Source organism: Microvirga flocculans ATCC BAA-817 (assembly GCF_000518665.1).
In the GTDB taxonomy this organism is placed as follows: Bacteria; Pseudomonadota; Alphaproteobacteria; order Rhizobiales; family Beijerinckiaceae; genus Microvirga; species Microvirga flocculans.
Window position 1 is genome coordinate 165,762 of record NZ_JAEA01000002.1, and the last position, 223,730, is coordinate 389,491.

At 64.7% G+C, this 223,730-nt stretch carries 213 protein-coding genes, 1 tRNA gene, 2 other RNA genes and 4 pseudogenes (2 of these 220 cut by a window edge); 117 read left to right on the forward strand and 103 right to left on the reverse strand.

Translation table 11 applies throughout. The annotated features are described in order from the left end of the window. From L879_RS20370 to L879_RS0103965, 20 genes are all read right to left on the reverse strand, one after another. Positions 1 to 220: the 5' portion of a pyrophosphohydrolase domain-containing protein gene (locus tag L879_RS20370; RefSeq protein ID WP_051435017.1), read on the reverse strand. Its footprint begins 320 nt before the window's first position; the window shows 220 of its 540 coding nt (coding positions 1–220); it begins with the start codon at positions 218 to 220; its stop codon lies beyond the left edge, outside the window. Then, the gene (locus L879_RS23845; protein WP_027314945.1) at positions 207 to 473 is read right to left on the reverse strand and encodes a hypothetical protein; all 267 of its coding nucleotides are present in this window, start codon (positions 471 to 473) and stop codon (positions 207 to 209) included. Before L879_RS23845 ends, L879_RS20370 begins: the two co-directional genes overlap by 14 nt. A gap of 112 nt (positions 474 to 585) precedes the next feature. After that, complete coding sequence (locus tag L879_RS0103875) at positions 586 to 774, reverse strand: hypothetical protein (RefSeq protein ID WP_027314946.1); 189 nt, start codon at positions 772 to 774, stop codon at positions 586 to 588. After that, positions 774 to 1,454 (reverse strand): PhoH family protein, encoded by a 681-nt coding sequence (locus tag L879_RS0103880; RefSeq protein WP_027314947.1) that lies wholly within the window; start codon positions 1,452 to 1,454, stop codon positions 774 to 776. The genes L879_RS0103875 and L879_RS0103880 overlap by 1 nt, the downstream gene beginning before the upstream one ends. A 228-nt stretch (positions 1,455 to 1,682) precedes the next feature. After that, positions 1,683 to 2,423 carry a DUF3310 domain-containing protein gene (locus L879_RS24175; protein WP_245265163.1) on the reverse strand — a complete coding sequence of 247 codons (741 nt, stop codon included), beginning with the start codon at positions 2,421 to 2,423 and terminating at the stop codon, positions 1,683 to 1,685. Then, positions 2,416 to 2,550 (reverse strand): hypothetical protein, encoded by a 135-nt coding sequence (locus tag L879_RS24460; RefSeq protein WP_275944443.1) that lies wholly within the window; start codon positions 2,548 to 2,550, stop codon positions 2,416 to 2,418. The genes L879_RS24175 and L879_RS24460 overlap by 8 nt, the downstream gene beginning before the upstream one ends. Further along, positions 2,526 to 3,290, reverse strand: a complete 765-nt coding sequence (locus tag L879_RS20375) for a hypothetical protein (RefSeq protein ID WP_051435018.1) — start codon at positions 3,288 to 3,290, stop codon at positions 2,526 to 2,528. Before L879_RS20375 ends, L879_RS24460 begins: the two co-directional genes overlap by 25 nt. Beyond that, positions 3,265 to 3,669, reverse strand: a complete 405-nt coding sequence (locus L879_RS23850) for a hypothetical protein (RefSeq protein ID WP_161634631.1) — start codon at positions 3,667 to 3,669, stop codon at positions 3,265 to 3,267. Before L879_RS23850 ends, L879_RS20375 begins: the two co-directional genes overlap by 26 nt. Positions 3,670 to 4,046: 377 nt before the next feature. Beyond that, entirely contained in the window at positions 4,047 to 4,313 is a 267-nt protein-coding gene (locus L879_RS0103910; protein WP_051435019.1) for a glutaredoxin family protein, read from the reverse strand. A 22-nt stretch (positions 4,314 to 4,335) separates the two neighbouring features. Continuing rightward, positions 4,336 to 4,545, reverse strand: a complete 210-nt coding sequence (locus L879_RS0103915) for a hypothetical protein (RefSeq protein ID WP_154664076.1) — start codon at positions 4,543 to 4,545, stop codon at positions 4,336 to 4,338. A 29-nt stretch (positions 4,546 to 4,574) separates the two neighbouring features. Then, positions 4,575 to 5,393, reverse strand: a complete 819-nt coding sequence (thyX, locus tag L879_RS0103920; protein WP_051435020.1) for an FAD-dependent thymidylate synthase — start codon at positions 5,391 to 5,393, stop codon at positions 4,575 to 4,577. Continuing rightward, positions 5,377 to 5,640, reverse strand: coding sequence for a hypothetical protein (locus L879_RS20380; RefSeq protein ID WP_051435021.1), 264 nt, complete (start codon positions 5,638 to 5,640; stop codon positions 5,377 to 5,379). Before L879_RS20380 ends, thyX begins: the two co-directional genes overlap by 17 nt. Positions 5,641 to 5,851: 211 nt before the next feature. After that, positions 5,852 to 7,831: a DNA polymerase gene (locus tag L879_RS0103930; protein WP_027314955.1), complete on the reverse strand. Its 1,980-nt coding sequence runs from the start codon at positions 7,829 to 7,831 to the stop codon at positions 5,852 to 5,854. A gap of 136 nt (positions 7,832 to 7,967) precedes the next feature. After that, positions 7,968 to 9,641, reverse strand: a complete 1,674-nt coding sequence (locus L879_RS0103935; RefSeq protein ID WP_084020701.1) for a DnaB-like helicase C-terminal domain-containing protein — start codon at positions 9,639 to 9,641, stop codon at positions 7,968 to 7,970. A gap of 72 nt (positions 9,642 to 9,713) precedes the next feature. Then, positions 9,714 to 9,947 (reverse strand): helix-turn-helix domain-containing protein, encoded by a 234-nt coding sequence (locus tag L879_RS20390; protein WP_035458632.1) that lies wholly within the window; start codon positions 9,945 to 9,947, stop codon positions 9,714 to 9,716. Then, positions 9,895 to 10,401: a PDDEXK family nuclease gene (locus L879_RS23105; protein ID WP_161634632.1), complete on the reverse strand. Its 507-nt coding sequence runs from the start codon at positions 10,399 to 10,401 to the stop codon at positions 9,895 to 9,897. The genes L879_RS20390 and L879_RS23105 overlap by 53 nt, the downstream gene beginning before the upstream one ends. Further along, the gene (locus L879_RS0103950; protein WP_027314958.1) at positions 10,382 to 10,900 is read right to left on the reverse strand and encodes a hypothetical protein; all 519 of its coding nucleotides are present in this window, start codon (positions 10,898 to 10,900) and stop codon (positions 10,382 to 10,384) included. The genes L879_RS23105 and L879_RS0103950 overlap by 20 nt, the downstream gene beginning before the upstream one ends. Before the next feature lie 114 nt (positions 10,901 to 11,014). Further along, on the reverse strand, positions 11,015 to 11,176 hold the full coding sequence (locus L879_RS23525) for a hypothetical protein (protein ID WP_154664077.1): 162 nt from the start codon (positions 11,174 to 11,176) through the stop codon (positions 11,015 to 11,017). Continuing rightward, positions 11,176 to 11,349 carry a hypothetical protein gene (locus L879_RS23530; RefSeq protein WP_154664078.1) on the reverse strand — a complete coding sequence of 58 codons (174 nt, stop codon included), beginning with the start codon at positions 11,347 to 11,349 and terminating at the stop codon, positions 11,176 to 11,178. The genes L879_RS23525 and L879_RS23530 overlap by 1 nt, the downstream gene beginning before the upstream one ends. Positions 11,350 to 11,377: 28 nt before the next feature. After that, entirely contained in the window at positions 11,378 to 13,891 is a 2,514-nt protein-coding gene (locus tag L879_RS0103965; protein WP_027314959.1) for a DNA-directed RNA polymerase, read from the reverse strand. 292 nt (positions 13,892 to 14,183) lie between these two features. On the opposite strand from L879_RS0103965, the gene L879_RS0103970 reads away from it, so the two are divergent. Next, a complete protein-coding gene (locus tag L879_RS0103970) occupies positions 14,184 to 14,939 on the forward strand; it encodes an SDR family oxidoreductase (protein ID WP_027314960.1) in 756 nt (251 codons plus the stop codon). Here the strand turns inward: L879_RS0103970 and pgeF are convergent. From pgeF to lgt, 3 genes are read right to left on the reverse strand one after another with little or no spacing between them, the layout of a single operon-like run. Beyond that, entirely contained in the window at positions 14,929 to 15,696 is a 768-nt protein-coding gene (gene pgeF / locus L879_RS0103975; RefSeq protein WP_027314961.1) for a peptidoglycan editing factor PgeF, read from the reverse strand. The genes L879_RS0103970 and pgeF overlap by 11 nt on opposite strands. Positions 15,697 to 15,705: 9 nt before the next feature. Next, a complete protein-coding gene (locus L879_RS0103980) occupies positions 15,706 to 16,782 on the reverse strand; it encodes a class I SAM-dependent methyltransferase (RefSeq protein WP_027314962.1) in 1,077 nt (358 codons plus the stop codon). After that, on the reverse strand, positions 16,779 to 17,636 hold the full coding sequence (gene lgt / locus L879_RS0103985; RefSeq protein WP_027314963.1) for a prolipoprotein diacylglyceryl transferase: 858 nt from the start codon (positions 17,634 to 17,636) through the stop codon (positions 16,779 to 16,781). Before lgt ends, L879_RS0103980 begins: the two co-directional genes overlap by 4 nt. Before the next feature lie 137 nt (positions 17,637 to 17,773). Here lgt and L879_RS0103990 point away from each other — a divergent pair, with 137 nt between their 5' ends. From L879_RS0103990 to L879_RS0104010, 5 genes are all read left to right on the forward strand, one after another. After that, positions 17,774 to 18,049: an accessory factor UbiK family protein gene (locus L879_RS0103990; protein ID WP_027314964.1), complete on the forward strand. Its 276-nt coding sequence runs from the start codon at positions 17,774 to 17,776 to the stop codon at positions 18,047 to 18,049. A 244-nt stretch (positions 18,050 to 18,293) separates the two neighbouring features. Next, on the forward strand, positions 18,294 to 18,794 hold the full coding sequence (locus tag L879_RS0103995; RefSeq protein ID WP_027314965.1) for a type III secretion system chaperone family protein: 501 nt from the start codon (positions 18,294 to 18,296) through the stop codon (positions 18,792 to 18,794). Between the two features lie 96 nt (positions 18,795 to 18,890). Next, positions 18,891 to 19,715, forward strand: coding sequence for a pyrroline-5-carboxylate reductase (gene proC, locus L879_RS0104000; RefSeq protein ID WP_027314966.1), 825 nt, complete (start codon positions 18,891 to 18,893; stop codon positions 19,713 to 19,715). A gap of 142 nt (positions 19,716 to 19,857) precedes the next feature. Continuing rightward, positions 19,858 to 20,514 carry a TetR/AcrR family transcriptional regulator gene (locus L879_RS0104005; RefSeq protein WP_154664089.1) on the forward strand — a complete coding sequence of 219 codons (657 nt, stop codon included), beginning with the start codon at positions 19,858 to 19,860 and terminating at the stop codon, positions 20,512 to 20,514. 19 nt (positions 20,515 to 20,533) lie between these two features. Beyond that, positions 20,534 to 20,893 (forward strand): tRNA-binding protein, encoded by a 360-nt coding sequence (locus L879_RS0104010; RefSeq protein WP_027314968.1) that lies wholly within the window; start codon positions 20,534 to 20,536, stop codon positions 20,891 to 20,893. Here the strand turns inward: L879_RS0104010 and L879_RS0104015 are convergent, their stop codons facing one another. The 3 genes from L879_RS0104015 to L879_RS20395 are packed head-to-tail and all read right to left on the reverse strand — an operon-like array spanning position 20,894 to position 23,507. Beyond that, the gene (locus tag L879_RS0104015) at positions 20,894 to 22,261 is read right to left on the reverse strand and encodes an ATP-binding protein (RefSeq protein ID WP_027314969.1); all 1,368 of its coding nucleotides are present in this window, start codon (positions 22,259 to 22,261) and stop codon (positions 20,894 to 20,896) included. It lies immediately after the preceding gene. After that, the gene (locus L879_RS0104020; RefSeq protein ID WP_027314970.1) at positions 22,258 to 22,974 is read right to left on the reverse strand and encodes a response regulator; all 717 of its coding nucleotides are present in this window, start codon (positions 22,972 to 22,974) and stop codon (positions 22,258 to 22,260) included. The genes L879_RS0104015 and L879_RS0104020 overlap by 4 nt, the downstream gene beginning before the upstream one ends. 35 nt (positions 22,975 to 23,009) lie before the next feature. Next, positions 23,010 to 23,507, reverse strand: coding sequence for a MarR family winged helix-turn-helix transcriptional regulator (locus L879_RS20395; RefSeq protein WP_245265164.1), 498 nt, complete (start codon positions 23,505 to 23,507; stop codon positions 23,010 to 23,012). A 185-nt stretch (positions 23,508 to 23,692) separates the two neighbouring features. Between L879_RS20395 and L879_RS0104030 the strand changes: the two genes are divergently transcribed. After that, positions 23,693 to 24,580, forward strand: coding sequence for a branched-chain amino acid aminotransferase (locus L879_RS0104030; RefSeq protein ID WP_027314971.1), 888 nt, complete (start codon positions 23,693 to 23,695; stop codon positions 24,578 to 24,580). An 82-nt stretch (positions 24,581 to 24,662) separates the two neighbouring features. Here L879_RS0104030 and L879_RS0104035 read toward each other — a convergent pair whose 3' ends face one another. Beyond that, on the reverse strand, positions 24,663 to 25,907 hold the full coding sequence (locus L879_RS0104035; protein ID WP_027314972.1) for a Y-family DNA polymerase: 1,245 nt from the start codon (positions 25,905 to 25,907) through the stop codon (positions 24,663 to 24,665). A gap of 615 nt (positions 25,908 to 26,522) precedes the next feature. Here L879_RS0104035 and L879_RS0104040 point away from each other — a divergent pair. Continuing rightward, complete coding sequence (locus L879_RS0104040; RefSeq protein WP_027314973.1) at positions 26,523 to 27,539, forward strand: Tim44 domain-containing protein; 1,017 nt, start codon at positions 26,523 to 26,525, stop codon at positions 27,537 to 27,539. 75 nt (positions 27,540 to 27,614) lie between these two features. On the opposite strand, the gene L879_RS0104045 is transcribed toward L879_RS0104040, so the two are convergent. After that, complete coding sequence (locus L879_RS0104045) at positions 27,615 to 28,196, reverse strand: type 1 glutamine amidotransferase domain-containing protein (RefSeq protein WP_027314974.1); 582 nt, start codon at positions 28,194 to 28,196, stop codon at positions 27,615 to 27,617. Between the two features lie 145 nt (positions 28,197 to 28,341). Between L879_RS0104045 and L879_RS0104050 the strand changes: the two genes are divergently transcribed. Continuing rightward, positions 28,342 to 28,563, forward strand: coding sequence for a hypothetical protein (locus L879_RS0104050; protein WP_027314975.1), 222 nt, complete (start codon positions 28,342 to 28,344; stop codon positions 28,561 to 28,563). Between the two features lie 46 nt (positions 28,564 to 28,609). Here L879_RS0104050 and L879_RS0104055 read toward each other — a convergent pair whose 3' ends face one another. The 5 genes from L879_RS0104055 to L879_RS22570 all read right to left on the reverse strand — a co-directional run bounded on the left by L879_RS0104055 (position 28,610) and on the right by L879_RS22570 (position 32,594). Next, on the reverse strand, positions 28,610 to 29,332 hold the full coding sequence (locus L879_RS0104055; protein ID WP_027314976.1) for a metallophosphoesterase family protein: 723 nt from the start codon (positions 29,330 to 29,332) through the stop codon (positions 28,610 to 28,612). After that, on the reverse strand, positions 29,325 to 30,140 hold the full coding sequence (locus L879_RS0104060; protein ID WP_027314977.1) for a nucleotidyltransferase family protein: 816 nt from the start codon (positions 30,138 to 30,140) through the stop codon (positions 29,325 to 29,327). Before L879_RS0104060 ends, L879_RS0104055 begins: the two co-directional genes overlap by 8 nt. 162 nt (positions 30,141 to 30,302) lie before the next feature. Continuing rightward, on the reverse strand, positions 30,303 to 31,028 hold the full coding sequence (locus L879_RS0104065) for a Crp/Fnr family transcriptional regulator (protein ID WP_027314978.1): 726 nt from the start codon (positions 31,026 to 31,028) through the stop codon (positions 30,303 to 30,305). A gap of 220 nt (positions 31,029 to 31,248) precedes the next feature. After that, positions 31,249 to 31,623 (reverse strand): hypothetical protein, encoded by a 375-nt coding sequence (locus L879_RS0104070; protein WP_027314979.1) that lies wholly within the window; start codon positions 31,621 to 31,623, stop codon positions 31,249 to 31,251. Positions 31,624 to 31,760: 137 nt separating this feature from the next. Next, positions 31,761 to 32,594: a BON domain-containing protein gene (locus L879_RS22570; protein WP_051435024.1), complete on the reverse strand. Its 834-nt coding sequence runs from the start codon at positions 32,592 to 32,594 to the stop codon at positions 31,761 to 31,763. A gap of 376 nt (positions 32,595 to 32,970) precedes the next feature. Between L879_RS22570 and L879_RS0104080 the strand changes: the two genes are divergently transcribed. Both L879_RS0104080 and infA read left to right on the forward strand, forming a co-directional pair. Further along, positions 32,971 to 33,180 (forward strand): cold-shock protein, encoded by a 210-nt coding sequence (locus tag L879_RS0104080; protein ID WP_027314980.1) that lies wholly within the window; start codon positions 32,971 to 32,973, stop codon positions 33,178 to 33,180. A 92-nt stretch (positions 33,181 to 33,272) separates the two neighbouring features. Further along, positions 33,273 to 33,554, forward strand: a complete 282-nt coding sequence (infA, locus tag L879_RS0104085) for a translation initiation factor IF-1 (RefSeq protein ID WP_027314981.1) — start codon at positions 33,273 to 33,275, stop codon at positions 33,552 to 33,554. A 64-nt stretch (positions 33,555 to 33,618) separates the two neighbouring features. Here the strand turns inward: infA and L879_RS0104090 are convergent, their stop codons facing one another. Both L879_RS0104090 and L879_RS20405 read right to left on the reverse strand, forming a co-directional pair. Then, positions 33,619 to 34,167, reverse strand: a complete 549-nt coding sequence (locus L879_RS0104090) for a sigma-70 family RNA polymerase sigma factor (RefSeq protein WP_027314982.1) — start codon at positions 34,165 to 34,167, stop codon at positions 33,619 to 33,621. Further along, positions 34,164 to 34,394 carry a NepR family anti-sigma factor gene (locus L879_RS20405; RefSeq protein WP_035458638.1) on the reverse strand — a complete coding sequence of 77 codons (231 nt, stop codon included), beginning with the start codon at positions 34,392 to 34,394 and terminating at the stop codon, positions 34,164 to 34,166. Before L879_RS20405 ends, L879_RS0104090 begins: the two co-directional genes overlap by 4 nt. 235 nt (positions 34,395 to 34,629) lie before the next feature. Here L879_RS20405 and L879_RS23110 point away from each other — a divergent pair, with 235 nt between their 5' ends. Together L879_RS23110 and L879_RS0104105 are read left to right on the forward strand one after the other, a co-directional pair. Further along, positions 34,630 to 34,788: a DUF3309 family protein gene (locus L879_RS23110; protein ID WP_035458734.1), complete on the forward strand. Its 159-nt coding sequence runs from the start codon at positions 34,630 to 34,632 to the stop codon at positions 34,786 to 34,788. A gap of 183 nt (positions 34,789 to 34,971) precedes the next feature. Continuing rightward, entirely contained in the window at positions 34,972 to 35,784 is an 813-nt protein-coding gene (locus L879_RS0104105; RefSeq protein ID WP_027314983.1) for a nickel-binding protein, read from the forward strand. Positions 35,785 to 35,814: 30 nt separating this feature from the next. On the opposite strand, the gene L879_RS0104110 is transcribed toward L879_RS0104105, so the two are convergent. From L879_RS0104110 to L879_RS0104120, 3 genes are all read right to left on the reverse strand, one after another. Continuing rightward, entirely contained in the window at positions 35,815 to 38,466 is a 2,652-nt protein-coding gene (locus tag L879_RS0104110) for an autotransporter family protein (RefSeq protein ID WP_027314984.1), read from the reverse strand. Between the two features lie 196 nt (positions 38,467 to 38,662). Beyond that, positions 38,663 to 41,374, reverse strand: a complete 2,712-nt coding sequence (gene uvrB, locus L879_RS0104115) for an excinuclease ABC subunit UvrB (RefSeq protein WP_035458640.1) — start codon at positions 41,372 to 41,374, stop codon at positions 38,663 to 38,665. Between the two features lie 53 nt (positions 41,375 to 41,427). Then, a complete protein-coding gene (locus tag L879_RS0104120; protein ID WP_027314986.1) occupies positions 41,428 to 42,471 on the reverse strand; it encodes a DUF808 domain-containing protein in 1,044 nt (347 codons plus the stop codon). A gap of 194 nt (positions 42,472 to 42,665) precedes the next feature. Here L879_RS0104120 and L879_RS0104125 point away from each other — a divergent pair, with 194 nt between their 5' ends. Next, positions 42,666 to 44,846: an esterase-like activity of phytase family protein gene (locus tag L879_RS0104125; RefSeq protein WP_027314987.1), complete on the forward strand. Its 2,181-nt coding sequence runs from the start codon at positions 42,666 to 42,668 to the stop codon at positions 44,844 to 44,846. A 232-nt stretch (positions 44,847 to 45,078) separates the two neighbouring features. On the opposite strand, the gene L879_RS0104130 is transcribed toward L879_RS0104125, so the two are convergent. Further along, on the reverse strand, positions 45,079 to 45,297 hold the full coding sequence (locus tag L879_RS0104130) for a hypothetical protein (RefSeq protein ID WP_027314988.1): 219 nt from the start codon (positions 45,295 to 45,297) through the stop codon (positions 45,079 to 45,081). A gap of 213 nt (positions 45,298 to 45,510) precedes the next feature. Beyond that, positions 45,511 to 45,900 (reverse strand): DUF3775 domain-containing protein, encoded by a 390-nt coding sequence (locus L879_RS0104135; protein WP_027314989.1) that lies wholly within the window; start codon positions 45,898 to 45,900, stop codon positions 45,511 to 45,513. A 151-nt stretch (positions 45,901 to 46,051) separates the two neighbouring features. Between L879_RS0104135 and L879_RS0104140 the strand changes: the two genes are divergently transcribed. From L879_RS0104140 to L879_RS24565, 3 genes are all read left to right on the forward strand, one after another. Then, on the forward strand, positions 46,052 to 46,879 hold the full coding sequence (locus L879_RS0104140; protein ID WP_027314990.1) for a C13 family peptidase: 828 nt from the start codon (positions 46,052 to 46,054) through the stop codon (positions 46,877 to 46,879). An 89-nt stretch (positions 46,880 to 46,968) separates the two neighbouring features. Then, on the forward strand, positions 46,969 to 47,310 hold the full coding sequence (locus L879_RS0104145) for a DMT family protein (protein WP_027314991.1): 342 nt from the start codon (positions 46,969 to 46,971) through the stop codon (positions 47,308 to 47,310). Positions 47,311 to 47,473: 163 nt separating this feature from the next. Then, complete coding sequence (locus tag L879_RS24565; protein WP_368086305.1) at positions 47,474 to 47,746, forward strand: hypothetical protein; 273 nt, start codon at positions 47,474 to 47,476, stop codon at positions 47,744 to 47,746. Positions 47,747 to 47,756: 10 nt separating this feature from the next. Here the strand turns inward: L879_RS24565 and L879_RS0104155 are convergent, their stop codons facing one another. The 3 genes from L879_RS0104155 to L879_RS0104165 form a co-directional block, all read right to left on the reverse strand. Further along, positions 47,757 to 48,896: a PQQ-dependent sugar dehydrogenase gene (locus L879_RS0104155; RefSeq protein ID WP_027314993.1), complete on the reverse strand. Its 1,140-nt coding sequence runs from the start codon at positions 48,894 to 48,896 to the stop codon at positions 47,757 to 47,759. Positions 48,897 to 48,976: 80 nt separating this feature from the next. Beyond that, the gene (locus tag L879_RS0104160) at positions 48,977 to 49,168 is read right to left on the reverse strand and encodes a hypothetical protein (protein WP_027314994.1); all 192 of its coding nucleotides are present in this window, start codon (positions 49,166 to 49,168) and stop codon (positions 48,977 to 48,979) included. A gap of 211 nt (positions 49,169 to 49,379) precedes the next feature. Next, positions 49,380 to 50,360, reverse strand: coding sequence for a Bug family tripartite tricarboxylate transporter substrate binding protein (locus L879_RS0104165; protein ID WP_027314995.1), 981 nt, complete (start codon positions 50,358 to 50,360; stop codon positions 49,380 to 49,382). 123 nt (positions 50,361 to 50,483) lie between these two features. Between L879_RS0104165 and L879_RS0104170 the strand changes: the two genes are divergently transcribed. Together L879_RS0104170 and L879_RS0104175 are read left to right on the forward strand one after the other, a co-directional pair. After that, entirely contained in the window at positions 50,484 to 51,686 is a 1,203-nt protein-coding gene (locus L879_RS0104170) for a pyridoxal phosphate-dependent aminotransferase (RefSeq protein WP_027314996.1), read from the forward strand. 131 nt (positions 51,687 to 51,817) lie between these two features. Further along, the gene (locus L879_RS0104175; RefSeq protein WP_084020711.1) at positions 51,818 to 52,093 is read left to right on the forward strand and encodes a hypothetical protein; all 276 of its coding nucleotides are present in this window, start codon (positions 51,818 to 51,820) and stop codon (positions 52,091 to 52,093) included. 43 nt (positions 52,094 to 52,136) lie between these two features. Here the strand turns inward: L879_RS0104175 and L879_RS24465 are convergent, their stop codons facing one another. After that, on the reverse strand, positions 52,137 to 54,215 hold the full coding sequence (locus L879_RS24465) for a PD40 domain-containing protein (protein ID WP_154664079.1): 2,079 nt from the start codon (positions 54,213 to 54,215) through the stop codon (positions 52,137 to 52,139). Between the two features lie 271 nt (positions 54,216 to 54,486). Between L879_RS24465 and L879_RS0104185 the strand changes: the two genes are divergently transcribed. Next, complete coding sequence (locus L879_RS0104185) at positions 54,487 to 54,960, forward strand: DUF992 domain-containing protein (RefSeq protein ID WP_035458643.1); 474 nt, start codon at positions 54,487 to 54,489, stop codon at positions 54,958 to 54,960. A gap of 76 nt (positions 54,961 to 55,036) precedes the next feature. On the opposite strand, the gene L879_RS22580 is transcribed toward L879_RS0104185, so the two are convergent. Continuing rightward, complete coding sequence (locus L879_RS22580) at positions 55,037 to 57,577, reverse strand: calcium-binding protein (RefSeq protein ID WP_051435026.1); 2,541 nt, start codon at positions 57,575 to 57,577, stop codon at positions 55,037 to 55,039. A gap of 384 nt (positions 57,578 to 57,961) precedes the next feature. Here L879_RS22580 and L879_RS0104195 point away from each other — a divergent pair, with 384 nt between their 5' ends. Continuing rightward, positions 57,962 to 60,004 (forward strand): elongation factor G, encoded by a 2,043-nt coding sequence (locus L879_RS0104195; RefSeq protein ID WP_027314999.1) that lies wholly within the window; start codon positions 57,962 to 57,964, stop codon positions 60,002 to 60,004. Between the two features lie 143 nt (positions 60,005 to 60,147). Beyond that, a complete protein-coding gene (locus L879_RS0104200) occupies positions 60,148 to 61,878 on the forward strand; it encodes an AMP-binding protein (protein WP_027315000.1) in 1,731 nt (576 codons plus the stop codon). A gap of 283 nt (positions 61,879 to 62,161) precedes the next feature. On the opposite strand, the gene L879_RS0104205 is transcribed toward L879_RS0104200, so the two are convergent. The 3 genes from L879_RS0104205 to L879_RS0104215 all read right to left on the reverse strand — a co-directional run bounded on the left by L879_RS0104205 (position 62,162) and on the right by L879_RS0104215 (position 65,119). Next, a complete protein-coding gene (locus tag L879_RS0104205) occupies positions 62,162 to 63,052 on the reverse strand; it encodes a LysR family transcriptional regulator (RefSeq protein ID WP_027315001.1) in 891 nt (296 codons plus the stop codon). Between the two features lie 115 nt (positions 63,053 to 63,167). Further along, positions 63,168 to 64,130 (reverse strand): thioredoxin-disulfide reductase, encoded by a 963-nt coding sequence (gene trxB, locus L879_RS0104210; protein ID WP_027315002.1) that lies wholly within the window; start codon positions 64,128 to 64,130, stop codon positions 63,168 to 63,170. Further along, the gene (locus tag L879_RS0104215) at positions 64,130 to 65,119 is read right to left on the reverse strand and encodes a mitochondrial fission ELM1 family protein (protein ID WP_245265165.1); all 990 of its coding nucleotides are present in this window, start codon (positions 65,117 to 65,119) and stop codon (positions 64,130 to 64,132) included. The genes trxB and L879_RS0104215 overlap by 1 nt, the downstream gene beginning before the upstream one ends. A gap of 143 nt (positions 65,120 to 65,262) precedes the next feature. Between L879_RS0104215 and L879_RS0104225 the strand changes: the two genes are divergently transcribed. Beyond that, positions 65,263 to 65,799, forward strand: coding sequence for an Lrp/AsnC family transcriptional regulator (locus tag L879_RS0104225; protein WP_051435047.1), 537 nt, complete (start codon positions 65,263 to 65,265; stop codon positions 65,797 to 65,799). Positions 65,800 to 65,821: 22 nt separating this feature from the next. On the opposite strand, the gene L879_RS0104230 is transcribed toward L879_RS0104225, so the two are convergent. From L879_RS0104230 to carB, 3 genes are all read right to left on the reverse strand, one after another. Then, positions 65,822 to 66,340: a hypothetical protein gene (locus L879_RS0104230; RefSeq protein WP_027315005.1), complete on the reverse strand. Its 519-nt coding sequence runs from the start codon at positions 66,338 to 66,340 to the stop codon at positions 65,822 to 65,824. 25 nt (positions 66,341 to 66,365) lie between these two features. Further along, the gene (gene greA / locus L879_RS0104235; protein WP_027315006.1) at positions 66,366 to 66,839 is read right to left on the reverse strand and encodes a transcription elongation factor GreA; all 474 of its coding nucleotides are present in this window, start codon (positions 66,837 to 66,839) and stop codon (positions 66,366 to 66,368) included. A 106-nt stretch (positions 66,840 to 66,945) separates the two neighbouring features. After that, positions 66,946 to 70,416, reverse strand: a complete 3,471-nt coding sequence (carB, locus tag L879_RS0104240) for a carbamoyl-phosphate synthase large subunit (protein ID WP_027315007.1) — start codon at positions 70,414 to 70,416, stop codon at positions 66,946 to 66,948. 253 nt (positions 70,417 to 70,669) lie between these two features. On the opposite strand from carB, the gene L879_RS0104245 reads away from it, so the two are divergent. Beyond that, positions 70,670 to 71,065, forward strand: coding sequence for a GtrA family protein (locus tag L879_RS0104245; RefSeq protein ID WP_027315008.1), 396 nt, complete (start codon positions 70,670 to 70,672; stop codon positions 71,063 to 71,065). 7 nt (positions 71,066 to 71,072) lie between these two features. On the opposite strand, the gene L879_RS0104250 is transcribed toward L879_RS0104245, so the two are convergent. After that, positions 71,073 to 71,762 carry a class I SAM-dependent methyltransferase gene (locus L879_RS0104250; RefSeq protein ID WP_027315009.1) on the reverse strand — a complete coding sequence of 230 codons (690 nt, stop codon included), beginning with the start codon at positions 71,760 to 71,762 and terminating at the stop codon, positions 71,073 to 71,075. A gap of 25 nt (positions 71,763 to 71,787) precedes the next feature. Continuing rightward, the gene (locus L879_RS0104255) at positions 71,788 to 72,237 is read right to left on the reverse strand and encodes a MarR family winged helix-turn-helix transcriptional regulator (protein ID WP_027315010.1); all 450 of its coding nucleotides are present in this window, start codon (positions 72,235 to 72,237) and stop codon (positions 71,788 to 71,790) included. Between the two features lie 159 nt (positions 72,238 to 72,396). Here L879_RS0104255 and L879_RS0104260 point away from each other — a divergent pair, with 159 nt between their 5' ends. Continuing rightward, positions 72,397 to 72,816 carry an organic hydroperoxide resistance protein gene (locus L879_RS0104260; RefSeq protein WP_027315011.1) on the forward strand — a complete coding sequence of 140 codons (420 nt, stop codon included), beginning with the start codon at positions 72,397 to 72,399 and terminating at the stop codon, positions 72,814 to 72,816. Between the two features lie 54 nt (positions 72,817 to 72,870). Here L879_RS0104260 and L879_RS0104265 read toward each other — a convergent pair whose 3' ends face one another. From L879_RS0104265 to carA, 3 genes are all read right to left on the reverse strand, one after another. Next, positions 72,871 to 73,419 (reverse strand): cupin domain-containing protein, encoded by a 549-nt coding sequence (locus L879_RS0104265; protein ID WP_027315012.1) that lies wholly within the window; start codon positions 73,417 to 73,419, stop codon positions 72,871 to 72,873. Positions 73,420 to 73,498: 79 nt separating this feature from the next. Further along, a complete protein-coding gene (locus L879_RS0104270) occupies positions 73,499 to 73,873 on the reverse strand; it encodes a hypothetical protein (RefSeq protein WP_027315013.1) in 375 nt (124 codons plus the stop codon). Positions 73,874 to 74,007: 134 nt separating this feature from the next. Next, entirely contained in the window at positions 74,008 to 75,225 is a 1,218-nt protein-coding gene (carA, locus tag L879_RS0104275; protein ID WP_027315014.1) for a glutamine-hydrolyzing carbamoyl-phosphate synthase small subunit, read from the reverse strand. A 144-nt stretch (positions 75,226 to 75,369) separates the two neighbouring features. On the opposite strand from carA, the gene L879_RS0104280 reads away from it, so the two are divergent. Continuing rightward, a complete protein-coding gene (locus L879_RS0104280) occupies positions 75,370 to 75,828 on the forward strand; it encodes a GatB/YqeY domain-containing protein (RefSeq protein WP_027315015.1) in 459 nt (152 codons plus the stop codon). A gap of 1 nt (position 75,829) precedes the next feature. Here L879_RS0104280 and L879_RS0104285 read toward each other — a convergent pair whose 3' ends face one another. After that, positions 75,830 to 76,408 carry a cysteine hydrolase family protein gene (locus L879_RS0104285; RefSeq protein ID WP_027315016.1) on the reverse strand — a complete coding sequence of 193 codons (579 nt, stop codon included), beginning with the start codon at positions 76,406 to 76,408 and terminating at the stop codon, positions 75,830 to 75,832. 114 nt (positions 76,409 to 76,522) lie between these two features. On the opposite strand from L879_RS0104285, the gene L879_RS0104290 reads away from it, so the two are divergent. After that, positions 76,523 to 76,957 carry an Lrp/AsnC family transcriptional regulator gene (locus L879_RS0104290; protein ID WP_027315017.1) on the forward strand — a complete coding sequence of 145 codons (435 nt, stop codon included), beginning with the start codon at positions 76,523 to 76,525 and terminating at the stop codon, positions 76,955 to 76,957. A gap of 66 nt (positions 76,958 to 77,023) precedes the next feature. Here the strand turns inward: L879_RS0104290 and L879_RS0104295 are convergent, their stop codons facing one another. From L879_RS0104295 to L879_RS0104305, 3 genes are all read right to left on the reverse strand, one after another. Further along, positions 77,024 to 77,482, reverse strand: coding sequence for a GyrI-like domain-containing protein (locus tag L879_RS0104295; protein ID WP_027315018.1), 459 nt, complete (start codon positions 77,480 to 77,482; stop codon positions 77,024 to 77,026). Between the two features lie 403 nt (positions 77,483 to 77,885). Then, complete coding sequence (locus L879_RS0104300) at positions 77,886 to 78,158, reverse strand: hypothetical protein (protein ID WP_027315019.1); 273 nt, start codon at positions 78,156 to 78,158, stop codon at positions 77,886 to 77,888. Between the two features lie 199 nt (positions 78,159 to 78,357). Beyond that, the gene (locus tag L879_RS0104305) at positions 78,358 to 78,609 is read right to left on the reverse strand and encodes a hypothetical protein (RefSeq protein WP_027315020.1); all 252 of its coding nucleotides are present in this window, start codon (positions 78,607 to 78,609) and stop codon (positions 78,358 to 78,360) included. 176 nt (positions 78,610 to 78,785) lie between these two features. Here L879_RS0104305 and L879_RS0104310 point away from each other — a divergent pair, with 176 nt between their 5' ends. The 4 genes from L879_RS0104310 (at position 78,786) to rpoD (ending at position 85,028) form a co-directional block, all read left to right on the forward strand. Continuing rightward, a complete protein-coding gene (locus L879_RS0104310) occupies positions 78,786 to 79,442 on the forward strand; it encodes a response regulator (protein ID WP_027315021.1) in 657 nt (218 codons plus the stop codon). Next, a complete protein-coding gene (locus L879_RS20425; RefSeq protein ID WP_051435028.1) occupies positions 79,439 to 80,833 on the forward strand; it encodes a sensor histidine kinase in 1,395 nt (464 codons plus the stop codon). The genes L879_RS0104310 and L879_RS20425 overlap by 4 nt, the downstream gene beginning before the upstream one ends. Positions 80,834 to 80,947: 114 nt before the next feature. After that, positions 80,948 to 82,840, forward strand: coding sequence for a DNA primase (dnaG, locus tag L879_RS0104320; protein ID WP_027315022.1), 1,893 nt, complete (start codon positions 80,948 to 80,950; stop codon positions 82,838 to 82,840). Between the two features lie 193 nt (positions 82,841 to 83,033). After that, positions 83,034 to 85,028 carry an RNA polymerase sigma factor RpoD gene (rpoD, locus tag L879_RS0104325; protein ID WP_027315023.1) on the forward strand — a complete coding sequence of 665 codons (1,995 nt, stop codon included), beginning with the start codon at positions 83,034 to 83,036 and terminating at the stop codon, positions 85,026 to 85,028. 245 nt (positions 85,029 to 85,273) lie between these two features. Here rpoD and L879_RS0104330 read toward each other — a convergent pair whose 3' ends face one another. Continuing rightward, the gene (locus tag L879_RS0104330) at positions 85,274 to 86,536 is read right to left on the reverse strand and encodes an MgtC/SapB family protein (protein WP_027315024.1); all 1,263 of its coding nucleotides are present in this window, start codon (positions 86,534 to 86,536) and stop codon (positions 85,274 to 85,276) included. 165 nt (positions 86,537 to 86,701) lie between these two features. On the opposite strand from L879_RS0104330, the gene L879_RS0104335 reads away from it, so the two are divergent. The 3 genes from L879_RS0104335 to L879_RS0104345 all read left to right on the forward strand — a co-directional run bounded on the left by L879_RS0104335 (position 86,702) and on the right by L879_RS0104345 (position 89,192). Beyond that, positions 86,702 to 87,094 carry a CidA/LrgA family protein gene (locus tag L879_RS0104335; protein WP_027315025.1) on the forward strand — a complete coding sequence of 131 codons (393 nt, stop codon included), beginning with the start codon at positions 86,702 to 86,704 and terminating at the stop codon, positions 87,092 to 87,094. Next, positions 87,091 to 87,813, forward strand: a complete 723-nt coding sequence (locus L879_RS0104340; RefSeq protein WP_027315026.1) for an LrgB family protein — start codon at positions 87,091 to 87,093, stop codon at positions 87,811 to 87,813. The genes L879_RS0104335 and L879_RS0104340 overlap by 4 nt, the downstream gene beginning before the upstream one ends. Positions 87,814 to 87,971: 158 nt before the next feature. After that, entirely contained in the window at positions 87,972 to 89,192 is a 1,221-nt protein-coding gene (locus L879_RS0104345; RefSeq protein ID WP_027315027.1) for an MFS transporter, read from the forward strand. A gap of 59 nt (positions 89,193 to 89,251) precedes the next feature. On the opposite strand, the gene L879_RS0104350 is transcribed toward L879_RS0104345, so the two are convergent. From L879_RS0104350 to L879_RS0104360, 3 genes are all read right to left on the reverse strand, one after another. Beyond that, on the reverse strand, positions 89,252 to 90,337 hold the full coding sequence (locus L879_RS0104350) for a bifunctional transcriptional activator/DNA repair enzyme AdaA (RefSeq protein WP_154664090.1): 1,086 nt from the start codon (positions 90,335 to 90,337) through the stop codon (positions 89,252 to 89,254). Between the two features lie 74 nt (positions 90,338 to 90,411). Then, on the reverse strand, positions 90,412 to 91,746 hold the full coding sequence (locus L879_RS0104355) for a cytochrome c peroxidase (protein ID WP_027315029.1): 1,335 nt from the start codon (positions 91,744 to 91,746) through the stop codon (positions 90,412 to 90,414). A gap of 5 nt (positions 91,747 to 91,751) precedes the next feature. Further along, positions 91,752 to 92,606 carry a 4-helix bundle domain-containing protein gene (locus tag L879_RS0104360; RefSeq protein WP_027315030.1) on the reverse strand — a complete coding sequence of 285 codons (855 nt, stop codon included), beginning with the start codon at positions 92,604 to 92,606 and terminating at the stop codon, positions 91,752 to 91,754. 124 nt (positions 92,607 to 92,730) lie between these two features. Here L879_RS0104360 and L879_RS0104365 point away from each other — a divergent pair, with 124 nt between their 5' ends. After that, the gene (locus L879_RS0104365) at positions 92,731 to 93,390 is read left to right on the forward strand and encodes a Fe2+-dependent dioxygenase (protein WP_027315031.1); all 660 of its coding nucleotides are present in this window, start codon (positions 92,731 to 92,733) and stop codon (positions 93,388 to 93,390) included. Between the two features lie 3 nt (positions 93,391 to 93,393). Here L879_RS0104365 and L879_RS0104370 read toward each other — a convergent pair whose 3' ends face one another. After that, positions 93,394 to 94,014 (reverse strand): TIGR02466 family protein, encoded by a 621-nt coding sequence (locus tag L879_RS0104370; protein ID WP_027315032.1) that lies wholly within the window; start codon positions 94,012 to 94,014, stop codon positions 93,394 to 93,396. A gap of 168 nt (positions 94,015 to 94,182) precedes the next feature. On the opposite strand from L879_RS0104370, the pseudogene L879_RS20430 reads away from it, so the two are divergent. Further along, positions 94,183 to 95,354 (forward strand): annotated as a pseudogene (locus L879_RS20430) (adenylate/guanylate cyclase domain-containing protein). Here the strand turns inward: L879_RS20430 and L879_RS0104380 are convergent. From L879_RS0104380 to L879_RS0104395, 4 genes are all read right to left on the reverse strand, one after another. Further along, on the reverse strand, positions 95,342 to 96,328 hold the full coding sequence (locus L879_RS0104380) for a glutathione S-transferase family protein (protein WP_027315033.1): 987 nt from the start codon (positions 96,326 to 96,328) through the stop codon (positions 95,342 to 95,344). The pseudogene L879_RS20430 and the gene L879_RS0104380 sit on opposite strands and share 13 nt — an antisense overlap. Before the next feature lie 241 nt (positions 96,329 to 96,569). Beyond that, positions 96,570 to 96,893, reverse strand: coding sequence for a hypothetical protein (locus L879_RS0104385; RefSeq protein WP_027315034.1), 324 nt, complete (start codon positions 96,891 to 96,893; stop codon positions 96,570 to 96,572). 28 nt (positions 96,894 to 96,921) lie between these two features. Continuing rightward, positions 96,922 to 97,098 (reverse strand): hypothetical protein, encoded by a 177-nt coding sequence (locus L879_RS23540; RefSeq protein ID WP_154664080.1) that lies wholly within the window; start codon positions 97,096 to 97,098, stop codon positions 96,922 to 96,924. A gap of 637 nt (positions 97,099 to 97,735) precedes the next feature. After that, positions 97,736 to 97,811, reverse strand: a tRNA-Ile gene (locus L879_RS0104395). Positions 97,812 to 98,126: 315 nt separating this feature from the next. Between L879_RS0104395 and L879_RS0104400 the strand changes: the two genes are divergently transcribed. Then, positions 98,127 to 99,194 (forward strand): patatin-like phospholipase family protein, encoded by a 1,068-nt coding sequence (locus L879_RS0104400; protein WP_035458652.1) that lies wholly within the window; start codon positions 98,127 to 98,129, stop codon positions 99,192 to 99,194. Between the two features lie 45 nt (positions 99,195 to 99,239). Here the strand turns inward: L879_RS0104400 and L879_RS0104405 are convergent, their stop codons facing one another. The 7 genes from L879_RS0104405 to L879_RS23545 all read right to left on the reverse strand — a co-directional run bounded on the left by L879_RS0104405 (position 99,240) and on the right by L879_RS23545 (position 105,530). Continuing rightward, complete coding sequence (locus tag L879_RS0104405; RefSeq protein ID WP_438268095.1) at positions 99,240 to 100,943, reverse strand: ABC transporter substrate-binding protein; 1,704 nt, start codon at positions 100,941 to 100,943, stop codon at positions 99,240 to 99,242. Between the two features lie 151 nt (positions 100,944 to 101,094). Then, the gene (locus L879_RS0104410; RefSeq protein WP_027315037.1) at positions 101,095 to 101,376 is read right to left on the reverse strand and encodes a DUF2160 domain-containing protein; all 282 of its coding nucleotides are present in this window, start codon (positions 101,374 to 101,376) and stop codon (positions 101,095 to 101,097) included. An 11-nt stretch (positions 101,377 to 101,387) separates the two neighbouring features. After that, a complete protein-coding gene (locus L879_RS0104415) occupies positions 101,388 to 102,164 on the reverse strand; it encodes a carbohydrate ABC transporter permease (RefSeq protein ID WP_035458744.1) in 777 nt (258 codons plus the stop codon). Between the two features lie 104 nt (positions 102,165 to 102,268). After that, a complete protein-coding gene (locus tag L879_RS0104420) occupies positions 102,269 to 103,165 on the reverse strand; it encodes a carbohydrate ABC transporter permease (RefSeq protein WP_027315039.1) in 897 nt (298 codons plus the stop codon). Then, complete coding sequence (locus L879_RS0104425) at positions 103,162 to 104,259, reverse strand: ABC transporter ATP-binding protein (protein ID WP_027315040.1); 1,098 nt, start codon at positions 104,257 to 104,259, stop codon at positions 103,162 to 103,164. Before L879_RS0104425 ends, L879_RS0104420 begins: the two co-directional genes overlap by 4 nt. Positions 104,260 to 104,269: 10 nt before the next feature. Next, positions 104,270 to 105,358: an ABC transporter ATP-binding protein gene (locus L879_RS0104430; RefSeq protein WP_027315041.1), complete on the reverse strand. Its 1,089-nt coding sequence runs from the start codon at positions 105,356 to 105,358 to the stop codon at positions 104,270 to 104,272. Beyond that, positions 105,342 to 105,530, reverse strand: a complete 189-nt coding sequence (locus L879_RS23545) for a hypothetical protein (protein WP_154664081.1) — start codon at positions 105,528 to 105,530, stop codon at positions 105,342 to 105,344. The genes L879_RS0104430 and L879_RS23545 overlap by 17 nt, the downstream gene beginning before the upstream one ends. A 339-nt stretch (positions 105,531 to 105,869) precedes the next feature. Here L879_RS23545 and L879_RS0104435 point away from each other — a divergent pair, with 339 nt between their 5' ends. Beyond that, entirely contained in the window at positions 105,870 to 107,258 is a 1,389-nt protein-coding gene (locus tag L879_RS0104435) for an FAD-binding oxidoreductase (protein ID WP_027315042.1), read from the forward strand. A gap of 8 nt (positions 107,259 to 107,266) precedes the next feature. Here L879_RS0104435 and L879_RS0104440 read toward each other — a convergent pair whose 3' ends face one another. After that, entirely contained in the window at positions 107,267 to 107,839 is a 573-nt protein-coding gene (locus L879_RS0104440) for a peroxidase-related enzyme (RefSeq protein WP_027315043.1), read from the reverse strand. A gap of 122 nt (positions 107,840 to 107,961) precedes the next feature. Here L879_RS0104440 and L879_RS0104445 point away from each other — a divergent pair, with 122 nt between their 5' ends. Next, positions 107,962 to 108,762, forward strand: coding sequence for an enoyl-CoA hydratase (locus L879_RS0104445; RefSeq protein ID WP_027315044.1), 801 nt, complete (start codon positions 107,962 to 107,964; stop codon positions 108,760 to 108,762). A 12-nt stretch (positions 108,763 to 108,774) separates the two neighbouring features. Here the strand turns inward: L879_RS0104445 and L879_RS0104450 are convergent, their stop codons facing one another. The 3 genes from L879_RS0104450 to L879_RS0104460 all read right to left on the reverse strand — a co-directional run bounded on the left by L879_RS0104450 (position 108,775) and on the right by L879_RS0104460 (position 112,074). Continuing rightward, the gene (locus L879_RS0104450) at positions 108,775 to 110,415 is read right to left on the reverse strand and encodes an acyl-CoA synthetase (RefSeq protein ID WP_027315045.1); all 1,641 of its coding nucleotides are present in this window, start codon (positions 110,413 to 110,415) and stop codon (positions 108,775 to 108,777) included. Between the two features lie 86 nt (positions 110,416 to 110,501). Further along, positions 110,502 to 111,170 carry a bifunctional 4-hydroxy-2-oxoglutarate aldolase/2-dehydro-3-deoxy-phosphogluconate aldolase gene (gene eda, locus L879_RS0104455; protein WP_035458653.1) on the reverse strand — a complete coding sequence of 223 codons (669 nt, stop codon included), beginning with the start codon at positions 111,168 to 111,170 and terminating at the stop codon, positions 110,502 to 110,504. A gap of 37 nt (positions 111,171 to 111,207) precedes the next feature. Continuing rightward, complete coding sequence (locus tag L879_RS0104460) at positions 111,208 to 112,074, reverse strand: sugar kinase (protein WP_438268092.1); 867 nt, start codon at positions 112,072 to 112,074, stop codon at positions 111,208 to 111,210. 462 nt (positions 112,075 to 112,536) lie between these two features. On the opposite strand from L879_RS0104460, the gene L879_RS24570 reads away from it, so the two are divergent. Both L879_RS24570 and L879_RS24575 read left to right on the forward strand, forming a co-directional pair. Further along, on the forward strand, positions 112,537 to 113,016 hold the full coding sequence (locus L879_RS24570; protein WP_084020723.1) for an HU family DNA-binding protein: 480 nt from the start codon (positions 112,537 to 112,539) through the stop codon (positions 113,014 to 113,016). Between the two features lie 468 nt (positions 113,017 to 113,484). Further along, positions 113,485 to 113,763 (forward strand): annotated as a pseudogene (locus tag L879_RS24575) (extensin family protein); the annotation flags it as partial. 105 nt (positions 113,764 to 113,868) lie between these two features. On the opposite strand, the gene L879_RS24195 reads toward L879_RS24575, so the two are convergent. After that, the gene (locus L879_RS24195) at positions 113,869 to 114,111 is read right to left on the reverse strand and encodes a hypothetical protein (RefSeq protein ID WP_245265166.1); all 243 of its coding nucleotides are present in this window, start codon (positions 114,109 to 114,111) and stop codon (positions 113,869 to 113,871) included. A 291-nt stretch (positions 114,112 to 114,402) separates the two neighbouring features. Between L879_RS24195 and L879_RS20445 the strand changes: the two genes are divergently transcribed. Beyond that, positions 114,403 to 115,230: a DUF1194 domain-containing protein gene (locus tag L879_RS20445; protein ID WP_035458654.1), complete on the forward strand. Its 828-nt coding sequence runs from the start codon at positions 114,403 to 114,405 to the stop codon at positions 115,228 to 115,230. A gap of 28 nt (positions 115,231 to 115,258) precedes the next feature. Here L879_RS20445 and L879_RS0104480 read toward each other — a convergent pair whose 3' ends face one another. Next, positions 115,259 to 116,419 carry an extracellular catalytic domain type 1 short-chain-length polyhydroxyalkanoate depolymerase gene (locus L879_RS0104480; RefSeq protein WP_245265167.1) on the reverse strand — a complete coding sequence of 387 codons (1,161 nt, stop codon included), beginning with the start codon at positions 116,417 to 116,419 and terminating at the stop codon, positions 115,259 to 115,261. 294 nt (positions 116,420 to 116,713) lie between these two features. Here L879_RS0104480 and L879_RS0104485 point away from each other — a divergent pair, with 294 nt between their 5' ends. From L879_RS0104485 to L879_RS20450, 3 genes are read left to right on the forward strand one after another with little or no spacing between them, the layout of a single operon-like run. Then, complete coding sequence (locus L879_RS0104485; RefSeq protein ID WP_035458750.1) at positions 116,714 to 116,950, forward strand: hypothetical protein; 237 nt, start codon at positions 116,714 to 116,716, stop codon at positions 116,948 to 116,950. Positions 116,951 to 116,953: 3 nt separating this feature from the next. After that, a complete protein-coding gene (locus L879_RS0104490) occupies positions 116,954 to 117,250 on the forward strand; it encodes a DUF883 C-terminal domain-containing protein (protein WP_027315051.1) in 297 nt (98 codons plus the stop codon). Between the two features lie 5 nt (positions 117,251 to 117,255). Next, positions 117,256 to 117,747: a hypothetical protein gene (locus L879_RS20450; protein WP_035458655.1), complete on the forward strand. Its 492-nt coding sequence runs from the start codon at positions 117,256 to 117,258 to the stop codon at positions 117,745 to 117,747. Between the two features lie 67 nt (positions 117,748 to 117,814). On the opposite strand, the gene L879_RS0104500 is transcribed toward L879_RS20450, so the two are convergent. Both L879_RS0104500 and L879_RS0104505 read right to left on the reverse strand, forming a co-directional pair. Further along, on the reverse strand, positions 117,815 to 119,650 hold the full coding sequence (locus tag L879_RS0104500) for a DEAD/DEAH box helicase (protein ID WP_027315052.1): 1,836 nt from the start codon (positions 119,648 to 119,650) through the stop codon (positions 117,815 to 117,817). 54 nt (positions 119,651 to 119,704) lie between these two features. Next, positions 119,705 to 120,022 (reverse strand): hypothetical protein, encoded by a 318-nt coding sequence (locus L879_RS0104505; RefSeq protein ID WP_027315053.1) that lies wholly within the window; start codon positions 120,020 to 120,022, stop codon positions 119,705 to 119,707. A gap of 161 nt (positions 120,023 to 120,183) precedes the next feature. Here L879_RS0104505 and L879_RS0104510 point away from each other — a divergent pair, with 161 nt between their 5' ends. The 20 genes from L879_RS0104510 (at position 120,184) to L879_RS0104605 (ending at position 144,769) form a co-directional block, all read left to right on the forward strand. Continuing rightward, positions 120,184 to 121,059, forward strand: a complete 876-nt coding sequence (locus L879_RS0104510; RefSeq protein WP_027315054.1) for a hypothetical protein — start codon at positions 120,184 to 120,186, stop codon at positions 121,057 to 121,059. Positions 121,060 to 121,138: 79 nt separating this feature from the next. Then, positions 121,139 to 122,386: an extracellular solute-binding protein gene (locus L879_RS0104515; protein WP_027315055.1), complete on the forward strand. Its 1,248-nt coding sequence runs from the start codon at positions 121,139 to 121,141 to the stop codon at positions 122,384 to 122,386. A gap of 93 nt (positions 122,387 to 122,479) precedes the next feature. Further along, positions 122,480 to 123,382 carry a carbohydrate ABC transporter permease gene (locus L879_RS0104520; protein ID WP_245265168.1) on the forward strand — a complete coding sequence of 301 codons (903 nt, stop codon included), beginning with the start codon at positions 122,480 to 122,482 and terminating at the stop codon, positions 123,380 to 123,382. Continuing rightward, positions 123,379 to 124,233, forward strand: coding sequence for a carbohydrate ABC transporter permease (locus L879_RS0104525; RefSeq protein WP_027315057.1), 855 nt, complete (start codon positions 123,379 to 123,381; stop codon positions 124,231 to 124,233). The genes L879_RS0104520 and L879_RS0104525 overlap by 4 nt, the downstream gene beginning before the upstream one ends. 12 nt (positions 124,234 to 124,245) lie before the next feature. Beyond that, positions 124,246 to 124,917 (forward strand): N-acetylmannosamine-6-phosphate 2-epimerase, encoded by a 672-nt coding sequence (locus L879_RS0104530; RefSeq protein ID WP_027315058.1) that lies wholly within the window; start codon positions 124,246 to 124,248, stop codon positions 124,915 to 124,917. A gap of 79 nt (positions 124,918 to 124,996) precedes the next feature. Next, the gene (gene msrP / locus L879_RS0104535) at positions 124,997 to 125,965 is read left to right on the forward strand and encodes a protein-methionine-sulfoxide reductase catalytic subunit MsrP (protein WP_051435031.1); all 969 of its coding nucleotides are present in this window, start codon (positions 124,997 to 124,999) and stop codon (positions 125,963 to 125,965) included. Further along, on the forward strand, positions 125,965 to 126,609 hold the full coding sequence (gene msrQ / locus L879_RS0104540; RefSeq protein ID WP_027315060.1) for a protein-methionine-sulfoxide reductase heme-binding subunit MsrQ: 645 nt from the start codon (positions 125,965 to 125,967) through the stop codon (positions 126,607 to 126,609). Before msrP ends, msrQ begins: the two co-directional genes overlap by 1 nt. 62 nt (positions 126,610 to 126,671) lie before the next feature. Then, positions 126,672 to 127,490, forward strand: a complete 819-nt coding sequence (modA, locus tag L879_RS0104545; protein WP_027315061.1) for a molybdate ABC transporter substrate-binding protein — start codon at positions 126,672 to 126,674, stop codon at positions 127,488 to 127,490. After that, positions 127,490 to 128,182, forward strand: a complete 693-nt coding sequence (modB, locus tag L879_RS0104550; RefSeq protein ID WP_027315062.1) for a molybdate ABC transporter permease subunit — start codon at positions 127,490 to 127,492, stop codon at positions 128,180 to 128,182. Before modA ends, modB begins: the two co-directional genes overlap by 1 nt. Further along, positions 128,182 to 129,288, forward strand: coding sequence for a molybdenum ABC transporter ATP-binding protein (gene modC / locus L879_RS0104555; RefSeq protein ID WP_027315063.1), 1,107 nt, complete (start codon positions 128,182 to 128,184; stop codon positions 129,286 to 129,288). The genes modB and modC overlap by 1 nt, the downstream gene beginning before the upstream one ends. 84 nt (positions 129,289 to 129,372) lie before the next feature. Next, complete coding sequence (locus L879_RS0104560; protein ID WP_027315064.1) at positions 129,373 to 130,638, forward strand: aminopeptidase; 1,266 nt, start codon at positions 129,373 to 129,375, stop codon at positions 130,636 to 130,638. A gap of 164 nt (positions 130,639 to 130,802) precedes the next feature. Next, entirely contained in the window at positions 130,803 to 132,683 is a 1,881-nt protein-coding gene (locus L879_RS0104565) for an ABC transporter ATP-binding protein (protein WP_051435032.1), read from the forward strand. Between the two features lie 26 nt (positions 132,684 to 132,709). Next, positions 132,710 to 134,236 (forward strand): ABC transporter substrate-binding protein, encoded by a 1,527-nt coding sequence (locus L879_RS0104570; protein ID WP_027315066.1) that lies wholly within the window; start codon positions 132,710 to 132,712, stop codon positions 134,234 to 134,236. A 72-nt stretch (positions 134,237 to 134,308) separates the two neighbouring features. Continuing rightward, positions 134,309 to 135,232, forward strand: coding sequence for an ABC transporter permease (locus tag L879_RS0104575; protein WP_027315067.1), 924 nt, complete (start codon positions 134,309 to 134,311; stop codon positions 135,230 to 135,232). Between the two features lie 4 nt (positions 135,233 to 135,236). After that, on the forward strand, positions 135,237 to 136,094 hold the full coding sequence (locus tag L879_RS0104580) for an ABC transporter permease (protein ID WP_027315068.1): 858 nt from the start codon (positions 135,237 to 135,239) through the stop codon (positions 136,092 to 136,094). Beyond that, positions 136,091 to 137,839: a M14 family zinc carboxypeptidase gene (locus L879_RS0104585; RefSeq protein WP_027315069.1), complete on the forward strand. Its 1,749-nt coding sequence runs from the start codon at positions 136,091 to 136,093 to the stop codon at positions 137,837 to 137,839. The genes L879_RS0104580 and L879_RS0104585 overlap by 4 nt, the downstream gene beginning before the upstream one ends. Positions 137,840 to 138,213: 374 nt before the next feature. Beyond that, positions 138,214 to 140,538, forward strand: a complete 2,325-nt coding sequence (locus L879_RS22585; RefSeq protein ID WP_161634633.1) for a glycoside hydrolase family 113 — start codon at positions 138,214 to 138,216, stop codon at positions 140,536 to 140,538. A 152-nt stretch (positions 140,539 to 140,690) separates the two neighbouring features. Further along, complete coding sequence (locus tag L879_RS0104595; protein WP_154664082.1) at positions 140,691 to 142,034, forward strand: erythromycin esterase family protein; 1,344 nt, start codon at positions 140,691 to 140,693, stop codon at positions 142,032 to 142,034. A 390-nt stretch (positions 142,035 to 142,424) separates the two neighbouring features. Then, the gene (ettA, locus tag L879_RS0104600; protein ID WP_027315071.1) at positions 142,425 to 144,077 is read left to right on the forward strand and encodes an energy-dependent translational throttle protein EttA; all 1,653 of its coding nucleotides are present in this window, start codon (positions 142,425 to 142,427) and stop codon (positions 144,075 to 144,077) included. 5 nt (positions 144,078 to 144,082) lie between these two features. Continuing rightward, the gene (locus L879_RS0104605; RefSeq protein ID WP_027315072.1) at positions 144,083 to 144,769 is read left to right on the forward strand and encodes an SDR family oxidoreductase; all 687 of its coding nucleotides are present in this window, start codon (positions 144,083 to 144,085) and stop codon (positions 144,767 to 144,769) included. 7 nt (positions 144,770 to 144,776) lie between these two features. Here the strand turns inward: L879_RS0104605 and L879_RS24580 are convergent, their stop codons facing one another. Then, positions 144,777 to 145,127, reverse strand: a complete 351-nt coding sequence (locus L879_RS24580) for a Rap1a/Tai family immunity protein (RefSeq protein WP_368086306.1) — start codon at positions 145,125 to 145,127, stop codon at positions 144,777 to 144,779. A gap of 127 nt (positions 145,128 to 145,254) precedes the next feature. Between L879_RS24580 and L879_RS0104610 the strand changes: the two genes are divergently transcribed. The 4 genes and pseudogenes from L879_RS0104610 (at position 145,255) to metH (ending at position 152,697) form a co-directional block, all read left to right on the forward strand. After that, complete coding sequence (locus L879_RS0104610; RefSeq protein WP_027315073.1) at positions 145,255 to 146,733, forward strand: AMP nucleosidase; 1,479 nt, start codon at positions 145,255 to 145,257, stop codon at positions 146,731 to 146,733. Between the two features lie 189 nt (positions 146,734 to 146,922). Next, a complete protein-coding gene (locus L879_RS0104615; RefSeq protein ID WP_051435034.1) occupies positions 146,923 to 147,936 on the forward strand; it encodes an ArsR/SmtB family transcription factor in 1,014 nt (337 codons plus the stop codon). Next, a pseudogene (gene metF, locus L879_RS20460) lies at positions 147,936 to 148,840 on the forward strand (methylenetetrahydrofolate reductase [NAD(P)H]). The gene L879_RS0104615 and the pseudogene metF overlap by 1 nt, the downstream one beginning before the upstream one ends. Positions 148,841 to 148,941: 101 nt before the next feature. Next, complete coding sequence (gene metH, locus L879_RS0104625; RefSeq protein WP_027315075.1) at positions 148,942 to 152,697, forward strand: methionine synthase; 3,756 nt, start codon at positions 148,942 to 148,944, stop codon at positions 152,695 to 152,697. 7 nt (positions 152,698 to 152,704) lie between these two features. On the opposite strand, the gene L879_RS0104630 is transcribed toward metH, so the two are convergent. From L879_RS0104630 to L879_RS0104640, 3 genes are all read right to left on the reverse strand, one after another. Further along, complete coding sequence (locus tag L879_RS0104630; protein WP_027315076.1) at positions 152,705 to 153,475, reverse strand: N-acetylmuramoyl-L-alanine amidase; 771 nt, start codon at positions 153,473 to 153,475, stop codon at positions 152,705 to 152,707. Between the two features lie 4 nt (positions 153,476 to 153,479). Beyond that, the gene (locus tag L879_RS0104635) at positions 153,480 to 154,205 is read right to left on the reverse strand and encodes a TerB family tellurite resistance protein (RefSeq protein ID WP_027315077.1); all 726 of its coding nucleotides are present in this window, start codon (positions 154,203 to 154,205) and stop codon (positions 153,480 to 153,482) included. Between the two features lie 87 nt (positions 154,206 to 154,292). Then, positions 154,293 to 154,571, reverse strand: a complete 279-nt coding sequence (locus L879_RS0104640) for a YMGG-like glycine zipper-containing protein (RefSeq protein ID WP_027315078.1) — start codon at positions 154,569 to 154,571, stop codon at positions 154,293 to 154,295. 294 nt (positions 154,572 to 154,865) lie between these two features. Here L879_RS0104640 and L879_RS24200 point away from each other — a divergent pair, with 294 nt between their 5' ends. The 22 genes from L879_RS24200 (at position 154,866) to L879_RS23550 (ending at position 179,811) form a co-directional block, all read left to right on the forward strand. Continuing rightward, on the forward strand, positions 154,866 to 155,702 hold the full coding sequence (locus tag L879_RS24200) for a lytic transglycosylase domain-containing protein (RefSeq protein ID WP_051435035.1): 837 nt from the start codon (positions 154,866 to 154,868) through the stop codon (positions 155,700 to 155,702). Positions 155,703 to 155,749: 47 nt separating this feature from the next. Beyond that, an RNA gene (rnpB, locus tag L879_RS22600) (RNase P RNA component class A) lies at positions 155,750 to 156,144 on the forward strand. Between the two features lie 311 nt (positions 156,145 to 156,455). Then, the gene (gene mraZ / locus L879_RS0104650) at positions 156,456 to 156,953 is read left to right on the forward strand and encodes a division/cell wall cluster transcriptional repressor MraZ (protein WP_027315079.1); all 498 of its coding nucleotides are present in this window, start codon (positions 156,456 to 156,458) and stop codon (positions 156,951 to 156,953) included. Continuing rightward, a complete protein-coding gene (gene rsmH, locus L879_RS0104655; RefSeq protein WP_051435036.1) occupies positions 156,950 to 157,999 on the forward strand; it encodes a 16S rRNA (cytosine(1402)-N(4))-methyltransferase RsmH in 1,050 nt (349 codons plus the stop codon). The genes mraZ and rsmH overlap by 4 nt, the downstream gene beginning before the upstream one ends. After that, a complete protein-coding gene (ftsL, locus tag L879_RS0104660; RefSeq protein ID WP_027315081.1) occupies positions 157,996 to 158,391 on the forward strand; it encodes a cell division protein FtsL in 396 nt (131 codons plus the stop codon). The genes rsmH and ftsL overlap by 4 nt, the downstream gene beginning before the upstream one ends. After that, the gene (locus tag L879_RS0104665) at positions 158,388 to 160,268 is read left to right on the forward strand and encodes a peptidoglycan D,D-transpeptidase FtsI family protein (protein WP_027315082.1); all 1,881 of its coding nucleotides are present in this window, start codon (positions 158,388 to 158,390) and stop codon (positions 160,266 to 160,268) included. Before ftsL ends, L879_RS0104665 begins: the two co-directional genes overlap by 4 nt. A gap of 11 nt (positions 160,269 to 160,279) precedes the next feature. After that, positions 160,280 to 161,737: a UDP-N-acetylmuramoyl-L-alanyl-D-glutamate--2,6-diaminopimelate ligase gene (locus L879_RS0104670; RefSeq protein WP_051435052.1), complete on the forward strand. Its 1,458-nt coding sequence runs from the start codon at positions 160,280 to 160,282 to the stop codon at positions 161,735 to 161,737. Further along, a complete protein-coding gene (locus L879_RS0104675) occupies positions 161,734 to 163,167 on the forward strand; it encodes a UDP-N-acetylmuramoylalanyl-D-glutamyl-2,6-diaminopimelate--D-alanyl-D-alanine ligase (protein WP_027315084.1) in 1,434 nt (477 codons plus the stop codon). The genes L879_RS0104670 and L879_RS0104675 overlap by 4 nt, the downstream gene beginning before the upstream one ends. Before the next feature lie 3 nt (positions 163,168 to 163,170). Then, a complete protein-coding gene (gene mraY, locus L879_RS0104680) occupies positions 163,171 to 164,256 on the forward strand; it encodes a phospho-N-acetylmuramoyl-pentapeptide-transferase (protein WP_027315085.1) in 1,086 nt (361 codons plus the stop codon). Positions 164,257 to 164,261: 5 nt separating this feature from the next. After that, entirely contained in the window at positions 164,262 to 165,653 is a 1,392-nt protein-coding gene (gene murD, locus L879_RS0104685; RefSeq protein ID WP_027315086.1) for a UDP-N-acetylmuramoyl-L-alanine--D-glutamate ligase, read from the forward strand. 2 nt (positions 165,654 to 165,655) lie between these two features. After that, complete coding sequence (locus tag L879_RS0104690; protein ID WP_027315087.1) at positions 165,656 to 166,801, forward strand: FtsW/RodA/SpoVE family cell cycle protein; 1,146 nt, start codon at positions 165,656 to 165,658, stop codon at positions 166,799 to 166,801. Beyond that, on the forward strand, positions 166,798 to 167,916 hold the full coding sequence (gene murG / locus L879_RS0104695) for an undecaprenyldiphospho-muramoylpentapeptide beta-N-acetylglucosaminyltransferase (protein ID WP_027315088.1): 1,119 nt from the start codon (positions 166,798 to 166,800) through the stop codon (positions 167,914 to 167,916). The genes L879_RS0104690 and murG overlap by 4 nt, the downstream gene beginning before the upstream one ends. Beyond that, positions 167,913 to 169,328: a UDP-N-acetylmuramate--L-alanine ligase gene (gene murC / locus L879_RS0104700; protein ID WP_027315089.1), complete on the forward strand. Its 1,416-nt coding sequence runs from the start codon at positions 167,913 to 167,915 to the stop codon at positions 169,326 to 169,328. The genes murG and murC overlap by 4 nt, the downstream gene beginning before the upstream one ends. Continuing rightward, positions 169,328 to 170,248: a UDP-N-acetylmuramate dehydrogenase gene (murB, locus tag L879_RS0104705; protein WP_438268093.1), complete on the forward strand. Its 921-nt coding sequence runs from the start codon at positions 169,328 to 169,330 to the stop codon at positions 170,246 to 170,248. The genes murC and murB overlap by 1 nt, the downstream gene beginning before the upstream one ends. A 51-nt stretch (positions 170,249 to 170,299) precedes the next feature. After that, complete coding sequence (locus L879_RS0104710; protein ID WP_027315091.1) at positions 170,300 to 171,223, forward strand: D-alanine--D-alanine ligase; 924 nt, start codon at positions 170,300 to 170,302, stop codon at positions 171,221 to 171,223. Continuing rightward, complete coding sequence (locus L879_RS0104715; RefSeq protein WP_027315092.1) at positions 171,190 to 172,179, forward strand: cell division protein FtsQ/DivIB; 990 nt, start codon at positions 171,190 to 171,192, stop codon at positions 172,177 to 172,179. The genes L879_RS0104710 and L879_RS0104715 overlap by 34 nt, the downstream gene beginning before the upstream one ends. Continuing rightward, entirely contained in the window at positions 172,176 to 173,498 is a 1,323-nt protein-coding gene (ftsA, locus tag L879_RS0104720) for a cell division protein FtsA (RefSeq protein ID WP_027315093.1), read from the forward strand. The genes L879_RS0104715 and ftsA overlap by 4 nt, the downstream gene beginning before the upstream one ends. Positions 173,499 to 173,598: 100 nt before the next feature. Further along, on the forward strand, positions 173,599 to 175,299 hold the full coding sequence (ftsZ, locus tag L879_RS0104725) for a cell division protein FtsZ (RefSeq protein ID WP_027315094.1): 1,701 nt from the start codon (positions 173,599 to 173,601) through the stop codon (positions 175,297 to 175,299). Between the two features lie 292 nt (positions 175,300 to 175,591). Next, entirely contained in the window at positions 175,592 to 176,536 is a 945-nt protein-coding gene (gene lpxC / locus L879_RS0104730) for a UDP-3-O-acyl-N-acetylglucosamine deacetylase (RefSeq protein ID WP_027315095.1), read from the forward strand. 183 nt (positions 176,537 to 176,719) lie between these two features. Further along, positions 176,720 to 177,616: an outer membrane protein assembly factor BamD gene (locus L879_RS0104735; protein ID WP_027315096.1), complete on the forward strand. Its 897-nt coding sequence runs from the start codon at positions 176,720 to 176,722 to the stop codon at positions 177,614 to 177,616. A 12-nt stretch (positions 177,617 to 177,628) separates the two neighbouring features. Next, complete coding sequence (recN, locus tag L879_RS0104740; RefSeq protein ID WP_027315097.1) at positions 177,629 to 179,305, forward strand: DNA repair protein RecN; 1,677 nt, start codon at positions 177,629 to 177,631, stop codon at positions 179,303 to 179,305. A 377-nt stretch (positions 179,306 to 179,682) separates the two neighbouring features. Further along, the gene (locus tag L879_RS23550; RefSeq protein ID WP_154664083.1) at positions 179,683 to 179,811 is read left to right on the forward strand and encodes a YHYH domain-containing protein; all 129 of its coding nucleotides are present in this window, start codon (positions 179,683 to 179,685) and stop codon (positions 179,809 to 179,811) included. A gap of 61 nt (positions 179,812 to 179,872) precedes the next feature. On the opposite strand, the gene L879_RS0104745 is transcribed toward L879_RS23550, so the two are convergent. Both L879_RS0104745 and L879_RS0104750 read right to left on the reverse strand, forming a co-directional pair. Further along, positions 179,873 to 180,505 (reverse strand): LysE family translocator, encoded by a 633-nt coding sequence (locus L879_RS0104745; RefSeq protein WP_027315098.1) that lies wholly within the window; start codon positions 180,503 to 180,505, stop codon positions 179,873 to 179,875. Between the two features lie 167 nt (positions 180,506 to 180,672). Then, positions 180,673 to 181,821: a helix-turn-helix transcriptional regulator gene (locus L879_RS0104750; RefSeq protein ID WP_027315099.1), complete on the reverse strand. Its 1,149-nt coding sequence runs from the start codon at positions 181,819 to 181,821 to the stop codon at positions 180,673 to 180,675. A 792-nt stretch (positions 181,822 to 182,613) separates the two neighbouring features. On the opposite strand from L879_RS0104750, the gene ligA reads away from it, so the two are divergent. The 4 genes from ligA (at position 182,614) to L879_RS0104770 (ending at position 186,759) form a co-directional block, all read left to right on the forward strand. After that, the gene (gene ligA, locus L879_RS0104755; protein ID WP_027315100.1) at positions 182,614 to 184,773 is read left to right on the forward strand and encodes an NAD-dependent DNA ligase LigA; all 2,160 of its coding nucleotides are present in this window, start codon (positions 182,614 to 182,616) and stop codon (positions 184,771 to 184,773) included. Positions 184,774 to 184,819: 46 nt separating this feature from the next. Continuing rightward, positions 184,820 to 185,686 carry a helix-turn-helix transcriptional regulator gene (locus tag L879_RS0104760; RefSeq protein ID WP_027315101.1) on the forward strand — a complete coding sequence of 289 codons (867 nt, stop codon included), beginning with the start codon at positions 184,820 to 184,822 and terminating at the stop codon, positions 185,684 to 185,686. Between the two features lie 66 nt (positions 185,687 to 185,752). After that, positions 185,753 to 186,463 carry an AzlC family ABC transporter permease gene (locus L879_RS0104765; protein WP_027315102.1) on the forward strand — a complete coding sequence of 237 codons (711 nt, stop codon included), beginning with the start codon at positions 185,753 to 185,755 and terminating at the stop codon, positions 186,461 to 186,463. Then, positions 186,460 to 186,759 carry an AzlD family protein gene (locus tag L879_RS0104770; protein ID WP_027315103.1) on the forward strand — a complete coding sequence of 100 codons (300 nt, stop codon included), beginning with the start codon at positions 186,460 to 186,462 and terminating at the stop codon, positions 186,757 to 186,759. The genes L879_RS0104765 and L879_RS0104770 overlap by 4 nt, the downstream gene beginning before the upstream one ends. Here L879_RS0104770 and L879_RS0104775 read toward each other — a convergent pair. After that, positions 186,756 to 188,576 (reverse strand): aminopeptidase P family protein, encoded by a 1,821-nt coding sequence (locus L879_RS0104775; protein ID WP_027315104.1) that lies wholly within the window; start codon positions 188,574 to 188,576, stop codon positions 186,756 to 186,758. The genes L879_RS0104770 and L879_RS0104775 overlap by 4 nt on opposite strands. Positions 188,577 to 188,898: 322 nt before the next feature. Here L879_RS0104775 and L879_RS0104780 point away from each other — a divergent pair, with 322 nt between their 5' ends. Beyond that, positions 188,899 to 189,123 carry a hypothetical protein gene (locus L879_RS0104780; RefSeq protein ID WP_027315105.1) on the forward strand — a complete coding sequence of 75 codons (225 nt, stop codon included), beginning with the start codon at positions 188,899 to 188,901 and terminating at the stop codon, positions 189,121 to 189,123. 139 nt (positions 189,124 to 189,262) lie between these two features. Here the strand turns inward: L879_RS0104780 and L879_RS0104790 are convergent, their stop codons facing one another. The 3 genes from L879_RS0104790 to L879_RS0104800 all read right to left on the reverse strand — a co-directional run bounded on the left by L879_RS0104790 (position 189,263) and on the right by L879_RS0104800 (position 193,989). Continuing rightward, complete coding sequence (locus L879_RS0104790; protein WP_027315106.1) at positions 189,263 to 190,183, reverse strand: 50S ribosomal protein L11 methyltransferase; 921 nt, start codon at positions 190,181 to 190,183, stop codon at positions 189,263 to 189,265. Between the two features lie 75 nt (positions 190,184 to 190,258). Beyond that, entirely contained in the window at positions 190,259 to 191,530 is a 1,272-nt protein-coding gene (locus L879_RS0104795) for an SAM-dependent methyltransferase (RefSeq protein WP_027315107.1), read from the reverse strand. Positions 191,531 to 191,613: 83 nt separating this feature from the next. Beyond that, positions 191,614 to 193,989: an ATP-dependent helicase gene (locus L879_RS0104800; protein WP_027315108.1), complete on the reverse strand. Its 2,376-nt coding sequence runs from the start codon at positions 193,987 to 193,989 to the stop codon at positions 191,614 to 191,616. Between the two features lie 148 nt (positions 193,990 to 194,137). Between L879_RS0104800 and L879_RS0104805 the strand changes: the two genes are divergently transcribed. Together L879_RS0104805 and L879_RS0104810 are read left to right on the forward strand one after the other, a co-directional pair. After that, positions 194,138 to 194,404: a hypothetical protein gene (locus tag L879_RS0104805; RefSeq protein WP_154664084.1), complete on the forward strand. Its 267-nt coding sequence runs from the start codon at positions 194,138 to 194,140 to the stop codon at positions 194,402 to 194,404. 127 nt (positions 194,405 to 194,531) lie between these two features. After that, positions 194,532 to 195,599, forward strand: coding sequence for an acyltransferase family protein (locus tag L879_RS0104810; protein ID WP_210278668.1), 1,068 nt, complete (start codon positions 194,532 to 194,534; stop codon positions 195,597 to 195,599). Here L879_RS0104810 and L879_RS0104815 read toward each other — a convergent pair. Beyond that, a complete protein-coding gene (locus tag L879_RS0104815) occupies positions 195,582 to 196,121 on the reverse strand; it encodes a thioesterase family protein (protein WP_027315111.1) in 540 nt (179 codons plus the stop codon). The genes L879_RS0104810 and L879_RS0104815 overlap by 18 nt on opposite strands. A 179-nt stretch (positions 196,122 to 196,300) precedes the next feature. On the opposite strand from L879_RS0104815, the gene L879_RS0104825 reads away from it, so the two are divergent. Beyond that, positions 196,301 to 197,713, forward strand: coding sequence for an FAD-binding oxidoreductase (locus tag L879_RS0104825; protein WP_027315112.1), 1,413 nt, complete (start codon positions 196,301 to 196,303; stop codon positions 197,711 to 197,713). An 83-nt stretch (positions 197,714 to 197,796) separates the two neighbouring features. Beyond that, a complete protein-coding gene (locus L879_RS20470; protein WP_051435038.1) occupies positions 197,797 to 201,366 on the forward strand; it encodes an AsmA family protein in 3,570 nt (1,189 codons plus the stop codon). On the opposite strand, the gene L879_RS20475 is transcribed toward L879_RS20470, so the two are convergent. Genes L879_RS20475 through fumC form a run of 3 tightly spaced genes read right to left on the reverse strand, consistent with a single transcriptional unit; the run spans position 201,342 to position 203,197 of the window. Then, complete coding sequence (locus tag L879_RS20475) at positions 201,342 to 201,599, reverse strand: ribbon-helix-helix domain-containing protein (RefSeq protein ID WP_035458657.1); 258 nt, start codon at positions 201,597 to 201,599, stop codon at positions 201,342 to 201,344. The genes L879_RS20470 and L879_RS20475 overlap by 25 nt on opposite strands. Further along, a complete protein-coding gene (locus L879_RS0104840) occupies positions 201,600 to 201,788 on the reverse strand; it encodes a DUF4169 family protein (RefSeq protein ID WP_027315113.1) in 189 nt (62 codons plus the stop codon). 14 nt (positions 201,789 to 201,802) lie between these two features. Then, a complete protein-coding gene (gene fumC / locus L879_RS0104845) occupies positions 201,803 to 203,197 on the reverse strand; it encodes a class II fumarate hydratase (protein WP_027315114.1) in 1,395 nt (464 codons plus the stop codon). An 89-nt stretch (positions 203,198 to 203,286) separates the two neighbouring features. Here fumC and L879_RS0104850 point away from each other — a divergent pair, with 89 nt between their 5' ends. Continuing rightward, positions 203,287 to 204,705: a cytochrome P450 gene (locus L879_RS0104850; RefSeq protein WP_027315115.1), complete on the forward strand. Its 1,419-nt coding sequence runs from the start codon at positions 203,287 to 203,289 to the stop codon at positions 204,703 to 204,705. Positions 204,706 to 204,714: 9 nt separating this feature from the next. Here the strand turns inward: L879_RS0104850 and L879_RS0104855 are convergent, their stop codons facing one another. Both L879_RS0104855 and ssrA read right to left on the reverse strand, forming a co-directional pair. Continuing rightward, on the reverse strand, positions 204,715 to 205,326 hold the full coding sequence (locus tag L879_RS0104855) for an SspB family protein (protein ID WP_027315116.1): 612 nt from the start codon (positions 205,324 to 205,326) through the stop codon (positions 204,715 to 204,717). Between the two features lie 23 nt (positions 205,327 to 205,349). Further along, positions 205,350 to 205,706: a transfer-messenger RNA gene (gene ssrA, locus L879_RS23125) on the reverse strand. Positions 205,707 to 205,783: 77 nt separating this feature from the next. On the opposite strand from ssrA, the gene L879_RS0104860 reads away from it, so the two are divergent. The 10 genes and pseudogenes from L879_RS0104860 to L879_RS0104905 all read left to right on the forward strand — a co-directional run bounded on the left by L879_RS0104860 (position 205,784) and on the right by L879_RS0104905 (position 214,408). Continuing rightward, the gene (locus tag L879_RS0104860) at positions 205,784 to 206,578 is read left to right on the forward strand and encodes a thymidylate synthase (protein ID WP_027315117.1); all 795 of its coding nucleotides are present in this window, start codon (positions 205,784 to 205,786) and stop codon (positions 206,576 to 206,578) included. 5 nt (positions 206,579 to 206,583) lie between these two features. Next, entirely contained in the window at positions 206,584 to 206,880 is a 297-nt protein-coding gene (locus L879_RS0104865) for a DUF2293 domain-containing protein (protein ID WP_027315118.1), read from the forward strand. Between the two features lie 105 nt (positions 206,881 to 206,985). Beyond that, positions 206,986 to 208,512 carry a M64 family metallopeptidase gene (locus L879_RS22595; protein WP_154664085.1) on the forward strand — a complete coding sequence of 509 codons (1,527 nt, stop codon included), beginning with the start codon at positions 206,986 to 206,988 and terminating at the stop codon, positions 208,510 to 208,512. 89 nt (positions 208,513 to 208,601) lie between these two features. Further along, positions 208,602 to 208,757, forward strand: coding sequence for a hypothetical protein (locus tag L879_RS23555; protein ID WP_154664086.1), 156 nt, complete (start codon positions 208,602 to 208,604; stop codon positions 208,755 to 208,757). Next, positions 208,754 to 209,266 carry a dihydrofolate reductase gene (locus tag L879_RS0104880; RefSeq protein ID WP_027315119.1) on the forward strand — a complete coding sequence of 171 codons (513 nt, stop codon included), beginning with the start codon at positions 208,754 to 208,756 and terminating at the stop codon, positions 209,264 to 209,266. The genes L879_RS23555 and L879_RS0104880 overlap by 4 nt, the downstream gene beginning before the upstream one ends. Before the next feature lie 136 nt (positions 209,267 to 209,402). Beyond that, positions 209,403 to 210,542, forward strand: a complete 1,140-nt coding sequence (hflK, locus tag L879_RS0104885) for an FtsH protease activity modulator HflK (protein WP_027315120.1) — start codon at positions 209,403 to 209,405, stop codon at positions 210,540 to 210,542. Then, positions 210,539 to 211,453, forward strand: a pseudogene (gene hflC, locus L879_RS20485) (protease modulator HflC). Before hflK ends, hflC begins: the two are co-directional and overlap by 4 nt. An 11-nt stretch (positions 211,454 to 211,464) precedes the next feature. Beyond that, entirely contained in the window at positions 211,465 to 211,656 is a 192-nt protein-coding gene (locus L879_RS0104895) for a DUF2065 domain-containing protein (RefSeq protein ID WP_027315121.1), read from the forward strand. Between the two features lie 88 nt (positions 211,657 to 211,744). After that, positions 211,745 to 213,253: a DegQ family serine endoprotease gene (locus L879_RS0104900; RefSeq protein ID WP_154664087.1), complete on the forward strand. Its 1,509-nt coding sequence runs from the start codon at positions 211,745 to 211,747 to the stop codon at positions 213,251 to 213,253. A 333-nt stretch (positions 213,254 to 213,586) separates the two neighbouring features. Further along, positions 213,587 to 214,408: an alpha/beta fold hydrolase gene (locus tag L879_RS0104905; protein ID WP_027315123.1), complete on the forward strand. Its 822-nt coding sequence runs from the start codon at positions 213,587 to 213,589 to the stop codon at positions 214,406 to 214,408. 16 nt (positions 214,409 to 214,424) lie between these two features. Here the strand turns inward: L879_RS0104905 and serB are convergent, their stop codons facing one another. Then, positions 214,425 to 215,339 (reverse strand): phosphoserine phosphatase SerB, encoded by a 915-nt coding sequence (serB, locus tag L879_RS0104910; RefSeq protein WP_027315124.1) that lies wholly within the window; start codon positions 215,337 to 215,339, stop codon positions 214,425 to 214,427. A gap of 14 nt (positions 215,340 to 215,353) precedes the next feature. Between serB and miaA the strand changes: the two genes are divergently transcribed. Further along, complete coding sequence (gene miaA / locus L879_RS0104915) at positions 215,354 to 216,286, forward strand: tRNA (adenosine(37)-N6)-dimethylallyltransferase MiaA (protein WP_035458766.1); 933 nt, start codon at positions 215,354 to 215,356, stop codon at positions 216,284 to 216,286. Here miaA and L879_RS0104920 read toward each other — a convergent pair. Continuing rightward, positions 216,264 to 217,091 (reverse strand): RMD1 family protein, encoded by an 828-nt coding sequence (locus L879_RS0104920; RefSeq protein ID WP_027315126.1) that lies wholly within the window; start codon positions 217,089 to 217,091, stop codon positions 216,264 to 216,266. The genes miaA and L879_RS0104920 overlap by 23 nt on opposite strands. Before the next feature lie 405 nt (positions 217,092 to 217,496). Here L879_RS0104920 and L879_RS0104925 point away from each other — a divergent pair, with 405 nt between their 5' ends. From L879_RS0104925 to ilvN, 3 genes are read left to right on the forward strand one after another with little or no spacing between them, the layout of a single operon-like run. Continuing rightward, positions 217,497 to 219,269, forward strand: coding sequence for an acetolactate synthase 3 large subunit (locus tag L879_RS0104925; protein WP_027315127.1), 1,773 nt, complete (start codon positions 217,497 to 217,499; stop codon positions 219,267 to 219,269). Positions 219,270 to 219,284: 15 nt separating this feature from the next. Next, a complete protein-coding gene (locus L879_RS0104930; RefSeq protein ID WP_027315128.1) occupies positions 219,285 to 219,965 on the forward strand; it encodes a glutathione S-transferase family protein in 681 nt (226 codons plus the stop codon). A 27-nt stretch (positions 219,966 to 219,992) separates the two neighbouring features. Next, entirely contained in the window at positions 219,993 to 220,538 is a 546-nt protein-coding gene (gene ilvN, locus L879_RS0104935; RefSeq protein ID WP_027315129.1) for an acetolactate synthase small subunit, read from the forward strand. Between the two features lie 4 nt (positions 220,539 to 220,542). Here ilvN and L879_RS0104940 read toward each other — a convergent pair whose 3' ends face one another. Beyond that, entirely contained in the window at positions 220,543 to 221,088 is a 546-nt protein-coding gene (locus L879_RS0104940; protein ID WP_027315130.1) for a DUF924 family protein, read from the reverse strand. 281 nt (positions 221,089 to 221,369) lie between these two features. Here L879_RS0104940 and ilvC point away from each other — a divergent pair, with 281 nt between their 5' ends. Together ilvC and L879_RS0104950 are read left to right on the forward strand one after the other, a co-directional pair. Beyond that, positions 221,370 to 222,389 carry a ketol-acid reductoisomerase gene (gene ilvC, locus L879_RS0104945; protein ID WP_027315131.1) on the forward strand — a complete coding sequence of 340 codons (1,020 nt, stop codon included), beginning with the start codon at positions 221,370 to 221,372 and terminating at the stop codon, positions 222,387 to 222,389. A 172-nt stretch (positions 222,390 to 222,561) separates the two neighbouring features. Beyond that, positions 222,562 to 223,730 carry the 5' portion of a patatin-like phospholipase family protein gene (locus L879_RS0104950; RefSeq protein WP_027315132.1) on the forward strand. It continues 583 nt past the right edge of the window, so only the first 1,169 of its 1,752 coding nucleotides appear in the window; the start codon lies at positions 222,562 to 222,564; its stop codon lies beyond the right edge, outside the window.

Consider the following 223,730-nt stretch of genomic DNA (forward strand, 5'->3'; position numbering starts at 1 on the left):
CTTCCTTCAGGACGTTGGCGAGGCTCTCCACGGTGTCATCCGTGAGGTCGATAGCCATGGCCTCCAGAAGCTCCAGGCGCTCCTCATCCACGAGCGTCAGCCACAGATCGACCGAAGGTGGCATCTCGAAAGCCTGGATGAACTCAGCCACAGAAGCGGCGGGGTTGAAAGACGCTGTAACGTTGCTTTGAGTGTCCACGAAAAAGTCAGTGTTGGTCATGATTGCGCTGCTCCTGTGCTGCGTATTGAAGGGATTGGTAGGTGTTGCGGCCATAGGTGTTCCTCGCATTGGCAATGAGGAGCTGGCCGAGCTTGAAGTGAAGGTGAAAGGCTTGGTCGAGGGAGATCAGTAGGGTGCCATCCTCGTTCCCGATCCATACGTCCCCATCGTCATCAATGGAGACTTCCATGGGCGAGTAGTACGCACGAGGCCCCTGTTCTCCTGCGATGCTGAAGGAGTCAGGATGGATCATTGGAAACCTCTAGCGAGAATGTCGATCCACGAAGCCGCCACCACGAAGAGGACAGGGGACACGAAAATGACAGCCGTGATGACCCCTGAGAGTTTGAATAGGAATTGAGCCATTAGTTCATCCTTTCTGGTGTCAGTCCTGCTTTCTGAATGAGTTCTCTGATGAGGGCCTTGCGCCACTCAATCGTCTCCTTGATGTGGTTGTACTCAGTGTAACCAACAGAGGCATCAAGGCGTCTGCGATCAGCACGGAGCTTCACAATCTGGTCGATGAGTTCGTTTTCAATTGCTTCCAGTTCCATTAGATGCCCTCCTCATGGAAAGCCCTGACCCATTGGGCGCAAATATCCGACCTCACAATGTCATCCATCGTGAACTCGATAATCGGCACAGGCAGGGAGTACTTCTTGACCATGTGAATGACCTTACGAAGCCCTGAGGTTTCCTTCAGGTCCGTTTGGCTCACATCGCCGTTGATGATGACTTGGCTACCTTCCCCGATACGGGTCAGGAACAGCTTCATCTCTTGGGGTAGCGTGTTCTGAGCTTCATCCAGAATGATGAGGCTGTGGTCCCACGAGGACCCACGCATCGTCTCAAAAGGAACAACAATAATATCATCGTTCCTTACCGCATTATCAAATACGTTAGAGCCGAGCCGCTGAGAAATGACGCCAGTGAGAGGAGCCACCCAAGGAGCGAACTTCTCTTCGAGGGTGCCTGGGAAATAACCAAGGCTCCGTCCTGCTGGTACGTTAGGTCGAGTGATGATGACCCGTCGTACACGATGTAAGCGGAGTTGGTCAGCCGCATGAGTTCCTGCGATAAACGTCTTTCCCGTTCCCGCTGGTCCCATGACGATGATTTGTTGAGAGTCTCTGAGTGCATCGAGGTAGACTCCTTGGTTGGGAGTGAGGGGCCGAATAGGCTCCGGCCTCCTCTCATGTGAAAACTTCTCAGCCTTTCGGCGGCTTTTACTCATTAGGACCTCATTGGGTTGTCTAAAGCTCTTGAGATAACGGATAGCAAGTCGTATGCCTGACCCCACGAAAGTTCGATGAGGTCAGCCTGTTGCATACCCGGCGTATCTTGGCGGATCACGACTCCTGCACGGTCAGCCCACACTTCCACTGAAGGCTTGCGAGGGTCATTGACCTCCCACCAATAGCCTTCAGGCTCCGCGTGTTCTATGACCCGCTCAGGGACTATCTCACGCGAAGCCATTGGCGACCGCCCAATCCTTGAGGATGTGGAGGGTGTGGATAGCCTTGTCGATATCCTTGATACCGCCCTTATCCTTCCAACGGGTCACGTACTTGATAGCGGTGTGTTCCGCAGGACCAAGGCCGTTAGCCATGGAATACTCAAAGGGTTGAATCTTGAGCTTGCTGTAGTGGTTGCCACCAACCTGAGTGTCGAGAGCCGTGGGAGCGCCACGAGCCGCAGCCTCCTCATGGATCGCTGCGATGACCGCACGATCACGCTCGTACTCATGAGCCGCCTGAGCCTCCTGAACCGCAATGAACTCGTTCAAAGCATCCCGGTCATAATCAGGCTCATCGTCGTCAGAGGCCACAGCCTCATCATCCTTAAGGTGTCCATTTTCACCAGGGATCGGCGTTGCAGGGGCACCAATGGCTCCACAGAACGTCGGCATGGCGTCATTCTTCACGCAGGGGAACACGTCACCTTCGTTGATGTAGGTGCCACACAGGCCGCACCACACGCTCATCCTAGGAGCCGGCTCAACGGGATTTAGGTGTCTATCCTTGAAGTAATAGACGGCCCTCTTATAGAGATCGTACTCATCGAAGATCACGCGATAGGCGGGAGCGCCTTGCTCCTCGAAAACCTCATCAATGATGCCAACAGCACCTTCATACTTCGCCGGAACGTAAACGTCCGTCACATTGGAAACGCGAACCTTGTCGCCTTGGTTGAATTTAGCCATTCACGAAGCTCCATGGAATGAGATAGCCACGATTACCGATCCAGTAGATGCGGCCATTACTGGTGTCAGTGACGGAGGACGCCATGCGGCGGTACTCTCCGATTACGAGTTTGATGTAGGTGTCCATAGGATGACCTCCTTGTTCGTTGCGTCCCAATCAGAGGAGCGAAGGATGCGAGCGAGACGTGCCTGTACGAGTGCATCGTCCTCAGATAGCCCTTGCTTCTCATAGGCATGTACGATGCGTTCCCAAGCCACCGAGGGCGGTACAACAGCCCCATCAATGTGAAGGAGCGCCTCAGCCTTCTTAGGACCGATACCGGGACAACCGGGGTAGCCATCAGCCGTGTCACCGATGAGGGTCTGGTAGAGCCAGAAGTAGTCGGCAGACTCTTGGGTAGTCTCGACAACCTCATCCCCGCTGCCGCTATAGACGCGGGTGTTCGGGATGGTCTTAAGGTCCTTGTCCTGCGACACGATGATGTAGTCACCATCGTCCCGCGTGGCCCAAATGCCGAGGAGGTCATCAGCCTCCAGGCCGTCCACCTTCAGGGAGGGGAAGTCAGCCATCAGCCGATCACGCACTTGGAAGTAGCACATAGGCTTACGGACCTCTGCCCGATTGGTCTTGTAGGCAGGGTACAGGTTCTTACGGAAGCTCACGCCCTCAGAGAACGCAATGCGTACCTTGTCGGTGCTGAACTTCTCCTTGAGGTTCTCAAAGGAAGCCGTGACGGTCTTGTACGCCTCTTCCTCATTGGAGAAGAGAACCCAATTCTCTTCGTCCCACTTAACCTCGTGTTCTACAGCGACACAGCCTCGATAGAGAAACTGATCGCCGTCAATAAGTAGCGTTGGTTTCGTCATGATTTTCCTTTGGTTTGACCACGAGGAGCTTGCCTGTGGTGATTTCGTCCGTCTCGTACGGGGAGGAGTGATCCTCACGAGTGGTGAACTCGATGAAGCCTTGATTGAGGAGGTCCTCAGCCAAGTGCCGAGCGATTTGACGATTGCGGTATTCCTCATAGTGCTCACGCTCCTTGGCATCCATACGAGCCAGCATGAATCCAGACGTGCGTGTGTTAGCGCGGAGCGCCTTGCAACGGTCATACTCTACGAGAACGAAACCGTGTTTGAGGGCTAGGCCATGAGCAATGGCAATATCACGCTCACGAGCCTCGATAGGGTCCTCATAGGGGACCGTCTGAATGATCTTAGGAACGATGCTCAGATTGGGGTTTTCCATTCGGGTACTCCCATTGAACGCATGTGGTCACTGGTGCAGGGAGCCACATGAACGTCGTTGTGTTGCCATTCATGATCGGGATTGGAATAAGGGTGATAGTTTCTTCCGTCTTGAGACAGGCCCCATGGTCAACGCTGTCACACGCGGTCATGAGGAGTAGGGGAAGGAGTAGGAGTAGTCGCTTCATATAGCCTCCTCTCGATTGCAGGGGACGAAGAAGTATTCATAGGGACCGCCAATGTCGCAGAACGGCATTGACCAGGGGGCAGGGGGCGGGGGATGGAAGAAGAACTCCCTGATAGGCTGACCAAAGTGCCAGCCAAGCAGGAAGGCCACCACGCAGATGAGCGGGTGAAGGGCGAGGAGAACGCGGCTCATTAGGCCACGCCCTCCAAGGAAGCGATGTAAGCCCCAAGCTGATCGTAGCCACCTACACGCTTCCCCTGATGATAAATCTGAGGAACGGTGGTGAGCCCTTGCTCACTCAGGAACTTCTTGAAGATCGGGTGATTGTCGTAGCTCAGGAAGGTGTAGTTGAAGCCACACGCATCCAAGAGGTTCTTCGTCATCTCGCAGAACCGACAAGGCCGCACATGGCGACCAACGATAACCCAACCGTTTGCATTGAAATCTTCTGGTGCCATGTGTGGCCTCCTTAGTCAGTGATTACGAGAGAAGGGTTGCGACCTTACGGGCCGTGAGGAGAGCGCGGTCAGCTTCGTCATGAGCCGCCTGAACCTCGTCACGAAGACGCTTGGCCTGATCCTCAGCCGCGAAAGCCTCGTCTCGCTTCTGAGACGCGAAGGCGTCGAGGTCATCGACCATCTTCTTCAGACCCTTCGTGATGGATGCGTAGGATTTACGGAATGTCAGCATGGGCATATCCTTTCATAGTAAGTCGTATGTCAGTCTACGAGCGCAGACCAAGAGACAGGGAATAAGGGACGGATGATGCGATCCCACTCAGCAGCGAGGTCGCGGATTTCCTTCTGAGCGTCAGGACGGCTACGAGCCTTGTACGCCTGTGCAAAGCTGTAGAGGTTTCCTGTGACCCAATAGGTAGTCATCATGGATTGCGGGAGGACCATACGAGCCTGTTCAGCGCATACACCCATAGTGAGTAGGCTGCGATAAGCTGCGACGGCATCATTCTCAGACGAGATTTGGAAGTATCGTGCGCTGTGATGAGACTCATCATAGAACACTTCGTCCGTGCTGCCTTGCTTCTTATTCTCCGCAGCCATGCGATAGCCTTCGGGATGGTAGAAGGTAGGCTCCTCAGTCACGTACCGCCTTGAGATTTCGTTATAGACGAACCCCACGGTATGCTTGAATCGCTGACGAGCCACGAAGATCGGGATTTCCTCGATCAGTGTGATCGCCGTGTGACCGAATGGTGTCCAATGGGTAGGCATTGACTTGGCCCACTTGAGAATACGTTCGATTTCATGGTCATTCGTACCGTTCCACAGAATGTCCACGTTGTCCTGCCATTCACGGCTCTCACAGCCTCTTGCGAGGAACTGGATGAGCCGCTTATCAGCGTCCTTGAGTTCCTTACGGAAGATACCTTGAGGTTCCCCAAGGTCATCCGTACGGCCATCAGAGTAGTCCATGTAGGTATGGTACTCCGAACGCTTCCCGAAGCTCACACGAGCCGCATTGACCACACGGAGGTCATCCCCCATGTGGTCCTCATAAGTCGCTTTAATCATGCCCTTCATCCAGGTCCTCATCAGATTCAATAACGACGCCGAAGGTGTTCTCTAGCCAAACAAGTCCTTTCACGGTCGGCCTCCACTCACGAGAGTAGACGTTTCCGTAAAGGCGCGTGCTAATCAGGCCAATACTCGCTGCCATAGCGACGTATTCAGCGTTGGAACGAGAGTAATCACTTTGGACCGTGAACCCTCTCCGGTACGCTTCAAGAATGACTTCGGCTAACTTTTTGTCGGTCGTGGAAACGCTCATTCCACTCTCCACACGCGAACGCCGCCCTCCACCTTACGGACACTGAACTTCCGCTTGTGACGCCTTCCGTAGTCATGGGCGGTGGGTGCGATACGCTCTGAAGTGGTGTTTGGAATGAAGATGGAGTCTCCGACTTCCATATCTCCCCAAGGATATCTCCGCTCCCGATGAGCGTTGGGAATGGGGATTCCCTTTTCGATTTTGATGGTCATTAGTGTGTCTCCTTCCACGAGTTTCCAACGATGTACTTGCTGTCCAGACGGCACCTGAAGCCGTACTTAGGCCCTGTGTCCTTGGCGCTTTGCACCACGATGGGGCCGATCACGTCCTCCAGGCCCTCACGCACGGCAATCTGAAGCTCGTCATGAATCCATCCGAGGATCACGAAGTCTCCGTCCCATCCCCAACGGTAGCCAGCCGCAATCAGGTTATCGTGGGTGTCCACGAGCCACCGCTTGCACAGGATCGCGCCTGTCGATTGCAGGAGGGAGTTGAGGGCTGAGTGCTTCGCACGGACAGGCACATGGCGTCCGTCGAGGCTCTTAAGGAAGCCCTTCTCAGCCTTACTGCCCACGACCTCGATCAGTCGCTTACGGGCAGGGAAGTACTTGAGGAGGCTTTGCTTCAGCTTCTTTCCGGCGTTCTCAAGTTGCTTCGGACCCACGCTGGTCGCCTTACCGAAGAACTTCCGGTAAAGCTCATCAGCCGCCGTGGTCAGCTTGAGGTTCTTGAGGTTGTTCACCAGACCGAAAACGATGTTCCCGGCCTTTGCAGGGCCGCAGCCATAGAGATCGGCATAGGTGATCGTCTTGGAGTTATCGCGTACCGTGTCATGGAGAAGGCTCTCCTTGTCACGTTCGCCTTCGATGAGGCCCATAGCGATAGAGTGAGTCCAATGCACATCACCGTTCACCACGGTATCGGCATAGGTCCCCTTATCGAACGCAGCCATCCAATGCGCGAGGCATCGTAGCTCCAGGCCCTCAAAGTCACAGCCCAAGAGCTTCCAGCCCTTAGGAACCGTGAAGAGAGCGCGGCACTCCTTACCGTAGGGCTTTGAACCCTTCGGCACCTGAGCGATGTTGGGGTTGTAGTGAGCGGCTCGTCCAGTGACCGTCCCCATGGTGTTGTAGGACGCATGAATCTTGCCGTTCTTGACGTGCTGTAACCACGCCTGTTTACCGTCCCCAAGCTGCCCCAGGCGCTTCTGAACGAGGAGGAACTCAATCAGGTCCTTCGCTTCAGGAAGGTCGAGATTTTCGAGAACTTCTTCGTCCAGCTTGGGAGAGCCCTTGTCGGTGTACTCATCCGGTTTCCAGCCAGCTTCCAAGAGCTTCTTGATGATGTGCTTGCGTGAGCCGGGGTTGAACGTCACGGTCTTGTACTTCGTGACGGGATCACCCTTGAACACCTTGCGGGTTTTCCAGATTGGATCACCCTCTTTGGTGTACTCAACGTACTCCTCTTCAACCCAAGTCCCTGTGTAGCCAAGTTTGGCGTTCGGGCGCTTGGGTGTGAAGATTCGGTCAACCTCCTGCCAAGAGCCGAACTTCTTGACAAGATGCTCCTCAAGCTCCTGCTTACGTGCCGTCAGCTTCGTATAGAGTTCGCCAGCCGCCTTCTCATCGAAGGGCCAGCCAGCCATCTCCATAGCGAAGCAGACCTCAGTAGCGCGATGCTCCAAGGTCACAGCCCGTTGGTCCATCTCGTGAACCTTCAGGTAGCGATAGAGCGCGGCACCCGTCACACAGTCTTGGAGGCAGTAGTCCTGCATCTCCTGTGACCACGCATCGAAGCCGCCTTGGTAGTCAGCCTTGTGGATGCCCACACGATGACCCCAAGCCTCTAGGGAGTCCTTCCCCACGAGCTTGCCGGGGAACCCATCCTTGACGAGTTCCTTATCGGTCTTTTTGATGTTTGGATAAGCCAGCCGCGCAAGGACGAGGCTATCGTGCCTTACGGGCTTTTGCGGGTCCCAACCGTGGACCTTCTTGAGCGCGGGGAAATCGTATCTGATGCCGTTGTGGGCAACGAGGAGTTCGGCATCCCCGAGAAAATCAAGTGCCTCCTCGATCTGGTCGTACCGCCACGAGTGTTCTTCCCCCGTTTCGATGTTGACCGCGCAGATGCACCAGATTTTCGTGACCCCTTCGAGGAGGTCGTTACCTTCGATATCAAAGAATAGCTGCATGGAGCCTCCTCTCTGTGTTGAGCAAGGAAGCCGATGGGTTGCTGTAAGCCTCCGTCGTAAACCGTTATGTCCGTCATCAACGGACCCATGTTGGGCCAGAAGAAGTCGTCATACATAGTAGGTCGTATGTGTTTGCTCATAGGTCTAAGTCTCCGAAGTCCCCATACCCATCTGCGGGGAGGAGCCTTCCTGTTTCGCGGTTGTACTCAAGCACGTCAGCCGCGCCCGTCGAGCCGTGTTCACGGTTCTTCAGAATACGCATGACGCTAATGTGCGCGTTCTCCTCGTCCTGCTGGTTGCGCTCCAGGCCCACCACACCGTCTGACAACTGCTTGAGAGAGCCAGAGCCACGCAGTTGGTTGAGCGATACCCGCCCACCTTCCTCGTGTGCCTTCCCTTCAGGCTGCTTCAGATGAACGATGGCGATGATGCCTACACCCGTCTCCTCAACGAGAGAGCGGAGCTTCGTCATCAACATATCAATGTCTCTACGCTCACCCTCGCCAGAACCCTCCTGGCCGGAAACCACGATGGAGATATGGTCGAGGATGATGAAGTCGCACTTGAGGGCTACCGCCATGTATCTGAGTTGAGTCAGCAACCTATCGGACTCCAGGGAGCCGAAGTGGTTGTAGAAGTACATGCGGTCGGCAATGACCTTTTCACGGGACGCTTGCCATGCCTCAATCGACAGGATGCTCGTGTCAGCACGAAGCTTTCCGAGCGGCACATTGTTGTCGATGGCGATATAACCCTGAGCGGTTTTCTTATGAGACTCCTCAAGGTACACGTTGCCGATGGTCAGCCCATGTGCCTGATGGAGATGGTAGCCAAGCTCTCGTGCGAGAGTGGACTTACCAATACCGCTGCCAGCCGTGAGAAGCAGGAGTTCCGCAGGACGGATGCCTCCGTACAACTCATCGAACTTGGGATAGGGCGTGGAGTACCCCGGAACGGACCCTTCCATGAGGTCCTCAAGGGAAATCTCCGAGCCGCTAATGATCCCATCCGGCCTCCACAGTTGGCGGTTCCAGAAGGCGTCAGAGATAGCCTGTGGACCGGCCTCTAAGAGCGTCTCATTGGCGTCCTTGTAGGGGAGCGTCATGAGGTACGCTTTACCGGGAGGGAGGAGCGGGAGAACTTCCTCTGTGGCCTGACGGCCCTGTTCGTCCTGATCGAAACACAGAACGATTTCTTCAAAGGTGTCGAGCCATTCAAGATTGGCTTCGACCGTTGGTACAGCCGAGGACACGCCGTTGGGCAAGCTCACCACAGGCCACTTACCGTCTCCCATGACCTGAGCCACGGAGAGGGCGTCAATCTCGCCTTCAGTGATTACAAGGCGCTTGCCGCCGCTGTAGAGATGCTGCCCATAGAACGGGAGGTTCTTACCGTTACCGAGGGTGGTAATGTCCTTCTTACCATCCGGCTTGTTGGAGAACCTGATCTTCTGAGCGATGAGCTTCCCGGTCTTTGGGTCCCGGTAGTTCATAATGTGACAAGGCTTGCCCTTGTGTTCGCCCACAAGATAACCGAACTTCTGACATACAGCTTCGCGCAGACCGCGCTTCTTAATGTCCTGTGCGGAGCCTGAGGCCCACGACTTCGATGAGGACTCAAAGCCCTCTGAGGTTTCGTCGTTTACGTCATTCACTTCTGCTCCTTCCAGAGTTCCAGGTTCTTTGCAGGACCAACAGTAGGTCGTGCCGTTGTCGTAGACCGCGTTAGCGTCTGACGAGCCGCACTTCTCGCAGTTGGTGTGGTAGAGGAATGTGCCGGGAGGCAGTTTCTTGCGTCGTCGTTTCGTCATTTCATGAGAAAGTCCTCAGGATCGAGGGAGGGAGGAGGCCCCTAAGAGCCTCCCATAGTAGAGTGTATGTGATTAGACACGCGGAACGAGATGATAGACCGCGTAGTGGGTGTCGCCTGACGGAACCATCTGCGTGTGAATGTTGAAGCCAGCCTTACGCAGTTCGTGAATACGAGCCGCGAGGCGGGTCACACCCAGGCTGAAGCCGCCAAAGAGCGAGAGGGAACCATTGCGCTCCAGATGCCGCAGAACCTTACGAGTCTGAGGATTGAGAGCGAGAGCGTCGGTTGCGTTTACTTTTGCCATGTTCTTTTGCCTCCTTAATCCATTCTTCGGGAATGGTCTTTTCCGCCCAAGGGAAGCCATGCGTATCAGCCCACTTTGCGTAGGTGGTCTTACTGCCCTTGTAGATCGGGAGTGATGCGTTATCGAACACGATCCGAATATCGAGGTCAGGATGCTGTTGCTTCACGAGGATCATCTTCTGACGTTCCTGTGTCGCAGTCTTCTGATTAGCCCGATGGCCGAAGCGGCCCTTGCCTTCGATGATGATGTTCGATCCTTTGAGGATGAAGTCGGGAAGGTACTCACTGTCACGAGCCGGGACTTGGTAGGGGACCGTGAGACTCTCGTACTCAAAGTCCACCCCCTCGTTCTCCAACTGCTCTGCGAGGCTATCTTCAAGCTTTGACTTGTAGACGGCCCTTAACAGTACCGGACGTGGTGATTTCTTCCCTCGCTTAGATGTCGAGGTCGCCATCTCCCTCATCTCCGAAGCTGTCATCGTCGTCGTTATCGAAGCCTTCAAGGTCATCGAATCCGCCATCCGAACCCTGCTTCAGTTCAGCAACCTGAATGGCGTTCATGTAGCCCACGAGATGACCATTGCCGATGGTCAGGGAAACCTTCATGCGGATCAGCGACCCGCCACCAAGGATGGTGTCCTCAGGGTACTTGTCCTTACCCTTCGCCTTGAAGAGAGGGACCTTGTTGTAGCTCTTGAAGGTCAGGAACTTGTTGCCCTCCTCGTCCTCACGGATCGGAGTCTTTTTACCGTTCTTGAGCTTCCCGCCTGGAGCCAACTGCTTCACGGCGTCGTCAATGATCTTCTGGACCTTCGCCATATCGGCATCGTCCAAAACGAGGTCGCATTTGTAGCCAACCTCCTTGCCTTCATACGTGTCCTGCTTGTCCAGCTTCGGGTAGCGAGCGCGTCCAAGGGGAGTGATGAAGGAAACGTATTCTTTCTTATCTGCCATCTGATAGCACCTCGTATGTTAGAGAAAATGGGAAGGCGCTGCGTCCTTCCTTAAGGTCAACAAAAGTGCAGAAGGAGGGCCGAGAACCCTCCTTCCTTAAGGTCAACAAAAGTGTCACCCGAAGTCGTAGAACCTCCCGAAAGCCTGTAGCCGGTAGGGCTTACCCTTCGTGTGCTTCAGGTATTTCTCACCCCTGAAGCGGCTCAGGAGGATGCGCCCTCGCAGGAGCGAGAGCGTCCATCCCCCATCGTCCGTGAAGCGGTAAAAGAACCACATCAGGCGTCCTCATCAGCGAACGCGAAGCCGAGGTTGAAGTCGTCCTCGTGCGCGTTCTTGAGTGCCTCTATGTCGTACCCGCGCTCGACAAGCTCGACCTCCATATCCAGAGATAGCGGGAGGCCAGCCTTAATGCGGGAGATTGCGAAAGCCAGAAGTCGGTCAAAGGTCATGATATGTCTCCGTGTCTGATATGGATTGCTATGCGAAAGCGTAAAAAGAACGCAGTACGTCCCTGATTTGGTACGAACCCGTCGAAACCTCTTCACGCTTCGGGAGCCTCTCGTGGTTGAGAAGTTGTGCCTTGTTCTCTTCCAGAACCATGCTCAGAACGTCATACTTCCGGTAGAGATAGCAGAACGTATGTGACACGACCTTACGGAACGCATCAGCTTTCCCTGCGTGACAACCGAAGCTGTCATGCACGAGGGCAACGTCCTTGATGCCCTTCTTAGCGGCCACGTACACGACCATCTGGAGATGGCAAGCGTCGTAGCTGTGAACGAACGATGGGGCCACGGCATTAGCCGCCGCGTTCTTGTCGATCCCTGTAGATTGCTCTTGGTTCGACTGTTGCACTTGGAACCGGACGCCACGATCCATCATCCACAGACGGAGCTTCTGGCTCTTGTGGTTGGGATAGTGGAGGACCACAGGCATCCCCATGGGAGTCGTCCAGATCACAGGCTTGCCCTCGTGGGCCGTAGCGCGAGCGATCTTCTGAAGGAACTCCATAGCCTCCTGAGGCCGCTTCACGACCTCTCCAATAGAGTCATAGGTGGTCCCTCCGAGCATCTTGGCTGCGGTCCATCCCGGCCAGCACACTTCCGTCTTGCCGTTCTTGGGCGTGAAGGTATCGGCTGCCACCTGATAGGGGTGGAGTTTCAGGCGCTTCGTGACGACCTTGTGTTGGAGGGGTTGCATCGTGTCCTCCATCACCTGAGTCATCATGCCGAGGCGCTTGGCCGAGTAAGCCCAAGTCATAACGTTTCGCTTCACCATGCCACGGTCAATGTCCCCAAGGATCAGGTTGGCGACCTCATGGAACTCGTGGTCGGGGTCCTGAGCCATGAGAGCCACCTTGGCCTTCACGACGTTCGCCACAGCCTGATACACGTCAGAGGGCCGCTCGTTGTTCGTGAGGTTCACGAGAGGAGCCGTCTGGTCGCAACGGGTCATGGCCGCGAAGTGCTGAAGGCCCGAGCAAGTACCATCGAAGCTCACAGGCAGATGAGATACGTACTCGCATGGGATAGGGCAAAGCAAAGCGTTGCGGAGGTCGATAGCCGCCGCGAGGAACATGAAGGGCTTGTCTGCCTCCGTCCACCAGAGGTCCTGAGTAGGGTCTGCCGCCATCTCAAGGATGCGGTTGATGTTCTCATTGACCCACTCCACACGCTCCGCGAATGGCTTCTTCGATACCTTGTCGAAGTCACCGCAATTGGCGAGATGGATCATGAGCCAGCGAAGCCCATCGTGACCAAGTTTTACTCCGTCAGCGAATAGGAACATTGCCCTAACGTAGTCTTGACGCTGGAAGTGGAAGTAGGTGCATCCGTACACACGACCGCGATAGTCCATGTTCATGGGAGTCCAGAAGCGGTTCCCACGCTCAAGCAAAATCTCAGCCGTGGACACGTCCGTATTGTAGACCTCTCTAAGACCAATGAGGGCGCGGTTAGCCGCACGAATGTCGGAACGCTCCTTCTTCGCAGCCTTCTGCTCCTCCTCGCTCATTGCCGCCCAAACGTCGTCAGCGAGCTTCGCGGGGAGCTTCTCATCCTGCTTGGTCGGGAGGCCCTTCACAGCCACGTTATTCAGGTACGCCCACTTGACCATCTCAAGCACAGGGGCATTGATCGACCACGCGACCTGAGACGCCGCCGTGAGGGCGTCAAGCACAGGCTTGGCGGTCCCGGCCTTAATCGCAGCCTTGAGATGCTGATAGGACAGGCTCTTGGAGCTACGCCGGATCAGAGGCACCTTGTACTGGCGACCATTGCTCTCAAGGGTCAGGTACATCCCCTCCCATGCCGGGGGCATAGAAAGCTGCGGGAGGGCCACAGGGCGCTTCTCAAGCACAGCCTTGGTGAACTCCTGGGCGTACACGAGAGCGCCCTCAGTGAGCGTCAGATGAGGCTGAACGTAGTCCTCGCCCTCCTCAGGACGGACAAGCACGAACACATCGTCAAGCTCCATCAGGACCTCAGTGAGCCACGCACCCGCCATATCCCGCTCCTCGTTGGAGGCGAAACCGTCGAAGTAGTAGCCATTCTTCCCGGCCATGACCTTGAGGGAGGTCTTACGGGCCTGAGCGTTGCTGTTCTTCCGTGCCCTCTTGTCGAGGTTCAGGGCCAGCTTCTCATCGAAGGCCACAAGACCCGCAGCGTAAAGCTCATCGGCCATGAGGTCCCCGAGATAGCGATTGGTGTCCTGAAGGTCCATCTCATCAGCGATACAGTGTAGCCCGCCCTGGAAAGCAACAAGAGCGATCTTCTCAGGGGAGAGGATGGAGAAGGTGTCAGCGATCCCTTTCATCGAGGAGCGAGAGGAGTCATTGAGCTTCTTAAGAACCACGTCGTATGCTGTGTTGAAGTGTTTCTGGATCAGAGCCATGGCCTCAGAGGAGGCACCATAGCCGTACCCTTGGACCGTACGAGACTCATGCTTCTCATGTTTCTCTTTAGCCAATTCAAAGGAGTCAAAATGCTTCATGTGTCTCTCTCCTGTCGGGTTGTCGCTCGTTCCTTAAGGTCCACAAAAATGCAGACGGACGGCGGATATACACGAATTACTATGTGATGTGGGACAAAAAAAGTCCCAACGGAAATCACACGTTGTCGCATGGCATAGTTGGGACTATGTGATTAATACGGGAAGTAACCCCTTGTTATGCAAGAGGTTTCTCACATACGAAGTTGGGACCCATACACAAATAGTTGAAATAATGTCATTCTCGTGGCCGCACGCCAAGAGCTGTGACATATTTGCAATAAAGAGGACGAGGATGGACAAGGCTGCGCTCGTAACCGGCGGCGCGCAACGCATCGGGCGGCGAATCGTCGAGCGCCTTGCCGGCGATGGTTACGCGGTGGCGATCCATTGCCGCCGTTCGGCCGACGAGGCGGAGAGAATGGCTGCGGGCATCCGGCATGCCGGCGGAAGGGCCGTCATCGTGCGGGCCGATCTGGCGGACGGCGATGCCGTCGCAAGCCTCGTGCCCGAGGCCGTGCGCGCGCTCGGCCCGCTCTCGCTTCTCGTCAACAACGCTTCCGAGTTCGAGCCCGACGAGGTCGAGACGCTGACGCAGGAGCGCTGGGACCGTCACTTCGCCGTCAACCTGCGCGCACCCGCTTTTCTCGCCCGCGACTTCGCGCTCCAGCTGCCCGCCGAGGCCCAGGGGAGCATCGTCAACATCGTCGACCAGCGCGTCTGGAAGCTGACGCCGCAATTCTTCTCCTACACCCTCACGAAGGCCGCGCTCTTCACCGCGACGCAGACCATGGCCCAGGCGCTCGCGCCGCGCATCCGCGTCAACGCCATCGGGCCGGGGCCGACCCTGTCGAACGTCCGCCAGGGGGATGAGGATTTCGCCAAGCAGAGCAGCGCCGTGCTCCTCGGCCATGGCGGCACGCCTGACGAGATCGCCGATGCGGTGCTCTATCTCGCGAAGGCCGGCAGCGTCACGGGCCAGATGATCGCCGTCGACGGCGGCCAGCACCTGGCATGGGAGACGCCGGACGTGGCCGGGATCAGGGAGTGAGCGCGATCGCCGAGATGAGACGGCCGTAATCCGGCTCGCGGCGGTGGGTGGTGCGGCGGTAGCTGAAGAACCGCTCCTCGTCGGAATAGGTGCACAGCCCGAGATCGGTGAACGCGCCGATTCCCGCCGTCTCCAGGCGCGCGCCGATGAAGCCCGGCAGGTCGAACATGGCATGGCCCGGCCTCTCGGCCGGCGCGAGGAAACGCTCGTGGCCGGGGGCCTCCCTGTCGAAGCGCTCGATGAAGTCGGGGCCGACCTCATAGGCCTTCTGGCTGATCGTGGGGCCGAGCACGGCGACGATGTCCTGGCGCCGGGCGCCGAGCCGCTCCATGGCCGCGACGGTGGATTCCAGGATTCCGGTCACGGCCCCGCGCCAGCCCGCATGGGCTGCGCCGATCACGCGGGCCTGCGCATCGGCGAACAGGACCGGGCCGCAATCCGCCGTCGTGATGCCGAGCGCGAGGCCGGGCGTCGCCGTCACCATCGCATCGGCCTTGGGACGCTCGCCCGTCCAGGGGCCTTCCACGATCACCGCGTCGGGCGAATGGACCTGATACACGCTGATCAGGGCATGGGGCGCCACATCGAGCGCCTGGGTCATGCGGCGGCGGTTCTCCTGCACGTTCGCCGGATCGTCGGAGGAGCCGATGCCTCCGTTGAGCGAGGCGTAGATTCCGTCCGACGCCCCGCCCTGCCGCGTGAAGAAGGCGTGGCGGATCGTCGGCTGGGAGGCGAGGGCGGGAGCTTGGATGAACATGGCGCGATCTTACGAGGAGGAGGGCAGGGCGGGCAATCCGGGAACGGCCTGGACGCCCTCATGTGTAACCGCCAAAACCTTAAACAGCTCTCCCATGCCCGTCGCGCCACGCTCGGTGAGGCGCGCAAGCGCCCGGTCGATGTCGTCGGCCTGGGCGGGCGTGGCGCGGGCCTTCAGGGCGGCGGCCCTTGCCGCGATTCCGAGCGCCTGCAGGAAGTCGCCCTGGGTGACGATGCCGTGGACCCGGGCCTTGCAGGCCAGCGCCGCCTGGGCGAGGCGGTGGAAATCGACATGGGTGGTGAGATCGGCCTCGCCCGGCTCCTCCAGGGGATCGACGCTCCGGTGCCTCTTCAGTGCCTGAAGCGTGTCCCCGAAAGCGGGGCCCCAATAGCCGTAATCGAGGATCAGGGCCGTTCCGCCGTCGCGGGCGATCCGCCCGGCAAGCGCGCTCATGACATCGACCGATGCGGCGGGCCATTCCATGACATCGCCGTCCCTCAGGGGATTGCCGAGGGCCGCCTCGGGCTCCGGACGCAGGCCGAAGATCAGGCGCTCGCCCTCCAGGCCGACCAGACGCTCGCACCAGCCGCGCCCGGTGGCCAGGAACTGGCGCACGGGCAGGGCATCGAAGAACTCGTTGGCGACGAGCAGGATCGGCCCCGGCGGCACGTCCTCGATCCGGTCGTGCCATTCGACGGGCCCCCCCGCAGAGGCGAGGGCGGCCCTCTGCCGCTGCCTCAGGGCGGGGCTCGTCTCGACGAGATGGACGCTGGCCGCGGCCCTGAAATCGGGCAGGAGCCGCGTCGCCCGCAGCAGGTCTGCCATCAGCGTGCCGCGTCCCGGTCCCAGCTCCACAAGGCGGCAGGGGGCGGGGCGGCCCATGCCGTTCCAGACCTCCAGCATCCACAGGCCGATCAGCTCGCCGAACATCTGGCTGATTTCCGGCGACGTGGTGAAGTCGCCGGTCGCGCCGAGCGGGTCGCGGGTGGCGTAGTAATGCGCGAGGCACAGGCTCATATAGCGCTCGACGGTGATCGGCCCCTCCAGGGCGATCATCTCGCGCAGGCTGTCCTTCAGCGGTTTCACGCGGCCTCGGCCGCCTGTTTCGGGCGCGTGTAGCCGCGCACGGCCAGGACGATGAAGCCCACGCCCGCCAGCGCCATGGGGACCGAGAGCAGCATGCCCATGGTGATGCCGCCGCCGAGGGCCTGGACCGAGCCGCCGAAGAGGAAGCCGAGCTGCTCGTCCGGCTCACGGAAGAATTCGCAGACGATGCGAGCGACCGCATAGCCCAGCACGAAAAGGCCGCCGAGAAGGCCGGGCCTGCGGAATCCGAAGCGGCGGGCGGCGACGGCCATGACGATGAACAGGATCAGGCCTTCGCCGAAGGCTTCGTAGAGCTGGCTCGGATGGCGCGGCACGGGGCCCGCATGGGGGAAGACCACAGCATAGGGAAAATCGGGGGCCGGACGGCCCCAGAGCTCGCCGTTGATGAAGTTCGCGATGCGGCCGAAGAACAGGCCGATGGGCGCCACGACCGAGGCCATGTCGAGCATCGCCAGCGCGCTGAGCCCGCGCGACCGGGAAAACAACGCGATGGCGAGCGCCGCTCCCAGGAAGCCGCCATGGAAGGACATGCCTCCGCGCCAGACGGCGAAGATCTCCAGCGGATGCGCGAGATAGGCGTTCAGGTTGTAGAACAGCACGTAGCCCGCCCGCCCGCCGAGCACCACGCCGAGCGCGACCCAGACGATGAGATCGTCCACATCCGTCGCCTTCGGCTGCTTCAGCCCGGCCCAGAGTTCGGCCTTCGCGGCTAGGCGCTTGGCGTAGAACCAGCCGCCCAGCAAGCCGGCCACATAGGCCAGGGCATACCAGCGGATCGCGAAGGGGCCGATGGAGATGGCAACCGGATCGATGAGGGGAAAGGACAGAGGCATGAGGAGGCCTTGATGATCGGGCTGCCATTGGACCTTTCGGGGATGGATCGTCAACCCTGTTGCAGTTTGCGGCGAATGCGCCCATGTGTGGCGTTCCAGGGCCGCTGGGCCCGCCGAACGCTGTGGATGTGACCCCAATGACCCAATCGAACCGGATCTTCGATGAGCTCGCCCGCTTCGCCACCGATGCCGCTGGAGCGGCCCAGGGGGTCCGCCGGGAGGTCGAGAGCGTGGTCCGCAGCCAGTTCGAGCGCCTGATCAAGGACATGGACGTCGCCACCCGCGAGGAAGTCGAGGTCCTGCGCGAGATGGTCTTGGCCGCGCGCGAGGACAACGAGCGGCTCGAGGCCCGGGTGAAGGAGCTCGAGGCGAAGCTGGCCTCCACCGCCGGCACCGACCCGGCGGCGCCTTGACCGTAGCGGAAGCCCGGTCTGCTTCCAGCGCGGGTCTCCTGTTGTGGACAGGTGAATCCGGCCATTGTGACGGGGGGCGAAATCTAAGACTGTCGATTCATGAGCTGATTCGAGGCGGTTCGCGGCGGAACTTCCGAATATCGAAGGTATTCTGAGTACTTCTTCCGAATAATGCCCGAATGAACGCAATGGTATTGCCCTTATGTGTTCAGCATATTGGGAAAATTGAGTTTATCGGATCGACATGTCGCAGATTCATCTTGAAATCGACCGCTTGGAGCATCCTCTCGATGTGGTCGAGCGTCTGGCTTCCCTGCGGCATTGGATCTTCGACCGCGCCGAAACGGACGAAATGTCCGTCTCCGTGGCGGGGCGGTGGGCGGATTACGACATCGCTTTCACCTGGATCGAGGACGTGGAGGCCCTGCACGTGGCCTGCGCCTTCGACCTGAAGGTGCCCGAGCGGCGGCGGCAGGATGTTCTCCAGCTCATCTCGGCGGTCAACGAGCAGCTCTGGGTCGGCCATTTCGACCTGTGGAGCACCGAGAACGTGGTGATGTTCCGCCACGCCCTGCTTCTGGCGGGCGGCGCCGACCCGACCGACGGCCAGTGCGAGACCATGCTGCGCGTGGCGGTGGAGGCCTGCGAGCGTTATTTCCAGGCCTTCCAGTTCGTGATCTGGGCCGGCAAGTCCGCCCGCGAAGCCCTCGACAGCGTCCTTTTCGAAACCGAAGGCGAGGCCTGACGCATCGAGCGGAACGGCGCGCCGGACCTGCCTCGACAGGGCGGGAGCGCGTGAATAGAGTGCCGCGATCCATCGCCATTCCGTCAGGTTTAGCCCATGCCGAACGCAGCCCATCTCCCGTCGTCGCTCATTCTCGTGGGGGCCGGCAAAATGGGCGGCTCGATGCTGGAGGGCTGGCTCAAGGTGGGCATGGATCCTGCGGGCGTCACCGTGCTCGATCCGCATCCCTCCGAGGAAATGGCCCGCTTCTGCCGGGAGAAGGGCATCGCCCTGAACCCCGCCGCTTCCGCCGCTCCCGACGTGCTCGTGCTCGCCATCAAGCCGCAGATGCTCGATGCGGCGGCACCCGCGCTGAACGATTGCCTGGGGCCCCGGACCCTTCTCGTCTCCATTCTCGCCGGCAAGACCATCGGCGACCTGCGCGCCCGGCTTCCCTCCGCCGGGGCCATCGTGCGCGCCATGCCGAACCTGCCCGCCAGCATCGGGCGCGGCGCGACGGGCGCCGCCGCCAACGGACAGGTGAGCGAGGAGCAGCGCCTCATGGCCGACGCGCTGCTGGCGAGCAACGGCATCGTCGAGTGGCTCGCCAGCGAAGATCTGATCGATGCGGTCACGGCCGTGTCGGGCTCGGGCCCGGCCTATGTGTTTCATCTCGTGGAATGCCTCGCTGAGGCGGGCATCGCCGCGGGCCTGCCGCCGGACCTGGCGCAGCGCCTCGCGCGCGCCACGGTGACGGGCGCGGGCGAGTTGCTGTTCCAGAGCGACCTGCCGCCTGCAACCTTGCGTCAGAACGTCACCTCGCCGGGCGGCACGACGGCGGCGGCGCTCGCGGTTCTCATGCGCGATCCCGATGGAATGAAGGCGCTCATGCGCGAGGCCGTCGCTGCGGCCAAGCGGCGCGCGGAGGAGCTCGCCGGCTGAGCCGTGCGACCGGCTGAATCTTGGGATTGGCGCGCTCCGCCCCTAGATTAGGTCTCGATGGAATTCTTTCAGGAGATGGATCGTGACGGCACAGGCTTCCGCAGCTCCCACGGACAAGCGCAAGGCGATCGTCGAGGCGCTCATGGATCTCGCCTCCCATCGGCCCTGGCGCGAGATCGAAATCGGCGACATCGCGAAGGCCGCGAACGTCTCCCTCGCGGAGTTCCGCGATCTCTTCCCCTCGAAAGGAGCCGTGCTCGGCGCGCTCTCCCGCATGATCGACCGGGAGGTGCTGGAGGGAACGACCGACGATCTCGCCGGGGAGCCCGCGCACGAGCGCATCTTCGACGTGATGATGCGCCGCTTCGATGCGTTGCAGCCCTATCGGCAAGCCCTGCGCCGGATCGCGCAGGACCTGCAATACGATCCGTTGTCGCTTGCCGCCCTCAATCAGGTGGCGCTCAACTCCCAGCGCTTCATGCTCGCGGCCGCCGGTATCGACACGGAGGGGCCGCTCGGCACGCTGAAGCTCCAGGGCGCGGTGCTCGTCTGGGCCAATACCATGCGCACATGGCTCGACGACGACGATCCGACCCAGGCCAAGACGATGGCGCGGCTCGACCGGGAATTGCGGCGCGGCGAGCGCATCCTCGAAGGCGCGGAAGATCTGCGCCGTCTGAGCGCGCCTTTCCGCGCCGTCGGACGCGCCTTCCTGCAGGGGCGCAGGCCGTCGCGCCCGGAGCGACGCCGCACGCATGACGAGAACGGCGAAGCGGACAATCCCGCAGCCGCCATTTAAAGCACAAGCAGGGGGCATCATGGATCAGGCGCGTTCGATCACACCGCAGATCGCGTTCGACGATTTTCTGAAGGTCGACATCCGTGTCGGCCGTATCGTGACCGTCGAGCCGTTTCCGCAGGCGCGCAAGCCTGCCTTCAAGCTCACCATCGATTTCGGCCCCGAGATCGGCACCAAGCGCTCCTCCGCGCAGATCACCGTCAATCACACGCCGGACGATCTCGTCGGATCGCTCGTGCTCGCCGTGGTGAATTTCCCCCCGCGCCAGATCGGCCCCTTCATGTCGGAGGTCCTGACGCTTGGCGTGCCCGATGCCAATGGCGACGTCATGCTCATCCGTCCGGATCGCGACGTGCCGGTGGGCGGAAGGCTTTACTGATCAGGCCGGCAGCCGCACCGTGGCGCGCAGGCCACCGAGCGGGCTTTCGCCGAGAACGATGTCGCCGCCGTGGGAGCGGGCGATGTCGCGGGCGATGGCGAGGCCCAGGCCCGAGCCGCCCTCATCCTGGTTGCGCGCTTCGTCCAGGCGCACGAAGGGCTTGAAGACTTCCTCGCGCAGCTCCGGCGGAATGCCCGGCCCGTCGTCGTCCACATGGAGAACGAGCCAGCGCGTCTCGTGATTGGCCCTGATCTCGATCGTGTCCCCGTGCCGCGCCGCATTGGAGACGAGGTTGAAGAGCAGGCGGCGGAAGGCGTCGGGGCGCACCGTGATCATCGGGTCGCCGGTGATCTCGAGTTCCGTCACATGGCCCTGCCGCTCGGCGTCCATCTGCGCCTCCTCGAGGAGCTGGCGCAGATCCGTCTCCACCGCCTGCTCGCCCGCGTCGCCCCCCTCGCCTCGGGCGAAGGCGAGATAGCCTTCGAGCATGCGGCTCATCTCGTCCACGTCGCGCTTCAGGTCCTCGACCTCGGGCGTCTGGCCGAGGAAGACGAGCGAGAGCTTGAAGCGGGTGAGAATGGTGCGCAGGTCGTGGCTCACGCCGTTGAGCATGGTCGTGCGCTGCTCGATGTTGCGCTCGATGCGCCGCTTCATTTCGAGGAAGGCGTGGCCGGCCTGGCGTACCTCGCGCGCGCCGCGCGGGCGGAACTCGATCTCGCGGCCCTTGCCCAGGGCTTCCGCCGCTTCCGCGAGGCGCAGGATCGGCCTGATCTGGTTGCGCAGGAACAGGATGGCGATGCCGAGCAGCACGAAGGACGAGCCCGCCATCCACACGAGGAAGATGTGCGAGTTGGACGCATAGGCCTGACTGCGCCGCGCCAGAATGCGCATCACGTCGTTCTGATCGAGCTTGATGCGGACCTCCACATAGCTCGAGCGACCGACCGTATCGAGCCAGTAGGGACGGTCGATCTGCCGGCGCAATTCGTTCGACAGGGTCTCGTCGAGGATCGAGAAGAAGGGCTTCGGCCCCGGCGGCGGCAGGTCCGTGTTGCGCAGGATGTCCACGTCGAGCTGCAGGCGTTCGGAGGCGATGCGCGAGAGAGTGTCGACGTCCTTGTCCTGCGGATAGCTCTCGTAGATGTCAATGAGCGCCGCGATATCCGCCGTGACCGCAGAGGAGAGACGGCGGGTCACGAGCTCGTAGTGCCGCTCCATGAACACATAGGCCACGACGGATTGCAGCAGGATGACCGGCGCGATGATGATGATGAGCGCGCGTGCATAGAGGCCTTTCGGGAGGAAGCGTCCGAACCAGCGCGCCGCCCGGTCGAGGGGAGTGTACTTCAGGGTGGCGCCGATCTTCATCGGTCGATCACGAGGCGATAGCCGATGCCGCGCACGGTCTGAAGGAAAATCGGGTTCGCCGGATCCGTCTCGATCTTGCGGCGCAGGCGGTTGATCTGAACGTCCACCGTGCGCTCGTTGGCGGCGAAGCCGTTGCCCGCGAGCGCCTCGCGCGGAACGTTGTCGCCCGCATGGCTGCCGAGGATCGTCAGGATCTCGCGTTCGCGCTCGGTGATCCGCACCAGCTCGTCCCCGCGCCGCAGCTCGCCGCGGTCGAAGCGGTAGGAGAAGGGGCCGAAATGGATCATCTCCGGCACAGCCGCGCTCTCGTCGCTCTGCACAGGCACGGCGCGCTTGAGGATGTTGCCCAGGCGCAGGAGCAGCTCGCGCGGCTCGAAGGGCTTGGGCAGGTAGTCGTCCGCGCCGATCTCCAGCCCGGTGACCCTGTCGGAAGCGTCCGCGCGGGCCGTGAGCATCAGGATCGGCACCTGCGACGTCTGGCGCAGGCTGCGGGCATAATCGAAGCCGGATTCGCCCGGCATCATCACGTCGAGCACCAGGGCATCGAAGACGAAGTTCCCGGACTTGGCCCGTGCCTCCGCGGCGCTGGCCGCGGCCGTCACGCGGTAGCCGTTCTCGATGAGGAACCGGGTCAGCAGGTCGCGCAGGCGGCGGTCGTCGTCCACCACGAGGACGTGCGGGGCGTGGTCGGGAATGTCGATGCGTGGGTCCATCGGGCCTCGGGCGGTACTGTCCGGCTCCTGCTTTATCAGGTTTCCTCCGAGCCGAATACGAGGTGCTTCACATGGGCGCTGTCGCTCGGATCGATGAGGCGCAGGAGATAGCGGCTCACCATGTCCTTCGCCTCGGGCTCCATCTCGGACAGGGCCCGCGTGATGCGGCACGTCTGCAGCGTGGCGAGCTTCAGGGCCAGCTCGTGGCCCTTGGCGGTCGCATGAAGGAGCCGCTGGCGCCGGTCGGCGGTGCCCGTGCGGCTCTCGATGAAGTTCTTCTCGATGAGCTCCTTCAGGACCCGGTTGAGGCTCTGCTTGGTGATCCGCAGAATGTCCAGGAGTTCCGCGATGGTCAGGCCCGGGTTGCGGCTCACGAAGTGCAGAACCCGGTGATGGGCCCGGCCGAAGCCGTACTCGTCCAGGATCCGGTCCGGATCGCTGACGAAGTCGCGATAGGCGAAGAAGAACAGTTCGATGAGGTCATAGGTCGGGGGCTCGGCGAGGGTGTCCTTGCCGGAGGGGGGAGACTTCAAGGCCCGGATCGCGTCTGGCAACGTCCTTATCCCAAATGATATGTCAGTCTTGTTGACATATCTCAGGACGATTGTTACTCGTCAAGCCGCTTCCGCGAAATGAATGAAACTGAAATCGTCTGGAAGCGAACCGGAAATTACACGGCCCCGGTCGCCACAAAGGCCTGCTGTCAAGGAGAAGAACGATGTCCGCTACCCCCCTCGATCAACGCGATGGATGGATCTGGTTTGACGGGCAGCTCGTACCCTGGAAGGAGGCCAAGATCCACGTCCTCACGCATGGCCTGCATTACGGATCGAGCGTGTTCGAGGGCGAGCGGGCCTATGGCGGCCAGATCTTCAAGTCCACCCAGCATTCCGAGCGCCTGAAGCGTTCGGCGCAGATCCTCGATTTCGAGATCCCCTACACCGTGGCCGAGATCGACGCTGCCAAGCGCCTCGTTCTGGAGAAGAACGGCCTGACGGACGCCTATCTGCGCCCCATAGCCTGGCGCGGCTCCGAGATGCTGGCGGTCGCCGCCCAGCAGAACAAGATCCATCTCGCCATCGCCTGCTGGGAATGGCCGAGCTATTTCGACCAGGCGCAGAAGATGAAGGGCATCCGCCTCGACATCGCGCAGTACCGCCGCCCCGACCCGGCGACCGCGCCTTCCACCGCCAAGGCGGCGGGCCTCTACATGATCTGCACGATCTCCAAGCATCAGGCAGAGAAGAAGGGCTATGCGGACGCCATGATGCTCGACTGGCAGGGCCGCGTCGCCGAGTGCACGGGCGCCAACATCTTCTTCATCCGCGACGGCGTCGTTCACACGCCCATCGCGGATTGCTTCCTCGACGGCATCACCCGCCAGACGGTGATCGAGCTGGCCAAGCGCCGGGGGCTCGAGGTGGCCGAGCGGCGGATCATGCCGGAGGAGCTTGCGGGCTTCAGCGAGTGCTTCATCACCGGCTCTGCCGCCGAGGTGACGCCGGTCTCCGAGATCGGGCCCTACCGCTTCCAGCCCGGCGCCATCACCAAGGCGCTGATGGACGATTATTCGGCCGAAGTGCAGCCCAAGAGCAAGGCTGCCTGAAGCAGGGCGGCCCGAGCCGTCCTATCCTGTGATTGTCATGCCCGGCCCCGTGCCGGGCATGGTCGTTTCGGGTGCGGGCACCTCAGAAATCCTCCGCATCGGGGATGCGGTTGAAGGCAATCTTGGCGCCCGCATAGCCTCCGGGGATCGAGACCTGCGGCCCCCAGTGCAGAAGCGTCCTGCGGTGGCTGGCATTGAGCCGGTCGGCGAGGACCGACAGGTATTCCATGCGGCGCTTGAGCTGGGCTTCCGGGGTATAGCCGAACAGGTCCGCCTCGATCTCCGCCATCGGCACCAGATCGTGCAGGGTCACGTGGACGCTGCGGCTGCGGCGCATGTCCTCTCGCTCGGCGTGAAGAAAGAGGCGGCTCAGGGATGCCAGGAGGGACGGGTCGTCCCAGGTCGGCTGGAACCGCTCTTCCCCATACCATCCGGCGCTGTTCCTGTCCGTGAGCCACAGGGCGAGCGCCCGGGCCGCAAAGCCCGCCCGGCGCATCCGCGCGGAAGCCTTGGCGAGCAGCACCCGGGCGGCCGCATAGGCCCCGTTCAGGGAGCGCCAGTCGGCGGGAAGAACCCGGCCATGGCCGAACATGCGGCGGCGGGTTTCCGGTCGCTCCACCGTATAGCCGTGCAACCCCATCCAGAGCCGCTCGCCCTCGACGCTGCCCCACAGGCGGCGCAGCTCCTTGGGCTGGAGCGACCAGAGCGCGGCCATGTCGCCGATTCCGGCGCGGGCAAGGCGCGCCGCGTTGCCCCGGGCGATGCCGGGGATATCCGTGAGCTCCAGGGACAGCAGGCGCCCCGGCAGATCGGCCGGGTGAAGGGCCACGAGGCCGTCGGGTTTTTCCATCTCGGCGGCGATCTTGGCGAGCAGGTCGTTGGGTCCCAGGCCCACCGAGCAGGTGAGGGTAGGGCCGATCCGGGAGGCGATGACCTCCTTCACCTGCCTACCGATCTCGATCGCCCGCGCACCCTCGGAGGGCAGGAGGGCGCAGACCATCTCGTCGATGGAGCAGACCGCCTTGACGGGAAGAACCGTCTCGATGGTCTCGACGATGGCGCGGTGGAGTTCCACATAGACCTCGTGCCGCGCCGTCACCAGGACAAGGCCCGGGCAGGCCTTGCGGGCATCGCGCACGAAGGCGCCGCGCTTGATCCCTAGAGCCTTGGCCTCCCGGCTGACGGCAATGAGCCCCGTATGTTCCGAATCGACCGGAATGACCCCGACCGGCCTCCCGCGCAGGTGCGGCTGGAGATGCTGCTCCGCGCTCGCGAAGAAGGAATCGAAGTCGACATAGAGCCGCTCCAGGCCCGTCGGTTTGCGCATCGCCCTTCACCTGTCCCGTTGTCGTCCTGCCGGCTTCGCGGCGGCGATCCGGATCCGCCCCGCGGAAACGTGCTCCGGCGCAGCGTGCGGGTCCGAAGGTCCGCATCGTGAAACCATCGGGCTCGTCCCGTGCGGCCCTCACTCGAACAAATCATGAACACAGCATCGGCGACGAGTCGAGGGGCGGGCCTGTGGATAACGGGGAAGAGTCGCGCGGATTAACCCGCCTTGTCCTTGAGGAATAAACGCTATGAAAGAGTGTTCTCGTCACCGAACGAAAATAGAACAATAAGAGTCCCGCATGTCATCGAGAGATGCTGCAGCGCATTAAGCTTTTGTTAACTATCAGGTTGCCGCAGAGGTAGTTTTGTCGATTCATTTTCAAGCGTCTCCGCGTGAGGAGGGAGCGCGGTGCCTGCTCTTCGGGGAAAGGCCTGTCGAGCGACGGCGCGTGCTCAAAAAATGCCGCTTTCGCGGATTCCGGAATCTGCCCCATGGCCTTGGAATCGCTCGAAGAGGAAGGGAAATCGCACGGCGCCGCTCTTTTGCAGGCATGGCCCCATGACTACATGTGCCCTGGAGCATCCTGCTCCGCAGGGATGAAACACGAATACGATGATGAAATTCGCTTCTCGCCGCAGCCGGGTCATGATCGCCCTGGCGGCCGCTTTGGTCCTTGCCGGGAGCGCGGCCGAGGCCCGCGTCGGCGGACGGAGCAGCTTCGGATCGCGCGGCGCGCGCACCTACACGCCTCCTCCGGCGACCCGCACGGCCCCGGAAGCGGCGGCCCCGATCCAGCGCTCGCAGATTCCGAACCAGGGACCGAACGTGACCCGCCCCGGGACGCCCGCGCCCAACGTGGCGCAGCCGCGCCGTTTCGGCTTCGGCACGGGCCTGATGGCCGGTCTCTTCGGTGCGGGCCTGCTCGGCCTGCTGTTCGGCAACGGGTTCTTCGGCGGCCTCGGCGGGCTGGCCTCCATGTTCGGGCTTCTGCTCCAGATCGGCCTGATCGTGCTTTTGATCTCCTTCGCCATGAAATGGTTCCGCCGGCGTCAGGAGCCTGCCTATGCCGGCCCGGCCCAGAATCATGCCCGCTCCATGGGCGGCAGCGTTCCCCCCGTGGGCGGACGGCCCATGGCCGGGGGGCTCGGCGGATTGGGCGGCGGTCTCGGCGGCATGATGGGCAGCCAGCAGCAGACGGCCGGAGCGCGTCTGGGCGTGCGTGACGAGATCGGCATCGGCGAGAGCGACTACGCGGCCTTCGAGAAGGGGCTCGTCGAGATGCAGGACGCCTATTCCCGCGAGGACGTCGCCAAGCTCTGGACGCTCGCGACCCCCGAGATGGCAGGCTACATCCAGGAAGAGCTCAACGACAACGCCGGACGCGGGGTCGTGAACAAGCTCTCCAACGTGCGCCTGCTCCAGGGCGATCTGTCCGAGGCCTGGCGCGAGGGCGCGACGGATTACGCCACGGTCGCCATGCGCTTCGGCATCACCGATGTCATGGTGGACAAGGCCACGGGCCGGGTGGTCGAAGGCGATCCGAACCGGGTCGAGGAGGCCGTCGAGCTCTGGACGTTCCGCCGGGATCAGGGCGGTTCCTGGAAAATCTCGGCAATCCAGCAGGCCTGAGACGCCACGTTGACGAAGACCAAAGCGGCCGGTTCTCACCGGCCGCTTTTTTCATGTGCGAATCCGGCTGTGCGGTTACTCCGCGGCCTGGCGTCGACCCGCATGGGAGCCCTCGCGCACTTCCTCCACGATCTTGCTCACGAAGGCGTCGAGATCGCCGGGATTGCGGCTGGTGATGAGGCCCTGGTCGGTGACGACGGCCTCGTCGCGCCACTGTCCGCCCGCATTGATCACATCCGTCTTGATCGAGTGATAGGACGTGCATTTCCTGCCTTTGATGACGCCGGCCTCGATCAGAAGCCAGGGTGCGTGGCAGATGGCGGCAATGACCTTGCCCGCCTTATTGAAGGCGCGAACGATCTCGACTGCCTTCGGCTCGACGCGCAGCTTGTCCGGGTTGATCTGCCCGCCGGGAAGCACGAGCGCATCGTAATCGGCCGGATTCACATCCTCGATATTCTTGGCGACCGCCACGGACTTGCCCCAGTCCTTCTTGTCCCAGCCTTTGATGGCATCGGGCTGCATGCGGGATTTCGGGGCCGCGACCTCGACCGTCGCGCCGGCTTCGGACAGCTTCTGCTGCGGCACCATGAGCTCCGATTGCTCGAAGCCATCGGTCGCCATGATGAGGATCTTGGCCTGTTTGATGTCAGGCATGACGCTTCTCCATCGTTCTCAATGCATCGGGGAACCTGTTGGGAACGGATGAGGCGGGGAGGGGTTCCGCGCGCAGGCTCGGCTGGAACCCTGTTCGCGCGGGCCTGTTGTCCCAGTCACGGATTTTGAAATTTTCGGAGGCACGATGGTCAATCCAGGCGCTCCCACGAACGAGCCGACGCCCGGGGGCAACATCCCGAGCGAGGTGCCGCCCGGCACCGTTCCCGACGAGGAGCCGGATACCGGTCCGACCGGACCGCGCACGCCCTATCCCGTCAACGATCCCGGCATCTCCGATCCGCGCGGGCCCGGCTCGGAACCGGATTACCTGCCTGGCAATCCGACGGATCCCGGCACGCGCATGTGATGGCGGAGGAAAGCATGGCAGAGAGCGGGCTGCATGCTGCATCCGCTCAAATTTCGAGGAGCGCATAAGGCTTTCCGGTCGGCTTCTCGATGTGCCTGGCAACGTTGTAGACGGGTTGTCCGCCCGGCGTGCGGCCTTCGTAACGGCCGCGATGCGCATGTCCATGCACGATGGCGCTGACCTTGAACCGGTCGATGGTCTCGGCGAGGCGCGACGAGCCCAGGAACGGATAAATCTCCAGAGGCTCGCTCTCGATGGTGTCGGTCACCGGGGCGTAGTGAAGAACGACCACGGAGCGCTTGGCGCGCACCTGTCGCATGGCGTTCTCGAGCCGCAGCGTCTCGTTCATGGTCTCGTTGACGAACTGCTTCATGGCGGGCTCGCCGAAATAGCCGAGCATGCGCCGTCCGAAACCGCCGGCGAAACCCTTCACACCGACGAAGCCGACGCCGTCGATCTCGACCGATTGTCCGTCGAGCAGCTTCATGCCGACATCGCGCAGGATGCGCGCGACTTCCTCATGGGCGCCGCATTCGTAATCGTGATTGCCGAGCACGCCCACGACCGGGATCGAGCAGGCCTTCAGATCCTGCGCCAGAAGCTCGGCCTCCTTCGGCTTTCCGAGATCCGTCAGGTCTCCGGCGAGCACGAGGACATCCGCTTCCTTCGAGATGTCTCCGAAGAGCTCGCGATAGGATTCCGCATTGTCCTCGCGAACGTGAAGATCGCCCAAGGCTGCGACCTTCAGGGGGGGCTGCCTGTCACTCATTGCGCCATTCGCCTTCGCCTCCCACGTCGGCGAAGCCCCATTGCTTCACGTCGATCTCGTAATCGACGCGCGAAAACATCCGGCCGCGGCAGACCTTCATCTGAGGCGGAGGAAGATCGAGCTGCTTACTGAGCCTGTCGAGAAGCTCGTCCATCACCCAGCGGGGAACCTTGTCGCGCTCGGACGGATAGATCCAGCGGAAGTTGAGAAGATGCATGAGCAGCACTTCCCAATGCACCTCCATGTAGGCGAGCAGGCCCTGCCAGTCGATCTGGTCGTGCGCCTTCAGGATCGTGTGCGCCACGTCGGCGCCGTCGTAGCGGTGGCGGAGCTGGATGAAGCATTTCGACCAGACAAGTTCCGTCGGCCCGACGATGCGCACGGGCGTACCGAAGACCTCGATCTGGCGCGCATTCTCGAACCAGCGATCGCCAATCGGCATCGTGCCGTTGGACGAGGCGAAGATCACGTCGAAGAAGTAGCGGCCCTTGAAGACCTTGCCGAGCCAGCGGTCGTCCTCGATCTCGATGGAATATCCGAGATTCTTGAAGTGCGAGAGTACGCGCGTGTAATCCCCGGCCTTGCAGAAGATGTCGAGATCCTTCGTCGGGCGCGTGATGCCCGTATAGGCCGAGAGCGCATAGGTGCCCGCGAGCAGGAAGGGCAGGCCGAGCTTGTTCAGCTCCTGCAGAGCCTCGGCATAGAAGGCTTCGGATTCCGGATGCTTGAGCGTGGGTTCGGCCTTGGCGTCCATGATGGGAACAGCTGGATGAGCGCTCGCGCCGAGAGTGGGTTCGTGAACTGCCATGGCCTTGTCCGAAGCGCGGCCGATGATGGCTCGCGTTCGACAACAGAATGGCTACCGCGAAGTTCCGTTCAGGCCCGGCCCGATGCCGAAGAGGTGATCGCCGGATCGGGCCGCCGGCAAGGTCAGGCCGTCCGATCCAGGTTCCGCTCTTGAGCCAGCGGGCTAATCCCGCTCGATCTTCTGATCGACGTGCAGGTATTCGGGATTGTACTGCGCCGCCTCCTGAAGGCGCGCCCAGTCGTTGATGATCATGAGCTTGCCCTGCGACGTGATCAAACCCTCGGAGCGAAGCTCCTGGAGCACGCGGTTGACATGAACGGTGCTGATGCCGAACGCATCCCCCAGTTCCTCCTGCGTGATCGGCATCTCGAAGCTGTTCTCGTTGACGAGGCCGACGGAGTCGAGACGGTCGCGCAGCTCGCAGAGGAAATGCGCGAGCCGCGCGCGGGCCTCCATCCGGCCGAGGGTGGTCAGCCAGGCCCGGTGGATGGCGGCATCGACCAGCGTGCAGAACCAGAGGACGCGGGTCAGATACGGAAAGCACCGCGTGATCTCCTTCAAGTCGCTGTGAGCGACCAGGGCCACGGTGCAGGTCGTGAGCGCGACGACACCGTCGTCGAGCGGCTTGAGGAGAAAGCTGTGCAGATCGGCGAAATCGCCGGGAATGTGAAGGGCGGTGATCTGCCGTTGCCCTTCCGGCGAATGATTCTGGCGCACGGCGAAGCCCGAGACGATCAGGCTGCTGTAGGAAAGCGAGCTGCCCCCGTGCGCGATTTCCTCACGGGGCTTGTAGACCACTGTCCGGGCGATGATCTGCTGGAGGATCTGTCGCTCGTCCTGAAAGAGAATCCCATGCCGTTCAAGCTTTTGGATAAGAGGGTTGGTCATCGTCGCTGCCGCCAAACTCTAAAGCATCGGACCCAAAAGTGGATTTACACTTTAGGGAGCGATCCGATGCTTCCTTCCTTGATGAGCGCATCGTTTGGGCACTAAACCGGGTCCACTTTTGCGCACGATGCGCTATAGCATGCGCATGACCTAGGGCGTCGGTTTCCAAAGTGGAGAGCCGCTGCGATGCCTGCCCTGCCTATCCTGAGTGAGTGCTGCGCTAATGATCCCCGTGCGAGACCCGCACGTCACGGGGGCTGTTGAGGATTTCGAGCAGGCTGTTGGCGATGTGCCGGGCCTCGTCGTCCTTCAGTCGCAGCAGGAACGGCGGCATCATCCCCGCCTGGAGCGCCACCACGGCCATGCCGTGCTCATCCATGCCGACATCGATCGTTTGGGAGGTCACGTCCACGATCTCTTCCGGCATGTCGTCGTCTTCGCCCGTGCTCTCGCCGATGGCGGCAAGCAGCTGGCTCACGGCCCTGACCAGCGAGCGGGCCGCTTGCGGGTCCATGACCACGGCGGTGGATTGCTCGCCCTTCTGGAAGGCCAGTTGAATGTTGTCGCCCTCGAGCGTGACGGAAATGCCTGCCATGAGTCTCCTCGTCCTTACCCCTTCCATATGGGGCTTCGCCGCAGGAAGGGAAAGGCAGGATCTTGGTACGACGAATGCGCTTCGCGCCCAAGGGGAGAAGCGCAGTCTGGTAAACCGCGATGCCGGGAGAGCCTTGTTCAGCCCCCGCTGCCGGAGGAACCGCCCTTCTTGCGAAGGCCTTGGCCGGAGCTCGCGGCGTCCGGGACGCCGACGCTGCCGGCTCCGGCAGCCCCCGCGCCGGACATCGTGGATCCGGCGATCCCCGCATCCGCGGGTTGCTGGATGCGCAGGTTGTTCTGCACATGGGTGACGCCGGAGACCGATTCCGCAATATCCTCCGCGTGGCGCTTCTCGAACCGGCTGGTCACGGTGCCCGAGAGCGTGACCTCACGCTTATCCACCCGGACCTCAATCTCCGAGGCATCGATGTGCGGGTCCTCGGTAAGGCGATCGCTCACGTCCTCCAGGATGCGGGCGTCGGAACGCAGGTAGCCCTTCGGTCCCCGGCCGCGATACCGGCCGGTCTCGCGCACGTCCCTCTCCCGTCGCCGCTCGGCCTCCTCGTTACCAAACCAGGAGCGTACCTCGTCGCCGGCACGCTCAAGGAAGCTGCGTTCCTCGCCATAGTCGCGCGAGCCCCGGCCGAAACTTTCGGTCCCGTACTGGCCCCGGCCGTAGCGATCCGGCTCATAGCGGTTCCATTGGCGCCTGTTCCCGAACTCGAACAGGGGTCGCTCATCGCCGACTACGTCGTGCCAGTCGAGGGCCGAGCCGCCCGTTCCGTAACCGGACGAATCCCCGAAATCCCGCGCCCGATGCCGGGCATGAGGTTCCTCCGGCCCTAAACGGCGGTCGTAGCCCGCTCTCGGGTTGCCGAAGCCGCGGCGGGCGATGTAGCCCTCGTCCTCGCTCCAATCGGTATCCCGGCCGCCGAAGCGGTCCGGATCGTAGCGGTTGCGGTCGGTGGCCATAGGAGCGCTCCTCTTGTCCTGAAAGGGCCGTGTCTCCTCAAAAGGGCGTCCGGCCCGAGACACCAACGTGAAGGGGAGGGCGGGCGTTCCTAGACCGGACAGGCAGCGGGGAAACGGGCGTTTTCTCCCTCCGGTCCGACGTAAAGGTGGCCCTGTCCGGGCCGCCGAGGGCGCGAAAGATGCAAGAGCGTGGGGCATTGCCTTGCATTTGCCCTATCCGTACCCTAGGTAGCTCTGATCGACATTTGGCCGGACGACTGGGCTTCCCGCTTTGGCACTGCCGGGCGCACGTTCCTTCTTTCTACCATCTATCGACTAACGGATGGCTGGCTTCGAGCCCCCATCCACGTGCAAACGACAGTGAAGAGGATTTCCCATGGAACAGGGAACCGTGAAGTGGTACAATGAAACCAAGGGTTATGGTTTCATCCAGCCCGATAATGGCGGCAAGGACGTGTTCGTTCACGCCACCGCTCTCGAGCGCGCCGGCATGCGCGGCTTGCGCGAAGGCCAGAAGCTCTCCTATGAGCTTCAGACCGACCAGCGCACCGGCCGCCAGTCTGCAGTGAACCTGCAGAACGCGTAAGGTTTCATGCCGGAGGACGTGGCCGCCACGTCCTCTTGCATATGAGCCGTTCCGGTTCAGGGGCGGCTTTTTTGTTATGAGGAAGGCTTTGCATGGCAAAGGAAGAACTGATCACCTTTGAAGGACTCGTGACCGAAATCCTGCCCGACGCGCGCTACCGCGTGCAGCTCGACAACGGGCACGAGGTCATCGCTTACACGGCCGGCAAGATGAAGAAGAACCGCATCAAGACGCTCGCCGGAGACCGCGTGACCGTCGAGATGTCGCCCTACGATCTCGAGAAGGGCCGCCTCATCTTCCGTCACAAGGATTCGGGTGCCTCTTCCGGTCCGCGTCCGCCGCAGCGCGGCAATCCGCAGTTCCGGCGTCGTTAAGAGGTCCCTGGCGGCCTCTTGAAGGCGCGCCAAGGGCCGTTCATGCCGCAGTGACGGCGTCAGGTCAGGCGACCGCGTGCATCACCGACAGGGTGACGCGGTCCGGGCCGATATCCTCCTCCATATCGGTGAAGTGCATCAGCTCGGCGAGGCGGTTGCGGGCGCGGTTGACGCGGCTCTTGATGGTGCCGACCGCGCAGCCGCAGATTTCCGCCGCCTCCTCGTAGGAGAAGCCTGATGCCCCCACGAGCAGCAGCGCCTCGCGCTGGTCGTAAGGCAGGCGGGCGAGCGCCTTCTGCAAATCCTCGAAGTCGAGATGGGGCATCTGGTCCGGCTGGACCGAAAGGGAGGCGGCGTATTTGCCGTCCGCATCCTCCACCTCGCGGCGGCGCTTGCGGTACTCGGAATGGAACAGGTTGCGCAGAATGGTGAAGAGCCAGGCCTGCATGTTCGTGCCCGGCTGGAAGCGGCCGATGTTGGCGATCGCCCGCATCAGGGTTTCCTGCACAAGGTCGTCGGCACGGTCCACGTTGTTCGTCAGCGAAATGGCAAAGGCGCGCAGGTTCGGCGTCGCCTTGAGCATGGAATCGCGAAGATCAATGTCGATGCTCATGATTGCTGCTTTTCCCGCTTGACCTCATCCAGCCGGTTGATGATCTCGATGAACCGGTCCGGTACCGGCTGTTCCCCGAGCGCCAATGTCTCATAGAACTGGCGCAGCCTTTGGCCGATCTGCGCCTGGACCGAGCGGCTCAAGGCCGGCGAGCCCGATCTGTTGAGGCCCGGGACGGGCTCGGTATCCGTGTATTGAGGCAAGGAGTTCGGGTTTTTTTTCTGCATGGGTTGTCCTGGACAGTCGAGCGCAAGCGACCTCCCGCAGGGGGCGCCCTAGCCGGCGGCACCCAGTCGCGGTGGGGTAACGTCAAGTCAGGACGATCGTTCCGCGGTTCCCCTTACCTCTTCGGACTCGTCCACAGGCAAATTTGGTGGGAACCTTTTTCCATACGGCCAAGTTTCTCTCCCACGAAACGCGGCCCCCTTTCGAATGGCCGCGCCAATGAAGGGAGACTTCACGATGGCGGTCAGCACCATCCTGCTCATTCTGGTCATTCTGCTGCTCATCGGCGCCGTGCCGGCTTGGCCCCACAGCCGCAGCTGGGGCTACGGCCCGAGCGGCATCCTGGGCGTCATCCTGCTCATCCTCATCATTCTGTTGCTGATGGGGCGGCTGTAAGGATTAGCGCTAAGAGAAACGACGAGGGCGGCCCTGGGGTCGCCCTTTATCTATTCCGTATGGGAAGACTCGACTTCTGCCGGAAGCCGGACCTGCGCTGTTCGGGCAATGGCGATCGAAGTCGGCAGATTCCGTTTTACCACCGAACGATGTAGATTGTCCGGGGGGCTCGGGAGGAAGCCGATGCCCATTTATCTCGACCGGCATGAGCTCAAAGGCTTGACCGCCGCCGACGTGGCCGAGGTTCACCTCAAGGACCTGGAGTTGCAGGGGCATTACGGGGTGCGGTTCCTGACCTATTGGTTCGACGATACCCGCGGCACGGCGTTCTGCCTTATCGAGGCGCCCGACATCCAGACCGCCATGCGGGTGCACGACGAGGCTCACGGCAACATCGCCCGTGACGTGATCGAGGTCGATCTCTCCGCCGTCGAGGCTTTCCTGGGCCGCGTCTCCGATCCGTCGCCTGGAAGCCCAGCAGCGAGCGCCAAAGTCGATGCGGCGCTGCGCACCATCATGTTTACCGACATCGTCGATTCCACGGCCATGACGGCGCGCCTCGGCGACCGGCTGGCGGTCGAGATGGTGCGCGCCCACGATGCCATGGTGCGCCGCGCCCTGCACGACAGGGGCGGGCGCGAAGTCAAGCATACCGGCGACGGGATCATGGCAGCCTTCGACGATGCGGTCGCTGCCGTGGATTGCGCCCGCTCCATCCAGCAGGCATTCGAGGCCTTCAACCTCGCAAGCCGCGAAAAGATGACGGTTCGCATCGGTCTCGATGCCGGCGAGCCCGTGGCCGATCACGACGACCTCTTCGGCTCGACGGTGCAGATGGCGGCGCGTCTGTGCCAGAGCGCCGAGCCCGGGAGCATCGTCGTCTCCAAGGCCTTGCGCGGTCTTCTGGATAATCGGTTTCGTCTTGCAGATCTCGGATCGCGTCCCTTGAAGGGATTTGTGCAGCCCGTCCCGGCCTTCGCAGTGGCGTGGCGATGAGGGGAGGCCGCCGGTGCCGAAACGCCGTGCTCAGAACTGGGCGGTGAACTGCCCGCGCACGGATTGGCTGTTGCTGGTCTCGCCGTAGCGCCCGTCATAGCGCAGCCCCAGAGTTGCGGCCGGGGTGACGAACCAGTCGAGACCCGTCTCGACGATCAGGCTGTCCCGGTCCATCGGGGTGCCGACGATGAGGAAGGGATCGCCTCCCGCGAGGAACTGGTTGTCGGTCATCGGGAGCCGGTCGCCGAAGGCATGGCGCCAGCCGATCAGGGAATAACCCTTGAGGCGTCCGTCATCCGTGAGATCGCCCGACAGGCGCAGGCCCAGCATGGTCGAGGCATTGTCGAAGGCCTGGGTCGTGCCGCGCAGGGCCATGGAGCCGCCATCCTCCGTGAACGAGCCCTTGCCCGTGTGAACATAGGACAGGTTGGCGACCGGCTCCGCCGTGAGGCGTCCGATCAGCACCGGATAGCCGATTTCCGCGAAGGCGCCGGCGCTGTCGAACCCGAGGCCGCCTGAGGCCCGGTCGGAGAAGCCGGTGAAGGCCGCGCGGCGGCTCATGTCGAGGTCGTGGCGGGTATAGGTCGCGCCGCCCCGCAGGGCGAAACCGCCCCAGGCGCCGGAGCCGTAGAGCGCGGCGTGATAGCTGTCGAGCGTGCCGGATGAGAGGCGGCCTCCCAGGTCGAACCGGGTCTGCGTGTAGGCTCCCGCCATGCCGACGCGCCAGACGGTGTCGAAGGTCGTCTCGGCTCCGAGAATGAGGCCGCCTGTGTTGCTGTCGATGGAGGCGAGGCCCAGGCCGGTCCTGCTGCCGTTCCGGCTCCAGTTGCCGAAAGCCTGCCCCCAGAGGTCGAGCGTCTGGCCCTTGGCGCGCGGGGCAGCGGGGAAGGCGGGAGTTGCCGCATAAGCCGTCGGCGCAGGGGCGGGCGCGGCGCCGAGAGCGATGCCGTCCATCGTCCGCAGGCGGGTCAGGAGCGCCCGGTGAATGGTTTCCGTATCCGCTGCGGCAAGGCCGGTGGCCGTGGCGTAGCCTTCGCCGGAGAGGAGATCGAGCGCGATGAGGACTTCCGGGATCGTGGGCTGCGCCAGAACGATGGGCAGGAGCGGCCCCCTCATGCTCTGGGATTCGAGGGCGAGGCCCGTGCTGATCTGGTTCCAGGTGCGCCCAACCTCGTCGAGGGTGACGACGGGCTGGGATGGATCATCCGGGTCGTCCGGATCTGTGGGATCGTCCGGCTCCTCTGCCGTTCGCTGGAGCGTGACATAGACATTCGTCGCGTCGTAGCTCAGGACCGGCTGCAGCAGGGCGAGGCTCGCCGTGACGCCCTGGAAGCGCGGCCCAGCGAGGCTCGTCGCCGTCAGGATGCGGTAGGGCGTGTTGACCACGTAGCCGCGGGTGACGTCCACGGCCACGTTGCCGCCGTTGATCGTCGCGGTTCCGTTCACCTGGACCCGATCGCTCTCTCCCCGATCGTTCACGCGCACGTTGAAGCGGGAGCCGGAGGCGAAGGTGGCGGAGGAGGCTGTGAAGGTGCCGAGAGCCGCCCCTCCACCCGGAGCCAGAATTCCTCCCGATGCGATATCGAGCGCCCCGACCGTACCGGTGCCTGTCAGAGTCGCGCCGCTGGCCACCGTGACGGGGGAATTCGGCATCGAGGCGTTCAGGGTGAGGACCCCGGAGCTGACCGCCACCGGCAATGCGGCGCTGTTCGTCCCCGTCAGCGTCCAGCCGGCATTGCCGATCTTCTCGAGCCGCTCGAACCTGCGATAACGGCCGGCGACGCTGTCGATCTCGGACACATCGAGACTGCCGCTATCGACGCCGAACGCGACGGTATCGGTGTCTCTCCCACCATCTATGTAACTGTCAAACGTGGAATTGCCGCCAATGACGTAGGTATCGTTACCAGCGCTAAGGATGACCGAGCCAAAATCGCCGTCGGTCCTGTTCAGGATCCCGTAATTTTCAAACCGGTCGTTCCCGGCACCGCCGCCGAAAGCGGCGCCGCTGTCCGAGGAGATCGTGCCACGGTTGATCGCGAGCGTGGATTCCCCGGCTTGACTCAGCAACACCACTGCGGTTGCGGAGTTGCCGAAACCCAAGACCGTGCTTCTGACGGTGCCATTGTTGATGAAGGTTGCGCCTCCGGCTCCGCCGCGCTCAAACGTGACACCGGAGCCCTGGTTTTCACCGGAGGTCAGGGTGCCGTTGTTGATGACGGTGTTGCCGGTTCCGCTCTCGACATAGACGCTGGCAGCGCTCTGGCCCGTCGTGCCGATGGTGCCGTTATTGACGACGGTGGTGTTGTCGCCGTTGACGATGAGGCCGTGGGTGCCCGCACCGGTCGTAGTCAGGGTCGCGGCATTCGTCATGCGGCTGTTCGAGCCGACGGACACGAACTTGCCGGGCAGGCCGAAGCTCGCTCCGTTCTCGATCACGACCTGCACATCGGTGCTGCCGGGTGCTGCAACGATAGCGGTGGCCTGGGCACCGCCTGCCGCCTGGCAGGTCACACGGGCACCCGTCCCTGGGGCAACGACCGTTCCGCTTCCTGCCGTCAGGATGCAGTCGGCCAGGGCGGTTCCCGTGGAGCACAGGAACGTCGCAGCAGCCAGCGCCAGGGGAAGCAGGCGCGGATGCGCATGGCTGTGGAGGCCGTCGAATCGAAGGGCAGGAAGCATGCGCTGAATTTACCCGCGGGAGCTTACTAAAGCGTTATACCATAGCATATTAAAGGGCTTCGCGCTCTTAGAAAAGAGGAGAATGCTCCGCTTGGCGCCAGATGCGCCGCCCAGTGGATCTTCCGTTGCGGCTCAGGCCTTTTTCGGGGCCGCCAGGAGGCGGCTGGGAGAAGGAAGGGCGAGCTTGCGCCGATCGTCAGCGCCGCCGCCCTCCGCCGCCCTTGTATTTCGGCTTCTGCCCCGCGAATCCTTGAGTCGAACGCCCTGCCGGGCGCTCGCGGTAGTTGAGGGGGATTTCCCGGTCCGTGCCGGGGCCCATCTCGTCGAGGCCGGGCTTGCGGATACGGGTGCCCTCGTCCGAGCGGCCCTTGCCCGAGGGGCCGTAGGCTTCCGAGTCCTCATCGCCCTCGCTCGCGCCGTCGGCCGGGCGGGGCAGGCCCTTCGGGGGCAGGTTCGCGTTGCGGCCGTATTTGCGCGAGCCGCCATACTTGCCCGCGTCTCGCTCCACATCGCTCTGGCGCGCCATGGGATCGTCGCTGACGGCAAGCTCCGTGGCCTGAAGGCGCTTGAGCTCGTCGCGCAGGCGCGCGGCCTCCTCGAATTCCAGGTTGGCTGCGGCTTCGCGCATGCGCTTTCCCATGTCCGCGATGACGGCCTTGAGGTTATGACCGACCGTCCTGTCGGCGAGGCCCGTATCCACGGAGACGTGATCGCGCTCGTAGACACTCTCCAGAATGTCCGCGATGTTTTTCTTCACCGATTGCGGCGTGATGCCGTGCTCGGCGTTGTAGGCGAGCTGCTTCTCGCGGCGGCGGGTGGTTTCCGCAATGGCGCGCTCCATGGAGCCGGTCATCTGATCGGCATAGAGGATCGCCTTGCCTTCCACGTTGCGGGCCGCGCGGCCGATGGTCTGCACGAGGGAGGTTTCCGAGCGCAGGAAGCCTTCCTTGTCCGCATCGAGAATAGCGACGAGCGCGCATTCGGGGATGTCCAGGCCCTCGCGCAGCAGGTTGATGCCGATGAGCACGTCGAAGGCGCCGAGACGCAGGTCGCGGATGATCTCGATGCGCTCCAGCGTGTCGATGTCCGAGTGCATGTAGCGCACGCGCACGCCGTTCTCGTGGAGATACTCGGTGAGGTCCTCGGCCATGCGCTTGGTGAGCGTGGTGACAAGGGTGCGGTAGCCTTTCGCCGCGAGCTCCTTCACCTCGTGCAGAAGGTCGTCCACCTGGGTGCGGGCGGGACGGATCTCCACCACCGGATCGACGAGGCCGGTCGGGCGGATGACCTGCTCCACGAAGACGCCCCCGGTCTGCTCCATCTCCCACTTGCCGGGCGTTGCCGACACGTGGATCGATTGCGGGCGCATCGCGTCCCATTCCTCGAAGCGAAGCGGGCGGTTGTCGAGGCAGGAGGGGAGGCGGAAGCCGTATTCCGCGAGCGTCGCCTTGCGGCGGAAGTCGCCGCGATACATGCCGCCGATCTGCGGCACGGTCACGTGGCTTTCGTCGGTGAAGACGAGGGCGTTGTCGGGAAGATACTCGAACAGGGTCGGCGGAGGCTCGCCGGGCTTGCGGCCCGTGAGATAGCGCGAGTAGTTTTCGATGCCGTTGCACACGCCCGTGGCCTCGATCATCTCGAGGTCGAACTGCGTGCGCTGCTCGAGCCTTTGCGCCTCGAGCAGGCGACCCATGCGGGTCAATTCCTGCAGGCGATGCTGCAGTTCCTCCTGGATGCCCTTGACGGCCTGCTGCAGGGTCGGGCGCGGCGTCACGTAGTGCGAGTTCGCGTAGACCTTCACGAATTGCAGGTCGTTGGTCTTCTTGCCCGTGAGCGGATCGAACTCGACGATCGACTCGATCTCGTCGCCGAAGAGGCCGATGCGCCAGGCGCGGTCCTCCAAGTGGGCGGGAAAGAGTTCGATGACGTCGCCGCGCACGCGAAAGGTTCCGCGTGCGAAATCGCTCTGGATGCGCTTGTATTGCAGGGCCACGAGGTCCGCGATCAGCTGGCGCTGCTCGATGCGCTCGCCCACCTTCACGGAGAAGGTCATGGCCGTATAGGTCTCGACCGAGCCGATACCGTAGATGCACGACACGGAGGCGACGATGATCACGTCGTCGCGCTCGAGGAGCGCACGGGTCGCCGAGTGGCGCATGCGGTCGATCTGCTCGTTGATGGAGCTTTCCTTCTCGATGAAGGTGTCCGAGCGCGGCACGTAGGCTTCAGGCTGGTAGTAGTCGTAATACGAGACGAAGTACTCCACCGCGTTGTCGGGGAAGAACGACTTGAACTCGCCGTAGAGCTGCGCGGCCAGAGTCTTGTTCGGCGCGAGGATGAGGGCAGGGCGCTGCGTCTCCTCGATCACCTTCGCCATGGTGAAGGTCTTGCCCGAGCCGGTGACGCCGAGCAGCACCTGGTCGCGCTCGGCGCGGCGCACGCCGTCGACCAGTTCGCGGATCGCCTGCGGCTGGTCGCCCGAGGGTGTGAAATCGGATTTGATCTTGAACGGAATGCCGCCTTCCGACTTTTCGGGGCGCGGCGGGCGGTGCGGCACCCAGGGCTTGCCGTTCTTGAAGCGCGGATCGCCCTCGGTGAGCAGCCTGGTGAGCGCATCGACCGTGGCGGAGACGCCGGAGCCGGGAGAGAGGTCCCCCAGTTCCTCGGCTACGTCCGGTCCGCTATCGGAACCTGTCAGGCCCAGCTTCTTGGCGAGCGCCGGGTCGACGTCGGTGACGTCGCCGTGGATGAATGTCTCCTGCGCGCGCTCGGCAAAACCCTCGGCCGCCTCCCGCTCCCGGTTGACCGCGGGATTGAGGAGATCGGCCAGATAGGGATCCAGCGGCTTCAGCTCAGGCTTCGATGCCTTCCCGGTGGAAAGCTTGGGCTTCTTGGGTGATTTGGCCATAGAACGAATATGGTACAAACGGCCGGGGAATGGAAGGGCGGAGACGCTCCGGCTCAGGCCGAGGTTTCCTCGGCCCTGCGCCGCCGGGCCTTCAGAAGGGGCGCGGCGGCGAAGTGGATCAGCGGGATCAGGAGCGCGCCGATGATCAGCCCGAAGAGGCCGGAGGCGAGCGCCGAGACGAGCCATTCAACGCTCCCCGCGAGCGCCGGAACGGCATGGCCCGCCGCAGCGGCCAAGTCATGAACCGCATGGCCCAGCCATGTGAAGCCGAAGCCTTCGAGTCCGTGGATGATGATGCCGCCGCCGACCCAGACCATGGCGGCCGTTCCGACGATGCTGAGAAGCTTGAGGAGGCCCGGCATGCTCTTCACCAGGCCCCTGCCGAAGGCTTTCGTCAGGGGGGCCGTGAGCCGGTCGCTGTGAAGCGGTTCGGGAGCTTCGCGCCGGAACAGGCTGGAGACGGGCCGGTGGTTGCGGGCCAGGGCCACGCCCATATCGTCGGCCTTCACGATGAGGGCGACGCCGCCATAGACGAGGCCCGTGATGCCGATGCCCACGAGTCCGAGGACCAGGGCCTGCATCCAGGTGGAACTGGCCGGCACGTTGGCGAGCGTGATCGCCATGATCTCGGCGGAGAGGATGAAGTCCGTCTTGATCGCGCTGCTGACCTTCTCGTCCTCGACGGTCTCGGCATCCTGCGCCGCCGCGCCGACGGTCCGTTCGTGCGTATGCGCCTCGTGGGGCATGAGCGCCTCGAACACCTTTTCCGAGCCCTCGTAGCAGAGATAGGCCCCGCCGACCATGAGCAGGGGCGTGATGGCCCAGGGGGCGACGAAGCTGAGGAGAAGCGCCGCCGGCAGGAGATACACGAGCTTGTTCTTCAGCGAGCCCAGGGCGATCCTGCCGACGATGGGCAATTCCCGCGAGGCGGCGAAGCCCACCACATAGCGCGGCGTGACAGCGGCGTCGTCGATCACCACGCCTGCCGCCTTCGCCCCCGCCTTGGCGGCCTGGGCGCCTACATCGTCCAGCGATGCCGCGGCGATCTTGGCGATGGCGGCAACATCGTCCAGCAGCGCAATCAAGCCCATGCTCATGGAGGTACCTGTCGAGATCGTTTCGGCGTGTATGAGAGCTAGAGCTACACGGCTCCCCAGGTCTCGACAACGCCCGATAGCACGGAACGGGTGCAAAACTGCGCAGGCCGGCGAAGGCTTCCTCGCCGTCATCGGCCCGTCATACGACCGGAGCATGACAGGCCGGACAACCTTGACCGTCTCGCGGGGATTCCATGCACCGTTCCTTCATCGCCGGCTCGCTTGCCGCCCTTCTTCTCTCCGGCACCGCGCTCAGCGCCTCCGCCGCCGAGTATTTCGACCGCATCGCCAGCTTCCCCATCACGGCAAACCTGCCGAAGGACGCCGACCAGAAGGCGGAGACCGTGGCCGAGATCATCTCGGCGAGCGAGGACGGCACCCTGCTGATCTATACGGACAGCCCGCGCAAGGCCCTGGGCTTCATCGACATCGCCGACCCGGCCCAGCCGAAGGCCGCCGGAATGCTGGCGCTGCCCGGCGAGCCGACTTCCGTGAAGGTCGTGGGCCAGAGGATCTACGTCGCCGTCAACACGTCCGAGAGCTTCGCCAACCCGAGCGGCAAGCTCGTGACCGTCGACCTCGCGGGCAGGAAGATCGCAGCGGAATGCCCCTTGCCCGGCCAGCCGGATTCCATCGCGGCCCATGCCGGCGTTCTCGCCATCGCCATCGAGAACGAGCGCAACGAGGAGGTCAACGACGGGGCGCTGCCGCAATTGCCCGCCGGAGCCCTGGTGCTGGGAGCCCTGAATGGCGACCAAATCGAGTGCGCAGGCCTCAAGACGGTGAGCCTCACGGGTCTTGCCGCGGTCGCGGGTGAAGATCCGGAACCGGAATATGTCGATGTGTCCGCCGAGGGCAAGGTCGTCATCACCCTGCAGGAGAACAACCATATCGTCGTGGTCGATGGAAAGACCGGAAAGGTCGATGCGCATTTCTCCGCCGGAAGCGTGGACCTCAAGGCCATCGACACCAAGAAGGACGGCAGGATCGATCTTTCCGGCGCCATGGAGAAGGTCGCCCGCGAGCCGGATGCCGTGCACTGGATCGACGCCGACCGTTTCGTGACCGCCAATGAAGGCGACTGGAAGGGCGGCTCCCGCGGCTTCACCATCTTCAACAGGGATGGCCGCGTGGCTTACGAATCCGGCGCGAGCCTGGAGCACGAGATCGTTTCGCTCGGCCATTACCCGGACAAGCGCAACAAGAAGGGCGTCGAGGTCGAAGGCGTCGAGACCGGCCGCTTCGGCAACGACACCTTGATTTTCGTGGGCTCCGAGCGCGCCTCCGTCGTCGCCGTCTATCGCGATACCGGCGCTGCGCCGGAACTCGTCCAGGTTCTGCCGACAGGCATCGGGCCCGAGGGGCTGCTCGCGATCCCGTCCCGCAACCTCTTCATCGCGACCAGCGAGGCGGACCTTCATGGCGAGGGCGGCGTCGCCCCGCATGTGATGATCTACCGGCGGGCCGAGCGCGCCGCTCCCGCCTATCCGACCATCCGCTCCGTGAAGAATGCGGAAGGGTTGCCGATCGCCTGGGGCGCTCTCTCCGGCCTTGCCGCCGACAGGACGCAGGCGGGCAGGCTCCATGCGATCACCGACAGCGTCTATTCCGGCGCGCCGCGGATCCTCACCATCGATGCCACGAAGAAGCCTGCGCTGATCGTCGGCGAAACCCTCGTCACGCGCAACGGCGCTGCGGCGGAAAAGCTCGACCTGGAAGGCATCGCCGTGGCCGAAGGCGGCTTCTGGCTCGCCTCGGAAGGAAATCCCGAGAAGGGGCTCAAGAACCAGCTGATCCGTGTCGATGCGAAGGGCGCGATCACGGAAGAGATCGCGCTTCCCGCGGAGATCGAGAAGGGCGCGAAGAACTTCGGCTTCGAGGGCGTGACCGTGACCGGGTCGGGCGCCGACGAGCTCGTGTGGCTCGCGGTCCAGCGCGAATGGGCCGATGACGGAAAGGGCAGCGTCAAGCTGCTGGCCTACAAGCCTTCGGAGAAGAGCTGGAGCGCAGTGCGCTATCCGCTCGACAATGCCGAAACGGGTTGGATCGGCCTTTCCGAGATCACGGCGGCTGGCGATCGCGTCATCATCATCGAACGCGACAACCAGATCGCGGAGAAGGCGAAGGTGAAGAAGCTCTACGCAGTTTCCATGGCCGAGATGAAGCCCGTCAAGCTCGGCGGCGAGCTGCCCCTCGTGCAGAAGACGCTTCTTCGCGATCTCCTGCCCGACCTGAAGGCGGCAAAGGGCTACGTGCTCGACAAGGTCGAAGGCTTCGCCATCGACGCGGCGGGCGACGCCTATATCGTCACGGACAACGACGGCGTCGACGATTCATCAGGCGAGACCCAGTTCCACACGCTAGGCAAGCTCTGAGACCGAGGCGCACCGGATCGACAAGGGCCGCTTGGAAAGCGGCTCTTGTCGTTAATATCTGCGATAGCTTGAGAGCTGGAGCCGCAAGGAAAAGGGCGACGTCGGCAGGGCAATAAGTCGTCATGAACGCCATCTCTGAATACTGTGCATTCGTCGTGGCGTTAGACTGGAAATCTTCAGGGAGATACCCCGCACGGGATGCGGGATCGCGTTCTCGGGAAGAGAGGCAAGGTCAGGCGGTGAAGGCCGTCGGACCTTTCAGGTAAGCGGCGATGCGGTCGATCTCGACCGCGGTTTCATCGGCCGGTTCCGCTTGCCGGGCTTCGGGTGCGCCGTCCTCGCCCGCAGGGTCGTTAAGGGCGGCGGTATCGTCGAGGGCATCCTGGGCCGGTTGCGGAAGGGGACGCTGCGTATCGTCGTCCGGGCTCTCAGGCGGCTGACGGGGAGACATGTCATCCTCCTTTGGGATTAGGTGGAAGTATCGGCGCGATCCATGTCGCAATTAGGGCGCCGTCACGATGCCAGTAGGAAGAGAAGGGGGGAACACGGGCACTCTCGCAAAGAATTGATGACGGTCCGCTCGCCGGACGACGGGGCGGGAAACGACCCTTCGCTCCAGCGCCGATCCGTCTGCGAGCCGGGGTTCCCTTCGCTCAAGAATGCGTCAGGCGCAGCTGCGGCCCATGGCGCTGAGGCCCTCGTCCAGAAGGTCGGCGAGGTTCGGGATGCCGATGAGCCAGTCCGCCGTCGAGAGGGAGCTCGCGGCCTCGCGCTCCCGGGCCAGGCGAACGGCATCGCCCCATTCCTCGGGCTCCATGTCGCCGCGGCCGATATAGACCAGGGCGATCAGGTCGGCGCGCTCGTCGTCGTTGAGGCCGGCGATCACGTCGCGGATCTCGTCCTCCGTCGCATCGTCCGGCGAGGAGGTCAGCGCGTCGATGCTGCCGTCGTCGATCGGGTTCGAGCCCGATGCCGGATCGGTCGGACCTTCCTTCACGTCGATGGCCCTGACCCGCAGGATGAGTTCGCAAACCTTGTCGAGCGCGATATCCATGAAAATCCTCTTCCGCAGCCCCTTCGCGAGGCCCTTTCCGTCGCAATCCTGACAGGAAAACCCGGAAGAGGGGATTCGGTTCAGCTTGAACCCGGCCCCTGGCGAAGAGAGGGCTCGATGCCTATGGTGGGGCGAGGCTCGAGGAGGTTCCATGCGCCGGTTCATCGTTTCCTGTCTGGTCGGATTGTCCCTTGCGCTCAGCCCCCTGCAGGGGGCCTTGGCGCAGACGGCCAGGCGCGCCGATCAGATCCGCCTGGAGCCGCAGCGTCCGGGCCTCACCGACGTCTATGTCCTGTCCTTCGGCCTGTGGGGACCGCAGAGCGTTTTCGAGAGCGAGGCCAAGGGCGCCGCGCGCGTTCTCGAACGGCAGTTCGACGCGAAGGGGCGCTCCATCGTCCGGTTCAACACCAAGCGCCATTCCGGCGCGACGCCTCGCTCGCTCCTCGCCGCCGCCGAGGCCGCGGGCCGCGCGCTCGATCCGGCCGAGGATGTGGTGGTGCTTGTGCTCACCTCTCATGGCGCGCCGGAGGGCATCGGCCTCGTGGCCGGCCGCGAGGCCCGTCTCGTCACGCCGGGCGATGTGCGGATGCTGCTCGACGAGAGCAGGGCACAGCACCGGGTGGTCATCGTCTCCGCCTGCTATTCGGGCGTCTTTGCCGAGGAACTGGCCGATGAGCGCACCCTCGTCATCACCGCGGCGGCCGCCGACAAGCCATCCTTCGGCTGCCGGGACGGGGCGGCCTGGACCTATTTCGGCGATGCCTTCTTCAACAGGGCCCTAAGAGACGAGGCGCGCCTCGATGCCGCTTTCGACAAGGCCCGCGGCCTCGTTACCCAGCGGGAGAAGCGGGAGGGGTTCGATCCCTCCAATCCCCAGATGGCGGGTGGCGCTCAGGTTCTGGAGCGGCTCAAGGAGGCCTGCGGGGCCGCGCCCGCGCAGCAGGCCGCTTGCCGGTGCGCCCGGACCGCCGTCTGTTGAGCGCGTGCGCCCTGCTTCCATCCGCCGCTTGACAGGCGAGCGCAGAGGGGTAGGGCAATGCGCGCATTCCAGCCTGCCCGGAACCCTTCATGAGCCCCCATACCGCGCCCGTCCTGATGCTGATCGCGTCGAATGTCTTCATGACCTTCGCCTGGTACGGGCATCTCAAGTTCAAGGCATCGCCTCTCTGGCTCGCCGTGATGGCCAGCTGGGGCATCGCCTTCATCGAATACTGGTTCGCCGTCCCCGCCAACCGGATCGGCTCTGCCGTCTATTCGGCGGCCGAGCTGAAGACCATGCAGGAGGTGATCACCCTCGTCGTGTTTGCCGGGTTTTCCGTGCTCTACCTGAAGGAGCCGCTGGGCTGGAACCACCTGATAGGGTTCTGCCTCATCGCCGCCGGCGCGGCCTTCATCTTCCAGGGGCGATGAAATCATCGTGAGTTCAGGCTATTCCGGCAATCCATTGCCAAAGAAGCTTGGGCTTAAGGACGGACAAAGAGCCGTCTTCATCGGTCTGCCCGAGAGTTTGGCTTGGCTGGCGGACTGCGTCGCTTTCCAGGAGTGCACTGCCAACTTCTCTTTGCCCGAGGAGTTGACCGGACCCGTCGACGTGGTCCATCTGTTCGCCTTGGCGGCGGCCGACCTCGATCCGGCGCTCGCGTTCCTGCGCCGCAGGATCGCGCAGGACGGAATGATCTGGGTGTCATGGCCGAAGAAGAGCGCGAAGGTGCCGACGGATCTAACGGAGGATGTGATCCGCGCCTCGGCGCTCCGGAACAATCTCGTCGACGTGAAGGTCTGCTCCGTCGACGAGATATGGTCGGGGCTGAAGCTTGTGGTTCCGAAGGCGCTGCGCACAGGCTGAAGCGTCGGCCTCAGCTCGCGGGCCTTATGCGCAGGATGCGGCCGCTGCGGGAATCCGTGAGCAGGTAGACGAAGCCGTCCGGTCCCTGGCGCACGTCGCGGATGCGCTCGCCGAGTTGCTGCAGCATGCGCTCCTCGCCCGTCACCCGGTTGCCGCTCGTCTCCAGCCGTGAGACGAGCTTCCCCGCCAGCGCGCCGACGAGGACGCTGCCGCGCCAGGCCGGGAACTTGTCCCCCGTGTAGAAGGCCATGCCGGAGGGGGCGATGGAGGGATCCCAGTAATAGACGGGCTGCTCCATGCCTTCCTTCCTCGTGCCTTCACCGATCTTGGCGCCGGAATAGTCGACGCCATAGGAGATGACCGGCCAGCCGTAGTTCCTGCCCTTCTGCGGAATGTTGACCTCGTCGCCGCCGCGGGCGCCGTGCTCGGCGGTCCAGAGCTCGCCGGTCGACGGATTGAGCGCCGCCGCCTGCACGTTCCGGTGGCCGAGGGACCAGATCTCGGGCCGGGCATCCTCGCGGTTGAGGAACGGGTTGTCGGGCGCAGCGCCGCCTTCCCGCCTGATATGGACGATCTTGCCGATATGGTTGGCCGGGTTCTGCGCCTGATCGCGCAGGTCGAACCGGTCGCCGAGGGTCACGAAGAGATTGCCTGCCCGGTCGAAGACGAGGCGCGAGCCCCAATGGTTGTTGCCCGTGTAGCCCGGCTCCTGGCGAAAGATGACCTGCAGCGATTCCAGGGCGGCGCCGTTCTCAGCCAGCCGGGCGCGGGCGACGGAGGTTCCCGCGCGGCCCTCGCCCCGGTCCTCGGCATAGCTCAGGTAGACGAGCCGGTTCCGGGCGAAATCGGGATCGAGGGCGACATCGAGGAGTCCGGCCTGTCCGCGCACGGCGATCCTGGGAAGACCCTGCAGCGGCTCGGAGAGATTGCCGCCGGCATCGACGATGCGCAGCTTGCCCGCGCGCTCCGTGACCAGCATCCGGTTGTCGGGAAGAAAGGCGAGCCCCCAGGGATTCTGCAGGTCGCGGGCGACCGTCTCGACGATCACCTCCACCTTGTCGGTGCGAAAGCGCTGCGTGTCCTGAGCCAGAGCGGAGGGAAGGGCGCCGAGGGTCAGGGCGCAGGCCAGGGCAACACGAAGTCCGAACATCACACTCTCTCCGTCGTTCCGATGCCGGAGAGCTAGACTCCTGCGGCAGGGCGTCAACCGTCCCGCCGTTCACGCGCGCGTTATCGCGGGGAATAGACGTGGATAGTCTTCGTGTCCCGGGCCGAAAGGGTCTGGGTGGTGGCCATCACGGAGAGGGTCGCCAGACCCATGAGCATGATCAGGGCGAGCGAACGACGGCTTTCCTGGCGCGGATCGAGCCGGGGGATTCGGGACGACACGTGATAGGCTTTTCGGGCGCGAAAGGTGCTCATCGGTTCTTTTCCCACAGCCCCGCATGGGCTGCGCGAGAAAAACCTGTGTGATTCAGGAAAGTTCCCGCATTCTGCGCAAGTGTTGCCTGCGCTCTTTCGGCTAACCCCTGGTATTAACGATCCATTAACTTTTATGGCCGGGCCTTGCGGGCAAAGACTCAAACGGAAATGGCCGGGCGGGCCCGGCCATCCTGGAAGTGTCAGGTAAACCTTACTCGGCCTTGATGCCAGCGGCCTTGATGATCTCGGCCCAGGTCTGGATCTCCTTGGCGAGGTAGGGCTTGAAGGTTTCCGGGTCGCGCACGTTCAGGGTGAAGCCGAGCTTGGTGATGCGCTCCTTCACGTCTGGCTTGTTGAGGATCGCGATGATCGTGCCCGAGAGCTTGTCGAGAACGGGCTTCGGCGTGTTCACCGGGGCGAAGAAGGCGGCCCAGGATTCCGCATCCGCATTGGCGATGCCCTGCTCGCGCAGGGTCGGCACGTCCGGAGCCTGCGGGTTGCGCTGCGGGCTCGCGATGCCGATCGCCCGCATCTGGCCTGCCTGGAACTGGGAGAGCACGCTCGGCAGGGTCGAGTTCGACACGTCGATGCGTCCCGCCATGATCTCGGTCACCAGGGGAGCCGCGCCCCGGAAGGGCACATGGGTCATCTTGATCCCCGTGCGGGTCATGAACAACTCGGTCGCCAGATGCGAGCCGGAACCCACGCCGGTGGAGCCGTAATTCAGCTTGCCGGGATCCTTCTTGGCGAGCTCCACCAACTCCGGGATCGTCTTGACCGGCAGATCGTTCTTCACCACGAAGACGTGCTCGAAAGCGCCCGCGCCCGCGAGCGGGGCGAAATCCTTCACCGCGTCGTAGCCCGGGTCTTTCAGCAGGAACATGTTGTTCCCGTGGGTCTGGTTGTTGCCGAAGATGATGGTGTAGCCGTCGGGGTCGGCCTTCGCGACCGCCCGGGTGCCGACCGCGCCTGACGCGCCGGCCAGGTTCTCAACGATCACGTTCTGGCCGAGATCCTTGCCCATTTCCTCCGCCACGATGCGGGCGATGACGTCGGTGGGGCCGCCCGCCGGATAGGGCACCACCATCTTGATGACGCGGGTGGGGAAATCCTGGGCCGAGGCGGCGCCGGCCAGCAGGGCTGCGCTGGCGAAAAGGCCGAGGGCGAGGCGGCGGGTGACGGAATTGGTCATCGGGAAGGACGTCTCCTCAAAAACCCGGTCGGGCGGGGCTGTTTTGCTTGCTTGGGCGGCTTGACCGCATTAGGGTCCGCCGCCGTCACGATCCTTTCTTACCGCCCCGATCGGAGGATTCCCATGGGCTTTTTGTCTGACGCCCTTTCCCGCATCAAGCCGTCTGCAACCATCGTCATCACGCAGAAAGCGCGGGACCTGAAGGCTCAAGGGCGCGACGTGATCAGCCTCTCGGTCGGCGAGCCGGATTTCGACACGCCCGAGAACATCAAGGAAGCCGCCATCGCTGCGATCCGGCGCGGCGAGACGAAATACACGCCGGTCCCCGGCATCGTGCCCCTGCGCGAGGCCATTGCCCGCAAGTTCAAACGCGAGAACGGCCTCGACTACAAGCCCTCGCAGACCATCGTGTCCACCGGCGGCAAGCACGTGATCTACAATGCGCTGCTCGCGACCCTGAATCCGGGCGACGAGGTCATCATCCCGGCGCCGTACTGGGTGTCCTATCCTGAAATGGTCGTTCTCTGCGGCGGCAAGCCTGTCTTTGTCGACTGCACGATGGAGCACGACTTCAAGCTCCAGCCGGAGCCGCTCGAGCGCGCCATCACGCCCAAGACCAAGTGGATCATCCTAAACTCGCCGTCGAACCCGACGGGCGCCGCCTATTCCCGCGCCGAGATGAAGGCGATCACCGACGTGCTGATGCGCCACCCGCATGTGTGGGTGCTCACCGACGACATGTACGAGCACCTGACCTACGGCGATTTCGAGTTCGTCACCCCCGCCCAGGTCGAGCCCAACCTTTATGAGCGTACGCTCACCATGAACGGCGTCTCGAAGGCCTATGCCATGACCGGCTGGCGCATCGGCTATGCGGGCGGTCCTGAGCATCTCATCAAGGCGATGGACTTCGTGCAGGGCCAGCAGACCTCCGGCACGAGCGCGATCTCGCAATGGGCCGCCGTGGAGGCGCTCGACGGGCCGCAGGATCATCTCAAGGTCTTCAAAAAGGCTTTCGAGGAGCGCCGCGATCTCGTGGTCTCGATGCTCAACCAGACGAAGTATCTGAAGTGCCCGATGCCGGAAGGCGCGTTCTACGTCTATCCGTCCTGCGCCGAGGCCATCGGCAAGACCGCGCCTTCAGGCAAGGTCATCAAGACGGACGAGGACTTCGTGTCCGAGCTGCTCGAAGCCGAAGGCGTCGCTGCGGTTCACGGCTCGTCCTTCGGTCTCGGCCCCAATTTCCGCATCTCCTACGCCACGTCGAACGCGCTGCTGGAGGATGCCTGCCACCGCATTCAGCGCTTCTGCGGATCGCTTCGCTGAGGCATCGGACCCAAAAGTGGGCGCCACTTTTGGGATCCATTCGATGCTCATCTCTTAAGGGGCGCATCGTCGATGCGAAAACCGGACCCACTTTTCGCTCGCGCGGCCCGCTGGGTCAGGAGGATGCGCTGATGACCCTGCCGCGGACCTTCCATCCGGATCCCACGGCAGAGCCCTATAGGGCCGATCCTGCCTCCACCCACCGCGTGAAGTTCGACGCCCGCGTCGACTTCACCAATGGCGGTCATGTGGAGGCTAGGGACTTCCTTCTCGACATCGAGGGCGAGAGCCTTGCTCCCGAGCGTCTGGCCGAGATGATCGTCTCGGCCATGAACCTTCTGCGCGCCGGCCCGGTGACGATCACGGCGATGCGCATCGTCAGGCGCGGCGAACATCGGGACGGGTGAAGCGTCCCTCTGCCCGAGACGGGAGAGGGACGCACCCGATCCCTTACAGCACGAACCAGCCCTTGCTGAGGTCGAACGAGCCTTTCAGCTTGATCACGGCCTCGGCGGACTTGTCGCTGTCGGTGTTGAGATAGACGTAGGTGTAGCCCTTCGTCTTCTCGTAGCGCACTTCCCCGGCCTTGCTGAAATCCTTCTTGCCGATGAAGCTGAAGTTCTGATCGCCGCTCTTCTTCGTGTTCGCGTCGATGGACCGCAGGTCGATCCGGTCGCCGCTACGGCCGGAGAAGTCGGCGATTGTATCCGCCTTGCTCTTCGAGGAGCTCGTCTCCCTGTCGTCGAACACGAACGCATCGCGGCCCGAGCCGCCGGTCAGCGTGTCCGTTCCCGATCCACCGATCAGGCGGTCGTTGCCGGAGCCGGCATCGAGGCGATCGTTGCCGCTGCTGCCATAGAGCGAGTCGTTGCCCGATCCGCCATCGAGACGGTCGTTGCCGGCGCCCGCGCTGAGACGGTCGTTGTTGGAGCCGCCGAGCAGGATGTTGGCGTAGCTGTCGCCGGTGAGGCTGTCCTTGCCCGATCCGCCGGAGAGGGTGTCGGCGATGGCGGTGTTGCGCACCAGGGTGCCCGCGCCGAGATTGACGGTATGCGCCACTTTCCACGTGAGTGCGCCCTCCGTGAGGATCACCGTGGCGTTCTTGATCCCGGTCGAGGCATAGGCATGGCTGAAGGCGGCCTTGCCGCCGGCGGGCGTGACGGTGCTGCTCGTGTTGTCACCCCAGGCAATGGTGGCCTTCGAGGCAGCACCCACGCCGAGCGTGGTCTCGATGTAGCGGCCTCCTGCGATGGCAGCCGTATTGGCCTTGTAGACCAGGTTCACAAGAAATAGGTCTTTACTGTCATTCGTGTCGCCGGCAACGAGATTGCTGGCGTCGCTGTCGAACACAACGTAACGCCCGTCAGGGCTGAATACGGCACGGCTGCTGCCACTATTCCCTTGACCGTCAGCTCCTTCGGACAGGCAACTGATGGCGCCGGTTAAAATATCCTTGAGGTAAATGTGATCGCCACCATCGTTAACGCCAGAGACAAGGTCCTTCGCGTTCGATTGGAAAACTACATAGCGTCCGTCCGGCGTTATGCGCGCGCTGATACTACTGCCGCTTGCTTCTTGATTTCCTGCATTGGTGGAAACGCGGATAATCTCTTGGGTTAAAAGGTCTTTACGGAAGATATCGTCTGCATTGTTAGTATCGCCTTGGACGAGATTGTTCGCGCTGCTTTGGAAGATCACATAACGTCCATCCGGTGTGATCTGTGCCCCAGAACTGGCTCCCATTTCAGCCTGTTCGCCACCAGCTGCTACGGAGACGCAGACGATCTCTCCTGTCTGCATATCCTTACGAAACACGTCTGACTTCCCATTTGTATCGCCTTCGACCAGGTTGGTTGCCGAACTGGTAAAGACCACATAGCGCCCGTCCGGGGTGATTCTTACATCAGAACTCTGGCCATTAGATGTGGGTCCATTGGTTTTGTTAGAGACAAGAGTGACTTCACCACTCTCCATATCCTTCCGAAAGATATCTACAAGGGAACTCTCTCCATTAACGAAGGTGGCCTCACTCTCAAAAAAAACGTAGCGCCCATCCGCGCTGATACAGGCAGCTCTACTTTCGAGAGCAGCTTCATCGCCATTGGCGTAAGTGGACACACGGACGGTTTCTCCGGTGAGTAAATCCTTGCGAAAAACGTCCATCATGCCGTTCTTGTCATTCTCTACCAGGTTGTTCGCCCAGCTTTGGAAGACCACATAGCGCCCGTCTGCGCTTATGCCCGCATTAACGTTCCACCCATTAGCCGGCTCGGCATTTGAACCAGCGCCTATGGAGACAAGCGTAACGGCACCAGTGAACAAATCCTTCCGAAAGATATCTAGCATATTATTCGTGTCGCCAGGCACGAGATCATTGGAAAAGCTTTCGAACAACACGTAGCGTCCATTTGCGCTGAACTCGGGATTGTAGCCGCCTGAACTCGACTGCTCACTATTTGTCCGTGTAGAGACACGGCTTATGATATCGGCCCAGACCGGGCGGAAAACGGATTGAACGGTCAGATACATGGCGGAAGTTCCGTGAATCGGCGCAAAGGGGTGATGGGGCCATCAAGGGGGAGAAGATTCCCCTGCGCAACTCTCTGAATGGAGGGGATTGCCCTTCTCCGCGCGATGTTTCCCTTGCGGGGCAAGGCTTTTTTGGGGGGGCGAGGGACCGTTGCTTCGGCCTCAACGGGGTTGGGGCCGGCGCCATGAAGGCGCGGATTGACTTTCGTCATGGAACGCCGCCGCGCTTGCGCCGTTAATCGCTAAGCTTCCACAAGCTGAGGAGATCGCCATGATCCGCGCCGCTTTGCCCATCGCCACCTTCGCGCTTCTCGCCGCCCTCGGCCCGACGCAGGCCGAGGCTCAAACCCGGACCCGCGCCGGTGTCCTGACCTGCAACGTCTCGGGGGGAATCGGCCTCATCGTGACCTCGCAGAAAACCACCGCCTGCACGTTCCGGCCCCGGCGGGGCAGGATCGAGCATTATGTGGGCGTCATCCGCAAGTTCGGCCTCGATATCGGCGCAACGAGCAAAGGTGTCCTGACCTGGGCCGTCCTCTCGGGAGGTCGCCTCGGCCCCGGCGATCTGGCCGGCAGCTATGTGGGCGCCTCCGCCGAGGCCACTGTCGGCGCGGGGCTCGGGGCCAATGCGCTGGTCGGCGGGTCGAACCGATCCGTCGCTCTCCAGCCTCTGTCCGTCAGCGGTCAGACCGGGTTGAACTTCGCGCTGGGCGTCGGCGATTTCGAGCTGCGCGCCGTGCGATGAGGCCGTCTCAATACTGAATCGGCCCCGCGAGGCGGGGCCGATTGTCGTCCGTAGAAGAAAATGATTTCGCGCCGGATCAGAGGACGAACCAGCCCTTGCTGAGGTCGAGCGAGCCTTTCAGCTTGATCACGGCTTCCGCCGCCTTGTCGCTGTCGGTGTTGAGATAGACGTAGGTGTAGCCCTTCGTCTTCTCGTAGCGCACCTCCCCGGCCTTGCTGAAAGCCTTCGTGCCGATGAAAGCGAAGTTCTGGTCGCCGAACTTCTTCGTATTGGCATCGATGGCCCGCAGGTCGATCCGGTCGCCGCCCTTTCCTGAGAAGTCGGCGATGGTGTCCGCCTTGCTCTTCGAGGAACTCGTCTCCCTGTCGTCGAACACGAAGGCATCGCGGCCCGAGCCGCCGGTCAGCGTGTCCGTTCCCGAGCCGCCGATCAGGCGGTCGTTGCCGGTTTCTCCGCTGATCTTGTCGCTACCGCCCGAGCCGGAGATTTCATCGTTGCCGCCGCGTCCCTTCAACGTGTTCGTTGCCTTGTTGCCGACCAGCAGGTTGGCCGAGTTGTTGCCGGTCAGGCTGATCGCGCCAGCATTGGGATCCGCCTTCAGGGCCTCCATCTTGGAGGAAGCGGCGAGGGTATAGCTCCTCTTGGTCTGGATGACGTCGATGGCGATGCCCGGCCTGTCGACGATTTCACCCTCCGTGGCATCCGCGTAGACGTTGACGCCTGCGCCGCCGTCAAGAACGTCGAACCCGTTGCCTCCAACGAGCGTATCGTCACCGGCGCCGCCCACCAGTGTGTCGTTGCCGTCTCCGCCGACGAGGGAATCGTTCCCGTTGCCGCCGGTCAGCGTATTGGCGCCGCCGTCGCCGACGAGCGTGTCGTTGAAGTCCGAGCCGATGAGGCTCTGGATGAGCGTGTAGGTGTCGCCGGTGGCCTCGCCTGCATTGGCGCTCCGGTTCTGGAGATTGGCGACGACGCGGCCCGTCGCCTCCTCGTAGCTCGCGACATTGAGGCCCGCGCCGCCGTTCAGCTGGTCGGCGCCTTCTCCGCCGCGGAGGATGTCGTCGCCGTTGCCGCCCTGGAGAATGTCGTTCCCGCCGAGCCCCAGGAGCAGGTCGTTGCCGTCGCCGCCCTGGAACTCATTGGCCTGAGCGTCGCCGATCAGTTGATCGTCGTGAGTCGAGCCGACGATGACTTCCACGTTCTTGAACGTGTCGCCTGCGGCTTGGCCGGTATTGAATTCCGGATGAGAGAGAAAAACGACGACTCCGCCTTCGGCATTCTGATAGGTCGCGGTATCGCGGCCGCCGAGACCGTCGATCAGTCCCTTGACCTTGGTCGCATCGAGCAGGTTGTCGCCGTCATCGCCCATCATGACGTTCGGCACCGGATCGGGATCCGGGTCCGGATCGCCCGAGCCGGGGATGCCCGTGTCGAAGACGCGGGCACGGATGCTCAGGTCGTAGTCGGTCCAGCTGACCATGAAACGACCGTTTGCCAGCGCCGTGATGGATGAACTCATCTGGTTCCCGGCCGTTTGGGTCGACACGACGAAATCGTCGCTCGTCCGCTGACCGTTCGCATCGAACGCGACGGCGCGGACGTCGATATCGAACTTGGCAGGGCCGGTAATAACCCTGGACTCGAACGCAACCACGAATCCGCCATTGGAGAGGGCTGAGACGACCGGTGCGTATTGGGCGCCAGCCGTTGTCGTGTTGACGATGATCTCGCCCGTGCGCGGCGTTCCGGTTCCGGTGAAGATGCGGGCCTTGACGCAGCTGTCCGAGCCGTCCTCTTGCGGATTGTAATCCGTCCACACGACGACGAGATCGCCATTCGAGAGGGTGGTTATGGAGGCCTGCCCCTGATCGGCCACGGTCGCTGTGTTCACCCGAACCCGAGCCGTAATGTAGTCCTTGGGATCGCCGCCTCTGTAAAGCTCCATGTAGATGCCATCGCCGTTTCCGTCGGTGCCGGTCTCGGACAATTGCGTCACCGTGGCGACATGGGCATAGCCGCCATACTTCAGGCCGGTAATGTCGCCCTGGGGTGAGTGATAGTCCAGACCGGTTACAGCAAGGTACTCGCGAGTGCCGGTTGCGGTGAATGTGTATGCCATGAAACGGGAGCCGCCATAGTCGGGCGCATTATCGTTCCAGCCAATCATGTATCCGCCGTCCGCGAGAGCGGCGACCTTCGGAACCATATCGGTATCGACGCTGAATATTCCGCTTGGCGAGATGGTTGCCCCAAGCTTCGACCCGTCGGATGTCAGAAGCTGCGCGACGATATCCCTGTTCAGCGGATCGAATTCATTGGTCGGGATATTCGAGCTGTCCCAGGCTACAAGGATTCTGCCGTCCGTCAGGACAGTCACATCGGGATTGCGCGCAAGTTGCTCGTTGGGTCCGCTGAGCGTGATCTCGGTTCCGAGTTTCTTTCCCGCGGCGTCATAGATCTGAGCCTGAATCGTCTGCCCTTCAGTGCCATAGCGCTGCCAGACGGCAATGAAACCGCCATTCTGCAAGGCGGCGATTTTGCCATTCTCTTCCCGGAAATAGAGCTGGGGATTTCCGGCGATTTTGATTTCATTGCCTGAAGCGGTCGGCTGCGCCATGGGGAGGACTCCGAAACGGGTTCAATTTTTAAATCGATATAATATATCAATATGTCACTTTTGCGCTTCCCCGCCACGCCCGGGAAGGATCATTTCAAGCGCGGTCTGCGCGTGAGGGTTGTGCTGCGTCCTGGTTGACCGGCCGCCTGGGGCCGGGAGACCTGGGAATACGGACATCGCTTAAGGATACGAGGGCATTCTCGGCGCGCGGCAGATGGGTGCGAGCCGGGCCTGCGATTCCATAAAAACCTTGCCATTCCACCACGACAGGCAGAGCATTCATGCTAACGCGCCGCTAGCATCGTGCGGAAATGAGGATCCGATTTTCCGAGCGATGCTTTCGAAGAGCGCGCCAGGAATGGGGGCAGGGAAGGATGACGTCCTATGGCACCCAACGGCAGACAGGTTTCGGGCCCGCGATGCATCGCCATCGTCGGCCCGTTTCAGAGCGGCAAGACCACGCTTTTCGAGGCGATCCTCGAGCGGACCGGAGCCATATCGCGGGCCGGTCGCGTGGCGGATGGGGACAGCGTGGGCGATGCGAGCGCCGAGGCCCGCGCCCATGTCATGAGCATCGAGCCCAACGTGGCCACGGTCGAGTTCCTGGGTGAGGGCATGACCTTCGTCGATTGCCCCGGCTCGACGGAATTCCTGCACGAAATGCGCAACATCACGCCCGTCTGCGATGCGGCGATCGTCGTCTGCGAGGCGGACGAACGCAAAATTCCGGCGCTCGAAATCATCCTGCGGGAGCTCGAAGAGGCCGACATTCCGCGCTTCCTCTTCATCAATAAGGTCGATGCCGCCAGCCAGCGCATCCGCGAAACGCTCGCCCTTCTGCAGCAGGCCTCTCGCACGCCGCTGCTGCTGCGCCAGATCCCTCTCTGGAAGGATGGAATCGCCGTCGGCTTCATCGACCTCGCGCTGGAACGCGCCTTCATCTATCGCGAGCATGCCCCGAGCGAGATCGTCGAGATGCCCGACGGCGAGGCGCCGAGGGAACGCGAGGCGCGCTTCGCGATGCTCGAACGGCTGGCCGATTACGACGACGAGCTCATGGAGGACCTGATCTCCGAGATCGAGCCGCCGCGCGACATGATCTTCGACGATCTCTCGCGGGAGCTGCGGGAGCGGCACGTGGTTCCCGCCCTGATCGGCTCGGCAGAGCGCGGCAACGGCATCACACGCCTGCTCAAGGCCCTGCGTCACGAGGCTCCGGGTCTGGCCGAAACCCGGGCGCGCCTCGGCATTACCGAGGAGGGGCCTCCTCTCGCCCAGGCCATGAAGACCCTGCATCTGGGGCAGGGCGGTAAGCTCTCCATCGCCCGGGTGATGCGCGGCGCCTTCCATGAGGGCGACACCGTCATGGCCTCCCGCGGAGCCGAGGCCCGGATCGGCAGCCTGCTCACGCTGATGGGCTCAGCTACAACCCGCAAGGCGGAGGCCGTGGCGGGCGACACGGTCGGCTTCGGCCGGCTGGAGGGCATCGCCACCGGCGACAGCTTCGCCGCCGGCAAGGCGAGGCCCGAGGCCATCGTGTCGGTCGCGCCGCCCGAGCCGGTCTATGCGCTGGCCCTGAAGGTCAAGGACCGCAAGGACGACGTGCGGCTTTCGAGCGCGCTCTCCAAGATCACGGAGGAGGATCCGTCCCTGGCGGTGGAGACCCGCCCGGAAATCGGCGAGATCCGGCTTCACGGGCAGGGCGAGATGCATCTGCGGGTGGCGGTGGAGAAGCTCGCCTCGCGCTTCCAGGTCGGCGTGGAGACGACCAGGCCGAGGGTCGCCTATTGCGAGACGATCAAGCTGCCGGCGGCCGCGCGGGGTCGGCACCGCAAGCAGACCGGCGGCCATGGCCAGTTCGGCGACGTGATGATCGAGATCAGGCCGCTGCCGCGCGGGGAGGGCTTCGCCTTTCAGGACCGGATCACCGGCGGCGTGGTGCCGCGCCAGTACATCCCCTCCGTCGAGACCGGGGTCCGGGATGCGCTCAGATGCGGGCCTCTCGGCTTTCCCGTCGTCGATCTCGCCGTGACCCTGACCGACGGCTCCTACCATACGGTGGATTCCTCGGACGCCGCCTTCCAGGCTGCCGCCAAGCTCGCCCTCGCTGAGGCCCTGCCGAAGGCAAAGCCCGTGCTGCTGGAGCCGGTGCTGTCGGTGGAGATCACGATCCCCTCCGATGCGCTCTCCAGGGCGACCGCTCTCGTGACCGGGCGGCGGGGCCAGATCCTCGGCTATGACGAGCGGCCCGGCTGGAACGGCTGGCAGGTACTCAACGCCTCCATTCCGGAATCCGAGATCGGCGACCTGATCGTCGAGCTGCGCTCCGCGACTGCGGGCGTCGGAACCTTCTCGACCCGGTTCGACCACATGGCCGAACTCAGCGGCCGTCCGGCGGACATGGTCCTGCAGAAGGCTCACAGCTGAGAGCTCATGACCTGGACGGTTGTAGATGATCGTTCAGGTCTAAACTATTTCCATCGACAAATCCGATCTTCCGCGCCAAGTTAAGGTTTGTTGGAGACGCCATCTCCCATCAAATAAACCTCGCCCCGAAGCGGAGGACGACAATGAACGCCACGACGCCGACGCCTGTTGCGGCAGGCGCTATGGATGCGCCGCAGACCCGCCCCTGGCTCGCTTCCTATCCTGCACAGGTTCCTCCAACGATCGACGACGCCAAGATCGGCACGCTCAACGACATCTTCCGGGAGGCCCTGGCGCAATACGCGCACCGGCCGGCCCTCGAGAGCTTCGGCAAGCGTATGACGTATGGGGAGCTTGGGCGCGCGGCGGATGCGGTCGCCTCCTGGCTTCAGGGGCAGGGCCTGAAGAAGGGCGACCGGGTCGCCATCATGATGCCCAACGTCATGGCCTATCCGGCGATCCTGTTCGGGGCTCTTCTGGCTGGCGGCATCATCGTCAACGTCAATCCGCTCTACACGCCGCGCGAGCTGACCTACCAGCTCAACGATTCCGGGGCGCGCTTCCTGTTCGTGCTGGAAAACTTCGGCCTCACGGTCGAGGAATCGCTGCCGGATCTCACCCTGGACAAGGTCGTCCTGGTGGCTCCGGGCGATCTGCTCGGCCTGAAGGGGGCCGTCATCAATCTCGTCTCGCGCTACGTGAAGAAGGCGGTCAAGCCCTTCCGCCTGCCGAAGGCCGTTTCCTTCAAGGCCGTCATGGCCGAAGGCTCCGGCCGGAAGCCGCAGCCGGTGGCCGTCACGCGGGACGATATCGCCTTCCTGCAATACACGGGCGGCACGACGGGCGTCGCCAAGGGCGCGACCCTTCTCCACCGCAACGTGGCAGCCAACGTGCTTCAGCTCGAAGCCTGGATGCTCCCCTTCGTCGGCAACCGGGAGGACCACCTGATGGTCACCGCGCTGCCGCTCTATCACATCTTCGCTCTGACGGTCTGCGGGTTGCTGATGGCGAAGATCGGCGGATGCCAGCTGCTGATCGCCAATCCGAGGGACATTCCGGGCTTCGTCAAGACGCTGCAGAAGAGCCGCGTCACGCTCATGTCGGGCCTCAACACCCTCTACAACGCCCTTGCCCACGCCCCGGGCATCGAGAAGGTGGATTTCTCGCAGCTCGTCTTCGCCGTGTCCGGCGGCATGGCGACCCAGGAAGCCGTGGCCAACATGTGGCAGGAGGTGACCGGCCAGCCCATCGTGGAGGGATACGGCTTGTCCGAAACCTCCCCGGTGGTTTGCGCCAACAGGCTGGATATCGAGAAGTTCACCGGCACCATCGGCTATCCCCTGCCGTCGACGGACGTGAGCGTTCGCGGCAGCAATGGGGAAATCCTCCCCACGGGAGAGAGGGGAGAGCTCTGCGTCAAGGGTCCGCAGGTGATGGCGGGCTACTGGCAGCGGCCCGACGAAACCGCGAAGGTGATGACCCCGGACGGCTATTTCCGCACGGGCGACGTCGCCGTCATCCAGCCCGACGGGCAGGTGAAGATCGTCGACCGCATGAAGGACATGGTTCTCGTCTCCGGCTTCAACGTCTATCCCAACGAGGTCGAGGACGTGATCGTGAAGCATCCGGGCGTCCTGGAGGCGGCCGTGATCGGCTTGCCGGACGAGCATTCGGGAGAGGCCGTGATCGCCTATGTGGTCCGCAAGGATCCGAAGGTCACGGAGGACGAGCTGCGTCATTTCTGCCGCGAGAATCTGACCGGCTACAAGGTGCCGCGCCGCTTCGAGTTCCGGGAAACGCTGCCCAAGACCAATGTGGGCAAGGTCCTGCGCCGTGCATTGAAGGAAGAGGTGGAGCGGTCCCAGGCCCACTGACCCGAAAGGGTTGAGGCCAAAAAAAAGCCGGGCCAAAGGCCCGGCGAAAGTAGAGGTCCGACAAAAGTCAAAACCTTCCAGAGGGAACGGCCGACACGGCAGCGCCGGGAGGAAGAAAGCGGTGCCGCGTTGAAATCAGCCGCTGCTCATATCGGCTGCATCGCGCCTCTTTGCAATGCAACATGCCTCATGAAAGGGCTGCGCCAAATGCATGGCTTCTGTCATCTGGCCGCCAAAATCGGGAGAGCCATCGAGCGTGGCCGCAGAATCGGGGGCCTTCGGTTCAGAAGGTCCAGCGCTGCGCCTTGGAGATCAGGAAGTCGCGGAAGGCCTGCACACGGGCGACGGACCGCATTTCCTCGGCATAGACGAGATAACTGTCCAGGGACGGCATCTCCACGTCGCGCAGGATCTGGACGAGGTCCGGATTGCCCGCCACGGCGTAATCCGGAAGCACGGCAATGCCTGCGCCCGTCTCGACGGCGAGCTTCAGGGCCGTGATGTTGTTGACCACGTAATGATACTGCCGGGGCTCCCGCCCCTCGCGTCCGGCCGTGGCCAGCCAGTGCACGGCCATGAGGTAGGACGGCTGGTCGCCGCCGAAGGAGACGATGCGGTGCTCGTCCAGCTCTTCCAGCGTCTTGGGCTCCCCGAAGCGCTTGATGTAATCCGCCGAGGCATAGACGTGGAAATGGATCGTGAAGAGCCGGCGCTGGATCAGGTCCGGCTGGGCCGGGCGACGCAGGCGGATCGCCACGTCGGCCTCGCGCATGGCGAGATCCAGCTCCTCGTTGGAAAGGATCAGCTCGACCCGCACATCCGGGTAGAGGTCCAGGAACTCGGCGATGCGCTGGGCCAGCCAGATCGAGCCGAGGCCGACGGTGGTCGTCACCTTCAGCTCGCCCGAGGGGCGCTCGCTGGTTTCCACGAGGCGGGCCTTGGTGGTTTCCAGCCGCATGCGCATGTCGCGGGCGGCCCGGAACAGCAGGTCGCCCTGTTCGGTGAGAATCAGGCCGCGCGCGTGGCGGTGGAAGAGAGGCGCCTTCAATTCGCGCTCGAGGGCGCTGATCTGGCGGCTGACGGCCGACCGGCTCAGACCCAGATCATCGCCGGCCCGCGTGAAGCTCCCAGCCTCCGCGACCGTATAGAAAATCCGGATCTTGTCCCAGTCCACGGCGTTCCCCTCATGCCTCACATGCTCCTGACGCAAGGCAACTCCTTTCTCTTATGAGCGGGGCCGCCGATGCAACAGGAAATGGGCCTGAGGGCTAACCAGTTGTTAATAAATCCTATTCGGCAGCTTCCTGGGCCGCTTCCAGAGCGGCCAGGAAGCGCTCGGCGTCGAGAGCCGCCATGCAGCCCATGCCTGCCGACGTGACGGCCTGCCTGTAGACGTCGTCGGTCACGTCGCCGGCGGCGAAGACGCCCGGAACGTTGGTCTCCGTCGAGCCCGGCTTGGTGAGCAGGTAGCCGCCCGGCTTCATGTCGAGCTGGCCCACGAAAAGCTCCGTCGCGGGCTTGTGGCCGATGGCGATGAAGACGCCGTCGGTCTTGAAGTCCGAGGTCTCGCCCGAGACGAGGTTCTTCAGCCGGACATGGGTGACGGAGGACGGGTTCTCCGTCCCGCAGATCTCCTCGACGGCGGAGTTCCAGATCACCTCGATCTTGGGATGCTTGAACAGGCGGTCCTGGAGGATCCGCTCGGCGCGCAGGGAATCCCGGCGATGGATGAGCGTGACCTTGGAGGCGAGATTGGCGAGGTAGAGCGCCTCCTCCACGGCGGTGTTGCCGCCGCCGACCACCACGACCTCCTTGTTGCGGTAGAAGAACCCGTCGCAGGTCGCGCAGGCCGAAACGCCGAAGCCCTGAAACTGGCCTTCGGAGGGCAGCCCCAGCCACTTGGCCTGTGCGCCAGTCGCGACGATCAGGGAGTCGCAGGTATAGGTGTCGCTGGAATCGCCCACCAGGCGGAAGGGGCGCTGGTTCAGCTCCACCTTCACGATGTGGTCGGAGATCATGCGCGTGCCCACGTGCTCGGCCTGGAGGCGCATCTGCTCCATGAGCCAGGGACCCTGGATCACATCGGCGAAGCCCGGATAGTTCTCCACATCCGTGGTGATCATGAGCTGCCCGCCGGGCTGGAAGCCCGAGATCATCACAGGCTCGAGCAGCGCGCGCGCCGCATAGATCGCCGCCGTATAGCCCGCGGGCCCCGAGCCGATGATGATGAGCTTGGCGTGAGAATGGGCCATCAGGGGGTCTCCTGTGAGAAGGCGATGTCGGGCAGGCCGAGAGCGCGGCGATGGCGGCTCAATCCCTGAGCGACGGCCTCCGCGATCCTGGGGGTTGAATTTAATGGCTCGTAGGGCTGCCCCACAAGACGGCCCTCGAACGGATGCACAATTCCATGGGCCTTCAGCTCGCTCATGTAAACATCCAGTTTCGGATGCCCGCCGGAAGGCGCGAAGACCAGGATCGGACGCCCCGTTACGGCGGCCTCGCCGATCATGTTGAAGGAATCCGCCGTCGCCACGACGAAGTCGGCCAGCGCCAGAAGGTCCACGTAAGGGTTCTCGCCGGTCCCGTCCCAGAAGAAGCCGCCATGCGCGGACGTCAGGGCGACGAGCGCGTCCCGCAAGGCGCGAGGGGTGCGGCGCGAGGCCGTCACCATCAATCCGGCGCCGGCTTCGGCAACGCTCGTGAGGTGCCGGATGAAGCGGGCGATGTCCGTATCCGTGAAACGGTGGTGCCTGCTGTCGCCGCCCGCCAGGACGGCGACCTGGGGCGCGGACAGCGCCTTCAGGCGCGGATCGGGACGGGCGCGGGCGGCGGCGATCCGGGCGGCCGATACCCGGTGCGGCGGGGTGAGGGTGTTGACCACGTTCGGCCCCCGCAGCCGGTCATAGCTCGGGGACCAGATCATGTCGGCCGTGCCGGGTCCCGTGCGTGGGTCCTTGAGGAAGACGGTGAAGGTCCGTCCGCCGGAGGCCCGCTTCACATGGCATAGATAGGCGACCGCGCGGCGGCCCGAGGCCACGAGAAGGTCGGGGAAGGGCGGGGCGATGGGACTTCCCGGCGCGCCGGGACGCTCACGCGGATCGATGGGACCCCAGGGCATCAGCCAGGCGAAAGGCGCCTTCGGCCCGACCCGGCGGACCTGCGGGGAAAGGCCCAGAGCCTCGGTCACGCTCAGCGCCTGCAGCTCGTCCCCGGCCTTGCCATCGGTCAGCACCCAGGTCATAAGGCCTGTATCCTTGCGCAACATTCGATCAACGAGCCTGTGGAGTTCATGAAGTTCGTTGCGACTTTAGCGCCCGCCCTTCTTGTGCAGACCCTCTACACGGTCTACTCACCCAAGACGAGATTTTTTGACTGATCAGCATGATGCGAGGACCGGGCGGCTTCCGCCTTCCGATCGTGCAATATGGAGTTATCGTGCGCGGACGCCTCGATTCCATCGACTGGGCCATCCTGAAAGAACTGCAGGCCGATGGCAGCATCACCAACGTGGAGCTCGCCCGCCGGGTGGGCCTCTCGGCTCCCCCCTGTCTGCGCCGGGTGAGGGCGCTGGAAAGCGCCGGCATCATCAAGGCCTACCGGGCGATCCTCGATCCGAAGAACCTCGGCTTCGAGATCGTGTGCTTCGCCATGGTGCAGCTCGACGTCCAGGGCAAGAAGGAGCTGCAGGAATTCGAGCAGCGGGTGAAGGACTGGCCCATGGTCCGCGAATGCTGGACCCTCTCGGGCGACATCGACTTCATCATGAAATGCGTGGCCCCGAACCTCGCGTCGTTCCAGGGGCTCGTCTCCGAACTCACCTCCCTGCCGAACGTCCGCAACGTCCGCACAGCCCTGACCCTCGACCTCATCAAAGACGAGCCTCTCGTCCCGATCGAGGATGCCGCAGAGGTCGAAGGGTAAGCTTTTCCGAGATTGCCGGAGCCTAAATCTGCCGCCGGAGCCAGCGCACGTAGTGTTGCGCCACGGCGATGGCGCGGCCCTGCTCGTTCGGCTCGAGGATGCTGGTGTTTACGTCCAGCACGGCGAGCATCGGATGGCGGGCCAGGATCTCGCCGCGGCGGCCCACGGCCAGGGCTTCGCCCTCCACCGCGTCATGGCTTCCGCCGCCGCCTCCATTCCAGCGATAGCCGCCGCCCCGGTCGGGGAAGGGGGTGAGGAAAAGGCTCGTGATGCGCAGGACCAGGCGGGGTCCGCGCGGATCCACCCGATCCGCGAAGGAGCGCCGCAGCTCGTCGAGGGCCGCCGCCCCCACGAGATCCGCAAACGGCCCCAGGCCCTGAGCCTTGAGAGCGCTCACGTCGACCGAAAACGACGAGAATGCCTGCGGAAAGGCCTGAGCCTTAACGGGCAAAGCAAAACCTGTGCCGACGAGGCCGGCACAGGCGAAGGCTTTCAGGAGAATGGAGCGGCGGGAGGGCAGGTGCATCGTCGGATCTCTCATCGTTCATGCCCCCTTTCCATTTCGGCTAGCCGAAACGGACGCCGACCACCTCGTAGGACTTGCCGCCGCCGGGGGTCGAGACCTCCACCGTATCGCCGATGGTCTTGCCCATCAGGGCACGGGCGATGGGGGAGGCGACGGAGACGCGGCCCGAGCGCACGTCGGCTTCGGGCTCGCCCACGATCTGATAGACTTTCTCCTCCTCTGTGTCCTCGTCAACGAGCTTCACCGTCGCGCCGAACTTGATCCGGTCGCCGGAAAGCTTGGCGATGTCGATGACCTCGGCGCGGGAAATCAGGCTTTCGAGCTCAAGAATCCGGCCTTCATTGAGGGATTGGGCTTCCTTTGCGGCATGGTATTCGGCGTTTTCCGACAGGTCGCCAAGCGCCCGCGCTTCCGAGATCGCCTGGATGATCCGGGGGCGTTCGACTTGCTGTCGGTGCTTGAGCTCTTCCTCCAGCGCCGCAAAACCCTTGATCGTCAGAGGGACCTTGTCCATCGTTTGTCTCGTCCAAAAAGAGGTACGAGGCCGCTGTTGCCAGCGCCCTCGCATGTCAACGAAAACTTACCAGAAGCTTCGCAGTTCCAATGTGAGGCCGGATGCCTCAGGCAAAGTATTCCTGAAGCGCCCGGACTTCGAGATCGCCGCTGAGGTATGCCTTGATGCCCTCGGCTGCGGCAATCGCACCTGCAAGAGTGGTGTAGTAAGGTATCTTATGCAAGAGGGCAGCTTGCCGTAGTGAACGGGAATCCGACAGGGCGCCCGCTCCCTCGGTCGTGTTGAAGACCAGCTGGATGTCGCCGTTCTTCATGGCATCGACCACGTGCGGGCGGCCTTCCAGGACCTTGTTGATCCGCCGCGCCTTGACGCCCTGCTCCTCGAGATATTTCTGCGTCCCGGCCGTGGCCATGATCTGGAAGCCGGCCTCCTCCAGCATCCGGACCGCCGGCAGGATGCGCGGCTTGTCCGAATCGCGGACCGAAACGAACAGGGTCCCGGCCTTCGGCAGCTGGCTTCCGGCGCCGAGCTGACTCTTGGCGAAGGCGACCCCGAAGCCCCGGTCGAGGCCGATGACCTCGCCCGTCGAGCGCATCTCCGGGCCGAGCAGCACGTCCACGCCCGGGAAGCGGTTGAAGGGGAACACGGCCTCCTTCACGCCGATATGCGGCAGTTCCTTCGGGGTCAGGGCGAACTTGGCGAGAGGCTCGCCCGCCATGATCCGGGCCGCGATCTTGGCGATGGGCTCGCCGATGACCTTGGCCACGAAGGGCACCGTGCGCGAGGCGCGGGGGTTCACTTCCAGCACGTAGATCGTGCCGTCTTTGATGGCGTATTGCACGTTCATGAGGCCGCCCACGTCCAGGGCCAGCGCCAGGGCCTTGGTCTGGCGCTCGAGCTCGGCCACGATCTCGGGCGACAGGGAGCGGGGCGGCAGGGAGCAGGCCGAGTCGCCCGAATGGATGCCCGCCTCCTCGATGTGCTCCATGATGCCGGCGATGAAGCTGTCCTTGCCGTCGCAGAGGCAGTCCACGTCCACCTCGATCGCGTCCGAGAGGTAGCGGTCGAAGAGGAGGGGGTTCTTGCCCAGGACCGTGTTGATCTGGCCGGTCTTGTCGTTGGGGTACCGGGCCTTGACGTCCGAGGGGATCAGGCTCGGCAGGGTGCCGAGCAGGTAATCCTCGAACTGGGCCTCGTCGCGGATGATCGCCATGGCCCGGCCGCCGAGCACGTAGGAGGGACGGACCACGAAGGGCAGGCCGAGATCGGCGGCGATCAGGCGCGCCTGCTCCACCGAATAGGCGATGCCGTTCTTGGGCTGCTTGAGCTGCTGCTTGTCGAGCAGGCGCTTGAAGCGGTCGCGGTCCTCGGCGAGGTCGATGGCGTCCGGCGACGTGCCGAGGATCGGCACGCCTGCCTCCTCGAGGGCATGCGCCAGCTTGAGCGGCGTCTGGCCGCCGAACTGCACGATGACCCCGTGGAGGGTGCCCTTGGAGCGCTCGGTCTCGATGATCTCCAGCACGTCCTCCTGGGTCAGCGGCTCGAAATAGAGCCGGTCGGAGGTGTCGTAGTCGGTCGAGACCGTCTCCGGGTTGCAGTTGATCATGATGGTCTCATAGCCCGCGTCCTTGAGCGCGAAGCAGGCATGACAGCAGCAATAATCAAACTCGATGCCCTGGCCGATGCGGTTCGGGCCGCCGCCGAGAATGATGACCTTCTTGGCGTCCGACGGATTGGCCTCGTCCGCGGGCTTGCCCGCGAAGGGGGCGGTATAGGTCGAGTACATGTAGGCGGTCGGCGAGGCGAACTCGGCCGCGCAGGTGTCGATGCGCTTGTAGACCGGGCGCACGGAGAGCGAGCGGCGAAGCTGGCGCACCTCGGCCTCGGTCTTGCCCGCGAGCACGGCGAGGCGCGCATCCGAGAACCCGAGGCTCTTCAGCTGGCGGAAGGCGCCGGGCGTCTGCGGCAGGCCGTGAGCCTTCACCTTGGCCTCCATGTCGACGATGGTCTGGAGCTGCTCCAGGAACCAGCGGTCGATGCGGCAGGAGGCATAGACCTCGTCATGGCTGATGCCGAGGCGCAGGGCCTGGGCCACCTTCAGGATCCGGTCAGGGGTGGGCGTGCCGATGGCGGCCTTGATGGCGTTCTTGTCGTCGCCCTTGCCGAGCCCCTCGATCTCGATCTCGTCGAGGCCGGTGAGGCCCGTCTCGAGCGAGCGCAGGGCCTTCTGGAGCGATTCGGGGAAGGAGCGGCCGATGGCCATGGCCTCGCCCACGGACTTCATGGCCGTGGTGAGGGTCGGCTCGGCGCCGGGGAACTTCTCGAAGGCGAAGCGCGGGATCTTTGTGACCACGTAGTCGATGGTCGGCTCGAAGGAGGCGGGAGTCGCGCCGCCGGTGATGTCGTTGGCGATCTCATCGAGGGTGTAGCCCACCGCGAGCTTGGCCGCGACCTTGGCGATGGGGAAGCCCGTGGCCTTGGAGGCGAGCGCGGACGAGCGCGACACGCGCGGGTTCATCTCGATCACGATCATGCGCCCGTTCTCCGGGTTGATCGCGAATTGCACGTTCGAGCCGCCGGTCTCGACGCCGATCTCGCGCAGCACCGCCAGCGAGGCGTCGCGCATGATCTGGTATTCCTTGTCCGTGAGGGTCAGCGCCGGCGCGACCGTGATCGAATCGCCCGTGTGCACGCCCATCGGATCGAAGTTCTCGATGGAGCAGATGATGATGCAGTTGTCCGCCTTGTCGCGGACGACCTCCATCTCGTACTCCTTCCAGCCGAGCACGCTCTCCTCGATCAGCACCTCGTTGGTGGGCGAGGCGTCGAGGCCGCGCTCCACGATGTCGAGGAACTCCTCGCGGTTATAGGCGATGCCGCCGCCCGTGCCGCCCATGGTGAAGGACGGGCGGATGATGGCGGGCAGGCCTACTTCCGCGAGCGCCAGCAGGGCCTCGCCCATGGCGTGCTCCTGATAGCGCTTGCGCCGGTCGTTCTCGCCCGCGTCCCACTTGAGCTTGTAGGCGGCGATCATGCGCTTCTTGTCGCCGGGATGGATGTCGAGCGCTTCCATGCGCGCCAGCTCGGCGAGATAGGCCTCCTTGTCGGCCTTCTTGAGCGCCGAGGCGTTGGCGAGGCGCGATTTCGGCGTGTCGAGGCCGATCTTGGTCATGGCCTCGCGGAAGAGCTGCCGGTCCTCGGCCTTGTCGATGGCTTCCGCCGTCGCGCCGATCATCTCCACGTTGAACTTGTCGAGCACGCCCATCTTCTTGAGCGAGAGGGCGCAGTTGAGCGCCGTCTGGCCGCCCATGGTCGGCAGGATCGCGTCGGGGCGCTCCTTCTCGATGATCTTGGCGACGATCTCCGGCGTGATCGGCTCCACATAGGTGGCGTCCGCGAGATCGGGATCGGTCATGATCGTCGCGGGGTTCGAATTCACCAGGATGATGCGGTAGCCTTCCTCCTTGAGGGCCTTCACGGCCTGGGTGCCCGAATAATCGAACTCCACGGCCTGGCCGATGATGATCGGACCGGCGCCGATGATGAGAATGGAGGAGATGTCTGTCCGCTTCGGCATTGGGCCACCCAGGCGTGTCCAGCCGCGCGGCCGTAGAACTACGGCGCTTCAAGCGCAGCCGGGATGTGATCGGATTGTAGGTTGAGAGAGGCTCTTACACGCACCTTGAGCAAATTCAAAGGCCCGAGCCATGATTTAGACAGCGAATGCCCATGCGGCAGGCTCGGCGCTAAGGGAAAAGCCGGTCTCCCTCTGTGGCATTCCTTCTGCGGAGTGGGATGACGGGCCGGGCGGAAGAGGCTATCCAGGCTCCGTGACCGCATCCCGCCCCCTTCACCGCCTCGCCCGCCAGTTCACCGCCTTCTTCGGCGTGGGCCTCGTCGCGGCCGTGGTCCATTACGGGCTCCTGATCGCGCTCGTGGAGGCGGCCCGGCTCCATCCCGTCCCGGCGACGCTCGCCGGCTACGTGGCGGGCGGTCTGGTCTCCTATGTGCTCAACCGCCGCCATACCTACGGCAGCGACCGGCCCCACCGGGAGGCGACCTGGCGCTTCGCCGCCGTGGCCTTCGTCGGCTTTCTCGTGACCTGGTTTCTCATGCATGCCTTCACGGTCTGGCTGAACGGGCCCTATCTCCCGTCCCAGATCGTCACCACGGGGGTGGTGATGCTGTGGAGCTTCATGGCGCACAAGATGTGGACCTTCGCCTGACGAAAGATCAGGCCGGGCGCCCTAAGAAGGTCATGCGGGCCTGGTTGTGGCCGAGATTGCGGGCCGCGCGCTCCGGCCTGAACCCGGCATCCTGCATCAGTTCGGCGATTTCCTCCTCGCCGTATTGGGCAAGGCCCACCTCCTCGCGGATCTTGCGGTATTCCGAGAAGGCCGTGCGGGCGAGACCGGCGATGGCCGAGCCCAGGAAGCCGCCCTCCCAAGCGAAGGCGAGCAGGGCCTTCGCATCGGTGAGGGGGCTCAGATCGGGCGGGATGATGTCCCCCAGAACGAGCTTGCCGTCCCGTTTCAGCTTGGCGTGGGCCAGGGTCAGGAGGATGCGGAACTCGTCGAGGGAGAGGTACTGGACGAGGGAGTTCACCACGATCAGGTCGAGGGAGCCGTCCGGGATGTCGGCGACGTCGGTCGTGGAGAGCACCGCGATCCGCGCGTTGCCCTTAAACCGCTCGGCCAGTCGCTCCCGCACCAGCGGCGCGGCGTCACTGAGGTAAAGCTTGGCGCATCGGGCCGCGATCTTGTCGGCGAACAGGGCTTCGCCGCATCCGTAATCGAGTACCGCCGCGTCGGGGGAGTGGATGAGCCCGACGATATCGTTCGCGATCAGCCGATAATGCAGGAGCTTATGCCGATCGCCCGTGTAGATCGGCGTGTCCTGGTTCCAGTAGTCGCGCCAGTTCATCGAGCAGATTTCCCTTCGGCATCTTTCAGGATTTGGCCGAGTCATGGAGCCTGCCGCGCAGTTTCGCAACCTGCGCGGTCAGTGCCCGGGCCTCATCCAGGGAGAGGCCCAGCACGCAGCCGACGTTCTTCGGGATCGCCTCGGCCTTTTCGCGGAGGGCGCGGCCCGTCTCGGTCAGGCAGATCCTGACCTGCCGCTCGTCCTTCCTGTCGCGGGCGCGGCGGACGTGGCCGGCAGCCTCGAGCCGCTTGAGCAACGGGGTCAGGGTGCCGGAATCGAGGAAGAGCCGGTCGCCGATCTCCTTGACCGTGAGGTCGTCCTGCTCCCAGAGCACCAGCAGGACCACGTATTGCGGATAAGTCAGGCCGAGCGGGTCCAGGAACCGGCGGTAGGCGCGGCCGAAGGCATGTGAGGCAGAATACAAGGCGAAGCACAGCTGGTTGTCCAAGGCCAGCGCTCCCGTTTTTCCTGTCATCGCATCACCTCCACGTGAACCAAACATAGGAAGAAAATAGGTTGCGCACAATCGAACATGCGGTTATCGGTTGCATATAGATCGTGTGCAATTGAATTGTGAGCTCTCGATCTTCTGTTCTTACGATCCGGCCCGACGGCCATGCCAAGGAGCATAAAGATGACCCCTCTCTATACAGCCCATGCCTCGGCCCGCGGCGGACGCGAAGGCGTTGCCGCTTCCACCGACGGAAAGCTCGAGGTTCGCCTCTCCACGCCGAAGGAGCTCGGCGGTGCGGGCGGCGAGGGAACGAACCCGGAGCAGCTCTTCGCGGCCGGTTACTCGGCCTGCTTCCTGGGCGCCCTGAAATTCGTGGCGGCCCAGAACAAGGTCGCGCTCCCGGCCGAAGCGCATGTCGAGGCCAAGGTCGGCATCGGCAGGCGCGACGATGGCACGGGCTTTGGCCTGGTGGTGGAGCTGAAGGCCAGCCTGCCGGGTCTGCCCCGGGAGCAGGCGGCGGATCTGGTGCAGAAGGCCGACGTGGTCTGCCCCTATTCGCACGCGATCCGTGGCAACGTGCAGGTCACGCTGTCGGCCTGAGACAACCGTCCGGCAACTCGCAGGAAGGTCTCCTGACAGGAGACCTTTTTGCGTTCAGGCCCACAGGCGCATGAGCGGCCCGTCCGTGCCGTCGACCGGGTCGGCGTCAGGCAGGGGCACCTTGGCGATGCGCCTGCGCGATTCATCGAGGGCCTGGGGATCGTCGCGCACCGTGTCGTAATCGGCCCCGTCGGGATAGGCGCCGACCACAGCGAAGTCGTCGCTCGAGCGGACGAGCGCATGGGCGACCCCGGCCGGAACGATCATCACGTCGCCTGCGCTGACGGAGACGAGTTCACCGTCCTCGCCGCCGAAGCGGACCTGGGCCGAGCCGGAATAGACGCCGAGAACCTCATGGGTGTTGGGATGATAGTGATGGAACTGATAGATTCCGTTGCGCCATGAATGGGTCCAACCGTTCCCGGCGAAGACGGTCTCGAACGCCATCGCCGGATCGTCCGCCGAGGGCGAAACGGCGCCGCGGCGGACGATGAGAGGCAACGGGGAATTCGGCACGATGCCGTTGTCGCGGAAAATGTAAGTCTGCGTGCCGAGCGGGGCGTTGTAGCCTTGCCGATCGCCATATCCTTTCGCCTGCGCCATTCCTCTCTCCTTCCGAACCGGAGAGGGAACGCACGGTGCGGGCGAAAGATCGAGCGGAGCCTTTCGACGAGGACGGCTCTTACATGCCGATGAGCATGGCCGCGACGGCGCGGTCGACGGACAGGTAGAACATCCCGAAGGCCACGGCCGCGGCGATGGCGAACTCCACCGCCTGGTTCCCGAAAAGACGGAACCGGGCAAAGAGGTTCTGGCCGAAGATCGAGATCAGCCAGGCCGTCGTGAGAACCACCGGGAAGATGAAGATGTAGGACCACGTGCTCTCGACCGGGCCGACGGAGGTAGGGTCGATCAGAGGGCGGATGTTGCGCACCCAGGGCGCGTAGAGAGCGGCATAGAGCGAGGTCAGCCAGGAAAGGCTGACGGCGATGCCGAGGTGAAACGTGAAGAGGTTGTGCAACCGGCTGAATTCGCCGGAATCGTTATCGAAATCCATGGGATGAAAACCCCCAAATCAAAGTCCGGAATCGTTTCAATATTATGATTGAACAACCGGTATCGTGATTTGGGCGGCCGGCGCAACGCTCCGTTTGTCGCGGCGCCGGCCGTCAAAAGTCCCCGTCGGACACTTTATCGTGAGAGCCCGGCCTTCTTGCTGTCCATCATCTGCACGAAGCGGTCGAACAGGTAATGGCTGTCCTGCGGGCCAGGAGAGGCTTCCGGGTGGTACTGCACCGAGAAGGCCGGGCGGTCGGTGAGGGCAATGCCGCAATTGGAGCCGTCGAACAGGGAGACGTGGGTCTCCATGGCATTCTCCGGCAGGGTCTCCGGGTCCACGGCGAAGCCGTGGTTCATGGAGGTGATCTCGACCTTGCCGGTGGTCTTGTCCTTCACCGGGTGGTTCGCCCCGTGGTGGCCCTGGTGCATCTTCTTGGTCTTCGCGCCCACGGCGAGGCTCAGCATCTGGTGGCCGAGGCAGATGCCGAAGGTCGGAATCTTCTCCTCCAGCACCTTGCGGATCACGGGCACGGCATATTCGCCGGTCGCGGCCGGGTCGCCGGGACCGTTGGAGAGAAACACGCCGTCGGGCTTCAGGGCCAGCACGTCCTCGGCCGAAGCGGTGGCGGGAACCACCGTGACCTTGCAGCCGGCGCGGGCAAGCAGGCGCAGGATGTTGCGCTTCACGCCGTAATCGATGGCGACTACGTGATGCTTAGGAGCCCCTTCCCGGTGGCCGTAGCCCTCGCCCCTGGTCCAGGTGGTCTCATCCCAGTCGAAGCGCTGGGCGCTGGTGACCAGGGGCACGAGGTCCAGGCCGTCCATGGAGGGGAGGGCGGCTGCCTTGGCCTTGAGGGCCTCGATGTCGAACCTGCCCTCGGGATTGTGGGCGATGACCGCGTTGGGCATGCCCTTGTCGCGGATCAGGGCCGTCAGCGCCCGGGTGTCGATGCCCGAGAGGCCCACGACGCCGCGGGCCTTCAGCCAGGCGTCGAGGTCGCGGGAGGCGCGCCAGTTCGACGGCTCGGTGATGGAGGCCGACAGCACGACGCCGCGCACGCCCGAGGAGGAGGCGGCGTTCACGCTCTCGATGTCTTCCTCGTTGGTGCCGACATTGCCGATATGCGGGAAGGTGAAGGTAATGATCTGGCCGGCATAGGACGGGTCCGTCAGGATCTCCTCGTAGCCGGTCATGGCCGTGTTGAAGCAAACCTCGCCGGTCGCCTCGCCCTCGGCGCCGACGCCGAAGCCTTCCAGCACCGTGCCGTCCTGGAGCACGAGAACGGCCGTCGCGCGCGGCTCTGTCCAGCCACCCGAGAGGGACCCGGTGGTGTCTTTGTCTTGCAGCATCGTCATGATCTCTTGTAAGTCCGGGGCCAACGGGCCGTGCTTGAGCAGGCCGCTTGCGGGCCGCTCTTGAACTGTCTGCTGTGACTTAAGGGGCGGCAGGCGTTCCGTCAACGCTCAAGCGACTTAAAACCAAGGAGATACCTGATGCTGCGAGACCGTTTCACCGCCGACATGAAGGAGGCCATGAAGGCTGGCGACAAGGGCCGGCTCGGAGCCATCCGCCTGATCCAGGCCGCCCTCAAGGACAAGGACATCGAGGCCCGCGGCAACGGCAAGGAGCCCCTGTCCGATGAGGAAATCCTGGCCCTCCTCCAGAAAATGGTGAAGCAGCGCCAGGAATCGATCGCCATGTACGAGCAGGGCGGCCGCACCGAGCTCGCCGACCAGGAAAAGAACGAGGTCGCGGTCATTTCCTCCTACCTGCCCCAGCAGATGGACGAGGCCGAGACCAAGGCCGCCATTCAAGCCGCCATCGCCGAGACCGGGGCCGCCTCCATGAAGGACATGGGCAAGGTCGTCGGCGTCCTGCGGGCCAAATATGCGGGCCGCATGGACTTCGCGAAGGCCAGCGGCCTCGTGAAGGACATGCTGCCCAAGGGCTAGCTCAGGCGGCGGCCGAGCCGGCCCCGGCCAGCTCGGCCAGCATGGTCCGGGTCGTGACCACCCGGGCGAACTCGAAGCCGAGGGTCGCCACATGGACCTGATGGCTCGTGCGGGCCGGGATCGTCCCGCCCGCGCCGTCCGGCAGGTCGAAGCAATCGCAGGCATCCTCGACGAGGATCATGTCGTAGCCGAGATTGGCGCCGGTGCGCACGGTCGTGGACACGCACATATCCGTCGTGATTCCGAAAACCACCACCCTGCGGATTCCCAGCCGCTTAAGGCGCAAATCCAAATCGGTGCCGATGAAGGCGGAATTGACGCTCTTCGAAACCACGGGCTCTCCATCCCAGGGTTCGAAGCCCGGCCGGAATGCATTCCCCGGCTGGCCCGGAGCCAGGGTCGAGCCGGGCGTCACGGAATCGTGCTTCACGTGGACGATCGGCCACGCGCGGGCGCGCCAAGCCTCGATCAGGGCCTGACCGTTGGCATCGACGGAGGGGTTCCATCGGCGGGGCCAGGCGGGGCTGTCGAAGGCCTGCTGCATATCCACGGGCAGAAGAACGCTGGGGGTGAGGGGCATGGATCGTCTCCTTGTTCGTTCTCTCTTCGCGCAGCGCCGTGCCGGTTTCACTAGACAAGATGACCGGACGACCGGCTAAGTGTCGGTGAGAAGGGCTCAGGGCAGCGTGACGGCATGGTGCTGGACGAGAAAGACAGGATCCTCATTGCGGCTTTGCGCAGGAACGCCCGGGAGAGCCTCGTCGGGCTCGCCCGTTCCGTCGGGCTGTCGCGCAGCGCCACCCAGGAGCGGATGCGACGCCTGGAGCGGGAGGGCGTCATCAAGGCCTATACGGTGGAGCTGGCCTCCCGGCACGATCCGGCCGTTCGGGCCATGATCGCCGTCACGTTCGAGCCGGGCTTCCGCTGCAAGCAGGTGGTGCCGCGTCTCGCAGGCATCCCGGAAGTCGTCGCCTGTCATTCCCTGACAGGCTCCATCGACCTCATGGTGAACGTGTCCTGCGACTCGAATGCAACCCTCAACCGCATCCGCGACATGGTCGCCTCGGTGGAGGGCGTGGCGACCGCCACGACCCACATCGTTCTCGCGACGGAATGGGCGCGGGATTGAAGCACTTCTTGGATACGGCCAAGAGGGCTGAGCCGGAACCCTGGAAGCAGGGGCGGGCAGGCAGCCTCATCGCTGCAACCCGAACTGGATCTCGATCTGATTGTCTGCCGCATCCGGCCCATGCCAACGGCGATAGACCTCCCGGCTCTCGCCGGAGAAGTCGTGTCCGGCATCGGTGATCGCTTGAAGCAATGGTCCGTAGCCTTCTGAGAATAGAGTGCGGAGCGGGCCGATATGCTGCTTGGCTGCGCAGAGCATGGGGGCGAGGGTCTTAAGGGTGAAATCCCCCTGATAGGGGCCACTGGCGGAAACGGGCAGGCAGAACTCGATCCTGAAGGCTGTACATGCATCCTGGGGGAGGCCATGAGACACGAAGATCCAGGGGCCGCTGATCGCCATCCCGTGCTGTTGCGCCTCCTGCTCGATCGCGGGGCAGAGTTCCGCACTGGCAGTTGCGACCTCCCCGAGCGTGATCCGGCGCTCGGCACTCAGCACCGTCAAGGGATCCGTCGTTTTGATGTCCAAGGCCTCTCCTCCCTGCGTCTGGGCTCTTTCAAGAGAATACAAACCTATTGTCCTTTAGGCGATTTGCGGAAGATCGAGAACTGCTGAAGCAGGCGATGCCCATGCGCTGTCCGAAGGGGAGCTTTGCGCCGCCCCTGTGGATTGCGGGCACAGAAAACCTTGGCCGTTCGCTTTCGTTCTCCGCCCTAGCTGCCCTAGTTTATGGAACAGGTTTGGAGATTCACGCTTCGTGCGCTACCCGCCCCAAATCCTCGAGGAGATTCGCGCCCGGCTGCCGGGCGTCTCCGCCGGCGGTCCAGAAATGAAAAAAAGCGCCCGCAAGGGGCGCTCAAGTTTCCGGTCTCAACCCTGGGGGCAGTGCGGGCGACCGGTTCTCTCAAGATCGTTGCGGCGCGTAGCTTTCTCAGCCTTGCAGCCGGCTCCGGAGCATGGCCAGCTGGTGGAGATAAGGCATTCTGCGCTCGCGGTGCTTCTCGCGAAATCTGACCAGGGCGCGGTGCTGTCCGTTCGGACCCGAAAGGAAGGCGCTCATGCGCTCCCGCTCGCGCTCGTATTCGAAGTCCAGGTTCGCCAGGGCAGTCAGAAGAGATTGGTAGCGGCGCCTGAGCGCCGCCGGATCCGTCCGCGCCATTTCCCCGGAGCCCACGCGTGAAAGATCGGCTTCGATCATGGACATCCCTTCCCCTGTTCTTCGGGACGGTTCCATTAATGGCTCTCCGAACCGGTGTCTGTTCGATAGATGACAGTTCCGTCGCCTCTAAAGAGGTAGAAATGGATCCTTTCGCATGATCCAAGCGTGCGCGGATGGATTTTGCGTGTGGAAACGGCGCTCTCTCCGGAAAGAGAGCGCCGATTTCAGATCAAGGTTGACGTACTCAGCGAACGGAGCCCGTAGAGGTCGGATGGCAGGCCGGGTTCTGCGAGCCGGGCGCGCACTTCACGTGCTTCTTGGATTGATTCATGGCGCTGCGATGCTTGGCAGTGTGATGCCTCACCGTCGCATGCTTGGGGGGCTGCGCCTTCTCTGTCGACGTTGCCGGCTGGGAGGACGATGCGGCAGCCTGCGCGGCCAGCGGCGCGCCCATCAGGCAGATCAGAGTCGACGTGGCAATCAGGAACTTTTTCATCGGATCTCTCCATCAAGGGAAGGTACCCGCGGTACCATTTCTGCATGGTACAAGGCCTGACTTAGCGGAGAATGAGGGTGCAGGCGATACGCGCGATCCGATGAAAGCGGCAATATGCGGTCTTGCGCGCCGGCTGCTCAGAAGGCTGAATTCATCGCGGCAGCAAAGGCGGTTCCATGAGGATTTTGCTCGTCGAAGACGATCCTCTGATCGGGCGCAGCCTGACCCGTGCCTTCGAGGGTTCCGGGGACGCGATCGATTGGGCGCGAACGGGAGACGATGCGCTCGCCGCGCTCAGTACGACGCCCTATTCCATCGTTCTGCTCGATCTCGGCCTGCCCGATAAGGCGGGGCTCGATGTTCTCAACGACATGCGGCGACACAAGGACGCTACGCCGGTGTTGATCGTCACGGCCCATGACGACATCGAAACCCGCATCACCGGGCTTGATCGCGGCGCCGACGACTACGTGGTCAAACCGTTCGATTTCGATGAACTCGCGGCTCGGATCCGGGCTGTCGTGCGCCGCCACGCCGGGCACGCCACATCGCAGATTCACTCTTCCGAAATCGTTCTCGATCTCGCCGCACACCAGGCGACTTACAACGGCATCACACAGACTCTTCCCGCGCGCGAATTCGCGCTTCTTCAGGCCTTGCTGGAGCGCCCGGGAGTCCTTCTCTCGCGCAGGCAATTGGAGGACAGCCTCTATGGCTGGGGGGACGAGGTCGAAAGCAACGCGGTCGATGTCCTGATCCATTACATCCGCCGCAGGTTCGGCAACGACATCATCCGCAATGTCCGCGGCGTCGGCTGGATGGTGGTCAAATGAAGCGGCACGGTTCCCTCCGCGGGCGGCTCACCGCCTGGTTCACGCTGCTGCTGATTTCGTTCGGGCTGATGGGCGGGCTGGGCGCGTACATTGTTGCGCAACAGGATCCCGACAACTTCCTCGACAACCAGATGCGGGAAATCGCTTTGGATGTGGTCGGCTCCGTGGACGATTTCGCGCAGATGCCCGCGCCGCCCCTGCGCCCCGCCGACATGATCGTCGTTCAGGTGTGGGATCCCGATGGCGTCCTGCTGAAATCCTTCCCGCCGGGATACGATCTGCCGCCTCAGCCGAAGACGGGCTTTTCCAGCTTCGAAACGCCCGAAGGAGGATGGCGCAGCTACACCTGGGTTCTCGACGATGGCACCGTTCAGGTCTCGCAGCGCTCGGTCGTGCGCCGGAGGCTTGCCCTAAAGGCAGCCTTGCCGGCCCTGGTCACGACCTTCCTCCTCATTCCCATGTCGTGGCTGCTGGTGCGGTGGCTCGTCGGTCGTATCCTCAGTCCGGTCGATCATCTCGCGGAACAGCTTCGCGAGCGTTCGCCCGAGAGCATGCGCCAGCTCGCGGCGCCGGATGCCCCCGGCGAGATCCAGCCGCTGGTCGGTGCGATGAACGAGGCGCTCGCCCGTGTCCGGGACATGGTGGCGGCGCAGCGGCGCTTCGTTTCCAATGCGGCGCATCAGCTGCGAACGCCGCTGACCGCTCTCAAGATCCAGTTGCGCAATCTGCGGCAATCGGCCGATGTGGAAACCGGGGAACTCCTGGACGAAATGGACCATGCCGTGCAGCGCATGTCTACGCTGACAAGCCAGTTGCTCGCCCTGGCGCGCGCCGAAACCTCGCCTCTTGCCGAAAGCTCTCAATCCGCCTCATTACCCGACATATTGCAGGATGCGATCGCCTGCGTCCTCCCGCTGGCGGACAGCAAGGGGATCGCGCTCGCGTCGGCCGCGATTCCACCCGTTCGGATCGGGGCAGAGCGGCATGACCTTGCCATGATGCTCTCAAACCTGCTCGACAATGCGATCCGCTATACGCCCGCCGGCGGGCGAGTCGAGATCGCTCTGCGCCGGAGCCCGCACGGCGTGACGGTCGAGATCGCCGATACGGGACCCGGCCTCCCGGAGGAGATGCTGGACCGTGTGTTCGATCCCTTCGTCCGCGCGGATCACGAACAGGAGGGCACAGGGCTCGGACTCTCGATCGTCAAGGCGCTCGCCGTTCGCACCGGCGCTCGGGTCCGGCTCGTCAACAGGCAAGGCCGCAGCGGGCTTGTGGCGAGCCTCGAATTGCCCGTCGTGCCGGAATCCGCTTCCCATGCCCGTCATGATGTCCGGGCCACACGGCCGCCGGAAGCGAACCCCATGACGGGACGGGTCGGACAGGCTTGAGTTTTCGCGCAGACCTCTCCTGTGGATTGCGGGCACAGAAAACCTTGGCCGTTCTCTTTCCGTCCCTTGTCCCGCCGCTCTAGTTTAAGGAGCAGGTTTGGAGAACCGCTCACGTTGCGCTACCCGCCCCAAATCCTCGAGGAGATCCGCGCCCGGCTGCCGGTTTCGGCTGTCGTGGGCAAGCGTGTGCGCCTGAAGAAGGCGGGGCGGGAATGGAAGGGGCTCTCGCCCTTCAACGCGGAAAAGACGCCGTCCTTCTACGTGAACGACCAGAAGCAGTTCTATCACTGCTTCTCCTCCGGCAAGCACGGGGACATCTTCACCTTCCTGATGGAGACGGAGGGGCTGTCCTTCCCCGAGGCCGTTGAGCGGCTGGCGGCGGAGGCGGGGGTGCCCCTGCCCAAGCTCTCCCGCGAGGACCGGCAGGAAGAGGTCAAGCGTAAGAACCTCTACGACGTCATGGAGCTGGCGGCGGAGTTCTTCCAGGCGTCGCTCCAGGGGCGCTTCGGGGCGAAGGCGCGGGATTACCTCGCGGGCCGAAGCCTGGGCCTCGAGACGCAGGCCCGCTTCCGGATCGGCTATGCGCCGCCCGAGCGCTTCGCCCTGCGCGATCACCTCGCCGGCAAGGGCGTGCCGGTGGAGATGATGGAGGAGGCGGGGCTCGTCTATGCGGGCGAGGACGTGAAGGTTCCCTATGACCGCTTCCGCGACCGGGTCATGTTCCCGATCTGCGACGTGCGCGGCCGGGTCGTCGCTTTCGGCGGCCGCGCCCTGAGCGCCGACGTTCCGGCGAAATACCTCAACTCGCCCGACACGCCGCTCTTCAACAAGGGGCGGCTGCTCTACAACTACCATCTGGCCCGTCAGCCCGCCCATGACCGGGGCACGGTGATCGCGGTGGAAGGCTATGTGGATGTGATCTCCTTGAGCGTCGCCGGCTTTCCCAACGCCGTCGCGCCCCTGGGCACCGCGCTGACGGAGGATCAGCTCACGCTTCTCTGGCGCCTCGCGGAGGAGCCGATCCTCTGCTTCGACGGCGACAAGGCCGGCCAGCGCGCCGCCTACCGGGCGCTCGACGTGGCCCTGCCGAGCCTGATGCCCGGAAAGTCCCTGCGCTTCGCCATGCTGCCCGAGGGGCAGGACCCGGACGACCTGGCCAGGGCCGGCGGAAGCGCGGCCGTGGAGCGGGTTCTCGCCGCGGCGCGCCCGCTGGTGGACGTGCTCTGGGCCCGGGAGGTCGAGGCCGGGCCCCTCGATACGCCCGAGCGCAGGGCTGCCCTGGAGCGGCGGCTTCGCGAATCACTGGCGCTGATTCGCGACGAAACCCTCAGGCGCTATTACCGGGAGGAGGTCGAAAGCCGCCTTGCGGCCTTGAGTCCCGACTCTCGCGGGGGACGGTTCAGCCGCCAGGGCGGCGGCCCCCGGCGGGATTTCCAGCGGCCCCAGCCCATGACCCCGAGCGCCCGTCTGAGCGTGTCCCCGCTGCTCGCGCGCAACCCGCTTTTTGCCGGGAGCACGGCCGAAAGCCCCCGGGAGGCCATGATCCTCTGCACCTTCCTGGTGCACCCGGAGCTCCTTCAAAATCACGCGGAAACCCTTGCAGATCTTGAACTTGAGGGGCGCTCCACCCAAATGGTGCGAAGTCTCCTGCTCGATGGAGCGGCGAGCGGCGAACCTGCCGACCCGGCGGTCATGAAGGCCCGATTGGAACGGGCCGGCCTGACCGCGGAGGCGGACAGGCTGGCGGCCCTGGTCCGTCCCGGCGACCGGTGGATGCTCGATCCGCATGCGGATCCCTTGCGTCTTGAGGACGCATTGAGGCAAGCCATCACCTTGCATCGCCGCGCACGCACGTTACATAGCGAACTTCGAGCTGCCGAGCGCGCGCTTGCCGAAGAGGACAGTGAGGCCAATCTCGCCTGGCTGCGGGAGGTCCAGAACCAGCTGTCCTCCGTCGAGGGTGCCGAGGCTGACATGGACAATGCAGGGATCCCCGGGGGTCACTGATGTCCCGCAGCGTCAGGGACTGCAAGCCGGGCGGTTGCGGCAGTTTGAGCAGGGGATGGTTAACGGTTAGTCAAGCGACTCACTGTTTATAGTCGGGAACGGATTTCGGGTGGTGGAGCCGCGTGCTCGCCGCCCATTCGCGCATCGCAGGTCCTGTAGGGGGGACCGGCGCGGCGCTGGAGTTGAGCAAAGCATGGCAACGAAGGCAACCGAACGGGACGAAGGCGAGACGACAGCTCCGGAGCAAACGAGCGACGGGCCTCTGCTCGACCTGAGCGATGCCGCCGTTAAACGGATGATCAAGCTCGCCAAGAAGCGCGGGTATGTCACCTACGACGAGCTGAATGAGGTCCTGCCTCCGGAGGAGTTCTCCTCGGAGCAGATCGAGGACGTGCTCGGCCAGCTCTCCGAGATGGGCATCAACGTCGTCGAGTCGGAAGAGGCTGAAGAGGGCGAGAAGGCCGAGGCCGATGACGAGGAGGCCGAGGGCGGCGATCTCGTCGAGGCGTCGCAGACCCGGGCCGTCGCAGTCCGCGAGACCACGGCCAAGGAGCCGACCGACCGCACGGACGATCCGGTCCGCATGTATCTGCGCGAGATGGGCTCGGTGGAGCTTCTCTCCCGCGAGGGCGAGATCGCGATCGCCAAGCGGATCGAGGCCGGCCGCGAGGCCATGATCGCGGGCCTCTGCGAAAGCCCGCTGACCTTCCAGGCCATCATCATCTGGCGCGACGAGCTCGTCGAGGGCCGCGTGCTCCTGCGCGACATCATCGACCTCGAGGCCACTTATGCGGGCCCCGACGGCAAGGGCGCGCCCAAGGTGGATGCGCTCGGCGAGGGTGACGGCGAGGACGAGGCGGCCGAGGGCGACGAGGCCACCCCGCCCGAGGGCGAGCTCGACGACGACGACATGGAGAACAACGTGTCGCTTTCGGCCATGGAGGCCGAGCTGAAGCCGCGCGTGCTCGAGACCTTCGACTCCATCGCCGACAACTACAAGAAGCTGCGCCGCCTCCAGGTGGAGCACGTGGAGCAGCGCCTGCAGAACAAGCAGCTGACCCCGGCCCAGGAGCGCAAGTACAAGGAACTCAAGTCGGATATCGTCGCGTCGGTGAAGTCGCTGTCGCTGAACAACAACCGCATCGAGGCCCTGGTCGAGCAGCTCTACGACATCAACAAGCGCCTCATCTCCCATGAGGGACGCCTGATGCGCCTGGCCGAAAGCCACGGCGTCGCCCGCGAGGAGTTCCTCAAGCACTACCAGGGCTGGGAACTCGACCCGAAATGGGTGCTGCGCGTCTCCAAGCTCGGCGGCAAGGGCTGGAAGGACTTCGTCGCCAAGGCGAAGGACGGCATTCACGACCTGCGCGAGAACATCCACAATCTGGCGAGCGAGACGGGCCTGGAGATCCAGGAATTCCGCCGCATCGTCATGATGGTGCAGAAGGGTGAGCGCGAGGCCCGCCAAGCGAAGAAGGAAATGATCGAGGCGAACCTGCGCCTCGTGATCTCCATCGCCAAGAAGTACACGAACCGCGGCCTGCAGTTCCTGGACCTGATCCAGGAGGGCAATATCGGCCTCATGAAGGCGGTCGACAAGTTCGAGTACCGGCGCGGCTACAAGTTCTCCACCTATGCCACGTGGTGGATCCGTCAGGCGATCACGCGCTCCATCGCGGATCAGGCCCGCACGATCCGCATTCCGGTGCACATGATCGAGACGATCAACAAGATCGTCCGCACCTCGCGCCAGATGCTGCATGAGATCGGCCGCGAGCCGACCCCGGAGGAGCTGGCCGAGAAGCTCGCCATGCCGCTGGAGAAGGTGCGCAAGGTTCTGAAGATCGCGAAGGAGCCGATCTCCCTCGAAACGCCCATCGGCGACGAGGAGGATTCGCACCTCGGCGACTTCATCGAGGACAAGAACGCGATCCTGCCCATCGACGCGGCGATCCAGTCGAACCTGCGCGAGACGACCACGCGCGTGCTCGCCTCGCTCACGCCGCGCGAGGAGCGCGTGCTGCGCATGCGCTTCGGCATCGGCATGAACACCGACCACACCCTCGAGGAGGTCGGGCAGCAGTTCTCGGTGACGCGCGAGCGCATCCGCCAGATCGAGGCGAAGGCCCTGCGCAAGCTGAAGCACCCCTCCCGGAGCCGCAAGCTCCGAAGCTTCCTGGACAACTGAGCGACTTCAAAAAGGCGGGCTTCGGGCCCGCCTTTTTCTTGGTCGGCAATACGTGAAAAACCCCGGCGATGTTTTCATCGCCGGGGTTTTGTCGAGGAGGCTTGTGTTGCGTTCCGCAGGCTTAATAGCTGCCGAACTTGTAGCTCACGCCGACGCGGACTGTGTGATCGGTGAGATCGCGCTGCTGGAAAGCGTTCGCCCTGGGCGCATCTTCCTTTGAATGAGAAACCGGCGGAGCGCTGCTCTCATGTCGAAAGGAAAGCGAATGCCGCGCCGCCCGCCACGACGGCGGCCGCACTGGTGAGCGAGACGATCCATCCGGCTCTTGCCGTGCCCAGGCTGAACGTCATGCCGGCCTTCACGGCGGTGTTGACGGCGGCCGCGGTTCCGATGCCGAGCGCCGCCGTCGCGACGGCGATGCCGCTGTCGGCCATGCGGGCGAGGGAGAGGGTGATGGCATCTACGTCCGCGATGCCGGAAAGGGCGGCGAGAAGCGTGAGGCCCGCATCGCCCATGAAATGGCTGACGATCCTGGCGAGCAGGCTGATGACGGCGATCAGCCCGGCGAGCTTCAGGGCCGTTCCGAGATCGAAGGGATTGCGGATGCTGAGCTGCGGATGCTCCTCGCTGCCCTTGCCGTAAGTGAGGAAGAGCAGGCCCGCGACGACGATCATTACCCCTCCCGCTGCGCCGAGGGGCCAGGCGAGGGGAAGGATGAGGGCGCTGTTCAAGGCGCTCGCGACGACCATTACGCGGGCGATCATCACCGCGCCCGACAGGAGGATGCCGCCGGCGAGGAGCGGGCTTGCGCCCGGGTGCTCGCGGGCGAGACGCGCCAGGGTCACCGTGGTGGCGGTCGAGGAGGCGAGGCCCCCTGCGAGCGCCGCCAGCGCCACGCCGGCCTGGCTGCCCATGATCCTGATGGCGATGTAACCGGCAAAGGAGATGGCGGCGATGATGATGGCGAGAAGCCAGATCTCGGACGGGTTGATCGCATCCCACGGATCGACGGTCCTGTTCGGCAGGAGCGGCAGGGCGAGGAACGTCATCGCGAGCAGAATGAGCGCCGACCGGATCTCCAGCCAGGTCAGCTGCCGCAGCCATTCGTGGAGCGGCCGCTTGAGGGCCAGGATGAGGGTGACGGTGACGCCCGCCGCGATCGCGAGCTGCAGGTCGCCCAGCACGGCGTAGGCCCCGAGGGCGAAGGTGATGAGCCCGGCCACGACGCCCGTGACGCTGAAGTTACGGTCGGCCTTGGCCTCGAGCCATGCAAAGGCGCTGAAGGAGAGGGCGAAGCCGAGGAAGGACACGGCCAGGAAGATGGCATGGGTATAGCTCGACAGAACGGCCGAGAGACCGCCGAGGATGGCCGTGAGAGTATAGGTCCGCAGGCCCGCGGTGCGCTCTCCTTCCGCTTCCTCGCGCTGCTGCCAGCCGCGCTCAAGGCCGATGAGCATGCCGATGGCAAGAGCTACGGCGAGGCGGGGAAGGAGAGAGGCGGCGTCCATGGTTCCTCGATGATCCGTCAGGTCCGGGCCGGGCCGTCGTTTCCCTTCCGCCAGGCTCCGGCCGGTTCGTAGCACGGCCAAGCTGGCGGCACCAATTCAGGCGCATGCTTTGCATCGGCCTCGGACCGCTATACCTGTGATCGGCATCCCGTTCCCGAGGTTTTCATGATCGTCGGCTTGACCCTCATTCTTCTCTGCCAGCTTCTGGGCGAGGTGGTGACCCGCGGCTTCGGCTGGCCGTTGCCCGGCCCCGTTCTCGGAATGCTGTTCCTGCTCGGTTTCCTGAGCCTGCGCGGCCGTTTCGCCCGCAGGCGGCCCGAGTTCGGCCGGGGAATCGATGCAACGGGCAAGGGGCTTCTGGCGCATCTGTCGCTGCTGTTCGTCCCGGCGAGCGTCGGCGTGATCCAGCGGCTCGACGTGCTGGCGGAATATGGGCTGGGCCTTGCCGTGGCCCTCGTCGTCTCGACCTTCGTGACGCTCGTCGTCACGGTCGTCGTCTTCGTGGCGGTGTCGCGCCTGACCGGCGCGTCCATCGAGAGCCCGGAGAAGAGGCCATGAGCGATTCAACCTTCTCCCTCTGGGTTTACCTGTCGCAGACGCCGCTGCTCTGGCTCGTCGTGACGCTCGGCGCCTATGCGGTCGCGGACCGGATCTCGCAGGCCTTCGGGCGGCATCCCCTGTGCAATCCGGTGCTGATCTCCGTCGTGACGGTCGCTTTCGTGCTCTGGACCACGCGCACGTCGTATCCGGTCTATTTCGAGGGCGCGAAATTCGTGCACTTCCTGCTCGGCCCCGCGACGGTCGCCCTTGCGATCCCGCTCTATGAGAACCGGCATGTCGTGCTGCGCTCCATCGTGCCGATGGTGGCGGCGCTCGTCGTGGGTTCGGCGACGGCCATCGTCTCGGCCGTCGCCGTCGCGAAACTGTTCGGCATGCCCTACGCGGTCCTTGTCTCGCTGGCGCCGAAATCGGTCACCGCGCCCGTCGGCATGGGCATCTCGGAGGCGCTCGGCGGCGATCCCGCGCTCACCGCCATTCTGATCATGCTCACCGGCGTCATCGGCTCCGTCATGGTCACGCCACTCATGAATGCGCTGCGCATGAAGGATTGGCGGGCGCGGGGCTTCGCCGTGGGGCTGGCCTCGCACGGCATCGGCACAGCGCGCGCCTTCCAGGTCAATTCGCTCGCCGGCACCTTCGCGGGGATCGCCATGGGGTTGAACGCGCTCGTCACCGCGCTGATCCTGCCCTTCGTCGTGAAGCTGCTGCTGGAGTGAGGCCGCTTCCGGTCGGCGGAGCGTCAGCTCTCCCTGCACCGTAACCCAGCCTTGCAGGATGGGCAGGGGATCATGGCGTGGATCTGGGCTATAGGGGAGGCGGAAACGCTTGACGACAGGGCCCGAGCCCAGGCTCGGCCGCACTATAAAGAACGCCGATGGACACGAAATCGCCTGCCTTGACCGCGCCCCCGCTCGCCACGACGGCGGAGAGGACCGCCGTGCCGATCCTGCTGGCGATCAGCGTGTCCCACATGCTCAACGACCTGATCCAGTCGCTGCTCCCGGCGATCTACCCGATCCTCAAGGAAACCTTCCGCCTGGATTTCGGCCAGATCGGGCTGCTGACGCTCACCTTCCAGCTCACCGCGTCGCTCCTGCAGCCCGTGGTCGGCATCCTGACGGACCGCAAGCCCCAGCCGTTCTCGCTCGTCATCGGCATGGGGTTCACCCTCGTCGGCCTCCTGACGCTCTCGCAGGCGCATAGCTTTCCGCTTCTGCTTCTCGGCGCGGCTCTGGTCGGCATGGGATCGTCGGTCTTCCATCCCGAATCCTCGCGCGTCGCCCGCATGGCGTCCGGAGGGCAGCATGGCCTGGCGCAATCGGTGTTCCAGGTGGGCGGCAATACGGGCACGGCCCTGGGGCCGCTGCTGGCGGCCTTCATCGTCGTGCCGTTCGGACAGGCCAGCATCGCCTGGTTCTCCGCGGTGGCGCTGCTCGCTATGCTGATCCTGTTCTCGGTCGGGCGGTGGTATCGGGCCAAGCTCGCGGACATGAGGGCCAGGCCCCGGGCGGCGGAGCACCGAGCCTCCCTGTCGCGCAGGCGCGTGGCCGTGTCGATCACGATCCTGATGCTGCTGGTCTTCTCGAAGAACTTCTACATGGCGAGCCTCACCAGCTACTTCACCTTCTACCTCATCGCGAAGTTCCAGCTGCCGGTGCAGGATGCGCAAATCTACCTGTTCATCTTCCTCGGAGCCGTGGCGGCGGGCACGCTGCTCGGCGGCCCGGTCGGCGACCGGATCGGGCGGCGCTACGTTATCTGGATCTCGATCCTCGGCGTGTTGCCCTTCACGCTTCTGATGCCCTACGCCAACCTGTTCTGGACGGCGGTGCTGAGCTTCATCATCGGGCTGATCCTGGCCTCCGCCTTCTCGGCCATCCTCGTCTATGCGACGGAACTCGTGCCGGGACGGGTCGGCATGATCGCCGGCCTGTTCTTCGGCCTGTCCTTCGGCATGGGCGGCCTCGGCGCCGCGGCCCTCGGGCAGCTCGCCGACATGACCGGCATCGAGACCGTCTACAAGGTGTGCGCGTTCCTGCCCGCCATCGGCCTCCTGGCCTATTTCCTGCCGAAGATCGAACGGGCGCGCGCCTGAGCCGCAGCAAGAACGTCAGAGCAGGGCAGCCCCCGCCGCATCCTCCAGAGCCTTCATCATCAGGCGGTAGGGTCCCGGTCCATGGCTGATGCGGGCGTACGGTGCGCATCCGCCATGCGCCGCTCGTGCTCCAGCAGCCATTGCTTGCGCCAGAGCTTGCCGCCGTAGCCGGTCAGCGATCCGTCGGCGCCGATCACGCGATGGCAGGGAACGATGATGGCGATCTGGTTGGCGCCGTTGGCCCGCGCGACGGCGCGGGCTGAATCGGGTCGGCCGAGAGTACGGGCAAGCGCGCCATAGCTGCGCGTCTGTCCCACCGGAATCCGTCGCAGGTTGTCCCAGACCGTCGCCTCGAAGGCCGTGCCCTTCTGCACGACCGGCACGGTGAACGCTGCCAGTTGCCCGGCGAAATATCGCCTCACTTCGTCGGCGAGCGTGTCGATCATCGGATGCCGTCCGAAGGCGATGGGGGCGACCTGCTCGCGCAGCCGCTTGATCTCGTTGGGAAGCGCCTTCCGTTCGGCGAATTCGAGCAGGTGGACGCCCGCATCGTCCGCCACGGCGAGCATGGCGCCGATGGGTGTGTCGAGCCATTGGGCGGTGAGGATCTGACGGGCGGTCGTGCGGGCCGGCGCGTCGCCGATGAGCCTGCCGATGGCATCGCGAAAGCCGCTGCCGGATTCGTAGCCTGCATCGAGCTGGGCCTCAAGCACCGAGCCTCCCTGCTTGAGCCGGCTGACGGCGTGCCCGAGCCGCTGGGAGCGGGCATATTGCGCGAAGGTCATGCCGTATTCGCGCTGGAAGGCGCGGCGAACGGTGGAGGGATCGTAGCCCAGGGCTTTCAGCTCCTCCGTCGTCCAGCGCCTGTCCGGCTCCGCCTTCACCTTGTCGCGCAGGAGGTCGAGGGCTCCGCTTGCGGGCCGCCTGCTGTCGAGGGGCTTGCAGCGCAGGCAGGCGCGAAAGCCTGCGCCCTGCGCTGCGTCCGTGCAGGAGAAGAACACGACATTGTCGCGCTTCGGCTTGCGGGCCGGACAGGTCAGACGGCAGAAGATGCCGGTCGTCTTCACGCCCACATAGGCAAATCCCTCGTAGGACGGGTCACGGGCAAGAAGGGCGGCGAAGAGGGTGTCGTCGTCACGGAGCATGAGCATGCCCATTTTCTAGCGCAGACGAGCGGGCCGTGTCGCCGGAAACGAGGCGTGTATTTTCGAAAGATGCCTCAGGGAGCCCCGGCGGCGCTCACGTTCACGGTGAGCCGCATGTCCGGATGAATGCCGCAGATCACGTCGTACCGGCCGGGCCGGTCGAAGCCGAGGGTCACCGTATCGCCCGGGTTCTGGGCGTCCGAGTTGTAGCTCCGGCCGGGACCGTCCACGCGCACATTGTGAACGCGGGTGTCGTCGTTGAGGATCCTCAGGGCCTCGCCCAGCTTCAGCAGCACGGCTCCGGGCGAGAAGCGCCGGTCCTTCTGGCTCACGATGGAAACCGCGACGGCGTCCGCGCTCACGCCCGCCGTCATCGCCTTGGCAGGCAGGCTCGCCGGGCGCGGAGGATCCTCGCTGGAGAGCGTGTTGAGGAAGGCGACGAGCTGCTCGCGTTCCCTGGGGCTGAGCGCGATGCCCTGCGGCAGATCGGCCGAGAGGGTGGGGCGCTTCACGATTGTGTCCGCGTAATGCGCGACCACCTCCTCGAAGGTGGCAAGCGAACCGTCGTGCATGTAGGGCGCGCTCCACACGCGCTCGCGCAGGCTCGGCGTCTTGAACGCATGATCGGCGGCGGCGATGCCCAAGATGGGACCGCGGCCTTTGTCCGCGCTCGCAAGTCCGATGTCGTGGAAGGCGTCGTCGGTGAAGCGCCAGCCCTGGTGGCAGGCCACGCAGCCCGCCTTGCCGACGAAAAGCGCCAGGCCCGCGAGCTCGTCAGGTTCCAGAGCCTTGTCGTCCCCCTCGACCCAGCGGTCGAAGCGCGTTTCCGGTGACACCAGCGTCCGCTCGAAGGCGGCGATGGCTTTGACGAGATTGGCCGCGCTCACGGCAGGATCCTCGGGAAAGGCTTTCGCGAAATCGCGGCGCATCTGCGGATCGGAGCCGAGGTCCCGCAGCGCGCGCTCCACATCGCCTGCCATCTCGCGCTTGTTCTCGATGGGACCCAGCGCCTGTGCCTCGAGGCTCGCGGCGCGGCCGTCCCAGAACCAGGACAGTCCCCAGGCCATGTTCCAGAGCGACGGCGTGCGCCGGTCGAGGGGCTGGCCGTCGAGGCCGGGATGCCGGTCCACCCCGTCGGAAAAGGACAGGTCTGCCTGATGGCAGCTCGCGCAGGCCATGTCGCCCGCGCCCGACAGGCGCGTGTCCTCGAACAGCTTCGCGCCGAGCGCGATCTTCTCCGGCGTGGCCGGATTGTCCGACGGCATCGGTGTGTGGTCGGGGCGCGCGAAGACCTTGCGCCAATGCGCGGCATCGAGCGGTGCGGGCCCTTCGGCCGCACCGCTCACGAGGCTCGCGAGCACGACGCCCGCCAGCACCCGGCCTGCCTTGAGAAGGTCCCCGCGCGTCATGAGCGTCAGCGCAGGTTTCCGAGCTGCAGCTCGAATTTTGCGATGGCGCTCAGGAACTCGCCCGAATCCTTGACCGCCTGCTTCGGCGGCGTCACGGACGGGAAGGTCGCCTTCAGGTCGTTCAGGCTCGCCTGAAGGGCCTTGGCCGCATCGGCGTCCTTCGCTAAGGCCGCAGGCATGACCGACGCGACGAGGCGGTCCACCTCCATCACGAAGCCGCGGGCATCCTGATACTCGACCACATTGGCGATGCGGCCCTTCTCGACGGCTTCCGCATATTCGTCTGCGGCCTGCTGCAGCACTTCGAGCGCCGTTTCGAGCACGAAATAGGTGCCGTCGGTCTCCTTCGCCTTCACCGCGGTTTCGGCGGCGGAAAGACGCTCCTCGAGTGCCGCGCGGGCGCGGGCATAGGCTTCCTTGTTCTTGGCCTTCACCGTCTGGGACAGAGCCTTCAGGGCCACCTGGAAGGGCGCGACGTTGAAGGTCTTCAGGCCATCGCGGATGCTGCCGTAGATCTCCTCTTCCGGATGCAGGAAGTGGGGCAGGGCATCCGCCCAGCGTCCGGCCTCGATCAGCTCGCCGCCGACGAGGAGATGGCCGCGGATCATCTCGATGCCGCGATAGACATGCAGAGCCGGGGGAAGCTCCGCGGCTCCGCCGCCTTCCCCGTCCCCTTCGCCGCCGGCCGTCGCGGCCGGCATGGCGTGGCCCTGGTGCTGGGCAAGCTGCAGCAGGGGCCGGTCCGTCTTCGCCGCGATCGCGGGCTGGGATGGGGCGTGCAGAATCGTCGCCTGCGAGGCCGCGGGCGCGGCGACCAGGATGGCGGTGCTCAGTCCCGCCCAAATCTTCCGTCTCTTCATGGGTTCTCCCCTCGGCGGTGCAAGGTCGCCGGCGGCTAGTTTAGAAAGACTAAAAACTACTAGTCTTTACAATGACTTAGCTACAGAATATGGGGTGGTCTGACAAGTGCGAAGGTGCCTTCCCATGTTGATGACGATTGCGGGTGTCCTGTCTCCGGCCGAGTGCGAAGAGATCCGCGCCATGCTCGGCTCCATGCGATTCGAGGACGGGCGGGCGACGGCCGGATGGAGCGCCAAGCTCGTCAAGGACAACGACCAGGCGCGGGAAGGCGCGGCTCTGAGCCTCCTGCGGGAGCGGGTCGCGAAGGCGATCATGGGCAACGAGGTCTTCAGCCTCGCCGCCCGCCCGAAGGCCCTGACGCCCCTGATCTTCGCCCGTTACGGCGCGGGCAAGGAATACGGCTCCCATGTGGACAATCCCCTGATGCACGGCATCCGCACGGACGTGTCCTTCACGCTTTTCCTCGCCGATCCTGATTCCTACGACGGCGGCGAACTCGTGATCGAGTCCGCTGCCGGCGAGGAGGAAGTGAAGCTGCCGGCAGGCCATCTGGTGGTCTACGATTCCACGAGCCTGCACCGGGTCGCGCCCGTCACGCGGGGCGAGCGCCTCGTGGCCGTGGGATGGGCGCAGAGCTACGTGCGCGACAGTGCGAAGCGCGAACTCCTCTTCGATCTCGAAACCGCCAAGCGCGGCCTCTTCGCGCAGTCAGGAAAGACGCCGGAATTCGATCTCGTGGCGAAGGCCGGCGCCAATCTCTTCAGGATGTGGGCCGAGGTCTGAGCCTCACTGCCAGGCGTAGTTGAAGCTGACGCTGATGCGCTCAGCTTCCGCCTCGTTCAGGGGCACCTCGTGGCGCAGCCAGCTTTCCCAGAGCAGCACCGTGCCCGGTGCGGGCTTCATATAGGCGAACTGGCGGTTCTCGGGCTTGGCCTTGGCCTTGCGCGGCGGGGCCGCCATCATGAAGCCCAGGCGCGGATCCTCGAGCTTGAGGGCGCTCGCGCCCTCCGGGATCGTCACGTAATAGGTGCCGCTGATCACCGAGTGCGGATGGATGTGCGAGGTGTGGATGCCGCCGGGGGGCAGGATGTTGATCCACAGGCTGTCCATGACGAGCTTGCGGCCCTGGAGATCGTATTCCAGTTCCTTGGCGAAGGCCGCCACGTGCTTGTCGATCTCCTTCAGGAGCTCGCCGAAGACCGGGACCCGCCAGGGCAGGTCGTTGAGCGAGGCATAGGACGTATAGCCCGGGTAGCCGTGCTTCACGCACCAGCGCTGCCCGGCCTCGTCATCCTCGGCGATGGACAGGCAGGCGGCTTCGAGCTCCTGGTTGCGGCGTTCCGCCTTCGCGCCCGTCAGCTCGGCGCGGTAGACTTTGGTGACGAAAAGCGTATCGATGCTTGCCATGGCTCGGCTCTCTTATGGGGCTGGTCCCGTCAAAATGATGGCCCGATTTGAGGCGCATACCAGCTTTTCCGGACGAATGCCTCCCCATGGCTTGAAGGTTTCATGGGGACAACACACCTTGGCCTTATGATGCTGCCCTCCATCCCTTCGGCCGTGCCAGGCGATCTCATGTCCATGGCGCGCAGCCTCGATTCCGAGACCCTCGCGGGCGTCATCGCCCTGCGCGACTGGCTCGTCACGACGGCGGCCCGGATGGAGGATTCGAGCGAGGTCCTGTCCGGCTTCCTCCGCCGGCTGATCGATCTCGGCCTGCCCATCGACCGCGCCGTCTCGGCCATCGAGGCTCTGCATTCGGAATATGCCGGGATCGGACGGTTCTGGACCCGGGAGGAGGGCACGGTCGTGCGCTACCTGCCGCACGGCGACCGGCGCGAAAGCATTTATCAGTCGAGCCCCTTCGCCTATGTCCACCGCACCGGCGAGTGGCTGATCCTCGACCTGACGACCACCCCCGACGATCTTTTCCCCATCGTCCCGGAACTGAAGGAAGCAGGCTACCGCCACTACGTCACGATTCCGATCCGCTTCACCAACGGCGCCGAGAACGCGATCTCCTTCGCGACCCGGGCGCCCGAGGGGTTCGGCACCCGGGAGCTGACGATCCTGCGCATCGTCCTGCCGTCCTTCGCCCTCGTGACCGAGCTGCGCGCCACCAGCAACAGGCTCGACGAGGTGCTGCGCATCTATGTGGGCGACGATCCCCACAAGGCGATCCTCTCCGGGACGATCCAGCGCGGGCAGGTCACACGCATCCGGTCGGCTATTCTCTTCGCCGACATGCGCGACTACACGCACATCTCCTCGCGCCTGAGCCCGGAGAGCGCGGTCGAATTGCTGAACACCTATTTCGACTGCATCGTGCCGCCCATCGAGGACGAGGGCGGAGAGGTGCTGAAATATCTGGGCGACGGCGCGTGCGCGACAAGGGCGACGACACGGGTGGCGCGGCGCAATCGGCCCTGACGGCCGCGACCCATGCGCTCCGCCGCATCGAGGCGGCGAACGGCGAAGGGCGTTTCCCCGTGCCCATCCATGTGGGCTTTGCCCTGCATCATGGCGATGCGGCCTATGGCAATGTAGGCTCCGGCCAGCGCCTCGACTTCACGGTGATCGGGCGCGACGTGAACTTCGCGAGCCGCATCGCGGAACTCAACAAGCGATTGGGCGAGCCGCTTCTGATGTCCAAGCCCTTCGTCGAGCATCTCTGGGGCAATCCGATGCCTCTCGGCGCCCATGCGGTCGAAGGCTTCGAGGAAGCGATCGAGGTCTACAGGCCCTGAAGGCCTTCGCGCCCATGCGGCGCATCGAGGTCGAGAACCGGCCCGAGCGGCACGATGCCCGTCGGATTGATGGTCCGGTGGCTCTCGTAGTAATGCCCCTTGATGTGGACCATGTTCACGGTCTCGGCGATGCCGTCCATCTGGTAGATGTCGCGCAGATAGCCCGACAGATACGCATAATCCGCGATGCGGCGCAGGTTGCATTTGAAATGGCCCACATAGACCGGATCGAAGCGCACCAGCGTGGTGAAGAGTCTGATATCGGCCTCGGTCAGCCTGTCGCCGCAAAGATATCGCCGTGAGGACAGGCGCTCGTCGAGGGAATCGAGCGTCGCGAAGAGCGGGCGCACCGCCTCCTCATAGGCATGCTGCGCCGTTGCGAAGCCGGCCTTGTACACGCCGTTGTTCACGGTGTCGTAGATATGGGCGTTGAGGCTGTCGATCTCGCCGCGCAGGTCCGCCGGGTAGTAATCGCCGGGCCTGGCGCCCAGCCCGTCGAAGGCCGTGTTCATCATGCGGATGATCTCGGCGGATTCGTTGCTGACGATGGTGCCTTTCGCCTTGTCCCACAGCACGGGCACCGTCACCCGGCCCGAATAGTCGCGCTTGGCGGCGGTGTAGACCTGATGCAGGTATTGTGCGCCGTGGATGGGATCCGGGATGACGCCCGGACCATCCTCGAAGGTCCACCCGTTCTCCAGCATGCGCCAGTGCACGACGGAGACGCCGATCATGGCCTCGAGCCCTTTCAGCTTGCGCATGATCAGGGTGCGGTGCGCCCAGGGGCAGGCGAGCGATACGTAGAGATGATAGCGGCCGGGCTCGGCCTCGAACCCGCCGTCGCCTGACGGTCCGGGCGAGCCGTCGGCGGTGACCCAGTTCCGGAAAACCGCATTGGTGCGCACGAAGCGCCCGCCCGTGCTCTTCGTGTCGTACCACCGATCCTGCCAGACCCCGTCGACAAGCAATCCCATTTCGGTCTCCCTGCAGGCTGCAAGCCCGAAGCCCAAGCCAGCCACGAAGGCAGAGAGATGGCCGCCCGCGACAGAGGTCAAGGGCTTGCGCGACGATTTTGAGCCATGTGGCGGACGCAGCGGGGAGGCAGGGACGTGCGATGACGACGGAATTTTATAAAAAACTCAGCGCGATAGTGGAGTTCGAAATGTCCCGGGGAGAGTTGGGCTGACGCAGGTTTCCGGGTCAGCCGATTGAGTATCAGAATTTCTTGATCTGGTCCTTACTGACCACCAGGTCACCGGAGATCGGGAACTGCGGGAACAGGTGAACTCGGTAGTTGCCGTTATCGAGCTCTTCCCAGCACCCCCGTGAAATAATGTTCCCCCTGTTTGCGCCCCTGATCGCCAGTGTGGCGTTTTTCCCGTTTGGCATAGGACACTGCTCACCGGCCTTGGTGTCATCGAACGTAAATGCAAGCTCACCGGTCAGGTCCGCCGTGAAATTTGCGTATGAATCCAGGGCGGCTATTGCTGTCGCTGGAAACAGGATTGCCGTCACAACGGCTGCTGCGATCTTTCTCATATTACCCCCGCTATCATGCTGCTTGCGCTTATGCGCTTTTGAAAATGAAGTACGAAGCAATCGAAGCCAGATACAGTGCGATCGAGTTCTGCACCCATGAACTGTGGCTCATGGTGCCGCTGGTGCCTAGGCTGCCGGCGTCGATCAGGCCCATGACGAAGAACAGGCTGGCTGCAGCGAACAAGGCAAGGCTGATGTACTTCATGGTTTCTCCCCTTTGAAATGTTTGGCTCAAGGGGGGCTATCATGAATCGAACTTGATAAACAATTTGGAGTTTGAGCATGTGCTGAGCGGCCTCTACGGGACGCCGCCACAAGTACCGCACCGGTGCATGCCCATGGTCTTTTTGAACGACCGCTTAAAATGGTGCAGGCTCAAGACAACAACGTTTGCCAGATCATCCGGACCAATGCTGTCCTTAAGGTTGGCGTCTATGTACTTGCTAACCCGGCGCTGCCACTCTCTCGTCAGCCTCTACTGCTCGATGGGCTTGATGACCTTGTCTCGTTCTGGCGACCGTGCATAGCAGACGGCTGCGGCCGATGACAGGTTGAACGCGTCCGTGAACGATGCCGAGCGAAAACCTCTGCTGGCGCATGCAATCTTTTCAGACGGCAGCCTCTCGCTCACAGAGCAATTCGAATTGCTCGTTGGTTGATGCGAAAAGCAGATCGTTTTCCTTCCCTCAAGATCAGCCAGGACTTGAGATAGAATCAGACGTGACGAGAAAAGCCCATTCGGCCCTCCAAGCAGTGAGAGGGCCAGTACGGGAAACTTTGCCGTAATCGTTGCCGTGCTTGGCGTCGAACCAACGAAATTTGGTCTAAGTATTTGAAAAGATTGGTGGGCCCGGCAGGACTCGAACCTGCAACCAGACCGTTATGAGCGGCCGGCTCTAACCATTGAGCTACAGGCCCTTCCAAGGAGAAGGTCAGCCATTCTCTAGCCGAGGGCGAGCCTTTCGTCACCCCCCGGCATGGGGAGGAGCCTCCCTGGCCGGGCGGGGCCTTCCGCCGCGCTTCGCACGGCATCGGGCCGATGACCGGCCGGGTCATGGGAGGCCGTCTCCCGGTTCGCCGCAGGACGTGAAAATCCGGAGATTCGGCGTGTCCCCGGCCACAGCTTGAACGAGGGATGTGGAAGTTGCCTGGATCGCGGGCCCCGAGCGGTTTCGTGGCCCGTGCCTTTCCGGGCGCGCCGTTCTACTCTGAGCGCCGAAAGGGAAGCCCTCCATGATCGGTCGAGCCGAGAAGACGCGAAGCCATGTGCCCGGGCTGAGATGCCCGAATTCCGAAAAGGCCGTGTCCCTGGCCCTTCAGGGCGGCGGCGCCCACGGGGCCTTCACCTGGGGCGTCCTCGATTACCTGCTCGAGGACGGGCGGCTCGCCATCGAGGCGATCACGGGAGCGAGCGCCGGTTCCATGAATGCGGTGGTGCTCTTCGAAGGCTGGCTCGACGGCGGGCGTGACGGGGCGCGCGAGCAGCTGCGCAAGTTCTGGAAGCGCGTGAGCCTCGACGGCGTCCTGTCGCCGGTTCAGCGCACGCTGTTCGACAAGATCCTGGGCTATTGGAGCCTCGATGGATCGCCGGCCCATTTCTGGCTCGATGCCTGGTCGCGGGTGGCGAGCCCCTACGATCTCAACCCGCTCGACATCAACCCCCTGCGGGATGCCCTCAACGACCTGATCGATTTCGAGCGGGTGAGGGCCTGCAAGGACGCAAAGCTCTTCATCGCCGCAACCAATGTCTGGTCGGGCAAGGTCCAGGTCTTCACCGGTCCCGAGCTGACGGTCGACCATGTTCTGGCCTCGGCCTGCCTGCCGATGATCTTCAAGGCGGTCGAGATCGCCGGCGAGCCTTATTGGGACGGCGGTTATTCCGGCAACCCGCCCCTGTTCCCGCTTTTCTATGAAACGGAAACCGATGACATCCTGCTCGTCCAGATCAACCCCATCGAGCGCCGCTACACGCCGCGCACGGCTCAGGAAATCCAGAACCGTCTCACGGAGATCACGTTCAACGCGCATCTGCTCCAGGAGCTGAGGGCGATCGGCTTCGTGACCCGATTGATCGACGAGGGCAAACTGTCGACCCGCGACTACAAGCGCGTTCTCATGCACCGCATCCATGGCGGGCAGAAGCTCGACGAGATTACGGCCGCCTCGCGCCTGAGCGCCAAGTGGGAGTTCTTCAAGGAGCTCAAGGATCTGGGTCGGGCGTCGGCGCGCAAGTGGCTTGCGGAAAACTATGCCTTCATCGGGCAGACGAGCACCCTGGATCTGCGCGACACCTATTCCTGAATTCTTTGGAAGAAGAGCCCCGCCTCAGCGGCGGGGCTCGTGAGGTCAGCTGCGCTTCGGCGGATTGGCGGGCCAGCTCTTGATGAGCGTGTCGTAATCCACCGTCTCGCCTTTCGGCTTCTCGTTCGCGAGTTTGCGCTGCGGGGCGATGTTGCCCGAAGCTTCGGCCTTCTTGAACCATTCCTCGGCCGATGTCTTCGGGTTGAGCTTCGGTCCGCACTCGCCCTGCACATTGGCGCGCTCCAGGCGGCCGAGCACGTCGTCCTGGGCGGCGGCGAGGGCATTCATCGCTTCCTGCGGCGTCTTCGAGCCGGAGGCCGCGTCGCCGATGTTCTGCCACCAGAGCTGGGCGAGCTTAGGGTAATCCGGCACGTTGTTGCCGGTCGGCGTCCACTGCACGCGGGCGGGCGAGCGGTAGAACTCGACGAGGCCGCCGAGCTTGGGCGCGCGCTCCGTCATCGACGGGTGCCAGATGTCGCTCTCGCGGATGAAGGTGAGGCCCACATGGCTCTTCTTCAGCGAGACCGTCTTGGAGGTCACGAACTGCGCATAGAGCCAGGCCGCCTTGCGCCGCTCGACCGGCGTGGACTTCAACAGCGTCCACGAGCCCGCATCCTGGTAGCCGAGCTTCATGCCCTCCTTCCAGTACGAGCCGTGCGGCGAGGGCGCCATGCGCCATTTCGGCGTGCCGTCCGCGTTCACCACCGGCAGGCCGGGCTTCACCATGTCGGCGGTGAAGGCCGTGTACCAGAAGATCTGCTGGGCGACGTTGCCCTGAGCCGGCACGGGACCCGACTCGGAGAAGGTCATGCCGGCCGCCTGCGGCGGGGCATATTTCTTCAGCCAGTCGAGATATTTGGTGATGGCATAGACGGCCGCCGGGCCGTTGGTGTCGCCGCCGCGCTCGACGGAAGAGCCGACCGGACGGCAGCCTTCCATGCGGATGCCCCATTCGTCGACGGGAAGCCCGTTCGGGATGCCCTTGTCGCCGTTGCCCGCCATGGAGAGCCAGGCATCGGTGAAGCGCCACCCGAGCGACGGATCCTTCTTGCCGTAATCCATGTGGCCATAGACCTTGACGCCGTCGATTTCCTTCACGTCGTTGGTGAAGAATTCGGCGATGTCCTCATAGGCCGACCAGTTCACCGGCACGCCGAGGTCGTAGCCGTACTTGGCCTTGAACTTCTCCTTCAAGTCGGGGCGCTGGAACCAGTCGTAGCGGAACCAGTAGACGTTCGCGAATTGCTGGTCGGGCAGCTGATACATCTTGCCGTCCGGCGCGGTCGTGAAGGACTTGCCGATGAAGTCCTTGATGTCGAGCGTCGGCGAGGTCACGTCCTTGCCTTCGCCTGCCATCCAGTCGTCGAGCGCCACGGCCTGCTTGTAGCGGAAGTGGGTGCCGATCAGGTCGGAATCGTTGACCCAGGCATCGTAGATGTTGCGTCCGGACTGCATCTGCGTCTGGATCTTCTCTACCACGTCGCCTTCCTGGATCAGGTCGTGGGTGAGCTTGATGCCGGTGATCTCGGAGAACGCCTTGGCCAGCGTGCGCGCTTCGTATTCATGGGTCGTGATGGTTTCGGAGACCACGTTGATCTCCATGCCGGCGAAGGGCTTCGCGGCGTTCACGAACCATTCCATCTCCTTCAGCTGCTCGTCCTTGGAGAGCGTCGAAGGCTGGAATTCGCTGTCGATCCAGCGGCGGGCTTCTTCCATGCCGGCCAGGGCGGCGCTTGAGCCGAGCGCCATGGCCAGCACGCTTGTCGAGATGAAGAGTTTCAAGCGCCTGTGTGTCGGGGTGAGCTTCATTCATTCCTCCCAAGTGATGCCCTGCCGGCTGGAGCGCCGGTCTTGGTCCCTGCGGCCCGGGCTGACCGCAAGGCTTTGAGATTTGCGCTTCTCACACGTAGCGGAACACCGCAGCCGCATAGAGGAGCGAAAGGGCGGACGCCCACCACAGGTCCGGCCCGGCGAGGCCGAGCCAGGCGAGGTGGATGAAGGCGGAACCGAGAAGCGAGATGAAAAGCCGGTCGCCGCGCGTGGTCGGGATGCGCAGGATTCCGACGCGTTCCGTCTCGGGACGGTAGACCGCGAGCAGGGTCATGAGCAGCAGCAGGCTGGCGAGGGCCGCGAAGAAAAGGCCGGTCTGCCAGGTCCAGGCCATCCAGGCGAGATCGGGCATGGCGTTCTCCTTCAGACCCGGCCCAGGGCGAAGCCCTTGGCGATGTAGTTGCGGACGAACCAGATCACGAGCGCGCCCGGCACGATGGTGAGCACGCCGGCGGCGGCGAGCAGGCCCCAATCCATGCCCGCCGCCGAGACGGTGCGCGTCATGGTGGCGGCGATCGGTTTGGCGTTGACCGAGGTGAGCGTGCGCGCCAGCAGCAGCTCGACCCAGGAGAACATGAAGCAGAAGAAGGCCGCGACGCCGACGCCGGAGGCGATCAGCGGCATGAAGATCTTCACGAAGAAGCGCGGGAAGGAATAACCGTCGATGGCCGCCGTTTCGTCGATCTCCCGCGGAACGCCCGACATGAAGCCCTCCAGAATCCAGACGGCCAGCGGCACGTTGAAGAGGCAGTGCGCCAGCGCCACGGCCCAGGGCGTGTCGAAGAGCCCGATGGCCGAGTAGAGGTTGAAGAAGGGCAGGGCGAAGACGGCGGGCGGCGCCATGCGGTTGGTGAGCAGCCAGAAGAACAGGTGCTTGTCGCCCAGGAACCTGTACCGGGAGAAGGCATAAGCCGCAGGGAGCGCGAAGGCGATGGACAGGACCGTGTTGATGAGCACGTAGGTGAGGGAGTTGATGTAGCCGGAATACCAGCTCTCGTCCGTGAAGATCCTGATGTAGTTGTCGAAGGTGATCTCCTGCGGCCAGAGCGTGAGGCCCGAGGTGATCTCCGTGTTCGTCTTCAGGCTCATGTTCACGAGCCAGTAGATCGGCAGCATGAGGAACAGGAGGTAGAGCGTCATCACCACGACGCGCCCGTTCACGCGCGGGCCGGACAGGGCGCGGTTCGCCGCGACTGGTTGCGCGATGGATTTCACGTCGGAGGAGCCGACGGCGACGGTTCCGGTCATGCTTCGATCCTCTCGCGCTGCGCATCCACATTGGTCATCACGGTATAGAAGACCCAGCAGATGGCGAGGATGATCAGGTTGTAGACCAGCGACATGGCGGCGGCCTTGCCGAGATCGAACTGGCCGAGCGCCAGCTTCACCAGATCGATGGACAGGAAGGTTGTGGCGTTGCCCGGTCCGCCGCCGGTGAGCACGAAGGGCTCGGTATAGATCATGAACGAATCCATGAATCGCAGGAGAACGGCGATCAGCAGCACGCGCCGCATCTTGGGCAGCTGGATAATGCGGAAGACCGCCCAGCGCGAGGCGCCGTCGATGCGGGCGGCCTGGTAATAGGCATCCGGAATGGACTTGAGGCCCGCATAGCACAGAAGGGCGATGAGGCTCGTCCAGTGCCAGACGTCCATGACGACGATGGTGATCCAGGCATCCAGCGGGTCGCCGGTGTAGTTATAGTCGATGCCGAGATGGTTCACGATCCAGCCGAGCAGGCCGATGTCGCCGCGGGCGAAGACCTGCCAGATCGTGCCGACCACGTTCCACGGAATGAGAAGCGGCAGCGCCATGAGAACGAGGCAGAGCGCCACGGTCCAGCCCTCGCGCGGCATGGCGAGCGCCACCGCGATGCCGAGCGGCACCTCGATGAGCAGGATGATCGCGGAGAACAGGAGCGTTCGCCAGAGCGAATCGAAGAAGCGCTCGCCGAGCTGGCTCGACGGATCGAGAAGCTCCTGGAACCATCCGATCCCGTTCCAGAAGAACTGGTTGTTGCCGAAGGTGTCCTGGACCGAGTAGTTCACCACGGTCATGAGCGGCAGCACGGCCGAGAACGCCACGATGGCGAAAACCGGCAGGACGAAGAACCATGCTTTGTTGTTGACGGTCTTCGTCATGCTGCGTGACCTCCGGCAGATTCGTCCGTAACCAGATGCCCGTTGGCATAGATATGCACATGCCGTGGATCGAGGACGAGCGAAGCCTCGTCGCCTTCGATGGAAATGCCGTCCGGAACGCTGGCGGCAAGAGGGTGGCCGTTCATCTCGACCCGGGCGATGCGCGCCCGCCCGATATCGTCGATGCGGCGCACATGGACCGGCAGTCCCACGCCCTTCGGCTGGAGCTGCACGAATTCCGGGCGGATGCCGAGCTCGACGCGCTCGGCGACGAGCGGGCGATAGGGCCGCTTGAGGGCAACCCTCTCGCTGCCGATGAAGGCGGAGGCGCCTTCGACCCGGCAGGGCAGGATGTTCATGCCGGGCGAGCCGATGAAGTGCCCCACGAAGGTGTGCGCCGGGCGCTCGAACAGCTCGTCGGGCGTGCCGGTCTGGACCACGGCCCCGTCATGCATGACCACGACCTTGTCCGCGAAGGTGAGCGCCTCGGTCTGGTCGTGCGTCACGTAGATCATGGTGATGTCGAGCGCGCGGTGAATCTCCTTCAGGGTGGAGCGCAGCTGCCATTTGAGATGCGGGTCGATGACGGTCAAGGGCTCGTCGAACAGAATGGCCGCCACGTCGGGCCGCACGAGCCCGCGCCCGAGGGAGATCTTCTGCTTCATATCCGCCGTCAGGTTGCTCGCCTTGCGGTCGAGCACGCGGGTCAGATCGAGCAGATGCGCGATCTCCTCCACGCGCCGGGCCGTCCTGTCGCGGGGGACATGGCGGTTCTTGAGCGGGAAGGCCAGGTTCTCGCGCACGGTCATGGTGTCGTAGACAACCGGGAACTGGAACACCTGCGCGATGTTGCGCGCTTCCGTCGGCAGGTCGGTCACGTCGAGATCGTCGAACCGCACGCGGCCGCGCGTGGGGCGCACGAGTCCCGAGATGATGTTAAGGAGCGTGGTCTTGCCGCAGCCCGAAGGTCCGAGCAGCGCATAGGCGCCGCCCTGGTTCCAGACATGGTTGATTTCCTTGAGCGCGTAATCCTCCGCCCTGCGCGGATCGGGTTTGTAGGCATGGGCGAGATGGTCGAGCGTGATGCGGGCCATGCTTGTCTCCTCACGCGGCTTTCTGGGCGGAGGCCGCGGCGGCGAGGCGGCCCTGCGCATCGAAGAGGAACAGGCGATGCGGATCGAGATAGGCCGTCACGGGGGATTTCGGCTCCAGCCGCCGCACGCCGGGCACCAGGGCCACGAGGCGATGCTCGCTCGCGTCGAGATGGATGTAGCTTTCCGATCCGGTGATCTCCGCGACGGAGACGACGGCGGGAATGGCGATCTCGTCGCCGCCCTTCGGGTCGAGGGTAAGGTGATGGGCGCGAAAGCCCAAAGTGTAGTCGCCATCGGGAACGGCGGCGAGGGGGCCCGTGGCCCGGACTTCGCCCCCGGTGCTCAAGATGGCGCTGCCGCCGGTCTTGATGACCTTGAGGGTGTTGAGCGGCGGGTCGGAAAAGACGCGCGCCGTGGTCAGATCCTGCGGGCGGCGATAGACCTGCGGCGTCGGCCCGAACTGCGTCACGCGGCCCTCGGAGAGGGTGGCGGTGTTGCCGCCGAGCAGAAGCGCCTCGGAGGGTTCCGTGGTCGCATAGACGAAGATGGCGCCGGAAGCCGAGAAGACCCGCGGCAGCTCTTCGCGCAGCTCCTCCCGCAGCTTGTAGTCGAGATTGGCGAGGGGTTCGTCGAGCAGCACGAGATCGGCGCGCTTTACGAGCGCGCGCGCAATCGCCGTTCGCTGCTGCTGGCCGCCGGACAGGTTCAGCGGCTTGCGGTCGAGATAGGGCTCGAGCTTGAGAAGCCGCGCGGCGTCGCGCACGCGGGCGTCGGTCTCTTTCTGCGGCAGGCCGGAGACGCGCAGGGGCGAGGCGATGTTCTCATAAACGCTGAGAGACGGGTAGTTGATGAACTGCTGATAGACCATGGCCACGCTGCGGCGCTGCACGGGCCAGCCCGTCACGTCCTTGCCGTCGAACAGGATGCGACCCTCCGTTGGGGCATCGAGGCCGGCCATGAGCCGCATGAGAGACGTCTTGCCGGCAAGCGTCGCCCCCAGAAGCACGTTGAGGGAGCCGCGCTCCAGGGTCATGTGGACATTGTCGATGTGCTTGGCTGCCCCGACCGTCTTGGAGACGCCATCAAGAACGAGAGTCATCGGCACTTTCCTGAAGGTCGAGCGGCAATGGGAAAGAGAAAGGGGAGATGAGAGCCGATGGACGGGCAAAGGCGAAGGATGCGGCTTTCGTCGCCGCGTCGCGGGTCTTGCGATGCCCGCGCACATCATCAACCGTCGCGACGCCGAACGTCGCCGATCCCTGCGGACTCAAGAGCATTTCTCCCGGCTTCAAGCCTTTCGAGCCTGAGCTTTCTTATTGTTATAACAATCAGGCTATCTTGCCCCTCAGCCGAAAGCAACCAGGGGTATAGAAGCCGGACCGCGTCCCGACTGGACCTCAAGGAACATAGGTCAGGCGGGTCCGGAAGGAAGATCCGCAGGCGTCGTGTACGGGGCGAGAAACGCCTTCATCGTCCGGTCGGCATCCGCCCCTTCCGGCTGCGGCATCGGGCTGCCTTGTCCGTCATGGACGCGGCATTGACGATCGTGCCTCGATCCGTCAGGAGCGGGGGGCACGAGCCATGAGCGTGCAGGCGACGAGAGGTTTGAGATGACCATGCGGACGGATGTGCAGCGGCGCTTGACGGACCTGCTCGGTCCGGCGGCGGTCATCGCGGAAGGGCCAGACCTCGCCCCCTACGCCGTGGACTGGCGCAAGCTCTTTCCGGGCCAGCCGGCCTGCGTCGTCCGCCCATCCTCGACCGAGCAGGTGGCCCGGATCGTGCAGATCTGCCGCGAGGCGAGGGCCGCCATCGTGCCGCAGGGCGGCAATACGGGGCTGGCCGGCGGGGCCGTGCCGGATGCCTCGGGCACGCAGGTGGTCCTGTCCCTTAACCGCATGGCGGCCATCCGCGACGTCGATCCCGTCGGCATGACCATCGAGGCGGAGGCCGGGTGCATTCTGAAAGTGGCGCAGGATGCCGCCGCGGATGCGGGACGCCTGCTGCCGATCAGCCTGGCGGCCGAGGGTTCCGCCACCATCGGCGGCGTGGTGGCCGCCAATGCGGGCGGCGTGAACGTGCTGCGCTACGGCATGACCCGCAACCTCGTGCTCGGGCTCGAAGTGGTTCTGCCCGACGGCAGCATCGCCCATGGCCTGCGCCGCCTGCGCAAGGACAATGCGGGCTATGACTGGAAGCAGCTCTTCATCGGCAGCGAGGGCACGCTCGGGATCGTGACGGCGGCGGTCCTCAGGCTCGTGCCGCGACCGAAGCATTCCGTGACCGCGCTGCTCTCCGTGACGGATCCGGCGGTGGCCCTGCGCCTCCTGGCGCTCGCCCAGGACGAATTGGGCGATCAGATCTCGGCCTTCGAGCTGATCTCCGCCACCTCCCTGCAGCTCGTTGCCAAGCATGCGGGCCTCAAGGCCCCGATCGCCGAAGGCGAGTGGTTCGTGCTGGTCGAGGCGGCGTCGAGCCTTCCTGGCCTACGGGAGGCCGCCGAGGCCATGCTGGGTTCGGCCTTCGAGCAGGAGATCGCGCTCGATGGCGTCATCGCCGAATCGGGGGCGCAGGCGGCCCAGCTCTGGGCTTTGCGCGAGCATGTGACGGAGTCGGAGGCCCGCGAGGGCAAGAGCGTGAAGCACGACGTCTCGGTGCCGCTCACGGAGGTTCCGCGCTTCCTGGACGAGGCGGGGAAGGCTCTCGCCGCCGGGGCTCCGGGAACGCGCGTCAATGCCTTCGGGCATCTCGGCGACGGCAACATCCATTACAACGTGCTCGTGGAGGCGGGCCACGACGCGGGCGTCGTGAACCGCATCGTGCACGATATCGTTGCAGCCTTCGGGGGCAGCATCTCGGCGGAGCACGGCATCGGGCAGTACCGCGTCGGCGAGCTCGCCCGCTACCGCGCTCCGGTCGAAATGGAACTCGCCCGCGCGATCAAGCGTGCGCTCGACCCCGACAACAGGCTCAATCCGGGCAAGGTGCTCCTGCCCTGAGATAGGACTCAGCTGCGGCCCAGCGTGTAGAACTCGTCGTTGGGCCGCATGCCGGTGACGTTCGCGAGCCTGTTCGACATGGCGAAGAAGGCGGCGATGGCGGCGATGTCCCAGACGTCTTCTTCCGTAAAGCCATGCGCGCCGAGCGCCGCGAAGTCGGCATCGCCGACGGCATAGGCTTCGAGAGCGACCTTCATGGCGAAGTCGAGCATCGCCTTCTGCCGGGGAGAAAGATCCGCCTTGCGGTAGTTGATGGCGACCTGATCGGCGATCAGCGGGTTCTTGGCCCGGATGCGCAGGATCGCGCCGTGGGCGATGACGCAGTACTGGCATTGATTGGCGTTGCTGGTGGCGACCACGATCATTTCGCGTTCGGCCTTGCTGAGATTGCTGGGCTTGTCCATCAGCGCGTCGTGATAGGCGAAGAAGGCCCTGAACTCGTCCGGCCTGCGCGCGAGAACCCAGAAGACGTTCGGCACGAAGCCGGATTTTTCCTGCACGGCCAGGATGCGCGCGCGGATATCCTCCGGCAGGTCGGCGAGCTCGGGAACGGGAAAGCGGCTGATCGGCGGCAGGCTCACGGGGCACCTCTCTTCCATGGCCCGCTCGGAAGGCGGCGTTCCTCACGGGGCTTCTTGCAAGTTCGAGCTTATTCGGGTTGGATTCCCGAGACAACGCACCGCCAGTCCGGGAGAGAATGCTCATGAGCGCCCAAGAGGCCCTTGCCGACGATCCCCTTTTGCTGCGCGATGAGCGGAACGGGGTCGTGACCCTGACCCTCAACCGGCCGTCCCGGTTCAATGCCCTGTCGGAGGAGATGCTGTCGGCGCTCCAGGCGGCGCTCGACGGGCTCAAGGAGGACCAGGCGGTGCGCTGCGTCGTTCTGGCCGCATCGGGCAAGGCGTTCTGCGCGGGGCACGACCTCAAGCAGATGCGCGCCCATCCGCGCCAGGATTACTACGAGGCCCTGTTCGCGCAATGCAGCCGGGTGATGCAGGCCATCGTCACCCTGCCCGTTCCCGTGATCGCGCGCGTGCAGGGCATGGCGACCGCTGCCGGATGCCAGCTGGTCGCCTCCTGCGATCTCGCGGTGGCCGCCCAGAGCGCGAGCTTTGCCGTATCGGGCATCAATGTGGGCCTCTTCTGCTCCACGCCGGCGGTAGCGCTTTCCCGCAACGTCGCGCCCAAGCGCGCATTCGACATGCTCGTCACTGGCCGCTTCATTTCCGCCGCCGAGGCGCTCTCCTTCGGTCTCGTCAACCGCGTCGCGCCGGATGCGGAGCTGGACAGGGCCGTCGATGCGCTGACCGCCGAGATCTGCGCGAAGAGCCCGGTCGCCATCCGCACGGGCAAGGCCATGTTCGGCCGCCAGCGCTCCATGAGCCTGGAGGAGGCCTATGCCTATGCGGGCCATGTGATGGCCTGCAACATGATGGCCGAGGATGCGGCCGAGGGCATCGACGCCTTCATCGAAAAGCGCAAGCCGGTGTGGAAGGGGCGTTGAAGCGCCCCGCATTCAGCCCGCAGCTTTCAGGGTCCGCGCCATTTCGCGCAGCTGGAACTTCTGGATCTTGCCCGTGGAGGTCTTCGGCAGCTCCGTGAAGATCACCGTGCGTGGGCACTTGTAGGAGGCGAGATTCTGACGGCACCAGGCGACGATGTCCTCGGCCGAAACGGATTGATCGGGCTTCAATTCCACGAAGGCGCACGGGGTTTCGCCCCATTTTTCGTCCGGCATCGCCACGACCGCCGCCGCCTGGATGGCGGGATGCTTGTAGAGCGCATCCTCGACTTCGATGGAGGAGATGTTCTCGCCGCCCGAGATGATGATGTCCTTCGAGCGGTCCTTGAGCTGCACATAGCCGTCCGGATATTTCACGCCGAGGTCGCCGGAATGGAACCAGCCGCCCTCGAAGGCCTTGGCCGTGCCCGCCGGGTTCTTGAGATAGCCCTTCATCACCACGTTGCCGCGGAACATCACCTCGCCGAGGGTCTGCCCATCCGCGGGAACGGGCTGCATGGTGACCGGGTCGAGCACATCGAGGGCTTCCAGAACCGGATAGCGCACGCCCTGCCGCGCCTTCTTCGCCGCATATTCGCCGGGAGCGAGCGCATCCCAGTCCTGATGCCATTCGTTCACGACCGCCGGGCCGTAGACTTCCGTCAGGCCGTAGAGATGCGTCACGTCGAAGCCCGCGGCCTTCATCGCCGCAAGCACCGCCTCCGGCGGCGGGGCCGCCGCCGTCATGAATTTGACCGTGTGGGGCAGGGGCCGCCTCTCGGATGCCGGCGCGTTGAGCAGCGCCGACATGACGATGGGCGCGCCGCACAGATGGGTCACCTTGTGGTCGGCGAGCGCGTCGTACATGGGCTTGGCGCGCACCGCCCGCAGGCACACATGGGTGCCCGCGACGAGGGAGAGCGACCAGGGAAAGCACCAGCCGTTGCAGTGAAACATGGGAAGCGTCCACAGATAGACAGGGTGCTGGCCCATGGCGGCGGTGAGGATGTTGCCCATGGCGAGCAGATAGGCGCCGCGATGGTGATAGACGACGCCCTTGGGATCGCCGGTGGTGCCGGATGTGTAGTTGAGGGCAATCGCATCCCATTCGTCCTGCGGCGGGCTCCAGACGAAATCCGGATCGCCCCCGTCGAGGAAGTCCTCGTATTCCAGGGCGCCGAGGCGTTCGCCCGCGCCGGTGAATTCGGGGTCGTCGTAGTCGATCACCAGGGGCTTGCGGGAACTCTGCGCGAGAGCCGCCTTGATGGTGGCTGAGAACTCCCGGTCCGTGATCAGCACCTTGGCTTCGCTGTGCTCCAGGGAGAAAGCGAGGATCTTGGCATCGAGGCGCGTGTTGAGGGTGTTGAGCACCGCGCCGGTCATGGGGACGCCGTAATGGCATTCGAGCATGGCCGGGGTGTTGGGCAGCATCACGGAGACCGTATCACCGCGTCCGATGCCGCGCTGGGCGAGGGCCGAGGCCAGGCGCCGCGCGCGGGCATAGAAATCGCGGTAGCTGCGCTTCAGCGGCCCATGGACGATCGCGATCCGATCCGGATGCACGCTGGCTGCGCGCTCCAGGAAGGCAAGGGGCGTCAACGGCTGGTAATTCGCCGGGTTCTTGTCGAGGTCGATATCATAGATCGTCGCGGCCACTGGCGTTCTCCCCTTTGGCCGGGAGTATTGCCGCAGGGGGACAGGCTGACAATTCGACCAAATGTCAGGCGCTGCGCGCAGGAGGCTCAGCCACCGCTTGCGGCCATGACGGCACGCTTCGCCTTTGCCGTGATCGCGTCCCAGGCCTGCGCGCGGATGTCGGAGGGCTGACAGACCCACGAACCGCCGACGGCCACGACATGGGGCAGGGCGAGCCACTCCCCGGCGTTCTTCTCGTCGATGCCGCCCGTCGGGCAGAAGCGCGCCTGCGGGAAGGGGCCCGCCAGCGCCTTCAAGGCCGGAATGCCCCCGGCCGGAACGGCGGGGAAGAACTTGACGGTGTGAAAGCCGTGCGCCAGCGCGGCCATGAGTTCGGAGGCCGTGGCGATGCCGGGGATGAACGGCATCTCGCTGCGTGAGGCTGCTGCGAGAAGATCCGGCGTGGCGCCGGGACTCAAGGCATAGCGCGCGCCCAGGGCTTGCGCCCGTTCCAGATCCTTAGGCGTGAGAACCGTGCCGATGCCGACGATGGCCTCGGGCACCTCGCCGATGATGGCGGCGGCGCAATCGGCGGCGGCCGGCGTCCGCAGCGTGATTTCCAAAAGCTTCAACCCGCCCGCCACGAGCGCCCGTGCGAGAGGAACGGCGTCTTCCACGCGCTCGAGGGTGATGACCGGAACGACCGGGCCGGAGCGGAGAAGGTCGGCGAGATTCCTGTCGCGGGTGCTGGAGAGAGCCGTCAGGTCTTGGGTCATGCAGAGGGTTCCTTGAACGGGCGATGGGGCGGAGAGCTTACGGCATGGCCTCGCGCGGAATGATCGCGCCGCGATAGCGGACGACCTGTCCCGCAAGGCGATGTCCCGCCCGGGCCGCTTCTTGCGGGTTTTCGCCTCGCAGGCGCGCATTCAGATAGGCGGCCGCGAAGCTGTCGCCTGCGGCCGTCGTATCGACGACGTCCTCGGCGGGCGTGCCCGGCACGACGGTTTCATCGCCTCTCATCAGCACGCGGCAGGTCAGGTCGGGATATTTCAGGACGATCTCGGCGCGGTCGGAGAAAGCCAGTACTTCCTCGATTCCCTTGCGGCCGAACAGCAGGTCGAGGTCTTCGGTCGAGGCGAGAACGATGTCGGCACAATCGAAGGCCTGGCGGAAGGCCATCCGCGCGACATCCGCATCGGGCCATCCCCTCGGACGGAAATTCGTGTCGAAGGCCACGCGCTTGCCCTTCGCGCGGGCATCGCGCAGGACGGGGAACAGGCGCTTCCTTCCGTGCTCTCCATAGAGCGACAAGGAGATGCCCGAGACATAGATCAGATCGTAGGCCGCGATGGCTTCGACGATGCTCCGGCCCTCCGGCGCCTCGAACAGCAGACGGGCCGCCGCCGTGTCGCGCCAGTAGGAAAACCGGCGCTCGCCCTTGGGATCCGTTTGAATGATGTAGAGGCCGGGCAGGCGCCCGTTCAGGCGCAGGACCTTGTCCGTGCCGACGCCTTCCGCCTTCCAGGCTGCGATCAGCTCGTCGCTCCAGGAATCGTCGCCGAGGGCGGTGACGTAGTCGACCTCGGTTCCGAGGCGGGCAAGATAAACGGCGGTATTGAGGGTATCGCCGCCGAAGCCGCGGGACAGACGGCCGTCGGCCTCTTCCCGAAGTTCGATCATGCATTCTCCGATGCAGGCGACCCTTGTCATGCTCTCACCGTGACGTTTCCTTCCCGGTAGGGAATATGGCGGATTTGTCTTGATTGTCGATCCGCCTATGGGGCGCATGGACTTTTCGATCGTTGAAAGGGACATCAGATCGCGCCTTGCTGTCCAGCCCCCCGATCGCGAGAGCCTCGAAGAAGCGGGCCTTGCCCACAGCCTCTCCGCCTACACGGAACGCGCGAGTGATTCTCCAGGCCGGTGCATGGCCCTGAGCTTCTCCGAAAGTCCAAGAACCGGGCATGCAATACGGCCGATGATGCGCTGTTCGGGCAGCATAGGACCGGGAGTTGACGAGAAACGGGCAAGTATCCCTGACTATTGTGCGTAAAACTAACTTTGCCACTTTAATTCTCGGGCAAAAGCGGTAAGGAGGATTTGCTGTCTTACCCATTCATCGTTCAAAACAAGGAGTTTCTGATGGCCAAGACTGCAACCAAGGTTTCCTCCAAGAAGGCCCCTGCCAAGAAGGCTGCGGCGCCGAAGGCTGCAGCAAAGAAGGTCGCCAAGGCCCCTGCCAAGGCCGCCAGCAAGGCTGCCGCGACCAAGGCTAAGACCGCGACGAAGACCGCAGCGAAGGCGCCTGCCAAGAAGGCTGCCAAGGCTTCCGCCTCTGCCGCTTCTCCGATCCTGACCCTGCGCCACATCGCGGAGAGCATCTCGCATCTGCACGAGCTGCCCAAGCGCCAGGCCAATGAGATGATGAACCACGTGATCGAGCTGATCACGAAGAGCCTCAAGAAGGGCGACAAGATCCGTCTGACGGGCCTCGGCATCCTGCAGGTGCGCAAGCGCGCCGCCCGCATGGGCCGCAACCCGCAGACCGGCGAGCCGGTCAAGATCAAGGCCTCGAAGAAGATCGCCTTCCGCGCGGCTAAGGATCTCAAGGACGCCATCTAAACTTTCGAAGAGGGTGGAACAGGCGCTGCCTTTCCTCCCATCTCGAACACACGGCAAGGGCGGGACAGTCATCTGTCCCGCCCTTTCTCTTTGGGATCGATTAAGTCTGGCGACTTCTTCGCCCGAGGAAGTCGGAGCGCCACCGAGGATGCGGCATCATGTGCAGGCGCCCATGACGGTCTTCGATCTGAATTGTCATCCGCCTTGTAAGGCAAAGCTTGGGCCTCTCGCGATGAGACTCGGCTCCGTGTCGTCCGGCGATGGAAACGACAAGCGTGATGAAAGAGGCGAGGATGCACGACGGTGTGCGCGCTGCCTCTGCGAGGCCCGAGATGCATCGGCAGCCTCGGTCCTTCCGCCTTCCGGTTTTGCGTTGCCGGATAGCCGTTAGTCGCGAGGTGCGCTTCAGACGCTTCCTGCGTGATTGAGCAGAGTCTGTTTCTTCCGCCGTGAACGGGATGGCGCTTAATGGCTCTTGGCTTCGAGCGGGATGCCCGCAGTCAGAGCGCGCGTCGGGCTGAGTGTCTTGCTGCGCATCGCTTTGACCTATCTTGCCGCCATATCGCTCATCGCTCGAGCGGAAGACGAAGCGGCCATGAAACCGGTCATGACGGCAACATTGCGGATGTCGTTCTTGCGGACGGGCGCCGTATCATGGCGAGAGAGGGCTGGACAGGGAGAACGCCGCCTGTCGGGTTGCCTCACACTTTAAGAGCCGGCGCGTGCGATTTCTTCGACGCCGCGCTCCGCCCCGACGCCACGGGGCTCATCGCGATCTTCCCATTCAACATGGGATCCCGCCCGCCCTGGCGGTCGGAAAAGAAAGGATCCGATCGTCTTTCGATGATCGGATCAGTTCACCGCGTAGCTGGGAGTATCGCCCATCTGGGCGGCCTTGGCGGCCAGCAGAAGAGCCTCGCCGAGCTCGCGGGCATGCTCCGGGGTCATGGCCACCGGCATCTGGCGCCGGATGCCCTGTTCGTATTCTTCAGGCGTCGTTGCGAGTTCGATCACCATCATTGCGTCGCGGCCATCGAGCGTGCCGACGGAGAAACTGGTGAGAGCGCCGATCAGGTCCATATCAGGTTTCATCATTCTGCCCCTTGCGTAGCGTAATAAATCAATACCGCGACTCCCCAACCCTTGTCTGCTCTGCGTATAGAGAGTGGATTTTGTTACGTTTTTCGGCGCGCCTGGAGGCCGTCTCCGCGGGCCGGTTCACGGCCCGCCGGTCCAGGTTTCCTTCCCCATTCCGCAGGCCTTGGAACCCAGGAGCGCCGTCGGCGCGTTTTAAAACCATTCCCGTGCATCGAATGCCCGCCTGATGTCGACGAGCGGCGGTTCTGACGGAGATCGGCAAAACGAGAGCCGGGAGCGGAGGTGGTCATGGCGAACAGGCTCCTGAGTATTCTCGCGTTTCTCCTTCTGGTCGGCGATGCAATGGCCGGCTCTCTCCCCGATCCAGACAAGCAGCTCGATATCGCTCTCATCCTCGCGGTCGACGTCTCGTCCTCCATGGAGAGCGATGAACAGGGGCTCCAGCGCGAGGGCTTCATCGAGGCCTTCCGCTCCTCCCTCGTGCACGAGGCGATAGCGAGCGGGCTCAATGGGCGCATCGCCGTCACCTATGTCGAATGGTCGGGCGTGAAGGATCAGAGAGTGCTCGTCCCCTGGACCGTCATCGACAGCCCTGCGAAAGCGACAGCCTTCGCCAATCAGCTCACGTATCAGCCCATCCGTCAGGCGGGCATGACGTCGATATCGAGCATGATCGACTACAGCCACAAGCTCTTCGACGAACTGCAAGACGCCTCCGTCCGGCGCGTGATCGACATATCCGGCGACGGTCCGAACAACGATGGCCGCTCTGTCACCGCCGCGCGCGATGAGGCGGTTGCAGGAGGCGTCGTCATCAACGGGCTTCCGATCATGTTCGATCGCGGCGCCAACACGGACCAGGAAGATCTCGACCAGTACTACAGGGAATGCGTCATCGGCGGTCCGGGCTCCTTCGTGCTGCCGCTTCATGACCCGGAGCAGTTCGCCATGATCATCCGCACGAAGATCATGCGGGAGATTGCAGGCCTCGGCGAGAAGCGCGACAGCCTTCGCCCGCTCGTGGTTCCAGCGCAGGCGAGCGGGCCGAGCATGAACTGCGTGACGGGCGAGAAACGCAAGGAGGAGGATCTGCAACGCCAGGAGAAGAAACCGTAAGGCAGCGTGTGAAGCCTCCCGCGTTTGCTCATCGCATGAGACCGGCCGCTCTCAGGGCCTTGGCGATGGTTTCTCCGATATCCGACCGGTGGGATGTCGGTTTTTCACTTCCCGTCTGCGCGGTCTCAAGCGGTTGCTGGCGTGTCTCGACTGTGGGCGGATGGGACATTGCCTCCGCCGCGTTCTGCGGTGACGCCTGCAACTCGGGGCCTTCCGTCAATCCCCAGAACCTTGCGATCTGAAAGCTCGAGGGAATACCGACATCGAGCAGGAAGGGGCCGGCCGCTCCATAGCTGTTCTCATCGTTGCCGATGGCCAGCGGCGTGCCGTGCGCCATGCCGGTGATGATGTATTCCTCGATGATTTCGGCGCCCGACGCATCGGTCCAGACCCGGCGCGGATAGCCGTTGACGGTTTCGCTGTAGGCCGGCTCGGGCGTTACGCCGTGCACATCCGTCCATTGCTTGATGATCTCGCCTGCATTCATCGGCTTCACCGTGGCATCGGCGCTGCCGTGCCAGACGGAGACCTTCGGCCACGGACCGCGATGGGGCGAGGCGCTGCGGACGAGATCGCCCCATTCCTGCGCCGGTCGGGTCCTGCCCTGGAACATGCATTCGAACGCTTCCGGAACGCTCGTGGCGCAGCGATAGGGAAGGCCCGCGACGATGGCGCCGCTGGCGAAGACCTCGGGGTAGGTGGCCAGCATGGTCGATGTCATCGCACCGCCGGCCGAGAGGCCGGTCACGAAGACGCGGCTGCGGTCGGCCCCGTGTTGCCGGAGCGCATGTTCGACCATTTCCACGATCGAAGCGGCTTCGCCCCGATGACGCTCGGTATCGCCGATGCGGAACCAGTTGAAGCAGCGTTTCGGATTGTTGGCCTCCTGCTGCTCCGCATAGAGCAGGATAAAGCCGTAGCGGTCGGCCAGGTCCGACCAGCCCGCGCCATGATCGTATCCTGCCGCCGTCTGGGTGCAGCCATGCAGGACGACCACGAGCGCAGGCGAAGGGGCCAGCGTTTCGGGCACATAGGTCAGCATGCGCAGATCGCCGGGGTTGGAGCCGAAGCCTGTCACTTCCGTCAGACGGCTGGGAACATCCGGCGTCTGCAGCGAGGCCGTCATGGCGCCCGTCGCCTTCATCGCGGTTTCCCACTGGCGCCGATAGCGCGCCAATTGATGAATCATCTGTCCTAAGCGTTGCATTATGACTGGGCCCTTCCGGGTAAGAAATTCACCTGACGATAACCCCCATATGGGGGCTGAGTTGCAATGCACAATATTTTTTACTGCACCGCAGCAATTCAGGTTTCTAGGCCTTGGAAGGGGATTCCGGAAGGGCGTGACCGAGGGGCAGTGGTGCGCAATCCACCGGGGAAACAGGCCCTCCCTTGACCAGGATCAATGCCGGGGCACAAGATATTCCTAAGGTCAGCGCCATCCTGACCGATGGGCGGCGCCATCCTGCCGAGGAGCACGATCATGCCGGACTTCACCAAGCTCGTGGACGATCTCAAGCGCACCCGCGACGAGATCAAGCTCAAGATCCATCTGGGCTCCAAGGACGTGCAGGACGAGTGGGCCGAACTCGAGAAGCACTGGACGTCCTTCGAGAGCCGGGCGGAACTCGACAAGAGCGCCCGGGACGTGAGCGACGCGGTGAAGATCCTCGGCTCCGAACTCAAGGACGCGTTCAACCGCATCCGGCGGGCCCTTTAGATCATGGCGCGCGCGACGGGCCTTCACGAGGAGCTCGACATCCTGCGGGCGGAACTCGGCAGGACGGATGCCAAGGGGCGTTCGTCCCGCGCCGAGCCGGCATCGCCGAAAGACGAGGCTCAGGGTGCGCCGGCGGCGGATGCCGCAGCCGATCTCGAAGAGCAGTTCGGCGAACTGGGAAAGATCCTGTCCGAGCATACGGGCGGTGTCGATGATTTCGTCAAAGAGCACCCGCTCGTGTCCGTGCTCGCCGCCTTTGCGCTGGGTATCGCGGTCGGGCGGCTGATGGGGAGAAGCTGAAGGCCATGATGGACAATCTCGTCCGCAACCTGCGCGTCCTGTGGCGCGCCGAGTCGATCATCGCGGATATCCGCTTCCGGCAGATGCTCACGCGCTCCACCTTGAGAGGCGTGGCGGCTCTCCTCGGGGTCTTCGCCTTTCTCATGGGCAATCTTGCCCTGTTCTTCGCCCTGGAGCAGGCCTGGGGGGCCATCTGGGCCGCCGCGCTGATCGGGGCGGGGAACCTCCTCATCGCGATCCTCCTGCTCGTCGTGGCGGAGCGGTCGAAGCCTGGGCGCGAGATGGAGCTTGCCCTCGAGGTGCGCAATTCCGCCCTGCAGGCGCTGGAGACCGATGCCCAGGCCCTTCAGCAGCAGCTGACCGAGTTCCGGGACGAGGTGCGCGGCGTGCGTGAGGCGGTCGTCGGCTTCGTCCGCCATCCGCTCGATACCGTTCTGCCCGGCATGCTCGTGCCGCTGGCCGGTGCCGTCATCAAAGGGCTGAAGAAGTCGGAGTGATCCGAAACGGATTCAAACGTCATGAAAGAAAGGCCGGGACATGGGGATGTCCCGGCCTTTTGTTCGATCAGGAATGCTTTTCCGCGGAGCGCTTCTTGTCCTTCGGGCGCTTGCGATCCTTCGGGCCTTTGGCGTCCTTCGCCTCTTTTCGCGGAGGATAGGCGTCCCGTGCCTTGGGCGCGTGGCTGGGCCCGTGGCCCTTGGGCTTTCCGCCCCAGGGCTTGGCGTCGCGCGGCTTGCCCGGCCCCGCATCCGCCGGTTCGATGCGGATGTCCTCGTCGTTGGCCTTGCGCACGGCGGCGGCGAATTTCGGCGCATGGGACCGGACGATCTCGAACTTGGTCTCCCTGTCGAAGATCTTGATCGAGCCGATCTCCTTCTTCGTCACGTGACCCAGGCGGCAGATGATCGGCAGGAGCCAGCGCGGATCGGCGTTGTTGCGCCGCCCGACGCTCATGCGGAACCACACCATGTCCTCCGAGGGCCGCTCGAAGCCTTCTTCCGACCGGCTCCCGCTCCGCTCCTTGAAGCCGCGCAGGCGCTCCTCGCTCCGCTCGCGCTTGTCCTTGCGCTGGCGCGGTCCGCGCTCGTCGGCGGTGTCGACGATCTCTTCCGGCGCCGGAAGGCGGGAGCGGAAGAAACGGGCCAGGGCCGCGGCGATCTCCTCAGCGGAGCGCTCGGCGATGAGCGCGCGGGCCATGGCGAGGTCTTCCTCCGTCGTCTCCTCGGAGAAGATCGGATCCTGCATCAGCCGCTCCCGGTCCCGCAGGCGGATCTCGTCGGCGGAGGGCGCCCCGGCCCATGCCGCCTCGATGCCCGCCATGTCGATCAGCCTCTCGGCCTTGCGGCGGCGCGTATAGGGCACCAGCATCACGCACACGCCCTTGCGCCCGGCGCGGCCCGTGCGGCCGCTGCGGTGCAGGAGCGTTTCATGATCGTTCGGCAGATCGGCATGGATGACGAGGCCGAGATCGGGCAGGTCGATGCCGCGGGCCGCCACGTCGGTGGCCACGCAGACGCGCGCGCGTCCGTCGCGCAGGGATTGCAGGGCGTTGCTGCGCTCGTTCTGGGTCAGCTCTCCCGAGAGGGCGACCGCCGCGAAGCCGCGCTCGATCAGGCTCGCATGCAGATGGCGCACCGCCTCGCGCGTATGGCAGAACACCATCGCGCCGCGGCTCTCGTAGAAGCGCAGCACGTTGACGGCCGCATGCTCGATCTCATTGGGCGCGCAGCGGATGGCCCGGTATTCGATGTCGCCGTGCGGCTCGTTCTCCACCAGGGTATCGATGCGATGGGCCTCGCGCTGGTAGCGGCGCGCCAGGGTGACGATGTTCTTCGGCAGGGTCGCGGAGAACAGCAGCGTGCGGCGCTCCTCCGGCGTGGCGTCGAGGATGAACTCGAGGTCCTCGCGGAAGCCGAGGTCGAGCATCTCGTCGGCCTCGTCGAGAACGGCGATGCGCAGCTTCGACATGTCGAGGCGGCCGCGCTCCAGGTGATCGCGCAGGCGACCCGGCGTGCCGACCACGATATGGCAGCCCTCGGCGAGGGCCCGCTGCTCGCGGCGCACGTCCATGCCGCCGACGCAGGAGACGACCCGGGCCCCGGCGGGGCCGTAGAGCCAGACCAGTTCCCGGTTGACCTGGAGAGCAAGTTCGCGGGTCGGGGCGATGATCAGGGCCAGAGGCTCGCCGGGAGCGCCGAAGCGCTCGGCATCGCCCAGCAGGGTGGAGGCCATGGCCAGGCCGTAGGCGACGGTCTTGCCCGAGCCGGTCTGGGCGGAGACGAGAAGGTCCCGGTCGAGGGCGTCCGGCTGCAGCACCGCGGCCTGGACGGGGGTGGGGTCGTTGTAGCCCCGATCGGCAAGGGCGCGCTCGAGGCTGGGATTGGTCTTGGGAAAAGGCATGGATTGAGGCTGAACCGTTTCAAAAGGAGCCCTCAGGGGCTCCGGTAAGAGTCATCAGCCGGAGGCAGCGGCGTCGTCAATTTCGTCGATGGACACCAGGAACACGACATCGATATCGAGGCCGTCGTCATAGTCTTCGTCGTTGTCGTCGACCTCGTCCTCTTCGTCCAGGGCCTCATAGAAGGCATCGATCTCGTCTTCCGATGCGGGCCGTGTCGTCAAGGCAGCTGAGCCGTCCCAAAGGGAACGGCCCTCACTCTTAAACGACTTCAGGTCATCTTTAAAGCTCTCGCTGAGAAAGAGTTCGAGGGCCTGCCCCTCCTCCGCGTTCGTCACGGCAACCGCCTTGCCGGCTATCTCCAAGGTGACCATGGTTCATCCTTCGCCGATACGGGTGGGTACGAGAGAGTAACGCCCAGGCCATCAATTCGATCAAAACGATCCCCGGCAAGCCTTTCAGGCCCCGAGAACCATGTGAAAAGCCTTTAAGACCAGTATAGACATGAAACGACCAATATGAGACCAGTTAAGCCGTGAACGTCACTGGCCCCACTGCTTCGTTCCGGTCTCTCGACCGGCTTTCCCTGACAGGCTCCCGCATCAACGAGGACGGGATCGGCTTGCAGGGCCGCTTGGCCTGGGTGATAGACGGAGCCACCGGCCTTTCCGACGAGCAGCTGACCTCGGGCGGCAGTGACGCCGCGTGGCTTGCGGGCGTGGTCGGCGGCCGGTTGGCGGCCCTGGCCGCAGGGGAGGGCGCTCAGACCGTCTTGAGCCGCCTGGAGCGCGATATCCGGGCAGCCTTCGCGGAAGAGACAGCGCATGCCTCGCCCATCGGCGACCATCACGCGCCGTCCGCCTGCCTCGGGCTGATCGAGGCTGCGGCAGCGGAGGGCGGGCTCCTCCGCATCCAGGGCCGGTTCCTGGGCGATGTGGTCGCCCTCGTGCCGTCGGAGCGCGGCATCGTGCGCTGGAGCGACGAACGGGCGAAGCCCTTCGAGCGCAAGACCCTCGCCGCTCTCGGCTCCCATGGGCACGAGCCGGGCCGCATTCCGGAGGCGGTCAGGCGGCAGATTCTGGAAAACCGCACCAGGCTCAACCGGCCGGACGGCTACTGGGTGGTGAATCCGCTTCGCCCCTGGGCGGGGCATGAGCTGACCTTCGAGGCGCAGGTGAAGCCGGGCGAGCCCATCGTGCTCGCCACCGACGGTTTCATGCGGCTCGTCGACGTGTTCTCGGCTCATACGGACAGCGCTCTCCATGCGCAGCTTGCGGCTGGGCGGGGCAGGGAATTGATGCAGGAATTGCGGGAAAGGGAGCGCAGCGACCTCATGGCGGGCGCGTATCCACGTGTTAAAACCCATGACGACGCGACCTTTCTCGTGATCGCAGCCGAGATGCAGGGCTGAAGGAATTCCGCAGGGCACGGTCGAGAGGCCGGGGCCTGCGGTGGGAGGACAAGGACTTCAACCAATGAGGGAATTGAGAATGAAACTGACCCGACGCATTCTGATGGGCGCTGCTGCCGGCAGCCTCCTGTTCTCAGGCACCGCCGCCATGGCCCAGACCGAACTCACGTTCTGGAGCTGGCGTCAGGAGGATCGCACCTTCTATCAGGACATCATCAAGAAGTTCCAGGCGAAGGAGCCCGGGATCACGGTGAAGTTCGAGACCTATGCGCCCGAGAACTATCAGACGATTCTCTCCACGGCGCTCGCGGCGGGGCGCGGTCCCGACGTGATTCAGGTGCGCGCCTACGGCAACCTGGAGACGATTGCGACGCCCGGCTACCTGCTCGCCCTCGACAAGCAGAACGTGCCGGAACTGGCGAACTTCCCCGAGGCGGCCCTGGCCGCCGAGACGCTGCGCGCCGACGGCAAGGTCTATGCCGTTCCCTTCGCCATGCAGGCGCAGCTCGTGGTCTACAACAAGAAGATCTTCAAGGATAACGGCGTGAACCCGCCGAAGACCTGGGACGAGCTGATGACGCTCGCCCAGACCCTGAAGTCCAAGAACGTCACGCCCTTCGCGAACGGAACGGCGACGGCGTGGCAGAACGAGACCATCGTCGGCGGCCTGCTTTCGTCCATGCTCGGCAAGGATTTCGAGAGCGACATCGTCTCCGGCAAGGCGAACTTCACCGATCCGCGCTTCGTCAATGCGCTCGCCAAGCTGAAGGACGTCAGCCAGTATTTCTCGCCGAACTTCACGGGCGTCGATTATCCGTCGTCGCAGCAGCTCTTCGTGGCGGGCCGCGCGGCCATGTTCGCGGGCGGCTCCTATGAGGTGGCGAACTTCAAGAACCAGAACCCGACGCTCGACCTCGGCGTGTTCCCGGCTCCCGTCCTCAAGGCGGGTGATCAGGCGCTGATCGCCACCTATTACGACGGCGGCTATGCGGTGAATGCGAAGGGCGACAAGAAGGACGCCGCGCTCAAGTTCGTGCGCTTCCTGGCGACGCCGGAATACGGCACCGCCTTCACCAACACCCTGAAGAACCTCTCGCCGATCAAGGGCATCAAGATCGAGGATCCGATCACGCAGGATGTGGCGAAGCTCGCCGAGAACTCCATGTCCTACCTGATGCTCGTGCGCTTCCGCTATCAGGAGCCGAGCGGCTCCGTGCTGCTGCAGTCGAACGTGCAGAAGATGCTCGCCGGCCAGCAGACCCCCGAGCAGGCCGCGGCCGAGATCAACAAGGGCATCGCGACCTACTACAAGCCGTTCCAGAAATAAGCGTTTGGCACAAGGGCGGCGGGCTTTCGCGTCCGCCGCCTTTCCCCTGAGAGCAGCCTTTCCATGCATGTCCCGCACCGACAGCCCCAATCGATGAAGCGCCGGTTATGGGTGGCGTTCCTCGTCGTTCCGCCCATCGTCTTCATGTCGCTGTTCGTGGTCTATCCGATCCTCTCTGCCTTCGCCTATGCCTTCTATGACTGGCAGGGCCTGGCGCGCGGCGAGTTCGTGGGGCTGAAGAACTTCAGGGAAGTGCTGTTCGGCGCCACCATGGCGCCGGTGGTGTGGAATGCCTTCCTGCACAACGTCTATGCGCTCGTGGCGCTGATGATCGTCCAGAACGGCGGCGGGTTCCTCCTCGCCTGGCTCCTCTACAAGGAGCCCTTCGGCTTCCGCTTCCACCGGGTCGCGGTGTTCGTGCCGGTGGTGCTCTCGACGATCATCGTGGGCTTCCTCTGGAAGCTCTTCCTCAATCCGAATTTCGGCATCGTGAACCAGGCGCTCTATTCCCTGGGCCTCGATGCCCTGGCGAAGCCCTGGCTCGGGGATTCCGCGACGGCGCTCGGCGCGCTCATCCTCGCCAATGCCTGGCACTTCGTCGGCTTCCCGACCCTCGTCTATCTCGCGGGCATGCAGCGCATCCCGTCCGAGATCATCGAGGCGGCGCGGCTCGACGGCACCACCGAATGGCAGCTGTTGAAGAACATCGTGTGGCCGCTCGTGGCGCCGAGCACCACGATTCTCTTCACGCTGCTCTTCATCGGTGCGTTCAACTGGTTCGAGATTCCTTACGTGATGGTCGGGCTCGACGGCTCGCCCTTCGGCTCCACGGACGTGCTGGGCCTCGTCTTCTACCGCACGGCCTTCGGCAACCAGAGCGCCAGCATCCAGAACTTCGGATTGGGCTCGGCCCTCGCCACGCTCCTCTTCCTCTTCATCGTCGTCTTCGCGTCCATGCTGACCCTGTGGCTGCGCCGTCGGGAGATCCAGTTTTGACCGCCATCGCCTCCGATACATCGGCCGCGCGCCGGCCGATTTCCTTCGCCTTCCTCGCGCAGGTCATCCTGATCGCGAATTCCTTCATCATGCTCTATCCGGTCGTGGTGATGGTTCTCTCGGCCTTCAAGACCACGGGCGAGATCTTCGAGCATCCCTTCGCGCTGCCCGACTTCACGCAAGTCCAGAACTTCGCCAAGGTTCTCGGTGAGACCGCGATGCCGACCTATTTCATCAACTCGCTCCTGGTGACGGGCATGTCGGTCCTGCTGATCCTCGTGCTCGGCACCATGGCGGGCTATGCGGTGGCGCGTTACGAGTCGCGCACGAACACCTTCATCCTCCTGTTCTTCCTGGCCGGGCTGATGCTGCCGTTGAAGCTCGCGGTCATCCCGCTCTTCATCCTGCTGCGCGATCTCGGTCTGCTCGACAGCCGCTGGAGCCTCATCGTCACCTATACCGCCATCGGCCTTCCCTCCGCGGTCTTCATCATGGCGGGCTTCCTGCGCACACTGCCCTCCGAACTCGAGGACGCGGCGCGCATCGACGGCGCGTCGGAGCCGCGCATCATGTGGTCGGTGATGCTGCCGCTGGCGCGGCCGCCCATGGCGATCGCGGCGATCCAGAACGCGGTGCCGATCTGGAATGACTTCTTCTTCCCGCTTGTCTTCATTCAGACCGACTCGCGCAAGACCCTGCCGCAGGGCCTGACATCCTTCATGGGCGAATACACCACCGATTGGGGCATGCTCTTTGCTGGCCTCACCATCGCGGCCGCGCCCATCACGCTTCTCTACATCGCTCTCTCGCGCCAGTTCATTCAGGGCATGACGGCCGGAGCGGTGAAGTAGGAGAGGCCCGGCATGCTGATCCCCAAGGGCGCCCTCGTCGTCTCCTGCCAGGCCCGCGCCGACAACCCGCTTCACGGGCCGGTTCACATGGCCGCCATGGCCCGCGCCGCCGAAGCCGGGGGCGCCCTGGGCCTTCGCGCCAACGGGGCGGAGGACGTGGCCGCGATCCGCGCCGTCACGGCGCTGCCGATCATCGGGATCGCCAAGGTCTGGGACGAGCGCTTTCCGGTCTACATCACGCCGGGTTTCGCGCAGGCCGCCGGGATCGCCGCGGCGGGCGCCGACATCGTCGGGCTCGATGCCACGCCTCGCCCCCGCGACGGGGAGCCGGTGGAGCGCCTGATCGGTCGCATCCGGTCCGAGCTCGGCAAGGAGGTCTTCGCCGACATCGCCACCCTCGACGAGGGCCGGGCCGCTCACGCTCATGGGGCGACCTATGTCGCCACCACGCTCTCCGGCTATACGGAGGAGACGGCCTCCCGCAAAACGAAGGGACCCGATCTCGAGCTTCTCTCTGCCCTCGTGGCCGCGGTTGCCGCCCCCATCGTCGCGGAGGGACGTTTCGACACGCCCGAGCTCGTGGCGGAGGCCTTCCGGCGTGGAGCCCATGCGGTCGTGGTGGGCACGGCGATCACGAATCCGCGCGAGATCACCCGGAAATTCGTCCAGGCCACGAAATCTTGATCCGGTCTAATCCATTGCGGGGCCGTCTGTAACGGAAACGTGAGGCCACCTCTGGCGTTCTCGGGTGTACCCATCCACAATGGGTTTCAAACGAGGTGATGCCGTGCTGATCCGCCGTCCGTCCGATATCGCGCCTTCCGAGATCACGCCTCGGGAGGTCTATCTCAACCGCCGCCAATGGATGGCCGGCGCCGCCGGGCTGGCCCTGGCGGGAGCGCTGCCGTTTCGCCTGGAGGCCGCGCCTCTGACGGCGGCCAAGAGCGCCTTCTCGACGGACGAGAAGCCGACGAGCCGCGAGGACGTCACGAGCTACAACAACTTCTACGAGTTCGGCACCGGCAAGGACGATCCGGCCGCCAGGGCCAAGTCCCTCAAGACCTCTCCCTGGACCGTCAAGGTCGACGGTCTGGTGGGCAAGCCGGCCGAATTCGGCATCGAGGACCTCATCAAGTCCTCGGCGCTCGAGGAGCGCATCTACCGCATGCGCTGCGTCGAGGGGTGGTCCATGGTCATTCCCTGGGTCGGCTTTCCGATGGCGGATCTCGTTAAACGCGTCGAGCCCCTGGGCAGTGCGAAATATGTGGCCTTCGAAACCGCTTACCGGCCCGAGGAGATGCCGGGCGTGCAATCCGTGTTTCCGGTGCTCGACTGGCCTTACGTGGAGGGCCTGCGGCTCGACGAGGCCATGCACCCGCTCACCATCCTGGCCGTCGGCCTCTATGGCGAAACGCTGCCGAACCAGAACGGCGCGCCCATCCGCCTCGTCGTGCCGTGGAAATACGGCTTCAAGGGCATCAAGTCGATCACCCGCATCAGCTTCGTCGAGAAGCAGCCGGAGACCTCCTGGAACAAGCAGGCGCCTGACGAATACGGCTTCTACGCCAACGTGAACCCGAATGTGGACCATCCGCGCTGGAGCCAGGCGACGGAGCGCCGGATCGGGGAGGGCGGCCTGTTCGTGAAGCGCCGCCCGACGCTTCCGTTCAACGGCTATGCCGACCAGGTGGCGAGCCTCTATGCCGGCATGGATCTGCGAAAGTTCTATTGATGACGGGAAAAGCCTCCGCGCCCGGCGCGGGCAAGGGCCTCGCCCTGCCGCAGGTGCCGAAGATCGCCGTTTATCTCGTCGGGTTCATCCCGGCCGTGTGGCTGTTCTCCGCCGGCATCATGGATCGCCTCGGCGCCGATCCCATGCGGGTCCTGGAGCAGGAGCTGGGCGAATGGGCGCTGCGCTTCCTGGTCGCAACGCTCGCCATCACGCCCTTGCGGCAGCTCTTCAACATCAATCTGCTGCGCTACCGAAGGGCCATCGGGTTGCTGTCCTTCTATTATGCCGCCCTGCATCTCACCACCTATCTCGTGCTCGACCAGGGGCTCGACCTCGCGGCCATCGCGGCCGATATCGTCAAGCGGCCCTATATCACCATCGGCATGGCCACCTTCGCGATCCTCGTCCCCCTGGCCGTGACCTCCAACAATGCCTCCATCCGGCGGATGGGCGGTCAGGCCTGGGCGCGGCTGCATCGCCTCGTCTATGCGGCGGCCATCGGCGCGGTGCTTCATTACATCCTCGTGGTGAAGTCCTGGCCGCCGGAGCCCCTGGTCTATGCGGCCATCGTCGCGTTGCTTCTCGGCTACAGGCTGGTCCGTTCCATGGTGAAGAAAGCCGCTCCCCGGCGGCGCCCCGCTTGAAGATGGGCCTTGCTCGGTTAGGATGCTCCCGGGCGGCTTGACCGATCCCCGGAGGGCAGATCATGCATGAGGCGCGTTTCGCATGGGGAGCGCTCACCCGAAGGCTCGCGCTGGGGCTTTTCTGCGCGAGCCTCGCGCTGCCGCCGGGCGCGGCCTTGGCCCAGACCCGGGACGTCGTGGTCTTCGCCGCCGCCAGCCTGAAGAACGCCCTGGACGAAGCCGGCGCGGCCTGGATGCGCGAGACCGGCAAGCGCGTCGTGGTGTCCTACGCGGCCAGCAGCGCCCTCGCAAAGCAGATCGAGGCGGGCGCGCCGGCCGATCTCTTCTTTTCCGCCGATCTCGACTGGATGGAGTACGCAGCGTCGAAGGGGCTCATCAAGCCGGAGAGCCGCGTCAGCCTTCTCGGCAACGCCCTCGTGCTCGTCGCGCCGAAAGAAGCCCCGGTGCAGGTCGCGCTGAAGCCCGGTGTCGATCTCGCCTCTATTCTCGGCGGCAACCGTCTCGCCATGGGGCATGTGGATGCGGTGCCTGCCGGAAAATATGGCAAGGCTGCGCTGGAGCATCTCGGCGCATGGGCGGGCGTGAAGGACAAGGTCGCGCAGGCGGACAACGTGCGCGCCGCGCTTCTTCTCGTGTCCCGCGGCGAGGCAGCCCTCGGGATCGTCTACAAGACGGATGCGGTCTCCGATCCGAATGTGGCCGCCGTCGCGACTTTTCCCGAGGAAAGCCATCCGCCCATCGTCTACCCGGTGGCGCTGACGAAGGATTCGGCCAATCCAGACGCCGCGCTTTTCCTGGGCTTCCTGCGCTCCGACAAGGCCAGGCCCTTCTTCGAGAAGCAGGGATTTACCGCCTTGAGCAAGGCGAGCACGGGTTCGTGATGGAGGGACTTTCCCCCGAGGAATGGACAGCCGTCCGCCTCAGCCTGAAAGTCGCTTCCGTCGCGATGGCGGCAAGCCTCGCTCCGGGGATCGCCATCGCCTTCCTGCTCGAGCGCGGGCGTTTCTGGGGCAGGCAGGCGCTCGACGTTCTCGTGCATCTTCCCCTCGTGCTGCCGCCCGTCGTCGTGGGCTGGTTCCTGCTCATCGGGTTCGGGCGGCGCGGTCCCATCGGCGCTTTTCTCGCAGAGCATTTCGGCATCGTGTTCTCGTTCCGCTGGACAGGCGCGGCGCTCGCCTGCGCCATCATGGGGTTCCCGCTTCTGGTGCGCGCCATCCGCCTCTCCATCGCCGCCGTCGACCGCAAGCTCGAGGATGCCGCCGGGACGCTCGGCGCGAATCCCACATGGGTTTTCGCGGTCGTGACGCTGCCGCTGATCGTTCCCGGAATCATCGCGGGAATGGTTCTCTCCTTCGCCAAGGCGATGGGCGAGTTCGGCGCCACGATCACCTTCGTCTCCAACATTCCCGGCGAGACGCAGACGATCCCCACCGCCATCTACGCCTACACGCAGGTGCCGGGAGGCGAGGGCGGCGCGCTGCGGCTGACGCTGGTGTCCATCGCCATCTCCATCCTTGCGCTCTGGCTTTCCGAATGGCTGGCGCGACGGGCGCGCCGACGGATTCACGGCTGATGATCCTCGACGTCGATATCCGGCACGAGCAGGGGGCGTTTTCCCTGCAGACGCGCTTCCGGTCCGACGGAAAGCTCACGGCGCTTTTCGGCCCGTCCGGCTCCGGCAAGACCACGCTGGTGAACGCCATCGGCGGTCTGGTGCGGCCCGATCATGGACGCATCGTCGTGAAGGAGCGTGTGCTTGTGGATACGAAGGCTGACGTCTTCGTCCCCAAGCACAGGCGGCGGATCGGTTACGTCTTTCAGGAAGCACGCCTCTTTCCGCACCTGAACGTGCGCCAGAACCTGCTCTTCGGCCGCTTCTTCACGCCGCGGCGGGAGCGCAGGGCCAGCTTCGATCATGTGGTGGGGCTTCTCGGCATCGGCCATCTGCTCGCGCGGCGGCCTTCGACGCTCTCGGGAGGCGAGAGGCAGCGGGTCGCCATCGGGCGGGCCCTGCTCGCCGATCCCCAGCTTCTGCTGATGGACGAGCCGCTGGCCTCCCTTGACGAGGCGCGCAAGGCCGAGATCTACCCTTACATCGAGCGCCTGCGCGACGAGGGCGGCGTGCCCATCGTTCTCGTGAGTCATTCCGTCGCCGAGATCGCGCGCCTTGCGACATCCATCGTGGTTCTGTCCGAGGGACGGGTGGCCGCCTCGGGACCGGCGGCGGAGATCCTGCGGCACACGAGCCTCTTCGCGCAGACGGGCCTCGCGGAGGCAGGCGCGCTGATCGAGGCGAAGGTGCTGCGGCACGAGGATGCCTTCGGGTTGACGGTACTCCAGGCGGGGGCCGGGCTGCTGACGGTGCCGCGGCTGGAGCGTCCCGCCGGAACGAGGCTGCGCGTGCGCCTGCGCGCCCGCGATATCATACTCTCCCTGCGCAAGCCCGAGGGCCTGAGCGCACTGAACGTGCTGCCGGGCGTGATTTCCTCCATCGAGGACGCGGAAGGGGCGAGCATGGATGTGCAGCTCGATTGCGGCGGCGACCGGCTCGTGGCCCGCGTCACCCGCAAATCGGTGGCGGAGCTTGGCCTGACGCCGGGTCTTCCCATCCACGCCATCATCAAGAGCATCGCCTTCGACCCGGAGGCCGTCGCCGATACCCGGCCCGGAACGATGTGAGTTTCCAACCTGCGCGCTTGCGCCGGCGGCGCAGCGGTGTAGCCTCTGCGGCCATCTTTGACGCGTTTCGAGAGACCCAGGATCATGAACGAACAAGTCCGGAATCCGGCCGAGGCCGCAACCCATGCCCAGCTTCTCGACCGTCTGGCCGAAGTCGCCGTGAGGGTCGGGCTGGGGCTGAAGCCCGGACAGGAGCTGGTCATGACCGCGCCGGTCGAGGCCATCGCTCTGGCGCGGCGCATCACGGAGCACGCCTATAGGGCTGGCGCTTCCCTCGTCACCACGCTCTTCTCGGACGAGGAGAGCACCCTCATGCGCTACCGGAGCGCCCGTGACGAGAGTTTCGATGCGGCTCCGGCCTGGCTCTACGAGGGCATGGCGGCGGCCTTCAAGGCCGGCGCGGCGCGGCTTGCCATCGTCGGCGAGGATCCGGCGCTGCTCGCCAAGGAGGATCCCGAGAAGGTCTCCCGCGCCAATCGCGCCCGCTCCAAGGCCTATATGCCAGCCCTCAACATGATCGCGGGGTTCGAGATCAACTGGACCATCGTTTCCGCCGCCACGCCCGCCTGGGCGAAGGCCGTGTTCCCCGACGATCCGGAGGAGGTCGCCCTCGCCAAGCTGTGGCAGGCGATCTTCTCGTCCTCCCGCGTCGATACGCCCGACCCGGTCGCCGCCTGGGAGGCGCACAATGCGTCCCTGCAGGCGCGCACCCGCATGCTCAACGGGAAGAATTATGCCGCGCTGCATTTCCGCGGCCCCGGCACGGACCTGCGCGTCGGGCTTGCGGACGGGCATGAATGGAACGGGGGCTCTGCCAAGGCGAAGAACGGCGTCGTCTGCAACGCCAACATTCCGACCGAGGAGGTCTTCACCACGCCGCACAAGGACCGGGTGGAGGGCACGGTGAGCAGCACCAAGCCGCTCTCCTACAACGGCACGTTGATCCAGGACATCCAGGTGCGGTTCGAGGGCGGGCGCATCGTGGAAAGCCGGGCGCGCACGGGCGAGACCGTGCTGAACAAGGTTCTCGACACGGACGAGGGCGCACGCCGCCTCGGCGAAGTGGCCCTGGTGCCGCATTCCTCGCCGATCTCGCGGAGCGGCCTTCTCTTCTTCAACACCCTGTTCGACGAGAACGCCTCCAGCCACATCGCGCTCGGCCAGGCCTACAGCAAGTGCATCCGCGGCGGTGGGGCCATGAGCGAGGAGGAGCTTGCCGCCCGCGGTTCCAACAAGAGCCTCATCCATATCGACTGGATGATCGGGTCCGACCGGATCGACGTGGACGGCATTACCCAGGACGGGACGGCCGAGCCGCTCATGCGGGGCGGGGAATGGGTGACGAAGTAACGTGACGCTTGCGCTTTGGCGCAAAACCGGCTCGATGATGAGGGAGATTTCCCGCTCGGGAAAAAGACAGGCTTGACGGATCGGGCCCGTGGCTGTGATGGATAACAGGTATCAAAGAGGTACGGGCCGTGATAGGGCCGGTGCCTTCTCAAGAGCGTGGATGGATGTCTGACACAGCCAATCGTCAATCTCAGAATCAAGCGCTCCTGTCGGTTCGCTCCCTTTCGGTAGAGTTCGGCACGGGGCAGGGGGTCTTCAGGGCCGTCAAGGACGTGAGCTTCGACGTCAGGCCGGGCAAGACCCTGGCCGTCGTCGGCGAGTCCGGCTCTGGCAAGTCCGTCACCTCTCTCGCGATCATGCGGCTGACGGACTACACGGGCGGGCGGATCACGGGCGGGCAGGTGCTTTTCCGTCCCGATGGCGGCGAGGCCGTCGATCTCGTCCAGGCGTCCGACGCCCGGCTCCGGGAGATCCGCGGCAACGACATCGCGATGATCTTCCAGGAGCCGATGACATCGCTCAATCCCGTCTTCACCATCGGCAACCAGATCGCGGAAACGCTGATCCTGCATCAGGGCCTGAACGGCCGCGAGGCGCGACTGCGCGCCATGGAGCTGCTCCAGAAGGTGCGCCTGCCGGATGCGGACAAGCTCCTCGACCGCTATCCGCACCAGCTCTCCGGCGGCATGCGCCAGCGCGTGATGATCGCCATGGCGCTGGCCTGCAACCCCAAGGTGCTCATTGCCGACGAGCCGACGACGGCCCTCGACGTGACCATCCAGGCGCAGATCCTCAACATCATCCGCGACCTCCAGGCCGAGATGGGCACCGCCGTCATCTTCATCACGCACGACATGGGCGTGGTGGCCGAAATGGCCGACGACGTGGTGGTGATGTGGAAGGGCGAGAAGGTGGAGCAGGCGTCCGTGCGCGAGATTTTCTCCGCGCCGCAGCATCCTTACACCCGTGCGCTTCTTTCCGCCGTGCCGCGCCTGGGCAGCCTCAAGGGCCAGCCGCTGCCGAAGCGCACGCCGGTGATGGTGATGGATGGCGGCGTGGCGAAGGCCGTCGGCGACACGCACGAGCAGGATACCGCCGATTACACCAAGCCCATTCTCCAGGTGGAGAAGCTCACCACGCGCTTCGACGTGGGCAAGACCTTCTTCGGCCGCGTGACCCATCGGGTCCATGCGGTGGAAGAGGTGAGCTTCGACATCTATCCCGGCGAGACGCTGGCGCTGGTGGGCGAATCCGGCAGCGGCAAGTCCACCATCGGGCGCACGCTGCAGCAGCTCGTGGAGCCCACGGGCGGAACGGTGCGCTTCGACGGGCGCGACATGGCGGCCATGAGCCAGGGCGAGCGGCGGCGTCTGCGCCAGGAGATCCAGTATATCTTCCAGGATCCCTTCGCGTCCCTCGATCCGCGCCATACGGTGGGCTACAGCATCGCCGAGCCCATCATCGTCCACGGCCTGATCAAGGATGCCAAGGCGCGTGAGCGGCGCGTGCACGAACTCCTGGAGCAGGTGGGTTTGCAGCCGCACCACGCCAAGCGCTACCCGCACGAATTCTCGGGCGGCCAGCGCCAGCGCATCTGCATCGCACGGGCCCTGGCGAGCGATCCCAAGCTCGTGATCGCCGACGAATCCGTGTCCGCGCTCGACGTGTCGATCCAGGCGCAGATCGTGAACCTGCTCATGGAGCTGCAGGAAAAGCGGCGGCTGTCCTATCTCTTCATCACCCATGACATGGCCGTGGTGGAGAAGATCAGCCATCGCGTCGCCGTGATGTATCTCGGCCAGATCGTCGAGATCGGATCGCGCCAGGCCATTTTCGAGAACCCGCAGCATTCCTACACCCGCAAGCTCCTGTCCGCCGTGCCGATTGCGGATCCGGCGCGCGAGCGGGCGAAGATGCGGATCGAGGGCGAGATCCCAAGTCCCGTGCGCCCGGTCGGGCAGGAGCCCGCCATCCATCGCATGCGCGAGGTCGCGCCCGGGCATTGGGTCGCCATCGAGGCCGATCCCCTGCGCGGGGCGGCATAATCGGTTTTCCAGAGGGAGACAACCAGATGAAGTTCTCTACAACCCTGAAGGCTCTCGGCCTCACGGCCGCAGTCGCCTTGGCGCCGCTGACGGTATCCGGCGCTCAGGCGGCCGGAACGCTCACGGTCGCCACGACCATCGACCCGGGCAGCTGGGATCCGATCGACACCTTCCTGGTGCCGTGGTCGTCCGCCGCCACCAATATGTTCGACGGCCTGACCGCGCGCGGCGCGGATATGAAGCTTCAGCCGGCTCTGGCGACGTCCTGGGAGTTCCTGGACAACAACGGCCGCATCCGCTTCAAGCTGCGCCAGAACGTGAAGTTCCACAATGGCGAGCCCTTCAATGCGGAAGCCGTGAAGTTCACCTTCGACCGCCTGCTCGGCGACGAGGGCAAGAAGGGCCCGCAGCAATCGAACTACAACTCCATCGCGAAGGTGGAGATCGTCGACGACTACACCGTCGATTTCGTCATGAAACAGCCCGATCCGGTTTTGCTCACGAAACTCGCCGGCTATGGCGGCATGATCGTGCCGCCGAAATACATCCAGGAAAAGGGCGACGCCCATTTCAACATGAACCCGGTCGGCACAGGCCCGTTCAAGTTCGTCGAATATACGCCGAAGGTGAACCTCGTGCTCGAGGCCTTCCCCGAGCATTGGGGCGGCGCGCCCAAGCTCGACAAGGTCGTGACCCGTTTCATTCCTGAGGCGAACACGCAGGTGGCCGAGCTCCAGGCCGGTCGCATCGACATTGCGACCCTCATCCCCTTCGGCCTTGCGCCCACGGTGGAAAAGAGCCCGAACCTCAATCTCGTCAGCATCACCGGACCGACGGTCGTCGCGCTGCGCCTCAACACCAAGGACGGCATCACCAAGGACGTGAATGTCCGCAAGGCGCTCATCATGGCCGTTGACCGCGAGGCGATCATCAAGGCGGTGCTGCTCGGCCACGGCAAGCCGATCGCGAGCTTCCAGTCGGAGCTGTCCTTCGGCAACGACCCGACCCTGAAGCCGCTGCCCTTCGATCTCGCCAAGGCGAAGCAGATGCTGCAGGAGGCGAAGGTGCCCGCCGGTGCGCCGGTGCGGATCGACTTCCGCGGCAACGACGCAACCTTCCGCGAGGTGGCGCAGGCTGCGGCCGGCTATTTCCAGGCCCTCGGCCTGAAGCCCTCGCTGCAGCCGCACGAGCCTCCGGTTCTGCTCAACGACATCATCCCGAACGGCAAGACCGGCGAGGCCTGGCACAATGCCTGGGGCGGCTGGACCTTCGACTACGACAACACCGCTTACCTGATGTATCACTCGGGCGAGAAGTGGAACCCGTACGACAACGATCCGAAGCTGAACGCCCTGCTGGAGAAGCAGCGCACCATCTACGACACGAAGGAGCGCGAGAAGATCCTGCAGGAAGTTGCGCGTTACGTGGCCGATCAGGCGCTCGAAATTCCGCTTTACAACCAGAATACCGTTCTGGGCGTGAACAAGCGCGTGAAGAACTTCGTTCCGCCGGCAGATTTGCGCTTCCGCTTCAATGACGTGACGGTCGAGTAAGCGCGAGCCGAACCGACAAGAGAGAAGGCCCTGCGCGAGCAGGGCCTTCTTCAAGAACAAGAAGGGATCCCCGTGGCGGGCTTCATTTTCAAACGATTGCTGCAGGCTGTTTTCGTGATCCTTGCGGTAACCCTGATCGTCTCCTTCGCGATCCGGCTTTCCGGCGATCCCGCAATCATGCTGGTGGGCGGTGCAGGCAGCGTCACCGAACAGGACTTGCAGAACATCCGGCAGGCCCTCGGCCTCGAGCGTCCGTTCTACGCTCAGTATTTGAGTTTTCTCGAAGGGCTCCTGACGGGCGATTTCGGGAAGAGCTTCATGGGCGGAACGCCCGTCTCCCTGCTGATCGCCCGCGCGCTTCCGGCAACGCTTCTTTTGGCTTTCGCCTCGCTTGCCGCCTCGATCGCACTGGCGGTGCCGCTCGGCGTCTATGCCGCGGTGCAAAGGGGGCGCTGGCCGGATCAGATGATCCGTATCCTGTCCCTGGTCGGCCTGTCCTTTCCGAATTTCTGGCTCGCCATCATGCTGGTGCTCCTGTTCTCCATCGTGCTCGGGCTTCTTCCGCCGAGCGGGATGGAGGGGCCTGAAAGCTTCGTCATGCCGGCCATGACGATGGCGATCATTCTCACCGCCACCAATGTGCGGCTCGTGCGCACGTCCATGCTGGAGACGCTGTCCCAGCAATACATCATGGTGGCGCGCTCGAAGGGCCTGCGTGACCGGGTCGTGCTCTACAAGCACGCCCTGCGCAATTCGGCGATCCCGCTCGTCACCTATATCGGCCTGCAGTTCGGCAGCCTCATCGGCGGCATCGTGATCGTGGAGCGCGTGTTCAACTGGCCCGGCATGGGCACTCTCGCCTTCGATGCCATCTCGAACCGCGATTACCCGGTGCTCCAGGGCACGATCACGGTGCTCGCGCTCTTCATCGTTCTCATCAATCTGCTGGTCGATATCGCCTATGGGCTGATCGACCCGCGCATCCGGACGGAGTGACGCGATGGCTGCCGCTCAGGCTGTTTCCCCGGTGCGCTCGTGGTTCAAGTCGCTTGAGCTTGTCCTCGGCCTCCTCTTCGCAGGCGGTATCGCCCTTATCGTGCTGCTCTCTCCCATCCTGTTTCCGGATGGCGGCGAGGGCATGGACCTCATGGCAAGGCTCACACCCCCGTTCCAGAGCTGGGGACATATCCTGGGTACCGATCCCCTGGGGCGCGACGTGCTGGCTCGGGTGGCCGTGGGCGGCAAGATTTCCCTCATGGTCGGCTTCCTATCGGTGCTCGGCGCTGTGACCATCGGAACTCTCGTCGGTTTGGTGGCGGGTTATTATCGCGGCATCGCCGAGATGCTCCTGATGCGCTTTGTCGATATTCAGCTCGCGCTGCCCTTCATCCTCGTGGCGATCATGTTCCTGGCCATCCTCGGTGCGGGCATCGACAAGGTGATCCTTGTCATGATCGCCACCCAATGGGTGCAATATGCCCGCCTCGTGCGCGGCTCCGTGCTGGCTCTGCGGGAGCGCGAGTTCATTCTTTCTGCCCGCGCCATCGGGGTCGGTAACGGGCGTATCATCTTCACGCACGTGCTGCCCAACGTGCTCGGCCCCATCGTCATCCTGATGACCCTGCAGGTGGCCAACAACATCCTGCTTGAGAGCAGCCTCACCTTCCTCGGCCTCGGCGTCGATCCGCTCATTCCGAGCTGGGGCGGCATGCTGGCCGACGGGCGCACCTATCTGCAGACCGCGTGGTGGGTCAGCGTCTTCCCCGGACTCGCCATCATGTTCACCGTGCTCGGCCTCAACCTCCTGGGCGACTGGCTGCGCGACGTTCTCGATCCCACAGGACAGACTTCGAAATGACGATTTTGCTCGACGAGCGGGTTCCGCGAACTCTCGACGCTCTCGTGCGCGAATGGGCCCGGGGCGACCATCGCGGCACCGCGCTCGAGGCATGGCTCTTCGAGGACGAGACCGCCAGGCGCGCGGCGGAGGCGGTGCTCTCCGAGGCCGGCATCGCGGCGCGCCTGCGCAGCGCCTACAAGCCGCTGGTTCATGCCTTCCTCGAAGAGATCGATCTTACGGGCCTGACCCGTGTGAGCGTGCGCTATCCGGTGCATGGGGAGGCCGACCGCCTGCGCTTCCTGTCGGAGGCCTATCCCCTGGCCGCCCTGCTCGACGGCATCGAGACCCGTTTCGAGCCCGGCGCGGCGGACATGACCTATCGCGTCACGCTCTCCTATGGCGACGGACGCATCGTGGAGCATGCGGTCTTCGCGCCGAACCGCCTGCGCACCAATCATCTCGGGCAGGTCGATCTCACGCCGACCGGCTGGCTGAAGGTCGCCCATCGCCCCCGCGGCATGCCCGATCGTGACGAGGCGCTCGAGACGGAGATCGAGCTCGTCTTTCACAAGGTCATGGCGGCCGTCGCGGCGCATGACTGGCCCGAGACGGAGCCCTATGCCGAGACGCTCGCCATCGACGTGGAAATTCCAGGCATCGAGCGTCCGCTCGATTACGGCGACGAGGTGATGAGCACGCGCGAGGCGCTGCACGAGGATTTCTATTTCTCTCTGCTCGAATTCTTCAAGCACAAGTCCGGCCGTCCGCCCGAGGACCGGGGACTTCAGCCGGGACAGATCGTGCCAGACATCCGGGCAGGGGAGGGCGACGCCCATGTGCGCGTGGAACTGCGCCCCTTCGCCCCGCCGGAGGATCCGGCCCGCCCCGAGCAGGACATCGAGACGGCGGAGGCCGCTCCCGGTCTCGACCAGATCCATCGCGAACTCGCGGCCCTGCCGGGCGAAACCTTCGAGGGCATCTCCCGCGAAGGACGCCCCGTGCGCGGCATCTACCGCAGGGGCTCCCGCCCGGCGGTTCTGGTCACCAGCGGTCAGCACGCCAACGAGACATCAGCCCCGGTCGGCACCTTGCGGGCGGTGCGCCGCCTGCTGGCCAACCCGGAGGCCAACATCGCCTATATCCCGGTCGAGAACCCGGATGGATACGCCCTGCATGGTCGGCTCTGCGAAGGCAATCCGCGCCACATGCATCATGCGGCGCGCTACACCTCCCTCGGCAACGACCTGGAATACGGCCGGGCGGAGCCTCTCTATGAGATCGGCGCGCGCAATCAGGCGCTGGCGCTGTCGGGCGCGAAGCTGCACCTCAATCTGCACGGTTACCCGGCCCATGAATGGACGCGGCCCCTGACCGGTTACCTGCCGCGGGGGTTCGAGCTCTGGACGATCCCGAAGGGGTTCTTCCTCATCATGCGTCACCACCCGTCATGGGCCGAGACGGCCCGGACCCTGATCGAGGCCGTCACGAAGGGGCTCTCGGCGGTTCCGGGACTGGCCGCGTTCAACCGCCGCCAGATCGAGATCTGCGCCGTCCATTCCGGCGGCACGCCCTACGAGATCGTCAACGACGTGCCCTGCCTGGTGACGGCCGACGAGCGCCATCCGACGCCGATGACCCTCATCACCGAATTCCCGGACGAGACGATCTACGGCGAGGCCTACCGATTCGCCCATACGGTGCAGATGGCGACGGTCATTGCCGCTGAGGAAGCTTACGCGTCGATCATGGGGCAAGCCGTCTGAGCGGAAGCGCCCGGCGGAGAATTGGCATGAGGCGGTATCGATGATCGGACGCCGCCTCTGTTGCCTGGCAGGCTTGCAGCGACCGGATTGCGCGGTCTTCTGCAAGGTCTCGATTGAGTAAAGAAAAACATATCCTCAGTAATATTCGAGTAGTCGAGAGCCTCGATTGTTCGAGAAAGTTCCGCTCTCTAAGATATTATTCCTTTGTGGGCCGTTCTTGAGCCGGCAAGCGGGTGTGTTCGGTTGCCGGATGTCAACGAAAGCTTAACCCTGTCCCTGCTCTTCGCGCTTGCGAGACGATACAAAAACGTTATATTGTATAGGTATACGAGATGCGTAGAGTCGCATCGACCGATGCCGCAGGGACCCTCATCATGACCAAGTTATTCGATTTCCAGTCCGAGAGCATGCCGTCCTGGTGGGATGGCAATTACCGCATGCCGTGGACGGACAGAAACCTCGACCTCATCGCCCAGGACGGCGCCTCCGAGGTCGTGCTGGTCCCGACGGTCTACATGGACAGCCTGACATCGACCCGGGTCTACCGCGACAACGACGATGCGGGCGGCTACAACGTGGACGGTGCTCCGCGCACGGAAAGCGACGGGTCCATCATCGAGGCCATCACGAAGGCCAAGGCCCGCGGTCTCGACATCGTCTTCAAGCTGCATGTGAACATGCAGAACGACGACTGGAACGCCCTGATCGGTCCCCCGGAAGGTTCGACCCCGGCTCAGGCGAAGGCTTGGGCCGACGCATGGTTCGCGTCCTACAAGGAAGCCGTGGTTCATTATGCCAAGCTCGCGCAGCAGCAGGGCGTCAAGGCCTTCGCTATCGGCAACGAATGCGAGAGCATGACGGTCGGTAAGTACCGCGAGTACTGGGTCGACATCATCGAAGAGGTGCGCAAGGTCTATAGCGGCAAGCTCACCTATGCCGCGACCTGGACCGAGGCGCTGACGCTCAGCTTCTGGGACAAGCTCGATTACATGGGAGCCAATCCCTATATCAGCTTCACCCAGGACAACGCCAATCCGACACTGCAGCAGCTCATCGACGGCTGGACGAAGCCGTCCGACGTATGGGGCGTGAGGACGCCGATCGAGGAGCGCTTCGGCGAGAACATCTCCGCCATGGACGCCCTGAAGCGGATCGCCGAGCAGTACGGCAAGAAGCTGATCTTCACGGAGACGGGCTTCCGCAGCCTTGACGGCAGCAACGCGACTCCGTGGATGTGGGGCAACGGCCGCATCGACGAGCGCGAGCAGTACATGATGCACCAGGCCTTCTACAAGATCATCACCGATCGCGCGAACGAGGGATGGATCGGGGGCTACTGGCTCTGGAACTACGATGCGAGCGAGGCGGTCTCCGATCCGCGTCCGGACGATGGCTTCTCCACGCACGGCAAGCGCACAGACGCCCTCGTCGAGCAGTACTTCAAGAACCCGCTCTCCGTCGTCGGCCGCACGCTCGTCGGCACGGCTGCCGATGAAAGCATCGTCGGCGGCTTCAACCACGACACGCTCGTCGGCGGCGCGGGCCGCGATACGCTGCTGGGCGGCGCGGGTGCCGACTCTTTCCTCTACACCCTCGGCGACGGGAGCGACACGATCCGGGACTTCAGCGGCCTGCAGGGCGACAAGATCGGCCTGTACGGCACGGGTGCGACCCGGTTCGAGGATCTGAACATCACGGCCGTGTCCGGCGGCTACCGGGTCAACTTCGCCGATGGCGGGTCTCTCACCATCCTGACGGAGGAAACCCTCTCGTCGAGCTGGTTCGCCTTCAACAGCACGGGCCAGCCCGAGCCTTCGAAGTCCCCGAGCGCCGGCAACGACGAGATCACCGGAACGTCCAAGGCTAACACGATCGATGCGCTGGCCGGCCATGACCTGATCAGCGGCCTCGGCGGCAACGACAAGCTGACCGGCGGCACGGGCGACGACACCGTCGATGGCGGCCTCGGCAACGATGCCCTCTATGGCGGTCTCGGCGACGACTTCATGGAGGGCGGCGATGGCGCCGACCGTCTCTATGGCGGCGCTGGCTTCGACATCCTCTATGGCGGCGCCGGCAACGACCAGGTCCGCGGCGATGACGATGAGGACATGCTCTACGGCGACGAGGGCAACGATCTCCTCTACGGCGGCAACGGCCACGATCTTCTCGACGGCGGCGCGGGCAACGACAGGCTCTATGGCGATGCCGGTGACGATCAGATCACGGGCGGAGAAGGAAACGACATTGTCCAGGGCGGAACGGGTGCCGATACCATCGAGGGCGAGAACGGCGACGACAAGCTCTATGGCGGCGATGGCGCCGACGTGCTGATCGGCTGGTTCGGCATGGACCAGCTCTGGGGCGGCACCGGTGACGACGTGCTCGACGCAGGCGCAGGCAACGACAAGCTCTGGGGCGGCGCGGGTTCCGACCGCTATGTCTTCAACTCCGACATGGGTCAGGACATCGTCTACGACTTCAAGGTGACGCAGAACGAGATGCTGCTGATCCGGCACAACATCAACCATTCCGGCATCACCGATTTCGACACGCTCAAGCCGCACATGAAGCAGGTCGGCAAGAATGTCGTCATCGACCTCGGAAAGGGCGAATGGCTCGGCGGCGATGACCAGCTGACGCTCGTCAACGTCAAGCTCACGGACCTCAAGGCGGAGCACTTCTACTTCTTCTGGTAAGCTCATCCTTTCCTGAGAAGGGAGATGCGGCCGGGGCTCGTCCCCGGCCGTTTCCGTTTGCGCCATGGATCGGGCGAGGGAACCTGCTCCTTCGCGCTGCCGTTCTTCGGCTGGGCCGGGCGCGATCTCCCGGCGATGCCGGGGAGGAGGCCATGGCGCGCTTGTCCTGGAAGCAGAGCGAAGGCGAAGCCTCCATCAAGGAGGCGGTCGGCGTGTTGCGTGAGCAAGGAGAGCCTCTTCCATCGCGCTTGGACGAGCCCGCTTTCGGCGCGATGTTCGATCGCTTCGCCGATGCCAGGGTGGTCCTTCTGGGAGAAGCGACCCACGGCACCTCCGAGTTCTATCGCGCGCGCGCCGCCATCACGAAACGCCTCGTCGCCGCGCATGGCTTCACGATCGTGGCCGTCGAGGCCGATTGGCCCGACGCGGCGCGCATCGATGCCTATATCCGCCACCGTCCCGTTCCCAATGGCGACAATGTCGCCTTCGAGCGCTTTCCGACCTGGATGTGGCGCAACGAAGAGGTGGCCGATTTCGTCAACTGGATGCGCGACTACAACAGGGAGCGCAGGGAGGCGGATCGTGTCGAGTTCCGCGGGCTCGACGTCTACAGCCTGAACGCCTCGATCCGCGCCGTCCTCGATTATCTCGACAGGGTCGACCCGGAGGCTGCGAAGGAGGCGAGGGGGCGCTACGGCTGCCTGAGCCCCTGGCAATCAGATCCCGCGCGCTACGGCCGCGCCGTTCTCACGGGGCAGAAGAAGCCTTGCGACGAGGCTCTGCTGCGCCAGCTGCAATCCCTCTTCGACAGGCGGATGGACTATCTCCAAGCCAATAGCGGCGAGGCCTTCTTCGATGCGCTCCAGAACGCCAGGATCGTCCATGCGGCGGAGCATTATTACCGGGTCATGTACGAAGGCGCGACGGAATCCTGGAACCTGCGCGACCGGCACATGTTCGAGACGCTCCAGAGCCTGCTCGCGCGCCGGGACAACGCCAAGGCCGTGATCTGGGCGCACAATTCCCATATCGGCAATGCCGCCGCTACGGCGATGGGCTGGCAGGGGGAGTTCAATATCGGCGAGCTGTGCCGCAAGGCCTATCGCGAGGAGGCCGTGCTGATCGGCTTCGGCACCGACCGGGGCACGGTCGCCGCCGCCGATGACTGGGACGAGCCCATGCAGGTGAAGAATGTGCTGCCCGCCCGCCCCGACAGCCACGAGCGGATTTTTCGCGACACGGGCCTCGGCTGCTTCCTGGCCAATTGGCGCGAGAGCGGCCAGGCCGACCTGACGGAGGCTCTCTCCCGCCCGCGCCTGGAGCGGGCCATCGGCGTGGTCTACCGCCCCGAAACCGAGCTTTACAGCCATTACTTCGAGGCCGTCCTGGCGGAGCAGTTCGACGCCTTCGTTTGGTTCGAGCAGACCGGGGCCGTCACCCCGCTCAGCCACGCTCACGGCAAGGGCATGCCCGAAACCTATCCGTTCGGGCTTTGATGGAGTGGCGCCATCCTGGACAGGCATCGGTAGATCCGGGGTCGCGCGCAGAATGAAGCTCATGCTTCCCTCCCCCTTGTGGGGAGGGCCAGGGTGGGGGTGTCGGCTCCACGCTGGTCCAGTTCTGCGCTAACACCCCCACCTCCAACTCCTCCCCACAAGGGGGAGGAGAGCCTGCTTGCACCAGACGAAGACCAGTCTCGAGCTTGCCCGAGGCTTGTAGGGGAAAGCGCTCACGCGCTGTCCGCGTCGTACGTTTCCGGATTGGCGAAGTCGTCAGGGATGACTGCCTGGAGGTGCCGGTCCCGCTCCCCAGCCTTGCCCCGGCAGGCTGCCCCTGCTAACTGACGGCCAATCCCTTTCAACCGATCCAGAAGCAGGGCTTTTCCCGTGTCCCGTCAGTTCATCTACCACATGCGTGGCCTCTCCAAGACCTATTCGGGCGGCAAGAAGGTCTTGGACAACATCCATCTCTCCTTCTACCCGGATGCCAAGATCGGCGTGCTCGGCGTCAACGGCGCCGGTAAGTCGACGCTTCTGCGCATCATGGCCGGCATCGACACGGACTGGACCGGCGAGGCCTGGGTCGCCGAGGGCGCCCGGGTCGGCTACCTGCCGCAGGAGCCGCAGCTCGACCCGACCAAGAACGTCCGCGAGAACGTCATGGAGGGCGTGGCCGCCAAGAAGGCGATCCTCGACCGCTACAACGAGCTCGCCATGAACTATTCCGAGGAGACGGCGGACGAGATGACCCGTCTCCAGGACGAGATCGAGGCCAAGGGCCTGTGGGATCTCGATTCCCAGGTCGATCAGGCGATGGACGCCCTGCGCTGCCCGCCCGACGACTGGTCGGTGGACAAGCTCTCGGGCGGCGAGCGCCGCCGCGTGGCTCTGTGCCGCCTCCTGCTGGAGCAGCCGGAACTGCTGCTGCTCGACGAGCCGACCAACCACCTGGACGCCGAGACGACCGCCTGGCTCGAAGGGCACCTGCGCACCTATCCGGGCGCGATCCTGATCGTCACCCACGACCGCTACTTCCTCGACAACGTGACGGGCTGGATTCTCGAGCTCGACCGCGGCCGCGGCATTCCTTACGAGGGCAACTACTCGTCCTGGCTCGAGCAGAAGCAGAAGCGCCTCGAGCAGGAGGGCCGCGAGGAAGAGGCGCGCCAGCGCACCATCGAGCGCGAGCGCGAGTGGGTGTCGGCTTCGCCCAAGGCCCGTCAGGCCAAGTCGAAGGCCCGTATCCAGCGCTATGAGGACCTGGTGGCCAAGGCCAACGAGAAGGGCCCGACCACCGCGCAGATCATCATCCCCATCGCGGAGCGCCTCGGCAACAACGTCATCGAGTTCAACGGCCTCAAGAAGGCCTTCGGCGACAAACTTCTCATCGACGACCTGTCCTTCAAGCTGCCGCCGGGCGGCATCGTCGGCGTCATCGGCCCGAACGGCGCCGGCAAGACGACGCTGTTCCGCATGATCACCGGCCAGGAGCAGCCGGATGAGGGCACCATCGAGATCGGCGACACGGTGCAGCTCGGCTACGTGGACCAGAGCCGCGACACGCTCGACGCCAACAAGACCCTCTACGAGGAAATCTCCGGCGGCAATGAGGTGCTCTATCTCGGCAAGCGCGAGATCAATGCCCGCGCCTATTGCTCGGCCTTCAACTTCAAGGGCGCGGATCAGCAGAAGAAGGTCGGCGTTCTCTCCGGCGGCGAGCGCAACCGCGTGCACCTCGCCAAGATCCTGAAGTCCGGCGCGAACGTGCTGCTCCTCGACGAGCCGACCAACGACCTCGACGTGGATACGCTGCGCGCGCTCGAAGAGGCGCTGGAGGATTACGCGGGCTGCGCCGTGATCATCTCGCACGACCGCTGGTTCCTCGACCGCATCGCCACCCATATCCTGGCCTTCGAGGGCGACAGCCACGTGGAATGGTTCGAGGGCAACTTCGCCGATTACGAGGAGGACAAGAAGCGCCGCCTCGGCACGGATTCCACGATCCCGCACCGGATCAAGTACAAGAAGTTCTCGCGGTAACGGCCGTGGGAACCTACCTCGTCACGGGCATGGGACGCGGGATCGGGCACGAGCTCGCCCGCGTCCTCCTCCGTCGCGGCGACCGCGTGATCGGCACGGTCCGGGACGAGGCCGGCATCGCGCCCGAATGGGCCGCGTTCCTGGCGAGCGGGCAGCTCAGGCTCGTCATGCTGGATGTCCGCGATGCGGCCTCGATCGGGAAGGCTGCGGCGCAGATCGACGAGCCCATCGATGTGCTCGTCAACAATGCGGGCATCATCGGGCCGCACCGGCAATCGACCCTCGACATGGATTTCGAGGGCTTTCTCGAAACCCTGGACGTCAACACCCTCGGGCCCTTGCGGATCGTCCAGGCCTTCCTGCCGCATCTGAGGCGCTCGAAGGCGCCGAGGATCGTCACCATCTCCAGCCGCATGGGCTCGCTGTCCCACGCCAAGTCCGACCGCATCGCCTACCGCGCCTCGAAGGCGGCCGTGAACAAGGTGATGCAGGCGCTCGCCACGGATCTTCAGGGCGAGGGGATCGTCGCCATTTCCGTGCATCCCGGCTGGGTCCGGACCGATATGGGCGGCTCCGGCGCCGATATTTCCGTTGAGGAAAGTGCTGAAGGGCTGATCAAGCTGATCGACCGCGTAACGCTTGCGGAAAGCGGTCTCTTCTTCGACTGGACAGGGACACAGATCTCTTTCTGAGAAGAGTTCAGGAAGCTCTGCAGGGAAATTTCATGCTCAGCACAATGTTGAGCGCACCTTCCATAGCAAGGGTATTGTAAGGATGTTGCTCCGCGAATTCCCTGAGTGCCTTTGCGAGCTGCTTTGCAGAAATGTTTTCTGGCAGGCAGAGGGAAGTGGAAATCTTACCGTTCTGTGAAAGTGCCTTGATAGCCCCCAAGAAGCCCTCGATATAGGCTTCGCACACAGGCCAGTCTGGCGAACTAGGCTCACACGCATCTAAGTACTGATATACCCACCGCCGTTCCGCCTTTACGGGTTGGGTCAGAATTAGAGTTGCGCAAGTCATTGATAAAAATAATGCAATTCTGATTGTCATAGCCCTTTCGTACTGTATGGGTCACATAGTTTCAATTGAGTGCGGCTAATTTCGTCCTATCCCGGTTGGGTTCTTCGACGAAACAGTGTATGACCCTTGAGGCACGAGACAAAAGAAGAGAGTCCACGTGCCAGCCGATCACATTTCCGCCTTCCAATCCGTTGCCACACCTGAAGAAGCCGTCGAGCGGCTCATTGCGCTCCACGACAGCGCCATCGACGCCCAGCGCCATGCCCTGGAGCATTTCTTCGCAACCGGCACGGCCCCCACGCCCCTCGAACGCTCCCGTTTCCGCTATCCCGAGCTGCGCCTCGATTACCGGTCGACCTCGGTTCCGCCCGTCAAGCAGCGCGCCTATGCCAAGTTCCAGGGCCCCGGCATCTATGCGACGACCGTCACGCAGCCGGCCTTTTTCAAGAATTACCTGCTGGAGCAGCTGAACTACCTCGTGCGCGATTACGGGGCCACCATCGCGGTGGGCGTCAGCGACCAGGAGATTCCCTATCCTTACGTCTTCGAGCGCGGGGACGAGCTCGGGCGCGGCGCGCATTCGGCGGCCGAACTCGCCCAGCATTTCCCGACGCCGCTTCTCGCCAAGGTCGGCGACGAGATCGCCGACGGCACCTGGATCTTCCACGAGGGCGAGCCGCGCCCGCTCGCGCTCTTCGATGCGGCGCGGGTGGATTACTCGCTTCGCCGCCTCGTGCACTACACGGGCAGCGACTGGCGCTGCGTCCAGCCCTGGATCCTGCTCACCAACTATCACCGCTATGTGGACCAGTTCATCCGCTGGGCCGTGACGGAGCTGGAGAACGAGAGCGGGCCTTATACGAGGCTGGTGCTGCCGGGCGGCGTCACCATCGAACGCGGCCTGGACAGGACGGCGGTCGACGAGCTGATCGCTTCATCGCCCTGGCATCGCTTCCAGATGCCCGCCTATCACCTGATGCGCAAGGACGGGCAGGGCGTGACGCTCGTCAATATCGGCGTCGGCCCGTCGAACGCGAAGAACATCACGGATCACCTGGCGGTGCTGCGCCCCCATTGCTGGCTCATGGTGGGCCATTGCGGTGGCCTGCGCCAGTCGCAGTCCATCGGCGATTACGTGCTGGCTCACGGCTATCTCCGCCGCGACCGCATCCTCGACGGCGCCGTGCCGCCGGAAATTCCGCTGCCCGCACTGGCCGAAATCCAGGTCGCCCTGCAGGACGCGGCGGTGCAGGTCACCGGCGAGCGGGGCGAGGAGCTGAAGCGGCGCCTGCGCACCGGCACGGTCGTGACCTATGACGACCGGAACTGGGAGCTGCGCTGGAGCCAGGAGCGGCGGCAGATCAACCTGTCCCGCGCCATCGCGGTGGACATGGAAAGCGGCACCATCGCCGCCCAGGGCTACCGCCTGCGCGTGCCCTACGGCACCCTGCTATGCGTGTCGGACAAGCCGCTGCACGGGGAGATCAAGCTGCCCGGCGCGGCCAACGCCTTCTACGAGCGGGCGGTGAGCGAGCACCTCATGATCGGCCTCGCGGCGCTCGACATCCTGCGGGGGCAGCGCTCCTCCCTGCATTCGCGCAAGCTGCGCAGCTTCGACGAACCGCCCTTCCGGTAAGCCGTCAAAACATGCTCGCGTCATCACCGGCCTCACGCCGGTGATTTCGTTTGGAGCCATTTCAGGACAAGCGGGAACCGGTTTCCCGTCCGAAATGGCGGTGCCATGGCCGCCAGCTCAAAACGCTTGCTTGCCCTCGCGTCAAAATACATATAAATATATCTTTATATGTAAGAGCGAGATTTGGCTTTGCCCGACACTCCGTCTCCATCTCTGGACCTGACCCTGGACGTTCTGCGGGCCGCCGCGGAGGAGACGCGCCTGCGGATCCTGGCGCTCCTGACGGAGGGCGAGCTCTCGGTCTCCGACCTCACGGACATTCTCGGCCAGTCCCAGCCGCGCATCTCCCGCCACCTGAAGCTCCTCGTCGAGGCCGGTCTCGTGGAGCGGCACCGGGAAGGGGCCTGGGCCTTTTTCCGGCTCACCGACCGGGGCGTGGCCCTGCGCATCATCCGCCCGACCCTGGAAAGCCTGGACCGGTCCGACCCGCAATTGCTGGAGGACCGCACCCGGCTCGAAGCCGTGCGCGCCCAGCGCTCCCAGGCCGCCCAGGCCTTCTTCTCGCGTCTGGCTCCCGAATGGGACCGCCTGCGCTCGCTTCATGCCCCCGAGGCGGTGGTCGAGGCCGCCGTGCTCGACGCTTTGGGGCCGGCGCCGATCCGCAATCTCGTCGATCTCGGCACCGGCACCGGCCGCATGCTGCAATTGCTGGCGCCCCGGGCCCAGCGCACGGTCGGGCTGGACGCCAGCCATGCCATGCTCTCGGTCGCCCGCGCCAATCTGGAGAAGGCGGGCCTGCGGGGCATCGAGCTGCGGCAGGGCGATATCTATGCGCCTCCGTTCCCGCGCAACACCTTCGATCTCGTCGTGATCCATCAGGTGCTGCATTACCTGGACGATCCGGCCCGCGCGATCCGCGAGGCGGCCCGCCTGGTGGCCCCCGGCGGACGCATCCTCGTGGTGGATTTCGCGCCGCATAACCTCGAATTCCTGCGCGAGGCGCAGGCGCATCGCCGCCTCGGCTTCGCTCCGTCCCAGGTGGCGGGATGGCTCGACGAGGCGGGGCTCGACTGCACCCTCAACCGGGAGATCGCCCCGCCCAGGAAGGGCGAGGAGCAATTGACCGTATCCCTTTGGCTTGGCCAGGATCGCCGCGCTTTGACGGATTGGCCCTTGAACGAACCCGACAGAGAGGTCGCCTGATGTCACCGCTCACCCTTCGCCCAAGCCGTCAGGCCTCCCGCCCGATCAAGGTCTCCTTCGAGTTCTTTCCGCCCAAGTCCCCGGAGATGGAGGCGACCCTCTGGTCATCGATCCAGCGCCTCGCCCCGCTCAATCCGCAATTCGTTTCCGTGACCTACGGCGCGGGCGGCTCCACCCGCGAGCGCACGCATGCCACGGTCTCCCGCATCGTGAAGGAAACGCATCTCAAGCCTGCCGCGCACCTGACCTGCGTCGCCGCGACGAAGGAAGAGATCGACGGCGTCATCCGCTCCTATTGGGATGCGGGCGTGCGCCATGTGGTGGCCCTGCGCGGCGATCCCGTCGCGGGCATCGGCACGGCATACGAGCCGCATCCCGCGGATACCGGCAGACCTGCGATCTCGTGGCGGGCATCAAGGCCATCGGCGATTTCGAGGTCTCCGTCTCCGCCTATCCGGAGAAGCACCCGGAGGCCCCCTCGCTCGATGCGGATATCGACGTGCTGAAGGCGAAGGTGGATAGCGGCGCGGACCGCGCCATCACCCAGTTCTTCTTCGACAACGATCTCTACTTCCGTTACCTCGACCGCGTCCGCGCGCGCGGCATCGAGATCCCGATCGTGCCCGGCATCGTGCCGGTGCAGAACTTCAAGCAGACGGCGAACTTCGCCGCCAAGACGGGAGCCAGCGTTCCCGATTGGCTCGCCGCCCGGTTCGAGGGCCTGGACAACGACGTGGAGACCCGCAAGCTCGTGGCGGCGGCGGTCGCCGCGGAGCAGGTGCTCGATCTCGTCGACCGCGGCGTCAACGAATTCCACTTCTACACCATGAACCGTGCCGATCTGGTCTATGCGATCTGTCACCTGCTCGGGCTGCGCGACCAGCAGGTGAAAGCGGCTGCGTGACGTGTTCGATGCCCGGCTCTGCCGGGCATTTGCCTTTGCTCTATTGAAACCAGCGCCGACGGCCGGATCAAACCGGCTGCGGTGAAAAGAGAACAGACCGAATGACTGCGTTCCATCCTCGTCCCGCCAATGGCGCCGAAATCCTCAAGGCGCTGCGCGAAGCCGCTTCCAGGCGCATTCTCGTGCTCGACGGCGCCATGGGCACCGAGCTTCAGCGCTCGCGCTTCTCGGAGGAGGATTTCCGGGGCGAGCGCTTCAAGGATTGGGCGCACGACGTCAAGGGCAACAACGACCTCCTGATCCTCACGCAGCCGGATGCGGTCCGGAACGTGCATCTCGACTACTTCCGCGCGGGCGCGGATATCGTGGAGACCAACACCTTTTCCGGCACCTCCATCGCCCAGGCCGATTACGGCATGGAGGAGATCGTCTACGAGCTGAACTATGAGGGCGCGCGCCTCGCCCGCGAGGCCGCGCTGATCGCCGAGAAAGAGGACGGTCGCCGCCGCTTCGTCGCGGGCGCCGTCGGGCCGACGAACCGCACGCTTTCGATCTCGCCGGACGTGAACAATCCCGGCTACCGCGCCGTGACCTTCGATCAGGTGCGCGACGCTTACGCCGAGCAGGTGAGGGGGCTGATCGACGGCGGGGCCGAGATCATCCTCATCGAGACGATCTTCGATACGCTCAACGCCAAGGCCGCCATCGTCGCCACGCATCGCGTGTTCGAAGAGAAGGGCGTGAAGCTGCCCGTGATGATCTCGGGAACGATCACGGACCTCTCCGGCCGCACGCTGTCCGGCCAGACGCCGACCGCCTTCTGGTATTCCGTGCGCCATGCGGAGCCCTTCTCCATCGGCCTCAACTGCGCGCTCGGCGCCCGGGAGATGCGCGCGCATATCCAGGAAATCGGCAAGGCGGCCGATACCTTCGTCTGCGCCTATCCCAATGCGGGCCTGCCCAACGAGTTCGGCCTTTACGACGAGAGCCCCGAGGCGACGGCCCGCATGATCGCGGAATTCGCCGATGCCGGTCTCGTCAACGTGGTCGGCGGCTGCTGCGGCACGACGCCGGCGCATATCCGCGCCATTGCCGAGGCCGTGGCCGGCAAGTCTCCGCGCCAGGTGCCGAAGGTGCAGCCGCTCATGCGGCTCTCGGGCCTGGAGCCCTTCACGCTCACCTCCGACATTCCCTTCGTGAACGTGGGCGAGCGCACGAACGTCACGGGCTCCGCCAAGTTCCGCAAGCTCATCACCAACGGCGATTACGCCGCCGCCCTCGACGTGGCGCGCGATCAGGTGGCCAACGGCGCGCAGGTCATCGACGTCAACATGGACGAAGGCCTGCTCGATTCCGAGAAGGCGATGGTGGAGTTCCTCAACCTCGTGGCGGCGGAGCCCGACATCGCCCGCGTGCCGGTGATGGTGGATTCGTCCAAGTTCAACGTGATCGAGGCGGGCCTCAAGTGCCTCCAGGGCAAGGCCATCGTGAACTCGATCTCCATGAAGGAGGGCGAGGAGGCCTTCATCACGCAGGCGAAGATCTGCCGCTCCTACGGCGCCGCCGTCGTCGTCATGGCCTTCGACGAAAAGGGCCAGGCCGATACGCTGGAGCGCAAGGTCGAGATCTGCACGCGCGCCTACAAGGTGCTCACGGAGAAGGTCGGCTTTCCGCCAGAGGACATCATCTTCGATCCGAACGTCTTCGCGGTCGCCACCGGCATCGAGGAGCATGACGGCTACGGCGTCGCCTTCATCGAGGCGACGCGCATCATCCGCGAGACGCTGCCTCACGCCCATATTTCGGGCGGCGTGTCGAACCTCTCCTTCTCCTTCCGCGGCAACGAGCCCGTGCGCGAGGCCATGCATTCCGTGTTCCTCTTCCACGCCATCAAGGTCGGCATGGATATGGGCATCGTGAATGCGGGGCAGCTTGCCGTTTACGAGCAGATCGATCCCGAGCTGCGGGAGCTCTGCGAGGACGTGGTGCTCAACCGCCGTCCCGATGCGACGGAGCGCCTGCTGGAAGCCGCGCCCCGGTTCAAGGGCGACGGCACGGGCGCGTCGAAAGTGGCCGATCTCGAATGGCGCTCCTGGCCCGTCGAGAAGCGCATCGAGCATGCGCTCGTCAACGGCATCACCGAGTTCATCGAGCAGGATACGGAAGAGGCGCGCCTCTTGGCGGATCGCCCGCTGCACGTGATCGAAGGGCCGCTCATGGCGGGCATGAACGTGGTGGGCGATCTCTTCGGCGCGGGCAAGATGTTCCTGCCGCAGGTGGTGAAATCCGCCCGCGTGATGAAGCAGGCGGTTGCCTATCTCATGCCGTTCATGGAAGCCGAGAAGGAGGCCGGCGGCTCCTCCGAGCGCTCCGCCGCCGGCAAGGTGCTGATGGCGACCGTGAAGGGGGACGTGCACGATATCGGCAAGAACATCGTCGGCGTTGTGCTCGCCTGCAACAATTACGAGGTCATCGATCTCGGCGTGATGGTGCCGGCGCAGAAGATTCTGGAGACCGCGCGCAAGGAGAAGGTGGACGTGATCGGCCTTTCCGGGCTCATCACGCCGTCCCTCGACGAGATGGTGAACGTGGCGAGCGAGATGGAGCGCGAGGGTTTCGACATTCCGCTCCTCATCGGCGGCGCCACCACGAGCCGCGTTCATACGGCGGTGAAGATCCACCCGAACTATCACAAGGGGCAGGCGGTCTATGTGACCGATGCAAGCCGCGCGGTCGGCGTCGTCTCATCGCTGCTCTCGCCCGACATGAAGAAGGATTATGTCGAGACGCTGCGGGCCGAATACCGCAAGGTGGCGGAAGCCCATGCGCGTTCGGAGGCCGACAAGCAGCGCCTCTCCATCGAGAAGGCGCGCGCCAACAGATTCACGCCCGACTGGTCGTCGTACCAACCGCCGAAGCCGACTTTCACCGGCGCGCGCGTATTTCGCAGCTACGATGTGGGCGAGCTCGTGCCCTATATCGACTGGACGCCCTTCTTCCAGACCTGGGAGCTGAAAGGCCGCTTCCCGGCGATCCTCGACGACGAGAAGCAGGGCCCGGCCGCGCGCCAGCTCTGGGAAGATGCGCAAGCCATGCTCAAGCAGCTCGTCGACGAGCGCTGGTTCAACCCGAAGGCGGTCATCGGCTTCTGGCCCGCCAACGCGGTGGGCGACGACATCCGCCTCTATACGGGCGAGAGCCGCACGGAGGAGCTCGCCACGTTCCACGGCCTGCGCCAGCAGCTCTCGAAGCGCGACGGCAAGCCGAACCTGTGCCTCTCCGACTTCGTGGCGCCCGTCGAGAGCGGAAAGCCGGATTGGATCGGCGCTTTCGTCGTGACCTCCGGCATCGAGGAGGTGCGCATCGCGGAGAAGTTCGAGCGCGCCAACGACGATTACCGCTCGATCATGGTGAAGGCGCTCGCCGACCGTCTGGCTGAGGCTTTCGCCGAGCGGATGCACGAGCGCGTGCGCAAGGAATTCTGGGGCTACGCCTCGGACGAGAACCTCACGAACGAAGGCCTGATCGCCGAGGAATATCGGGGCATCCGCCCCGCGCCAGGCTATCCCGCGCAGCCCGACCACACGGAGAAGGCGACGCTCTTCAGCCTGCTCGAAGCGGAGCGCCGCATCGGCGTCACGCTGACGGAAACCTACGCCATGTGGCCGGGCTCGTCCGTTTCGGGCCTCTACCTGTCGCACCCGCAGGCCTATTACTTCGGCGTCGCCAAGGTCGAGCGCGATCAGGTGGAGGATTACGCGGCCCGCAAGGGCATGAGCGTGCCGGAGGTCGAGCGTTGGCTGAGCCCCATCCTCAACTACGATCCGGCAGGCTACAGGGTGATGGCGGCGGAGTAGGAAAGCTTCATGCGGCGGCCGCAGAGGGCCGCCGTGCAATCAGGTCGCGCAAGGTGGTGATGGTGGAGGCATCCGCCACGCCGTCCACGCGCTCGGGGCGGAAATGGCGCTGGAAGGCGGCCACGACCTTCTCCGTCTCCTCGTCGAAAACTCCGGTGATCTTCACACCGTAGCCATACATCGCGAGCATGGCCTGAAGCGCTTCGATGGGCATGCCCTGATCGCCGCGGGAGAAGAAGCGCCCGTCGCTCAAGCCTGCGGGCGCGACCCAATGGCCGACACCGGCCTCGTGCAGCGTCTTCCAGGGAAAGCGCTCGCCGGGATCGACCTTGCGGCCGGGGGCGACGTCCGAATGGGCGAGCACCCGCGTCGCCGGAATGCGCCAGCGTGTGACGATGTCCTTCGCGAGCGCCGCGACGCTCCCGATCTGCGCGTCGGGGAAGGGCGGCAGGCCGCCCGGATGACCGGGATTGGCGATCTCGATCCCGATGGAGCAGGAATTGACGTCGGTCTCGCCATCCCAGGAGGAGAGGCCCGCATGCCAGGCCCGGCGCGATTCCGGAACGAGCTGCAGCACGCGCCCGTCGCCGAACACGAAGTAATGGGCTGAAACCTGCGAGACCGGGTTGCACAGCCATTGCAGGGCCTCGCCCTCGTCCGGCATGCCCGTGTAGTGGAGGATCAGCATGCTGGGGCGCTGCCCGTCCTTGCGCTCCCCGTGATTGGGCGATGGAAACACCTTGCTGGCGATGGGGCTTTCCGGGGACAGCGCGGTCATGAGGTCACCTGATCTTCCGTTCGGCGGCGACGCGTTCCCAGGCGGCGTTGATTGCGGCCAGCCGCTCGGTGGCGATCCTGACGGCCTCCGGCGGCAGGCCCCGGGCAATCTCGCGGTCCGGGTGGTTGTCGGCCACAAGCCTGCGGTAGTGCCGCTTCAGCTCCTCGTCGCTCATGCTCCGGTCGGCCTTGAGAATGAGGTAGGGATCGTCCGCGCGCTTCACGTGGCGCGCGGCGATGCGTTCGAACTCGGCGTCGGAGAGGCCGAAGATCGCGGCCACATCCTTGAGATAGGCATACTCGGCCTCGTGGACCGCTTCGTCGGCTTTCGCGATGTGGAACAGGCCGTCGAGCACGTCTTCCAGAAGGGCGGGCTCGTCCTTGAACTCCTCGCCGATCTGCCGGGCATAGGCCTCGAACCCGTCCGAGGTCTGCATGGCGAGGTTGAACAGGCGTTCGACCCGCTCGTGCTCGCTTTCCGGCACCTCGACGATCTGCTCGAAGGCCCTGACCTCCACATCCACCACCACGCCGTCGGCCTTGGCCATCTTGGCGGCCAGGGCAACCAGGCCCATGGTGAACAGAACATCGCGCGGGGGCTTTCCGAACAAAGCGCCTTCGCGGTCGATGAGCATGTGGCCGGCGACGCCGCCCAGCAGCGCGCCGATGGGCCCACCCAAAGCAAATCCGATCCCGGCGCCGCCGAGCTTACCCCAAATCGACTGAATCATCTCAAGTTCAGTCGTACGCTCAAGTCCGGGCAAAAGAAAAGGGGGCCGAGATGGCTCGGCCCCCGAATTCGATCGTAAAGATTGCGATCAGCGGCAGTAAACGTTGCCGTAGATATCCTGGTAAGTGCCATACGGGCAGGCCGGACGGCTCGGCGTGGTCGCAGCGCCGACGATCGCACCGCCGGCAGCACCGATCGCCGCACCGGCCAGAGCGCCGCTGCCGCGGCCCGTCGCAGCACCACCGATCGCCGCACCAGCAAGGCCGCCGATCGCGGCGCCGCCGACCGCGCGTTCGCCGGGGGTATTGCAAGCTGCCATCGAGAGGGTGAGTGCACCGGCGGCAATGGCTGTCATGATCTTCTTCATGGAGGCTTCCCTGTAATTGTGCGGGCGGTAGGCTGCCCAGCTCTGTTTAGCTTGACCTTACGCTCTCGCCAACTCCTGGACATTGAAAGAGTTCCTCCCGTCCCCGGCAAGCCGACGAAAAATTTTCAGCTCTCCCGGAGGCTAGAATTGTGGCGGAAAGCCCTGAAGCCCCAAGGGAAAGCGGATCGGCTCGAAGCAATTCCGAACACAATTGCGGCTCGGCCTGCCTCATCTTCGCCTTATTTCGCCCCCACCCAGCGCGCCCTCGTGACAATAGCCAGTTGGAGTATCGGTTTGACTTGGCAACATTTCCTCAGAAGCCTCGTAATTGCGCTCCTCGGCGCCGCCGCCTTGACCCTGGCATCCCAGGCGCGGGCCGAGGGAGGAAGTGCCGACAAGATCGTCTCTCCCGACCAGGCCGAGGACTTCCTGAAGGCCGCTGCGGAAGAAGCGTCCGCTCCCGTCGAGGAGGACGCCGCCGAGGCGGCCGACGCCAAGAAGACGGCCAAGGCCGCAGCGCCTAAGAAGGAGGCCGTCGCCTCCAAGCCCGTGTCCGGCAAACCCGTCCCTGACAAATCTGCCCCCGCCAAGCCGCAGCCCGCCGAGCCCGAGGCTGCCGAGGCCAAGGAGGAGGGCGCACAGGCTGAGGAGGTCGCCGCCGGCGAGGCGGGCGAGACCGACGCGGAGCAGACCGCTTCGCTTCCGGCCGCACCCGTGGATCCCAAGCTGAGGCTCCGCCCGTCGGACAGCCAGCGCGCGACCGCCATGAAACCGCTGATCGCCCGCTACGCCGCCGAGAACGGCCTGCCCTACGAACTGGCCGATGCCATCGTCCGCCTCGAGAGCCGCTACAATCCCGGCGCCCGCAACGGCCCGCATATGGGCCTGACCCAGATCAACTTTCGCACCGCCCAGTCCCTCGGCTACCAGGGAGCGGCGGCCGGACTCCTCGATGCGGAGACGAACCTCCGCTACGGCCTGAAATATCTGGCCAGGGCCTATAAGCTGGCCGGAGGCGATACCTGCGGCACCATTCTGCGCTACCAGTTCGGGCACCGGGCCCAGACCATGACGAGCGCGTCGCGGACCTATTGCGCCAAGGTGAAGGTGATCACGGCCGCGGCCGAGTGATCCTGCACCCTTGACGGCAGGACCCTTTTGGCACCACATCCCCATCGTCAGCTGGCCGGGCGGCCGCTTCGAGCTCGTCTCGGGGAGGAAAGTCCGGGCTCCATGGAAGCAAGGTGCCGGATAACGTCCGGCGGGGGAAACCCTAGGGAAAGTGCCACAGAAAGCAGACCGCCCCGCAAGGTCTTCTCGATCTCGGGGTCAGGGTGAAAGGGTGCGGTAAGAGCGCACCGCGGACGCAGCAATGCGGACGGCATGGTAAACCCCACCAGGAGCAAAACCGAATAGGGACGACAGGCGTTCGCGCCAGGCCGGTTTCCAGGCTCGTCGTCCGGGTTGGTTGCTAGAGGCGGTCAGCAATGGCCGTCCCAGAGGAATGGTCGCCACGTCCAAGGTCTTACAGCCTTGGGCCCTACAGAACCCGGCTTACAGGCCGGCTGACCCAATCTTTCCACAGGCCCCGAATTTGCGGGAAAGCGGAGCAAACCTTTGCCCCGCTTACGATTCATTAACCGTAAATGCGTCTCATGGGGCATGCGTACCATGAGGCGCGCACGCCATCCTCGTTCCGTTGACGACCATATTATCCCATGTTATCCCAAATCATCCCGTCGACGGTGTCTTCCGAAGGGGACGTCAAGCACTCAAGCGGTGCCTGCGTTTCGCTTCGGAAAGTAGCGTCACCACCCGACGCGGGCGGCAGGTCCTTGCGATCTGCCGGGGGGCTGACAATCAGGAGCGTGCGAGCTGCGGCCAATGAACCGCTTCGTGTCCAATTTCACCAACAAGTTGGATTCGAAGGGTCGCGTCTCGATCCCCGCATCCTTCCGGGCCGTGTTGGCTCGGGATGGCTTCGAGGGGCTCTACGTGCATCCGGCGCTCGATGCGCCGGCCTTGGACGCGGGCGGCAACGTGCTTCTGAACGAGATCGATGCGTTCTTGTCGACCCTGTCCCCCTATTCGGACGAGCGGGATCAGCTGTCGACGGCGTTGTTCGGGACCAGCGAGATTCTGAAGGTCGATCCGGAGGGGCGTGTCATCCTGACGGATACGGTAAAAGTGCATGCCGGGATTGGCGATACGGTGACGTTCGTCGGGCTCGGTCACAAGTTCCAGATTTGGGAGCCCGAGCGCTTCCGTGCGCATCTGGAGGAGGCGCGCACGAAGGTCCGAGACCTGAAGAGGGCCTTGGGAAGCCGAATATTGGAGCCGCAAGCAGTGCAGAATACCTCACCGGGAGTGCGGGAGCGATGATGGGACGCGGCGACGGCCCAGGAGCCGGAGCCGCTGGCGGACCGTCCCGTCACGTTCCTGTGCTCCTGGCAGAGGTGTGTGATGCGCTCGATGTGAAGCGCGGTGGCCTTTTCATCGACGGCACGTTCGGCGCGGGCGGTTACACGCGCGCCATTCTCGATGCCCATCCCCAGAACAAGGTGATCGCCATCGACCGCGATCCCGATGCGATCGTGGGCGGTGCTTCGCTCGCAGCCAAGTTCAAGAAACGCCTGATGCTCGTTCCCGGGCGCTTCGGCGATCTCGACGAGATCGCGCAGGCGCAGGGTTTCGAGAGCGTCGACGGTGTCGTGCTCGATATCGGCGTCTCGTCCATGCAGCTCGATCAGGCCGAGCGCGGCTTCTCCTTCCGCAGTGAAGGCCCGCTCGACATGCGCATGGAGCAAAGCGGCCCGAGCGCGGCGGATCTCGTCAACGAGGCTTCCGAGGCGGAGCTCGCCGACATCTTCTATCATTACGGCGAAGAGCGCCGCGCGCGCGCCGTGGCCCGCGCCATCATCGAAGCGCGCCGCCGCCAGCCCTTCGAGACCACGCGGCAGCTCGCCGATCTCGTGGCTTCCCTGATCCGCCAGGAGCCGGGCGGCATTCATCCGGCCACGCGCGTGTTCCAGGCCTTGCGCATCGCGGTCAACGACGAGCTCGGCGAGCTCGTGCGCGCGCTCCACGCCGCCGAACGCATTCTCAAGCCCGGCGGACGGCTCGTGGTCGTGACCTTCCATTCGCTGGAAGACCGCATCGTGAAGCAGTTCTTCACGCTCCGCACCGGTCGCGCGCCCGCAGGCTCGCGCCATCTTCCGACGGCCGCGCCGCCGGAGCCGACCTTCGAGGCGGTCACCCGCGGTCCCGTCGCTCCGGGCGAACAGGAAATGGCGCGCAACCCGCGCGCCCGCTCGGCGAAGCTGAGAGCCGGCGCGCGCACCGATGCGCCGCCCCAGGAGCCATCGAGCGCCATCACCATGCTGGCCGAACTGCCGCAGAGTGCCGAGAAACGGGGAGGGCGCCGGTGATCCGACTGCTCCACATCATCGCCATCACGGTTCTCATCGCCTCGGCGGGCTATGCGTATTCGATCAAGTACGAGACGCTCTATTATGTCGAGCAGGTCGCGAAGCTGAAGTCGCAGGTACAGCGCGAGCGCGAGGCCATCGCCGTGCTGCAGGCCGAGTGGCAATATCTCGACAGGCCGGATCGCCTGCAGGCTGCGGTCGATCAGCATCTCGATCTGCAGCCGTTGAAGATCCAGCAGCTCGCCCGTCTCTCCGACCTGCCGAACCGGCCTTCGCGCGAGGACGAGATCGGTCGCAAGCTCGAGGCGCTCGGTCTTCTCGGGCCCACCTCGACGCCCAAGGACAAATCTTCCGACGCCCGCACCCCGACGACCCAAACCCCGAAACGGTGAGCCTCGTGTTGCAAGAGCCAGAAACCGAATGGCAGGGTAGAAGCCTTCCTCCCGGAGCATCGGACCCGAACACGGATTCCGGGTTCGGGATCGACCCCGCTTTCGTGCGTGAGAACGGCGCAACGGCGCAGACGGGCCGCAGCGGGAAGCGTGCCCCCAAGCGCGGCCTGATAGGCCACGCCCGCGAGCTGTTCCGCCTGCGTCACGACAAGAGCACGTCGCGCGTGGGGCTCGCCGCGGCCTGCTTCGTGCTCCTCTTCGGCCTGATCGGCGGGCGGCTCGTGCATCTTGCCGTGACGAGCGAGAACACGAGCGAGGTGCGCCGCGCGGCTTCGTCCGAAATCTCCGCGGCCCGTCCCGATATCGTCGACCGCAACGGCGATATCCTCGCCACCGACGTGAAGATGGTCTCCGTCTTCGCGGAGCCGCGCAACATCATCGACAAGGACGAGGCGGTGGAGCTTCTCACCGCCGTGCTGCCGGATCTCGACGCCACCGAGCTGCGCAACAAGCTCAACACCAAGAAGGGCTTCGTCTGGGTCAAGCGCGAGATCACGCCGCGCCAGCAGGCGGAGGTCCATCGCCTCGGCATCCCCGGCGTCGGCTTCCTGCCCGAGAACAAGCGCGTCTATCCCAACGCGGAGGCCGCCGCCCACGTGCTCGGCTTTGCCAACGTGGACAATGTCGGCATCGCCGGGATCGAGAAATACATCGACAGCATGGGCCTGCAGGACCTCAACGGGGCGGGCTTCAACATCTCCGCCGCCGACCTCAAGCCCGTACAGCTCTCCCTCGATCTGCGCGTGCAGCACGCCTTGCGCGACGAGCTCGCGAAGGGCATGGCGAAGTTCAAGGCGAAGGCCACCGCCGGCGCCATCATGGATGTGAACACGGGCGAGGTCATCGCGCTCGTGTCGCTGCCGGACTACGATCCCAACAACCCGGTCGATGCGCTCGACAAGGACCGGATCAACCGCATCAATGTGGGCGTGTTCGAAATGGGCTCGACCTTCAAGGCCCTCACGGTCGCGATGGCGCTCGATTCCGGCAAGTACAACATCAACTCGACCTTCGACGCCCGGTCGGGATTGCGCTACGGCAAGTTCACCATCGGCGACTATCATCCGACGCGGCGCGTCCTCACCACGCCGGAAGTCTTCGTGCACTCCTCAAACATCGGCACCGCGCGCATGGCGCTCGGCATCGGCGTCGAGGGGCACAAGGCCTTCCTGCGCAAGATGGGCCAGCTCTCCCGCCTCGAAACCGAGCTGCCGGAGAATGCGCTGCCGATCATCCCGCCGCGCTGGGGCGAGCTCAACACCATGACCATCGCCTTCGGCCACGGCCTCGCCGTCGCGCCGCTCCAGGCGCTCATGGCGGTGGGCGCGCTGGTCAATGGCGGCGTCCTGATCAAGCCGACCTTCCTGAAGCGCACCGCCGAGGAGGCGCGCCAGAACGCCCTGCAGGTCCTGAAGCCCGAAACGAGCGAGGCCATGCGCTACGTGATGCGCCTCAACGCCTCCACGCCGGAAGGCTCGGCGGGCTCCGCCTCCGTGGCGGGCTTCTTCGTCGGCGGCAAGACCGGCACGGCGGAGAAGGTCATCAACGGGCGCTATGCCAAGAACAAGAACTTCACCACCTTCACGGCGGTGGTGCCGGCAGACAAGCCGAAATACGTGTTCCTCACCATCATGGACGAACCGCAGGCGGTCGAGGGCACCTACGGTTTCTCGACGGCGGGCTGGAACGCAGGCCCCGTGACCGGCAACATCATCGAGCGTGTGGCGCCGCTGCTCGGCGTGCCGCCACGCTTCGAGCCGCCCGTGCAACCTTTCCCGCTGATGACGCGCCTCGGCGCCTGGGGCAGCAACCGATGAGCGCCGATGCCATGACACTCGCCGATCTTCTCGACCTTGCGAAGGACGATGCGGTGAACGCGTCTCTTTCCGTTTCGCGGATCGCTTCCGACAGCCGCAAGGTCGGGCAGGGCACCCTGTTCTTCGCCGTGCCCGGCACGAAGGTCGACGGCATGAGCTTCGTGCCGCAGGCCGTGGCCGCGGGCGCGGTGGCGGTCGCAGGCGAGGCGGAGCGTCCGTCCGACCTGCCGCCTCACGTCGCCTATGTTCGCGTGGCGGATGTGCGCCGTGCGCTGGCCTTGGCGGCGGCCCGCTTCTATCCGCGTCAGCCGGAAAAGATCGTCGCCGTCACGGGCACGAGCGGCAAGAGCTCGGTGGCCGATTTCGCGCGCCAGCTCTTCGCGCATCTGGGATACAAGTCCGCCAGCGTCGGAACGCTGGGCATCATCACCTCCGACGGCGCGGCCTACGGCTCGCTGACCACGCCCGATCCGATCTCCCTGCACGAGAGTCTCGACCGCCTGGCGAAGGACGGCGTGACGCGGCTCGCCATGGAGGCCTCCTCGCACGGCATCGATCAGCGCCGTCTCGACGGGGTGCGCCTGAATGCGGCGGGCTTCACCAATCTCGGGCGCGATCACCTTGATTATCACGGCACGACCGAAGCCTACGCGGCGGCGAAACTGCGCCTGTTCGACACCCTTCTGCCTGCCGATGCGCCCGCCATCATCAACGCGGACGGCCCCTATGCGGATGTCTTTCTCCAGGGCGTGCGCAACCGCGGCTTGAGGCTTCTCACCACGGGCGCCATGGGCGAGACGCTGCGCCTCGTCGAGGCGCGCGCGGAAGAGTTCACCCAGGTCCTGACCGTCGAGGCCTATGGCAGGACCGTTCGAACCACCCTGCCGCTTCTCGGCGCCTTCCAGGTCGAGAACGCCCTCGTCGCCGCGGGGCTGGTGCTCGCGGTGGAAGGCGAGGGCCGGGCGGCCGAGGTGTTCGAGGGCTTCAAGATCCTGAAGGGCGTCTCGGGCCGCCTGGAGCAGGTGGGCATGGTGGACGGCGCAACCTGCATCGTCGACTACGCCCACAAGCCCGATGCGCTCGCCCATGTGCTCGACGCCCTTCGCCCCTTCGTGAAGGGACGGCTGTTCTGCATCGTCGGCTGCGGCGGCGACAGGGATCGCGGCAAGCGTCCGCTCATGGGGCGCATCGCCAGCGACAAGGCGGATGTCGTCATCGTCACGGACGATAATCCTCGCTCGGAAGATCCGGCGGCCATCCGCGCCGAGGTCCTGAAGGGAGCCCCCGGCGCCCGGGAGATCGGGGACCGCGCGCTGGCCATCTGCACCGCCGTCAACGAACTTCGGCCGGGCGATATTCTGGTCGTGGCGGGCAAAGGTCATGAAACGGGCCAAATCATCGGCGACCGGACCTTGCCGTTCTCGGACCACGACGAGGTCCGGGCGGCCATCGCGGAGAGGCAGGGATGACGTCGCCCCTTTGGACATCGCAGGAGATCGCAGCCGCCACCGGCGCCCGCATCGGCGCCGGTTTCGCGCAGGCGAGCGGGGCCTCCATCGATACGCGCACGCTCGAACCCGGCGATCTCTACTTCGCCATCAAGGGCGATGTGCATGACGGCCACGATTTCGTGCTGGCGGCGCTGGAGAAGGGCGCTTGCGCCGCCGTGGTCTGCGAGGAAAAGGCTCCTGCCTTCGCAGGCTCCGACAGGCTCGTCGTCGTCCCGGACGTGCTGGAGGCCATGCGCCAGATGGGCCGCGCGGCCCGCGCCCGCACGCAGGCGAAGATCGTCGCCATCACCGGCTCCGTCGGCAAGACCGGCACGAAGGAAGCCATGCGGCTCGCGCTCTCCCGACAGGGGGCGACCCACGCTTCCGTGGCGTCCTACAACAATCACTGGGGCGTCCCGCTGACGCTCGCCCGCATGCCGCGCGAGAGCACCTTCGGCGTGTTCGAGATCGGCATGAATCATGCCTATGAAATTCTTCCGCTCACCGGCATGGTGCGCCCGCATGTGGCGGTGATCACCACCGTCGAGCCGGTTCATATCGAGTTCTTCCCGTCCCTCTGGGGCATCGCCGACGCCAAGGGCGAGATCTTCTCCGGTCTCGAGCCCGGCGGAACGGCGGTCATCAACCGCGACAATGCCTATTTCGAGCGCATGCGCGCCCATGCCCAGGCCTCCGCCGCGGGCCGCATCCTCACCTTCGGCGAGCACGAGGGGGCGGATATCCGCGCCCACCGCATCGTCGTGAAGCCCGATCACTCCGTCGTCGACGCCACGATCTTCGGCCAGAAGCTCACCTACAGGATCGGCACGGCGGGCCGGCATATCGCGCTCAATTCCTTGAGCGTGCTCGCAGCCTCCCACGCGCTCGGCGCGGATCTCGCGCTCGTGGCGCTCTCCTTCGCCGAACTGAAGCCGCCGGTCGGGCGCGGCGAGCGGACCATGCTCGCCATCGGCGACGGCGAGGCCCTGCTGATCGACGAGAGCTACAACGCCAACCCGGCCTCCATGCGCGCGGCGCTCGCCAATCTCGGCGCCGTCGAACTCGGGCGCGGAGCGCGGCGGATCGCCGTGCTGGGCGACATGAAGGAACTGGGCGAGACGGGACCGAAGCTCCATGCGGATCTGGCGGAGGCGATCGAGGCGAACGGAATCGACCTCGTCTTCGCCGCCGGTTCTCTCATGAAAAATCTCGTGGATGCCCTGCCACGGGCCAAGGTCGCGGCCCATGCGGAGACCTCCGCCGATCTGGTGGACGCGGTCTGCGCCGCAATCCGCCCCGGCGATGCCGTGACCGTCAAGGGCTCGCTGAGCATGAAGATGGCCCTCATTGTCAAAGCTTTGAAAGAACGTTACGGCGCGAGCCACGCGGCAAACGCGCTGAAAGGATGACCGATGCTCACCTGGCTGGCTGAACTCAGCCCTTACTTCAGCCCTCTCAACATCTTCCGCTACATCACGTTCCGCACCGGCGGCGCGACGGCGACCGGCCTGCTCTTCGTGTTCATGTTCGGGCCTGCGATCATCTCGCTGCTGCGCGTGCGCCAGGGCAAGGGCCAGCCGATCCGCGAGGACGGGCCGCAATCGCACCTTCTGACGAAGCGCGGAACGCCGACCATGGGCGGGCTCATGATCCTCGCGGGCGTCCTGGTCTCGACCCTGCTCTGGGCGAACCTCGAAAACCATTATGTCTGGATCGTGCTCTTCGTCACCGTGGGCTTCGGCGCCATCGGCTTCTATGACGATTACCTCAAAGTCACGAAGCAGTCGCACAAGGGCTTTTCGGGCAAGTCCCGCCTTGCCATCGAGGCGCTGATCGCGGCTTGTGCCTGCATCGCGATATCCTACATGGCGACTCCGGGCCTGGCGAACAAGCTGGCGCTGCCCTTCTCGAAGGACCTGATCTTCAATCTCGGCTGGTTCTACATCGTCTTCGCTGGTTTCGTGATCGTCGGCGCGGGCAACGCGGTGAACATCACGGACGGCCTCGACGGCCTTGCCATCGTGCCGGTGATGATCGCGGCGGGTACCTTCGGCTTCATCGCCTATCTCGCGGGCAACGCGGTGTTCTCCAACTACCTGCAGATCCATTTCGTGCCCGGCACCGGCGAGCTCGCCGTGCTCTGCGGCGCGCTCATCGGGGCGGGGCTGGGCTTCCTCTGGTTCAACGCGCCTCCGGCCCAGATCTTCATGGGCGACACGGGCTCGCTCGCGCTCGGCGGCATGCTCGGCGCGATCGCGGTCGCCACCAAGCACGAGATCGTTCTCGCCATCGTCGGCGGCCTCTTCGTGCTGGAGATCATGTCCGTGATCATCCAGGTCGCCTCGTTCAAGCTCACCGGCAAGCGCGTCTTCAAGATGGCGCCGATCCATCATCACTTCGAGCAGCTGGGATGGACCGAGCCGCAGGTGGTGATCCGCTTCTGGATCGTCGCCGTCGTTCTCGCCCTCGTCGGCCTCGCGACCCTCAAGCTGCGGTAAGGCGCATGATCCCCGTCACGACCTTCTTAGGCAAAACGGTCGCGCTCTTCGGCCTCGGCGGATCGGGGCTCGCGACGGCGCTTGCCCTGAAGGCGGGCGGGGCGCGGGTCGTCGCCTGCGACGACAATCCGGCGAAGATGGCGGAAGCGGCCGCTCAGGGCATCGAGACGGGCGACCTGCGCGGACTCGACTGGTCCAAGGTGTCCGCGCTCATTCTCTCTCCGGGCGTGCCGCTCACGCATCCGGAGCCTCACTGGTCCGCGAAGCTCGCCAAGGAGGCGGGCGTCGAAATCATCGGCGATATCGAGCTGTTCTGCCGCGAGCGCGCGAAGATCGCGCCGAATGCGCCCTTCGTCGCCATCACCGGCACGAACGGCAAGTCCACCACCACGGCGCTCATCGCGCATATCCTTCGCGAGGCGGGCCGCGACGTGCAGATGGGCGGCAATATCGGCACGGCGATCCTCTCGCTGGAGCCGCCGTCCGACAACCGCATCCACGTGATCGAGTGCTCCTCGTTCCAGATCGACCTCGCGCCGTCGCTCGCGCCGAGCATCGGCGTCCATCTCAACCTCTCGCCCGATCACCTCGACCGGCACGGAACGATGGAACTCTATGCGGCGATCAAGGAGCGGCTGGTGGCGAAGGCGGATTTCGCCGTCATCGGCATCGACGATCCCATGAGCCGCGCGATTGCCGTGGCCTGTGAGAGCAGGGGCGTGAACGTCGCCCGGATATCGGTCGAGCCTCTTGGCGCAAAGGGTGTCTTTGCGGATGGTGAAACGCTCGTGGAAGTGACGGCCTCCGATGCCGCGCCCGTTGCAAACCTGTCGGGCATCGGCTCGCTGCGCGGCGCCCATAACGCGCAGAACGCCGCCGCTGCCGTCGCGGTCGCTCGTGCCTTGAACGTTACCCTTGAGAAGATCCGCTCCGGCCTTCGCACCTTCCCCGGCCTGCCTCACCGCATGGAGGAGGTCGGCCGCATCGGTGAGACTCTCTTCATCAACGATTCCAAGGCCACCAACGCGGATTCCACCGAGAAGGCGCTGAAGTCCTTCGACACCATTCTCTGGATTCTCGGCGGCAAGGCGAAGGAAGGCGGCATCGAGCCTTTGCGGGAATACTTCCCGAAGATCCGCAAGGCTTACCTGATCGGCGCGGCGACGGAGGAGTTTGCGACGACGCTTGGCAGCGCGGTGCCTTACATCCGTTGCGGGACGCTCGACACGGCCGTCGAGCAGGCGGCATTCGATGCGCAGGCGCTGGGCACTCCCGCCGTCGTGCTGCTTTCGCCCGCCTGCGCGTCCTACGATCAGTTTCCCAATTACGAAGTGCGCGGAAACCGTTTCCGCGATCTGGTCCGGGCCTTGCCCGGCCTCGAAACCAAAGGGGCTTGAGAATGGTATCTCGCGCGGAACGCTCGCCCTTCGGCGATTGGTGGTGGACGGTCGACCGCCTGCTTCTCGCGGGGCTCGCCATCCTCATGCTCGCCGGTCTCGTCTTCCTCATGGCCGGCGGCCCGCCGGTGGCGGAGCGGCTCGGCCTCTCCACGTTCCACTTCGTGAACCGGCAGGTGATGTTCCTCATCCCGGCGCTCGCCATCATGATTCCCGTCTCGTTCCTGTCGCTGCGCCATCTGCGGCGGCTGGCGCTCATCGTCTATGCGGTAGGCATGGCGCTGATCCTGCTGGCGTTCCAGTACGGGCCCGAGATCAAGGGCGCGCATCGCTGGATCATGATCGGTCCCCTCGGCCTTCAGCCGTCGGAATTCGTGAAGCCCGCCTTCGTCGTGCTCTCGGCCTGGGCCTTCTCGGAGGGTGCGCGGCGCAAGGACGTGCCGGGCACGTTCCTGGCCTTCCTGATTCTGCCCGCCACGATCATTCCCCTGATCCTCCAGCCCGATTTCGGCCAGACCATGCTCGTCACCATCGTGTGGTGCGGCCTGTTCTTCGTCGCGGGCCTGCACTGGTTCTGGGTGATGGGTCTCGGCGGCGCGGGGCTTGTCGGCATCGTGGCGGCCTATGAGTTCCTGCCGCACGTGCGCGCCCGCATCGAGCGCTTCCTCGACAAGGATTCCGGCGACACCTTCCAGGTCGATACCGCCATGGAATCCTTCGCGCGCGGCGGCTGGCTCGGGCGCGGCCCGGGCGAGGGCTCGGTCAAGCGCATCCTGCCGGACGCGCATACCGACTTCATCTTCGCCGTCACGGCGGAGGAGTTCGGCATCGTCGTCTGCCTCGCGCTGCTCGCGCTCTTCGCCTTCATCGTGCTGCGCGGCCTCACGCTCGCCCGCCGCAACGAGGATCCCTTCTGCCGGCTCGCGGCCACGGGCCTCATCTTCATGTTCGGCCTGCAGGCCTGCATCAACATGATGGTGAACGTGCATCTCATGCCCGCCAAGGGCATGACGCTGCCCTTCATCTCCTATGGCGGCTCGTCGCTTCTGTCGCTTGCCCTCGGCATGGGATTCCTGATCGCGCTCACGCGCCGCCGCCCGCGGGCCGAGATGATGGATCACTTCAGCCAGGATCGGGCGCAGGCATGACGTCCCCCCTCATCCTCCTGACCGCCGGCGGCACCGGCGGTCATCTGTTTCCCGCCGAGGCGCTGGCGAATGCGCTGAAAGCGTCCGGCGCGCGGGTGGCGCTCGCCACCGACAAGCGCGCCAATGCCTATGCGGGGTCGTTCCCCGCCGAGGAGATCGTCGAGATTCCCTCCGCGACGCCCTCGGGCCGCTCGCTGCCGCAGATGGCGAAGGCCGCGCTCATGCTGGGGCAGGGGACATTGAAGGCGGCGGCCGCGATCCGCCGGATGAAGCCCGCCGCGGTCGTGGGCTTCGGCGGCTATCCCACCGTGCCGCCGGTGCTCGCCGCCTCGCTCCTCAAGGTGCCGACCGTGATCCATGAGGCGAACGGCGTGATGGGGCGCGCCAACCGCCTGCTCGCCCGCCGCGCCACCGTGATCGCCACCGGCTTCGCCAACATCAAGGGCGTGCCCGCCCATGTGCCGGGCAAGCTCATCCACACCGGCAACCCGATCCGTCCCGCGGTGCTGGAAGCGGCGCGCCAGCCCTATCCGCCGCTCGAGGCCGGGGACAGGATGCGCCTGCTCGTGGTCGGCGGCAGCCAGGGCGCGCGCGTGATGAGCGACGTGGTGCCGCCCGCCATCGCGCTTCTTTCGCCGGAGCTGCGCTCCCGCCTCTCGATCTGCCAGCAGGCGCGGGGCGAGGATCTGGAGCGGGTCCGCGAGCATTACCGCCGGCTGAACGTGGAATTCGAGGCCGAGCCCTTCTTCAAGGACCTGCCGCACCGCCTGGGCGCCGCCCATCTCGTGGTGTCCCGTTCTGGCGCTTCGACGGTGGCCGAGCTCGCCGTGATCGGCCGTCCCTCGATCCTCGTGCCCCTGCCGGGCTCCCTCGACCAGGACCAGGCGGCCAACGCCAAGACCCTCGGCGACCTGGGCGCTGCCATCGTTTGTCCGCAAACCGAATTTACGCCTGAGCGCCTGGCCGATGAAATTCGGTCGTTTTTTCAACAGCCTGACCGCTTGACCAAAGCCGCCGTCGCCGCACATAGCGCCAGCATCACCGATGCGGCGGAGCGCCTGGCTCAAGCCGTTCTCCATCTCGTTCCCTCGAACAATAACGGAAAAAGCCCATGAAACTGCCGCCGAAGCTTGGTCCCATTCATTTCATCGGAATCGGCGGCATCGGCATGTCGGGCATCGCCGAGGTCATGCACAATCTGGGCTACACGGTTCAGGGCTCGGACGCCGCGGACAACTACAACGTCAAGCGCCTGGCCGACAAAGGCATCAAGACCTTCATCGGCCACAAGGCCGAGAACGTGGAGAACGCCGAGATCGTGGTCGTCTCCACCGCCATCAAGCGGGACAACCCGGAGCTGATCGTCGCCCGCGAGCGTCGCCTGCCGGTCGTGCGCCGCGCCGAGATGCTCGCCGAGCTCATGCGCTTCAAGTCCTGCGTCGCGGTGGCGGGCACCCACGGCAAGACCACGACCACGTCCCTCGTCGCCACGCTTCTCGATGCGGGCGGCCTCGATCCGACGGTCATCAACGGCGGCATCATCAATGCCTACGGCACCAACGCCCGCATGGGCGACGGCCAGTGGATGGTGGTGGAAGCGGACGAGTCAGACGGCACCTTCCTGAAGCTTCCCGCGGATGTGGCCATCGTCACCAACATCGACGCCGAGCACCTCGATCATTTCGGGTCCTACGACGCGATCAAGGAGGCCTTCCGCTCCTTCATCGATTCGATTCCCTTCTACGGCTTCGCGGTCATGTGCATCGACCATCCGACGGTGCAGGACCTCGTGGGCCGCATCGAGGACCGGCGCATCATCACCTACGGCGAGAACCCGCAGGCGGACGTGCGCATCATGGATGTCGATCCGCGCGGCGGACAGACCAAGTTCCGCGTCATGATCCGCGACCGCCGTCCGGGCTTCCGCCTCGAACTCGAAGACCTCGTTCTGCCGATGCCGGGCGCACACAATGCGCTCAACGCCACCGCCGCCATTGCGGTGGCGCACGAACTCGGCGTCTCGCCCGATGCGATCCGCAAGGCGCTCGCGGGCTTCGGCGGCGTGAAGCGCCGCTTCACGCGCACGGGCGAGTGGAACGGCGTCACCGTGTTCGACGATTACGGCCACCATCCCATCGAGATCGCGGCGGTGCTGAAGGCCGCCCGCGCTTCGACCGAAGGGCAGGTCATCGCCGTTGTGCAGCCGCACCGCTACACGCGCCTGTCGTCGCTCTTCGACCAGTTCTGCACCTGCTTCAACGACGCGGATGCGGTCATCGTCGCGCCGGTCTATGCGGCGGGCGAGGCGCCGATTCCCGGCGCCGACCGCGACGGCCTCGTGTCGGGCCTCAAGGCCCGCGGCCATCGCAACGTGATGGCGCTCGAAAAGTCGGAAGACCTCGCGGGCCTCGTGAAGGGCATCGCGAAGCCGGGCGACTACGTGATCTGCCTCGGCGCCGGCAACATCACCCAATGGGCCTATGCGCTTCCCGGCGAGCTCGCGGCCCTGGGCGAGAAGGCGGCCTGATGTTTGCCGACATCACGCCTGCGTTGAAAGCCGCCATGCCCGAACTGCGCGGCAGGCTGGACGCGAATGCGCCCACCGCGCCGCTCTCCTGGTTCCGCACGGGCGGTCCCGCACAGGTGCTGTTCACGCCCGCCGATACGGACGATCTCGCGTATTTCCTGCGCCGTCTCGACCGCAGCATTCCGGTGCTCGTCGTGGGGCTGGGCTCGAACCTCCTCATTCGCGACGGCGGGTGGGAGGGCGCGGTGATCCGCTTGGGCAAGGGCTTTTCCGACATCGCGGTCGAGCCGGGCCATCGCATCCGCGCGGGTGCGGGCGCGGCGGACGTGAAGGTCGCGCGCGCGGCGGCGGAGGCCGGCATCGCGGGACTTTCGTTCCTGCGCGGCATTCCCGGCACTATCGGCGGCGCCCTGCGCATGAACGGCGGCGCCTATGGCGGCGAGACGAAGGACGTGCTCGTCGAGGCCCGGGGCGTGACCCGCACGGGCGAGGCGGTGACCTTCACGCATGCCCAGATGGGCTTCACCTACCGCCATTCGAGCGTGCCGGAGGACGTGATCTTCACCGAGGCCCTGTTCGAGGGCCGCCCCGGCCATCCGGAAGAGATCCTCGCCGAGATGAACGCCATCACCGAGGCGCGCTCCTCCACCCAGCCGGTCAACACCCGCACGGGCGGTTCCACCTTCAAGAACCCGCCGGGCCGGAAGGCCTGGGAGCTTGTCGACGCCGCCGGGTGCCGGGGCCTGCGCATGGGCGACGCCCAGGTTTCCGAGATGCACTGCAATTTCCTGATCAACCACGGTTCCGCCTCCGCCGCCGATATCGAAGGCCTGGGCGAGGAGGTGCGCCGCCGGGTGCGCGAGACTGCGGGCGTTGAGCTTGAATGGGAAATCAAGCGGGTCGGGGTCGGGAAGGCCTGAACCGAATCGTTCCTCGATCCCGGCGGGCCGGGCGCATGATGGAGAAAGACCATGGCGAAGCACGTTGCCGTTCTCTATGGCGGCTGGTCGGCCGAACGCGAGGTGAGCCTGGCCTCGGGGCGGGCCTGCTGCAAGGCCCTTGAGGAGCGGAGCTACAGGGTCACCCCCATCGACGTGCAGCCCGATATCGCCACCGTCCTGCAGAACACCGCGCCGGACGTGGTGTTCAACGCGCTCCACGGCCGCGTGGGGGAGGACGGGACGATCCAGGGCCTCCTGGAGATCCTCCGGATTCCCTATACCCATTCCGGCGTCCTCGCCTCGGCGCTCGCCATGCAGAAGGACAAGGCGAAGGTCGTCATGGCGGCGGCCGGGGTTCCGGTTCCCAAGGGCCTTGTCGTTAACCGCTTCGAGGCGGCGAAAAGCCATGTCCTGCCGGCTCCCTATGTGATCAAGCCGGTCAGCGAGGGCTCCTCGGTCGGCGTCATCATCGTGCGCGAGGAACGCTCCCATCCGCCCCAGGAGCTGACCCGGGAAGACTGGGCCTTCGGCGACCAAGTGCTTGTGGAATCGTATGTTGCGGGCCGCGAGCTGACCTGCGCGGTCATGGGCGACAGGGCTCTGGGAGTGATCGACATCCGGCCCGCCACCGGCGTCTTCTACGACTACGATGCAAAATATGTGAAGGGGGGCTCCATCCACGTCCTCCCGGCAGAAATTAAACCGAATATTTACCAAAAGGTCCAAGAGTTGGCGTTAACGGCGCATCAAGCGCTCGGCTGTCGGGGAATCAGCCGCGCCGACTTGCGGTACGACGACACCCCCGGGGGAACCGGAGAACTCGTCGTTCTCGAGGTCAACACGCAACCCGGCATGACCGAGACGAGCTTGGTGCCAGAACTGGCAGCCCATGCGGGCTATTCGTTTGGCGAGCTTGTGCAATGGATGGTGGAGGACGCTACCTGCAACCGATGACGGCCTATCCGGCCGGATTCGCCGTTGCGCGCGCAGCCTCCCCGAACCGAGGGGCTGCCCCGTCCCAGTTCAAGAAGCCGTCGCGAATCGGCAAGGTGTTCGGCTCCTCGCGGAGCGTGCGCCGCCGCTCCGCCGCCGTGCCGCTGGAGCGGCGCCTTCCGCGCTTTCTCGGAACGGGCCTGACCCTCGCCTTCTTCGCGGCCGTCATCGGCTACGGGCTCTGGCAGGGCGGCCACATCGACGGCTTCATCCGTGAGAACGGCGAGCCGCACCATGCCCTCGCGCGCGCCGTCGGCCTCGGCCTCGATCAGGTGACGATTTCCGGCCTTTCGCAGATGAGCGAGAAGGAAGTCCTCGCCGCGGCGGGGATCGATTCGAAGCTGTCGCTGGCCTTTCTCAACGTCAATGAGCTGCGGGAGCGCCTGGAGCGCGTGCCGATGATCAAGTCGGCGGCCGTGCGCAAGCTCTATCCCAACGAACTCGTCATCTCGCTCACCGAGCGCGAGGCGCACGCCATCTGGCAGAACAACGGCGAGCTCTTCGTCATCGCCGCCGACGGCACCGTGATCGACCTCATGCAGGACGAGCGATACCTCGATCTGCCCTTCGTGGTGGGCGAGGGCGCCAATGCCCGCAACAAGGATTATCTTGCGCTGCTCGAAGCCGCGGGTCCGCTGAAGAGCCGCATTCGCGCGGGCACCCTCGTGGCGGGCCGGCGCTGGACGCTGAAGATGGACAACGGCATGGACGTGCGCCTGCCGGAGATCGGGGCTGCCGATGCGCTGGCCCGTCTCGTGAAGCTCGAGAACGAGCAGAAGATTCTGGAAAAGGACGTGCTGGCGATCGATCTGCGCATGGCGGATCGCGTCGTCGTCCGCCTGACGGAAGAGGCTGCCTTGGCCCGCGCCGAGGCGCTCAAGAAGAAACCGATGCGCGGCAAGGGGGTCGATACATGAGTCTGTCGGGTCACGGCTTGACGCCTCGCCTGAAGCCGCTCTCCGCGCGCAAGAGCGCCATTCTCTCGGTCCTGGACGTGGGAACGAGCAAGGTCGTCTGCGTCGTTGCGGAGCTCAAGCCCGCGGGCGAGGTCGAGTCCCTGCGCAGCCGCACCCATGTGGCGCGCATTCTCGGCATCGGCCATCAGCGGTCCATGGGCCTCAAGGGCGGCGTGGTGGTCGATCTGGAAGCGGCCGAGGCGGCGATCCGTCAGGCCGTGCACGCGGCCGAGCGCATGGCGAAGGTCGAGATCCAGTCGGTCATCGTCAACCTCACCGGCGGCCGTCTCGCCTCCGAGCATTTCGAGGCGCATGTTCCCGTTCGCGGCGCGGTCGGCGCCGGGGACGTGCATCGCGTGCTCGACGCGGCGTCGAGCTACGACCTGCGCCGCGGCCGCACCGTTCTGCATGCGCTGCCCACGGGCTTCTCCCTCGATGCGCAGAACCACATCGTCGATCCCGCCGGCATGATCGGCGAGCGGCTCGGCGCGGATCTGCACGTGGTGACCTCCGAGGCGGCGGCGGCGCGCAACCTGATGCTCGCGGTCGAGCGCTGCCATCTCGGCGTCGAGGCCGTCATCGCAACGCCTTACGCGGCAGGCCTTTCGGCCCTCGTCGACGACGAGGCCGACATGGGCTGCGCCGTCGTCGACATGGGCGGCGGCACCACGAGCGTCGGCATTTTCTCCAACGGGCATCTGGTGCATTCCGATGCCATCGCCGTCGGCGGTCATCATGTGACCATGGACATCGCGCGCGGTCTCACGACCCGCGTTTCCGCCGCCGAGCGGCTCAAGACCCTCTACGGCTCCGCCATCACGTCGAGCGCGGATGACCGGGACATGATCGCGGTGCCGCAGGTCGATGAGGACGAACGGGACGTTCCGAACCATCTGCCCAAGTCGCACCTCGTTCGCATCATCAAGCCGCGGGTCGAGGAGATCCTCGAACTCGTGCGCGATCGGCTGAAAGGTGCGGGCTTCGCGGCCCAGGCCGGACGGAGGGTCGTGCTGACGGGCGGCGCAAGCCAGCTCGTCGGGCTGCCGGAAACGGCGCGCCGCATCTTGCAGGGCCAGGTTCGTGTCGGGCGTCCGCTCGGCATCAAGGGCCTGCCCGAGGCGGCGAAGGGCCCTGCCTTTTCGGCGGTGGTCGGCCTCCTGGTTTATCCGCAGGTGGCGCATATCGAGTATTTCGAGCCGCGGTCCAGCGGCTTGTTCCAGAGTACGGGAACCGACGGCTACTTCTCGCGGGTGGGCCGGTGGATTCGCGATAGTTTTTAACGAGTAACGCGGTGGCGCGGCGGGTCATCGCGAAGAGTTCAAAACAAGTGTTAGCGTCGGCCAAACGCTCATCAGTAAAAGGCCAGAAGAGGCACAGGTCATGGCGATGAATCCTCAATCTCCGGACATCCGGGAACTCAAGCCGCACATCACGGTCTTCGGCGTCGGCGGCGCAGGCGGCAACGCCGTGAACAACATGATCGAATCCGGTCTGGAGGGCGTCGAGTTCGTGGTGTCGAACACCGACGCGCAGGCGCTGGCCTCTTCGAAGGCCCAGCGCGTGATCCAGATGGGCATTCAGGTCACGGAAGGCCTCGGCGCCGGCTCGCAGCCGGAAGTCGGCCGCGCCGCGGCCGAGGAAGTGATCGACGAGATCCGCGATCAGCTCGCCGGGTCCCACATGGTGTTCATCACCGCCGGCATGGGCGGCGGCACCGGCACGGGCGCCGCTCCCGTCGTGGCCCGCGCGGCCCGCGAGCTCGGCATCCTCACGGTCGGCGTCGTCACGAAGCCCTTCCAGTTCGAAGGCGTGCGCCGCATGCGTCTGGCGGAAGCCGGCATCACCGAGCTGCAGCAGGCGGTCGACACGCTCATCGTGATCCCGAACCAGAACTTGTTCCGCGTCGCCACCGAGAAGACGACCTTCGCGGACGCCTTCGCCATGGCCGATCAGGTGCTCTATTCGGGCGTCGCCTGCATCACCGACCTGATGGTCAAGGAAGGCCTCATCAACCTCGACTTCGCCGACGTGCGCTCCGTCATGCGCGGCATGGGCAAGGCGATGATGGGCACGGGCGAGGCCTCCGGCGAGAAGCGCGCCCTGCGCGCCGCCGAGGCGGCCATCGCCAACCCGCTCCTCGACGACGTGTCGATGAAGGGCGCGCGCGGCCTGCTGATCTCAATCACCGGCGGCAACGACCTCACCCTCTATGAACTCGACGAGGCGGCCACCCGCATCCGCGAGGAAGTGGACCAGGATGCCAACATCATCCTCGGCGCCACCTTCGACGAGAGCCTCGAGGGCATCATCCGCGTCTCCGTGGTGGCCACCGGCATCGACCACGCCCTCCTGGAGAACGGCGGCGATCTCACCGCCACCGAGCAGCGCATCTCCGAGGTCGCCGAGCGCCTGCGCGCCGAGGCCCGCGCCCGCGCCACCCAGACCCAGCCCACGACGACCTTTCGCGCCGCCGCCCAGCCTGAACCGGTGAAGGCGGCTCCGATCCTGTCGCAGAGCACCCCGGTCCTGACCCCGGCTCCGGCCGTGGCTCCCGCCGCAATCGCCCAGCCTGTGGAGCCCGCTCCCCAGGCGGTGATTCGCGACGACGTGGTCCTGACCCCCGCTCAGCCCCGTCAGGCCGTGGCCTACGAGGCTCCGGCGCCCCAGGCTCCGGTCTATGAGGAGCCGATGGACCAGGGCGCCTTCATCCCGCCGCAGGCGGAGCGTCCCCTGCGTCCGGCCCGGATGCCCCGGATCGACGAGCTGCCGATGCCGGCCCAGGCCCAGATCCGCGCCAGCCGCGGGGAGGAGCCCGTCCAGGAGCACAGGCCGTCCCTGATCCAGCGCCTCGCGACCATCGGCTTCGGCCGCCGCGAGGAGGCGCACCAGGCCCCCGCCGAGCCGCGCCAGGAAGCCCCGCGCCAGCAGCAGATGTCCTCGGTCCATGCCGAGTACGCCCGCCGTCCGGCCCCGCCCCAGGCGCAGCGCGCCCCGCAGGCGCCGATGGCTCCGGCTCCCCGGGCCGCCTCGGAGGACGATCAGCTGGAGATTCCCGCTTTCCTGCGCCGCCAGGCCAACTGAGCGAATCTCCGGCAGCCTGTCACCGCTGTTACAAACGGCCCCCAGCCGCCTTCCGGCTGGGGGCTTTCCTTTTTAAAACTTCATTAACTTCAATGGCTTGCGAACTGTCTCAATTGTAACACACGGTAAGAAAGCGTGATTTGGCCTAGCCTGGCGGCGGGACTATGGTGCCTCCACGTTTAAGGGGCAGCGCTCACAAGAAGCCTGCCGGATGGAAGCACAACGCAGACACTGCACTTCCCCGGCGCAACAGGCTCTGTCAGGCGACAAGGGTAGTTGAGGTTCAGGAATAATGAAGCAAAGCCAGCAAACCACGCTTCGCGCCGCCGTGACCCTCATCGGAACCGGAGTCCACTCCGGGGACGAGGTGAAGATGATCCTTCACCCGGCTGAAGCGAATCATGGCATTGCTTTTCTCCGCACCGGTCTTCCGGGCGGCCTGGACCGACTGATCGACGCTCGGCATCTGGCGGTCACCGCCACCGAGCTCTGCACGGTGATCGGCGACCGCGACTCGGGCGCGGTCGCCACCATCGAACATCTCATGGCGGCCCTGTCCGGCCTCGGCATCGACAACGTCCTCGTCGAGATCGACGGCCCGGAGGTTCCGATTCTCGACGGCAGCTCGGCCCCCTTCATCGACGCCATCGACCAGGTCGGGCTCGTGGTTCAGAGCGCCACGCGCCGCTACCTCAAGGTTCTCAAGCCCGTCCGCGTGACCCAGGGCAAGGCTTTCGCCGAGCTCCTGCCCAACGAGCGCGCCTTCCGCCTGGACGTGGAGATCGATTTCCCGACCCCGGTGATCGGCCGTCAGCGCAAGGCCATCGACCTCACCCCCTCCGTCTTCCGCCGTGAAATCTCCCGCGCCCGCACCTTCGGCTTCATGCGCGACGTGGAGAAGCTCTGGAGCGCCGGCTTCGCCCTGGGCGCTTCCCTCGAGAACACGGTGGCCATCGGCGACGACGGCATCATGAATCCCGAGGGCCTGCGCTATGCCGACGAGTTCGTGCGCCACAAGCTCCTCGACGCGGTCGGCGATCTGTCCCTCGCCGGCCTGCCGCTGCTCGGCACCTACCGGTCTTATTGCGGCGGCCACCGCATGAATTTCTCGGTGCTCGAGGCCTTGTTCTCGAACCGCGCCAATTACGCCATCGTCGATGCGCTTCCCCGCCGCGAGCCCGGCTATGCCGATATCGGCAGCGCGGTCGCCTCGGTTTTCGCCCCCGAAGTGCACTGAGGCCGAATCCAACGGCCGCGCCTGCGCCTCGGCGCCTATTGGCCGCACGGTCCCGTGCAGGCTTTCTTAATTCCTGTTGGGTAAACCATCGCGTATGGGCTTGGCTCCGCCCCTCGGCTTGGGCTAAAGAACCCTTGGTGCACCGTTAAAACATCGGGCACGGTATTTGGAGGACCGCGAGGCATGTCTTTCGCGAAGGCTTATTCGGGTGCAAAAGGCGCGGCTGTCCGCGCCCTGGTCCTTGGCGTCTGCGCCGTGGGGCTCGCCGGCTGCGAATCCCTTTCGTCGCTGAACCCCTTCGACAAGAGCGAGACCTACAAGCCCGAAATCGTGGCCAACGTTCCGGCGGAGGAGATCTACAACGACGGTCTCGCCCGCGTGCAGAAGGGCGATTTCGACGGCGCGGTCAAGAAGTTCAGCAGCCTGGACAAGCAGTACCCCTATTCGGAATGGGCCCGCAAAGGCCTGATCATGGAGGCCTACGCCAATTACGAGGGCGGCTTCTATGAGGAATCCATCACGGCGGCGCGGCGCTATCTCCAGAGCTACCCGAACACCACGGATGCGGCCTATGCCCAGTATCTGATGGCGTCTTCCTTCTACGACCAGATTCCCGACATCACCCGCGACCAGGAGAAATCCGAGCGCGCCATTCTGGCGCTGCAGGAGCTGATCCAGCGCTATCCGAACTCCGAATACGTCGCCGATGCCCGCAAGAAGATCCAGGTCGCCAGCGACCAGCTCGCCGGCAAGGAGCTGGAGGTCGGACGCTTCTACCTGCAGAAGCGCAACTATGCGGGCGCGATCAACCGCTTCCGCACCGTGATCTCCCGCTACCAGACGACCCGCCACGTGGAAGAGGCGCTTCAGCGCCTGACCGAGGCCTACATGGCCATGGGCATCGTCAACGAGGCGCAGACCGCCGCCGCCGTTCTCGGCCACAACTTCCCCGACAGCCCCTGGTACAAGGATGCCTATGCCCTCCTGACCAAGGGCGGCGTGGAGCCGCGCGAGGATTCCCAGTCCTGGATCAGCAAGGCCTTCCGCGGCGTTCCCCAGGTCGGCCAGAAGACGGGTTAAGCCCCATCCTCCATGCTCATCCAGCTTGCGATCCGCGATATCGTCCTCATCGACAGGCTTGAGCTTCATTTCCATGAGGGCCTGAGCGTTCTCACGGGTGAGACGGGCGCCGGAAAGTCCATCCTGCTCGATGCCTTCGCCCTGGCCCTCGGCGGCCGCGGCGATGGCGGCCTCGTGCGCCATGGCGAAGCCCAGGGCCAGGTCACGGCCGTCTTCGATTGCGCCCTGGACCATCCGGCCCGCCGCATCGCCTCGGAGGCCGATATCGACGTGGATGGCGACCTGATCCTGCGCCGCGTGCAGGTGGCCGACGGGCGCACCCGCGCCTTCGTCAACGACCAGCCCGTGAGCGTCCAGGTGCTGAAGGCCATCGGCGCGACCCTGGTCGAGATCCATGGCCAGCACGACGACCGGGCCCTCGTCGATCCCGTGTCCCACCGGGCCATTCTCGACGCCTTCGGCGGCCTTTCCGCCGAGGTGCAGGCCGTCGCCGAGGCCGCGCGCCGGGTGCGCGAGACGCGCTCCGTCCTTCAGGAACAGCGCAGCCGCATCGACAAGGCCCGCAAGGAGGCCGATTTCCTGCGCCACGCGGTGGAGGAGCTGACGATCCTCAATCCCCAGGCGGGGGAGGAGGAGGCTCTGGCCGAGCGGCGCGTGGTCATGATGCAGTCGGAGAAGGTGGCCCAGGACCTCAACGAGGCCTATGAGGCCGTGGCCGGCAACGCCTCCCCGGTGCCGGAACTCTCCGCCGCCGTGCGCAAGCTGGAGCGCCGCGGCGCCCAGGCTCCGGCCCTGGTGGAGCCCAGCGTCAAGGCCCTCGACGCCGCCCTGGTGGCCATCGACGAGGCCCGGGCCGCCCTCGAAGAGGCGATCCGCGCCACCGAATACGACCCCCGCGAGCTGGAGCAGACGGAGGAGCGCCTCTTCTCCCTGCGCGCCGCCGCCCGCAAATACGACGTTCCCGCCGACGAGCTGGCCGCCCTGCGCCGCCGCTTCGAGGAGGACGTGGCCGCCATCGATGCGGGGGAGGAGAAGCTCGTCGGCCTGGAGAAGGCCGTGAAGGAGGCCGATCAGGCCTATGTGAAGGCCGCCAAGGCCCTCTCCGCCGGTCGCAGGAAGGCCGCCCAGGCCCTCGACGCCGCCGTCCAGGCCGAGCTGCCGCCCCTCAAGCTGGAGCGGGCGCGCTTCATCACCGAGATCGCCACCGACGAGGAAAGCCGCGATGCGAGCGGCTTCGACCGGGTGGAGTTCTGGGCGCAGACCAATCCGGGAACCCGGCCCGGCCCGCTCATGAAGGTGGCCTCGGGCGGTGAGCTGTCCCGCTTCATGCTGGCCCTGAAAGTGGTGCTGGCGGACAAGGGCTCCGCTCCGACCCTGGTGTTCGACGAGATCGACACCGGCGTCGGCGGCGCGGTGGCGGACGCCATCGGGCAGCGCCTCGCCCGGCTCGCCCGCAGGGTCCAGGTCATGGCCGTGACCCATGCGCCCCAGGTGGCCGCCAAGGCCGGGAGCCACTTCCTCATCGCGAAGGAGGGCGTGCGCGGGGCCGAGGATCGGGTCGCCACACGGGTCATCCCGCTGGAGGCGACGCCGCGCCGCGAGGAGATCGCCCGCATGCTCGCAGGCGCCACCATCACCGAGGAAGCCCGCGCGGCCGCCGCCCGCCTGCTGGAAGCGGCGGCGCATTAGAGCCATTTCAGGAAAAGTGGGAACCGGTTTTCCGTCCGAAATGGCGGCCGGCAAGGGTTTATGCAGCGGCTCGCGATGTCACGAAGATGCAAAAGGTTCTAGCCGGCAGGCCCTGAAGCCTTTTGAGGGAGCAAGGGCAGGCTTTGCTTAATCCTGCGTAGGAACCTCCGCCCTTCTGGATGCATGGAAGGAGAGCGTGCGGAGCTGCGTGCCTTTTCTGCGCCTCGGCAAGATCTGAGCTGCCGTCACTCGCCATCACCATCTGCGCTTCTCAGGTTGCGTGGTCCCGCAATGCAATCAAAAGAATATATTATTGCGAATCGCTATCTAGGATTGCAATTTCTCTTGGATGTCATGCCGACATTCTGGGGGCAACCATGAGAGCATTTCTGGCCGGACTTCTCGCATCTCTTCTCGCGACCGCCGCCCTGGCCCATCCGGGCGGGCTCGACAGGAACGGATGCCATCACAACCGCAAAAGCGGCGGCTATCACTGCCATCGCTGAAAACGGCGCTCTTTCTTCGGAACGAACCTGACCGACGGCAACGCGCCTGCTTCGGCCTGCCTTACGGCAATCGCAGCCCCATCGCATTGGCGACGGTGAGCGTCCCGAGGGCCGCGAGCAGGATGCCGCTGGCCTTGTTCGCGGCGCCGATCATCCGCGAGGACAGGCGGCTGCGCAGAAGGGCGGTCGTCGCGCTGAGGCAGATCCACCACGTGATCGACCCCAGAAAGACGCCCGGCACCAGCAGGGGAGCGGCTGCCGGATCGCTCCCCGCCATGAAGGCCGGGAGCGCCGCGGCGAAGAGCACGATCGCGAGGGGATTGGAGAACCCGAAGAGAATGGCGCTGCCGTAGAGCCGCAGCCATCCCTCCGGGCGTGTTTCGCCCGAGCCGACCACGATGCTGCGCCGCATGATCCGGACCGCGAACCAGAACAGCAGCCCCGCGGAGAGGATCGAGAAGACTTGAGCGCCGGATCCGACCCAATCGGCCATGCTCGTCCAGAGCCCCAGGGTCGCCATGGACCCGAGGGCGACATGAACCGTGGCCGCGCCGAGGCCCGTGGCGAAACCGGCTTCCAGCCCATGGGCGAGAGTTCGCTGGATGCACAGGATGCCCATCGGCCCAATCGGCACCGCGACGGCCAAACCCACTCCCATCCCCGCGGCGAAGCTTGCAAGCGATGTATCCGTCATGGACCAATCCTGATGGTGAACCCGGCGGGAAGCCGGTTCCGGAGCGCGCCGTTCCTTCAAGGTGAAGCGAACGGTGCGGCGCTTGGGATGAAGGTGCCATCGAGGACGCGCCTGCGCGTCCCCTGAACGGTGGAGGCGGGGAGGGGGCGATCCGCAATCGACGGCCGTCAGGACGGGGAGCGCTGGACGGGAAGCGTCAGCTGCATGGCGAGCCGGATCAGTTCCGTCTGGCGGGAAACGCCGGCCTTCGCGAAAATGTGGTCCAGGTGGGTTTTGGCCGTCGAAGGCGCGATGCCGAGATGGGCCGCGGTCTCCGACAGGGTGCGCCCGGCGAGAAGTCCTTCGAGGACCCGGGTCTCCGCCGCGGTCAGTTCGAAGGCCGCGGCCAGGAGCCGAAGCCCTTCCGGCTGCGGCGGCGTGCCGATGAAGATTGCCGCCACCGCATCGGGTTGAAGGCGCGTGCGCAGGTCGCTGCCCGAGATCGGCAGGACATGCGCATAGACCGGCGCGTCCTCGGCGGAACTCACGCGGATGGCGAGACCGGTCCGTCCCAACCGCGACTCGTCCGTGGCAAGGGCAATCGCGCTCCGCAGCTCCCGGGAGGCCGCCATGTTCGCCGCGCTCAGGACGCCTCCGGCATCCTTGACGGGAGCCCCCTTGCGCAGCATGTCCCCGGCGGCCCGGTTGGCATGGAGAACGGCGCCGCGGCGATCGGTCAGGATGACGCCGCAGCGCAGGCTGTCGAGGGTCTCGGCCATGTGCATCCGTTCGATCGTCGCCACGTCGAGAAGGTTGCTGATCGTTAGCGCGCGCCGCAGGTGCGGCAGCAGCAGGCGGCCGATGGCGACCTCGCGCTCCGTGATGGCGCCCTGCCGTTCATGCCGCCCGAGCCCGAGCTCGGCGAATTGCGTCGGGGTGTACATCAGGAACACGTGCATGATGTCGACGATGCCCTGCGGCGCGAGGCATTCGCGCACATAGCCGGACGAGCGGATGTAATCGGGCGAGAGATGGCGCGAGGTCACGAAGGGCTCGTCCAGCGTCTGCTGCCCGGCGAGCCACTCCGTCAGCCGCGCATTGATTTCCGGGACATGCCTGTCCGATTTCACCTTCAGCAGGAAGGCATCCCATCCCGACGCCTTGTTGAGCAGGAAGCGGTCGCGCCGCAGATCGTTCAACGTCAGGGAGGCGAAGGCGCAATCCGCCGCGCTGGCGATGCGGGCCAGGGTGGGTTCCCAGTGGGCAGGGTCGATGACGCAGTCGTAGATCGATCCGATCAGGTCCGACAATGCATTCTGCGACAGCAGCTCGGTCATCGCCCCGCTCCGCGCCCGATGGGCGGGCGCCGATTAACGCATGGCTCGCCCCCGCCTGCAAACGCCCTTTCGGGCATGGCGCTCCTCATCGCGCCTCCGCCGGGAGCGTCAAGGCCGGGCAGTTTGTTCACTTTTTGTTCTTGACAATGTTCCTAGTGTTGGGCTATGGGTAGGGCATCCGGTCTCACGAGGGACGCGCCCGAGGCGTCGGTTGTGGAGGCCGGAGACGGTTCCGACCCGCCAGGGGAGTCGCACCCTCCGGCGGTCGGGGCCCTGCGTGGAGGAGGCAGAAAGACCGACCTGTTCGGGCAGGCTCCTGTCTCCGCTCCTCCCAAGCCTCGCCGGCACCGGCGCACCCGGGGCTGCGCGACGACCGCGCCGTAGCGCCCTCTGAGGGTTCGTCCCTGACGGGCTGGAGTGCGGGGCTCAGGGTCGAAAAGCCGTGCGCGGGAGGCGGAGCGGCGTCCCGTCCGGGCGGATCTCCCGTCCCGAACCCCTTCGCGCGCCCGCAAGGACGCGGCGAAGCCAGCCCAAGTCCCGCGCTTCCCTCGACCCACGAGACAGCCCAGGACCGGAAAGCGAGGCCTTCGCGCCGCAGGGCGCGGAGCCGCTCCGTCATGTCCGATCCTCGGGACCCGTTTCAGGACACCTCGTTGAGACAGGATCGCAGAACGGGCCGGTGCTGCCGCGAAGGCTGTGGGGACAGTGGACGGAAAATCCGCAGAGGGCGCTGCCACTGGCGGCCCGGCCTTGGAGCGCTATGGTTCAAGCATCCGCACACACGATTCGACCATGACCCCGCACCGCACCGCATCCCAGAAGCCTGCCGACCACCTGACGCCCGACGAGGCCTATGCCGAGCACCAGCGGCTCGGGGCCGAGATCAAGGAGCACGACAGGCGCTATTACGAGGAGGACGCTCCCACCGTCTCGGATGCGGAATACGATGCCCTGCGCAAGCGCTACGAGGCGCTGGAGGACCTGTTCCCGGAGCTGAAGACGCCTGAGAGCCTGACCCAGAAGGTCGGCGCGAAGGTCTCGGAGAAGTTCGGGAAGATCAGGCACCGCGTGCCGATGCTCTCGCTTGCCAACGGCTTCTCGGACGAGGAGGTCGAGGATTTCGTCGAGCGTGTCCGCCGCTTCCTCAACTGGACCTCGGACGCGCCGCTCGCCTTCACGGCCGAGCCCAAGATCGACGGGCTGTCCTTGAGCCTGCGCTACGAGAACGGCAGGCTCGTATCCGCCGCCACGCGCGGCGACGGCGCGGAGGGCGAGGACGTGACGAACAACGCCCTCACGGTGGACGACATTCCGCATCGCCTGCACGGATCCCACATCCCCGAGATCTTCGAGGTGCGCGGCGAGGTCTATCTCTCGCATAAGGATTTCGCCGCCATCAACGAGCGGCAGGAAGCGGCGGGCAAGCCGGTCTTCGCCAACCCGCGCAACGCGGCCGCGGGCAGCCTGCGCCAGCTCGATGCGAAGATCACCGCGTCGCGGCCTTTATGCTTCTTCGCCTATGCCTGGGGCGAGGTCAGCGCCATGCCGGCGGAGACGCAGCACGGCATGATGGAGGCGCTCAGGCGCTTCGGCTTCAAGGTCAATCCGCTCACGCGGCTCTGCACGAGCGTCGCGCAGATGCTGGAGCATTACCACGCCATCGAGGCCGACCGCGCCAATCTCGGCTACGACATCGACGGCGTCGTCTACAAGGTCGACGACCTCACGCTTCAGCAGCGCCTCGGCTTCGTGTCTCGCTCGCCGCGCTGGGCGCTGGCGCACAAGTTCCCGGCGCAGGAAGCGATGACCGTGCTGGAGGGCATCGAGATCAATGTGGGCCGCACGGGCTCCCTCAATCCCATCGCGCGGTTGAAGCCCGTCACCGTGGGCGGCGTCGTCGTGTCCAACGCGACCCTGCACAACGAGGATTACATCAAGGGCATCGGCGGCAACGGCGAGAAGATCCGCGGCGGCGTCGATATCCGCATCGGCGACACGGTGGTGGTGCTGCGCGCGGGCGACGTGATTCCGAAGGTGCTCGACGTGGTGCTGGACAAGCGCCCGGCCGATGCGAAGCCTTACGAGTTTCCCACCACATGCCCGGCCTGCGGCAGCCACGCGGTGCGCGAGGTCAATCCGCGCACCGGCAAGGAGGATGCGGTGCGCCGCTGCACCGGCGGCCTCATCTGCCCGGCGCAGGCGCGCGAGCGCCTGAAGCATTTCGTCTCGCGCAACGCCTTCGACATCGAGGGCATGGGCGAGCAGCGCATCGACGAGTTCTACGAGGAAGGCCTCGTCCGGCGTCCGCAGGACATCTTCACGCTGCAGGCGCGCAATGCACGCAACCTGAAGCGCCTGGAGAACAGGGAAGGGTGGGGCGAGACGAGCGCACGAAACCTCTTCGCGGCCATCGAGGCGCGCCGCTCGATCGCGCTGAACCGCTTCATCTTCGCGCTCGGCATCCCGCATGTGGGCGAGACCTCCGCGCGCCTGCTGTCGCGCCATTTCGGCACCTTCGAGCACCTGCGCGAAACCGCGAAGGCCGCAGCCGACGAGACATCGGAAGCCCATGCGGAACTGACCTCCATCGGAGGCATCGGCCCGGTGGTGGCGGAGGCCATCGTCGAGTTCTTTAAGGAGGCGCATAACGAGGAGATGCTCGATGCCCTGCTCGCCGAGGTGAGCGTCGAGCCCGCCGAAGCGCCCGCCGTCGCGGACTCGCCCGTCGCGGGCAAGACCGTCGTCTTCACCGGCGCGCTGGAGCAGATGACCCGCGAGGAGGCGAAGGCCATGGCCGAGCGGCTCGGAGCGAAGGTGGCGGGCTCCGTGTCGAAGAAGACCGACATCGTGGTGGCCGGCCCCGGCGCGGGCTCCAAGCTCGCCAAGGCGGCGGAGCTTGGAGTCCAGGTCATGGACGAGGATGGGTGGTTCGCCCTGGTCGAGCGGGGGTGAGACTCCTGTCCAAGACAGGCGGACCGCGATGTGGCATGGTGCGCCCATGACGGTGATCGCCCCTGAGGTCTCGCTCGATCCCGACCTGATCGGAGCGGGCGACGTAACGCATTTCTGGCGGGTGCCGCGCTATCGCGACCTCGATTGCCTGCGCGCGACCTTCCGCCGCCACGCCTATGCCCGCCACAGCCATGATACCTATGCCATCGCGGCGGTCCTCGCAGGCTGCGAGACCTTCTTCCATCGCGGCGAGCAGCGCTATGCGCCCGCGGGCTCCATCGCCGTCGTCTGCCCCGACGAGATCCACGACGGGGAGCCCTATGGCGGCGGCTTCGAATACCGCACGTTCTATCCCTCGCCCGAGCTGATGCAGGAGATCGCGGAGGACGTGGCCGGACGCCCGCTCTCCCGGCCGCCCTGGTTCCCGCATTCGGTCATCCAGGATCCGGAGCTGACCCTGGCCCATGCCCAGTTGCATGCCTGCCTGTCGCGGGATGGGCGCTGGACCTCCGAGATGGAGCAGGACACGCGGCTCATCGATTTCCTGAGCCGCCTGATCGTCCGCTGGGCCGATCTCGATGCCCTGCCGGACCTTCGCTATGGTTCCAGGGGGATCCTGCGGGCGCGGGATTATCTGGATTCCCACTTCGGCCAGGAGGCGGATCTCGCCCAGCTCGCGCGCCTCGCGGATCTGTCGCGCAGCCATTTCATCCGGGCCTTCGCCAAGGAGACCGGCCTGACGCCGCGCGCCTATCTCCTCGACCGGCGCTTCCGCGCGGCAACGCGGCTCCTGCAGCAGGGCGAGGCGCCGGGCGACGTGGCCGCCGCCTGCGGCTTCTTCGACCAGAGCCATCTCAACCGGGTCTTCAAGGCCCGCATGGGCGTGACGCCGGGCGCCTACAGGGCTGCGTGAACCGCACTTTCGTCCAAGACGGCCCGGCGGCCAGGGCGCATAAGGCCCTGCAAAAAGGGCAGGTTCATGGATCGGGCAAACCCCTTCGTCTCCACCTATCGCCGCGAAATCCGCGACGGCCTGCGCGACATCGCGCCCGTCGCCGTGGCGGCCATTCCCATCGGCCTCCTCTTCGGTGCGGTCGCGGTCGCGAAAGGCATGTCGCCGCTCGAGGTCACGCTCATGTCGGCCCTCGTCTTTGCAGGCGGGGCGCAGTTCGCCGCCATCGAGACCTGGGTGCATCCGGCTCCCATCGCAGCCCTGGCCTTCGCGACCCTGCTCATCAATGCGCGCCATGTGCTGATGGGGGCGTCCTTGACTCCCAAGGTCAGGCTGTCCCGGGCGCAGACCCTGCTCGCCTATTTCTTCCTCACCGACGAAGCCTGGGCGCTGTCCGAGCGCCGGGCGCTGGAGCGGCCGGTGACCGGAGCCTACTGGGCCGCCATGGCGGCGGTTCTATGGGCTAACTGGACGCTCGCGGGGACCTTCGGCGCAATCCTCGGCTCGTTCCTCGGCGATCCGGAGCGGATCGGCGCGGACTTCGCCTTCACGGCGTTGTTCATCGGCCTCGTGGCCGGCTTCGGGCGCAGCCGGGTGACGCTGGTCACGGTGGCCGTCAGCGCCGCCGTCGCGGCCCTCGTGCACCGCTTCATCGGCGCGCCCTGGCACGTGGCCTCCGGCGCGCTGGCCGGTATCGCCGCCGCCTACTGCGCCGCTCCGAAGGAGGTGCGTTCATGAGCCTCGACACGACGACCCTGCTCGCCATCCTCGCCATGGCGGTCGTGACCTATCTCACGCGTATCGCAGGCCTCTTCGTGGCGGATCGCCTCGTGCTCACGGGCCGCGCCAAGGCCGCCTTCGACGCCATTCCGCCGGCGGTGCTGGTGGCCGTGATCGCGCCGACCGCGCTCACGACCGGATGGGCGGAAGCCCTGGCGGCAGCCATCACGGCCGTGGCGGCCTTCCGGCTGCCGCTGCTCGGCACGGTGGCGGTCGGCGTGGCGTCGGTCGTGCTGCTGCGCGGTATCCTCTAACCGATTTCCTGCGTCGCGGCGTCAAGCCACGCCCGCGTCCCGGCATCGAGATGCGGGCCGATCTTCTCGCGGACGGCGGCGTGGTAGGCGTTGAGCCATGCGATCTCGTCCGCCGTCATGATCGCGGGTTCCACGAGGCGAAGGTCGATGGGCGTGAAGGTGAGCGTCTCGAAGCCCATCATCTCGCGGTCGCCGCCGGGGATCGTGCGCGGCTCCACCAGGATCAGGTTCTCGATGCGGATGCCGTAAGCGCCCGGCTTGTAGAAGCCGGGCTCGTTGGAGAGCATCATGCCGACTTCCAGCGGCGTGTGCCCGGTCTTGGCGATGCGCTGCGGGCCTTCGTGCACGGAGAGATAGCTGCCGATGCCGTGGCCCGTGCCGTGGTCGAAATCGAGGCCTGCCTCCCACAGGGGCTTGCGGGCGAAGGCGTCGATCTGCGCGCCCGTCGTACCCTTCGGGAAAACCGCCTGCGCGATGGCGATATGGCCTTTCAGCACGCGGGTGAAGCGGTCCTTCATCTCCGGCGTCGGCTCGCCCACGATGACGGTGCGCGTGATGTCCGTGGTGCCGTCCTCGTACTGCGCCCCGGAATCTATGAGGAAGATCTGATCGCGCTCGATGGCGCGGTTGCTCGAACCCGTCACGCGGTAATGGGGCAGGGCGGCATTGGGGCCCGCGCCCGAAATGCTCGGGAACGAGATGTTCTTCAGCGCGCCCGTCTCCACGCGGAACGCTTCGAGCGCCTCCACCGCGTCGATCTCCGTGAGCTTGCCCGACGGGGCCTCGCGGTCGAGCCAGGCGAGGAAGCGGGCGACCGCCACGCCGTCGCGCAGGTGCGCCGCGTGCGAGCCTGCGATCTCGGCCTCGTTCTTGACCGCCTTCATGAGAGCGATGGGATCGGCGCCCACATCGACCTTGCCGCCCGCGGCCTCGATGCGCCGGATCAGGGCGACCGCGCCGGTCGCGGAATCGATGCGGATCCTGCCTCCCGCATGCCCCAGCTCGTCGAGGGCGCTCTGGAAGGAGCCGATAGGAGCGAACTCCGCCAGATCGCCCACCGCGTCTCCGGCCTCGTTCGTGACCTTCACCGGATCGAAGAAGAGGCGCGCCCGGCCCTCCTTGGGAAGAATCGCGTAGCCGAGCGGCAGGGGCGTGTGCCCCACGTCGCCGCCGCGCAGGTTGAAGGCCCAGGCGAGGTTGTGCGGATCCGAGATGACGATGGCGTCGAGCTTGGCCTCATCCATCTTCTTGCGGATGCGCTCCAGCTTGGCCTCGGCAGCCTCGCCCGCATATTCGAGCGGATGCGGACGCACCGGCGCCTGCGGAGCGGCAGGACGGTCGATCCAGATGACGTCGACGAGATTCATGTCGACCGGCACGAGGCGACCGCCCGCCCGTCCCACGGCCTCCTCGAGGCGTTTCAATCCGTCGCTGGTGTGAAGCCAGGGGTCATAGGCCAGGGTGCCGCCCGACGGGAGATGCCCGGCGATCCAGTCCTCGGGCGTGGAATCGGCAAGCTGGACGGGCGTGATGACGGAGGTATCCACCTGCTCGCCGGCCTGAACCGTGTAGCGCCCGTCGACCACCAGGGCCGCTTCGTTCTGGAGGATGATCGCCGTGCCGGCCGAACCCGTGAAACCGGTGAGCCAGGCCAGGCGCTCCGCGCTCCTGGGCACGTATTCTCCCTGATGCTCGTCGGCGCGGGGGACCAGGAAGCCGTCGATGCCGCGTCGGGCCATCTCGGCGCGTAGCTTGGCGATATGCTTGGGGCCCTGGGCAGGGGAGGTCGTGTCGTCGAAGAACTGGAACTGAGCCATGGAAAACAGCACCGGGGAACGGGAAGACGAAGAGCCGCTACGCTAGTGCATCGGCCTTGAAAGTGGAAACCACTTTTGGGGTCGTCCGGCATTCCGGGGAGGGACGTCCACCGCCGGAACGACGCTGCGCTTGTGGGCAACCCGCTCAGGAAACATGCGCTCAGCGCCCAACGATTAATCTATTGTGACGATGCCCTGCGTGCTGTGCATGTCTTTCATGTGATCCTATGACTTCTACTAAAGTCGGACCGAGCTTATCTTCCTGGCAACGATAACAGAGGAACGCTGAAGGGTCTCACACCAACACGTTGGAGATGAGCCCATGACCACAGCCGTTTATTTTTCCGCGCTTGAGGGTAAGAAACCGGTCCCGTCCAAGCTGTCGCATTTTGCAACCCGCTTTATGAATGCGCTCATGCAAAGCCGTTCCCGCCGAGCGGCCTGGGAGTTGCGCCGTCACGAGGCGCTCCTGGCCGATCTCGGCCGCAGGCAGGACCATTCCCCGCTGTTCCTCGACCAGTCCGAGCTCCTGCCCGCCAAGGTCTAACCTTTTCCCCTGCTCAGAAAGTCACCATCATGATCATCGTCGCTGCCCTGAAGGCCATCCGCGAAGTCCTGGTCGAAGCCGTCAAGCTTCGCCGCGAGCTTGCCAAGCGCTATCCGGGCGTGATGGCCGAATAAGGGGCTTACCGGCGGGGCTGCGGACGCGCGCTGCCCCGCTTCATCACCAGGGCGGCCCAGCCTTCCAGATCGTACCGGCGGTGCAGATACCAGCCGTGATGGGCATAGGCCGAGAGCACGCCCGGGACGTCGCGCGCCAGCAGGCCCGAGAGGATGAGCGCCCCGTCATTGCTCGCCACCCGCGCCAGGGACGGCGCCAGCATCCGCAGGGGCTTCGCCAGGATATTGGCGAAGATCAGGTCGAAATGGCCAGGCCTGTCGGCTTCCTCGTGCTGGATGCCGGGGCCTACGTAAAGCTTCATCCAGGCCCCGATCCCGTTGAGGCGCGCATTCTCCCGCGCCACGCGGACCGCCTCCGGATCGATGTCGCCGGCCACGACCGGCCGCTTCAGAACCTTCGCCGCCGCAAAGGCCAGGATGCCCGTTCCCGTGCCCACGTCCAGCACATGGCGCGGCGTGCGGATCTTCAGCTCATCCACGAAGGCCTGGAGGCACCCGAGCGTCGTGCCGTGGTGGCCCGTGCCGAAGGCGAGGCCCGCCTCGATCTCGATGGCGATATCGTTGGGGCGGCGCTGGTCGCGGTCGTGGGAGCCGTGAACGAAGATGCGCCCGGCGCGAACGGGCCTGAGGCCCTCCAGGGAGGCCTTCACCCAATCCTTCTGCTCGAGGGGCAGGAAAACGCCCTTGTCCGCCTCCGCGCCGACGATGGGCCGCAGGAGATTGCGGATCGCGGCCTCGTCGGGCTGGCTTGCGAAGTAAGCCTCCAGCAGCCAGGGCCCGCCATCCTCCGTCTCGAAGGAGGCCACGGCCGTCTCGGCCGGGTCGAAGATCTCGCCGATCATGTCGGTCATGGCGCGCGCGGAGCGGCCGTCCGTGGTGATGCGGAAGACGTGGGTCGGGCGGTTGGGATGAAGTCCTTCGAGCATGGCCTCGCCTTAGCACCGCTTTGGCGTCAGGTCACCTGTTCGTAAGCCCGATATCGTTCGGGAGCGAGCGCCGCGTCAGGCCGGGGTCAGATCCCTCGCCGGTTCCAGCACCTTCAGACGCTCGGCTTCCTTGGCCCTGTACGCGCGCTGCGTGTCGGTGACGTAGTCGCGCACGATGGGGGCCGCATCGCGCTTGCGGGCGAGCTGCATGTGGAAGACGAGCTGGCTGCCGGTGGTGAACATGGTCTCCGCGCTGATGAGATAGAACTCGAACATGCGGCAGAAGCGCTCGTCGTACATGGCGGCGATCTTGGCCCGGTTCGCCTCGAAGCGCCGGTGCCAGTGATTGAGCGTCTTCGCGTAGTGCAGCCGCAGGAACTCGAGATCGGTCACCCACAGCTGGTTCTGCTCCACGACGGGGAAGACCTCCGACAGGGCAGGGGAATAGGCCCCAGGGAAGATATATTTCCTGAGCCACGGGCTTGCGGTGCCCGGCGGGCTCATCTTGCCGATGGAGTGCAGCACCATGAGCCCGTCGTCGTCGAGGAGCGCATTGATCTTGGCGAAGAACTCGCCGTAATGGTGAACGCCCACATGCTCGAACATGCCGACCGAGACGATGCGGTCGAAACGCCTGTCGACCTTGCGGTAATCGAGAAGCTCGAAGCGAACCCGGTGGGAAAGCCCTGCGCGGCGCGCCTTCTCGTTGGAAAGCTCGTATTGCTCTTTCGACAGGGTGACGCCCGTGACGTCCACGTCCTCCATCGCCGCAAGGTACAAGGCGAGATCGCCCCAGCCGCTGCCGATATCGAGAACTTTGAGGCCGGGCTTCAGCTGCAGCTTCGAGGCGATGAGCCGGAGCTTGTTCTGCTGCGCATCTTCCAGGGTCTCGTCGTCATTGGTGAAATAGGCGCAGGAATACTGCATGCCCTTGTCGAGGAAGAGCCGGTAGAAATCGTTGCCGAGATCGTAGTGATGCGCCACGTTCTGTTGCGCCTTGCCCACGGGATTGGCCTGCTGGAAGCGCTTCACGGCGCGCGAGATCCGCTTGAGCACGTTCTGCAGCGGATAATTGGCCAGGGTCGAGCGGTTCATGGAGAAGAGATTCAGGAAGTCCCGCAAGGAGGAGCCTTCCTCGAAGCTCATGCGACCGTCCATATATGCCTCGCCCGCATGAAGCTCCGGGTTGAGGAACAGCTTGTGATAGAGCGAGCGGTCCGTGAGCCGCATGGTGACGCTCGGCCCGGGCTTCTCCCCGCCGAAGACATGGACGCCGCCTTCCGCGTCGATGACCTTCAGCGTACCGGCGCGGACGAAGGATTTCAGCATATGCGACAGCGGGAACATCGAAGCCTCTCGGAGCGGTTGCCGGAGGCAGATGGTTCCACAGTTGCATGCGCGTGGCTAGAGGGGCCGGTCGGCGGCCGCGCCTACCCCAATGCCTCGACGAAGCTGTCCAGCACCATCTTCCTGCCCGCCTTGTCGAACTCGACCGTGAGTTTGTTGCCGTCCACGGCCTCGATGGTGCCCGGGCCGAACTTGGTGTGAAGGACACGGCCGCCGACCTTGAAGCCCGAGCTGCCTGTGGACTTGGCCACCAGCTCGCCTTCGATCAGCACCGGGCCGCGGCGCTCGCCCGAACGGCGGGCGGAATAGCCGCCATCCTCCGTCGAGGCGCGATGCGCCTGGGCGCGCTGCCAGCCCGGCGTCTGGTAGGATGAGCCGCTGAAAGGCTGCATGCGGTCGAACCGCGATCCGCTGCCATATCCGCCGTAGGAGAAATTGGCGGGAGCCTCGACGATCTCCACGTTCGACTCCGGCAGGTCGTCGATGAAGCGGCTGGGAACGGTCGAGTTCCACAGCCCATGGATGCGCCGGTTGGAAGCGAAATAGATCTTCGCGCGCCGCTTCGCGCGGGTGATGCCCACATGTGCGAGCCGGCGCTCTTCCTCAAGGCCTGCGCGGCCGCTCTCGTCAAGCGCCCGCTGGTTCGGAAAAAGGCCTTCCTCCCAGCCGGGCAGGAAGACCGTGTCGAATTCCAGGCCCTTCGCCGCATGAAGCGTCATCAGGCTCACGCGCTCGGAGGTGTCGCTCTCGTTGGCCTCCATGACCAGCGAGACGTGCTCGAGGAAGCTCTGCAGGTCGGGGAACTCCTCCATGGACCGCACGAGTTCCTTGAGGTTCTCGAGCCGTCCCGCCGCATCGGCCGACTTGTCTTTCTGCCACATGTCGGTGTAGCCGGATTCCTCAAGTACGATCTGCGCGACCTCGGACTGCGTCATGGTCTCGGACAGTTTCGACCAGCGGCCGAAGGAGATGAGAAGGTCGCGCAGGGTGGCGCGGGGCTTCGGCTTGAGCTCGTCGGTCTCCACGATGAAGCGCGCCGCTTCCACCAGCGGCACGCGGGCCGCGCGGGCATGGTTGTGCAGCACCTGGATCGTGGCGTCGCCAAGCCCGCGCTTCGGCACGTTGACGATGCGCTCGAAGGCGAGGTCGTCGGCCGGCTGGTTGACCACGCGCAGATAGGCCAGCGCATCGCGGATTTCCGCCCGCTCGTAGAAGCGCGGGCCGCCGATGACGCGGTAGGGGACGCCCAGCGTCACGAGCCGGTCTTCGATTTCGCGCATCTGCGCGGAAATGCGCACCAGGATGGCGATCTCGGAGAGCGGATTCTTCTTGGCGTGCAGCGCCTCGATCTCCTCGCCGATGAGCCGCGCCTCGTCCTCCGAATCCCAGGCGCCGGTGATCGTGACCTTTTCGCCCGGCTCGTCCTCCGTGCGCAGGGTCTTGCCGAGACGGCCCTGGTTCTTGGCGATGAGGCCGGAAGCGGCCGAGAGGATATGCCCGGTGGAGCGGTAATTGCGCTCGAGCCGGATCACGGTTGCGCCGGGGAAGTCGTGCTCGAAGCGCAGGATGTTGTCCACCTCCGCGCCGCGCCAGCCATAGATCGACTGGTCGTCGTCGCCGACGCAGCATAGGTTCTTGCGCTTCTGGGCGATGAGCCTCAGCCAGAGATACTGGGCGACGTTGGTGTCCTGGTACTCGTCCACCAGCATGTAGCGGAAGCGCTCCTGGTATTGCTCCAGAATGTCCGGATGTTCGCGCCACAGGCGCAGACATTCGAGCAGGAGATCGCCGAAATCGACGGCGTTCAGGACCTTCAGGCGTTCCTGATAGGCGCGGTAGAGACGTCCGCCCTTGCCGTTGGCGAAGGCCCCGGCCTCGCCGCCCGGGACCTGATCGGGCCCGAGGCCCCGGTTCTTCCAGCCGTCGATCAGGCCTGCCAGCTGACGCGCCGGCCAGCGCTTCTCCTCGATGCCCTCGGCCTCGATCACCTGCTTCATCAGGCGAAGCTGATCGTCGGTTCCCAGGATCGTGAAATCGGAACGCAGGCCCACCAGTTCGGCATGGCGGCGGAGGATCTTGGTGCCGATGGAGTGGAAGGTGCCGAGCCACTGCATTCCCTCGGCGACGGGGCCGATCACGGCCGAGATGCGCTCGCGCATCTCCCGCGCCGCCTTGTTGGTGAAGGTCACCGCGAGGATCTGGGAGGGGTAGGCTCTGCCGGTGGCGATCAGATGGGCGATCCGGGTCGTGAGCACGCGGGTCTTGCCGGTTCCGGCGCCCGCCAGGACAAGAACCGGCCCTTCCGTCGCCTCCACGGCGGCGCGTTGCTCCGGGTTCAGGCCGTTCAGATAGGGGGATTGCGGCGCAACCGCAGCACGGGCGCGGGCGCTCAAGGAGCCGGACGCCGGCTCATGGGCGAGGCTGTCCTGCGGATCGGGTCTGGGATCGGACTGATTCATCGACGGGACCATGGATCAAAAGGCGAACGGCGTCGAGCCCGGAATGCCTGCGATCCTGCCGCAGTCCCGGCCCTCAAGGCTCCTCCTTCATTGCCGAAAAGAGGCCTCATCGCCATATGGGGGAAACAGGACCGAAGAGGAATGTCCCATGCGTCGTTTGGTGGCCCTTGCTCTCGTCTCGAGTTTCATCCTGCCCCTCGCCCTGCCGGCCGATGCGCAGCCCCTGCCTCGCGTCAGCCCCGCGGAGCGAAAGGCCAGGATGTATAACCGGCAGATCCAGGAGGATCAGGAGCAGCTCAAGCTCGAAGGCCGGATCCAGAGGGAGAACGAAAGCATCCGCCAGAGCATCGAGCGTCAGCAGATGTTCTCCACCCCTCCCTATGTTCCGGTGCCGCCCGTCGGCAGAAACCGTTGAAGGCGGACCTGACCGGCGCCTTGGGCCCCGGTCGGGCTGTGACCTTCTCGCCCCCGCCGCCCGGCTTGCTGGAACGAAGCCCCCCGGCTATGCACGATGCTCGAGAGCGTGGAGCCGGGCCCGGGGAATGTCAAAGCTCCTCTATATCCAAATTCTGAGGGCCTGCGCGGCCCTCTCGATCGCGATCCTCCATGCTCAGCATGATGCAGGCGCGATCGCGGCGCGCTTCGGCTGGCAGTTCACGCCCCTTCACCTCGTTCCATGGGCCGCCGGGGTCGATGTTTTCTTCGTCATTTCCGGCTTCATCATCGTCTATTCCTCGCAGAAGCTTTTCGACACGCCGGGTGCCGGAAGGGTCTTCATCGTCCGCCGCGTCGGGCGCGTGGTGCCGCTCTACTGGACGGCGACGACGCTCTATCTCGCGGTCGCTCTCGTCCTGCCGAGCGCCATCAACAGCGAAATCCTCGATCCCGGCTTCGTCCTTGCGTCCTACCTGTTCCTTCCGGTGGAGCGGCCCGACGGATTGGTTCAGCCGCTCTACTCCCTAGGCTGGACCCTCAATTACGAGATGTATTTCTATCTCCTCTTCGCCTTGGCCGTGGCGTGGCCCATGCGGCGGTCCGTCCTCGGGCTGATCGGCGTCATGGCCGCTGCCGTGGCCATCGGCAGAGCCGTCGCCCTTCCGGAGCCGCTGGGCTTCTGGACCGATCCCATCATCCTGGAATTCGCTTTCGGCATGGCGTTGGCCCTTCTCAAGGCGGAAGGCATCGTCCTGTCGCGGGCCTTGCGCCTCGCATTGGCGCTGGGCGGGTTGGGCTTGCTCGCGATCGAGGCCAAGGTCTCCATGCCGCGTGTGCTGGGCTTCGGGGTGCCAGCCGCTCTTTTCGTCACGGCTGCGGTGCTCGGTGTGGACCGGAAACGGCCCATGTCGTGGCCCACGCGCATGGGCATTGCCCTGGGCGATGCTTCCTATGCCCTGTACCTGATCCATCCCTTCGTCATCCGGGCGGGCGGGGAGGTCATGGTCAGGAGCGGCCTTGCTCCGCTGATCGGTCCCTGGGGCTATGTCGTGCTGACCCTGTCGGGGACCGTTCTCGCCTCCCTTCTGGTTTTCCGCTGGTACGAGCGGCCCGTGACCGAATGGATCCGCCAGCGCCTGGAGCCTGGGCTGCCGGTTTTAGTGCCGGGTGCTTGAGGCCAGGAGAGCGGCTTCGGCCTTCAGGGGAATGCCGATCGTGCGTCCCAGCGCCTGGGGTCTCGCCAGGCGGGAATGGGTCGATTTCATGACGGCGAGGTTGGCGGCAATGTCTTCAGGGAAGGGGCAGACCTTCCGGGTTTCCATGTCCACGTGAAGGGAAAGGCCCTCCATGGTCGCGGCGACCCAGCCCTCGCCGGCATGGCGGATTTCCATGTAATAATGGATGCGCTTCTCGTCGTAATCGACGAGCTGGAGCGTGACGCGCACCCGGTCGTGCATTTTCAGCTCGCGCTTGTAGACGGTATGGACTTCAGCCGCGAAGAAGGAAGCCTTGCGCTTTTCCATGTAATCGTGGCCCAGCCCCACGAGGCTGAAGCCTTCCTCGACGGCGCGGTCGAACAGAACATGGTAATAGGCCATGTTCATGTGCCCGTTGTAGTCGATCCATGCGGGCTCAACCCGCATCATGGAGGATACGAAGGGCGCGAAGAAAAAGACGGGACTCTTCTTTTCCGTCATCAGATGCGACCCTCGGCTCCTCCCGGAAGACCATTGTCCTTTGCGCAAGAAATGAACGTTAACACGTTCCCGCGGGTTGTCCATGAGGAGTGCGGCAAGTTTCTCATCGCGGTGTTGCCCTTGCAACGGTTCTGGTAGCTATGGATAACCCGAGCATCGCAACCGGAAATGAAGTTCTCATGAATGCCCCCCATGCCGCCCGCGGGAAACCGTCGGATGCCGCCCTTGCCTCCGTTCTGTCCGAGCTGTCCCAGCGTTACGGCGACCGGGTCGTGACCTCGGCCGCCGTGCGCGAGCAGCACGGGCATTCCCTGACCTGGGTGAACAACCAGCCGCCGGACATCGTGGTCTATCCGCGCAGCACTGAGGAGGTCTCGGATATCGTCAAGCTCTGCGCCGCGCATGACGTCCCGGTCATTCCCTATGGTACCGGCACCTCGCTGGAAGGGCACATCAATGCACCCTATGGCGGCGTCTGCGTCGATGTGAGCCTCATGAAGCGCATCGTCGCCGTTCATGACGAGGATCTCGATTGCGTGGTCGAGGCCGGCGTGACGCGCAAGGAGCTCAACGAGCATCTGCGCGACAAGGGCCTGTTCTTCCCCATTGATCCGGGGGCCGATGCCTCCATCGGCGGCATGGTCGCCACGCGGGCCTCGGGCACCAATGCCGTGCGCTACGGGACCATGAAGGACGTGGTTCTGGCGCTCACCGCCGTGCTGCCCAGCGGCGAGATCGTGAAGACGGCAAGCCGCGCCAAGAAGAGTTCGGCAGGCTACGATCTCACCCGTCTCCTCATCGGTTCGGAAGGAACGCTGGGCATCGTCACCGAGATCACGCTCAAACTCCACGGCATTCCCGAGGCCATCTCGGCCGGCATCTGCCCGTTCCCATCCGTCAAGGCGGCCTGCGACGCGGTGATCATGACGATCCAGACCGGCATTCCGGTGGCCCGCATCGAGCTTCTCGACGAAGTGCAGGTGAAGGCGGTCAACCTGCATTCCAAGCTCTCCCTGCCCGAGAGTCCCCTGCTGCTCCTGGAATTCCATGGCACCGAGGGCGGCGTACAGGAGCAGGCGGAGCGTTTCGGGGAGATCGCGGCCGAGTTCGGCGGCGGCCCCTTCGACTGGGCGACGAAGCCCGAGGATCGCTCCCGCCTCTGGCAGGCCCGGCATGACGCCTATTGGGCGGCCAAGGGCCTGAGACCGGGCGCACAGTCGGTCGCGACCGATGTGTGCGTGCCGATCTCGCGCCTGGCGGAATGCGTCGAGGCCACGAAGCGGGACATTCTGGAAAGCGGCCTCGTCGCTCCCATCGTCGGCCATGTCGGCGACGGCAATTTCCACGTTCAACCCCTCGTGAATACGGACGATCCGGCGGAAATCGAGGCCTGCGAGGCTTTCGTGGACCGGCTCGTGCGCCGCGCGGTCGCCATGGAGGGCACCTGCACGGGCGAGCACGGGGTCGGCCAGAAGAAGATGAAGTACCTGGAGGTCGAGCACGGCCCGGCGGCTCTTGGCCTCATGCGCGTCTTGAAACAGGCGATCGATCCTCACAACATCATGAACCCAGGCAAGATCGTCGCGCTTTGACGGTGGAACACGGTGAACAGCGCTCCCGGTCCTTGTCCGGATCGGATAAGGACGTCTCAGTGTAACGGAGAAAAGGCAGCCTCTTGCGCGATATCCTGACGATCATCGCATCCATCGTGATCCTGATCCTGGCGATCGCCGTTGCGGCGCCTCCCTTCACAGATTGGGAGGCGCATCGCGAGACGATCGACGGCATCATCGCGCGTGCATCGGGCACGGAGGCTAAGACGGAAGGTGGGATCCGGGTAAGGCTGTTGCCGACGCCGCGGATCGAGCTCGGACGCCTCAGGCTCGGCGGAAAGACGCCGGACTCGCCCGTTCTCACGGCTGACGCCGTCTGGGCCGAAATCGCCCTGACACCGCTCCTTCGGGGCGAGGTGCGATTTACGGAGACGCGGGTCGGCCGGGCCGACATCCGCATCCCTGTTTCGGGAGATGGCGAGTGGCGCCTGCCGCCCGATCTGGTCTCCGGCAGCGGGCGGGCCCGCGAATGGGCCATCGAGAACCTTGCGGTCGGCCAGCTCCTCATCACCACCCAGAGCGCCACGACGGGCCGGACGAACCAGGCTTTCGCGGAGAATGTCCTCGTCGAGGGCCAGAAGCTCATCGGCCCCTGGCGGGTCGAGGGAACGACCTCCGGCGTGCCGTTCCGGCTCGTGACCGGCGAGCTGGCCGAGGACAGGACGATCCAGGTCAAGCTTTCCGGCGGCGGGGATATTTATCCGCGCTTCGATGTCGATGCCCGTTTCGGGCTCAACGAGGCGGGCGGCGAGGCCGCGACGCCGAACGTGTCGGGCAAGGCGAAGATCCTGTTCGGTCCGCCGGCACAGCTGGCGGCCGCGGGAATTCCGATCCCCATCGTGGTCGAAACCGAGTTCAGGACGGCGCCGGGCGTCGTCGAACTCGGGCCGGTCAGCCTGGAGGCGGGCGAGGGCGGCGCGAGCCTGCGCATGACCGGGGAGGGCAGGGTCGGGCTCAACGATCCGCGCATATCCCTGCGTCTGGAAGGGCGCAGGCTCGACGCCGACAGCTTCATCCTCTCGTCCACCGGGCAGGATTTTGCAAGCAGGCTCCAGCAATGGTCCCTGCCGCTGATCCGGATCCCCATCGACCTGGATCTGAAGATCGACAGCATCGGCCTGGGCCAGGAGGATCTCTCGAACGCCATCCTGCGCCTGTCCCTCGATACCGGCCGGGCGCGTCTGGACCGGATCGAGTTCACGGCTCCGGGCGAAACCCGGGTCGCGCTCGAAGGCCAGCTCGGCATGACAACGAGGGGCGGCATCAATGGCAAGGTGGCGCTCGCCTCCAATGCCTCCGACCGCCTCGCGCGCTATCTGGCCCGCATCGGCCTTCAGTCGCCTCTGCTAAGGCTGCTCGACGGACGGCCCGTCGAGGCCTCGTCGGAGATCGCCTTCTCGAACCCCGTCCTTTCCTTCAACCGCCTGCGCCTGAAGACCGGCGAGTCGGTCCTGACCGGCAATGTCCGCTACACTGCGCCGGAGGGGGCCGAACGCGGCAAGCTGGAGGCACAGGTCGCCATTCAGAGCCTGAACCTCGACGACCTGCCGCAGGTTTCCAGCGTCTTCCAGGCGACCCAGAACATCGATGTCGGCTTCATCCTGGATGCGCGGGGCGTCAGCGCCGGAAAGAGCCCGGCCACGGGGCGCATTTCGGCCCGGATCCTGTCCGATGGCCCGGCTCTCCTGGTCGAAACCCTCGATATCGTCGATCTCGCCGGGGCCCAGGCCCGCGTGAGGGGGCGGATAGCTCCCGACGGCTCGGGGCGCATCTCCGGCAAGGTCACCGCCCAGCGGGCCGCGCCCCTGATCGACCTGTTGGGAAGCGTCTGGGTCGGCGGCATATCCAACCTCGTGCCACGGTTCGTCCGCGAGGGCGCACTCGATCTCGACGTCACCTCCGAGCGGGTGGCGCCGGCTCCCGGCTCGACCGAGCTGAGGCTGCGCACGACCGCAATCGGCCGCGTGGCCGGCGGCCCCTTCGAGGGGCAGGTCGAGTCCGTCGACGGCCGCACGGAGAGCCTCACCCTCGGTCTCTCCTCCGAGAATACCGGGCGATGGGTGAACCGGCCCGCCCTGGCGGGCCTGAACCGCCCGTCCAAGATCGATCTGCGTGGATCCCGGATCGGCTCCGGGCGGTTCAACGTCACGCTTGCCGGGGACATTGCGGGCGTGAGAGTGGCCACCACGCGCCCCTTCGCCCTCAGCCAGAGCGACGACGTGGTCGACAACGGCGAGGCCGAGATTTCGGCCTCCGACATCACGCCCTTCCTGCTTCTGCTGGGCGATGGCGCGGGCGTGGCGTCGCCCATTCCCGTCAGCGGACGGGTCACGCTCGGCCGTGAGCGCGGGGCGACCCTCCTCGACATCAACGCCAGGGTGGCGGACGACCCTGTCCGGGCGCGCCTTGTCGCCGCGTCCCGTTCGGAGATCGGCGGCGAAGTGTCTCTCGGACGCCTTTCCCTGCCGTGGCTCGTCACGACCCTGTCCCTCAACATGAAGGGTGATCCTGCCGCAACGGCGATCTGGTCCAGCGCCAGCTTCGGCGAGAGCGGCCGCCTCGTTTCAGGCGGGCAGGTAACCTTCCGCATCGGCACACTCGATCTGGGGCGGGGGCTTCAGTCGAGCCGCGCCTCCTTCGTCCTCGCGGCCCAGCCGGACGGGATTTCGATCCGCAATCTCGACGCCACCGTCGGTTCGGGAAAGATCACGGGCACGACGACGATCACGCGGCAGGGAGCGCTCGCCACCATCGTCGGCGAAGGCAACCTCGACCGGGTACCCCTGTGGGCGCTCGTCGGCGAGACGCCGTTCGAGGCCGTTCTGTCCGGGCCGCTCAAGTTCGGTGCGGCGGGCGAAAGCATCTCCGAAATCGTGGCCAGCCTCGGCGGGGCGGGCGACTGGCAGATTACTAATCTTCGCATTCCCGCGGCCGATCCCGGGGTGTTCGACCGTGCGCTCAAGCGGTCCCTGGCCGAGAGCGATCCCTTGGCCGAGGGCAAGGTCGAGTCCCTTCTCGGCATGGAAATCGGCCGCGCACCCTTCCAGGCTGCGTCCATCCGCACCTCCGCCGCGCTCGTCGGAGGGCTCCTGCGGCTTTCGCCCTTTACGGCCGAAAGCGGCCCGGCCATCTGGCAGGGCGCCGTTGCCTATGACCTGAAGACCCTACAGCTCGACGTGCGGGGGGCGCTCACGGCCAAGACATCCCCTCGGGAATGGGTCGGCGCTCCGCCTTCCATCGGCCTGAACTGGCAGGGCTCGCTGGCGGCTCCGGTCCGCCAGATCGATGCCGCGCCGTTCCGCAACGGGCTGGCTGCGATCGTGCTCAAGCGGGAGCTCGAAAAGATCGAGGCTTTCGAACGGGCCGCGGCCGAGCGCCAGCGCCTGATCGACGCGCAAAGGGAGGCCGAGCGGCAGAGGGCCAAGGCGGCAGAGGAAGAGGCGCAGCGTCAGGCCAAGGCCCGGGCCGAGGCCGAAAGGGCGCGCCGGGATGCCGAGCGGCTGCAACTGGAGCAGCGGAACCAGCCGGAAGAAACGGAAGGATCGCCCGCGCCGACCTCCGCGCCGCCTCTGAGCCAGCCTGTGGAGGTTGCGCCACCGCCCACGGTCTACGGAACGTCCCCGACACGCTGATCCGCGTCAGCCCGGTTCAGGCGCTCCCGTAGATCGGCCAGCACGAAGACGCGGATGGCCGAGGAGAGATTCTGCTCGCCGCGCTCCGCGTCGATGCATCCGATCAAGGCTTGAACGGAAAGCTTGTCCCGCTCGGCGATTTCCCGCAGGCCCGCCCAGAAGGGTTCCTCGAGCGAGATGCTGGTGCGGTGACCGGCGATGGAGACGGAACGTTTGACGATGGCGAAGCCCATTCACGGCTTCTCGTCGGAATCGCGCCTGTGCGCGTCGAGGCGGCCCTGGGCCAGGTCCTGTTCGGCTTTCGTCAGCTTCTTTTCGGCCTTGGTACGGCCGAAGCTGATGCGGTTCTGTTCGGCGCGGGCCTCTTTCTCGGCCCGCGCCTTTTGCTTGCGCGCCTGGCGCAGATTGACGATCTCGGCCATGGCGCGCGGATCGCTTATTCGCCCGGCTGAAGCATCGTCTCGGGACGAACGACGGCGTCGAAGTCCTCGGAAGACACGCCGGCATTCAGGGCTTCTTCCTTGAGCGTCGTGCCCTTCTTGTGCGCGGTCTTGGCGATATGGGCCGCTTTGTCGTACCCGATCTTCGGAGCAAGCGCCGTCACCAGCATGAGCGAGCGCTCCATGAGCTCCTTGAGGCGCTCCTTGTTCGGCTCGATGCCGACCACGCAGTTGTCCGTGAAGCTGATCGCGCCATCTGCGAGCAGGCGGATCGACTGCAGCACGGCGTTCACGATCACCGGCTTGAACACGTTGAGCTCGAAATGGCCCTGGCTTCCGGCGAAGGTCACCGTGGTCTGGTTGCCGGCCACCTGGCAGCACAGCATCGTCATGGCCTCGGCCTGGGTGGGGTTCACCTTGCCGGGCATGATCGACGAGCCGGGCTCGTTCTCGGGCAGCGAGATCTCGCCGATGCCCGAGCGCGGGCCGGAGCCCATGAGGCGGATGTCGTTGGCGATCTTGAAGAGACCCGCCGCAAGGCTCGCCAGGGCGCCGTGGGTGTAGACGAGGGCGTCGTTGGAGGCGAGCGCCTCGAACTTGTTGGCGGCCGAGGTAAAGGGCAGGGCGGTGAGTTCCACCACCTTCGCCGCGAAGCGGTCGGCGAATTCCGGATGGGCGTTCAGGCCCGTGCCGACGGCGGTGCCGCCCTGGGCCAGCGCATAGATGCCGGGCAGGGTCTGCTCGATGCGGGCGATGCCGAGGCGAACCTGCGTTGCATAGCCGGAGAATTCCTGGCCCAGCGTGACCGGGGTCGCGTCCTGCAGGTGCGTGCGGCCGATCTTCACGAGATCCTTGAAGGCCTCCTGCTTCTCCTCCAAGGCCTTCAGCAGGTGCTTGAGGGCCGGAAGCAGGCGGTCGTTGATCTCGCGCGCCACGGCGATGTGCATGGCGGTCGGGAACGAGTCGTTCGACGACTGGCCCATGTTCACGTGATCGTTGGGGTGAACCGGCTTCTTGCTGCCGCGCTCGCCGCCGAGGCGCTCGATCGCGAGGTTCGAGAGCACCTCGTTCATGTTCATGTTGGACTGGGTGCCCGAACCGGTCTGATAGACCACGAGGGGAAACTCGTCGTCATGCTTGCCCTGCACCACGTCGGCGGCGGCCGCGGCGATGGCGTCGGCCAGCTTCGGGTCCAGCTTGCCGAGATCCTTGTTCACTAGGGCAGCGGCCTGCTTCACGATGGCCAGCGCGTGGACGAGGGGAAGGGGCATGCGGTCAGTGCCGATGCGGAAATTCTGGAGGGAGCGCTGCGTCTGCGCACCCCAGAGCTTGTCGGCGGGAACTTCGATGGGGCCGAAGGTATCTGTTTCGATGCGGGTTGAGGGCGACATCCTGACCTCTTTCGATGGAGTTGCGTGTTCTTATCTCAAATGATGACGCCCGCAACCGTCGAACGCGCATGGAGGCCTCGTAAATTCGCATGAGCGACATCCTGGAAGAGCCCCATTTCCGCCCGCCTGCGCCCAAGCCCCGCACCGAGCCCCTCGGTACCGTGGCTTTCCTGAGAGCCGTGCGTGAAAATCCCCTATCGATGTGGATGCAAGACCATTTCATCGAGCCCGTGATCACGGGCGACGGTGCCTTGGGCCGCCTGACCGTGGTGAGCGATCCCGCCATGATCCGCCACATCCTTCTGGACAATGCCGCCAATTACCGGAAGGACGACCTGCAGATCCGCATTCTGGCTCCCGGCCTCGGCAGGGGGCTCGTGACGGCGGAAGGGGACGCCTGGAGGCTCCAGCGCCGCACCATCGCGCCGCTCTTCACCCCACGCAACGTCGCAGGCTTCTTTCCGGCGATGGTCGGGGCGGCGGAGCGCCTCGTCCACCGCTGGCAGCGACGCCCCGAGGGTCGCGTGGTCGATGTCTCCCTGGAGATGACGCGGGTCACCCTCGACGTGCTGGAGCGGACGATCTTCACCCATGGCGTGCCGAAGGATCCCGATGCCCTCGGGCGGGCGATCACCCGCTATTTCAACTCCATCGGCCGGATCGATCCGCTCGACATCTTCGGTTTCCCGGATTGGATTCCGCGGGTCGGCCGCATCCGGGCGCGGCCTTCGATCCAATTCTTCGAGGAGACCGTGAACGAGCTGATCGAGGCCCGCAAGGCGCTGCTTGCGAGCGGCGAGCCGGCCCCCCGGGATCTGCTGACCCTGCTCCTCGAGGCGGCGGATCCGGAGACCAGCAAGGGGCTCAGCGATGTCGAGGTGCGCACCAACATCGTCACCTTCATCGGAGCCGGTCACGAAACCACGGCGAATGCCCTGTCCTGGTCGCTTTATCTCCTCTCCCAGGACGAGCGCGCCCGCACCCATGTGGAGCGAGAGGTGGATGACGTGCTGGGGGCCGGGCCGTTCGAGCCCCGCCACCTGGAGAAGCTCGTGTATACCCGGGCGGTGATCGACGAGGCGATCCGCCTTTATCCGCCCGCGCCCTACATGAGCCGGACGGCCATCGAGGACGACATGATCGGCGACCTCGCGATTCCGGCCGGATCCATGGTCGCCATCGCGCCTTACGTCCTCCATCGTCATCGGAGGCTGTGGGACGATCCCGATGCCTTCCGGCCCGAGCGTTTCCTTCCCGAGGAGCGCGGGCGGATCGACCGTTTCGCCTATCTGCCCTTCGGGGCCGGGCCGAGGGTCTGCATCGGCGCGAGCTTCGCGCTTCAGGAGGCGGTAATCGTGCTCGCGACCATCGCCCGCACGATCCGCCTCGACCTCCTAGAGGGCCACGTCGTCGAACCCGTGCAGCGGATCACCCTGAGGCCGCGCGGCGGCTTGCCCATGCACGTTCGGATGCGCGCCGACGAGGCGGCTGGATTGACGCGGCGATAAGGGGGAGAATCAGTTCTTCTTGCGGAAAGCGTCGAGGCTGACGACCTCGGCGGTGCTCGAAGACGCAGGCTCGGCCGCCTCGGCCTTGGGAGCCTGGTCCGCGGGAGGCCCTGCTTCTTCGTTCTTGGGGGCCGGCTCGGGCTTCTTCTCGGCGGCGGGCAGGGGCTTTCGGGACTGCTTCAGCTCCACCGGCTCGGCGGCATTGCCGCGAAGAGGCTGAGGGGCGGGCGGAGCCTCGGGGGCTTCTTCCTCTTCCTCCTCGTCCTGGCTGTCGAACTTGAGGCCGAACTGGACGGAAGGGTCGAAGAAGCCGGTGAGCGCGTCGAAGGGGATGAGCAGCCGCTCCGGGATGCCGGAGAATGACAGCCCGACCTCGAAGGTGTGCTCTGTGATGTTGAGGTCCCAGAACTGGTGCTGAAGGACGATCGTCATTTCCTGCGGATATTTCTCGCGCAGGCGGTTCGAGAGGCGAACGCCGGGGAAATCCGTGCGAAAGGAGATGTAGAAATGGTGCTCGCCGGGAAGCCCGTCCTTTCCTGCATCGATCAGCACCTTGCGCACGACGCCCTTGAGCGCGTCCTGCACCAGAAGATCGTAGCGGATCAGGTCTTTACCGGCCATGCGTGAGCCCTTGCAGAAACGAAAGTGGAGGCTTCTGTTGCCAGGTGCCTCCGGACCCCGCCTAACGGTGCTAACCGCTAGGGCTTTGAGTCGGCTTTAGGGACCGCTTACGCAGCCACTGCAACCGGAGCATAGTTGTCGTTGGCAACTATAGATTCGGCCCGATAACGGCGGAACCATGCCGAGCGAAAGTCTACCCTTTACGCCCTCGTCGATCCTATTTCGCCCCCGCCAAAGCCCAAGCAGGGCCTGGACTTTGGTGGAGGCGCCGGGTACCGCCCCCGGGTCCGATGGGTTTATTTCGATAGCCGTTTATCGCCATAGCCGACCTTGCGACCGGCAGGCCCAATATAGGTGGGGCGGATGAATTTTGAAAGGGTGGGTTGTCCCCATCCTTCGTTGAAAAGCGACTCGGAACGTCGCCCCCGCTGCCCTATGATTGGAGCAGGAGCACCGCATGCAAGCCTATCTCGATCTCATTCGCCGCATCATGGACGAAGGCGTCCGCAAGGACGACCGGACCGGCACCGGGACGATTTCCGTGTTCGGCCATCAGATGCGCTTCGATCTCAGCGAAGGCTTTCCGCTCGTCACCACGAAAAAGCTCCACCTGCGCTCCATCATCCATGAGCTGCTCTGGTTCCTGAAGGGCGACACCAATATCCGCTACCTGCAGGAGAACGGTGTTACGATCTGGGACGAATGGGCCGATGAGAACGGCGACCTCGGTCCCGTCTACGGCAAGCAATGGCGCTCCTGGGCCAAGCCCGACGGCGGCACCGTCGACCAGATCCGCTGGGTTCTCGACGAGATCCGGCGCAATCCCGACAGCCGCCGCCTGATCGTCTCGGCCTGGAACCCCGCCGAGATCGACAAGATGGCGCTCGCGCCCTGTCACTGCCTGTTCCAGTTCTACGTCGCGGAGGGGCGGCTGTCCTGCCAGCTCTACCAGCGCTCGGCCGACGTCTTCCTCGGCGTGCCGTTCAACATCGCCTCCTATGCGCTGCTCACCCACATGATGGCGCAGGCCACGGGCCTTCAGCCTGGGGATTTCATTCATTCCTTCGGGGATGCGCATCTCTATCTGAACCACCTGGAGCAGGCCCGCCTCCAGCTTTCCCGGGAGCCGAGGGCGCTGCCGAAGCTGCGCCTCAATCCCTCCGTGCGTTCGCTCTTCGACTTTACCTTCGACGACATCACCATCGAGAATTACGATCCGCATCCGGCCATCAAGGCTCCCGTCGCAGTCTGAACAGCATGAACAGGCGCGAAGCCATCGAGAGCGCCGTCCGCATTCTCGCCCCTCGCATTCCGCGGCACGAATTCGAGGCCGTGACCGACCACGCCCTCGGCAGTCGCGGCCTGCACGCGGCCTCCCCGGAAGCGGCGGCCTGGCTGTCGCTGACATCCTACATCCGGCACCGGCTGACGGATTACGACAGTCTTCTCGAGGAAGGTTACGACGTGGAAAGCGCCCGGTTCTTCGTGCTCGACGACATGAACGCCGTCCTGGAGGAATGGAATTCGCCGCGGCGGATGCAGGAAGAAGAGTAGCCCTTCAATCGTCTGCCTCAATGAAGTCGCCACTACCCAGAACGAAACTGATCGGTTAGGGTGAAAAGATACTTTATACCGTTATAATGTGATCGAGGTTTCTCCGTGTCCACCCTCCGTCACCTGCAGGCAGCAGGTTTAAGCTCGAACCGGATCGACATGGTCTTCATGGGGGATGGATATACGTCTTCCGAGATCGGCACGACTTATGCAGCGCAGGTTCAGGGTCTGCTTAGCTACATGTTCAACGGAAGCCTCTTAAGCGAGCCCTTCGGTCGTTATCGGAATTTTTTCAATATTCATTCTATTGATGTCGTATCGAACGAGTCCGGTGCGGATGATCCGTCCAGAGGGATTTTAAGGGATACGGCTCTCGACGCGAGCTACAGTGGCCGGGCACTCAATATCAATCTCGACAAGGTAGATGCCATCGAGCAAGACGTCCTGCGATCTGCTGGTTTCGCCTCCGAGATGCGCTTTATTCTCGTCAACAGCGAGGCTTATGGCGGAGCGGGTTACGACTCCGGTATTTATTCCGCAGGCAACGAGCAGGCCTACGAGATAGCCCTTCATGAGATCGCCCATGCCTTTACTGGACTTGGCGACGAATATGATTATGGGGCGGTTGGCGCCTATGCCGGTAACGAACCATTCTATGCCAATGTGACAAAGGATCCTGCCGGTACCAAATGGGCCAAATGGTTAGGCTATAACCAGCCTAGTATCGGCACCATTGGTGCTTATGAAGGCGCATATTATCATGCAACTGGGGTCTATCGCCCTTCGCTCGATTCCAAGATGAAAACATTAGGGCGTCCCTTCGATGTCGTGTCGCGGGAGCAGTTTGTCCTCAAGTTTTACGAATTCGTCGATCCGTTAGACGGCTACACCAACAACTGGGTTACACATCATAACCCTACCACTTTTTTCGTCGATACCGTCGATCCTGCCGTGATCAAGGTCGACTGGACCTTGGATGGCAAGACATTCGCCAATCTGGGCGAGACCTTCCATGTCGCCAAGGACAATTACGGTTTCGGAACCCATACTCTGCAGGCCAGGGCCTATGACCCGACCGACTGGGTGAGGGGGGACCGCAGCTCGCTGGAACAGACCGTTAGCTGGGTCATTACGAACGATTTCCTGCTGACCGGCGATAGCGGAGCCGACCATCTTCGCGGCAATGCGAAAGCCAATGAAATTCAGGGGCGAGCCGGAAACGATAAAATCTGGGGCGGGAGCGGTAACGACAAGATCTGGAGCGGGGACGGCAATGATATGCTGCTCGGTGGCACGGGCCGGGACGTTTTCGTATTCGATACCAGACCGAGCAAGTTCTCGAATAGGGATAGGATCGTCGATTTCAGCGCCCCTGCGGATTCGATCTGGCTCGACAACAAAATTTTCACGAAGTTGGGAGCGGGCACGCTCGCGAAGCCGAGAAAACTCAGCAACGACATGTTCGTCGTCGGCTCCAAGGCAAAGGATCGTGAGGACCGGATCCTTTACGATAAGGCCAAGGGCGTCCTTTTATATGATGCCGATGGGGCAGTGACTAAGATTAAGCCTGTCGAGATCGCCACCCTTAAGAAGAATCTCTCGATCAGCTTCCATGACTTCTTCGTCATTTGAGGCTAGGCTGACGCCCAGGGCCCTTCTGGATTGACAAAGGAGATGACGGGCCGGTTGGCGGCGTACATATGTTCCCGTAAAGAGGATGAATGAACCTATCGATCCGTCCCGCCACGGTTTGTGACGCCTCGCTCATTCTCGCTTTCATCCGTGAACTTGCAGTGTGCGAGCTTCTGGCGCATGAGGTCGATGCCACGCAGGCCGATATCGCCGAGGCCCTCAGACACCTTGCGGAGGAGCCATGACCATTCCCCTGATCCTCGTCGTCGCCGTGGCCGAGAACGGCGTCATCGGGCGGGACAACCAGCTGCTCTGGCGTCTCAAGACCGATCTCGGACGCTTCCGCAGGCTCACCATGGGCAAGCCCATGATCATGGGGCGGAAGACGTTCCAGTCGATCGGGAAACCCCTGCCGGGCCGGGAAACGATCGTCCTGACCCGCGATCCCGGCTTCGCGGCCGAAGGCGTGCACGTGGCCCGGAGCTGGGAGGAGGCGCTCGCCAAGGGCGAGGAACTCGCAGCTCGCATGGGAGCGGACGCTGTCGCGGTTGTCGGAGGGGCCGAAATCTATGCGCTGGCCATGCCGCATGTCGAAGCGCTGTTCCTGACCGAGGTAAGGGCGGCGCCGGAGGGCGACGCCGTTTTCCCCGCAATCGACCGGTCACAGTTTCGCGAGATGCGCCGGGAGGATCACCCCCGAGGGCCGGATGACGAGCATCCGTTTACCTTTATTGACCTCGAAAGGCGCCGTTGACCCCCTCCAAGGTTGACGAAGCCCGTCTTAATCCCCAATTCGCAGGCTTGACAGGCGGAAGAGGCAACACCCACAACCGTCTCATGTTCTTCGTGGCTGTCTCGGCCAGACTTTCGTAAGTGAGGAAAGGCGTCCTATGCCTTGGAGTAACCAAAGCGGCGGCGGTGGCCCCTGGGGGCAGCGTGGCGGATCGGGAGGCGGCAAGAGCCCTTGGGGCTCAGGCGGTCCGCAGGGGAACGGCAATCCCCCGGATCTCGAGGACATCCTGCGCCGGAGCCAGGACCGCCTGAAGGATTTCATACCCGGTGGCTCCATGGGAGGCCGCGGGCTGATCATCCTGGTCCTGGGCGTGATCGCCGTCTGGTTGCTGACCGGCTTCTACACGGTGCGGCCCAACGAGGTCGGCATCAACATGATCTTCGGCAAGTATACGGGCACCTCGGGCGAGGGTCTGCGCTACAACCTGCCTTATCCGATCGGCCGCGTGATGAAGCCGAACGTGACCGCCCAGCAGCGGGTCGAGGTCGGCTACCGCTCCACCCCCACGGGGCAGGGCCGTGCGCGCGACGTTCTCGAGGAAAGCCTGATGCTGACCGCCGACGAGAACATCGTCGACATCGATTTCGATGCGGTCTGGCAGATCAATCCGGCCCGGCCCCAGGATTTCATCTTCAACCTCCAGAATCCCGAAGGCACCATCAAGTCGGTGGCCGAGAGCGCCATGCGCGAGGTCATCGGCCGCCGCAACATCCAGGCCATTCTCACCACCGAGCAGGCGAGCGTCGCCCAGGAAGTCCGCGACATCATGCAGGAAACCCTCGACGCCTACGGCGCAGGCGTCCTGATCAACGTCGTTCAGCTTCAGGCAGCCCAGCCTCCGGCCGACGTGCGCCAGGCCTTCTTCGACGTGAACGCCGCCCAGCAGGACGCCGTGCGCGTCCAGAACGAGGCCGGCGCCTTCGCGAGCCGCGTGGTTCCGGAAGCCCGAGGCGAGGCTTCGCGGACCGTCCAGCAGGCCGAAGCCTATCGCGAGCAGGCCGTGGCCGACGCCAGCGGTCAGGCCGCTCGCTTCCGGCAGGTCTATGAGGAATACCGCAAGGCTCCGGATGTGAGCCGCGAGCGCATCTTCCTCGAAACGATGGAGCGCGTGTTCGGCGGTGTCGACAAGATCATCGTGGACCAGAAAGGGCAGGGTGTCGTCCCCTTCCTGCCCCTGACCCAGAACCAGCGTCCGCAGACGCAAGGCAACGCCAACCAGCAGGGAGCCACGCGATGAACGGCTCGACTCTTCGCACGGGCCTCCTGATCCTCGCGGGCCTAGCAGCCATTGTTCTCTACAGCTCGATCTACATCGTGCAGCAGACCCAGTATGCCCTGGTGCTGCGGTTCGGCGCGGTGCAGTCCGCCATCTCGGAGCCGGGCCTCAAGTTCAAGGTGCCGCTGATCGACAACGTCACCTATTTCGAGAAGCGCGTGCTCGATCTCGATCTGCCCGTCCAGACCCTCCTGTAGGCCGACCGGCAGAATTTGGAAGTCGACGCCTTTACCCGCTACCGGATCGTCGATCCGCTGCGGTTCTATCAGGCGGTCGGCAACATCGCCCTGGCCAACCAGCGCCTGCAGAGCTTCACGAACTCGGCCATGCGCAATGTCCTGGCCAGCGCCTCCCGCGATGCCATCGTCCGCACCGATCGCGCGACCCTGATGAACCGCATCCAGGAGGATGTGAACCGTCAGGCCAAGAATCTCGGCATCGAGATGATCGACGTGCGCCTGACCCGCGTCGACCTGCCGGCTGCGAACAGCCAGGCGGTGTACCAGCGGATGCGCACGGAGCGTGAGCGCGAGGCTGCCGACATCCGGGCCAACGGACAGCAGCAGGCGCAGACGATCCGTGCCAAGGCCGAGCGCGAGGCGACCGTGATCCGGGCCGAGGCCAATCGTCAGGCCGAGGAGCTGCGCGGTCAGGGCGATGCGGACCGCAACCGCATCCTGGCCGAGGCCTTCAGCCTCGATCCGGACTTCTTTGCCTTCTACCGCTCGATGCAGGCCTATGAGGCCGGGTTGAAATCCGGCGAGACCCGTCTTGTATTGAGCCCGGATTCGGAGTTCTTTCGTTACTTCAACGACCCCGCCGGTCGCAGAAGTGGCGGGGGCGCTCCCGTTCAACCCGCTCCAGCCCAGTAAGACATCGCCTGATGACGGATTTGATTGCAGCCCTCGGCCTCGCTCTCGCGGTCGAGGGCATTTTGTTTGCGGCCTTTCCGGACGGGATGCGCCGGGCCATGTACGAGGCCGCTCACAGCCCGAGCGACCGGATGCGGATCGTCGGCATCGTCTCGGCCGTCATCGGGCTCGGGGTGATCTGGCTCGTACGCCAGTTCGGGTGAGCGGCGGTCAAGCTTCCGCCGCAATGCCCGCTTGAATGACAGGGCCTAGAGCCAATCTATAAGCAGAAACTCCGAGAGAGGATTGTCGATGAACACTGCCACGAATGCGCTGGCGCCTTCCAAGACGATGGTGCCCCCACGTCTCCTGCGCGGGCTGGCTGCGTCATGCCTCGCGATCATGACGATCATGGGAACGGCCGCCGCGCCGTTGCCGGCCTTTGCCCGTTCGGCTCCTGAATCCTTCGCCGACCTGGCTGCGGAGGTCACGCCGGCGGTGGTGAACATTTCGGCCTCGACGACGGTCGAGACCCGCAACCGCACCCTGCCTCAGCTTCCGCCCGGCACGCCCTTCGAGGACCTCTTCGAGGAGTTCTTCAATCGCCGCGGCGGTAGCGGGGACAATGCTCCCCCGCGTCCGCGCAGCTCGAATTCCCTGGGGTCCGGCTTCGTGATCGACCCGTCGGGCATCGTGGTGACGAACAACCACGTGATCGGCGATGCGAACGACATCAGCGTCATCTTCCCGGACGGCACGCGCCTGAAGGCGGAGATCGTCGGTAAGGATTCCAAGGTCGACCTCGCCGTGTTGAAGGTGAAGCCCGACAAGCCTCTCAAGGCCGTGAAGTTCGGCGATTCCGAGGCCATTCGTCCCGGCGACTGGGTGATGGCCATCGGCAATCCGTTCGGGCTTGGCGGATCGGTGACGGCGGGCATCGTCTCGGCCCGCGGCCGGAACATCGAGTCCGGCCCTTACGACAACTACATCCAGACCGATGCCTCTATCAACAAAGGCAATTCCGGCGGCCCTCTCTTCAACATGAACGGTGAGGTGATCGGCATCAACACGGCCATCCTCTCGCCGACCGGCGGCTCGGTCGGCATCGGCTTCGCCGTTCCCGCGTCCACGGCCGTTCCGGTCATCGAGCAGCTGCGCCAGTTCGGCGAGACCCGTCGCGGCTGGCTCGGCGTGCGGATCCAGAGCGTCGACGATGCGACGGCGGAGGCTCTCAATCTCGGTACGGCGCGCGGCGCGCTCATCGCCGGCGTCGACGACAAGGGGCCCGCAAAGCCCGCGGGCCTCGAAGTCGGCGACGTGATCGTTCGCTTTGACGGCAAGGAGGTCAAGGATTCCCGCGACCTGCCGCGGATCGTGGCCTCCACCCCTGTCGGCAAGGCGGTGGATGTGTCGATCGTCCGCAAGGGCAAGGAAATGACCAAGCAGGTCACCTTGGGACGTCTCGAGGATTCCGAGAAGCAGGCGAACCTGCAGCAGCCTTCCACGGAGGCCCCGACGGCGACCCGTCAGGCTCTGGGTCTCAATATGTCCGGCATGACGGACGAGTTGCGCCGCCGCTTCAGCCTGAAGGACGATCTCAAGGGCGTGGTCATCACCCGCGTCGATCCGAACTCCGCGGCTTCCGACAAGCGGATCCAGGCAGGCGAAGTGATCGTCGAGGTCAATCAGGAGCCGGTCGCCAACCCTGCCGACGTGACCAAGAAGATCGACGAGCTCAAGTCCCAGGGCCGCAAGTCCGCCCTGCTCCTCGTCGCAAACCCGCAGGGCGAGGTGCGTTTCGTGGCCTTGTCCATCGAGTAAGCCGGAAACGGACAGACAAGCGAAAGGGCGGCCTCAGGCCGCCCTTTTTTGTTTTTCCGGAGCCCCGGCGTGAAGGGATTCGGGCTGCCCGCGCGGGCGCGCAACTGCCCGAGAACCGCTCAGGCAAGTTCCTGTGCCCCATCTTTGACATGAAGATCGTAGCTCATCAGGATAGCTTGAGTGCCGAAGGTGCCGCGGGCAACCGGCGCGATACCGTTCAGTTCAGTATCCCAGTCCGTTCAATGAATATCCAATGAGGCACAGCCGCCGGCCGTGATGCCGGGCGCGCGAATGAATGGCCCGTCTTAAGCAAAGGGGCTCAGGAGCAGACGCATGAGCACGATCACGACCAGAGACGGCGCGGAAATCTTTTACAAGGATTGGGGCGACGGCCAACCCATCGTCTTTTCTCACGGCTGGCCGCTCAGCGCGGATGCCTGGGATGCGCAGATGCTCTTCCTGGGGCAGCGCGGTTATCGCGTGATCGCGCATGACCGGCGGGGACATGGGCGTTCGAGCCAGACCTGGACCGGCAACGACATGGATACCTATGCGGATGACTTGGCCGCGTTGATCGAGCATCTGAATCTGAAGGACGCCGTTCTCGTCGGTCATTCCACGGGCGGAGGCGAAGTCACGCGCTATCTCGGCCGCCATGGAACGCGGCGTGTCGCGAAGGCCGTTCTTGTGGGCGCCATCCCGCCGTTGATGCTGAAGACGGATTCGAACCCTCAGGGAACGCCCATCGAGGTCTTCGACGACATCAGAAAGAACACCTATCTCAATCGCTCGCAGTTCTTCTACGATCTCACCATGCCCTTCTACGGCTTCAATCGCGAGGGAGCGAAGGTTTCCGAGGGGCTTCGCATGGCCTTCTGGCTGCAGGGCATGCAGGCCGGAATCAAATCGGCCTATGACTGCATCAAGCAATTCTCCGAGACCGATCTCACGGAGGACCTGAAGAAGATCGACGTGCCGACCCTGATCGTCCATGGCGACGACGATCAGATCGTGCCGATCGCGGCCTCGGCCATGCTCTCATCCAAGCTCGTGCCGGATGCGACGTTGAAGGTCTATGCGGGCGGGGCGCACGGCTTGGCGCAAGTGCAGGTCGAGCAGTTCAACAACGATCTGCTCGCCTTCATCCAGGGATGATGCAAAGGTCGCGGCATCACGCCGATGCCGCGACGATCTCTTCCAGCTTGTAGCCCTGCGCATAGAGAAGCGCCGAAAGATCCGCGTGGTCGATCCTCGCATGGGCCGCGGCGGCAACCGCGGGCTTGGCGTGGAAGGCGACGCCGAGGCCTGCCTCGCCCAGCATGGCGAGGTCGTTGGCGCCGTCGCCCACGGCCATGGTCTCAGGCGCCGTCAGGCCGAAGCGCGAGCGAAGCTCGATCAGCGTCGCGAGCTTCGCCTCGCGGCCGAGGATCGGTTCCTCGACGACGCCCGCGAGTTTCTCGCTTTCCACGATCAGGTGGTTGGAGCGGTGCTCGTGAAATCCGATCTTGGCCGCGACCGGGCCGGTAAAGAGCGTGAAACCGCCGGAGACGAGGCAGGTATAGGCTCCGTTCGCGCGCATCGTCTGCACGAGCGCCTGCCCGCCGGGGGTGAGCGTGATGCGCTTTGCGATGATCTCGTCGACCACGCCGACGGGGAGGTTCTGCAGCAGCGCCACGCGTTCGCGCAGGGCCGGCTCGAAGGCGATCTCGCCCCGCATGGCGCGTTCGGTGATCTCCGAGACCTCGGCCTTCAGACCCACGTAATCCGCCAGCTCGTCGATGCATTCCTGGCCGATCATGGTGGAATCCATGTCCGCCAGGAACAGGCGCTTGCGGCGCGCGGCCTGCGGCTGGACCACGATGTCGACAGGCTGGCCGTGCAGGGCATGGCGCAGGGCGGTCTCGACGGCTTTGGCCGTCGCCGTGGCCGGAACGACCAGATCCGCTGCGATTCCCCTTGCCAGAACGGCCCGTTCCGTCTCTTGTCCGAGCGCCCGGGCGGCCAAGTCTATGACCTCGTCCGTGACGACCGGCTGGGACGGGTTGGCGATCAGGGTCGCGACGAGGGAATTCGGGGAAGACGCCATTGGGAGACCTGGCTGTGAGTGACGTTGGGATCGGCGCGGTTCTCATCGCAGGACCGACCGCCTCAGGCAAGTCCGCATTGGGCATTCGACTGGCCCAGGCCCTGGACGGCGTGGTGGTCAATGCCGATTCCATGCAGGTCTACCGGGACCTGCGCATCATCACGGCCCGTCCTACGCCGGAAGAAGAGGCCGAGGCTCCCCACCGGCTCTACGGCCATGTGGACGCCGCCGTGAATTACTCGGTCGGGCGCTACGTGGCCGATGCCATCGGCATCCTGCGGGAGATCCGGGGCCGGAAGCTTCCCATCTTCGTCGGCGGCACCGGGCTCTACTTCAAGGCCCTGACGGAGGGGCTTTCGGACATGCCTCCGGTTCCCGAGGAGGTGCGCGAGCGGGTGCGGCGGGAGAGCGAGGGGCTGGAAACGCCCGCGCTTCACCGCCTTCTGTCCGAGCGGGATCCGGAAACGGCCCGGACCCTGCGCCCTTCCGACCGCCTGCGGGTCCAGCGGGCTCTGGAGGTCTTCGTCGCTACGGGGCGGCCCCTGCTGTCCTTCCACGGCGCCCGGGAGCCGGGACCCCTGGCCAGCCTGCCTGTCATCAAGCTCTTCCTTGCGCCGGAGCGGGAGGAGCTGCGGCGGCGGATCAACCGGCGTTTCCTCACCATGATGGAGCAGGGGGCGCTGGAGGAGGTCAGGACCCTGGGCGAACGGAAACTCGATCCTATGCTGCCCGCCATGCGTGCCCACGGCGTCCCCGGTCTCCTGGCCCATCTGCGCGGCGAAATCCCGCTCGACGAGGCCATCGCCAAGGGGCAGGGGGATACCCGGCGCTACGCCAAGCGTCAGTTCACCTGGTTCCGCCACCAGTTGCCTGACTGGGACTGGGTGGCGCCGGAGCAGGGCTATGACGCCGTGATGGCCCGGCTCAATGCCCCGAGGCGCCCGTGAACATCTGGTAGAAGGTGATGAAGATCTCGAAGAGGATCAGGAGGACGATGATCAGCTCGAGGCGCAGGGATCGTTCGGTGTCGATGATGTCGGTCAGGGCCTGGGCCGTGTCTCCGAGGACTTCGAGCTTCCGGTGGAGCGCGGTGGCCCGCTCCTTCAGCTCGTACTCGTCCTCCAGGCGGGCATAGAGCCGCTCCAGGTCCGGGCGGTCCCAGAGAACGTCGGGCTTTTCCTCGACCGCCACCCGCCCCGACATGCGCTGGCGAACGAGCAGGGCGCGGCCCACATGCTTGAGGATCTTGCGGCGGTCCCGGGGGCGGCGGCCCTTCTGGGCCAGGTGCTCGACGGAGGGCTCCACCAGCTCGAAAGCCGCCGTCGCCTCACGCTCGTCGCGGGCCAGGGTCGCGCTCTTGGACAGGGCGTCCGCGATGACGATCAGCCGCTCGGTCGAGAGCTGCTTGATGTAGATCGGGCCTCCGGGCGGGATCTGGTCGTCCCTGTCCGGCGAGATTTCGATGATCGCCGTCTCCTCCTCGTGGCGGGAGAACTCGCCCTGGATGCGCTGGCGCAGGCCGCGGATGATTTCATCCTCCTCCAAGGGGGTGAGCCCCACCAGAACGGCCACGCCGTAGCGGAACAGGGCCACGAAGCCATCCTGCCCCGCCCGGAAGGCGAGGGGGGTCGTGGACAGAACGTCGCTGCGCTCGAGGCCCGCTACGTCGAGGCGGTCGCCCAGGAGGAGGGCGCGGGCCGTGAGGCGCGTGTTCTGCATGGGCGCCCCGGTCGAGGAGATGGTATCGGTCATGGTCATACGACTAAAAGAGGGGCCTTGAGTGACGGTCCGGAAGGTGGCTTCCCTTTCGGGATCGATGCTTCTCCTTCTGCAAGGCTGCATCGATGACTGCGGATCCGAAGGGCCTATCGGTCGGAACCGGGCCCGCCTTTCCGCGCATCGTGCTAAGGTAGAAGCTCCGTCGCCTAAAGCCAAGCCGATGCCGCTTGACCGAATGAAACGGATCGTTTAGCGTCTGCGCAACTTTTGCACCGAGAGCTGCCCCAATGCGCAAGCTTATTCTCGTAGTACGAGCGCCATCGACGGAGCGGGATTGACCCGCAGGTCCGGCGATGGCGCACAGGCCCCCTCAGGGGCCTTTTTTATTGCCCGAATTCCTGAAAAAACACGCAGACGAGACCGACGGAGCCAAATACCATGAGCGAGACGATGACCGGAGCCGAAATGGTGATCCGAGCCCTGCAGGACCAGGGAGTCGAGCATATCTTCGGTTATCCGGGCGGTGCGGTTCTTCCCATTTACGACGCACTCTTCCATCAGGAGCAGGTCCGGCACGTCCTCGTCCGGCACGAGCAGGGGGCCGTCCACGCCGCCGAGGGCTATGCCCGCTCCTCGGGCAAGCCGGGCGTGGTGCTCGTGACCTCGGGTCCCGGCGCGACGAACGCGATCACGGGCCTCGCCGACGCCATGATGGATTCGATTCCGCTGGTCTGCATCACCGGTCAGGTGCCGACCCATCTCATCGGCTCGGATGCGTTCCAGGAATGCGACACGGTCGGCATCACGCGCCACTGCACGAAGCACAACTATCTCGTCAAATCCATCGAAGACCTGCCTCGGGTTCTGCACGAGGCCTTCTACGTGGCTCAGAACGGCCGTCCGGGCCCCGTCGTTGTCGATCTGCCCAAGGACATCCAGTTCAAGACGGGCACCTATGCGCGGCCGCTCAGCAACCAGCACAAGACTTACCGCCCGACCGTGAAGGGCGACATGAATCACATTCGCGCCGCGATCGAGCTGATGGCCAATGCCAAGCGCCCGGTCTTCTACACGGGCGGCGGCGTCATCAATTCCGGTCCTCATGCCGCGACGCTGCTGCGCGAACTCGTGAAGCTCACGGGCTTTCCCATCACCTCGACCCTGATGGGGCTCGGCGCGTACCCGGCCTCCGACAGGCAATGGCTCGGCATGCTCGGCATGCACGGCACCTACGAGGCCAATCTCGCGATGCATGAATGCGACGTGATGATCAATGTCGGCGCGCGTTTCGACGACCGCATCACGGGCCGTCTCGATGCGTTCTCACCCTATTCGAAGCGCATCCATGTCGATATCGATCCGTCCTCCATCAACAAGACGGTGAAGGTGGACATTCCGATCGTCGGCGATTGCGCGCATGTGCTGGAAGACATGGTTCGCCTGTGGCGGCAGGAAGCTCATCGGGCCGACAAGGTGGAACTGAAGGAGTGGTGGAGCAAGATCGAGGGCTGGCGCGCGCGCAATTGCCTCGCCTACAAGAACTCGAAGGAGACCATCAAGCCGCAATACGCCATCGAGCGTCTCTATGAACTCACCAAGGATCGTGCGCCCTATGTCACGACCGAAGTCGGCCAGCACCAGATGTGGGCGGCGCAGTACTTCAGGTTCGAGGATCCGAACCACTGGATGACGTCCGGCGGCCACGGTACCATGGGCTATGGCCTGCCGGCGGCCGTGGGCGCGCAGCTCGCCCATCCCGACTCGCTCGTCATCGACATTGCCGGCGAGGCCTCGATCCAGATGATGCTGCAGGAAATGTCGACGGCGCTGCAGTACAACCTGCCGATCAAGGTCTTCATCCTCAACAACGAATATATGGGCATGGTGCGCCAGTGGCAGGAACTGCTGCATGGCGGCCGCTACTCCCAGAGCTATTCCGAGTCGCTGCCCGATTTCGTGAAGCTCGCCGAGGCCTATGGCGCGGTCGGCATCCGTTGCGAGAAGCCCGGAGACCTCGATGCGAAGATCATGGAAATGATCAACGTGAACCGTCCGGTGATCTTCGACTGCATCGTCGACAAGACCGAGAACTGCTTCCCGATGATCCCCTCGGGCAAGGCTCACAACGAGATGCTGCTCAACGACTATCTCGGCGAGACCGGAACCGATATCGGCTCCGTGATCGACGAGAAGGGCAAGATGCTGGTGTGATGAGGAGAGACTGAGATGCCGACCCTCGTCATCGCCAACAAGTGCTACTCGTCCTGGTCGCTGCGTCCCTGGCTGCTGATGAAGCAGCTCGGGGTCGCCTTCGATGAGGTCACCATTCCGCTCGATCTGCCGGATACGAAGGAGAAGGTGCTGAAGCACTCTCCGGCGGGCAAGGTTCCGATCCTGATCGACGGCGATGCGACCGTGTGGGAGAGCATCGCCATTATGGAATACGTGGGCGATGCGCTCGGCGCTCCCGTCTGGCCTCAGGATCGCAAGGCGCGCGCCATGGCGCGTTCCGTCGCGGCCGAGATGCATGCGGGTTTCTTCGCCCTGCGCAACGCCTGCCCGATGAACCTCGGCAGGAAATATGCGCAGAAGGACCGCGGCGAAGCCGTCGCTCGCGATGTGGCGCGTTTTTCCGAGATCGTTGGCCAAGCGCGTGAGAGCTTCGGCGCGGGCGGCCCGTTCCTGTTCGGCGCGTTTTCGGCTGCGGATGCCATGTATGCGCCGCTCGTGACGCGCCTCGATACCTATTCCATTCCGCTCGATGCGGCCACGCGCGCCTATGTGGATGCGATCCTCTCCCTGCCGGCCTTCCAGGAATGGCGCTCAGCGGCGCTGAAGGAGGAATGGGTCGTCGACGCCGACGAGGTGGACGAGGAACCGATCGAGAACTATCGCAAGGCGGCGTGAGCCTCAGGAAAATTCGGGAAACAAACCATGCTTCAGATGAAAACCCATTATCCCGATGCGCACCGCGTCGAGCCCAGCAACCGGCACACCCTTGCGGTGGTCGTCGACAACGAGCCCGGCGTCCTGGCGCGCATCGCGGGCCTGTTCTCGGGACGTGGCTACAACATCGAAAGCCTGACCGTGACGGAGACGGAGCACGAGGCGCATATCTCGCGCATCACCATCGTCACCACGGGCACGGACAGCATCATCCAGCAGATCAAGAGCCAGCTCGAACGTCTCGTGCCCGTTCACCGCGTGGTCGATCTGACGCTGACCGGCGAAGCGGTGGAGCGCGAACTGTGTCTCGTGAAGGTGGTGGGCAAGGGCGATCATCGCGTGGAGGCCATGCGCCTTGCCTCCGCCTTCGGCGCCCGCACGCTCGATGCGACGCTCACCTCCTTCGTCTATGAGCTGACCGGCACGACGGAAGAGGTCGAGCGGTTCATCAAACTGATGACGGCAGTGGGACTCGTCGAAGTCTCCCGCACCGGCGTCGCCGCAATGGCGCGCGGCGCGGAAGGGATCATGTGAGGTATCAGCCCCTGAAGTCGTCCTCTTTCAGGAATGCCTCTTCCTCCGGCGTCGTCTCGCGGCCGAGGATGGCATTGCGGTGGGGGAAGCGGCCGAAGCGGGCGATGACGTCGTGATGGTGGCGCGCCCACTTGATCGAATCCTCTCCGAGGGTTTCGTTCAAGGCCACCGAGCGCTCCTGATGCCGCAAGGATTCGGAGTGCATGAAGGGCAGGTAGAAGAACCGGCGGAACCCCGGTTCCACCGCCCGGTCGAAGCCCCGCTCGATGGCGCGGTCCGCGACCATCAGGGCGACCGGGTCGGTTCTGTAGGTTTCGCGCTTTCCCCGGAACATGTTCCGGGGGAACTGGTCGAGGAGGAGAATGACGGCGAGCGCACCTTCCGGGGTGAGCTCCCACTCGTTGAGATCGCCCCGCGCGGCGGCCTCGTAGGTGGGCAGGAAACGGTCGCGGCAGATCTGGTCGAAGGCTTCGTCCTTCGAGAACCACTTCTCCGGCCCGGCCTCGCGCCAGAAATCGAGAACGTCATCGGGGGTGGCAGGGCGCTCCATGCGGCGTCATCCTTCTCGGTGGGGTTTCGGAACGTCAATCTAGAGCATCGGGGAGCCGTTTGAACTCTCCGGGCTCGGATCGCTTGTGGCGGGAATGCCTCATATCCTGCACCCGATGCAGGGAGGGGCGCAGTTTTGCTACGGGCTACAGCTTGTCAGCGCAGTTTTATTCGCTAAAAGCGGCGCCTGATAAATCAAATGTTGCGCAGGTCCGTCCGGGCGGTGCAGCGTCAACGAAGACCGGGGGAGTGGCCCCCTTTGAGACAAGGGACTTGAGGACCATGCGTGTCTATTACGATCGCGACGCCGATATCAATCTGATCAAGGGTAAGAAGGTCGCCATCGTCGGCTATGGCAGCCAGGGCCATGCCCATACGCTGAACCTGCGCGATTCCGGCGTGAAGGATATCGTCGTGGCGCTGCGCAAGGGTTCTCCCTCCGCCGCTAAGGCCGAGAAGGCCGGAATTCGCGTGATGGAGGTGGCCGAGGCCGCCAAGTGGGCCGACGTGGTCATGATGCTCACGCCGGACGAGCTGCAGGCCGACATCTACCGCAACGATCTGCACGACAACATGAAGCAAGGCGCGGCGCTTCTCTTCGCCCACGGCCTGAACGTCCACTTCAACCTCATCGAGCCCCGCAAGGACCTCGATGTGCTCATGGTCGCCCCCAAGGGACCCGGCCACACGGTGCGCTCCGAATACCAGCGCGGTGGCGGCGTGCCGACCCTGATCGCGATCCACCAGGACGCCACGGGCAACGCCCATGACATCGCGCTGTCCTACGCTTCCGCCAATGGCGGCGGCCGCGCCGGCATCATCGAGACCACCTTCAAGGAAGAGTGCGAGACCGACCTGTTCGGTGAGCAGGTCGTGCTCTGCGGCGGCCTCGTCGAACTCATCAAGGCGGGTTTCGAGACCCTGGTCGAGGCGGGTTATGCCCCCGAGATGGCCTATTTCGAGTGCCTGCACGAAGTGAAGCTGATCGTCGACCTCATCTACGAGGGCGGCATCGCCAACATGAACTACTCGATCTCGAACACGGCCGAGTACGGCGAATACGTCACCGGACCGCGCATCATCACGGCCGAGACCAAGGCCGAGATGAAGCGCGTCCTGGAGGACATCCAGTCCGGCAAGTTCACCCGCGACTGGATGCTGGAGAACAAGGTCAACCAGACCTCCTTCAAGGCCACCCGCGCCCGCAATGCCGCCCACCCGATCGAGGATGTCGGCGCCCGCCTGCGCGACATGATGCCCTGGATCAAGGAAAAGGCCCTGGTCGACAAGAGCCGGAACTAAAACGAACCAAGGAGCGGCGTGGCTTGAACCGCGCCTCCTCGAAGCATCGGGCCCGGATGGCGCATGCGCCAGCCGGGCCTGTTTCGTTGAGAAGGCCCCTTCGCCGAAGCGGATTTGCGCGGCCATACAAATCCCGTTAATGCGCTAAGGAACGGCAAGATTATAAACCCCCATGAATGCAACGAGCCCGACCGATGATCCTCCGGATCTCGAGATGCCCCTCTGGGCGGGCCTCGATCCGGTTGCGCGCCTGGAGATCCGGGCGGAGCTCGAGCACGTCACCCTGCAGGGCGGCGATGTCCTCTTCCAGGAGGGCGACCCGGCCGATGCGCTCTACATGCTGGTTTCGGGGGCGTTGGGCGTTTCCGTCCTGGGCGGCCACGGCGAACAGCGGCGCGTCGCCCGCATCGCCCCGCCCGAGACCATCGGCGAAATGGCGCTCGTCTCGAACGCGCCCCGCTCGGCAACCGTCACGGCCCTTCGGGATTCGGTCCTTCTCAAGCTGACACGGGAATCGTTCGAGCGTCTGGTGCGGCGTTGGCCCTCCGTCTCGATGTACCTGTCGCGGCTTTTGGCCGACAGGCTTCGGGCGACGACGCGCAACAGCCCCATCGCCTTTTCGCCAGCAACCTTCGCCATCGTTCCCGTCACCGGGGGCGTCGCCGTTTCCGATTTCGCTCAGGCCGTCCTGCAGGAGATGCGGCGCAGCCACGGGAGCGGCGTCGAGATGCTCGATGCGATGCCGAGGGAGGCGGACGAGAACTGGCTTTACCGCTTCGAGGCGGCCTGCGAGCGTGTCCTCTATGTCTCCGGCGAACCGTCGGGCGCCTGGACGAGCCGGTGCATCCGCCATGCCGACCACGTGATCTTTCTCGCGCGTCCCGGCGAGCCGCTGGCTCCGGAGGCCGAGGCCTTGATCTGCGGCGTGTCGTCCTGGCAGCGCCACGATCTCGTTCTGCTGCAGGCGGCGGAAGCCGCACGCCCCGCGCCCGCGCATTCCTCAGTGAACCGCCTTCCCGTCGATCAGCGGCTCCATGTGCGGGAGAAGAACCTGCCCGACCTCCAGCGCCTGATCCGCACGTCGAGCGGGCGCGCCGTCGGATTGGTTCTGGCTGGGGGAGGCGCGCGGGGCTTTGCTCATCTCGGCGCGATCCAAGCCCTGCGCGAGCACGGCTTTCCCATCGATCTGGCCGGAGGGACCAGCATCGGCGCCGTCATGGCGGCCACCTGCGCCATCCAGATCGGACTGGATGAGGCGAAGGCCCTCATGCACGAGGCTTTCGTCCGGGATCCGCCGCTCAACGACTACACCCTGCCGCTCGTCTCGCTCGTGCGGGGGCG

Excerpts from the sequence above, each read along its gene's own strand:
- L879_RS23845 (WP_027314945.1), bottom strand. The coding sequence starts at position 473 with ATGATCCATCCTGACTCCTTCAGCATCGCAGGAGAACAGGGGCCTCGT.
- L879_RS0103875 (WP_027314946.1), bottom strand. The coding sequence starts at position 774 with ATGGAACTGGAAGCAATTGAAAACGAACTCATCGACCAGATTGTGAAG.
- L879_RS0103880 (WP_027314947.1), bottom strand. The coding sequence starts at position 1,454 with ATGAGTAAAAGCCGCCGAAAGGCTGAGAAGTTTTCACATGAGAGGAGG.
- L879_RS24175 (WP_245265163.1), bottom strand. The coding sequence starts at position 2,423 with ATGGCTAAATTCAACCAAGGCGACAAGGTTCGCGTTTCCAATGTGACG.
- L879_RS24460 (WP_275944443.1), bottom strand. The coding sequence starts at position 2,550 with ATGGACACCTACATCAAACTCGTAATCGGAGAGTACCGCCGCATGGCG.
- L879_RS20375 (WP_051435018.1), bottom strand. The coding sequence starts at position 3,290 with ATGACGAAACCAACGCTACTTATTGACGGCGATCAGTTTCTCTATCGA.
- L879_RS23850 (WP_161634631.1), bottom strand. The coding sequence starts at position 3,669 with ATGGAAAACCCCAATCTGAGCATCGTTCCTAAGATCATTCAGACGGTC.
- L879_RS0103910 (WP_051435019.1), bottom strand. The coding sequence starts at position 4,313 with ATGGCACCAGAAGATTTCAATGCAAACGGTTGGGTTATCGTTGGTCGC.
- L879_RS0103915 (WP_154664076.1), bottom strand. The coding sequence starts at position 4,545 with ATGCTGACATTCCGTAAATCCTACGCATCCATCACGAAGGGTCTGAAG.
- thyX (WP_051435020.1), bottom strand. The coding sequence starts at position 5,393 with ATGAAGGGCATGATTAAAGCGACTTATGAGGACCACATGGGGGATGAC.
- L879_RS20380 (WP_051435021.1), bottom strand. The coding sequence starts at position 5,640 with ATGAGCGTTTCCACGACCGACAAAAAGTTAGCCGAAGTCATTCTTGAA.
- L879_RS0103930 (WP_027314955.1), bottom strand. The coding sequence starts at position 7,831 with ATGCAGCTATTCTTTGATATCGAAGGTAACGACCTCCTCGAAGGGGTC.
- L879_RS0103935 (WP_084020701.1), bottom strand. The coding sequence starts at position 9,641 with ATGACGAAACGACGACGCAAGAAACTGCCTCCCGGCACATTCCTCTAC.
- L879_RS20390 (WP_035458632.1), bottom strand. The coding sequence starts at position 9,947 with ATGGCAAAAGTAAACGCAACCGACGCTCTCGCTCTCAATCCTCAGACT.
- L879_RS23105 (WP_161634632.1), bottom strand. The coding sequence starts at position 10,401 with ATGGCGACCTCGACATCTAAGCGAGGGAAGAAATCACCACGTCCGGTA.
- L879_RS0103950 (WP_027314958.1), bottom strand. The coding sequence starts at position 10,900 with ATGGCAGATAAGAAAGAATACGTTTCCTTCATCACTCCCCTTGGACGC.
- L879_RS23525 (WP_154664077.1), bottom strand. The coding sequence starts at position 11,176 with ATGTGGTTCTTTTACCGCTTCACGGACGATGGGGGATGGACGCTCTCG.
- L879_RS23530 (WP_154664078.1), bottom strand. The coding sequence starts at position 11,349 with ATGACCTTTGACCGACTTCTGGCTTTCGCAATCTCCCGCATTAAGGCT.
- L879_RS0103965 (WP_027314959.1), bottom strand. The coding sequence starts at position 13,891 with ATGAAGCATTTTGACTCCTTTGAATTGGCTAAAGAGAAACATGAGAAG.
- L879_RS0103970 (WP_027314960.1), top strand. The coding sequence starts at position 14,184 with ATGGACAAGGCTGCGCTCGTAACCGGCGGCGCGCAACGCATCGGGCGG.
- pgeF (WP_027314961.1), bottom strand. The coding sequence starts at position 15,696 with ATGTTCATCCAAGCTCCCGCCCTCGCCTCCCAGCCGACGATCCGCCAC.
- lgt (WP_027314963.1), bottom strand. The coding sequence starts at position 17,636 with ATGCCTCTGTCCTTTCCCCTCATCGATCCGGTTGCCATCTCCATCGGC.
- L879_RS0103990 (WP_027314964.1), top strand. The coding sequence starts at position 17,774 with ATGACCCAATCGAACCGGATCTTCGATGAGCTCGCCCGCTTCGCCACC.
- L879_RS0103995 (WP_027314965.1), top strand. The coding sequence starts at position 18,294 with ATGTCGCAGATTCATCTTGAAATCGACCGCTTGGAGCATCCTCTCGAT.
- proC (WP_027314966.1), top strand. The coding sequence starts at position 18,891 with ATGCCGAACGCAGCCCATCTCCCGTCGTCGCTCATTCTCGTGGGGGCC.
- L879_RS0104005 (WP_154664089.1), top strand. The coding sequence starts at position 19,858 with ATGGATCTCGCCTCCCATCGGCCCTGGCGCGAGATCGAAATCGGCGAC.
- L879_RS0104010 (WP_027314968.1), top strand. The coding sequence starts at position 20,534 with ATGGATCAGGCGCGTTCGATCACACCGCAGATCGCGTTCGACGATTTT.
- L879_RS0104015 (WP_027314969.1), bottom strand. The coding sequence starts at position 22,261 with ATGAAGATCGGCGCCACCCTGAAGTACACTCCCCTCGACCGGGCGGCG.
- L879_RS0104020 (WP_027314970.1), bottom strand. The coding sequence starts at position 22,974 with ATGGACCCACGCATCGACATTCCCGACCACGCCCCGCACGTCCTCGTG.
- L879_RS0104030 (WP_027314971.1), top strand. The coding sequence starts at position 23,693 with ATGTCCGCTACCCCCCTCGATCAACGCGATGGATGGATCTGGTTTGAC.
- L879_RS0104035 (WP_027314972.1), bottom strand. The coding sequence starts at position 25,907 with ATGCGCAAACCGACGGGCCTGGAGCGGCTCTATGTCGACTTCGATTCC.
- L879_RS0104040 (WP_027314973.1), top strand. The coding sequence starts at position 26,523 with ATGATGAAATTCGCTTCTCGCCGCAGCCGGGTCATGATCGCCCTGGCG.
- L879_RS0104045 (WP_027314974.1), bottom strand. The coding sequence starts at position 28,196 with ATGCCTGACATCAAACAGGCCAAGATCCTCATCATGGCGACCGATGGC.
- L879_RS0104050 (WP_027314975.1), top strand. The coding sequence starts at position 28,342 with ATGGTCAATCCAGGCGCTCCCACGAACGAGCCGACGCCCGGGGGCAAC.
- L879_RS0104055 (WP_027314976.1), bottom strand. The coding sequence starts at position 29,332 with ATGAGTGACAGGCAGCCCCCCCTGAAGGTCGCAGCCTTGGGCGATCTT.
- L879_RS0104060 (WP_027314977.1), bottom strand. The coding sequence starts at position 30,140 with ATGGCAGTTCACGAACCCACTCTCGGCGCGAGCGCTCATCCAGCTGTT.
- L879_RS0104065 (WP_027314978.1), bottom strand. The coding sequence starts at position 31,028 with ATGACCAACCCTCTTATCCAAAAGCTTGAACGGCATGGGATTCTCTTT.
- L879_RS0104070 (WP_027314979.1), bottom strand. The coding sequence starts at position 31,623 with ATGGCAGGCATTTCCGTCACGCTCGAGGGCGACAACATTCAACTGGCC.
- L879_RS22570 (WP_051435024.1), bottom strand. The coding sequence starts at position 32,594 with ATGGCCACCGACCGCAACCGCTACGATCCGGACCGCTTCGGCGGCCGG.
- L879_RS0104080 (WP_027314980.1), top strand. The coding sequence starts at position 32,971 with ATGGAACAGGGAACCGTGAAGTGGTACAATGAAACCAAGGGTTATGGT.
- infA (WP_027314981.1), top strand. The coding sequence starts at position 33,273 with ATGGCAAAGGAAGAACTGATCACCTTTGAAGGACTCGTGACCGAAATC.
- L879_RS0104090 (WP_027314982.1), bottom strand. The coding sequence starts at position 34,167 with ATGAGCATCGACATTGATCTTCGCGATTCCATGCTCAAGGCGACGCCG.
- L879_RS20405 (WP_035458638.1), bottom strand. The coding sequence starts at position 34,394 with ATGCAGAAAAAAAACCCGAACTCCTTGCCTCAATACACGGATACCGAG.
- L879_RS23110 (WP_035458734.1), top strand. The coding sequence starts at position 34,630 with ATGGCGGTCAGCACCATCCTGCTCATTCTGGTCATTCTGCTGCTCATC.
- L879_RS0104105 (WP_027314983.1), top strand. The coding sequence starts at position 34,972 with ATGCCCATTTATCTCGACCGGCATGAGCTCAAAGGCTTGACCGCCGCC.
- L879_RS0104110 (WP_027314984.1), bottom strand. The coding sequence starts at position 38,466 with ATGCTTCCTGCCCTTCGATTCGACGGCCTCCACAGCCATGCGCATCCG.
- uvrB (WP_035458640.1), bottom strand. The coding sequence starts at position 41,374 with ATGGCCAAATCACCCAAGAAGCCCAAGCTTTCCACCGGGAAGGCATCG.
- L879_RS0104120 (WP_027314986.1), bottom strand. The coding sequence starts at position 42,471 with ATGAGCATGGGCTTGATTGCGCTGCTGGACGATGTTGCCGCCATCGCC.
- L879_RS0104125 (WP_027314987.1), top strand. The coding sequence starts at position 42,666 with ATGCACCGTTCCTTCATCGCCGGCTCGCTTGCCGCCCTTCTTCTCTCC.
- L879_RS0104130 (WP_027314988.1), bottom strand. The coding sequence starts at position 45,297 with ATGTCTCCCCGTCAGCCGCCTGAGAGCCCGGACGACGATACGCAGCGT.
- L879_RS0104135 (WP_027314989.1), bottom strand. The coding sequence starts at position 45,900 with ATGGATATCGCGCTCGACAAGGTTTGCGAACTCATCCTGCGGGTCAGG.
- L879_RS0104140 (WP_027314990.1), top strand. The coding sequence starts at position 46,052 with ATGCGCCGGTTCATCGTTTCCTGTCTGGTCGGATTGTCCCTTGCGCTC.
- L879_RS0104145 (WP_027314991.1), top strand. The coding sequence starts at position 46,969 with ATGAGCCCCCATACCGCGCCCGTCCTGATGCTGATCGCGTCGAATGTC.
- L879_RS0104155 (WP_027314993.1), bottom strand. The coding sequence starts at position 48,896 with ATGTTCGGACTTCGTGTTGCCCTGGCCTGCGCCCTGACCCTCGGCGCC.
- L879_RS0104160 (WP_027314994.1), bottom strand. The coding sequence starts at position 49,168 with ATGAGCACCTTTCGCGCCCGAAAAGCCTATCACGTGTCGTCCCGAATC.
- L879_RS0104165 (WP_027314995.1), bottom strand. The coding sequence starts at position 50,360 with ATGACCAATTCCGTCACCCGCCGCCTCGCCCTCGGCCTTTTCGCCAGC.
- L879_RS0104170 (WP_027314996.1), top strand. The coding sequence starts at position 50,484 with ATGGGCTTTTTGTCTGACGCCCTTTCCCGCATCAAGCCGTCTGCAACC.
- L879_RS0104175 (WP_084020711.1), top strand. The coding sequence starts at position 51,818 with ATGACCCTGCCGCGGACCTTCCATCCGGATCCCACGGCAGAGCCCTAT.
- L879_RS24465 (WP_154664079.1), bottom strand. The coding sequence starts at position 54,215 with ATGTATCTGACCGTTCAATCCGTTTTCCGCCCGGTCTGGGCCGATATC.
- L879_RS0104185 (WP_035458643.1), top strand. The coding sequence starts at position 54,487 with ATGATCCGCGCCGCTTTGCCCATCGCCACCTTCGCGCTTCTCGCCGCC.
- L879_RS22580 (WP_051435026.1), bottom strand. The coding sequence starts at position 57,577 with ATGGCGCAGCCGACCGCTTCAGGCAATGAAATCAAAATCGCCGGAAAT.
- L879_RS0104195 (WP_027314999.1), top strand. The coding sequence starts at position 57,962 with ATGGCACCCAACGGCAGACAGGTTTCGGGCCCGCGATGCATCGCCATC.
- L879_RS0104200 (WP_027315000.1), top strand. The coding sequence starts at position 60,148 with ATGAACGCCACGACGCCGACGCCTGTTGCGGCAGGCGCTATGGATGCG.
- trxB (WP_027315002.1), bottom strand. The coding sequence starts at position 64,130 with ATGGCCCATTCTCACGCCAAGCTCATCATCATCGGCTCGGGGCCCGCG.
- L879_RS0104215 (WP_245265165.1), bottom strand. The coding sequence starts at position 65,119 with ATGACCTGGGTGCTGACCGATGGCAAGGCCGGGGACGAGCTGCAGGCG.
- L879_RS0104225 (WP_051435047.1), top strand. The coding sequence starts at position 65,263 with ATGCGAGGACCGGGCGGCTTCCGCCTTCCGATCGTGCAATATGGAGTT.
- L879_RS0104230 (WP_027315005.1), bottom strand. The coding sequence starts at position 66,340 with ATGAGAGATCCGACGATGCACCTGCCCTCCCGCCGCTCCATTCTCCTG.
- greA (WP_027315006.1), bottom strand. The coding sequence starts at position 66,839 with ATGGACAAGGTCCCTCTGACGATCAAGGGTTTTGCGGCGCTGGAGGAA.
- carB (WP_027315007.1), bottom strand. The coding sequence starts at position 70,416 with ATGCCGAAGCGGACAGACATCTCCTCCATTCTCATCATCGGCGCCGGT.
- L879_RS0104250 (WP_027315009.1), bottom strand. The coding sequence starts at position 71,762 with ATGAACTGGCGCGACTACTGGAACCAGGACACGCCGATCTACACGGGC.
- L879_RS0104255 (WP_027315010.1), bottom strand. The coding sequence starts at position 72,237 with ATGACAGGAAAAACGGGAGCGCTGGCCTTGGACAACCAGCTGTGCTTC.
- L879_RS0104260 (WP_027315011.1), top strand. The coding sequence starts at position 72,397 with ATGACCCCTCTCTATACAGCCCATGCCTCGGCCCGCGGCGGACGCGAA.
- L879_RS0104265 (WP_027315012.1), bottom strand. The coding sequence starts at position 73,419 with ATGGCGCAGGCGAAAGGATATGGCGATCGGCAAGGCTACAACGCCCCG.
- L879_RS0104270 (WP_027315013.1), bottom strand. The coding sequence starts at position 73,873 with ATGGATTTCGATAACGATTCCGGCGAATTCAGCCGGTTGCACAACCTC.
- carA (WP_027315014.1), bottom strand. The coding sequence starts at position 75,225 with ATGCTGCAAGACAAAGACACCACCGGGTCCCTCTCGGGTGGCTGGACA.
- L879_RS0104280 (WP_027315015.1), top strand. The coding sequence starts at position 75,370 with ATGCTGCGAGACCGTTTCACCGCCGACATGAAGGAGGCCATGAAGGCT.
- L879_RS0104285 (WP_027315016.1), bottom strand. The coding sequence starts at position 76,408 with ATGCCCCTCACCCCCAGCGTTCTTCTGCCCGTGGATATGCAGCAGGCC.
- L879_RS0104290 (WP_027315017.1), top strand. The coding sequence starts at position 76,523 with ATGGTGCTGGACGAGAAAGACAGGATCCTCATTGCGGCTTTGCGCAGG.
- L879_RS0104300 (WP_027315019.1), bottom strand. The coding sequence starts at position 78,158 with ATGTCCATGATCGAAGCCGATCTTTCACGCGTGGGCTCCGGGGAAATG.
- L879_RS0104305 (WP_027315020.1), bottom strand. The coding sequence starts at position 78,609 with ATGAAAAAGTTCCTGATTGCCACGTCGACTCTGATCTGCCTGATGGGC.
- L879_RS0104310 (WP_027315021.1), top strand. The coding sequence starts at position 78,786 with ATGAGGATTTTGCTCGTCGAAGACGATCCTCTGATCGGGCGCAGCCTG.
- L879_RS20425 (WP_051435028.1), top strand. The coding sequence starts at position 79,439 with ATGAAGCGGCACGGTTCCCTCCGCGGGCGGCTCACCGCCTGGTTCACG.
- rpoD (WP_027315023.1), top strand. The coding sequence starts at position 83,034 with ATGGCAACGAAGGCAACCGAACGGGACGAAGGCGAGACGACAGCTCCG.
- L879_RS0104330 (WP_027315024.1), bottom strand. The coding sequence starts at position 86,536 with ATGGACGCCGCCTCTCTCCTTCCCCGCCTCGCCGTAGCTCTTGCCATC.
- L879_RS0104335 (WP_027315025.1), top strand. The coding sequence starts at position 86,702 with ATGATCGTCGGCTTGACCCTCATTCTTCTCTGCCAGCTTCTGGGCGAG.
- L879_RS0104340 (WP_027315026.1), top strand. The coding sequence starts at position 87,091 with ATGAGCGATTCAACCTTCTCCCTCTGGGTTTACCTGTCGCAGACGCCG.
- L879_RS0104345 (WP_027315027.1), top strand. The coding sequence starts at position 87,972 with ATGGACACGAAATCGCCTGCCTTGACCGCGCCCCCGCTCGCCACGACG.
- L879_RS0104350 (WP_154664090.1), bottom strand. The coding sequence starts at position 90,337 with ATGCTCCGTGACGACGACACCCTCTTCGCCGCCCTTCTTGCCCGTGAC.
- L879_RS0104355 (WP_027315029.1), bottom strand. The coding sequence starts at position 91,746 with ATGACGCGCGGGGACCTTCTCAAGGCAGGCCGGGTGCTGGCGGGCGTC.
- L879_RS0104360 (WP_027315030.1), bottom strand. The coding sequence starts at position 92,606 with ATGAAGAGACGGAAGATTTGGGCGGGACTGAGCACCGCCATCCTGGTC.
- L879_RS0104365 (WP_027315031.1), top strand. The coding sequence starts at position 92,731 with ATGTTGATGACGATTGCGGGTGTCCTGTCTCCGGCCGAGTGCGAAGAG.
- L879_RS0104370 (WP_027315032.1), bottom strand. The coding sequence starts at position 94,014 with ATGGCAAGCATCGATACGCTTTTCGTCACCAAAGTCTACCGCGCCGAG.
- L879_RS0104380 (WP_027315033.1), bottom strand. The coding sequence starts at position 96,328 with ATGGGATTGCTTGTCGACGGGGTCTGGCAGGATCGGTGGTACGACACG.
- L879_RS0104385 (WP_027315034.1), bottom strand. The coding sequence starts at position 96,893 with ATGAGAAAGATCGCAGCAGCCGTTGTGACGGCAATCCTGTTTCCAGCG.
- L879_RS23540 (WP_154664080.1), bottom strand. The coding sequence starts at position 97,098 with ATGAAGTACATCAGCCTTGCCTTGTTCGCTGCAGCCAGCCTGTTCTTC.
- L879_RS0104400 (WP_035458652.1), top strand. The coding sequence starts at position 98,127 with ATGATCGGTCGAGCCGAGAAGACGCGAAGCCATGTGCCCGGGCTGAGA.
- L879_RS0104405 (WP_438268095.1), bottom strand. The coding sequence starts at position 100,943 with ATGGCGCTCGGCTCAAGCGCCGCCCTGGCCGGCATGGAAGAAGCCCGC.
- L879_RS0104410 (WP_027315037.1), bottom strand. The coding sequence starts at position 101,376 with ATGCCCGATCTCGCCTGGATGGCCTGGACCTGGCAGACCGGCCTTTTC.
- L879_RS0104415 (WP_035458744.1), bottom strand. The coding sequence starts at position 102,164 with ATGACGCTCTACCTCCTGTTCCTCATGCTGCCGATCTACTGGCTCGTG.
- L879_RS0104420 (WP_027315039.1), bottom strand. The coding sequence starts at position 103,165 with ATGACGAAGACCGTCAACAACAAAGCATGGTTCTTCGTCCTGCCGGTT.
- L879_RS0104425 (WP_027315040.1), bottom strand. The coding sequence starts at position 104,259 with ATGGCCCGCATCACGCTCGACCATCTCGCCCATGCCTACAAACCCGAT.
- L879_RS0104430 (WP_027315041.1), bottom strand. The coding sequence starts at position 105,358 with ATGACTCTCGTTCTTGATGGCGTCTCCAAGACGGTCGGGGCAGCCAAG.
- L879_RS0104435 (WP_027315042.1), top strand. The coding sequence starts at position 105,870 with ATGACCATGCGGACGGATGTGCAGCGGCGCTTGACGGACCTGCTCGGT.
- L879_RS0104445 (WP_027315044.1), top strand. The coding sequence starts at position 107,962 with ATGAGCGCCCAAGAGGCCCTTGCCGACGATCCCCTTTTGCTGCGCGAT.
- eda (WP_035458653.1), bottom strand. The coding sequence starts at position 111,170 with ATGACCCAAGACCTGACGGCTCTCTCCAGCACCCGCGACAGGAATCTC.
- L879_RS0104460 (WP_438268092.1), bottom strand. The coding sequence starts at position 112,074 with ATGATCGAACTTCGGGAAGAGGCCGACGGCCGTCTGTCCCGCGGCTTC.
- L879_RS24570 (WP_084020723.1), top strand. The coding sequence starts at position 112,537 with ATGGCCAAGACTGCAACCAAGGTTTCCTCCAAGAAGGCCCCTGCCAAG.
- L879_RS24195 (WP_245265166.1), bottom strand. The coding sequence starts at position 114,111 with ATGATGAAACCTGATATGGACCTGATCGGCGCTCTCACCAGTTTCTCC.
- L879_RS20445 (WP_035458654.1), top strand. The coding sequence starts at position 114,403 with ATGGCGAACAGGCTCCTGAGTATTCTCGCGTTTCTCCTTCTGGTCGGC.
- L879_RS0104480 (WP_245265167.1), bottom strand. The coding sequence starts at position 116,419 with ATGATTCATCAATTGGCGCGCTATCGGCGCCAGTGGGAAACCGCGATG.
- L879_RS0104485 (WP_035458750.1), top strand. The coding sequence starts at position 116,714 with ATGCCGGACTTCACCAAGCTCGTGGACGATCTCAAGCGCACCCGCGAC.
- L879_RS0104490 (WP_027315051.1), top strand. The coding sequence starts at position 116,954 with ATGGCGCGCGCGACGGGCCTTCACGAGGAGCTCGACATCCTGCGGGCG.
- L879_RS20450 (WP_035458655.1), top strand. The coding sequence starts at position 117,256 with ATGATGGACAATCTCGTCCGCAACCTGCGCGTCCTGTGGCGCGCCGAG.
- L879_RS0104500 (WP_027315052.1), bottom strand. The coding sequence starts at position 119,650 with ATGCCTTTTCCCAAGACCAATCCCAGCCTCGAGCGCGCCCTTGCCGAT.
- L879_RS0104505 (WP_027315053.1), bottom strand. The coding sequence starts at position 120,022 with ATGGTCACCTTGGAGATAGCCGGCAAGGCGGTTGCCGTGACGAACGCG.
- L879_RS0104515 (WP_027315055.1), top strand. The coding sequence starts at position 121,139 with ATGAAACTGACCCGACGCATTCTGATGGGCGCTGCTGCCGGCAGCCTC.
- L879_RS0104520 (WP_245265168.1), top strand. The coding sequence starts at position 122,480 with ATGAAGCGCCGGTTATGGGTGGCGTTCCTCGTCGTTCCGCCCATCGTC.
- L879_RS0104530 (WP_027315058.1), top strand. The coding sequence starts at position 124,246 with ATGCTGATCCCCAAGGGCGCCCTCGTCGTCTCCTGCCAGGCCCGCGCC.
- msrP (WP_051435031.1), top strand. The coding sequence starts at position 124,997 with ATGGGTTTCAAACGAGGTGATGCCGTGCTGATCCGCCGTCCGTCCGAT.
- msrQ (WP_027315060.1), top strand. The coding sequence starts at position 125,965 with ATGACGGGAAAAGCCTCCGCGCCCGGCGCGGGCAAGGGCCTCGCCCTG.
- modA (WP_027315061.1), top strand. The coding sequence starts at position 126,672 with ATGCATGAGGCGCGTTTCGCATGGGGAGCGCTCACCCGAAGGCTCGCG.
- modB (WP_027315062.1), top strand. The coding sequence starts at position 127,490 with ATGGAGGGACTTTCCCCCGAGGAATGGACAGCCGTCCGCCTCAGCCTG.
- modC (WP_027315063.1), top strand. The coding sequence starts at position 128,182 with ATGATCCTCGACGTCGATATCCGGCACGAGCAGGGGGCGTTTTCCCTG.
- L879_RS0104560 (WP_027315064.1), top strand. The coding sequence starts at position 129,373 with ATGAACGAACAAGTCCGGAATCCGGCCGAGGCCGCAACCCATGCCCAG.
- L879_RS0104565 (WP_051435032.1), top strand. The coding sequence starts at position 130,803 with ATGTCTGACACAGCCAATCGTCAATCTCAGAATCAAGCGCTCCTGTCG.
- L879_RS0104570 (WP_027315066.1), top strand. The coding sequence starts at position 132,710 with ATGAAGTTCTCTACAACCCTGAAGGCTCTCGGCCTCACGGCCGCAGTC.
- L879_RS0104580 (WP_027315068.1), top strand. The coding sequence starts at position 135,237 with ATGGCTGCCGCTCAGGCTGTTTCCCCGGTGCGCTCGTGGTTCAAGTCG.
- L879_RS0104585 (WP_027315069.1), top strand. The coding sequence starts at position 136,091 with ATGACGATTTTGCTCGACGAGCGGGTTCCGCGAACTCTCGACGCTCTC.
- L879_RS22585 (WP_161634633.1), top strand. The coding sequence starts at position 138,214 with ATGACCAAGTTATTCGATTTCCAGTCCGAGAGCATGCCGTCCTGGTGG.
- L879_RS0104595 (WP_154664082.1), top strand. The coding sequence starts at position 140,691 with ATGGCGCGCTTGTCCTGGAAGCAGAGCGAAGGCGAAGCCTCCATCAAG.
- L879_RS24580 (WP_368086306.1), bottom strand. The coding sequence starts at position 145,127 with ATGACAATCAGAATTGCATTATTTTTATCAATGACTTGCGCAACTCTA.
- metH (WP_027315075.1), top strand. The coding sequence starts at position 148,942 with ATGACTGCGTTCCATCCTCGTCCCGCCAATGGCGCCGAAATCCTCAAG.
- L879_RS0104630 (WP_027315076.1), bottom strand. The coding sequence starts at position 153,475 with ATGACCGCGCTGTCCCCGGAAAGCCCCATCGCCAGCAAGGTGTTTCCA.
- L879_RS0104635 (WP_027315077.1), bottom strand. The coding sequence starts at position 154,205 with ATGATTCAGTCGATTTGGGGTAAGCTCGGCGGCGCCGGGATCGGATTT.
- L879_RS0104640 (WP_027315078.1), bottom strand. The coding sequence starts at position 154,571 with ATGAAGAAGATCATGACAGCCATTGCCGCCGGTGCACTCACCCTCTCG.
- mraZ (WP_027315079.1), top strand. The coding sequence starts at position 156,456 with ATGAACCGCTTCGTGTCCAATTTCACCAACAAGTTGGATTCGAAGGGT.
- rsmH (WP_051435036.1), top strand. The coding sequence starts at position 156,950 with ATGATGGGACGCGGCGACGGCCCAGGAGCCGGAGCCGCTGGCGGACCG.
- L879_RS0104670 (WP_051435052.1), top strand. The coding sequence starts at position 160,280 with ATGACACTCGCCGATCTTCTCGACCTTGCGAAGGACGATGCGGTGAAC.
- L879_RS0104675 (WP_027315084.1), top strand. The coding sequence starts at position 161,734 with ATGACGTCGCCCCTTTGGACATCGCAGGAGATCGCAGCCGCCACCGGC.
- mraY (WP_027315085.1), top strand. The coding sequence starts at position 163,171 with ATGCTCACCTGGCTGGCTGAACTCAGCCCTTACTTCAGCCCTCTCAAC.
- murD (WP_027315086.1), top strand. The coding sequence starts at position 164,262 with ATGATCCCCGTCACGACCTTCTTAGGCAAAACGGTCGCGCTCTTCGGC.
- L879_RS0104690 (WP_027315087.1), top strand. The coding sequence starts at position 165,656 with ATGGTATCTCGCGCGGAACGCTCGCCCTTCGGCGATTGGTGGTGGACG.
- murG (WP_027315088.1), top strand. The coding sequence starts at position 166,798 with ATGACGTCCCCCCTCATCCTCCTGACCGCCGGCGGCACCGGCGGTCAT.
- murC (WP_027315089.1), top strand. The coding sequence starts at position 167,913 with ATGAAACTGCCGCCGAAGCTTGGTCCCATTCATTTCATCGGAATCGGC.
- murB (WP_438268093.1), top strand. The coding sequence starts at position 169,328 with ATGTTTGCCGACATCACGCCTGCGTTGAAAGCCGCCATGCCCGAACTG.
- L879_RS0104710 (WP_027315091.1), top strand. The coding sequence starts at position 170,300 with ATGGCGAAGCACGTTGCCGTTCTCTATGGCGGCTGGTCGGCCGAACGC.
- L879_RS0104715 (WP_027315092.1), top strand. The coding sequence starts at position 171,190 with ATGGATGGTGGAGGACGCTACCTGCAACCGATGACGGCCTATCCGGCC.
- ftsA (WP_027315093.1), top strand. The coding sequence starts at position 172,176 with ATGAGTCTGTCGGGTCACGGCTTGACGCCTCGCCTGAAGCCGCTCTCC.
- ftsZ (WP_027315094.1), top strand. The coding sequence starts at position 173,599 with ATGGCGATGAATCCTCAATCTCCGGACATCCGGGAACTCAAGCCGCAC.
- lpxC (WP_027315095.1), top strand. The coding sequence starts at position 175,592 with ATGAAGCAAAGCCAGCAAACCACGCTTCGCGCCGCCGTGACCCTCATC.
- L879_RS0104735 (WP_027315096.1), top strand. The coding sequence starts at position 176,720 with ATGTCTTTCGCGAAGGCTTATTCGGGTGCAAAAGGCGCGGCTGTCCGC.
- recN (WP_027315097.1), top strand. The coding sequence starts at position 177,629 with ATGCTCATCCAGCTTGCGATCCGCGATATCGTCCTCATCGACAGGCTT.
- L879_RS23550 (WP_154664083.1), top strand. The coding sequence starts at position 179,683 with ATGAGAGCATTTCTGGCCGGACTTCTCGCATCTCTTCTCGCGACCGCC.
- L879_RS0104745 (WP_027315098.1), bottom strand. The coding sequence starts at position 180,505 with ATGACGGATACATCGCTTGCAAGCTTCGCCGCGGGGATGGGAGTGGGT.
- L879_RS0104750 (WP_027315099.1), bottom strand. The coding sequence starts at position 181,821 with ATGACCGAGCTGCTGTCGCAGAATGCATTGTCGGACCTGATCGGATCG.
- ligA (WP_027315100.1), top strand. The coding sequence starts at position 182,614 with ATGACCCCGCACCGCACCGCATCCCAGAAGCCTGCCGACCACCTGACG.
- L879_RS0104760 (WP_027315101.1), top strand. The coding sequence starts at position 184,820 with ATGACGGTGATCGCCCCTGAGGTCTCGCTCGATCCCGACCTGATCGGA.
- L879_RS0104765 (WP_027315102.1), top strand. The coding sequence starts at position 185,753 with ATGGATCGGGCAAACCCCTTCGTCTCCACCTATCGCCGCGAAATCCGC.
- L879_RS0104770 (WP_027315103.1), top strand. The coding sequence starts at position 186,460 with ATGAGCCTCGACACGACGACCCTGCTCGCCATCCTCGCCATGGCGGTC.
- L879_RS0104775 (WP_027315104.1), bottom strand. The coding sequence starts at position 188,576 with ATGGCTCAGTTCCAGTTCTTCGACGACACGACCTCCCCTGCCCAGGGC.
- L879_RS0104780 (WP_027315105.1), top strand. The coding sequence starts at position 188,899 with ATGACCACAGCCGTTTATTTTTCCGCGCTTGAGGGTAAGAAACCGGTC.
- L879_RS0104790 (WP_027315106.1), bottom strand. The coding sequence starts at position 190,183 with ATGCTCGAAGGACTTCATCCCAACCGCCCGACCCACGTCTTCCGCATC.
- L879_RS0104795 (WP_027315107.1), bottom strand. The coding sequence starts at position 191,530 with ATGTTCCCGCTGTCGCATATGCTGAAATCCTTCGTCCGCGCCGGTACG.
- L879_RS0104800 (WP_027315108.1), bottom strand. The coding sequence starts at position 193,989 with ATGAATCAGTCCGATCCCAGACCCGATCCGCAGGACAGCCTCGCCCAT.
- L879_RS0104805 (WP_154664084.1), top strand. The coding sequence starts at position 194,138 with ATGCGTCGTTTGGTGGCCCTTGCTCTCGTCTCGAGTTTCATCCTGCCC.
- L879_RS0104810 (WP_210278668.1), top strand. The coding sequence starts at position 194,532 with ATGTCAAAGCTCCTCTATATCCAAATTCTGAGGGCCTGCGCGGCCCTC.
- L879_RS0104815 (WP_027315111.1), bottom strand. The coding sequence starts at position 196,121 with ATGACGGAAAAGAAGAGTCCCGTCTTTTTCTTCGCGCCCTTCGTATCC.
- L879_RS0104825 (WP_027315112.1), top strand. The coding sequence starts at position 196,301 with ATGAATGCCCCCCATGCCGCCCGCGGGAAACCGTCGGATGCCGCCCTT.
- L879_RS20475 (WP_035458657.1), bottom strand. The coding sequence starts at position 201,599 with ATGGGCTTCGCCATCGTCAAACGTTCCGTCTCCATCGCCGGTCACCGC.
- L879_RS0104840 (WP_027315113.1), bottom strand. The coding sequence starts at position 201,788 with ATGGCCGAGATCGTCAATCTGCGCCAGGCGCGCAAGCAAAAGGCGCGG.
- fumC (WP_027315114.1), bottom strand. The coding sequence starts at position 203,197 with ATGTCGCCCTCAACCCGCATCGAAACAGATACCTTCGGCCCCATCGAA.
- L879_RS0104850 (WP_027315115.1), top strand. The coding sequence starts at position 203,287 with ATGAGCGACATCCTGGAAGAGCCCCATTTCCGCCCGCCTGCGCCCAAG.
- L879_RS0104855 (WP_027315116.1), bottom strand. The coding sequence starts at position 205,326 with ATGGCCGGTAAAGACCTGATCCGCTACGATCTTCTGGTGCAGGACGCG.
- L879_RS0104860 (WP_027315117.1), top strand. The coding sequence starts at position 205,784 with ATGCAAGCCTATCTCGATCTCATTCGCCGCATCATGGACGAAGGCGTC.
- L879_RS0104865 (WP_027315118.1), top strand. The coding sequence starts at position 206,584 with ATGAACAGGCGCGAAGCCATCGAGAGCGCCGTCCGCATTCTCGCCCCT.
- L879_RS23555 (WP_154664086.1), top strand. The coding sequence starts at position 208,602 with ATGAACCTATCGATCCGTCCCGCCACGGTTTGTGACGCCTCGCTCATT.
- L879_RS0104880 (WP_027315119.1), top strand. The coding sequence starts at position 208,754 with ATGACCATTCCCCTGATCCTCGTCGTCGCCGTGGCCGAGAACGGCGTC.
- hflK (WP_027315120.1), top strand. The coding sequence starts at position 209,403 with ATGCCTTGGAGTAACCAAAGCGGCGGCGGTGGCCCCTGGGGGCAGCGT.
- L879_RS0104895 (WP_027315121.1), top strand. The coding sequence starts at position 211,465 with ATGACGGATTTGATTGCAGCCCTCGGCCTCGCTCTCGCGGTCGAGGGC.
- L879_RS0104900 (WP_154664087.1), top strand. The coding sequence starts at position 211,745 with ATGAACACTGCCACGAATGCGCTGGCGCCTTCCAAGACGATGGTGCCC.
- L879_RS0104905 (WP_027315123.1), top strand. The coding sequence starts at position 213,587 with ATGAGCACGATCACGACCAGAGACGGCGCGGAAATCTTTTACAAGGAT.
- serB (WP_027315124.1), bottom strand. The coding sequence starts at position 215,339 with ATGGCGTCTTCCCCGAATTCCCTCGTCGCGACCCTGATCGCCAACCCG.
- L879_RS0104920 (WP_027315126.1), bottom strand. The coding sequence starts at position 217,091 with ATGACCGATACCATCTCCTCGACCGGGGCGCCCATGCAGAACACGCGC.
- L879_RS0104925 (WP_027315127.1), top strand. The coding sequence starts at position 217,497 with ATGAGCGAGACGATGACCGGAGCCGAAATGGTGATCCGAGCCCTGCAG.
- L879_RS0104930 (WP_027315128.1), top strand. The coding sequence starts at position 219,285 with ATGCCGACCCTCGTCATCGCCAACAAGTGCTACTCGTCCTGGTCGCTG.
- ilvN (WP_027315129.1), top strand. The coding sequence starts at position 219,993 with ATGCTTCAGATGAAAACCCATTATCCCGATGCGCACCGCGTCGAGCCC.
- L879_RS0104940 (WP_027315130.1), bottom strand. The coding sequence starts at position 221,088 with ATGGAGCGCCCTGCCACCCCCGATGACGTTCTCGATTTCTGGCGCGAG.
- ilvC (WP_027315131.1), top strand. The coding sequence starts at position 221,370 with ATGCGTGTCTATTACGATCGCGACGCCGATATCAATCTGATCAAGGGT.